This is a genomic window from Fodinibius sp. GM108 (assembly GCF_058386985.1).
On record NZ_JBYEIR010000003.1, the window covers coordinates 230686 to 461371 of the forward strand.

185 protein-coding genes, 3 tRNA genes, 3 pseudogenes and 2 riboswitches (2 of these 193 running past the window's edge) are annotated in these 230686 nt (G+C 42.9%); of the genes and pseudogenes, 74 read left to right on the top strand and 117 right to left on the bottom strand.

What is annotated here, in order from left to right; translation table 11 throughout:
* Nucleotides 1-638: the 3' portion of a glycoside hydrolase family 13 protein gene (locus ACT3ID_RS06915; protein WP_491541272.1), read on the top strand. The gene continues 1225 nt to the left of window position 1, outside the view; the window shows 638 of its 1863 coding nt (coding positions 1226-1863); the start codon falls outside the window, past its left edge; its stop codon occupies nt 636-638.
* 304 nt (nt 639-942) lie between these two features.
* Here the strand turns inward: ACT3ID_RS06915 and ACT3ID_RS06920 are convergent, their stop codons facing one another.
* From ACT3ID_RS06920 to ACT3ID_RS06995, 16 genes are all read right to left on the bottom strand, one after another.
* Entirely contained in the window at nt 943-2499 is a 1557-nt protein-coding gene (locus tag ACT3ID_RS06920) for an MFS transporter (RefSeq protein ID WP_491541273.1), read from the bottom strand.
* 48 nt (nt 2500-2547) lie between these two features.
* Nucleotides 2548-4104, bottom strand: a complete 1557-nt coding sequence (locus ACT3ID_RS06925) for an alpha-amylase family glycosyl hydrolase (protein ID WP_491541274.1) — start codon at nt 4102-4104, stop codon at nt 2548-2550.
* A 44-nt stretch (nt 4105-4148) separates the two neighbouring features.
* Nucleotides 4149-4541 carry an endonuclease domain-containing protein gene (locus tag ACT3ID_RS06930; protein ID WP_491541275.1) on the bottom strand — a complete coding sequence of 131 codons (393 nt, stop codon included), beginning with the start codon at nt 4539-4541 and terminating at the stop codon, nt 4149-4151.
* 169 nt (nt 4542-4710) lie between these two features.
* Nucleotides 4711-5730, bottom strand: a complete 1020-nt coding sequence (locus tag ACT3ID_RS06935) for a LacI family DNA-binding transcriptional regulator (protein WP_491541276.1) — start codon at nt 5728-5730, stop codon at nt 4711-4713.
* A 170-nt stretch (nt 5731-5900) separates the two neighbouring features.
* Complete coding sequence (gene pabB, locus ACT3ID_RS06940) at nt 5901-7133, bottom strand: aminodeoxychorismate synthase component I (protein WP_491541277.1); 1233 nt, start codon at nt 7131-7133, stop codon at nt 5901-5903.
* Nucleotides 7134-7193: 60 nt separating this feature from the next.
* Nucleotides 7194-8069, bottom strand: a complete 876-nt coding sequence (locus tag ACT3ID_RS06945) for an aminotransferase class IV (RefSeq protein ID WP_491541278.1) — start codon at nt 8067-8069, stop codon at nt 7194-7196.
* Nucleotides 8062-8601: a peroxiredoxin family protein gene (locus ACT3ID_RS06950; protein ID WP_491541279.1), complete on the bottom strand. Its 540-nt coding sequence runs from the start codon at nt 8599-8601 to the stop codon at nt 8062-8064. Before ACT3ID_RS06950 ends, ACT3ID_RS06945 begins: the two co-directional genes overlap by 8 nt.
* A 2-nt stretch (nt 8602-8603) precedes the next feature.
* Complete coding sequence (locus tag ACT3ID_RS06955) at nt 8604-10388, bottom strand: glycoside hydrolase family 13 protein (protein ID WP_491541280.1); 1785 nt, start codon at nt 10386-10388, stop codon at nt 8604-8606.
* Nucleotides 10389-10407: 19 nt separating this feature from the next.
* A complete protein-coding gene (gene pfkA / locus ACT3ID_RS06960) occupies nt 10408-11400 on the bottom strand; it encodes a 6-phosphofructokinase (RefSeq protein ID WP_491541281.1) in 993 nt (330 codons plus the stop codon).
* Between the two features lie 206 nt (nt 11401-11606).
* Nucleotides 11607-12374 (bottom strand): tetratricopeptide repeat protein, encoded by a 768-nt coding sequence (locus tag ACT3ID_RS06965; RefSeq protein ID WP_491541282.1) that lies wholly within the window; start codon nt 12372-12374, stop codon nt 11607-11609.
* Between the two features lie 182 nt (nt 12375-12556).
* Nucleotides 12557-13264, bottom strand: coding sequence for a hypothetical protein (locus tag ACT3ID_RS06970; RefSeq protein WP_491541480.1), 708 nt, complete (start codon nt 13262-13264; stop codon nt 12557-12559).
* Nucleotides 13224-14477, bottom strand: coding sequence for a flavodoxin-dependent (E)-4-hydroxy-3-methylbut-2-enyl-diphosphate synthase (gene ispG, locus ACT3ID_RS06975; protein ID WP_491541283.1), 1254 nt, complete (start codon nt 14475-14477; stop codon nt 13224-13226). The genes ACT3ID_RS06970 and ispG overlap by 41 nt, the downstream gene beginning before the upstream one ends.
* 79 nt (nt 14478-14556) lie before the next feature.
* Nucleotides 14557-15423 carry a rhomboid family intramembrane serine protease gene (locus ACT3ID_RS06980; RefSeq protein WP_491541284.1) on the bottom strand — a complete coding sequence of 289 codons (867 nt, stop codon included), beginning with the start codon at nt 15421-15423 and terminating at the stop codon, nt 14557-14559.
* Nucleotides 15424-15479: 56 nt separating this feature from the next.
* Nucleotides 15480-16022 carry a rhomboid family intramembrane serine protease gene (locus ACT3ID_RS06985; protein ID WP_491541285.1) on the bottom strand — a complete coding sequence of 181 codons (543 nt, stop codon included), beginning with the start codon at nt 16020-16022 and terminating at the stop codon, nt 15480-15482.
* A gap of 592 nt (nt 16023-16614) precedes the next feature.
* The gene (locus ACT3ID_RS06990; protein ID WP_491541286.1) at nt 16615-17943 is read right to left on the bottom strand and encodes an amidohydrolase; all 1329 of its coding nucleotides are present in this window, start codon (nt 17941-17943) and stop codon (nt 16615-16617) included.
* Nucleotides 17944-18346: 403 nt separating this feature from the next.
* Nucleotides 18347-20530 (bottom strand): glutamine synthetase III family protein, encoded by a 2184-nt coding sequence (locus ACT3ID_RS06995; RefSeq protein ID WP_491541287.1) that lies wholly within the window; start codon nt 20528-20530, stop codon nt 18347-18349.
* 284 nt (nt 20531-20814) lie between these two features.
* On the opposite strand from ACT3ID_RS06995, the gene ACT3ID_RS07000 reads away from it, so the two are divergent.
* The 3 genes from ACT3ID_RS07000 to ACT3ID_RS07010 are packed head-to-tail and all read left to right on the top strand — an operon-like array spanning nt 20815 to nt 24278.
* Nucleotides 20815-21717: a 1,4-dihydroxy-2-naphthoate polyprenyltransferase gene (locus ACT3ID_RS07000; RefSeq protein ID WP_491541288.1), complete on the top strand. Its 903-nt coding sequence runs from the start codon at nt 20815-20817 to the stop codon at nt 21715-21717.
* Nucleotides 21708-22787, top strand: coding sequence for an o-succinylbenzoate synthase (menC, locus tag ACT3ID_RS07005; protein WP_491541289.1), 1080 nt, complete (start codon nt 21708-21710; stop codon nt 22785-22787). The genes ACT3ID_RS07000 and menC overlap by 10 nt, the downstream gene beginning before the upstream one ends.
* 6 nt (nt 22788-22793) lie before the next feature.
* A complete protein-coding gene (locus ACT3ID_RS07010; protein ID WP_491541290.1) occupies nt 22794-24278 on the top strand; it encodes an AMP-binding protein in 1485 nt (494 codons plus the stop codon).
* Between the two features lie 54 nt (nt 24279-24332).
* Here ACT3ID_RS07010 and ACT3ID_RS07015 read toward each other — a convergent pair whose 3' ends face one another.
* From ACT3ID_RS07015 to gatB, 6 genes are all read right to left on the bottom strand, one after another.
* Nucleotides 24333-24734, bottom strand: coding sequence for a type II toxin-antitoxin system VapC family toxin (locus tag ACT3ID_RS07015; RefSeq protein ID WP_491541291.1), 402 nt, complete (start codon nt 24732-24734; stop codon nt 24333-24335).
* On the bottom strand, nt 24731-24973 hold the full coding sequence (locus tag ACT3ID_RS07020) for a FitA-like ribbon-helix-helix domain-containing protein (RefSeq protein ID WP_491541292.1): 243 nt from the start codon (nt 24971-24973) through the stop codon (nt 24731-24733). Before ACT3ID_RS07020 ends, ACT3ID_RS07015 begins: the two co-directional genes overlap by 4 nt.
* Nucleotides 24974-25076: 103 nt before the next feature.
* Nucleotides 25077-26360 (bottom strand): phosphoribosylamine--glycine ligase, encoded by a 1284-nt coding sequence (purD, locus tag ACT3ID_RS07025; RefSeq protein WP_491541293.1) that lies wholly within the window; start codon nt 26358-26360, stop codon nt 25077-25079.
* Nucleotides 26361-26429: 69 nt separating this feature from the next.
* A complete protein-coding gene (tpiA, locus tag ACT3ID_RS07030; protein WP_491541294.1) occupies nt 26430-27212 on the bottom strand; it encodes a triose-phosphate isomerase in 783 nt (260 codons plus the stop codon).
* Nucleotides 27209-28564, bottom strand: a complete 1356-nt coding sequence (locus ACT3ID_RS07035; RefSeq protein ID WP_491541295.1) for a TlpA family protein disulfide reductase — start codon at nt 28562-28564, stop codon at nt 27209-27211. Before ACT3ID_RS07035 ends, tpiA begins: the two co-directional genes overlap by 4 nt.
* A gap of 35 nt (nt 28565-28599) precedes the next feature.
* The gene (gene gatB / locus ACT3ID_RS07040; RefSeq protein ID WP_491541296.1) at nt 28600-30048 is read right to left on the bottom strand and encodes an Asp-tRNA(Asn)/Glu-tRNA(Gln) amidotransferase subunit GatB; all 1449 of its coding nucleotides are present in this window, start codon (nt 30046-30048) and stop codon (nt 28600-28602) included.
* A 96-nt stretch (nt 30049-30144) separates the two neighbouring features.
* Between gatB and ACT3ID_RS07045 the strand changes: the two genes are divergently transcribed.
* Nucleotides 30145-30690, top strand: a complete 546-nt coding sequence (locus ACT3ID_RS07045) for a hypothetical protein (protein ID WP_491541297.1) — start codon at nt 30145-30147, stop codon at nt 30688-30690.
* A 523-nt stretch (nt 30691-31213) separates the two neighbouring features.
* On the opposite strand, the gene ACT3ID_RS07050 is transcribed toward ACT3ID_RS07045, so the two are convergent.
* Both ACT3ID_RS07050 and ACT3ID_RS07055 read right to left on the bottom strand, forming a co-directional pair.
* Complete coding sequence (locus tag ACT3ID_RS07050; RefSeq protein WP_491541298.1) at nt 31214-32239, bottom strand: agmatine deiminase family protein; 1026 nt, start codon at nt 32237-32239, stop codon at nt 31214-31216.
* A gap of 246 nt (nt 32240-32485) precedes the next feature.
* Entirely contained in the window at nt 32486-34510 is a 2025-nt protein-coding gene (locus tag ACT3ID_RS07055; RefSeq protein WP_491541299.1) for a beta-helix domain-containing protein, read from the bottom strand.
* A gap of 508 nt (nt 34511-35018) precedes the next feature.
* On the opposite strand from ACT3ID_RS07055, the gene ACT3ID_RS07060 reads away from it, so the two are divergent.
* Nucleotides 35019-35585 (top strand): sigma-70 family RNA polymerase sigma factor, encoded by a 567-nt coding sequence (locus tag ACT3ID_RS07060; protein ID WP_491541300.1) that lies wholly within the window; start codon nt 35019-35021, stop codon nt 35583-35585.
* 24 nt (nt 35586-35609) lie between these two features.
* On the opposite strand, the gene ACT3ID_RS07065 is transcribed toward ACT3ID_RS07060, so the two are convergent.
* A complete protein-coding gene (locus ACT3ID_RS07065) occupies nt 35610-36482 on the bottom strand; it encodes a carbon-nitrogen hydrolase (protein WP_491541301.1) in 873 nt (290 codons plus the stop codon).
* A 374-nt stretch (nt 36483-36856) separates the two neighbouring features.
* On the opposite strand from ACT3ID_RS07065, the gene ACT3ID_RS07070 reads away from it, so the two are divergent.
* The 3 genes from ACT3ID_RS07070 to pckA all read left to right on the top strand — a co-directional run bounded on the left by ACT3ID_RS07070 (nt 36857) and on the right by pckA (nt 42102).
* On the top strand, nt 36857-37426 hold the full coding sequence (locus ACT3ID_RS07070; RefSeq protein WP_491541302.1) for an ECF-type sigma factor: 570 nt from the start codon (nt 36857-36859) through the stop codon (nt 37424-37426).
* A 37-nt stretch (nt 37427-37463) separates the two neighbouring features.
* A complete protein-coding gene (locus tag ACT3ID_RS07075) occupies nt 37464-40160 on the top strand; it encodes a tetratricopeptide repeat protein (RefSeq protein WP_491541303.1) in 2697 nt (898 codons plus the stop codon).
* Nucleotides 40161-40503: 343 nt separating this feature from the next.
* On the top strand, nt 40504-42102 hold the full coding sequence (gene pckA / locus ACT3ID_RS07080; protein WP_491541304.1) for a phosphoenolpyruvate carboxykinase (ATP): 1599 nt from the start codon (nt 40504-40506) through the stop codon (nt 42100-42102).
* A gap of 69 nt (nt 42103-42171) precedes the next feature.
* Here pckA and prfA read toward each other — a convergent pair whose 3' ends face one another.
* The gene (gene prfA, locus ACT3ID_RS07085; protein WP_491541305.1) at nt 42172-43254 is read right to left on the bottom strand and encodes a peptide chain release factor 1; all 1083 of its coding nucleotides are present in this window, start codon (nt 43252-43254) and stop codon (nt 42172-42174) included.
* A 390-nt stretch (nt 43255-43644) separates the two neighbouring features.
* On the opposite strand from prfA, the gene ACT3ID_RS07090 reads away from it, so the two are divergent.
* The 7 genes and pseudogenes from ACT3ID_RS07090 (at nt 43645) to ACT3ID_RS07120 (ending at nt 49135) form a co-directional block, all read left to right on the top strand.
* Nucleotides 43645-44805: a 5-(carboxyamino)imidazole ribonucleotide synthase gene (locus ACT3ID_RS07090; RefSeq protein WP_491541306.1), complete on the top strand. Its 1161-nt coding sequence runs from the start codon at nt 43645-43647 to the stop codon at nt 44803-44805.
* A 360-nt stretch (nt 44806-45165) separates the two neighbouring features.
* Nucleotides 45166-45576, top strand: a pseudogene (locus tag ACT3ID_RS07095) (YdeI/OmpD-associated family protein); the annotation flags it as partial.
* 82 nt (nt 45577-45658) lie between these two features.
* Nucleotides 45659-46036, top strand: a complete 378-nt coding sequence (locus ACT3ID_RS07100; RefSeq protein WP_491541307.1) for a VOC family protein — start codon at nt 45659-45661, stop codon at nt 46034-46036.
* Between the two features lie 27 nt (nt 46037-46063).
* Nucleotides 46064-46423: a YciI family protein gene (locus ACT3ID_RS07105; protein ID WP_491541308.1), complete on the top strand. Its 360-nt coding sequence runs from the start codon at nt 46064-46066 to the stop codon at nt 46421-46423.
* Nucleotides 46424-46668: 245 nt separating this feature from the next.
* On the top strand, nt 46669-47913 hold the full coding sequence (locus tag ACT3ID_RS07110) for an RNA polymerase sigma factor (protein ID WP_491541309.1): 1245 nt from the start codon (nt 46669-46671) through the stop codon (nt 47911-47913).
* A 144-nt stretch (nt 47914-48057) separates the two neighbouring features.
* Nucleotides 48058-48378, top strand: a complete 321-nt coding sequence (locus tag ACT3ID_RS07115; RefSeq protein ID WP_491541310.1) for an antibiotic biosynthesis monooxygenase — start codon at nt 48058-48060, stop codon at nt 48376-48378.
* Nucleotides 48379-48910: 532 nt separating this feature from the next.
* Complete coding sequence (locus ACT3ID_RS07120; RefSeq protein ID WP_491541311.1) at nt 48911-49135, top strand: hypothetical protein; 225 nt, start codon at nt 48911-48913, stop codon at nt 49133-49135.
* A gap of 111 nt (nt 49136-49246) precedes the next feature.
* On the opposite strand, the gene ACT3ID_RS07125 is transcribed toward ACT3ID_RS07120, so the two are convergent.
* Nucleotides 49247-49618 carry a response regulator gene (locus tag ACT3ID_RS07125; RefSeq protein WP_491541312.1) on the bottom strand — a complete coding sequence of 124 codons (372 nt, stop codon included), beginning with the start codon at nt 49616-49618 and terminating at the stop codon, nt 49247-49249.
* 187 nt (nt 49619-49805) lie between these two features.
* Here ACT3ID_RS07125 and ACT3ID_RS07130 point away from each other — a divergent pair, with 187 nt between their 5' ends.
* The 6 genes from ACT3ID_RS07130 to ACT3ID_RS07155 all read left to right on the top strand — a co-directional run bounded on the left by ACT3ID_RS07130 (nt 49806) and on the right by ACT3ID_RS07155 (nt 53759).
* Nucleotides 49806-50057: a helix-turn-helix domain-containing protein gene (locus ACT3ID_RS07130; protein WP_491541313.1), complete on the top strand. Its 252-nt coding sequence runs from the start codon at nt 49806-49808 to the stop codon at nt 50055-50057.
* 489 nt (nt 50058-50546) lie between these two features.
* Complete coding sequence (locus tag ACT3ID_RS07135) at nt 50547-50960, top strand: VOC family protein (protein ID WP_491541314.1); 414 nt, start codon at nt 50547-50549, stop codon at nt 50958-50960.
* Between the two features lie 69 nt (nt 50961-51029).
* Complete coding sequence (locus ACT3ID_RS07140) at nt 51030-52280, top strand: RNA polymerase sigma factor (protein WP_491541315.1); 1251 nt, start codon at nt 51030-51032, stop codon at nt 52278-52280.
* A 131-nt stretch (nt 52281-52411) separates the two neighbouring features.
* Nucleotides 52412-52813: a DoxX family protein gene (locus tag ACT3ID_RS07145; RefSeq protein WP_491541316.1), complete on the top strand. Its 402-nt coding sequence runs from the start codon at nt 52412-52414 to the stop codon at nt 52811-52813.
* Between the two features lie 138 nt (nt 52814-52951).
* Nucleotides 52952-53401 carry a YciI family protein gene (locus tag ACT3ID_RS07150; RefSeq protein ID WP_491541317.1) on the top strand — a complete coding sequence of 150 codons (450 nt, stop codon included), beginning with the start codon at nt 52952-52954 and terminating at the stop codon, nt 53399-53401.
* 178 nt (nt 53402-53579) lie between these two features.
* Nucleotides 53580-53759 (top strand): hypothetical protein, encoded by a 180-nt coding sequence (locus ACT3ID_RS07155; protein ID WP_491541318.1) that lies wholly within the window; start codon nt 53580-53582, stop codon nt 53757-53759.
* Between the two features lie 386 nt (nt 53760-54145).
* Here ACT3ID_RS07155 and ACT3ID_RS07160 read toward each other — a convergent pair.
* The 7 genes from ACT3ID_RS07160 to ACT3ID_RS07190 all read right to left on the bottom strand — a co-directional run bounded on the left by ACT3ID_RS07160 (nt 54146) and on the right by ACT3ID_RS07190 (nt 59457).
* Nucleotides 54146-54233 (bottom strand) — tRNA-Ser (locus tag ACT3ID_RS07160).
* A 38-nt stretch (nt 54234-54271) separates the two neighbouring features.
* The gene (locus ACT3ID_RS07165) at nt 54272-54958 is read right to left on the bottom strand and encodes an energy transducer TonB (RefSeq protein ID WP_491541319.1); all 687 of its coding nucleotides are present in this window, start codon (nt 54956-54958) and stop codon (nt 54272-54274) included.
* 21 nt (nt 54959-54979) lie between these two features.
* Nucleotides 54980-55708, bottom strand: a complete 729-nt coding sequence (locus ACT3ID_RS07170; RefSeq protein WP_491541320.1) for a lysophospholipid acyltransferase family protein — start codon at nt 55706-55708, stop codon at nt 54980-54982.
* A gap of 12 nt (nt 55709-55720) precedes the next feature.
* Nucleotides 55721-56650 (bottom strand): N-acetylmuramic acid 6-phosphate etherase, encoded by a 930-nt coding sequence (gene murQ / locus ACT3ID_RS07175; protein WP_491541321.1) that lies wholly within the window; start codon nt 56648-56650, stop codon nt 55721-55723.
* 218 nt (nt 56651-56868) lie between these two features.
* Entirely contained in the window at nt 56869-57222 is a 354-nt protein-coding gene (locus ACT3ID_RS07180; RefSeq protein ID WP_491541322.1) for a DUF4260 domain-containing protein, read from the bottom strand.
* 7 nt (nt 57223-57229) lie between these two features.
* Nucleotides 57230-58735 carry an acetyl-CoA carboxylase biotin carboxylase subunit gene (gene accC / locus ACT3ID_RS07185; protein ID WP_491541323.1) on the bottom strand — a complete coding sequence of 502 codons (1506 nt, stop codon included), beginning with the start codon at nt 58733-58735 and terminating at the stop codon, nt 57230-57232.
* Nucleotides 58736-58743: 8 nt separating this feature from the next.
* Complete coding sequence (locus ACT3ID_RS07190; protein WP_491541324.1) at nt 58744-59457, bottom strand: esterase family protein; 714 nt, start codon at nt 59455-59457, stop codon at nt 58744-58746.
* A 303-nt stretch (nt 59458-59760) separates the two neighbouring features.
* On the opposite strand from ACT3ID_RS07190, the gene ACT3ID_RS07195 reads away from it, so the two are divergent.
* The 3 genes from ACT3ID_RS07195 to ACT3ID_RS07205 all read left to right on the top strand — a co-directional run bounded on the left by ACT3ID_RS07195 (nt 59761) and on the right by ACT3ID_RS07205 (nt 63403).
* Nucleotides 59761-60243 (top strand): response regulator, encoded by a 483-nt coding sequence (locus ACT3ID_RS07195; RefSeq protein WP_491541325.1) that lies wholly within the window; start codon nt 59761-59763, stop codon nt 60241-60243.
* Nucleotides 60244-60723: 480 nt separating this feature from the next.
* Entirely contained in the window at nt 60724-61992 is a 1269-nt protein-coding gene (locus tag ACT3ID_RS07200; RefSeq protein WP_491541326.1) for a TIGR00341 family protein, read from the top strand.
* 442 nt (nt 61993-62434) lie between these two features.
* Nucleotides 62435-63403: a phosphoribosylaminoimidazolesuccinocarboxamide synthase gene (locus tag ACT3ID_RS07205; RefSeq protein ID WP_491541327.1), complete on the top strand. Its 969-nt coding sequence runs from the start codon at nt 62435-62437 to the stop codon at nt 63401-63403.
* A 201-nt stretch (nt 63404-63604) separates the two neighbouring features.
* Here the strand turns inward: ACT3ID_RS07205 and ACT3ID_RS07210 are convergent, their stop codons facing one another.
* The 13 genes from ACT3ID_RS07210 to rimP form a co-directional block, all read right to left on the bottom strand.
* Nucleotides 63605-63817 carry an anti-sigma factor gene (locus ACT3ID_RS07210; protein WP_491541328.1) on the bottom strand — a complete coding sequence of 71 codons (213 nt, stop codon included), beginning with the start codon at nt 63815-63817 and terminating at the stop codon, nt 63605-63607.
* Between the two features lie 61 nt (nt 63818-63878).
* Nucleotides 63879-64493, bottom strand: a complete 615-nt coding sequence (locus tag ACT3ID_RS07215; protein WP_491541329.1) for a sigma-70 family RNA polymerase sigma factor — start codon at nt 64491-64493, stop codon at nt 63879-63881.
* A gap of 64 nt (nt 64494-64557) precedes the next feature.
* Nucleotides 64558-65622 (bottom strand): DNA polymerase III subunit delta, encoded by a 1065-nt coding sequence (holA, locus tag ACT3ID_RS07220; RefSeq protein ID WP_491541330.1) that lies wholly within the window; start codon nt 65620-65622, stop codon nt 64558-64560.
* Nucleotides 65623-65703: 81 nt separating this feature from the next.
* Nucleotides 65704-67200, bottom strand: coding sequence for an asparagine--tRNA ligase (locus tag ACT3ID_RS07225; protein ID WP_491541331.1), 1497 nt, complete (start codon nt 67198-67200; stop codon nt 65704-65706).
* Between the two features lie 222 nt (nt 67201-67422).
* Nucleotides 67423-68682: a M16 family metallopeptidase gene (locus tag ACT3ID_RS07230; RefSeq protein WP_491541332.1), complete on the bottom strand. Its 1260-nt coding sequence runs from the start codon at nt 68680-68682 to the stop codon at nt 67423-67425.
* 328 nt (nt 68683-69010) lie between these two features.
* A complete protein-coding gene (gene pnp / locus ACT3ID_RS07235) occupies nt 69011-71131 on the bottom strand; it encodes a polyribonucleotide nucleotidyltransferase (protein WP_491541333.1) in 2121 nt (706 codons plus the stop codon).
* A 156-nt stretch (nt 71132-71287) separates the two neighbouring features.
* Nucleotides 71288-71557 carry a 30S ribosomal protein S15 gene (gene rpsO / locus ACT3ID_RS07240; protein ID WP_491541334.1) on the bottom strand — a complete coding sequence of 90 codons (270 nt, stop codon included), beginning with the start codon at nt 71555-71557 and terminating at the stop codon, nt 71288-71290.
* Between the two features lie 95 nt (nt 71558-71652).
* Entirely contained in the window at nt 71653-72588 is a 936-nt protein-coding gene (locus tag ACT3ID_RS07245; RefSeq protein WP_491541335.1) for a bifunctional riboflavin kinase/FAD synthetase, read from the bottom strand.
* The gene (gene truB, locus ACT3ID_RS07250) at nt 72581-73318 is read right to left on the bottom strand and encodes a tRNA pseudouridine(55) synthase TruB (RefSeq protein ID WP_491541336.1); all 738 of its coding nucleotides are present in this window, start codon (nt 73316-73318) and stop codon (nt 72581-72583) included. The genes ACT3ID_RS07245 and truB overlap by 8 nt, the downstream gene beginning before the upstream one ends.
* Nucleotides 73319-73326: 8 nt before the next feature.
* Nucleotides 73327-73707 (bottom strand): 30S ribosome-binding factor RbfA, encoded by a 381-nt coding sequence (gene rbfA, locus ACT3ID_RS07255; protein WP_491541337.1) that lies wholly within the window; start codon nt 73705-73707, stop codon nt 73327-73329.
* Nucleotides 73708-73738: 31 nt separating this feature from the next.
* Entirely contained in the window at nt 73739-76717 is a 2979-nt protein-coding gene (gene infB, locus ACT3ID_RS07260) for a translation initiation factor IF-2 (protein ID WP_491541338.1), read from the bottom strand.
* 108 nt (nt 76718-76825) lie between these two features.
* Nucleotides 76826-78085: a transcription termination factor NusA gene (gene nusA, locus ACT3ID_RS07265; protein ID WP_491541339.1), complete on the bottom strand. Its 1260-nt coding sequence runs from the start codon at nt 78083-78085 to the stop codon at nt 76826-76828.
* A gap of 24 nt (nt 78086-78109) precedes the next feature.
* Complete coding sequence (rimP, locus tag ACT3ID_RS07270; RefSeq protein WP_491541340.1) at nt 78110-78571, bottom strand: ribosome maturation factor RimP; 462 nt, start codon at nt 78569-78571, stop codon at nt 78110-78112.
* A gap of 397 nt (nt 78572-78968) precedes the next feature.
* Between rimP and ACT3ID_RS07275 the strand changes: the two genes are divergently transcribed.
* Nucleotides 78969-79466, top strand: coding sequence for a DUF192 domain-containing protein (locus ACT3ID_RS07275; RefSeq protein ID WP_491541341.1), 498 nt, complete (start codon nt 78969-78971; stop codon nt 79464-79466).
* A 663-nt stretch (nt 79467-80129) separates the two neighbouring features.
* Here the strand turns inward: ACT3ID_RS07275 and fbp are convergent.
* The 4 genes from fbp to ACT3ID_RS07295 form a co-directional block, all read right to left on the bottom strand.
* The gene (gene fbp / locus ACT3ID_RS07280) at nt 80130-81167 is read right to left on the bottom strand and encodes a class 1 fructose-bisphosphatase (RefSeq protein ID WP_491541342.1); all 1038 of its coding nucleotides are present in this window, start codon (nt 81165-81167) and stop codon (nt 80130-80132) included.
* 38 nt (nt 81168-81205) lie between these two features.
* Nucleotides 81206-81805 (bottom strand): dephospho-CoA kinase, encoded by a 600-nt coding sequence (gene coaE / locus ACT3ID_RS07285; RefSeq protein WP_491541343.1) that lies wholly within the window; start codon nt 81803-81805, stop codon nt 81206-81208.
* A protein-coding gene (gene prfB, locus ACT3ID_RS07290) for a peptide chain release factor 2 (protein ID WP_491541478.1) occupies nt 81805-82924 on the bottom strand; the annotation gives its coding sequence in 2 pieces (ribosomal slippage) (nt 81805-82863 and nt 82865-82924; 1119 coding nt in all). Before prfB ends, coaE begins: the two co-directional genes overlap by 1 nt.
* Nucleotides 82925-82986: 62 nt before the next feature.
* Nucleotides 82987-83241, bottom strand: a complete 255-nt coding sequence (locus ACT3ID_RS07295; protein ID WP_491541344.1) for a DUF883 family protein — start codon at nt 83239-83241, stop codon at nt 82987-82989.
* 121 nt (nt 83242-83362) lie between these two features.
* Between ACT3ID_RS07295 and ACT3ID_RS07300 the strand changes: the two genes are divergently transcribed.
* The 9 genes from ACT3ID_RS07300 to galE all read left to right on the top strand — a co-directional run bounded on the left by ACT3ID_RS07300 (nt 83363) and on the right by galE (nt 92837).
* A complete protein-coding gene (locus ACT3ID_RS07300) occupies nt 83363-84529 on the top strand; it encodes a BtaA family protein (RefSeq protein WP_491541345.1) in 1167 nt (388 codons plus the stop codon).
* 10 nt (nt 84530-84539) lie between these two features.
* Complete coding sequence (locus tag ACT3ID_RS07305; RefSeq protein ID WP_491541346.1) at nt 84540-85169, top strand: class I SAM-dependent methyltransferase; 630 nt, start codon at nt 84540-84542, stop codon at nt 85167-85169.
* Nucleotides 85170-85217: 48 nt separating this feature from the next.
* Nucleotides 85218-85844 carry a tetratricopeptide repeat protein gene (locus tag ACT3ID_RS07310; protein WP_491541347.1) on the top strand — a complete coding sequence of 209 codons (627 nt, stop codon included), beginning with the start codon at nt 85218-85220 and terminating at the stop codon, nt 85842-85844.
* 68 nt (nt 85845-85912) lie between these two features.
* On the top strand, nt 85913-86398 hold the full coding sequence (locus ACT3ID_RS07315) for a hypothetical protein (protein WP_491541348.1): 486 nt from the start codon (nt 85913-85915) through the stop codon (nt 86396-86398).
* Between the two features lie 402 nt (nt 86399-86800).
* Nucleotides 86801-87187, top strand: coding sequence for a VOC family protein (locus tag ACT3ID_RS07320; RefSeq protein ID WP_491541349.1), 387 nt, complete (start codon nt 86801-86803; stop codon nt 87185-87187).
* A 162-nt stretch (nt 87188-87349) separates the two neighbouring features.
* Entirely contained in the window at nt 87350-90628 is a 3279-nt protein-coding gene (locus tag ACT3ID_RS07325) for a S41 family peptidase (protein ID WP_491541350.1), read from the top strand.
* A 153-nt stretch (nt 90629-90781) separates the two neighbouring features.
* Nucleotides 90782-91150 carry an acyl-CoA thioesterase gene (locus ACT3ID_RS07330; protein WP_491541351.1) on the top strand — a complete coding sequence of 123 codons (369 nt, stop codon included), beginning with the start codon at nt 90782-90784 and terminating at the stop codon, nt 91148-91150.
* Between the two features lie 79 nt (nt 91151-91229).
* The gene (locus ACT3ID_RS07335) at nt 91230-91583 is read left to right on the top strand and encodes a taurine dioxygenase (protein ID WP_491541352.1); all 354 of its coding nucleotides are present in this window, start codon (nt 91230-91232) and stop codon (nt 91581-91583) included.
* Between the two features lie 246 nt (nt 91584-91829).
* A complete protein-coding gene (gene galE / locus ACT3ID_RS07340; protein WP_491541353.1) occupies nt 91830-92837 on the top strand; it encodes a UDP-glucose 4-epimerase GalE in 1008 nt (335 codons plus the stop codon).
* 51 nt (nt 92838-92888) lie between these two features.
* Here the strand turns inward: galE and ACT3ID_RS07345 are convergent, their stop codons facing one another.
* Together ACT3ID_RS07345 and ACT3ID_RS07350 are read right to left on the bottom strand one after the other, a co-directional pair.
* Nucleotides 92889-93593 carry an InlB B-repeat-containing protein gene (locus ACT3ID_RS07345; protein WP_491541354.1) on the bottom strand — a complete coding sequence of 235 codons (705 nt, stop codon included), beginning with the start codon at nt 93591-93593 and terminating at the stop codon, nt 92889-92891.
* A gap of 22 nt (nt 93594-93615) precedes the next feature.
* A complete protein-coding gene (locus ACT3ID_RS07350; RefSeq protein WP_491541355.1) occupies nt 93616-98007 on the bottom strand; it encodes a T9SS type A sorting domain-containing protein in 4392 nt (1463 codons plus the stop codon).
* 698 nt (nt 98008-98705) lie between these two features.
* Here ACT3ID_RS07350 and ACT3ID_RS07355 point away from each other — a divergent pair.
* Nucleotides 98706-100154 (top strand): AbgT family transporter, encoded by a 1449-nt coding sequence (locus ACT3ID_RS07355; protein ID WP_491541356.1) that lies wholly within the window; start codon nt 98706-98708, stop codon nt 100152-100154.
* Nucleotides 100155-100300: 146 nt separating this feature from the next.
* Here the strand turns inward: ACT3ID_RS07355 and ACT3ID_RS07360 are convergent, their stop codons facing one another.
* Complete coding sequence (locus ACT3ID_RS07360) at nt 100301-100876, bottom strand: TlpA disulfide reductase family protein (protein ID WP_491541357.1); 576 nt, start codon at nt 100874-100876, stop codon at nt 100301-100303.
* Between the two features lie 35 nt (nt 100877-100911).
* A complete protein-coding gene (locus ACT3ID_RS07365) occupies nt 100912-101397 on the bottom strand; it encodes a DUF411 domain-containing protein (RefSeq protein WP_491541358.1) in 486 nt (161 codons plus the stop codon).
* A gap of 192 nt (nt 101398-101589) precedes the next feature.
* Between ACT3ID_RS07365 and ACT3ID_RS07370 the strand changes: the two genes are divergently transcribed.
* The 3 genes from ACT3ID_RS07370 (at nt 101590) to ACT3ID_RS07380 (ending at nt 104740) form a co-directional block, all read left to right on the top strand.
* The gene (locus ACT3ID_RS07370) at nt 101590-101751 is read left to right on the top strand and encodes a zinc ribbon domain-containing protein (RefSeq protein ID WP_491541359.1); all 162 of its coding nucleotides are present in this window, start codon (nt 101590-101592) and stop codon (nt 101749-101751) included.
* Nucleotides 101752-101956: 205 nt separating this feature from the next.
* The gene (locus ACT3ID_RS07375; RefSeq protein WP_491541360.1) at nt 101957-102640 is read left to right on the top strand and encodes a DUF305 domain-containing protein; all 684 of its coding nucleotides are present in this window, start codon (nt 101957-101959) and stop codon (nt 102638-102640) included.
* A gap of 51 nt (nt 102641-102691) precedes the next feature.
* On the top strand, nt 102692-104740 hold the full coding sequence (locus ACT3ID_RS07380; RefSeq protein ID WP_491541361.1) for an LVIVD repeat-containing protein: 2049 nt from the start codon (nt 102692-102694) through the stop codon (nt 104738-104740).
* A gap of 125 nt (nt 104741-104865) precedes the next feature.
* Here ACT3ID_RS07380 and ACT3ID_RS07385 read toward each other — a convergent pair whose 3' ends face one another.
* The 3 genes from ACT3ID_RS07385 to ACT3ID_RS07395 form a co-directional block, all read right to left on the bottom strand.
* Complete coding sequence (locus ACT3ID_RS07385; RefSeq protein ID WP_491541362.1) at nt 104866-105924, bottom strand: hotdog domain-containing protein; 1059 nt, start codon at nt 105922-105924, stop codon at nt 104866-104868.
* A 258-nt stretch (nt 105925-106182) separates the two neighbouring features.
* Nucleotides 106183-107556, bottom strand: a complete 1374-nt coding sequence (locus ACT3ID_RS07390) for an SPW repeat domain-containing protein (protein ID WP_491541363.1) — start codon at nt 107554-107556, stop codon at nt 106183-106185.
* A 176-nt stretch (nt 107557-107732) separates the two neighbouring features.
* Complete coding sequence (locus ACT3ID_RS07395) at nt 107733-108260, bottom strand: YciE/YciF ferroxidase family protein (RefSeq protein WP_491541364.1); 528 nt, start codon at nt 108258-108260, stop codon at nt 107733-107735.
* Nucleotides 108261-108909: 649 nt separating this feature from the next.
* Between ACT3ID_RS07395 and ACT3ID_RS07400 the strand changes: the two genes are divergently transcribed.
* Nucleotides 108910-109665 carry an ion channel gene (locus tag ACT3ID_RS07400; protein ID WP_491541479.1) on the top strand — a complete coding sequence of 252 codons (756 nt, stop codon included), beginning with the start codon at nt 108910-108912 and terminating at the stop codon, nt 109663-109665.
* A gap of 383 nt (nt 109666-110048) precedes the next feature.
* Here ACT3ID_RS07400 and ACT3ID_RS07405 read toward each other — a convergent pair whose 3' ends face one another.
* The 4 genes from ACT3ID_RS07405 to ACT3ID_RS07420 form a co-directional block, all read right to left on the bottom strand.
* Nucleotides 110049-110492 (bottom strand): DUF421 domain-containing protein, encoded by a 444-nt coding sequence (locus tag ACT3ID_RS07405; protein ID WP_491541365.1) that lies wholly within the window; start codon nt 110490-110492, stop codon nt 110049-110051.
* A 15-nt stretch (nt 110493-110507) separates the two neighbouring features.
* Nucleotides 110508-111011 (bottom strand): hypothetical protein, encoded by a 504-nt coding sequence (locus ACT3ID_RS07410; RefSeq protein ID WP_491541366.1) that lies wholly within the window; start codon nt 111009-111011, stop codon nt 110508-110510.
* A 624-nt stretch (nt 111012-111635) separates the two neighbouring features.
* Nucleotides 111636-111719: transfer RNA gene (locus tag ACT3ID_RS07415), tRNA-Leu, on the bottom strand.
* A gap of 143 nt (nt 111720-111862) precedes the next feature.
* Nucleotides 111863-112264: a response regulator gene (locus ACT3ID_RS07420; protein ID WP_491541367.1), complete on the bottom strand. Its 402-nt coding sequence runs from the start codon at nt 112262-112264 to the stop codon at nt 111863-111865.
* A gap of 211 nt (nt 112265-112475) precedes the next feature.
* Between ACT3ID_RS07420 and ACT3ID_RS07425 the strand changes: the two genes are divergently transcribed.
* On the top strand, nt 112476-113651 hold the full coding sequence (locus ACT3ID_RS07425) for an aminotransferase class V-fold PLP-dependent enzyme (protein WP_491541368.1): 1176 nt from the start codon (nt 112476-112478) through the stop codon (nt 113649-113651).
* Here ACT3ID_RS07425 and ACT3ID_RS07430 read toward each other — a convergent pair.
* The 5 genes from ACT3ID_RS07430 to ACT3ID_RS07450 all read right to left on the bottom strand — a co-directional run bounded on the left by ACT3ID_RS07430 (nt 113643) and on the right by ACT3ID_RS07450 (nt 121591).
* On the bottom strand, nt 113643-115427 hold the full coding sequence (locus ACT3ID_RS07430) for an ABC transporter ATP-binding protein (protein WP_491541369.1): 1785 nt from the start codon (nt 115425-115427) through the stop codon (nt 113643-113645). The two genes, ACT3ID_RS07425 and ACT3ID_RS07430, sit on opposite strands and share 9 nt — an antisense overlap.
* Before the next feature lie 12 nt (nt 115428-115439).
* Nucleotides 115440-116708: a ribonuclease Z gene (gene rnz / locus ACT3ID_RS07435; protein WP_491541370.1), complete on the bottom strand. Its 1269-nt coding sequence runs from the start codon at nt 116706-116708 to the stop codon at nt 115440-115442.
* An 83-nt stretch (nt 116709-116791) separates the two neighbouring features.
* On the bottom strand, nt 116792-118594 hold the full coding sequence (locus ACT3ID_RS07440; RefSeq protein WP_491541371.1) for an ABC transporter ATP-binding protein: 1803 nt from the start codon (nt 118592-118594) through the stop codon (nt 116792-116794).
* A 44-nt stretch (nt 118595-118638) separates the two neighbouring features.
* Nucleotides 118639-119673: an NAD(P)/FAD-dependent oxidoreductase gene (locus ACT3ID_RS07445; RefSeq protein WP_491541372.1), complete on the bottom strand. Its 1035-nt coding sequence runs from the start codon at nt 119671-119673 to the stop codon at nt 118639-118641.
* Between the two features lie 556 nt (nt 119674-120229).
* Nucleotides 120230-121591, bottom strand: coding sequence for an acyclic terpene utilization AtuA family protein (locus ACT3ID_RS07450; RefSeq protein ID WP_491541373.1), 1362 nt, complete (start codon nt 121589-121591; stop codon nt 120230-120232).
* 222 nt (nt 121592-121813) lie between these two features.
* Here ACT3ID_RS07450 and trkA point away from each other — a divergent pair, with 222 nt between their 5' ends.
* Nucleotides 121814-123163, top strand: coding sequence for a Trk system potassium transporter TrkA (trkA, locus tag ACT3ID_RS07455; RefSeq protein ID WP_491541374.1), 1350 nt, complete (start codon nt 121814-121816; stop codon nt 123161-123163).
* Nucleotides 123163-124677: a TrkH family potassium uptake protein gene (locus ACT3ID_RS07460; RefSeq protein ID WP_491541375.1), complete on the top strand. Its 1515-nt coding sequence runs from the start codon at nt 123163-123165 to the stop codon at nt 124675-124677. The genes trkA and ACT3ID_RS07460 overlap by 1 nt, the downstream gene beginning before the upstream one ends.
* 93 nt (nt 124678-124770) lie before the next feature.
* On the opposite strand, the gene ACT3ID_RS07465 is transcribed toward ACT3ID_RS07460, so the two are convergent.
* Nucleotides 124771-127293 carry an efflux RND transporter permease subunit gene (locus ACT3ID_RS07465; protein ID WP_491541376.1) on the bottom strand — a complete coding sequence of 841 codons (2523 nt, stop codon included), beginning with the start codon at nt 127291-127293 and terminating at the stop codon, nt 124771-124773.
* Nucleotides 127294-127363: 70 nt separating this feature from the next.
* Nucleotides 127364-128113, bottom strand: coding sequence for a DUF3047 domain-containing protein (locus ACT3ID_RS07470; RefSeq protein ID WP_491541377.1), 750 nt, complete (start codon nt 128111-128113; stop codon nt 127364-127366).
* Between the two features lie 316 nt (nt 128114-128429).
* Here ACT3ID_RS07470 and ACT3ID_RS07475 point away from each other — a divergent pair, with 316 nt between their 5' ends.
* On the top strand, nt 128430-128921 hold the full coding sequence (locus ACT3ID_RS07475; RefSeq protein ID WP_491541378.1) for a hypothetical protein: 492 nt from the start codon (nt 128430-128432) through the stop codon (nt 128919-128921).
* Between the two features lie 2 nt (nt 128922-128923).
* Complete coding sequence (locus ACT3ID_RS07480) at nt 128924-129817, top strand: hypothetical protein (RefSeq protein WP_491541379.1); 894 nt, start codon at nt 128924-128926, stop codon at nt 129815-129817.
* Between the two features lie 376 nt (nt 129818-130193).
* Here the strand turns inward: ACT3ID_RS07480 and ACT3ID_RS07485 are convergent, their stop codons facing one another.
* The gene (locus ACT3ID_RS07485; protein ID WP_491541380.1) at nt 130194-131288 is read right to left on the bottom strand and encodes an HTTM domain-containing protein; all 1095 of its coding nucleotides are present in this window, start codon (nt 131286-131288) and stop codon (nt 130194-130196) included.
* Nucleotides 131285-131785, bottom strand: coding sequence for a hypothetical protein (locus ACT3ID_RS07490; protein ID WP_491541381.1), 501 nt, complete (start codon nt 131783-131785; stop codon nt 131285-131287). Before ACT3ID_RS07490 ends, ACT3ID_RS07485 begins: the two co-directional genes overlap by 4 nt.
* Before the next feature lie 102 nt (nt 131786-131887).
* Between ACT3ID_RS07490 and ACT3ID_RS07495 the strand changes: the two genes are divergently transcribed.
* Both ACT3ID_RS07495 and ACT3ID_RS07500 read left to right on the top strand, forming a co-directional pair.
* The gene (locus ACT3ID_RS07495) at nt 131888-133021 is read left to right on the top strand and encodes a glycosyltransferase (protein ID WP_491541382.1); all 1134 of its coding nucleotides are present in this window, start codon (nt 131888-131890) and stop codon (nt 133019-133021) included.
* A complete protein-coding gene (locus tag ACT3ID_RS07500) occupies nt 132990-133829 on the top strand; it encodes an O-methyltransferase (RefSeq protein WP_491541383.1) in 840 nt (279 codons plus the stop codon). The genes ACT3ID_RS07495 and ACT3ID_RS07500 overlap by 32 nt, the downstream gene beginning before the upstream one ends.
* Nucleotides 133830-133831: 2 nt before the next feature.
* Here ACT3ID_RS07500 and ACT3ID_RS07505 read toward each other — a convergent pair whose 3' ends face one another.
* The 17 genes and pseudogenes from ACT3ID_RS07505 to ACT3ID_RS07585 all read right to left on the bottom strand — a co-directional run.
* The gene (locus ACT3ID_RS07505) at nt 133832-135343 is read right to left on the bottom strand and encodes an oligosaccharide flippase family protein (protein ID WP_491541384.1); all 1512 of its coding nucleotides are present in this window, start codon (nt 135341-135343) and stop codon (nt 133832-133834) included.
* A complete protein-coding gene (locus ACT3ID_RS07510) occupies nt 135344-136633 on the bottom strand; it encodes a glycosyltransferase family protein (RefSeq protein WP_491541385.1) in 1290 nt (429 codons plus the stop codon).
* A gap of 150 nt (nt 136634-136783) precedes the next feature.
* Entirely contained in the window at nt 136784-137806 is a 1023-nt protein-coding gene (locus ACT3ID_RS07515) for a hypothetical protein (protein ID WP_491541386.1), read from the bottom strand.
* Nucleotides 137807-137857: 51 nt separating this feature from the next.
* Entirely contained in the window at nt 137858-138469 is a 612-nt protein-coding gene (locus tag ACT3ID_RS07520) for an MlaC/ttg2D family ABC transporter substrate-binding protein (RefSeq protein ID WP_491541387.1), read from the bottom strand.
* Between the two features lie 4 nt (nt 138470-138473).
* On the bottom strand, nt 138474-139853 hold the full coding sequence (locus ACT3ID_RS07525) for a TolC family protein (RefSeq protein WP_491541388.1): 1380 nt from the start codon (nt 139851-139853) through the stop codon (nt 138474-138476).
* 265 nt (nt 139854-140118) lie between these two features.
* A tRNA-Ser gene (locus tag ACT3ID_RS07530) sits at nt 140119-140208 on the bottom strand.
* Nucleotides 140209-140216: 8 nt separating this feature from the next.
* A complete protein-coding gene (gene atpG / locus ACT3ID_RS07535) occupies nt 140217-141104 on the bottom strand; it encodes an ATP synthase F1 subunit gamma (RefSeq protein ID WP_491541389.1) in 888 nt (295 codons plus the stop codon).
* 3 nt (nt 141105-141107) lie between these two features.
* A complete protein-coding gene (gene atpA, locus ACT3ID_RS07540; RefSeq protein ID WP_491541390.1) occupies nt 141108-142739 on the bottom strand; it encodes a F0F1 ATP synthase subunit alpha in 1632 nt (543 codons plus the stop codon).
* A 32-nt stretch (nt 142740-142771) separates the two neighbouring features.
* Entirely contained in the window at nt 142772-143320 is a 549-nt protein-coding gene (atpH, locus tag ACT3ID_RS07545; protein WP_491541391.1) for an ATP synthase F1 subunit delta, read from the bottom strand.
* Between the two features lie 5 nt (nt 143321-143325).
* The gene (gene atpF / locus ACT3ID_RS07550) at nt 143326-143841 is read right to left on the bottom strand and encodes a F0F1 ATP synthase subunit B (protein ID WP_491541392.1); all 516 of its coding nucleotides are present in this window, start codon (nt 143839-143841) and stop codon (nt 143326-143328) included.
* Between the two features lie 15 nt (nt 143842-143856).
* Complete coding sequence (atpE, locus tag ACT3ID_RS07555; protein ID WP_491541393.1) at nt 143857-144078, bottom strand: ATP synthase F0 subunit C; 222 nt, start codon at nt 144076-144078, stop codon at nt 143857-143859.
* Nucleotides 144079-144133: 55 nt separating this feature from the next.
* Nucleotides 144134-145168 (bottom strand): F0F1 ATP synthase subunit A, encoded by a 1035-nt coding sequence (atpB, locus tag ACT3ID_RS07560; RefSeq protein WP_491541394.1) that lies wholly within the window; start codon nt 145166-145168, stop codon nt 144134-144136.
* A 396-nt stretch (nt 145169-145564) separates the two neighbouring features.
* Nucleotides 145565-145774: an AtpZ/AtpI family protein gene (locus ACT3ID_RS07565; protein ID WP_491541395.1), complete on the bottom strand. Its 210-nt coding sequence runs from the start codon at nt 145772-145774 to the stop codon at nt 145565-145567.
* Complete coding sequence (locus tag ACT3ID_RS07570) at nt 145771-146274, bottom strand: bactofilin family protein (protein WP_491541396.1); 504 nt, start codon at nt 146272-146274, stop codon at nt 145771-145773. The genes ACT3ID_RS07565 and ACT3ID_RS07570 overlap by 4 nt, the downstream gene beginning before the upstream one ends.
* A gap of 7 nt (nt 146275-146281) precedes the next feature.
* Nucleotides 146282-147127 (bottom strand): M23 family metallopeptidase, encoded by an 846-nt coding sequence (locus tag ACT3ID_RS07575; RefSeq protein ID WP_491541397.1) that lies wholly within the window; start codon nt 147125-147127, stop codon nt 146282-146284.
* A 12-nt stretch (nt 147128-147139) separates the two neighbouring features.
* Nucleotides 147140-147460: a DUF3467 domain-containing protein gene (locus ACT3ID_RS07580; protein WP_491541398.1), complete on the bottom strand. Its 321-nt coding sequence runs from the start codon at nt 147458-147460 to the stop codon at nt 147140-147142.
* A gap of 47 nt (nt 147461-147507) precedes the next feature.
* A pseudogene (locus ACT3ID_RS07585) lies at nt 147508-148491 on the bottom strand (PLP-dependent cysteine synthase family protein); the annotation flags it as partial.
* A 196-nt stretch (nt 148492-148687) separates the two neighbouring features.
* Between ACT3ID_RS07585 and ACT3ID_RS07590 the strand changes: the two are divergent.
* Nucleotides 148688-148945, top strand: coding sequence for a DUF4290 domain-containing protein (locus ACT3ID_RS07590; protein WP_491541399.1), 258 nt, complete (start codon nt 148688-148690; stop codon nt 148943-148945).
* A gap of 7 nt (nt 148946-148952) precedes the next feature.
* Here ACT3ID_RS07590 and ACT3ID_RS07595 read toward each other — a convergent pair whose 3' ends face one another.
* The gene (locus ACT3ID_RS07595; RefSeq protein WP_491541400.1) at nt 148953-149504 is read right to left on the bottom strand and encodes a GNAT family N-acetyltransferase; all 552 of its coding nucleotides are present in this window, start codon (nt 149502-149504) and stop codon (nt 148953-148955) included.
* 203 nt (nt 149505-149707) lie between these two features.
* On the opposite strand from ACT3ID_RS07595, the gene ACT3ID_RS07600 reads away from it, so the two are divergent.
* From ACT3ID_RS07600 to ACT3ID_RS07615, 4 genes are all read left to right on the top strand, one after another.
* Nucleotides 149708-151168, top strand: a complete 1461-nt coding sequence (locus ACT3ID_RS07600) for an isochorismate synthase (protein ID WP_491541401.1) — start codon at nt 149708-149710, stop codon at nt 151166-151168.
* Complete coding sequence (gene menD / locus ACT3ID_RS07605; protein WP_491541402.1) at nt 151161-152861, top strand: 2-succinyl-5-enolpyruvyl-6-hydroxy-3-cyclohexene-1-carboxylic-acid synthase; 1701 nt, start codon at nt 151161-151163, stop codon at nt 152859-152861. The genes ACT3ID_RS07600 and menD overlap by 8 nt, the downstream gene beginning before the upstream one ends.
* Nucleotides 152849-153673 (top strand): alpha/beta fold hydrolase, encoded by an 825-nt coding sequence (locus ACT3ID_RS07610; protein WP_491541403.1) that lies wholly within the window; start codon nt 152849-152851, stop codon nt 153671-153673. The genes menD and ACT3ID_RS07610 overlap by 13 nt, the downstream gene beginning before the upstream one ends.
* A 202-nt stretch (nt 153674-153875) precedes the next feature.
* Nucleotides 153876-154709 carry a 1,4-dihydroxy-2-naphthoyl-CoA synthase gene (locus tag ACT3ID_RS07615; RefSeq protein WP_491541404.1) on the top strand — a complete coding sequence of 278 codons (834 nt, stop codon included), beginning with the start codon at nt 153876-153878 and terminating at the stop codon, nt 154707-154709.
* Between the two features lie 79 nt (nt 154710-154788).
* Here the strand turns inward: ACT3ID_RS07615 and ACT3ID_RS07620 are convergent, their stop codons facing one another.
* The 12 genes from ACT3ID_RS07620 to ACT3ID_RS07675 all read right to left on the bottom strand — a co-directional run bounded on the left by ACT3ID_RS07620 (nt 154789) and on the right by ACT3ID_RS07675 (nt 170488).
* Nucleotides 154789-155676: a carbohydrate kinase family protein gene (locus tag ACT3ID_RS07620; protein ID WP_491541405.1), complete on the bottom strand. Its 888-nt coding sequence runs from the start codon at nt 155674-155676 to the stop codon at nt 154789-154791.
* Between the two features lie 227 nt (nt 155677-155903).
* Nucleotides 155904-159533 carry a vitamin B12-dependent ribonucleotide reductase gene (locus ACT3ID_RS07625; protein ID WP_491541406.1) on the bottom strand — a complete coding sequence of 1210 codons (3630 nt, stop codon included), beginning with the start codon at nt 159531-159533 and terminating at the stop codon, nt 155904-155906.
* A gap of 446 nt (nt 159534-159979) precedes the next feature.
* Complete coding sequence (locus ACT3ID_RS07630; RefSeq protein ID WP_491541407.1) at nt 159980-160714, bottom strand: Dph6-related ATP pyrophosphatase; 735 nt, start codon at nt 160712-160714, stop codon at nt 159980-159982.
* Nucleotides 160711-161277, bottom strand: a complete 567-nt coding sequence (gene cobC, locus ACT3ID_RS07635) for an alpha-ribazole phosphatase (RefSeq protein WP_491541408.1) — start codon at nt 161275-161277, stop codon at nt 160711-160713. Before cobC ends, ACT3ID_RS07630 begins: the two co-directional genes overlap by 4 nt.
* Nucleotides 161262-162020: an adenosylcobinamide-GDP ribazoletransferase gene (locus ACT3ID_RS07640; protein ID WP_491541409.1), complete on the bottom strand. Its 759-nt coding sequence runs from the start codon at nt 162018-162020 to the stop codon at nt 161262-161264. The genes cobC and ACT3ID_RS07640 overlap by 16 nt, the downstream gene beginning before the upstream one ends.
* Complete coding sequence (gene cobT, locus ACT3ID_RS07645) at nt 162017-163066, bottom strand: nicotinate-nucleotide--dimethylbenzimidazole phosphoribosyltransferase (RefSeq protein ID WP_491541410.1); 1050 nt, start codon at nt 163064-163066, stop codon at nt 162017-162019. The genes ACT3ID_RS07640 and cobT overlap by 4 nt, the downstream gene beginning before the upstream one ends.
* 3 nt (nt 163067-163069) lie before the next feature.
* Nucleotides 163070-163579 carry a bifunctional adenosylcobinamide kinase/adenosylcobinamide-phosphate guanylyltransferase gene (locus tag ACT3ID_RS07650; protein ID WP_491541411.1) on the bottom strand — a complete coding sequence of 170 codons (510 nt, stop codon included), beginning with the start codon at nt 163577-163579 and terminating at the stop codon, nt 163070-163072.
* Nucleotides 163579-163767 (bottom strand): C1orf53 family protein, encoded by a 189-nt coding sequence (locus tag ACT3ID_RS07655; protein ID WP_491541412.1) that lies wholly within the window; start codon nt 163765-163767, stop codon nt 163579-163581. Before ACT3ID_RS07655 ends, ACT3ID_RS07650 begins: the two co-directional genes overlap by 1 nt.
* 11 nt (nt 163768-163778) lie before the next feature.
* Nucleotides 163779-165965 (bottom strand): TonB-dependent receptor plug domain-containing protein, encoded by a 2187-nt coding sequence (locus ACT3ID_RS07660; protein WP_491541413.1) that lies wholly within the window; start codon nt 165963-165965, stop codon nt 163779-163781.
* A gap of 127 nt (nt 165966-166092) precedes the next feature.
* Nucleotides 166093-166311, bottom strand: a riboswitch (cobalamin riboswitch).
* A gap of 882 nt (nt 166312-167193) precedes the next feature.
* Nucleotides 167194-168237 carry an ABC transporter ATP-binding protein gene (locus tag ACT3ID_RS07665; protein ID WP_491541414.1) on the bottom strand — a complete coding sequence of 348 codons (1044 nt, stop codon included), beginning with the start codon at nt 168235-168237 and terminating at the stop codon, nt 167194-167196.
* On the bottom strand, nt 168237-169301 hold the full coding sequence (locus ACT3ID_RS07670; protein WP_491541415.1) for an iron chelate uptake ABC transporter family permease subunit: 1065 nt from the start codon (nt 169299-169301) through the stop codon (nt 168237-168239). The genes ACT3ID_RS07665 and ACT3ID_RS07670 overlap by 1 nt, the downstream gene beginning before the upstream one ends.
* Nucleotides 169301-170488: an ABC transporter substrate-binding protein gene (locus tag ACT3ID_RS07675; protein ID WP_491541416.1), complete on the bottom strand. Its 1188-nt coding sequence runs from the start codon at nt 170486-170488 to the stop codon at nt 169301-169303. The genes ACT3ID_RS07670 and ACT3ID_RS07675 overlap by 1 nt, the downstream gene beginning before the upstream one ends.
* Nucleotides 170489-170514: 26 nt before the next feature.
* A riboswitch (cobalamin riboswitch) is annotated at nt 170515-170747 on the bottom strand.
* A gap of 343 nt (nt 170748-171090) precedes the next feature.
* Between ACT3ID_RS07675 and ACT3ID_RS07680 the strand changes: the two genes are divergently transcribed.
* The 5 genes from ACT3ID_RS07680 to ACT3ID_RS07700 all read left to right on the top strand — a co-directional run bounded on the left by ACT3ID_RS07680 (nt 171091) and on the right by ACT3ID_RS07700 (nt 182498).
* Nucleotides 171091-172755 carry an amidase gene (locus ACT3ID_RS07680; protein WP_491541417.1) on the top strand — a complete coding sequence of 555 codons (1665 nt, stop codon included), beginning with the start codon at nt 171091-171093 and terminating at the stop codon, nt 172753-172755.
* A gap of 746 nt (nt 172756-173501) precedes the next feature.
* Nucleotides 173502-174557 (top strand): efflux RND transporter periplasmic adaptor subunit, encoded by a 1056-nt coding sequence (locus ACT3ID_RS07685; protein WP_491541418.1) that lies wholly within the window; start codon nt 173502-173504, stop codon nt 174555-174557.
* Between the two features lie 34 nt (nt 174558-174591).
* A complete protein-coding gene (locus ACT3ID_RS07690; protein ID WP_491541419.1) occupies nt 174592-177888 on the top strand; it encodes an efflux RND transporter permease subunit in 3297 nt (1098 codons plus the stop codon).
* 5 nt (nt 177889-177893) lie between these two features.
* Nucleotides 177894-180926 carry an efflux RND transporter permease subunit gene (locus ACT3ID_RS07695; RefSeq protein WP_491541420.1) on the top strand — a complete coding sequence of 1011 codons (3033 nt, stop codon included), beginning with the start codon at nt 177894-177896 and terminating at the stop codon, nt 180924-180926.
* 843 nt (nt 180927-181769) lie between these two features.
* On the top strand, nt 181770-182498 hold the full coding sequence (locus tag ACT3ID_RS07700; protein WP_491541421.1) for an acyl-[acyl-carrier-protein] thioesterase: 729 nt from the start codon (nt 181770-181772) through the stop codon (nt 182496-182498).
* Nucleotides 182499-182517: 19 nt separating this feature from the next.
* Here ACT3ID_RS07700 and ACT3ID_RS07705 read toward each other — a convergent pair whose 3' ends face one another.
* The 7 genes from ACT3ID_RS07705 to ACT3ID_RS07735 form a co-directional block, all read right to left on the bottom strand.
* Nucleotides 182518-183336, bottom strand: coding sequence for an aldo/keto reductase (locus ACT3ID_RS07705; RefSeq protein WP_491541422.1), 819 nt, complete (start codon nt 183334-183336; stop codon nt 182518-182520).
* A 113-nt stretch (nt 183337-183449) separates the two neighbouring features.
* Complete coding sequence (locus ACT3ID_RS07710) at nt 183450-183659, bottom strand: PID-CTERM protein-sorting domain-containing protein (RefSeq protein ID WP_491541423.1); 210 nt, start codon at nt 183657-183659, stop codon at nt 183450-183452.
* Between the two features lie 6 nt (nt 183660-183665).
* Nucleotides 183666-186638, bottom strand: a complete 2973-nt coding sequence (locus ACT3ID_RS07715; protein ID WP_491541424.1) for a lamin tail domain-containing protein — start codon at nt 186636-186638, stop codon at nt 183666-183668.
* A 117-nt stretch (nt 186639-186755) separates the two neighbouring features.
* Nucleotides 186756-188066: a dicarboxylate/amino acid:cation symporter gene (locus ACT3ID_RS07720; RefSeq protein ID WP_491541425.1), complete on the bottom strand. Its 1311-nt coding sequence runs from the start codon at nt 188064-188066 to the stop codon at nt 186756-186758.
* Nucleotides 188063-188872 carry a DUF92 domain-containing protein gene (locus tag ACT3ID_RS07725; RefSeq protein WP_491541426.1) on the bottom strand — a complete coding sequence of 270 codons (810 nt, stop codon included), beginning with the start codon at nt 188870-188872 and terminating at the stop codon, nt 188063-188065. Before ACT3ID_RS07725 ends, ACT3ID_RS07720 begins: the two co-directional genes overlap by 4 nt.
* A gap of 9 nt (nt 188873-188881) precedes the next feature.
* Nucleotides 188882-189127: a hypothetical protein gene (locus ACT3ID_RS07730; protein ID WP_491541427.1), complete on the bottom strand. Its 246-nt coding sequence runs from the start codon at nt 189125-189127 to the stop codon at nt 188882-188884.
* A 426-nt stretch (nt 189128-189553) separates the two neighbouring features.
* Nucleotides 189554-191044, bottom strand: a complete 1491-nt coding sequence (locus tag ACT3ID_RS07735) for a putative collagen-binding domain-containing protein (protein ID WP_491541428.1) — start codon at nt 191042-191044, stop codon at nt 189554-189556.
* A 230-nt stretch (nt 191045-191274) separates the two neighbouring features.
* Between ACT3ID_RS07735 and ACT3ID_RS07740 the strand changes: the two genes are divergently transcribed.
* Genes ACT3ID_RS07740 through ACT3ID_RS07750 form a run of 3 tightly spaced genes read left to right on the top strand, consistent with a single transcriptional unit; the run spans nt 191275 to nt 195106 of the window.
* Complete coding sequence (locus ACT3ID_RS07740) at nt 191275-191898, top strand: Maf family protein (RefSeq protein WP_491541429.1); 624 nt, start codon at nt 191275-191277, stop codon at nt 191896-191898.
* On the top strand, nt 191891-193834 hold the full coding sequence (locus tag ACT3ID_RS07745) for a tetratricopeptide repeat protein (protein ID WP_491541430.1): 1944 nt from the start codon (nt 191891-191893) through the stop codon (nt 193832-193834). The genes ACT3ID_RS07740 and ACT3ID_RS07745 overlap by 8 nt, the downstream gene beginning before the upstream one ends.
* A gap of 3 nt (nt 193835-193837) precedes the next feature.
* On the top strand, nt 193838-195106 hold the full coding sequence (locus tag ACT3ID_RS07750) for an asparagine synthetase B (protein WP_491541431.1): 1269 nt from the start codon (nt 193838-193840) through the stop codon (nt 195104-195106).
* A gap of 52 nt (nt 195107-195158) precedes the next feature.
* Here the strand turns inward: ACT3ID_RS07750 and ACT3ID_RS07755 are convergent.
* Nucleotides 195159-195518: pseudogene (locus ACT3ID_RS07755) on the bottom strand (four helix bundle protein).
* A gap of 113 nt (nt 195519-195631) precedes the next feature.
* Here ACT3ID_RS07755 and mazG point away from each other — a divergent pair.
* The 3 genes from mazG (at nt 195632) to ACT3ID_RS07770 (ending at nt 200007) form a co-directional block, all read left to right on the top strand.
* Complete coding sequence (gene mazG / locus ACT3ID_RS07760; RefSeq protein ID WP_491541432.1) at nt 195632-196399, top strand: nucleoside triphosphate pyrophosphohydrolase; 768 nt, start codon at nt 195632-195634, stop codon at nt 196397-196399.
* 870 nt (nt 196400-197269) lie between these two features.
* Nucleotides 197270-198433: a citrate/2-methylcitrate synthase gene (locus ACT3ID_RS07765; protein ID WP_491541433.1), complete on the top strand. Its 1164-nt coding sequence runs from the start codon at nt 197270-197272 to the stop codon at nt 198431-198433.
* A gap of 146 nt (nt 198434-198579) precedes the next feature.
* Nucleotides 198580-200007, top strand: coding sequence for a GH3 family acyl-acid amido synthetase (locus ACT3ID_RS07770; protein WP_491541434.1), 1428 nt, complete (start codon nt 198580-198582; stop codon nt 200005-200007).
* Nucleotides 200008-200363: 356 nt separating this feature from the next.
* Here ACT3ID_RS07770 and ACT3ID_RS07775 read toward each other — a convergent pair whose 3' ends face one another.
* The 3 genes from ACT3ID_RS07775 to ACT3ID_RS07785 all read right to left on the bottom strand — a co-directional run bounded on the left by ACT3ID_RS07775 (nt 200364) and on the right by ACT3ID_RS07785 (nt 206216).
* Entirely contained in the window at nt 200364-201305 is a 942-nt protein-coding gene (locus ACT3ID_RS07775; RefSeq protein WP_491541435.1) for a sodium:calcium antiporter, read from the bottom strand.
* Between the two features lie 361 nt (nt 201306-201666).
* Nucleotides 201667-204252: a leucine--tRNA ligase gene (gene leuS / locus ACT3ID_RS07780; protein WP_491541436.1), complete on the bottom strand. Its 2586-nt coding sequence runs from the start codon at nt 204250-204252 to the stop codon at nt 201667-201669.
* Nucleotides 204253-204473: 221 nt separating this feature from the next.
* Nucleotides 204474-206216, bottom strand: a complete 1743-nt coding sequence (locus ACT3ID_RS07785) for a Na/Pi cotransporter family protein (RefSeq protein WP_491541437.1) — start codon at nt 206214-206216, stop codon at nt 204474-204476.
* A 446-nt stretch (nt 206217-206662) separates the two neighbouring features.
* On the opposite strand from ACT3ID_RS07785, the gene ACT3ID_RS07790 reads away from it, so the two are divergent.
* Nucleotides 206663-208714 carry a M3 family metallopeptidase gene (locus tag ACT3ID_RS07790; protein ID WP_491541438.1) on the top strand — a complete coding sequence of 684 codons (2052 nt, stop codon included), beginning with the start codon at nt 206663-206665 and terminating at the stop codon, nt 208712-208714.
* 245 nt (nt 208715-208959) lie between these two features.
* Here ACT3ID_RS07790 and ACT3ID_RS07795 read toward each other — a convergent pair whose 3' ends face one another.
* On the bottom strand, nt 208960-211536 hold the full coding sequence (locus tag ACT3ID_RS07795; protein ID WP_491541439.1) for a DUF5916 domain-containing protein: 2577 nt from the start codon (nt 211534-211536) through the stop codon (nt 208960-208962).
* Nucleotides 211537-211747: 211 nt separating this feature from the next.
* Complete coding sequence (locus ACT3ID_RS07800) at nt 211748-212848, bottom strand: Gfo/Idh/MocA family protein (RefSeq protein ID WP_491541440.1); 1101 nt, start codon at nt 212846-212848, stop codon at nt 211748-211750.
* Between the two features lie 215 nt (nt 212849-213063).
* Here ACT3ID_RS07800 and ACT3ID_RS07805 point away from each other — a divergent pair, with 215 nt between their 5' ends.
* Both ACT3ID_RS07805 and ACT3ID_RS07810 read left to right on the top strand, forming a co-directional pair.
* Nucleotides 213064-213750: a class I SAM-dependent methyltransferase gene (locus ACT3ID_RS07805; protein ID WP_491541441.1), complete on the top strand. Its 687-nt coding sequence runs from the start codon at nt 213064-213066 to the stop codon at nt 213748-213750.
* Nucleotides 213751-213989: 239 nt separating this feature from the next.
* Entirely contained in the window at nt 213990-214325 is a 336-nt protein-coding gene (locus ACT3ID_RS07810) for a cupin domain-containing protein (RefSeq protein ID WP_491541442.1), read from the top strand.
* Here the strand turns inward: ACT3ID_RS07810 and ppsA are convergent.
* The gene (ppsA, locus tag ACT3ID_RS07815) at nt 214322-216787 is read right to left on the bottom strand and encodes a phosphoenolpyruvate synthase (RefSeq protein ID WP_491541443.1); all 2466 of its coding nucleotides are present in this window, start codon (nt 216785-216787) and stop codon (nt 214322-214324) included. The two genes, ACT3ID_RS07810 and ppsA, sit on opposite strands and share 4 nt — an antisense overlap.
* A gap of 420 nt (nt 216788-217207) precedes the next feature.
* Here ppsA and ACT3ID_RS07820 point away from each other — a divergent pair, with 420 nt between their 5' ends.
* The 4 genes from ACT3ID_RS07820 to ACT3ID_RS07835 all read left to right on the top strand — a co-directional run bounded on the left by ACT3ID_RS07820 (nt 217208) and on the right by ACT3ID_RS07835 (nt 223086).
* Nucleotides 217208-218206, top strand: coding sequence for a metal-dependent hydrolase (locus ACT3ID_RS07820; protein WP_491541444.1), 999 nt, complete (start codon nt 217208-217210; stop codon nt 218204-218206).
* A 108-nt stretch (nt 218207-218314) separates the two neighbouring features.
* On the top strand, nt 218315-221557 hold the full coding sequence (locus tag ACT3ID_RS07825; RefSeq protein ID WP_491541445.1) for a VPS10 domain-containing protein: 3243 nt from the start codon (nt 218315-218317) through the stop codon (nt 221555-221557).
* A gap of 394 nt (nt 221558-221951) precedes the next feature.
* On the top strand, nt 221952-222827 hold the full coding sequence (sucD, locus tag ACT3ID_RS07830; RefSeq protein WP_491541446.1) for a succinate--CoA ligase subunit alpha: 876 nt from the start codon (nt 221952-221954) through the stop codon (nt 222825-222827).
* Nucleotides 222828-222900: 73 nt separating this feature from the next.
* Entirely contained in the window at nt 222901-223086 is a 186-nt protein-coding gene (locus ACT3ID_RS07835) for a hypothetical protein (protein WP_491541447.1), read from the top strand.
* Nucleotides 223087-223180: 94 nt separating this feature from the next.
* Here the strand turns inward: ACT3ID_RS07835 and ACT3ID_RS07840 are convergent, their stop codons facing one another.
* Entirely contained in the window at nt 223181-224689 is a 1509-nt protein-coding gene (locus tag ACT3ID_RS07840) for an N-acyl-D-amino-acid deacylase family protein (RefSeq protein ID WP_491541448.1), read from the bottom strand.
* 486 nt (nt 224690-225175) lie between these two features.
* On the bottom strand, nt 225176-226657 hold the full coding sequence (locus tag ACT3ID_RS07845) for a dihydrolipoyl dehydrogenase family protein (protein WP_491541449.1): 1482 nt from the start codon (nt 226655-226657) through the stop codon (nt 225176-225178).
* Nucleotides 226658-226804: 147 nt separating this feature from the next.
* On the opposite strand from ACT3ID_RS07845, the gene ACT3ID_RS07850 reads away from it, so the two are divergent.
* From ACT3ID_RS07850 to ACT3ID_RS07865, 4 genes are all read left to right on the top strand, one after another.
* Complete coding sequence (locus ACT3ID_RS07850; protein WP_491541450.1) at nt 226805-227128, top strand: hypothetical protein; 324 nt, start codon at nt 226805-226807, stop codon at nt 227126-227128.
* 92 nt (nt 227129-227220) lie between these two features.
* Entirely contained in the window at nt 227221-227721 is a 501-nt protein-coding gene (locus tag ACT3ID_RS07855) for a hypothetical protein (RefSeq protein ID WP_491541451.1), read from the top strand.
* A gap of 57 nt (nt 227722-227778) precedes the next feature.
* Nucleotides 227779-230040 carry a TonB-dependent receptor gene (locus ACT3ID_RS07860; RefSeq protein WP_491541452.1) on the top strand — a complete coding sequence of 754 codons (2262 nt, stop codon included), beginning with the start codon at nt 227779-227781 and terminating at the stop codon, nt 230038-230040.
* Between the two features lie 23 nt (nt 230041-230063).
* Nucleotides 230064-230686, top strand: the 5' portion of a protein-coding gene (locus ACT3ID_RS07865; protein ID WP_491541453.1) for a TonB-dependent receptor. It continues 1792 nt past the right edge of the window; only the first 623 of its 2415 coding nucleotides appear in the window; the start codon lies at nt 230064-230066; its stop codon lies off the right edge, out of view.

The window sequence follows — 230686 nt, forward strand, 5'->3', positions numbered from 1 at the left end:
AGGAGGACTGGGGAAGCGGTTTTGCTAATCTTTACGAGACATTGAGCTTTGATTATGCCTACGCCGATCCGTTTAATATGGTGATCTTTCCCGACAATCATGATATGGACCGCTTTTATCGTCAGGTTAACAACGATTACGATCTATACAAGATGGGGCTAACCTACATCATGACGATGCGGGGGATACCGCAGTTTTACTACGGCACGGAGATCCTCATGAGCAATAAAAAAGAGCACGATCACGGTGACATACGAGAAGATTTTCCCGGTGGCTGGACTTCAGATGATGTTAATGCCTTTACTGGTCAGGGACTATCAAGTAAGAAAAAGGAAGCGCAGGACTTTGTTAAAAAGCTGCTTAACTGGCGGAAAGATAATCCCGTTATCCACAGCGGAAAACTGATGCAATACGCCCCGCAAGGTAATGGTACTTACGTCTATTTCCGATACACCGATGAAGAGTCCGTAATGGTTATTCTCAACAAAAATGAAGAGTCCGTCATCCTGAATTCGGATCATTATTACGAGCGACTCGATGGCTACAGCAAAGGCACTGATGTTATCACTGGTGAAACTTACTCGGTGGATAACCTGGAAATACCTGCCAGATCATCGCTCATCCTGGAATTGGAGTAATAGATAAAACTTTCCAAGTTTCGAACTTTGGAAAGGTTAATTGTGCTTAGCGCGGGAATTAATTCCCGCGCTATTGATATTAGTACGGAACAATGTGGACCCATGCCAGAACTAAAGCGCGATTATTTTGCTGTTCCGACGCAGAGCATCGGAACGAGATGAAACCCTATAGCGTCCGCATGTAACGAAACTAACAACGTAGAATGCTGTCAGGTACCCAGGCCAATTCATCTGAAAGATTTTTATTCTCCGTCCCGCACCAGAGGTACGGAACGAGAATTTAAAAGTAAAGTCAGAGCTATTACTACACAGCTACTTCGGCTGTCTCTTCTTGGGCCTCCTGGGCTTTATCATCCACAAATACCATCATGAAGGCGGCTATGCCCATGGCAACACCGCCAGTGATAAGAGCGTAGATTGCTTCGCCTCCGAAGAAGTTGCGAAGCATCGTACCCAGGATGCTGGCTGCCACAATTTGAGGAATGACAATGAAGAAGTTAAACAAACCCATATACACTCCCATTTTCTGGGCCGGAATTGCTCCCGATAAGATAGCATACGGCATTGCCAAAATACTGCCCCAGGCAATACCGATGCCTAGCATTGGCAGAATAAGCATCATAGGATTGCTGATAAAATAGATTCCTGCCAGACTCACACCGCCAATAAGCAGTGCCACTGCATGTACAATTTTACGACTCGATAGTTTCGCAAAGTAAGGCAGTGCAAAAGCTATAACGGCCGCAAATCCGTTATAAATTGCGAAGAGAATACCGACCCAGTCAGCGCCCTCGTTATACATCACTGATGTGGTGTCACTTGTTCCATAAATATGTGAAGTGACGGCAGCCGTGGTATATATCCACATGGCAAAAAGTGCAAACCACGAGAAAAACTGCACGGCCGACAGCTGAACCATTGTTTTGGGCATCCCCAGAAAATCCGAGACAACAACAACTAAACCGTGTTCTTCATTGCCTATTTTTTGCATGATGCCGGCAATCCCCATCACCAACCCAAATATGGCTACTCCCAAGCTAAAGATGTAGAGCTCTTTTTCAAAATCGGCACCGTAAATATAGTAGGTCAATGCCAGTCCAATTAATATTAAAACGGATGCAGCGGTAAACTTCCGTTTTGCATTTCCCCTGGCCTTACTTTCTTTGGCAGCATCAAGCAATGTTGATTCGCTTCCCGGTTCTTCTTCAGAAAATTTTTCGAGTTGATCCGGTGGATACTCCTCCGTTTTTAAAACTGTCCACAGTACGGACCCCAGGAATGTAATGCCTCCAATATAAAACGACCATTTAACCGCGGGTGGAATCTCTCCAGCAGGCGCTGTATTTGCCAAGCCAATCCAGTTAGTCATAATATACGGCAAGGCCGAAGCAATCACCGCTCCCGTACCGATAAAGAAGGTTTGCATAGCAAAGCCTTTGGTATGTTGATCGGCAGGAAGCATATCACCAACAAACGCCCTGAATGGCTCCATCGATATATTAATAGACGCATCCATAATCCAGAGCATACCGGCAGCCACCCAGAGAACGGGTGAATTTGGCATAATAATGAGAGCCAGCGAAGCGAAAATAGCACCCACTAAAAAATAAGGTCTGCGTCGACCCAGACTGTTCCAGGTACGATCACTCAAATGTCCCACGATCGGCTGCACCACCAGACCAGTGACTGGGGCAGCAATCCACAGAATTGGAATATTATCGATATTGGCGCCGAGCGTTTCAAAGATACGACTGACATTCGCATTTTGAAGGGCAAAGCCGAACTGGATGCCGAGAAATCCAAAACTCATATTCCAGATTTCCCAAAAGCTGAGCTTAGGTTTTTCCGTCTGTTTTTTCATGAAGAATTCATTTTTTGGCTTTTATATATTCCGTTGAGCAATTTGCCATCATTTTTCCATTACCAGATAGGTATGTGGTGCTAATTCTAAATTGTTTGTTGGTATCTCGATGCTGTTTTCTGGATCAAAAACGTTTGTATATATTGTTGACTCATCCATATCCGGAAATATTACTGTACGGGTTTTATCAGAAAAATTAAGGATCACCATAACTTCACTGTCTCCTTTTATCCGCTTATAGGCATAAACGTCTTCCGCCGGCTCCACATCAATAGCCCGAAAATCACCGCCGTACTGACCGTTCCATAGAGCTTCGTTGCGATCTTTTAGCTCAAAAAGAGTTTTGTAAAACGATTCGTACTCATAGTCATCCCACTCAATGGGATCACGCTCAAAAAATTCAAGCTGTTTATCGAGCCCGTCTTCTTGTCCGCTGTACACCAGCGGCATTCCATCGATTGTAGCTGCCATCACCGCAAAATTCTCGAAGTTATCGCCAAACAACTCTTCATCTGTCCCATTCCAGGAATTTTCATCGTGGTTCGAAGTAAAGTACAATCTGTATGCATGGTCAGGAAATAGCGAATCCTGTTCAGCCATATATTGTGTAATTTCACTCAGCGGGACATTCCCCTCGGCTATTTCAGTCGTCATATGAAAATACTCCCAGGTATATGTCGCATCAAACCACGGATGCATCTCCGGCGTGTTCCACTCGGCCAGCCAGAAAAAATCTTCTTTCGATTTATTAACCTCAGGAATTGCTTCCTTCCAGAATTCCAACGGAATGTCATGTCCGGCATGATCAACGCGATAGCCGTCAACATTTGCTTCTTCGATCCAAAATTTCATGCGGTCAATCATCTTGTCCCAAAGCTCTTTGTTGCTGTAATCCAGCTGTGCTATATCCGTCCAGTCGGCTTCGTATGTAATCGCACCCGTAGAATCTTTCATATAATACTCCGGATACTCATTGACCCAAGGATGATCCCACGCCGTATGGTTCGGTACCCAATCCAGAAAAAGCTTCATGTCATGCTCATGTGTGGCTTCAACCAGCTCTTTAAATTCCTCCATCGTCCCAAAATGAGGATTCACCTCCGTATAATCCTTAATAGAATAATAGCTCCCCAACTCTCCTTTACGCTTCTCTTCTCCGATAGGATGAATAGGCATCAGCCACAAAATATCGACGCCCATATCTTTGAGACGAGGTAAGTGTTCCTGAAAGGCTTTAAATGTCCCTTCTTCGGTATATTGACGTATATTCACCTCATACATATTCGCACTTTTTGACCATTCGGGATGCTCAATCTGAGCGGCGGCATCTGTTTCTGCTCCACCACCTTCTGAAACTGTACACCCCCACCCCGCTGTCAGAACGAATAGCAAAAGTAACAGAAAGGGGTTATTTATCTTTGCCAACGTAGAATTTTTCATTGCTCGTTTTTCATTTGAGTTTAAATTATTTTCAAAACATTCTTCGGGAGATGAATTCAGCTGTGCTTTTTCATCTGTTGCATCTTTGTATAACCAACCCACCGCGATAAAAGCCAGCACCTGTTCCTCCTTTGAAGGAGGTGTAGGGGATGTCTTTTTTTGCACCAACTTTCATATTTATTGCCGGTTACAACTTGGGTTAAATCCCCCTAACCCCCTTTGGAAGGGGGAATCTTCTTGTCTTTTTCCAATTTCAGTATCATTTCTTCAATTTTTTGTAAGACGCCTTCGATGTGCTTCATTACATCGTGATCGTAAAAACGAATAAACGTACAACCAAGAGATTCTAACCTTAGCTGGCGCTTTTCGTCATATTTCTGTTTTCCATCATGACTGTCTCCGTCAATTTCAATTATGAGTTTTAATTCGCGGCAATAAAAATCGACGATAAATTTATCTAAAGGTTTCTGTCGGTTAAATTTATAACCATGCATATTTCCCGCTCGTAAAGATTTCCAAAGTGCGATCTCCGAGGGTGTGCTATTTTTCCGCAGCTCCCGAGCGCGTTCTTTTAATTTCGGGTGGTATTTTATATAACTCATAATCTTAATTTCAGCAATACTTCCCCCTTCGAAGGGGGGAGCTTCGGGGGTTGCCCGAAGCAAGGGGGATGTGACACAAAGTCAAATCTTTTTCATATTAGTTAAGATCCAGCACAAATTACTCCTTTTGAAGCATTTTTTGTCGATTACAACAGCAGACTAAATCCCCCTAACCCCCTTTGGAAGGGGGAATATTTGTTGTAGAACGGAGTATCAATTCCGGCGAAAATATCTTCTGGGTCGGTTGATGATCGGGATTATTCATACGGTCAATAAGTTTCTTAGTGGCAAATGATCCCATATCGTACATGGGCTGACGAATCGTTGACAAACCGATGTATTTGGAGATAGTAATATCATCATACCCAATAATCGGGATTTGTATCCCTTTCTCTTCCATCGCCTTGAGAGCTCCCACTGCCTGAATATCAGAAGCACAAAAACAGGCTTCCGGCGGCTTAGATAATTTCAGAAGCTTATTCATGGCTTCATATCCGTTCTTTTCCGAAAATCCATCCCGATACAAAGAGTCCCCCGTTACCATAAGTTCTTCATCGATTGGGACACCTGCCTCTTGCAGAGCCTTTTTATAACCTTTGATACGCTGCTCTCCGGGCTTGGATGTTTTTAGTGCACTTATCAAACCAATGCGTTTCAATCCTCTGTCGAGGAAATACTGCATAACCTTGTCAATACCTTCCTCATTATTCACACTCACCGAATCCAGTTTGGAATAAGATTCGTCAATGAGGGTTATCGGCATATCGTAATGCTGCAATTTCTCTAACTGATGATCACGCAAATGAGTGGAAATAAACAGATACCCATCAGCCCATTGGCGCTTGATGATATTTTCTGCCTGAGAAAACATCTTGTCATCGCCATTGCTCTGAATATTAAAAATGTTCAAGTCGTAATTATAATTGGATATTTCATCCTGAATACCGGCCAGTACTTCCATGAAAAAATAGTTGGAAAGTACCGGGACCACGACCATAATGATATTCTTCTTCTTACGGGCCAGCCCCTGTGCATATGCCTGGGGATGATATCCCAACTCATCAGCTACTTTTAATACTTTTTCCCGGGTTTTGTCGGTTATCCCTTCACTTTTATTCATCACCCGCGAGACCGTAGCTATACTTACTCCCGCTTTCTTTGCAATGTCATAAATAGTATTTCCAGCCAATTGACAAATCCTTTTTTAATTATTTTAAAAGAATATATCTAAAAAAGATGCGAAATGTAAGCCCTTACATTTTTCCACGTCAACTACAGTACAATCTTGATTAAATAGCTATAATTATTCCACAAAGATTCGCAGAGGAAACAAAGAGCTGCACAGATTATTTGAGAGAATTACTCTTTCAGTGATATTTCCTCACCTTGAAATGCCTTAACTAACGCCCGTGCTTTTACCTGCGTCTCCTGCCACTCTTTTTGAGGATCCGAATCACTGGTAATAGCCCCTCCCACTGAATAGTATAACTGATCTTGCTGTATAATTGCAGTGCGAATAACAACGTTAAAATCGAAATCTCCACCCTTTGTGATATAACCGATGGCACCTGAATAAATTCCGCGGCGATAGTTCTCGAGCTTCTCTATCGCTTTCATGGCACTTACCTTAGGTGCCCCGGTCATCGATCCCATAGGAAAACATGCTTTAAGGATGATTACCGGATCTTCGACATTAGCCTGTGCCTTTATTGTTGAGACCATTTGATGCACTGTGCCGAACGATTCTACGCTAAATAGCTGAGGCACATTTACAGTCCCGGGTTTAGCTATACGGCTTAAATCATTGCGGACCAAGTCAACAATCATCAGGTTTTCGGCTCGTTCTTTCGCTGATGATAACAGCTGTTCTTTCAATTCCTGATCAATTCCCTGATCATCACTGCGTTCGGCGGTTCCCTTTATAGGCTGGGAAAAAACAGTGTCTCCCTCCTTCCGCAGAAATCGCTCCGGTGACTGACAACAGACGGTCCAGTCATGGGTATAGATAAAAGCTCCAAACGGCACGGGACCTACTTTTTTCATCTGATGATAGAGTGCCAGTGGATTTCCATCAAAGTCTCCCTTCATCTGGTGTGAAATGTTTATTTCATAATAATCCCCTTCTGCTATTTCATGTTGTGCACGGCGGATACGTGCTAAATAATCTTCTTCTGTTGACGTTGACCTAAAATTTTGCAGATTAAAAGTACCCTCACTTTCTGAAAGGTCATTACCTGCATAACCATCGGGCAAATCACCTCGCAAAACTTGCACCTCATTGGTGTTATGATCCAATTCCAGCAAAAAACCGGGATTCATAAAATAAAGGTCAGGTGCTTTGATCTCGTCTCGATTGGCGGAGCTCAGATCCTCAATATGATTTTTCAGATCGTATCCCAAATATCCGAACAGCCATCCCTGTTGTTCCGAATAAAACTGCTGCAATGCCGACCAGGGATCTCCTGACATTTGAATCTTCTCTCCCCTATCCCAAATGGAAATACGATGATCCCTTGCTTTAATCACAGCTTGAGGTTGGGCCGCCAAATATGATTTACGTGACCAGGGATGTTCATCAGATTGTGATTCCAACAAAATGACGGTCCCTCTTTCACAAAAAAATCTCGTCAGTTCTTCAAGGTTAATAACCATTTACTTATCCAGCGATTGCAGGTTTGCTTCTTTAAACTGATGAAAACGAGCCTTCAAGTTCTTCAATAGTTCATGTTGAACATTAAATGAGTAACTATCAACTTTTTTGACCGGCAGCAGCTCGCGGACCGAATTGCAAATCCATACCGTATCAGCATGAAACAAATCTTCTAGTGAAAATCGTCCCTCCCAAAGCTCCCAATTCTTATGATCATTGATCAGCTGAATTAAAATATCACGCGTAATACCCGGCAGGATATCACAATCTACAGATGGCGTAAATACTGCCTGATCTTTTATCCAGAAAATATTCGCTATCGTTGTCTCAGATACCGATCCATTTATCGTAGTCATCACGGCATCATCTCCTCCCTTTTCAGCAGCCTCGCGGGATGCCAGAATGTAATTGATACCGTTGGTGAACTTCACATCTGCGGGCATAGATTGCGACGGAATGCGCTGCAAATCCACAGTCATCAATGTAGGATGTTTAAAGCTATCGGGACACGCTGAAGCGGTAATCGAAAAATGCGATTGAGAATCCTCATTTGGCAGATAACCACGTCCACCGTCCCGCCACACCTGCAGCCGGACAATCGCATCCTCCTGAATAAGCTGCTGTTGTTCAAGCAGCTTGGATATCAATCCCCGAAGGTTATTAATCTCTAGTCCGTCCGGTGTTGGTATCCCCAAAACATCTAAGCCTCGTGAAAGTCGCTCAAGGTGTTCAGATAAAAAAAGGGTCTGTGAATTATAAATGCGGAGCGTCTCAAATACGCCGTCGCCATACATCAATCCGCGGGATAATGCTGGTACAATCGGGATGTCGGCCGCAACAATCTTTCCGTCAAAAATGATATGGCTGCTACTACTCATTGCTAAGAAGTACTTTCAGGCTATCATATTGGGTGTCGTCAGGATATCCCAAAAAAACATGTTCGAGCTTTCCATCGGGATTATACATCATCTGTGCCGGAAGTCCCGGCATGTTAAAGTCAGAAAAGTGTTGGGATCCCTCTACAAACTGAAACGGAAACTGATGTTCCTGCATATAAGACCTAACATCTGAATGAAGCACATTTACTGATGCAGCAATTACCTGTAGCCTATCAGAATATTGATTCTTGATGTGAGCCAGTTGTCTGTGGGATTCTTGCGAGACATCTGACCAGTCGGACCAAAAATCGAGCACAACAAACTGTCCCTCAAAATCTTGTACCCTCAGGCTGTCATCTTCCTGTATTTTTGGAAACCACATTGTTTGAAGAGAATCCTGCGAAAACATGCGCTGTTGAAAATCCGATCGCTCGGCTGTCCTGTTACTATAAGTAAATAGGGCGATAAGTATTGCAGCAATAACGGCAACAATCACCAAAAAGGTGTTAAAATATTTAGGGTCTATTCGCATACTTACTTTCTCTTAGGAGCTATTATAGCTCCGGAAACCGGCGGTAACGTTATAAAGACATGATGATGATCATCAATCTTTACCCGGCTGCCGGTAATCAAATTTTCCAGATGTTTATCTTCTGTAATTTCTAATTCCATCAGCGGAATACGAAATCTTTGGGAATCATCAGAACAATTTAAGGCAACCAGGCAAAACATTTGATTATTCAACACCCGGGCAAATGCAAGAATGTTTTGATCATTTTGGATCAACATCTCCTGCAGGTATCCAGTTTGCAATGCCTTATACTGATTTCGAATACGACCCAGCTTTTTATACCAGTTAAACAACTGTTCATCAAACGTATTTTCATCAACGGGACGTTCTTTACCCTGGGGATGATGTTGCTCGGGCTCATAATTGTATTCTTTCCAGAGCATAGGCTTCCGATCATCGGGATCGTCGGCGCCCCACATTCCCGCCTCGGTGCCGTAGTACAGCATGGGCGCTCCTACGTAGGTATACTGTAAAAGGGCAATCAGACGTTGCAGACGACGTTCATCGGCATTGGGTTTGCGAACATTAAATCCCTCTTCGGGTGTTGTTCTGGTATCAAACTCCCGGTGCGGATTAATAATCATCGAAGCCAATCGTGGTGTATCATGACTTTCCAACAAGTTTTGCTGCACATGTTCAGCTCCCTCTGGTAAGGTATCTCTGATCGATCGCAACCAATGCATAAACTCAGACGGAGTAATTGTCTGATCGATCATATATTTCTGGACCGCCTTTAAAAATGGGTAATTCATAGTTGCGGTAAAAAGTTTGCCATTGATCCACTCTTTAGCTTTTGTTGTCCAGATCTCTCCAACAGTATAAGCATCAGGATTAATTTGGCGGACCAGCGAGCACCACTCTTTCCAAAATTTTTTACCAACCATATCAGGCACGTCAAGTCGCCAGCCGTCGATGCCATCCGAAGGATCTCCATCACCGTCTGGATCCATCCATCGCTTCGTGATAGCAAAGATATGCTCTCGGACCGGTTCCACCAGCGTTCCCTCCACTTCCTTGAGTTCAGGCAGACTTTTCACACCCCACCAACTATGGTAGTCGAATTTAGATTCTCCATTTTCAGAGTTGCGAAAGGTTTTTACCGCATACCAATCTTTATATTCTGATTCTTGCTGTTTCTGCTCAAGATCACGAAATGCCCAAAAGTCAGTCCCGGTGTGATTAAAAACGCCATCGAGTATTATCCTCATATCCCGCTGATGTACTTCATCAATCAGCTCTAGCAAAAGCTTATCAGCTGATGTCCACTGCCAGGTAGAGGGATCACGGGGGTCTTCCTTCCTCATAATTTCAACATCGCCATCGGGGTCAGGACCAAAAAAGCGATCCACATGATGATAACAGCTGGAATCGTATTTGTGAAGTGAAACAGCGTCAAAAACAGGATTCAGATATATTCCGCCGACACCCAGCTCCTGCAAATAATCCAGTTTATCAATAATACCCTGCAAATCTCCACCGTAGCGCCTTTTGAATACTCCACTGCGAAAGGTTGAACCCAAAGATTTTTCCCACTCTGCCTGTTCATACCAGTCGCCTGTCCATGGAGACAGTTCCCAACCTTCGGGTCCGTCTACCCGTTCGCGGGTAGGATCGTTGTTCGGATCACCATTTCGGAATCGTTCCGGAAATATTTGGTACCAGATAATCCCTTTCGCCCACTCTGGTGCTTTGTATTGTTTTTCTTCGGTAAAGACGGGGTGTGATTCCTTTTGTGATAATTCTGACATCTTCTACTCTTAAATAAGATCAAATCGAGATTATATCGGCTACGCGTAACAGTTCCTTATCCATTTGGGGATTTTGTTTAGTAGCTTTTTCAAAATCTGTAAAACGTACTTTACGATCTTTTATTCCCACCATTTCGTTTCTTCGCCCATCTTTCAATGCTTCTACTGCAATAACGCCAAGCCTGCTGGCCAAAACACGATCGGTGCAGCTGGGACGTCCTCCTCTCTGCACGTGTCCTAAAATTGTTACTTTAGTTTCATAGCGATCGCCGAATCGCTGTTTTACCTTTTCTTCCAGATCATATACACTGCCATTGTTATCCCCTTCGGCTACAATAACCAGTCGTGATGATTTCTGCCGTTGTGAGGTTCGATGCAAGGATTCAAAAAGCTTTTCAATACCACGATCCTTCTCAGGTATCAGCACCTCTTCAGCACCGGCTGCAATGGACGAATAAACAGCGATGAAACCAGCATCACGTCCCATTACTTCAATAAAAAACAGCCGATTGTGAGACGTCGCCGTATCACGAATTTTATCGACAGCCTCGACAACCGTATTCACTGCTGTATCAAACCCTATTGTAAAATCTGTGCCGTAGATATCATTATCAATAGTACCGGGAATGCCGATAATAGGAATGTCATATTTTTCATCAAAACGCATCGCACCGGTAAAGGTCCCATCACCGCCAATAACAACCAGTGCATCTATATCATATTTTTGCAAATTCTGCCAGGCTTTTTCCATCCCTTCATCGGTTTTAAACGCTTCGCTTCGGGCTGACTTTAGAATTGTACCGCCCTGATGGATAATATGTTTAACAGAACTGGCATCCATCTTTTCAATTTTACCTTTGATAAGACCGTCATAGCCCTGATAAATGCCGTACGGAGTTAATCCTTCATACACGCAGGTCCGCACAACCGCACGAATAGCCGCATTCATTCCGGGAGCATCTCCTCCCGATGTTAACACACCAATTTTGTTAATTTTATTATTCTGAGACATGGACTGCTATAATGTTAGTTGTAGATCTTATTTCATCAAAAGGGTATAAGCCGTAACTCTTTTCTGATCAGCTTGAAAATAAAAGAAGTATAGTAAAATGCGAGATTATTGTTGCTTGGATAAAATAACTGGTTTGCTCAAATTTGGGGAAAGTGAACAGCTGCGAAATTGGGCTGTGCACTTCTTGGTGAATAATCCGGGTTAATCTATTGTAAATCATCAATAAGCTGACGACAATCTTCTTTTATTTGTTCATCATCGGGTGTTAAATTTGGGAGTTCCAGTGCTTGTTGACAAGTCTCAATAGCCTCCTGATCTCGTCCCATTTCTTCATACACTGTTGCCAAATCGTAGTAGTACAACACATACTCATCGTTTAATTCGATAGCCTTTTCAATGTTTTGAGCAGCCTTTTCATTACTCGCGTTACCTGGGATGCCACCAAAGAGCGTATTAGCTGCCGTTCGTTCGATCCAGCTTAGATTGGCAATTTTGAAATTCCATCGGCCCAGCACATGCCATGCACCCGCATGGGTGCTGTCATACTCCAGTGCCCGGTCAACATATTTCTTGATATCACGCGAAGCTGCTACCCGTTCACGGGCTCCCGATATAAGAGCTTTGCGTCCCATCGCCACAGACATAACAAAATTGGACTGAACATCCGTAGAATCAACCTCCAGCGCCCGCTCTGCAAAATCGATGCCCCTGTTATAATATGCCTCCTGCTCATCTTCATCTTTTAACCGATTTCCAATCCGGGAATATAAGAAGCTGGTACGCCATAATGCTTCATAATGATTGGGATCCTCCTGAAGTACCTGATGATAAAGCTCGAGGGCTTGCTCTTCTTCATATTGCTGATAAAGCGAATCGGCTTGCCGTTCCAGCTGAGAAATATCTGGCTGAGCTGCAAGGATGAGCGGAATTAGAAAAAGAGTTTTAAAAGAAATAATACTTTTAAAATAAATCATATTGGTATCTAAATTTATTGTCGGCAACATCATTTAAAATACGATTATTACTTAGATTTTCCTGATGCTGCCATCCGAAGCAACCTCTATAGAAAGATCCTCCAGCAGTCGGATGTAACCATATTCATGAACGATTTTGCTCATCACGATATTTTGGCAGTGGCTGATAACTTGTTGGCGGATCATTTCCGCTCTTCAATCATTCCCCGTGTATCAATCTGAAAGGTAGAATGAATTATGTTGTCATAGTTAAATGGATATTTGATTCCCCGATCCATTGATGACTGTATACGGATATAATCATCTTGTTGGTCAACGTTAATGTCTGTTGAGATATCCTGTTGTAGGTTTTGTCGGAATACACCCACTGTTTGGAAACTTACTAATGAATCATCATGATAGGTAGCTGCAATGAGTTCTGTATCTTCATAGATTGATTCTCTTTGAACTATAATCCAACGAATGATAACATCTTCGAAAGAAGAATAACCGAGATTTCCAATATTGAAATTGGTATCGTATTTATCCTCTATTTCATCGCATGTTGAAAGCTCTTTCTCAAGAATACTGCTATCTATCTGCAACGGGTAATCTCGCTCACTGCCTAAATCACACTGTCCGAATTCAGCCAGATATTTCTCAAGTGTTTTGTAGCTTTCAATCCGGAAGGTTTGTTCCTGTGCCTGTTTCTCACTGAACTCTTGATATTGTTCCGATTTAAGGTATTCCTGATCGACAGGCGCTCGATCTCCACAAGAAATCAGAAAGACAGAGATAAGCAAAGGAAATATAATCTTTGTAGGAGCTGCGATAATAGAGTTTATAATAGCATATAAGCACCAGATAATGCTAAGTGGTTTGTTCAGCGGTTTCGGGCTCTTCTTCCCCATTAGTGCCATAATTCCGCATGACGTAATTATCGAGAATATTACGAAATTCTTCTCCAATGCCCTCACCCCGCAATGTTTTATAATGCTCTCCATCCATATAAACCGGAGCTTTGGGCTCTTCAAATGTGCCCGGTAGTGAGATACCGATATCGGCATTACGTGATTCGCCGGGACCGTTTACGACGCATCCCATCACGGCCACATTCATCTCTTCAACACCGGGATAAACATCCCGCCAGATCGGCATCATCTCACGCAGGTAATCCTGGATTTCATCGGCAAGCTCCTGGAAATAGGTACTATTTGTACGTCCACACCCTGGACAAGCCGTTACCTGAGGTACAAAGTTTCGAATCCCAAGCGATTGCAGTATCTGCTGACAAATACGGACTTCCTGTGCCCGATCTCCGCCGGGCTTGGGCGTCAGCGAGACTCGAATGGTATCTCCGATGCCTTGTTGCAGCAGTACTGACAAGGCTGCCGTACTCGATACAGTTCCTTTCATGCCCATACCTGCCTCGGTTAGTCCAACATGCAACGGATATGGAAGCAGTTCAGCAATCCGCTCGTAGACATGCACGACATCCTGCACGTGCGACATCTTACAGCTGATAATAATTTTATCAGATGGGAGACCTACATTTTCAGCCAGCTCTGCCGAGCGACGCGCACTCTCCACCATTGTATCAAGCATTACCTGTTTGGATGATTTGGGATTCTCGAGCTCACTATTTTCATCCATCTTTTTAGCCAGCAACTTTTGATCCAGCGATCCCCAGTTAACACCGATGCGTACCGGTTTATCGTGCTTGATAGCCTGTTCTACAATCGTGCAAAAATTTTCGTCACGGGTCTTGGTACCTGTATTCCCGGGATTGATGCGAAACTTCGAAAGTGCCTGAGCTGCTTCGGGATAATCAACCAGCAGCTTGTGTCCGTTATAGTGGAAATCCCCTACAATAGGCACCGTTACACCATCAGCAAGCAGCTTCTCCTTAATTTTCGGAACAGCCTTGGCTGCGTCATCATTATTAACTGTGATGCGGACAATTTCGGAACCTTCGCGATGAAGGTATTTGATTTGTTCAGTTGTCGCTTCAACATCAGACGTATCGGTATTGGTCATCGACTGCACCACAATGGGAGCTCCGCCCCCTACCGGTACGTCACCAACCATTACCTGTATCGATTCACGTCGTTTAATGTGAGACATAATTGTATTTTATTTCTTGATTCTATCGTATCCTTTAAAAACAGATACGACGCAGATACTCTAACCTAATTTGTGATAATTACGTTTTCTTGCTCAGTTCAAAGAGCTTCTTTTTTTCCTCTTTTGTGAGAGCATCATATCCTTTTTCGGATATTTTCTCGAGAATTTCATCCAGCTCGGATTGATCTGTTTCGTCAATGATTTCAACGTCAGAAACAGAGTACATATTCTCGTTTTGGGGCTGCGTTTTTTTCTGTTGATATACTCCTTTCACGCGATACCAAAACTGTTCAATAGGCAATAACCACTGCCCCCAATCCTGTCCACGAGTGTGAGCTTTCATCATCAGATAACCTATACCTGCACCGCCCAAATGCACAATACGAGCCGTCCCGTCCGAGGATCCCAGTAACAAAACATCGATGGCAATAAGTCCTGCGATGAGATATCGTGCTTGGATGGGCGGCAGTAAAATCAGCATAATGGGCATGGTGGGATAAAGCATTGCAAAAGAAACCATAATGCCGTAAACCGCACCCGAGGCTCCAATCACATAGTTGATGCCCAGGAACTGTGCAAAGATGATATCTAGCAAAGCTCCGCCGATACCGGCTCCCATGAAAATAGCCGTAAATGTACGTGGGCCGAGCGTTTCCTCAACAGAACGTCCCAGCCACCAGAGCCATAGCATATTAAACAGCAGGTGAAAGACACCGCCGTGTAAAAACATATAGGTTACCATTCGCCATGGCTGAAAAAGAGCTGTCTGCCATTCGGGATAAAAAGCAAATGCCTGAATCAACGCATTGCTATATGCAGGACTTATAATAGCCAGAATGGACTGAATTAAAAATACGGCAATATTAAGCGTAATAATAGCCCGGATTGCTGTAGGCAACCCACGGTATCCCTGCTTTACGGAAGTGCCGAATGAATCGTTATGCATGCCTCAATCTGATATTGAAATTTCTCTCACACTTTTAATTTAAAAAAATTTTACTGTTAGTAATAAGAATCTTCACCCTTAAGCCCCCAATATTTAATCAGAATAAAGCCGACCAGCATTCCTCCCAGATGAGCAAAATGGGCAACTCCTGAATTTGCGCGGGTTAGTCCGCTGACAAGCTCAATAACACCAAAAATAGCTACAAAGTATTTTGCTTTTATGGGGATGGGCGGAAACAGGAGCATGATTGGCCGTTCGGGAAACATCATTCCAAAAGCAAGCAAAATACCATACACTGCTCCCGAAGCACCAAGTGTTGGAGCTCCTCCGCCTCCTATCAACATGTGTAGAAGTGCAGCTCCTATTCCCGTGAAAAAATAATACATTACAAATCGTTCTGTTCCCCAGAAGTTTTCAATAGCCTGACCAAACATCCACAAAGCAAAAAGATTGAAGAAAATATGTCCCAGGCTGGCATGTAAAAACATATAGGAGACCAACTGCCATAGGTCAAAACGTCCTGATCCTATCGGCCAAAGTGCCCCAAACTCAAACAGAAATTGTCCAACCATTGGCGTATTGAGAGCAAGAAATGCCAATAAGTTGATTATAAGGAGGTGTTTAACCGCTGGGGGAAATATTGAAAGCTGTGTATTTGGGCTGTATTGGGGTGATTGATAGTTCAAAAATATGCTGTATTAATTATCATTTTCTTTCAGGGGAATATACGGTTCCTGAGGGTGAATTCGAATAATGAAGGCTGTTAAGTATTTACTTGAACCAGTTAATCCATTGTTAATATACGTTAACTGTTGATCTTTGTTCGCAAAAGAAAACTATCACTCGAACGAACGGAATATATATTTATTTGCAGGGGTAACTGTTCTGATAAGATCTATTATTTATTACGATTGATAATTACAACTGTAGCTGCAATTACTATTAAAACTATAACCGCAATGATGATGAAATAAATATACATATCTCTCCCTTAACTTTTTCCTTTTCATTTTTTTGCTGAATTATTACTCTAAATATACTCTTACTCATGGATTTTTGCAGCGGTATCCGTTGAATTTTACCATCCTTTGGAAAATTGTTGAGAACCTATTCTGACTCAAGTTTTAAGATTAGTGTTATTGTAGAGCGATTTGCCAAATCGCTCTACTCATATATTATAATAATGATGAATCACTCGCTGTAATTCATCATATAATCAATAGTTAGAGACGCCAGTGATTTTACCCCCAGCTTCATACCCTCTTCCTCGATGTAAAAGTCAGGCGTGTGATGCGGAGCGGCTTCCGCTGGATCCATGCCTTTTGGCATTCCTCCCACAAACCAGTAAAAACCGGGTACTTCTTTTTGAAAAAAGGAGAAATCTTCGGCTCCGGTAATGGCATTTTGCAAAATTACATTACCACTGCCGGCTACACGCTCAAGCGTCGGTACCATTTGCTCTGTCAACTCCGGATTGTTGTAAGTAACCGGATAACCTTTTTCGATTTCTACTTCGGCTGTGGCACCCATACTTTCTGCCGTTGTAGTTACGACATGACGAATTTTATCATGAATTATCTCCTGCATCTCAGTATCAAGCGTGCGGATAGTACCAATCATCTCTGCTTCTTCGGGAATGATATTATTGCGAACTCCCGCCTGGATTTTTCCTACCGATATAACCGCTGCAGCTTCGGTAAGTTCAGTTTGTCGGCTTATAATTGTCTGGAGTCCTTCGATAATCTTGGCAGAAGTCACAATAGGATCAACCCCAGTCCATGGTGTGGAACCGTGTGTCTGCTTCCCTTTAACTTTGATTACAAAACGATCAGAAGCAGCCATTGTACCTTTGGGCTTGTACTTGATTTCCCCAACTTCAGTCTGCGAATTGATGTGCTGGCCAAAGATCACATCCACATCAGGATTCTCCAGCACGCCCTCTTTGACCATAAGTTCGGCACCGCCCTCTTCACCGGGAGGAGAACCCTCTTCGGCCGGCTGGAAAATAAATTTTACCGTCCCCTGGAGCTCATCTTTCATATCATTAAGAATCTTTGCAGCTCCCATCAACATAGCAATATGTGTATCGTGTCCACAGGCATGCATGACACCGGTTTCTTCTCCTAAATAGGTGGTAGTTTTCGTAGATTTAAATGGCACATCGGTACGCTCCGTCACGGGCAGGGCATCAATATCAGCCCGAAGACCGACAACGGGACCATCCTTTTCGCCCTCAAGAATACCTACGACACCTGTATGGGCAACTCCCGTCTCTACCTCCATATCTAACGACCGCAGGTAATCGGCAATATAAGCGGCCGTTTCTTCTTCCCTGTTCGAAAGCTCCGGATTTTCATGAAAATGCCTGCGCCATTCAACAACCTGATCAAAAATTTCTTCGGTTTGTTCACTTATTTGCTGATGAATTTGCTCGGCAGCTCCATCTTGTGCAAAAGCTGTTATCTGCCCTATCAGCAATAAGAAGATAATCCCTAGTCCAATTCGTTTAATCATCACCATAGTATTTTGTTCATGATAGTTATTTCGAATTAGTTATATATAGAACTGTATGGTTTTTTTCCAGCGTTAAATAAACGAAGATGTGGGATTAGTAAAGTTATACAAACAGAGAAAGCAAAGGAGACCCAGAGTTGCACATAAAAATAAAGTTACCTCTTACCCACGGATAAATCCGTGGGCTAATAATTTTTACTGAAAGGTCACTTAAGTGAGCTTCGGGTTTAGGCTTCTTAGCCTGATGATTCATCTTCAGGCTTTAGGCAACAACTACTCCACACCTCAACTATCCCTAATAACTACTAATCAAAAATCCAGCAACGGTTCAGATCCCAAAAAATAAAACCCTCAGGGTAGAAAATACCCTGAGGGTTGATATCTCGGTTAATCTTATGATCTACGGATACTATTTAACAAACAGCATCTCCCGATAAATAGGCAGAGGCCAGTAGTCATCGGCCACATATCGTTCAAGGAAATCTACGGCATCCCTGATATCATTCATTACCGGGATAACCTCATCCTTAACGTAGGTGGCACTTTCAATAACGGAATCGCCGTTACTTTCCAGGACGATTTCACGTAGCTTATCTAATGCATCGTTAAGATCGTTTAGCCCTCCGTTAACTTTTCGGAGCATTTCACGCGCTCCCTTATTATTAAGAGATAAACGATCGATTCGCTCAACATTTTCAGCCAATTCATTCATATAACGTATGGCCGCAGGATAGATCATTGTCTTAGCCATCGCTTCGGTTGTATCCGCCTCAATATTGATGGTCGTAAGATACTGCTCGGCCCAGATCTCCTGTCGCGAATGAATCTCACGCTTATTCAGCACATCATGCTTTTCGAACAGGTCGATATTTTTCTGATCTGATAGCTTGGGCAGCGCGTCCATGGTTGTACGCAGATTAAGCAAGCCGCGTTCTTCGGCCTCTTCTTCCCACTCTTTTGAATATCCATCGCCATTAAAAATGATATCTTTGGAATCAGAGAGTGTATCCCGAAGTACAAATCCCAACGCTTTTTCGATTGATTCGCCGCCATCGACTTTCTCTTCAAGTTCAGTACACATATAATCAATGGCATCCGCTACAATCGTATTTAGCACTACGATGGGGAACGAAATAGATTGACTGGATCCAACAGCACGGAACTCAAATTTGTTGCCGGTGAAAGCAAACGGAGAGGTACGGTTACGGTCGCCGGCGTGTTTAGGCAATGAAGGCAGCACAGGCGAACCAAGACCCAGCAGCCCCCCCTGCTTTGATTCCTTCGCACCTCCATTCAGCAGCTGGTCAATCACATCAGATAACTGATCGCCAATATACGCCGAAATAATAGCAGGCGGAGCTTCATTGGCTCCCAGACGGTGATCGTTGCCGGCATGAGCAATACTAATTCGCAGCAGATCCTGATGCTCATATACAGCTTTAAGGATGGCCGTAAAGAAAAACAGGAACTGCATATTGTCATGCGGGTTATCACCTGGTTCCAGCAGATTCATTCCTTCGCTGGTACTCATCGACCAGTTCAGGTGCTTACCACTGCCATTAAGTCCGTCAAAAGGTTTCTCGTGGAGCAAGCACTCCAGCCCGTAATTGCGAGCAACCCTTTTTAAAGTAATCATCATTAATTGCTGGTGGTCGGCAGCAATGTTGCAAGTTTCAAATATCGGTGCAATTTCAAATTGTCCCGGAGCTACCTCATTATGACGCGTTTTAACGGGAATGCCGAGCTTGTACAGTTCTTTCTCAGCCTCAAGCATAAATGAAAGAACCCGCTCCTGGATCGATCCGAAATAATGATCATCCAGCTCTTGCCCGCGTGGCGGCTTGGCCCCCACTAATGTTCGGCCGGCGGTCATCAGATCGGGACGTCGATAATAAAACTCCTGATCAATCAGAAAGTATTCCTGTTCACAACCTACTGTTGATGACACGCGCTTCGTATCGACATCAAACAACTTAAGTGCACGTTTGGCTTGTTTATCCAGGGCTTCATTAGAACGCAGCAGCGGTGTTTTGTGATCAAGCGCTTCGCCCGTCCACGAGGCAAAAGCAGTGGGAATGCAGAGATAAGAACCATTCTCATTTTCCATGATAAAAGCCGGAGATGTAGGATCCCAGGCGGTGTATCCTCGTGCTTCAAACGTCTGGCGTAGTCCTCCGCTCGGAAAACTGGAAGCATCAGGTTCTCCCTGGATAAGGTCCGATCCAGAAAATTCAGCAATAGCACCGCCTCCCTGGTTCGGCGTTATAAAACTGTCATGCTTTTCTGCCGTCAATCCTGTTAGCGGCTGAAACCAATGTGTAAAATGGGTCGCTCCTTTCTCCATTGCCCAATCTTTCATAGCCACCGCAACAGCGTCAGCTACTTTTGAATTAAGCTGTTCGCCTTCGCGAATTGTCTTTTCCAAATCTTTCCAGATTGTTTTAGGAAGCCGCTCTTTTAAATCCTCTTGCTGAAGTGTATTCTGTCCGAATAGCTCCGTCACATTCATCGCATCGGATGATTCACCGTTTGATTTCGGAGACCAGTTTCGAGCAGCGGCCAGCGTGTCATAACGTCTAGTTACCTTAGTCATTTGAGTATGTTAGGTTGTGTTTTAATTGAATATTAAAATTCGCTTCTAAAATAATTATTTAAATAACATTAACACAAATTATTTAATTATTTTTTTATCAACATATTATTTATAAAGGTAAATAAAGTATATATGTTTAAATTTTTAAGTAAAAACTCCTATATACCGATAATAAACTAAATTTGTTTTGCAGATAATGGGATCAGGCTTGTTTTTTTAAGTGAACAATTTATTAGTATAATTGCAGCAAAATTATTATCCACATAATTTGCTCCATTTGTCCAATGAATAATAAGTCAACGCTGAGTATCTGGCTTCATGCTGCGCGTCCTCAAACTCTTGCAGCTGCTTTTGTGCCTGTTTGCGTAGGTGCGTCACTAGCCTATCATGATCATAGCTTTGCGCCCGTACCCAGCTTCGTAGCTCTGCTTTGCGCCTTCCTTATACAGATAGGAACTAACTTCGCCAACGATTATTTTGATTTTATTAAAGGTGCCGATACTGAGGATCGTATTGGATTCGAACGTGCCACAGCGATGGGACACATTTCAGCTGAATCCATGCGCAATGCTACCTTAATTACCATGGGGCTGGCTTTTCTACTGGGACTTTATCTGATTTGGCACGCCGGTTGGGTTATTTTCTGGATTGGCATTGCCTCTATCATCTGCGGAGTGCTTTACACTGGTGGTCCATTTCCTTTGGGGTATAATGGACTGGGTGATCTCTTCGTCTTTATATTCTTCGGGATTGTTGCAGTAATGGGCACCTATTATGTAAATGCCCTGGAATGGAGTAATGCCTCTTTTTGGGCTTCACTGCCGGTAGGAGCACTGGCTACTAATATCCTCGTAGTAAACAATCTGCGTGACATTGAACAAGACAGCAAAGCTAGTAAAAATACGCTTGGAGTTCTATTTGGTGAGAATATCCTTCGCTGGGAATACCTGCTAATGCTGCTGCTGGCTCTGGCTATTCCTCCCCATTTTTATTTTCAACTTGATTACAACCTGGTGATTTTCCTTCCATACTTAACAGTACCTTTTGCAGGCATTTTACTTCTGAAAGTTTGGGTCGATAAAGATAAACGTAAGTTGAACAAAAGACTGGAACAAACAGCCCAATTTATGACGCTGTTTGGTATTCTGTTTAGTGCTGGTATATTAGCTGACTTATTATGGTTATAAATTACTATAGATACAGTCTCCCATTTCTGGATCCGCTCCAAACTACCAAAAAAACGTTTGAGGACCGCGAAGGAATTATCGTCGAATATAGAGGGGAAGACGTGCATTATTTCGGAGAAGTTGCCCCCCTACCTCAGTTTTCAAAAGTAACACTTGATGAAATTTTACCAATTTTAAATGATATAAAAAGTGAACTGGAGGATCTCTTAAAACGTAAAGAATCAGTTTCTGAGCTGCAAAGTCTTTACAATAAAGAAGAGATCCCACCCGAGCTTCAATTTGGACTCGATTCATTAGCTTATCAGATAGAAGCCGGGCGTTCAGATAAAAATTTAAAGAATTTTCTATTTCCCGATGCTCCTACCCAAATACCAGTTAACGGACTTGTGTCGTTACAAACAAATGATTACTTAGAGAAGACTGAGAAAAAAGTTTCGGCGGGATTTCAGACCATAAAATACAAGATCGGTCTGGATTTCGAGGCCGAACTACATCATCTCCAGGAAATTAGGACACAATTTCCAGAACTAACTATTCGTGTTGATGCCAACCAGCAGTGGACAGCCGAAGAAGCTCCGGAAAAATGCAATCAACTAGCCACCCTGAATTTGGAATATTGTGAAGAACCTCTTCGTGATCCCACGCCTCAAAATTTTGAACTGCTTAGTGATCAAACTCAGCTGCCGCTGGCAATAGATGAAACCATTTTACAGGTTTCTTACTGGCCGAATCTGCTTCCTTACACCTCATATCTCATCCTAAAACCAATGCTTTTAGGAAGTTTTACAAAATTATTTGAAACAAAACGCCTAGCTGATACTCATGAAAATAGAGTGGTGATTACCTCAAGCTTGGAAAGTGGCATTGGACGGGCGATAACTGCTACGTTGGCATCAGGAAAAGGAGCACCGGAAACAGCACATGGTCTGACTACCGGAAATTTATTTGCCAATGATATTTATTCAGATAGTGCTTTTATAACAAATGGATATTATGATGTAACAATGCTGCTAAATCAGCCGAAACAAATAGCAAAACAATTACATGAAGTTTCTTCAAAATTATTTTGATCTGTAGTGAATAACGCAGCAGATATACCATCATTTAAATCTCCCAGATCTGATGATCTGTTTTTAGGATCCAGTTTCGGCCTGCATTCCTACAGCGATTTAGAGCAGTTTGAAAAGTTCTTTTTGCAATTTCTATTCGACTTTGATCATGATTTCGATAAGCCAATAGGTTTTCTGGCTCCATCCTCTGATACGCTAATCTTTGCTATTGCAGCTTGCTGGAATCTCGGTATCCCTTTTGTACCATTTGATGAAAAAGCATCCTCAGAAGAATTAAATCGACAAATCGATGAGATTGATCTGGGGATCATCTTCGCATCGGCAGAACTGCAATCCAAAATCGATCACCCAGAAAAAATTGATATCAAGCAGCTTGATTTGCCACGTTCGCTTTCGATGGATGTTGAACTGGGCTATCAGGCAGAGAACTATACTCCGGATACCGATCCCGAAAATACTTTTGGATACTTCTTTACTTCTGGGACTTCCAATACTCCGAAAATTGTGCCGCTTAAACGTCGTCAAATACTTTTTGCAAGCAAAGCATCGGCAGAAAATTTTAAGCCGCGTGTTAACCATTTTTGGCTTTTATGTCTGCCACTAAATCACATCGGCGGTATTTCTATTATCCTGCGATCGCTACTTTACGGATCGGCTATTTTCCGGATGAAGAGTTTTCACCCGGAAATGATCAAGACCTTTCTAATTGAAAACAAACTTTTTCAGGCGGCTTCGCTGGTACCTACTATGCTGAAACGCCTCATGGAAACACCGGGATTTTTTGTCCATAAAAATTTTAAAGCCATTTTACTGGGGGGCGGACCTGTTGATCAGGGTTTGATTGAAAAATGTGCTACAAAAGGAGTCCCGCTGGTACCCAGCTACGGCATGACAGAAACATGTGCACAAATTGCTGCTAATCCTCTGTTAAAACCGAGTGGAACCTACGGTCCGCTAAAAAGTGTGGGGCAAGTTTTTAATCCCAACAAAATAGAAATACGGGACGATCAGAATGAGGCGGTAAGTATAAATACGTCTGGAGAAATCTGGCTAAAGGGACCACAGGTTTTTGACGGTTATATTAATCGGGATAATACAGATTATTTTGATGAAGATGGCTGGTTTAAGACAGGAGATTACGGGCACCTGAACAGTCACGGACAGCTTTTTATAGAATCACGCCGATCCGACCTTATCATTACCGGCGGTGAAAATGTCTCTCCTTTTGAGGTTGAAGCAGAACTAAAAAAAATAGATTCAATCAGTGAAGCTGCTGTTATCGGGCTGCCCGATGATGAGTGGGGTGAACGGGTAGCAGCAGTGGTTGTCGCCGAAAACGGACAGCCAATCAATTCTGAAAAAATTCAGGAGGAATTGAAAAAACGAGTGACTGCCTTTAAAATTCCTAAGCAAATAATACAAACTGATTCGCTGCCACGTACCCGGAGCGGAAAAATTCAGCGCAATGAGTTATCAAAACTTTTTGAATGAACAAATTAAAGCGTGGTGAAATATTTCGTTTTTTAGATCTCACTCTTACCTCGCCTATTCGACGAATTCCTTGGGATTTACAGCAGTATCAGGAAACTCGCTATTAATTTTATTGTCAAATGTTACTAATTGTGTATTTAAGTCTTCAGCCAATGCCAAAAACTCACAATCATAGGCTGAGCAGGAAGAGTTAGAAACCAGACTCATAACTTGTGTTGAATTTACTTCAAACTCATTGACATTCATAAGTTGTTCTGCTTCCTCCATTGCTTGCAAAGCTACCGGCAGCTCTAAAATATTTTTACGCAAGTAAATTGCTAGGACATTTCTAAATTCTGAACGCCAAAGCAACGGAGCCACCCAATTAGAATCTTTTGTCAAAACTTGATAAGCCCATTTATCCATATCATTTGGCACCCACATGCTGGCAATAAGATTTGTGTCAACAACAATCATGGACGCCCTTGATCAATTGCTTGTTGAATTTCATCCATAGAAAGAGAACCATTCGCTTTCTGTTTAATTCTTTTGGCTCGGGTAATAACTTGCTCAGGGTCGCGTCGATTACTTTGAACTATCTTTTTTAAATAAAAAATTACTTCACTATTGATACTTCGGTGATGTAGATCAGCCTGTTTTTTTAATTTTTCATACACCTTATCAGGAATATTTCTAATTGTAATATTGGTAGGCATAACGCAGTGAATTTAATTTAGTTTTAAAATAAAACTAAATAGAAAGGGCGATTATTGCAATAAACCAAGACAAGCAAGAATTTCTCTTTAGCTTTATCCTGATTCATTCATCGAGATATATAAGGCCTTTCGCACCGATATCTGAGCGGAAATATTTATTATCAAATGATACCTTATCCACTTCCTGATATGTTTTCTTAATAGCTGTTTGGAGCGTGTCACCTGCTCCAACTACATTAAGTACTCGCCCCCCATCTGAATAATATTTTCCGTTCTGCTCTTTGGTACCAGCATGAAAAACAAAAGCATCGTCAGAGACATTTTCAATGCCGCTTATAAGCTTTCCTTTCTGATATTTTCGGGGATACCCCTCTGAAGCCAGTACAACGCAGCAGCGATATTTATCATCAACTTTTACTTCTTTTTCATTCAGATTCTCATTTGCTGCCGCTTCTATAAGTTCCAGAAAATCGGATTGCAGAGAAGGCAAAATGGCCTGTGCTTCGGGATCGCCGAGACGGCAATTAAATTCCACGACCTTAGGCCCTTCATCGGTAATCATCAGACCGCAGTACAAAATACCCTTATAGGGATTTTCATCCAGCAGCATGGCTGAAATAGTAGGCAGAATAATTTCTTTTTCGACCCGCTGCAACATACGTTGTCCTATTACCGGTGTGGGACAATATGCCCCCATTCCACCGGTATTCAAGCCGGTATCTCCTTCACCGATACGTTTATGATCTTGCGCATAATGCAGAATTTTGGCTGTTTTCCCATCCGAAATAACAAAAACAGATGCTTCTCTTCCTTCTAAAAATTCTTCGACCACTAATTTCTGAGCGGCCTCTTTAAAACGGTCATTTTCTTTTAGTTCATTAAGACGTTTTTCAACTTCATCTTCTGTCATACAAATGAAAACGCCTTTACCACCGGCTAATCCATCCGCCTTCAGAACTACAGGATATTCATCTTTGCTTTTGATCACTTTCAGAGCTTTATCGAATTCGCTACGCGAATAGGTTTCAAAATCGGCGGTGGGCACGCGATTCTCTTTCATAAAATTATTCGCAAAGTTTTTGCTACCCTCGAGCTGTGCTGCCTTTTGAGATGGTCCAAAGACTTTATGGCCTTTCTCCTCCAGGAAATCCGCAATGCCGTTCACGAGCGGCTTTTCCGGACCAACAACGGTCAGGTCGATGTTGTTCTCCTCAATAAACTTAAGGATAGCATCAAAATCAGAAAGTGACAGATCTACGTTGGTACCGACCTGTGCAGTGCCCGGGTTACCCGGCGCTATATAAAGCTGATTCAGCTTATCTGATTTTGCAATACTCCATGCCATAGCGTGTTCCCGTCCACCACTGCCGAGTAGTAATACATTCATGCTTATCGAAACTTTCGTTAAAATTTAATAACTGCGATTTATTTTCCCCGGGGCGAAGCTAAAAAATGATTAATCGGAAGATAACTGATCGGCAATATCAATAATATCGGTGAAACTCTCAGCTTTAAGAGAAGCGCCGCCGATCAATCCGCCATCCACATCAGGTTCGCTTAACAGTTCTTCAGCGTTATGAGGTTTCATACTTCCGCCATAAAGAATACGAATCTGATCGGCTACATCTTGTGAAAAAAGATCAGCGAGTACCGAGCGGATCATCTGATGCATCTCCTGGGCCTGATCAGGCGTAGCGGTTTCGCCGGTTCCGATAGCCCAGATAGGTTCATAGGCAATTACCAGATTAACGGCCTCTTCATCGCCAACATCAACAAGTGCTTCTTCAACTTGTTTACGTACACGCAGCACATGTTCATCATTCTTGCGCTGCTCTAATGATTCTCCTACACAGATGACGGGCCTAAGGTTATCCTCCAACGCTTTATTGACTTTAGCTTTTACGGTTTTGTCCGTCTCACCGAAATACTGGCGGCGTTCTGAGTGGCCTAAGATCACATATTTACAATTGACCTCGTTAAGCATCTGAGTACTTACTTCTCCAGTGTATGATCCATTATCTTCGTAATGGACATTCTGGGCTCCCAATGCGATATCTTCAATATCCTGCAGCTCCACAGAGGCAGTTGTCAGGGAAATCATCGGCGGACATACTAACCCATCGACCTCATCGGGCATTTTCATATTTTCTAGTCTGTCGCCAATCCCCTGTAAAAGTGTAGAGGTAGCTTTGGGACCACAATTCATTTTCCAGTTTCCGGCTATTAATAATTTTCTCATGATGCTGGTTCTTCTTTTTCTATGACAGTTTGAATACCTTCGATAACATCCTCGTACTCATTACCAACGTATTTACGCACAATCTTACCATCCCGATCAACAAGAAATCGAGTTGGAATCAATTGAATATTGAAATCCTCTAAAAGTTTTTCGCGGTCAAATGCCTGCGCATCGGCTACGGGCCATGGTTTAACTCGTTCTTCGAAAAAAGCATCAACCGTAATCTGGCTTTCATCAAGCGGAAGTGTTACTACTTGTAATCCGTAGTTTTTGTAGATGCTGTGAATTACAACCGTTCTATCAAACTGTTCTTGATAAAGCTTATTAGACAGCCGGGTAACTTCCAAAATATAGGGTGTTCCTATCAGCGAATCCCGGCCGATTTGCTTTCCATTTTCGATGAATTGGAAGTTGGGAATCGCATCACCCGGTGACAGGTAATTGAGATCATAGCTCATAGACTCAACCCACTCTTTCTCCTCATCCGGATATGCTTCTGTAAACTTATCCAGCCGCTCTTGTGCCGCATCAACACGGGCGCTGTCGTAGAGCAGTTTAATCCGTTCCATATCGATCTCCATAGCCCGATCTTCCGTTTCGGTAAGACCAGAAAGCGTATCCAGGTATGCCAGCGCAGGATTCAGTCCGCGGCTGTTGGCGATGTAATTTTTTCCCAGTGTAACACCTAAATCAACGAGCTCATCATTATCCTGAACCGTTCGTATACGATCCATCATTTTCTGGTTATCCAAGCCTTGTGCAATCTGGATTGACTGCCGCGCCGCTAACTGCGATCCGATTGTTCCCCGGTTATCTTCATAAACCTGCCAATAGAGATCGGTCCAGTTGTCGAGCTGTTGTCGTAAGCTATCACCCGAAAGCTGGCCGGAACGAGCCGCTTGTACAATGCGGTTAAAGTTCCGGTTCAGACGCTGATACTGTGTCATTGCGTTATGTTCCCGGGATGTAATCTCAATTGACTCCTCGAGATTGGGCCATTCACCAGTTATTTCAATAGTATCCTGATCAGCCAGAATAACGCCAATCTCTCCTATATCTTTTCCACGTTGACTTATTACCAGCGGATATTGACGCCTTTCCGGAAAAATAACGTCTCCTGAAAATGCACCAGAAGAGTTAACAACAGCATTAAAAAGTGTATCTACGCCCGCCGTATCTTCATCAATAACAGAAAATTCTATATCCGTAAAATCAATTTCATTATTAGCCGTATCTGCTATTTCAAATTGTCCCGAAATATACGCTCTGTTTTCATCCGACTCCGCAGCGCATCCCCACCCAATAAATCCAGTTATAACAAGAACAATAAACCAACTACTTTTCTTTTTCATAACGTTATTAGAATAGAAAATTTAATGCTGTATCCCTAATTTTCCAGACGCTGGCTAATCATTTCACGTACTAATTCGGGATTGGCTTTTCCCTGTGAACGCTGCATAACCTGTCCGATAAAAAAGCCGATTAATCCTTTTTTGCCTTCACGATACCGCTCTACTTCATCCGGATGTTCCTCTATAACATCATCAACAATAGGCTCGAGAAATCCGGTGTCGGAGACCTGCACCAGGTTCATCTCTTCAGCCAGCTCTTCGGCCGACTGACCGTTTTCGAGCATGGCGTCAAAAATTTCGGTCATGGCCGAGGAGTTAATTTTGTCGTCCTCTCGCAGCTGTACCAGTCCGGCCAAACGCTCTTCGGATATCGGAAATTCACCAATATCAATGCTCTGATTGTTCAACACCCGAAGTACCTCAGACAGGATAAGATTTGATACTGCCTTCGGGCTATCTACATGCTGCAGTACCTTCTCATAATAATCGGCCAGGTAGCGATTTTCGGTAAGGATCTGGGCATCATCTTTGCTCATACCAAACTCTTCGACAAATCGCTGGCGTCGTACATCCGGCATTTCCGGAAGTTCAGATTTCACATCCTCTAACAGCTCATCGGTAACAATGACCGGCGGAATGTCAGGCTCGGGAAAATAACGATAGTCATGCGCCTCTTCCTTCGTTCGCATGATGCGCGTTTCCATCTTATTGGCATCCCACAACAGTGTCTGCTGAACAACTTCTCCCCCCGATTCTATCAGATCAATCTGGCGATCAATTTCGTACTGAAGCGCCCGCTCGACGTTGCGGAAAGAGTTCATGTTTTTGAGCTCGGTACGCGTCCCAAATGCCTCTTGTCCTTTGGGACGTACGGAGATATTAGCATCACAACGCAGGCTACCCTCCTCCATGTTTCCATCGCAAATCTCCAGATATTGCACGATCTGCTTAATACGCTTGAGATATTCGTATGCTTCCTGCGGGCTTCGGATGTCGGGTTCCGAGACAATTTCGATCAAAGGTACGCCCGATCGATTCAAGTCGATAAGGGTATTAAACGGATCCTGATCATGAATCGACTTACCGGCATCCTCTTCCATGTGGATTCGCGTAATCCCGATATCTTTTTCTTCACCATCAACATTGATGGTAATTTCTCCATCGTGGCAAATCGGAGTCTCGTACTGCGAAATCTGATATCCTTTGGGAAGATCAGGATAGAAATAATTTTTACGGGCAAAGATTGATTTTCGCGCAATTTCACAATCCGTAGCCAACCCCATCTTGATGGTATAACGCACCAGGTTTTCGTTTAAGACGGGCAATGTTCCCGGATGTCCCAGGCAAAGTGGTGTAACCTGGGTGTTGGGCGATCCACCGAATTCTGTTGATACCGGAGCAAATGCTTTACTTTCTGTTAAGAGCTGCGCATGAACTTCGAGTCCAATAACTGCTTCGTAATTATCCTTCACCGAACTACTCATCGACAACAATTTGTTCTATGTTTGGTTTTAAGGCGAAAGATATTAAACGTCTCGGACATTTATTAATGAATCTGATAATTTTTGCAACCCAAAATTATGTATCAAGAACTACATGTTTTTGAAAAAAGTACAAACTTGTTTTGGGGATTGACCATCCTGCTTTGTACTGCCGTCGGCACCTATTTGCTGGCCGGTTCTTTTGTCACAATGGATTGGGATTTTTTTAAACCTGATCAATTTTTTGCGCTTACGCTATTCGTCATAAGCTTTTGGGGGATTATAAAACTATCGGAACCGCTGTATCACTTTATTCTATACTTTGAAGATGATCTGCTGAAAATTGAAATCCACAAAGGATCTATTAAAACTGAGACGATAAAAATATCTGCTGATCAAATTGAAGCACTAAAGTTTGCGCCTCATTACCCGCGTTCATCCGACGAGGCGCTGTTCGATTTTTCGACCAGCTATCACTTGCTCTACAAAAAAAGAGGTTCAGCAAAATTTCAAAAACTGCTGGGAGATCAGTCGGCATCTATTACCCTGAAAGTAGATGACATTGCCAGTATTATGCGATTTATTACGGAGCGAAATCCAGATATTTTTATCCCGAGAGAACAGGCAAGTTATTTTAATCTATAGATTATCCCTCTCCTTATCTTTGCATTGACTAAAAACTTGGAAAAGATCTAATAGAACCTCTCTACATCTTCAATAGATAAACTCGATTGTCTTTCCTGAACTCCTAAAACTATCTTCAGGATTCCCAATCCGATGGGCTTCGGTTACCAGCCTGGAAAAATGTATTAACGTTTTCCCTATATCCCAATCCCTAGAGGCGGCATCCTGGAATATGGATGTCGCCTTTTTTATATGTAGTTACTTCAGATATCGCACCGGAGATACGTAACGAGGTAATCTGGTTAATCGGCACGAGCGGACGCTCGCGCCAGAACACGTACATCATTTTTTTAAATGAATGACAGTTAGACGCAGAGCGTCTTTGGCTGTTCAGTCGCAGAGCAACTGAACGAAGAAATGGTTGACAGGCGTTTGCGGATGCAGTAAATACAAGCCATTTAATAAAAAACAGCCACTTGAGAGCTTTGTCTGCAAAAAATTCAAGAGTTATATCAGTAGCGGAAATTCTGGGAAAACTCAAAATTCAAACCCCATACCACTGCTGTGTGATACAATGAATAGCTCCCTGGCCCCAGACAAGGTCAGAGCAGGGAATTCCGACAACATCTCTATCGGGAAAATATCGCTCGAAAAACTGCAGCGCTTTTTGATCAAACTGCCCATCATAGACAGGAACTAAAACAACGCCATTGGCAATATAAAAATTAGCATAACTGGCCGGCACATATTCTGACCCATCCACCGTTGTACCCTCAATTTTAGTCTTGGGCATTGGCAGTGTTTCAATGGTAAATTCATTTCCATATTGATCTGTGGCATCAGAGAGAATTTCCAAATTTTTGTTCAGGGCATCGCAGTTCACATCCGCGGGATCATCAGTTGACATCGCAAGAATCGTACTCTCATTGAGAAAACGGGCCACATCATCAACATGTCCATCTGTATCATCCCCGGCTAAGCCTTCTTTAAGCCATATAGTTTTTTCTATTCCCAGATAATCTTTCAGCCGTTGTTCAATTTCCGGTTTTGACATCTCCGGATTCCGATTTTGATTCAGCAACACAGATTCGGTTGTCAATAAAACGCCTTCCCCATTAACATCAATCGAACCTCCCTCAAGCACCATATTCGGCTCAAACCGCTTGATACCATATTTTGAAGCAACATATTTAGGCAGGAAGTTATCATCATCAAATGGCGGATATTTTTCGCCCCAGGCATTGTATTCCCAATCGGTAACGGCATATTCTCCTGTTTGCTTATGCCGGACGAAAATAGGTCCACAGTCTCTGGCCCAAACATCATTTACAGGTTGCAGGTGGAAGATTATCTGTCGGAGGTCGATTGGGCGGTTTTCGAAACGTTTTAACACGTGCGTCTGAATATTTTCATCTTCCACAAATAAATGAACGGGCTCATAGCTGTGAAGCACCTCGATAATATCGAGATATACTTCTTCTACCCGTTGCAAGCGCTGTCCCGGCCAGGTTTCACGGTTCGACGGCCAGTGTAGCTGCGTGGCGGAGTGTAGTTGCCATTCAGCAGGCATTCTATAGTTTGAAGGTCTAACGGAGTCTGTCACTCTTAGGTGTTCAAATTATTTTAAACTATCAGTAAGCAAGCTGATACGTATCGGTCCTACTTCTAAAGACTAATTAGATGCTAACTGCTTATAGGGATAACAAACAAGTTATTCACTCAAATAAATTAACGGGAGCAAATTACAAAAAAAGAGGCACCGTTTTTTAAGCGGTGCCTCTTTTCGAAAATAAAAGTTGAATATATTACTCAGTGGTTAGTAAATATACAGATCGTTATTGTCGTTATTCGAATAGGTGATGTTACCTCCTGCATTTAACTGCGCATCACGGCCTTCTCTGACAATAAGTCCATAGTTTGCACTATTTTCAATCGCAGCATTTGACAAGCTTAGATATCCATCATTATAAACTCCCAGATTGCCGGCATCCATATATGTAGCAAGATTATCACCGCCACCGTATTCGATCTTTACATGATCCATTTCATTTTCGACTGATCCGGAAGATACCAGAATACCGCCCCATGCTCCCTTGGCCTTGGATCGACCAGTGAAAACTATTGGCGATTCAGTTGTGCCCAACGCTTTAATCACACCCGGTTCGCTACCACCTGAAACTATAAGTTTCACATCTGTCCCCATTTCAAAGAGTGCTCCTTCTTCAATAGAAACAGAATTATCAATAGTTACCGAACCTGCAAAATAATAAGCGCCATTATTCAGGTTACTCCAGGTTTCTGATCCGGAAGCATCGGTATCTCCTTTATACACCTCAACATCACCACCGTTAAAGGTGGTCTGATTATCGATACCACTTATCTGCGTGGGATGGATTAGCATATCAGAGTCAGCATTATCCTGGAAAACACTATGCTCAATCGTAAAGTCAGAACCGCTTCTCCGTGTTTGAATGCCATAGCCAGCACTTCCGGTAAAAGAAACATGGCGAAGCGTTATTTTTGCCTTGTCTATCACCATATTGGTCTTCCCAAAATAGGTTGCCATGTTGGTACTACCGCCATAACTGATATCAACATGTTCCAAGATATTGTCAACCGATGACGAACCAATAAAAATACCCCGCCATGCTCCCGGAACCTGACTTGTACCAGTGAATACGATCTTATTTTCAGCAGCTCCTACTGCTTCGATTACAGCTCCTGATCGCACAACAATTCCGGCATCAGCAGCAAATTCAAACCGGGCCCCTTCATCAATAGTGATATGATCTTCGAAATCAACATTATTAACGATCTGGTAATTAGCACCATCCAGTGCAGCAATCGTCATATCTCCGGTCGTACCGCCGCCAAAAGCTGTTACATATCCTCCGTCAAACGTACTTGCGTTATCGAAATATCCGATTTGACTTATATGGATATAGGAATGATCCTTTTCATTTTCAGCAAATGTCATATTCTGCATACTAAACTCCGATCCACTTCGGCGGGTTTGAATACCATAACCGCCGCTGTGGGTTATAGAAGTGTTTGAAAGCTGCACTTTGGCTTGATCAATTGTCAGCGCAGCTGCATCAAAATAGGTGCCAGCATCTATACTGCCCGCATACTGTATGGTCGTATGACTAATTTCATTCTCAACAGAATTCGAACTGATAAAAAGTCCACGCCAGTAACCCGTTGTTTCTTCTACACCAGTTAATGTGATCGGCTTTTCCTGAGTACCGGCCGAAACCAGAACGGAGTTATCTGCGCTTACCTTAATTCCCGCATCAGTAGCAAACTCTACCGTAACTCCCGGCTCGATAGTCAATGTAGCACCGGAACGGACTTTAATATATTTAGTTACACGGTATAAATTATCTGCGGTCCAGGTCTGATCTTCAGTAATATCACTTTTTATTTCAACAACATTAGATTCCGCAGTAATCGATATATCATCTTGATCAGAATCTCCATTTCCGTCGCTCACGGTTAAAACGGCTTTATAATCACCGGCCACATCGGGTGTAAAAGTGGGATTTTCGGCCTGATCATCAGACAATTGAACACTACTTCCATCCGGTGTATTCAATTCCCATTCATACGTAAGATCATCACCGTCAGGATCAGAAGAGTCTGATGCATCTAATGTAACTTCTTCACCTACTGTAACAGTGGCTTTATTCACATCGGCCACAGCAGTTGGTGCTTCATTAGCTGATGGACTATTGGGATTTCCTGAATCGTCGTCTGTATCTGAGCTTGACGGGCTATCGCTACATGCTGATGCAAGAAGCAATAAGCCAATCATAGTTATACCAAGTAGCTTTTTTATCATTCTCATAAACGTAATTGTTTTTTAAGTTTTTATTTTTAGAGGCGGGTACAAGTCTCCACTATAGAAATACGCAACAGGTTTATAAAAGAGCTCAAAATGATGAGAATAATCCATCAAAATATTTTAATTCCCTCTGACAGGATTAAAGGAGAGGCAAGAATGGATATCAATGGTTAGCAAATATTCGCGAGTATGAGACAGGTTCACTCAGATACTTGTTGCATGCACTTAAATATCCGGTTAAAAAAGAAAGGCAGTGGAGTTTAACCCACTGCCCTCTTAGAGCGTTAGCACCTTTCCCCGGCGTCTCTCTTAGACCCTCGTGCGCATTCGGTAAACCGAATACAGCAGGAAATCTACTATCACTCGTAAATGCTGCTTTCTCTCTTGATAAACTGCTTTACATATATATTGCGTAACCCCATCCAAAAAGGTGACATAAAAGTTTTGTATTATCTATCTAATTATTTTTTTAGGATTAAATAGTTATGAATAAGCTATTGTTGTAATGTCTGCAGATAAACAATCCGAAGTAACGCGCCTTTTAAAAAAAGTACAAGACGGTTCCGAAAATGCGTACAACGAACTCTTTCCGCTGATTTATGAGGAGCTTAAAACATTGGCCTTTTCAAAGCTCAAAAAAGAGCATGATGATATAACCATATCTAAAACCGAGCTCGTCCACGAAGTATATATCAAAATGGTTAACCAGGATGAGATTGAATTTGAAAGTAGAAATCACTTTCTGGCTATTGCTGCCCGCTGTATGCGGCAAATTCTTATTGATCATGCACGCAAACGTAAAGCCGAAAAAAGAGGTGGTGACCAAAAAGATCTCACCTATATTGATGAAATAATGAGGGCGGAAGAGCAGGTCGACAGGCTTATTGATATTGATGATGAACTCAACAAGCTGGCAAAACTGGATAAAAGGCTCTCCCAAATAGTAGAAATGCGTTTTTTCGGGGAAATGACGATCAGTGCCATAGCGGATGTCCTTGATTTATCAGAGCGAACAGTAAAACGAGATTGGGCTAAAGCAAGAGGCTGGCTTTATAAGGAACTGAAGGGATGAGCTCCTGTAAACATACAATGGCTCTTAATCAGAATCTATATAACGCTTCAAGATAGGGTTATATGTGTCTATCCGGCGATCTCTGAAAAACGGCCAAATTTGACGCTGTTTTTCAATTTTTGAGAGATCAATTTCGGCTAATAAAATATCTTCTTCAGATCCGGCTTCGGTTATCATCTGTCCGAATGGTCCCGCCACGAAAGAATGTCCCCAGAAATTAATATCATCTTCCTGCCCAACGCGGTTAATACTTGCCACAAAACATCCGTTAGCAATAGCGTGACTCTGCTGGATCGTCTGCCACGCATTCAGAAACTCCTGTCCCTTCTCTCCTTTTTCATCCGGCAACGTACCAATAGCCGTGGGATAAACCAGCAGTTCTGCACCTTTCAACGCCGTAATTCTTGCTGCTTCGGGATACCATTGGTCCCAACAAATAAGCGGGCCAATTTTGGCGTATTTAGTTTCGTACACCTGGTAGTCACCTTCTCCGGGGGTGAAGTAATATTTCTCATGAAAACCGGGGTCATCTGGAATATGCTTTTTGCGATAGGTACCCATCAGTGCGCCGTCTGCATCAATGACAACTAGTGAGTTATGATAAATGCCTGCCGCACGCCGTTCAAAGAATGGCGCTAGAATTACTACCTCTAACTGGACTGCCAGCTGGGTCAACTTATCTGTAACCGGACCCGGAATAGACTGTGCCCAATCGAAATACTTGTCATCCATATATTGACAAAAATAGATTGTATCAAACAGCTCTTGCAGTAAAATAATCTGACCTCCTTTGTTTGCTGCCTCTTTAATCAGTTCAACAGCATTAGCAATATTTTTTTCCGGATCTGCGGAACAGCTTGTCTGAATAAGCGCTATTGTAATATTTGATTGGGGCATTCAGGTCGGTTAATGAATGTTACTACTAAAAGTACGGAAGTAACTAACAAAAAGAATACCAAATAAAAAATGGACTCTACCCTCCGGCAGAGTCCATCTCAAGCATTAAGTTAATTAATGCTTAAAAGCGTCTCTCCTTGCGATCCTTACACTCGATTATGCTCACAGTTGCTGCGTCAACTATCAAATCAGGGATCTAAAGACACACTCCGGTTCTTAAATTTAGCGTTTAATGATTCCATTTTTTATTATCATACAAATTATATGCGTAACAGCATGAACTTTTGGTTCAAAGAGGGTATCTGCTCGGCAATCGTTTTATAAACAGCAGACTTTTAGATCAGTAATAACACATAAATATCATTTGCAGGTGGATGGGGACTTCAAAATCAGAAATAACGCAATTATTAACAGAACTGCGTGAAAAAGAAGACAACAGTGATACGTATAATCAGCTGTTTGAGCTGGTGTACGATGAGCTTAAAAAAATTGCTCATTCTCGTCTTCAGCAGGAGTACAAATCACATACCTATTCCAAGACAGCTCTGGTGAATGAGGTTTACTTGAAAATGATTTCACAGGATGAAATTGAAGCCTCTAATCGCAGTCATTTTTATGCAATTGCATCTCGCTGCATGCGGCAAATTTTAATTGATTATGCCCGCAAAAAGAAAGCTCAAAAAAGAGGTGGTGACCAAAAAGATCTCACCTATATTGATGAGTTATTCAAACAGCAGCAACAAAAGGCCCAGGAACTTATTGATATTGATGCTGCACTAAAAGAACTTGCGGAACTGAATGAACGGCTAAGCGATGTGGTTGAGATGCGTTTTTTCGGGGAAATGACAATAGAAGATACCGCAAAAGCTCTTGGTGTTTCAGAAAGCACCGTCAAAAGAGACTGGATGAAAGCACGAGGCTGGCTCTATCAAAATCTTAAATAGCTTTAGGGTGCAAAATTAAATATTTCGATGGAAAATTATGGGTAATGTCGATTGGGATGAGGTAGAAACAATTGTAGATGAAGCTCTGGAGCAACCCAGAGAAAAGTGGGAATCATACGTTGAAAAAAGATGCAAAGGTTCTCCGAAAGTTAAATCTGAAGTTACACGACTTCTTCAATCTATATTTGAATCGGAAGGATGGCTTGAGGAAGCTGAATCTTATAAGTATGATTTTGCCGACCTGGCACTGGATGAAGATTCTGCGCCCTCTCTTATTGGTCAACAGTTTGGTGCCTACGAGGCCAAAGATCTTATTGCCCGGGGCGGTATGGGAACAGTGTATCGCGGCAAACGAATAGATGGCGATTTTGAACATACTGTAGCTATAAAGGTTATAAAGATGGGGATGAATACTCCTGAAAACATCCGCCTCTTTAACCGGGAACGAAGTATTTTAGCCGGACTTAGTCATCCGGGAATTGCTCAACTATTCGACGGTGGTGTTTTGGATAATGGCCTGCCTTACCTGATTATGGAATATGTAAAAGGTACGCCCATAGATGATTACTGTGACACCCATAAACTCTCTATCAAGCAACGGATTGACCTGTTCACAAAAGTCTTGAAAGCTGTACGTTATGCCCATGAAAACTTGATTATCCATCGCGATTTAAAACCCGCTAATATTCTGATTACAGATCAGGGACAAGTGAAAATACTGGATTTTGGCATTGCCAAACTTCTTGATACAGATGAAGCCGCTGACAGCGATGTAACGGTAACGCAATCGCGTATCTTAACACCAAAATATGCGGCCCCTGAACAAATACGCCAAAAACCAGCAACAACTGCTACAGATATCTATGCACTGGGAATAATTTTGTATCAGTTACTAACAGGATCACATCCCTACAAGTTAGAGGGTAAATCCGTTCATGAGTTAGAAAAGGTGATCTTAAATAATGAGCCGATACTGCCACACAAGCAAGTATCGAGAGATGAAAAATCAGAAGAGATAGCTGAAAATCGATCATCTTCAGTACAGGCAGTTACAAAAGAACTTAAAGGTGATCTAAATGCCATCCTGCTAAAAACTATTGAAAAGAATCGGGACAAAAGATACAGAACATCCAATGAACTACTGGATGAATTCAGGAAGTACAACTCCGGATTGCCGGTATTGGCCCGTCAGCGAACCATTACTTATCGACTGGGGAAGTTTGTCCGCCGTAACAGTACTGCCCTTTCGATTACTGCTGCTTTCATTCTGTTTATTGCAAGCTTTACTTTTTACCATACCCAACAAATAACAAAAGAGCGTAACCAAGCGCAGTTCGAAGCTGAAAAAGCCGAGCAGGTAACAGAATTCCTTGTAAGTCTCTTTGGGCGCTCCAACCCTTATCTGGAAGAAAGTGATGGTGGTACTGATGTCTCTGTCGGCTCGATCTTACAGTTCGGTACCGAAAAAATTGATAAAGAACTGGCCGACCAGCCGAATTTGCAGGCCGAAATGAAAACTGTGCTTGGAGAAGTCTATGACGCACTCAATGAATTCGACCGGGCAGAAGAACTTCTGACAGAGGCTGTAAAGATTCGCAGGAATTCCGATCGTGCTACACCCGCAGAAAAAGCCAAGAGCATAAGAAATCTTGCTTTTTTATATCAGGAGCAGGGAAAATATAATGAAGCAGAACAGCTTCTGACAGAAGCCATCTCTTTTTTTGAGGAAAGCGACGATGGTCTTGAAAATCATGATGCCATAGCTGCCCTGGCACGCCTTGGAAATCTTAACTGGTATAATAAAGGAGATTATAATACCGCAGATTCTTTGTTAAATCGAACGCTGAAGCTGCGTGAAATTATCCACGATTCAAATCATGTTCATATAGCTATAAATTACAATGATTTGGCGACCTTATACCATTCAAAAGGAGATTATGAGACGGCAGAAGAATATTATCGCCAGGCAATTGATAGTTATAAGGAGCTATTTGATGAGCATTCAAACCTTGCTATAATGATGGCCAATTTTTCTGCCTTACTAAGAGAGCGTGGTGATTATCAGGAAGCTGAAACCTATCAGCGAGAAAGCCTGGAGATGCATCAAAAATTAACCGGCGAAGAAAATCTGGATATTGCCCTGGGAATGGGGAACCTGGGACATATTCTGCTGAAACAAAACCGGTTAGACGAGGCTGAACCGCTTCTCCGGGATGCACTTGAACTATTTGACGATATATTGGATCCGCCACACACATATACTACGAGAACTAAACTCAATCTTGGCAAACTATATCTAGAACAAGAACAATTTGAGCGAGCCCGGGAAATTTTTACCAAGGTACAAGAGGAGCATAATCAAATTTATCCGGATGACCATCCGCGGAAATCTGACCCTCTCCTGGAATTGGGACGACTAGAGCTGAAACAGCAACAGCCTGACGAAGCCATATCCTATTTTCAAGAGGCATTACAAATCAGAATAGATAAGTATGGAGAAGATAACTGGCGAACAGCACAGGCAAAGAGTTTTCTGGGTATCGCCTATTTCCAGCTAAAAAACTTTGAACAAGCCAAACCTCTCTTGCTGGAAAGTTTTGATATACTAGATGAAAAAAGATCCAGATCTGATATCTACAGAACTCAAACTCTGGAACATATAATCAAGCTTTATGAAGAAATAGATAACCCTTCAAAAAAAGAAGAGTTTGAAAAACAGCTTACCGTTAATTGACTCCGCTTACTTACTTTAGATATATGCCAGCATTTATGAAAAGTGCAAAATTTTAAGTCTCTGTATTTGTTGCAGAATATTTCCTCAGAAGTGCCCTTTCTTACCTCTAAAGGGCACTGGAACCGGTTTCAATAAATATTGGTATTGGCGATTCTATCACCTGATTTTTAACAAAAACCTGTATATATATTAAACTTTTAAGGGAAGCAATAGCTAAGAGTATCAAAGGTTTTTGCATTCCTTTTCTCTGCGCATATTCATCATAATAATTCTTATACTATGCCTTAATTATTGCAGCAAATAACGTGGTTAAAAGAAAACAACAAATAAATTAAATTATCCAATGAGTAAGCAGTCACATCCGCGGAGTCATGTAGGGCTTGATTATCTGGGATTAGAAGAGAATGAAAATACAATTTGGAATCTCAATCCGCCTGAACTTTATGAAGAGGCTATTCAAAACGGGGAGGCAGTTTTGACAAACGATTATGCCCTTCGCGTATTAACGGGCCAGTATACTGGACGTTCTCCCCAGGACAAGTTCATTGTTGATCAACCCTCTATCCACGATGATATTGACTGGGGCGATATCAATCAGCCTACGGATGAAGAAGTATTTGATAACCTGTTTGATCAAGTAACTAATTATTTGCAGGATAAAAAGTTATATGTAAAAGATTGTTTTGCCGGAGCAGATGAAAACTATCAGCTGAATGTACGGGTAGTTAGTGAAGCTGCCTATCACGGTCTGTTTGCCCACAATATGTTTATTCGTCCCAATAAGGAACAGCTCAAAAATCATGAGCCTGATTTCACAGTACTGGCTGCTCCAAACTTTAAAGCTGATCCTGAAAAAGATGGTACCCGAAGCGAAGCTTTTATTCTGGTTAACTTCGACAAAGAGATAATTCTAATTGGCGGTACGCTATATTCGGGTGAAGTAAAGAAAGGAATTTTTTCTGTAATGAATTACCTGCTGCCTAAACAGAATGTGATGGCAATGCATTGCTCGGCCAATATGGATCAAAGTGGTGATACAGCTGTATTTTTTGGTTTGTCCGGAACAGGTAAAACTACCCTCTCTTCGGATCAAAGTCGTATCCTCATCGGCGATGATGAGCACGGATGGAGCGAAGATGGTGTTTTCAATATTGAAGGAGGCTGCTACGCCAAAACAATCAATCTTTCTGAAGAAGGTGAACCGCTTATTTATGCCACAACCAAGATGCCGGGCACGATTTTAGAGAATGTTGTACTGCACGAAAATCGCTCACCGGATTTTGAAGATACCAGCTATACTCAAAATACACGATGCTCATATCCCATCAACTATATACCCAATGCCAGCGAGGCAGGCATGGGCAATCACCCGAGTAACATCATTTTTCTTACGTGTGATGCTTTTGGTGTGCTCCCTCCTATCTCAAAACTTACGCCCGAGCAGGCGATGTATCATTTTATCAGCGGTTATACAGCTAAAGTTGCGGGTACCGAGCGCGGTGTAACGGAGCCACAAGCTACCTTTTCTGCATGCTTCGGTGCTCCTTTTATGCCACTGCATCCCACGGTTTATGCTGAACTGTTGGCTGACAAGATTCGCAAACACAATTCAACAGTTTGGTTACTGAATACCGGGTGGACCGGTGGACCTTATGGAGTAGGCCATCGTATGAAGCTGCCTCATACCCGGCAAATGCTCAGCGAAGCTTTAGAAGGCAATCTTGATAACGCAGAATTTGATAGAGATCCTGTTTTCGGATTGGCTATACCAGAAGAAATTGATGGTGTTCCATCCGAGATATTGATGCCCCGAAATACCTGGGATGACAAAGAAGCCTACGATGAAAAGGCAAAAAAATTAGCAGGTATGTTTGCCGATAACTTTGAGCAGTTTAAGCAGGAAGCGAGCAAAAAACTGATAGAGGCAGGTCCGAAAGTATAGCTTAGGAACCGCAGAACAAGGGATATTGAATTTCGAAATTCTTTATTCCTTGTTCTAAATTCTGCGGTTTTACCCCTCGTCCATCACCGCATTAAGTTTATCCAGGTTGTCCTGAACTCGTAGCGCTTCTATAATTTCATCTATCTCTCCCTTCATGATATCTTCGAGATTATAAAGCGTTAGATTAATACGATGATCGGTAACACGACTTTGCGGAAAGTTATACGTGCGAATTTTTGCACTTCGGTCTCCCGTCGAAATTTGACTTTTTCGTTCTTCTTCACGCTTTTTCCGCTGTTCAGCTTCCTTCATCTCATATATCTTTGAGCGCAGCATTTTCATGGCCACATTTTTATTTTTGTGCTGTGATCGCTCCTGCTGACATTCAACCACTACGCCCGACGGTTCATGGGTAATTCGCACGGCAGAATCGGTCTTGTTCACATGCTGGCCACCGGCTCCACTGGCCCTGAATGTATCAATCCGCAAGTCAGCAGAATTTATTTCCACATCGACCTCTTCAACTTCTGGTAGTACAGCTACAGAAGCAGCCGAAGTATGGACACGTCCCTGGGTTTCAGTCTCCGGCACGCGCTGCACACGGTGAACGCCGCTTTCATATTTCATCGTGCCGAATACTTCTTCGCCTTCAAGCTCAAACGTCAGCTCCTTGTATCCCCCTTTTTCTGATTCGCTTAAACTTAAAAGATTCAGCTTCCACCCTTTTTTATCTGCGTATCGGCGATACATATCAAAAAGATCACCAGCAAAAATAGCGGCTTCATCACCACCAGTACCAGCTCTCAGCTCTACAATGACATTCTTTGAATCATCGGGATCTTTGGGTATCAGCTTGAATTTAATATCCTCTTCAAGTTGTTCAAGTCGAGGCTTCAACTCTTTGTTTTCCATCTCCGCCATCTCGGTAATTTCAGCATCTTCTCCATCTTCAATAAGCTCCTTATTCCCCTTAATCTGCTTTTTTACGTCCTTCCACTCATCATAAAGCTCTACCAGCTCTTTCAAGTCGCTGTGCTCCTTGGTCAGCTCTGTATAACGATCAGGATCATCATATACAGATGGATCACTCATTGCCGTGGTAACTTCTTCAAATCGTTCTTTGACTTGCTCTAACTTTGCTTCAATATCCATGTATAGAGAACTACTTCTTTGTAAGGTGAATTTCGAGATCTTAAAATACGATTCTTTCAACAAAATTTAGAATGGGATATTGTATGGGAGTCACATTAAAACTTAATAGTTGAATAAATATACTCTGATTTTGGTAACAGATATTTGCACCTGGCTTTCGTTACGATGCGGAGCATTGTAACGAGATAGAAAAGAGAAAAGCTAATCAAAACATTACAATACCAAACCCGCAACACACAACCCCTAAAATCTTAATGTAACTCTGTGTCTTCTTTGTGAATCTTTGTGATATAATCATAACACTCCGGTAGATATCTGGAAAAGGGTTAAATCAAAACAGAATAATTCTTATGTTCCTGCTTAATTTAGGAACTAAAAAAAAGAGATTTGATGAGCAAGAATCCATTATCTGCAAATTTTCGACTAGGTTTTCTTGGCGCCGGGCAACTGGCTCGCATGTCAGGGCTGCAGGCATTTCGTTATGGCATTCAGATCAGTGTTTTTTCGGATCGGGATGAAAATGAGCCTGTACAATTTATGACTCCCTATTCCCAGACAGGATCCTTTGATTCGGTAAATGATTTGACACAGTTTGCTAAAACCTGTGATGTACTGACATTGGAAAACGAATTTATCAGTTCAGAAGTCTTACAAAAAACAGAAGAAAACAGCGGCACTCCTATTTTCCCCTCTCCAAAAAGCTTTAAGCTTATTGAAAATAAGCTGATCGAAAAGCAAACCTTTGAACAGGCAGGAATTCCTGTTACTCCCTATGCCCTTGTCAAAGATGAGACCGATCTCAAAGCTTTTGGAAACAATCATGGCTGGCCTTACTTGCTCAAATCATCAAAAGGCGGATACGACGGGTACGGCAATGAGACTGTAGGCTCATTGGAAGAGGCTATAGAAGCTTTTGACAATCTCGGAGGAGAAAAGGGTCATGATATAGTGGCCGAAGCATTTGTCGATTTTACTCATGAATTAGCCGTTCAGGTGGCGCGCAACGAAACAGGTCATGTTGTTTATCCCTGCTGTGAGACTGTACAGGAAAATCATATTTGCGTGGCTGTTAAGTCACCGGCTCCGGTAGACAAAGCCGTACAAAAAAGAGCTCAGGAATTAGCCGTCAAGGCTACAGAAACTATCGACGGAAAGGGTATTTTCGCTTTTGAATTCTTTCTTACCCCGGATGGCGACCTGCTTCTTAACGAATCTGCTCCCAGACCTCATAATTCAGGACACTATACCATTGAGGGCTGCGTGACTTCACAGTTCGAGAATCATGTCCGCGCCGTACTGGGACTACCGCTGGGTTCAACAAAACTGAGAAAACCGGCCGTAGCGATGATCAACCTGCTGGGCACCCATGAGCGCGATGCCCGGGTTGACTCTGCTGCTAAAACATTTTCAGAATCTGACGGACACCTTCATGTTTACGGCAAACTTGACAGTCGTCCAGGACGAAAGATGGCTCATTTCACCCTTCTTGGTGATGATATGAATGAGACCTATCAGAAAGCACAGGAAATCACTGCAGATATTGAAATTTAGTATCAGGTACAAATCCTGTATTCGTGAATCTATTTTTCTACAACTGTTCATCCTTAAAATAAAGATTGCCCTCTGCCAATTTTTTACCCACTTCAGTTAGCCTGTATTCCTTGATGACTTTACGATGCAAGTGATCAATATCCTGAACATTTTGACAATTACCGCATTTAATTTTTAACACAGGCTCTAAAAATTCAGTACTACAATATCTGCAGTTAAATATGGATGAAGTTTCTCTATGATCTTTAGGAGCAATTTTGTCCAGGTTTAACGAACTACAGTCTGGGCAATATTCTTCAATAGAAAAAGTGTTATTAGAGCAATTTTGACAAAGATGCACTACATCCACAAAAGATCCGGAAAGAATACTGTGCGCTTATGTTTTTTAAAGGAGTCTTGTTAGAGGATCCTCAAAATATTCTGGAGAAGCCCGGAGAGAATTCGAGAGTAGCGCGCCGGATTCCATTCACCAGTATTGAGGAAATAGTCGAAATGGAAGCTGTCTTGAAGGCCTACATTAATGAAGCTATTGAAGCAGAAAAAGCCGGTTTGGAAGTGGATGTAGAAGAGAAAACAGAACCTATTCCTGAAGAATTTCAAAAGAAATTAGATGAAAATCCTGACTTAAAGACTGCCTTTAATGATTTGACGCCCGGGCGGCAAAGAGGATACATACTGTATTTTTCTGATGCCAAACAATCCAAAACCCGGAAGCGAAGGGTTGAAAAATATGTGGATAAAATTCTCAGTGGAAAGGGATTACGGGAATAAAATTTAAATGTCCAATTTTGGCTGTCTCAATCATTATAAGAGTGTAATACAAACACTCAACTTCAAATTAAAAAGGAGATTTATGCAGGCAGTTAACAACTTTATGATGTTCTCCATGGCCGTAAACGATATGCCAAAAGCGAAAGAGTTTTACAATGATAAACTCGGCCTGGAAGTCGTAACGGACTCCCAGCAGGACGAGGATAACAGATGGGTAACGCTGGAGTTTCCCGGTGGCGGAACTTCTATTACCCTCACGACTTTTTATGAAAACATGAAACCAGGCACTATGAAACTTTATTTTGCGACATCCAACGTAGCAGATCTGCACAAAGAGCTCGCTGGCAAGGGCGTTAAAGTCAATGACGTCAAAAACGATTTATACGGTCCGGGCTCTGGAGTAAAGTGGTTTGACCTTGAAGATCCTGACGGCAATCAGGTGCTCTTGGTACAGGCGTAATCCATAAACCTTTAAAACACACACAAAATGAAAGAATTCATGTTATTATTCCGACAACCGAGCTATGACTACAGTGACGTCTCTAAAGAAGAGATGGCAGCCCTTTCAAAAAAATGGACAAAGTGGTGGAAAGGCATCGAGAAACAGGGGAAATTGTCCAGTCGAGGCCCGCGTTTGGCGATGGAAGGCAAAGTGCTAAAACCCGGCGGCGTAGTCACCGACGGCCCATTTGTAGAGATAAAAGAAAAACTGGGTAGCTTTATTATCGTAAAGGCAGAAGACCTGGAAGAAGCTACAACCTTGGCGCACGGCTGTCCGGCGCTGGACCAGGGCGGCAGTGTTGAAATTCGCCCCCTTGGGAATCCATGGACAGGAACAAAAGGATAAAAGTTTGTGAAGCACAAGAAAGTGTTACATGGAAAAAGAATTGGAACAGAATTCGTCCACCACGCTCGCAAAACTTCTGGTTACTGCGAGTCGCTGGAGCAAGCCCACTGACCGATGACCGTAGACGGTAGGCCGCAGCACATGCATTTTCACAGCCGTCGCTGGTCCGCCGTCAAAAATCAACAATAATCTTTATATCAGAAATCGTTGACTATTCCAATCGTTAACATCGGTTTTACTGAAACATGCAAGAAGAACAGCAGACCATAAAGCAGTTATTTCACCAAGAGTTCTCAAAGATGGTTGCTGTCATCAGCAAGCTTTATGGATTATCTAATATTCAACTTGCTGAAGATGTCGTAAGTGAAACCTTTCTTCAGGCGGCAGAAACATGGGGAATTGAAGGTAAGCCGGAAAATCCGACGGCCTGGTTGTATGTGGTGGCCAAAAGAAAAGCCCTGTATCATTTCCGCCGGAAAAAAATCTTCGACGATAAAATATCTCCTGAGCTGACGTTAAGACGGGAACAGGATCATGGGATACCGGAGCCTGATTTTTCGCTACAGAATATAAAAGACAGTCAGCTGCAAATGCTCTTTGCAGTGTGTCACCCCGCCATTGCCAGTGAAGCCCAAATTGGACTGGCTTTGCGTACCCTTTGCGGCTTTGGCATTGATGAAATCGCCGAGGCTTTTTTATCCAACAAAGATACTATCAACAAGAGATTATACCGGGCAAGGAAGAAATTGCGTACCCAAGGCATCAAGATGGAACTTCCCCCGAAGGATGAAATTACAGAACGACTCGATAGTGTCCTGCATATTATTTACCTCCTTTTTAATGAAGGGTATTATTCCAAAACGCAAAATCAAATTTTACGTAGAGATCTCTGCCTGGAAGCTATGCGGCTGGGCCTGTTGCTAACCGAGTATGAGCAAACCAATCAACCCAAAACAAATGCGCTGGTAGCTCTCATGTGCTTTCATGCTTCCCGGTTTGATGCCCGTCAAACCGCAGAGGACTCTATCGTTCTGTATGAGCAGCAAGATGAAGAATTGTGGGATACGGCACTGATCAAACAGGGTATGCACTTTTTGGATCGATCGGCACACGGGGATGAGGTCAGTTCTTACCATCTGGAATCGCGCATTGCATATTGGCATTGTATCAAAGAAGATACCCCCGAAAAGTGGGAAGAGATTCTCCAGCTATACGGTCAGCTTCTGAAGATCAACTACTCTCCAACTGTTGCCCTCAACAGAGTTTATGCACTATACAAGGTAAAAGGAGCAGAAGCCGCAATTACGGAAGCAGAGAAACTGGGTCTGCAGGACAACCATTTCTACTTTGTCCTTATGGGTGAGCTTTACAAAGATATTGATACGGAAAAAGCTAAGAGGCATTTTCAAAAAGCCCGGTCTTTGGCCAAAACCGATTCGGAAAAACAAGTCATCCAGGAAAAAATTAGTGAGCTCACACAAATTTCCTAATTATATGCTACTTTTGCCGACCCGGATAACAATGGTGTCTTGCTCACCTCCTATTTTATAGGTATTCTTTCGTTTCACGCAAATTATGATATCAGCCACCTAAGCACGAGCGAAAAATAGTTATAACCACAAACATGAAAACTCATGATTGGAAGAATATGGCACGGATGGACATATCCTGATGATGCAGACCGTTACGAACAACTCCTTCGGGAAGAAATTATTCCGGAAATTGCTGCCGAAAAGATAGCTGGCTATGCAGGTATCCAACTGCTTCGCCGTCCACTCGAAGAAGAGATTGAATTCATTACTATCATGTGGTTCGATTCGTTGGAAGCTGTAAAACAGTTTGCTGGTGAGGATTACGAGTATGCTTATGTCCCTGACAAAGCGCAAGCGCTGCTAACAAGATTTGATGAGCACTCCCAACATTATGAGATGAAAGAGCACCGGGAATATCAGTAAGTGCTTTATATCCACTTAATCTTACAGTAAAACTCTTCAAAAATAGATTTTACCATGTCTGATTCATCAAAATATTTTTTTCTACCCTTGGCGGTATTTGCTTTATCCACTTTACTATCGAGTTTCCTTATTCTATACCAGGGCAACAAGTTCAATCTCTCTGCCAGTAGCTTTGGTCTTTATTTAATCTTCTCTTTCGATTATGCTCTTTACAGGCATTGTTTCTCTGATGAAGAGACAGCTGCTGAAGCTAAAGCGTGATGAATCAGAATTTGCAAACAGAATCAGAAAAGCTAAAGAAACTAAATATAATATGGTAGTAACGTGCAACCTTCCGCTGAAAGCCATCCGTGCTGATTAAGCACGTTCAAGCTCTCTTTCCCGCCCAAAATGGTACTTAGTGTCAAGAAATTCCTATCGGATTTGAAATTTAATAAATATTCACTATTCTATATTAATAAATATCAAGTAGGAGAATATTTTTTTTAAAAAATAGGGCTTTAGGGAAATCATAACTTAAAATATTTTAGTTATGGGTATTGATATCATCAGGTGCAGAAAAGAGATGCTTCTATTGGCTAATCAACTAAAAATGAATGAGCAAAAACAACAAAACAGAAATGGCGAGATTGACCAACTAAAAAAGGAAAAGTTTATTCATCAAGCTTCGGCAATTATGATAGAAGATAGTACATACAGTAAAAAAACCATTGTCAAGGCTAGGATAAGCTTGATATTCCATCCAGTAAATTTTTAGGGCTTCTTTTCATTTTATTACATCATCCAAGAGCAGTTGGTAATATCTGCTCTCTAAGAAGTACATGCTGGATAAGAGTAATATCAGGGGACCCAGTTAAAGCCGACGATACTAAATAATCCTCTTCCGGATAGTTGTACAAAGAATATCTAAACTTTCAGTCTTTGTATGATAAGCCACAGCACCAGCCTGTAACATACCGTTGATAGCAAATTCATGGTTATGCAGTGAGAACCCGATGATCACCGCCTGATTGCTGTTGGCTATGATTTCCTTCGTAGCTGCAATGCCATCCATCTTAGGCATATTAATATCCATCAAAATCACATCTGGTGAAAGTTCATGTGAAAATTCAACAGCTTCCACTCCATTCGTTGCTTCAGCTATTACCACGAAATCATCCTCTCTCTCAAGTCTGTTTCTGGTAACCTGTCGCATCAACGGGTGGTCATCTGCAATCAATATCCTAATTTTCCGTCTCACTTCTTTACTATTTTATAGCTAAAGTGGCCTTAGTCACTCATAAAGGTCCATTCTTTTTTAGCCACATCTTACCTATCAATGTAAGCCATCAAAATGGAACACATAACTCCTGTTAACCATTTAAACCCAGTCACTTTGTGGGCTATAGCCCGTGGCCTAAAAATACAGTTTCCTCTTTCTTTACCAAATGAAAAAAGAAAAGGAGATAGCGAAAGGTTTCGGTGCAATTGTAAGAGAATTACGACGTGAGAGGAGTATATCACAAGAAAAACTAGCAGAAATAGGCAACCTGGACAGATCTTACGTTTCTGAAGTTGAGAACGGATACAAAATCCCCTCTATCATAACCGTTTCAAAAATAGCAAGTGCACTAGGTGTCAGGCCAAGTAAATTATTTCAGTTGGTTGAAAAAAGAAGTGACATCGATTTTGACTTGTAGATGGTATTTGTCCGTAATTATTTCTACCAGCTATTTTACAGGTGATTTAGTCCTATATTAAAAAAGTATTGGGTTAACTAACCAAGTGTAAAATCGGTGGATATATTTGATATAATTTCACACTGGTTTGTCCCTCCTTAAAAAAGCTGTAAAGCTTATTTGCCGTATATTAAATATTCAAGTACCCGTCTTCCTCTATCGATTTAATTCCCAGATTTCATCAACAAAATAAGCTAATAGTCAGTGGAAATGATTTTCTTTTTTCAAATTTAGTATTCTCTCTTAGTGTTATTTTAGGAATCATTCTTCATTATCCTTTACACTTACTGGCAAAGCAAGAAATCTAATCTTTATTATTCAATAAAACTTCAAAAAGAGAAGATATGTATGTCGCAATTAACCCGTTAAGATGTCGTATTTCCACTCTGATAATAACCTCCCAAATCCATACAATGCAAGTATCAATTTTAATTAATGACGAGCAATTATATGAAACCAAAAAAAGTTTGGGCAAACCTGTCGGTAGAAGATGTGGAAAGAACCCATGAGTTTTACAAAGCATTGGGGTTCAAACCTAATGGAGAGTTTCCCAATCAATATGAATTGGCCAGCTTTTTGGTCGGTGAGGACGATTTCGTGGTCCATTTCTTCTCGAGAGATAGTGATCAGTTTAAGAAATCAATAGGAGGCGAAATAGCCGATTTGAGCCAGGGTAATGAAGTGATGTTCACCCTTTCGGCAGACAGCAAGGAAGAAGTAGACCAATGGGCCGAAACAGTCAAAAAAGCTGGTGGGGCTATTTTCAGTGAGCCTCAGGAAATATTTCAGAAGGGGTGGTACGGATGCGGTTTTGCAGACCCGGACGGTCATAAATGGAATGTGTTTTACAACGGTAATATGTAGACTAAACTTCATTAAAGACCTTTTGACAAGTAAAAGCAGCGTGAATAATCTAAAAGCGAATGAACGATCATGCAAAATTCTCCTGACCATATCCCTCAGCTACTGGACAAGATTTATCGTAAAGAGTCGCGCCGGGTATTTGCTATTCTGATCCGCCTGCTTGGAGATTTTGATCTTGCAGAAGACGCCATGCATGATGCTTTCAAAGCAGCACTGGAACAATGGGAGGAAAAAGGTATCCCTTCTAATCCGAGAGCCTGGCTTATTTCCACCGGCCGGTTTAAAGCGATCGATCGTATGCGACGTCAGTCAAGATTCGACCCGTTGCAGACGGAACGTGCCCGACAAATTGAAGCCGATACGGACGACCCATCTGCCCAGGTGGATAAAAAGATCGATGATGATATACTCCGTCTTATCTTCACCTGCTGTCACCCTGTCCTCTCTTCCGACGCACGTGTGGCCATGACCCTGCGCGAGGTTTGTGATCTGACTACGGAAGAGATCGCCCGTGCTTTTCTGGTCAAACCTCCTACCCTGGCACAACGAATTGTCCGGGCCAAGGCAAAAATCCGTGAGACGAACATACCATTTGAAGTACCGCCGGAGCATGAACTGTCGGACCGGCTCGAGCCCGTACTTCAGGTCATTTACCTGGTATTCAACGAAGGCTATTACGCATCATCGGGCGAATCAGTGACCCGCATCGACCTTACAAGTGAATCTATCCGTCTCGGACGTCTGCTGTTTGATCTGCTGCCCGATCCGGAAATTCGGGGACTGCTTGCCCTAATGCTGCTGCATGAATCCCGACGACCGGCCCGCACAACCCCAGAGGGCGATCTCGTTCTTCTGGAAGATCAGGACCGTTCGCTTTGGGATCACGACATGATTGAGGAGGGATTATCACTGGTGAAGCAGGCTTTTTCATCCAGCAGGATCGGTCCCTATACCCTGCAGGCCGCTATCGCAGCCGTGCACGCCGAGGCAAAGATTTCCGATAATACGGATTGGGCACAGGTTGTCGGATTGTATAGCCTGTTACTGCGTATAAATCCCTCTCCTGTTATTGAATTAAACCATGCCGTCGCCATAGCTATGTGTGAGGGTCCTGCGGCAGGATTGCAACAGGTAGACGAAATTTTGGATCGCGGGGAGTTAACCGACTACCATCTTGCCTACTCGGCCCGGGCGGAGCTGTTGTGCAAACTGGATCGGACAAAAGAAGCCCGGGCATCATGGGAACACGCCCTTAACCTCGCACAACAGGAACCGGAACAGCGATTTATCGAACGAAAGCTTGTGGAACTGGCTGGATAACTCAAACTCACAACGTATCCCCCGGAAAAATAATTTAAAAGAATTATCTATCTGCTGTCGATTTCTTCGTCTGCCGTTCGACTACCTGGTGAACACAACAAAGTCAAATCCCAAAATATCAAGGGACTATCATGAAAAAAATCAAAATTGTTTATTGGACAGTTACCATTCTTTTCGTGCTGGCCATGTTGCAATCCGGAATTGCACAACTAATACCGACTCAAGGAAGCAGGGAAGTTTTCACCCTTCTGGGATACCCAATGTACCTGTTAACTATCCTGGGAGTAGCCAAAATTTTAGGAGCGATTATATTAGTTCTGGAAACATTTAAAACGATTAAGGAATGGGCTTACGCCGGCTTCGCATTTGATTTCATAGGAGCATCTGCCTCTGGAATTTATGTTGGAGAGATATTAGTGGTCATTGTTCCATTGGTATATCTTGCAGTTATGTTTCTATCGTATTTTCTGTGGAAAAAAATGGGGCAATCAAAAATAGCCGATATCAGAACACAAGTTGCAGGTAGTCATTAACCTAATTTGAGATAGGTAAGAAGGCCGTAATTAAAATCAATCTTTTTTTTAAATCCGGTGTCGATTTCCACCGATGCTGTTCGACTACTTAATGAGTACCAACTATAAATTCCAATTAAATATATAGGAGACACAACCATGAAGTTTATGATGTTTATGATCCCAAAAGTCTATCAACCCGGTACCCCTGATGATGAAAAAGCAGGTGAAGAATTTGCACCCCCTGCCGAAGCGATTGAGGCGATGATGAAATTCAATGAAGAACTGGCAAATGCCGGTGTCCTTGTTGCGCTCGACGGGTTACATCCCGATACGAGAGGTGCACGAGTGTCATTCAAAGGCGAAGAACCTACAGTAACCGACGGACCATTTGCAGAGGCCAAGGAGGTCATCGGCGGCTATTGGGTGATCGACGTAAACTCGAAAGAGGAAGCCGTTGAATGGGCCACAAAATGTCCCGCCGCCGAGGGTGACGTTATTGAGATTCGCCAGATATTTGAAGAAGAGGACTTTCCGGAAGAGATCCGCGATACGGTGGATAATCCGGCTGTAAAAGAAGCTATTGAACGCAGTAAGGCAAAACAGTAAGCTTTAAAACAGATTTGAGAACGTTTAAGAGTTAAGAATCATCTTATAAAGCTGTCAGCATTCAGCTATCAGCAGTGGCAGTATTGACAAGGCTGATAGCTGACTGACCGCTGAACAAACGTGTCAAATTCATAAACCACACAGGTGGATCGCTATGAAATACATTTGCCTTGGCTATATGGATGAAGAAGTTTGGGAAACAATGTCTGAAAGCGAACAAAATACTTTTATAGATGAGTGTTTTATATACGACGACGAATTGCGGGAGAATGGTCACCTCGCAGGCGGTGAAAATACAGGCCATTTAAATTCAATCAGAAAGGGTGTTATGTCTTCCATAAAACTTGTTTCCAATTAACTTAAGAATTTGAAAAATCCAGCTGTGGGCTTAAAAATCAACATTTTACAATTGTAACAATTCTAACCATTTCTTATGAGAGATGCAGGTACATTTAAAAAGCGGGGGCGATTAGACCCCGCCTATTTCTATTAGGAAGCTTTGATTCTCCTCCTCAACTCCTTGAAATCATTCGTTAATTTATGGGTTTGTTACTCTGGAGTAGTGTTCTGTGGAACGGCTATCGGAATGACCCATCATCTTTTGAACAGACTCAATAGGCATACCGTGGCCAAGCGTAATTGCCGTGGCAAAGGTTATGACGTGCCACGTGAGTCTTTAGCCTCTTAGCACTATGAGCGTTTAAGGTAGGTTTGCCCTCCGATGTTCGTCGAAAAGCGAATTTGCGGAGAGGGAGGGATTCGAACCCTCGGTACGCGCTAGACGCACACACGCTTTCCAAGCGTGCGCCTTCGACCGCTCGGCCACCTCTCCAAAACAGAACGCAAATATAGGTTAAAATGCGACTGATATCAATTGGAAAATCCGAAAGTAAATATCTGTCTCGTGTACGCTTTAACGGGCTCACCATTTTTTGTGGCAGGACGAAATCGCCACTGCAGAGCGGCATTGAGAGTGGCACCGGTCAGTCCGTACCCGATACTCTCCACATCTCTCACTTCCCCGGTACTACGGTCATAAAGCTTGATTTGGGAGATCGTCGCCTCTTCCACCCTTCCCTCTTTATCAACCAAAAAGTTAACCCATATTTCGGCTTTAATATTTTCTTTCTTGGCCTTATCTGGGACGGTAGGTTCCACAATCCGTACAACGTTGGGCGGCGACTGCGGATTAGCAACAGGCTCGTCTGATTCACCTTCATCCCCCATAGCCAGCGACAGCGTATCGGAGCTTTCAACTATATTCAGATCGTCTATCTCCTCTATCTCATCTTCAATGATCTCATCGGTAGGTTCGGGAATCGGAATTTGGGGTCTGGGAGGAGACGCCGGCTGGGTTGCCTGTTCCGTCCTTACAATATCTTCAATGGCCAGCACATCCTCTGAAAAATCATCCCGGTTTACCTCTCTGCCGGATTCGGATACCGGCCAGAAGTTAAAAAACGCGAGGGCAATAACTTCTGCCGCAATAACACACGCCAACATACGATTGCGATATTGTGACTCTCCCCGATCGGTATTTTTGAATTTGCCATCCAAATATAATGTACCTTTTTACAGTTAATCGATTGACCGCAACAGTTCCAATTTCTCTTTAATTAACAAATATACCGCATCTTTTATTTCTTTTTCGGATTCGTACTGCTCCGGCGAAATCGGATCCAGTACCGAAATAGTAAAATGTTGGCTAAACGCTACTCTCCAGCTTCCGGATGGCATTGCCTGATAACCGCCGTCTAACACCACAGGCAAAATATTAAAGTTATATCGCTTGGCTAGTGTAAACGCGCCGTTCTTGAACTGCTTAAGGTCGCCCGTCCTGGTTCTGGTGCCTTCGGGAAAAATCATTCCCGGAATCCCCTCTTTTATGGGATCAACAAGCTTGTCAATTTTTTGGGCTGAGCGCAAACTGCGGCGGTCAATAGCTATTTGCCCGGTCATGAAAATAATCCAACCAAAAACAGGAATCCGAAACAGACCTTTCTTGGCTATCCACTTCATCGTCCAGGGCAACCTGTACAGCAGCGGTAAGTCTAAAAAGCTTTGGTGATTGGCTACCACTATTGTCGGCTGTGATATTTTTTTGGGATCAGCGCCCGTGATTTCTAATGACCAGCCCGGATTAATTTTGAGCATGCACCAGGCCAGTCCGCGCAATACGTTATTGGGAATGCGATTGTATCGATCGAATGGGAATGTCAACAGATACAGCAGAGCTACCAAGACAAAAAAGATACAGATAAATATCGCCCAAAAAATCCATATAACAATACTGAAAATGGTTTTCATGGAGCATGCTTATTACCTGTTAATATTCTGCAGTGCACGCCGAATAAAGCCGTCATGTTCATCCAGTTTCTTTTTTGCCTCTTCGCTGTTGAGATCTCCCAGTGCCATTACTAGCGCGGTTTTTACATGACCGCCGGCAGCTTCCAGGAACTGGTCAGCCTGATCATAATCGACCTCGGCAAACATCATAATGATTCGCTTGGCCCGCTCGTGCAGCTTCTGGTTGGAGAGCTGCAGGTCCACCATCACGTTTTCATATACTTTCCCGCGCCTGATGTTTGCCCCGGTCGTAATCATATTCAGCACCATCTTCTGGGCGGTTGCACTCTTCATACGTGTACTGCCCATCACTACTTCGGGACCAACGGGGATATCGATAAGTACATCCACATCGATCGTGATTTGGGAGCCCGGCACTGTTGTTACAAAAATGGTATGGCAGCCTTTTTCCCGGGCTTCTTTAAGTGCACCATGCACATAGGGCGTTCGTCCGCTGGCGGCCAACCCGCAGACAACATCTTTTTCATTCAAATCTTCATCCCGGAGCGCATTGCGGCCGTTCTCCTCATAGTCTTCGGCCCCTTCCTGGGCCACAAAAACGGCATCTTTACCGCCGGCGATAAGTCCGATCACCTGGCTCGGCTCGGATCCGAATGTAGGCGGACATTCTGCGGCATCGAGAATCCCCAGGCGTCCGCTGGTGCCCGCTCCGGCATAGATCAGGCGCCCGCCCTTCTCAAAGGCATCTTTAACCAGATCAATAGCTTTGGCAATCTCCGGCAGTTTTTTCTCAACTTCGTTTGCTACTTTTTTATCCTCTTCGTTGATAAGCCGGGCGATCTCCAGGGAATCAGCCAGATCAATCTCTCTGGTGTTGGGATTTCGCTGTTCGGTATCCAGTTTTTTTAACTGACTAAAAAGCCGTTGATCGTTGTTATCCACTTTAGAAAATTGATGTTAAGGGTTCAATTGATTTGAAGCTATACATGATTGTGCAATAGAAATCCCTCCTTGAGGAGGGTGGGCCAATCCACCAGATGGAGGATTGGATCGGGAGGTGTCCATTTCATCGATTACACCCTCGTCCCGACAGCCGTCGGGACACTCCCCTCTAGGGGAGATTATTAAATTGCCAAAAACTAAAATAAAGAATTGAGTTATCATTTTTTACCGATCTGTCCCAAGTGAGTGTGGTAAAAGGAATCCGTAAACTTCAGTCCGTAACCGAAAATGCGATCCATGGAAGCGTGGCCAAACAATATTGCGCCGATAAGTTCCAGATACTGTTCACCGGCAAGATATCCAATCCCAAAAACCACAACAGCTATACCTTTATGATGAAACAAATTATAGAGTAATGCTCCGAACCGACTGTTGATGCCATAGCCTGCCATTGAAATATCGGGAACAAGCAACAGGACCGGGAACCACCACCAGGCAAATCCGCTGTGCATAAACATCAGCAGCGATAGTAAAAACATACCCAGCTCTTCGAGTTTAATGATATTTTTCATCTGCAGCTTACCGTTTGCGGCGCTCCCACCACCGGGAGTTTGTGCTGTTATCGGATGTTTGTCGGAGCTTCTGCTGTTCCTCAGCGCTTCCATTTTCCAGCTTTAACAACGAGGCCGCCAACGCTTTCACCTTGTTATCGAGCATATTTTCAGCGTCTAACTTTTCAGCGCTGAAATGATCGGGCACAAAATGGGTATCGTAATTCCCGGTGACAAAGGATTCGTGGTTAAGCACATACCTGCAAAACGGTATCGTCGTCCTGCAGCCGGCGATCTCGTACTCTTCCAGAGCCCTCAGCATACGCTTGATGGCGTGCTTCCGGTCGTTGCCGTACGTGCAAAGCTTTGATATCATAGGATCATAATTAATGGTGATCTCCTGCCCTTCTTCAACTCCGGAATCCACACGCACGCCGTTGCCCGATGGAATCCTATGCTTGGTCAACGTACCGGTACTGGGCAGAAAATTATCGCGCGGATCTTCGGCATAAATACGACTCTCGATGGCGTGTCCCTTCATGGTGATATCCTCCTGGGAGAGCGGAAGTTTTTTTCCTTCAGCAACCAGAATCTGCAAAGCTACCAGATCATGTCCGGTAATAAGCTCCGTAACAGGGTGTTCAACCTGCAGCCGCGTATTCATCTCGAGAAAGTAGAAGTTGCGGTCGGCGTCCACCAGAAACTCGATCGTGCCGGCATTGACATAATCTACAGCTTCGGCTGCCGCCTTGGCCGCCTGTGCCATTTCATCCCGCAATTCATCCGTAAGAATAGAACACGGGGCTTCCTCGATTACTTTCTGATGCCGCCGCTGAATAGAGCATTCGCGGTCAAATACGTGGAGCACATTTCCGTGCTCGTCGGCAATAATCTGAAACTCCACGTGCCGCGGCTCGACAAGATACTTTTCAATATAGACGCGGTCATCGCCAAAAGCATTCCGAGCCTCCGACTTTGCCGCTTTAATACCAGACTTAAACTCATCCTTGTTCTCAACGATGCGCATGCCCTTGCCCCCACCGCCGGCAGCTGCCTTTACCAACACAGGATAACCGATCTCATCGGCGATTTTTTCGGCTTCTTCTATGTTTTTGAGTTCTTTTTTTGTGCCTGGTGGAAAAGGGACATCCGCCTTGCTCATCAGTTCACGGGCAGCGGTTTTATCCCCCATAAGCCTAATAGCTTTGGCACGCGGACCAATAAAAATGATGTCTTCTTCCTCACAACGCTCCGAGAAATCACCGTTCTCGCTCAAAAATCCATATCCCGGATGAATAGCATCAGCGGCGGTATCTTTGGCAGCTTCAATAATTTTGTCAATATCAAGATAGCTCTCCGAAGAAGCAGCCGGACCAATATGGACCGACTCATCGGCCTGCAATACGTGCGGAGCTTCGGCATCGGGCGTCGAATATACAGCCACCGTTTTCTTGTCGAGCTCTTTACAGGTTCGAATAATGCGCAGTGCGATTTCGCCGCGGTTGGCGACTAGAATTTTATTAATCTCTGGCATAGTATGTCTTAAATGATGTGTGTCTTTAGCATTCGAGGCCATAAATCCCATTCATCACGATCTTCGATGCCCCAAATATCCAGCTCGTGTTCTATAAATTTCATACGCAGAACGTTACTCATCCGCTGGGCATCATCCTGGCGATCATCAGCTTCGTAGCTGACCAATCTAAAATCAATATCGCGAATTTTATTCAGGGTCGGCTGATTGTTCAGGTTGGGTACAAAATCCATCGGATTATTGTAATACACTTCATCACTGTAAAATCCATCCATAAAACGATTAATGTCATAAATGCCACTTATTCCAACTGCTTTTCCGAACTCAGCGGGATGTTTAAGCGCAGTCGTTATAGCATGGTATCCTCCCAAATCAATACCGGCGATGATGATAAAATGATTGTTATTCTCTTCGCGAATAAATGGCACGACCTCTTCAACCAGGTATGATTCATACTGTTTTTGACGGATCATTCGCTGGTTGGGCGAAGCCGTTTCGTTTAAAAAACTCTCTTTGTCAACGGATGAAAGACAATACAACTGGTTAAACCCGTTCTCCAGCTGATATGAAATGCCGTCAATCATTCCGAATTTCTCCCATTGACTGCAAGTAGCTCCTCTTGTTGGTAATCCGATAATAGGTGTTCCCGACTGACCATAAACAGTCAGCTCCATCTCTTTCCCGAGACTGGGACTTGCCCATTTTTCTGTTTTCTCTTTCATTCTTCTCCTTTCAGTTAGTCTGTCTATAAAAATTGGAATGGAATATAACAGTTCCGAACGTCATGTGTAAAAATCGTTCTCTCATCCTCCTCTTTTCTATTGATATAGTGACGAGTTTTCCTGCTTGTTACAACAGGTAGGAAAATAGGCAGAAGATCATGAAAAAAGGATATCCGGTGAGTTGTATTAAATTTATTACAAAAATACTACCGCTTTAACTACAGATATTTAAATAAAATGGAACAATATTGTTGTTTCGTCATATAAATCTTCAATAAACGCTAATATTAAGTTTATTTCGTGTTGGAACAGAAAATTAAAGTACTGGTTGCAGATAATCACCCGTTAATGCGTCATGTCATCAAGGATACTCTTGAATATGAAGATGATATGATAGTAATAGCTGAAGCAACTGATGGTAAAGAAGCTGTTGATCTCGTAAGAGAAGTTTCTCCTGATGTTATATTGATGGATGTGGATATGCCGAAAAAGAATGGTATAACGGCTACAAAAGAGATTATGAGCGGTAAAAACAAGCCAAAAGTTATAGGATTTTCAGCCAGTATTGACCAAGACATTAAAAGAAATCTGCTGGAAGCCGGCGCCGTGGGTTTTCTATCGAAGAGTGATATTAATATTCTTTGCGCTACTATTCGGAAAGAATTGTTAACAGCACGAGAGTACAAACGCTCTAAGTCAGAAAATAGAAGTAGCAGTATTTCCGATAATTTTTCAAATAAAGGGAAAGTAAATAGACTGCAGAGATTTTTTAAGGCACTGAAATAAAATCTTGGAAGATGTTGATCAAATGATATTCTAACGTTATACAGTATAATCTGCTACATTGACTCAATACTGAGCATATCTTTTTTCAATAAGAGATTCTTCAACATCAAAAGGTCAAACATCCAGATCCTTCATATAGAGTAAACAGCTCCCCTCCTTGACATGTTACTGTAGTTAACTCCTCTGCTTACGAGTGGCAAAAGCCATATAATTTATGACTGAAGTGGAGTTTAGGAACAGCAAATTTTGCAAATCTGTTATCCCTTTCTCTGAATAGTGAACTTTGTAAAACCATCTAATATCATGCTGACTCCTGTCTGCAAATCGATTCAGGACCTTCAACATCTATAAGCGATTATTCATAAAAAGCTTTTATATGCCCTTAGTAATAGCTCTGAAATAAATGCAGAGGTCAACTTAGTATTTTACAAAGCACTATAAATAGTAAGTCAAGAGTGTACAATTAAGCCAGTCAAATTTATGAGAGCACTAATCACTCAGGTTCCCAATGGAAAAGGAAAAGAGATCTTAGAAAAAGCAAAGCAGCTAAACGGAAAAAATATCTCGTTACTCAACGGCTTGGATGACGAGGGAGAAGTTGATATCGTGTTTGCTTCTTTCTCAAATAGCAAGGTTGAGCACTTCATTGCTGAAATGAATGATATCAAGGATGCACACATCACGCTTATTCCACGGGGTGTGATGGCTTTGTATCCTCCTCATGATGAAGCACCCGATCAGGTTACAGATGTCGAAATGCGAAGCCCTATCGAGATCTTTCTATCCGGGCTGCAAAGTATTGGGGCATGGAAAGGCTTCATTGGTTATGCCATTATTACCAGCATTGTTGTTTGGATAGGATTATTCACAAACACCAGCTATCTGTTGGTAGCTGCAATGCTTATCGCCCCGTTTGCCGGACCGGCTATGAATACAGCTATTGCAACTGCGCGCGGAGACTGGCCTCTTCTTAGACAGGGTATGATCAGGTATTTTGTCTCAATTTTCATCACAATAGCCGGAACCTTTCTGCTGAGCCTTATATTGCAGCAGGATATCGCCACTCCGCTAATGGTTGACAGAAGCCAAATTTCTACCGTAGCTGTTCTCTTGGCGCTGGCTGCCGGAGCCGCAGGTGCATTAAACCTTGTGCAATCCGAACGAGATAGCCTGGTATCGGGAGCGGCCGTAGGCATGTTGGTTGCCGCTTCTCTGGCTCCTCCCGCAGGTATTGTGGGGATGGCGCTTGCCATTGGAAAATGGGAAATGGCCACCAGCGGTGTGTTTTTATTATTCCTCCAGCTTATCGGGATCAATCTTACCGGTAGTTTAGTGTTCAGGTTTTTCGGCATCAATATTAGCGGAACGAAATATAGCAGAGGTAAAAAGAGTATCTTTATATCGAGCCTCTTTATTACCACTATCTTGCTTGGAGCAATTCTGTACCTGCAGCTGCATCAATCTCCCGATTTACAGCGTTCCAGTCGTGCCCAGCGTGCAAACGCCGAAATACAGAATATTATAGAAGCTGATAATACGGTAAATCTAATCGAATCGAGTGTACGATTTACGCGAGCTGACATCAGTGAACAAAATTCTCTGTTGTGCATTCTTTATGTTCAAAAAGAATCGGGCAGTACCGAAGCTGAAGAATCTATCAAGGAAAATATCAAAACTGCAATTCAACAAGGTCTGGCAAAGTTTAATGTGGTGCCATTAATTGATATTACAGTGATTGATCCGCCATAGTAAAACAATGTCATCCTATGCTTATGAGAATCCTAATGGCGGATTAAGCCGATATTCCTGCTGGTACAAATTACAAACTTGCACCAGTTTAGGTGATCGGTCATGATAGATAACGAGGCTGTTTTTTGATGCGCTTATGTTTTACACCCTTCGTCCGTCCTGAGAACCGTCGGACATACACTTCGCCACGTCGCTATAGCTATGAGGCGTCGGCGACCCTCAAGGGAAGATGAATTGTTGCTGTATTTCATTGCTCGTTCCGAAGCTCCTGCTTCGGAACGCCCCCGCTAAGAAGCTCTGCTTCTAATAATAGATTACATTCCCAAGTGGGAACTTAAGAATGAGATAAAATGGTATTTTTATTTAAATAATAAATTTCAAATTCTTCCCAGCTTTTATCATTTTCTACGGGACTTATGGCTTTAATTTCAAATTTTATCCAGTGAGTAATTCAACAATAAACCAGCAAGCGCTCAAAAACTGTATTACCAAAACGGATGTTCCCGGCTATCCTGAACCATACCGGGGAAAGGTGCGTGATGTCTATTCCCTTGCCGATGACAGACTGGCCATCGTGGCCAGTGATCGAATTTCGGCTTTCGATCACATTATGAAACAAGCGATTCCTTACAAGGGACAGATTCTTAATTCGCTGGCTGCTTTTGCCTTTAACAAAGTTGATGATATAGTAGCTACGCATGTTATTGATGTGCCACATCCGAATGTGACAATTGCCAAAAAGTGCGAGCCCATCCCGATTGAAGTTGTAATCAGAGCATGTCTTACAGGACATGCTGCCCGGGTCTATAAATCGGGTAAGCGCACGCTTTGTGGCGTTGATCTGCCGGATGGTATGGTTGAGAATGAAAAATTTGAGGAACCGATCCTCACTCCTGCTACCAAAGCCGAAGAAGGACATGACGAGGATATATCCGAAAAGGAAATTCTGGACCGCGAGATAGTCGACCCTGATATCTGGGCCGAAATCCGGGAGAAAGCGTTCCGTGTTTTTGAGCGGGGACAGCAGATTGCTAATGATCAGGGTCTTATTCTCGTGGATACGAAGTACGAATTCGGTCTGTATAATGGAGAGGTCACTCTTATTGATGAGGTCCATACCGCCGATTCTTCTCGTTATTTTTATGCGGATGGATATGAGGAGCGTCTCAAAAAAGGTGAACCTCAAAAACAGCTGTCAAAAGAGTTTTTACGCGAATGGCTGATGGATCACAACTTTCAGGGAAAAGAAGGTCAAACACTGCCAGATCTGCCGGATGAATTTCGCATGAAAGTCTACCGGCGATATACTGAACTATTTGAAAAGCTAACTGGTCAGGATTTTGAACCCACTCCTTTGGATATAGATACTTTTAACAATGAACTAAAAAGTATTTTTGATCAGTATAGATAAAAAAGATGCCACCTCTTGAAAGATGGCATCTCTTATCAAACATTATAGAGAGGGAATGTTTGATTTGTCATCGGGATCAACGTATGCAAATAGGCTAGCCGCCTGTTAAAGTATCTCTGATCCACAATCTATCCAGGGCTACGGAATAAGATTAATGGATGCTAAAATCGTCTCAGGGATTAAATTGATATCCCTGCTAACTTAAGCCGTGACAGAAGGAATATCGATTCTGTCGGCGAAATGTGCCAAGGCTTTCTTGCCCTTCATTGCCTTGCGGGCGAACCTTCGCTCATCGTCATTATCGGATAAATACTCTTCAAAAGCCTGTCGTTCTACACGACTTAAATTTCCATCGAGGTAATCCGTCAAAAACTCTGTGAGAATCTCGTCACAGTCGAATGCAGTAGATTTCATAATAAGAGGGTAATAGATTATCAACAAGTTCAAGTACCTTTTCTATTACCCTCTTACTGAGCTATGCAGAAATTGTTTCCGGATAAACGTAATTTTCTAATAATTCTTGCAATTGGGCTCGTCCGCGGTTGATACGCGACTTAACAGTACCCATAGGCAGATCCGCAATTTCAGAAATTTCTTCATACGATAACTGCTGAATATCTCTCAGTACCACTACTTCACGGAAGTCTTCGCTGAGCTCCATCAATGCCTTTTCAAGCTCATCAATACACATTTTTTCATGTAAAGAGTCGTCAGGAAGAATATCAGTATCTTCCAGTTTCATAGGGCGATCTTCTGAGTCATCTGGATCTTTGTGAATCGTCACAGTTGTCATGCGTTTCTTCTTCTTGTAAAGACTCTTTGCCAGGTTAATGGCTATGGTGTACATCCATGTAGAAAATTTTGCGATACGTTCGTAGGAATGACGACTGCGAAAGACCCGGAAAAATGTTTCCTGCACTAAATCTTCACAGTCTTGGTGATTATGGGTATATCGATATAAAAAGTTGTGTAAGCGATCCTCATATCGCTCAACTAATAAGTTAAAAGCTTGCTCATAACCAGATTGAAATTTCTCCATTAAGTCCTCATCGGACATTTTTTTAAGTTCGGCTCTGGAAATCGCTTGCATAATGACCCCAATATTTTGTTGCAATTAATGATTGCCGGAGTCATCAGCATGATGTTGTATTTTTCTAGCTGATGATCCGTTTGATCATCAGGAGAAGAATCGTTGCGGGGTCCATCTTGGTAAAACCTTTTGAAGCTCTGTCGGCATCCAAGAGTGCTTCAAATATTCTGGGCATCTCGTCCAGCCGAAAAGCTGAAGCGTCTTTCCAAAGCTTATTGAAGTACCAATTGTTATTGATACCTAAGGTATTTTGAACTTGTTGCTTGGAATTACCCTGTCCAGCTAAACGGCGGATTTGCCAGATGTTTGAAAACACATTGTAAAAGAACCCCACGGAACGAATTATCTCTCCCGTGTTCGCTTTAGAGTGTTGCAACATCTGTTCCGCAATAAACAGGGCCTCTTCCAGATTGCGCTCAAACATGGCGTCTTTTAGCTCAAACACCGAATATTCGCGATAAAGACCGATTATTTTTTTTATATGGCTCTCATTGATGGTATCAGAAGTGTCCACAAAAGTGCACACTTTATCTATTTCTGTGGACACTAACTGAAGATTGTTGCCCACATATTGCGCCAGCATCTGGGCAGCCGGCGGCTCTATTTTTTTATTGTGATTTTTTTGCGCCCAACTCATTATCCAATCAGGAAGGCGATAGTCGGGCACTTCTTCAAATTCGTGAAAACCTACATTCTTACTTTTTTTTAGAACTTTGCCAATCTTTGAACGACCGTGCGGTTTTTTAGTATCAATACAGATAAACAACGTAGTAGGATTGGGCTGCTCAAAATATGGAATTAAGTCGTTAACCTCTCCCTCGTAACCCTCGGCATTGGCACCATAACCCTCAAGCTCTTTAAAGTCGCGCAAGATGACTACGCGCTGTTCGGCCATCATTGGATAGCTGCGAATAATCGACAGCACTTTCTCCGGCGTTACATCACGTCCGTAGAGCAGATCAAAGTTAAAATCTTTTTGATCATCGGGGATTAGTCCTTCGACAACCTCCTGCAGCTTATCCAGAAAGAACTCTTCTTCCCCATAGAAAAAATATACGGGCTTCCGGTCCCCTGACTTTAACTCATTCAGGAGCTCGGAATAGAGTTCTATGCTGGTTTTCTTGGCCACCTTGATAGGTTAATTAGTTATCGGTTATTCGAAACAAGTAATACATGATACGTAGTAAACACACGCATTACGCATCATGTATTATGGAGTCAGTCGTCCCATCATACGGGGGAATGGAATCGTTTCACGTACGTGATCCAAACCGCAAAGCCAGGCTACCGTCCGTTCAAGTCCCAGACCAAAGCCGGAGTGCGGCACCGATCCGTATTTGCGCAGATCAAGGTACCAACTGAAAACCTCTTCGTCCAGCCCGTGCTCATTGAGACGCTTTCGAAGTGTTTCCAGATCATCCTCACGCTCACTGCCGCCGATAATTTCGCCGTATCCCTCAGGCGCCAGCATATCACACGCCAGTGCCAACTTTTCATCCTCGGAATCACGCTTCATATAGAAAGCCTTAATTTCAGCCGGATAACGATGTACTAAAATAGGCGTGTTAAACTTCATAGTAAGCAGTGTTTCATCACTGCCGCCAAAGTCTTCTCCCCACTCAAAATTCAGTGCCGATTCTCTCCAGTCGGGAATATTACGAAGATCTTCTTCAATTTCATCAAGCCGCTTGCCGATCTCCTTCACACGCTGATCGATCTGTGCCTTTCGCCACTTTTTGGCCTGTCCCCGTTCTTTCTCGATCTCCTCACGCTCTTCCTTGAGATCTTCCGCTTCCTGCTTACGATCTTCCACCATCTGATCCAGCATCTCAGCCATATCGTCGCTCCTGAGCTGCTCAACAGCCTCGGTATATGAAATGCGGGGAAAACTTTCTTCCGCTGTCTTACGCAATTTCGAAGTATCACGCTCTAAAATTTCGAGCTCCTTGGGACGTCGGTCGAGTACCCGTTTTACAATGAATCGGACGAAATCTTCGGCCAGATCCATGTTCATATTCAGATCATAAAAAGCCATCTCGGGCTCGATCATCCAGAATTCGGTAAGGTGGCGACGCGTCTTGCTTTTTTCGGCTCTGAAAGTGGGACCGAAGGTATAAATCAGTCCATGGGCCATGGCCATCGCTTCGCCATATAACTGACCTGACTGCGTGAGATAAGCCTCATCCTCAAAGTGCTGGGTTTCAAACAGGTTTGTCGTACCCTCGGCAGCATTTCCGGTAAAGATCGGCGCATCCATCTGAACAAAACCGCGCTCTTGGAAAAAAGTGTGGATCGCATAGATAATTTCATTTCGCACGCGCATGGCTGCCCACTGCTTTTGGCTCCGCAGCCAGAGATGCCGATTCTCCATCAGGAAATCAACGCCGTGCTCTTTAGGTGTAATCGGGTAATCCTCGGCTACCTGGTAGATGTTAAGATCGGTAACCTGGAGCTCATATCCGCCAATGCTGCGTTCATCTTCTACTACATTACCAGTTATTTCAAGAGAAGTTTCCTGTCGTAATGCTTCAGTCTGTTCCCAGGCATCCTCACTTACGGCATCCTGTGCTACCACGCACTGACAAATACCGGAACCGTCACGCATTTCAATAAAATAGATACTTCCACTGCTTCGATAATTGTACACCCATCCTTTTAATGTTACTTCTTCATCAACGTGATCAGCCAGATCCTTGATATAAACCATGCTATACTAAATAATTTTATTAATACTTTTGGATAAAAATATTGAGCTCGAAACTAATCATTTCTGATCAGACTCGAAATGCTAACTAGCATATCTCACACAAGTTTTATTGATAAAACTTAATCAATTCAAAACAAGAAGAGGTAGGTCGGGCATCTTGCCCGACCTTAAAAATTTCCAATAGAATACTGACGGGCAGGATGCCTGTCCTACGGGCTAATTTCATGCCGACTCGGGCAATAATAATCCCTCTGAAAACATATCGCTATCGAAGAAATCCCGGGCAAACTCTTGCACCTGATCGGCCTCGACTTCATCTATCTTCTGCTGTAGTTCATCGAGCGTGACAAAGCGGTTAAAATAGATTTCACTTTTGGCCAGGCGCGACATTCGATTGCTCATACTCTCCACCGAAAGCATTAGTTTGCCCTTTAACTGTTCTTTTGCCTCGGACAATTCCTTTTCAGGAATGGGTTCCTGCTTTAACTTGTCGAGTTCGTTTGCAATCAGTTCCCGAACGTGATCTACATAGTCTTTATCCGTACCCACATAAATTCCATAAAGACCTGTATCCTGATAGGATTGATTAAACGACGTTATAGAATAGCAGTAGCCGTATTTTTCGCGCACATTCTGATGTAAACGTGAGCTCATACCACCGCCCAATACCGTATTAGCTAACAACAATCGGTATTTATCATCGTGGTTATAATCCAAGCCCCGCCGACCGACCATAAGATGAGTTTGTTCAATTGGTTTTGTCAGCTTGATATCATCGGGCTCATAATCAGGCAACGGAGGATTTTTATCAACAGTTTCTTTCGGTTCAACTTCGCTGAAATAATCGCTGACAAGATCCACAACTTTTCCATGGTCAACATTTCCAGCTACTGCTACCAGCAAATTGGAGGGCTGATACCGTTCCTCCATATATTGATACAGATCCTGGCGCTCAAATGCCGAAACGGTATCTTCAAATCCGAGTGTTGAATTACCAAGCGGATGTCCTTTGAATATGTGGCCACTGAACTGCTCAAAAAGATAATCATCAGGACTGTCACGATACATCTTCATCTCCTCGATTACCACCTTCTTCTCTTTCTCGATCTCATCGGCGGGAAAAGCCGGATGCAGTACCATATCAGAAAGTACATCCAGCGCGCGTTCAAGCTGAGTATTCAAACAGCGGGAATAATAACAGGTATATTCTGATGAAGTAAATGCATTCAAATATCCGCCAACTGATTCCATACTCATGGCGATATCCAGCGACGAGCGTTTGTCGGTTCCTTTAAATAGCATATGTTCCAGGAAGTGGGTTACGCCGGCCATATTATCAGTTTCATTACGACTGCCGGTTTTTGCCCATATACCTACAGCCACACTTTTAACGCTGTCAACATGCTCGGTAACAATTTTGAGTCCGTTATCCAGTGTGGTCTTATTGACGAAATCGATTTCTTTTAAATTCTGTGTACTCATAGATTAATTTCTTGCTAAAAATTTTATGATCTGGTTCGAGCGTCCGCTCGGTCTTTAATAGCACAAGCGGACGTTTGCGCTATATAATACTGTCTTCAAAAATTCACGCCTCAACATGGATGTCGAGACCACAAGTAGATCAGGATTTTACCCGATGCTAACTGCTATGATAAGCGTCTACTTTATCATCATATTACTAACCTGTTTCAAGCGCGGACGCTTTAAATAACTCTAAACCAATCAACCAATGACGAATATAAAACAAAACGCCACCCCGGATTAGCGAGATGGCGTTAATATAAAGCTTCTTTATGAAGTTATAATAAGCTTATCCTTCGTCTCCATCTTTGGGCAGAAGTGCCTTGCGAGAGAGGCGAAGCTTACCTCCGTGTTCTACCTTAAGCAGTTTCACATCCAGCTCATCTCCAACAGAAAGTACATCACGCACATCATCAACGTGTGAATGATTAATTTCTGATACGTGAAGGAGTCCATCTTTACCGGGAACAATCTCAACAAAAGCGCCGTAATCTTTGATCGCTTTTACGGTTCCGTGGTATGTAGCTCCTTCTTCAAGATGACCAATAATGCCCTGGATGCGCTTCTTAGCCTCTTCAGCTTTTGAAAGCTCGTCGGCAGTAATAGTAATCTTTCCAACTTCGCGCTCTTCATCTTCCTCAACCCATATTTCGGTATCGGTTTCTTTCTGGAGCGTCTGAATCACTTTACCGCCCGGACCAATAACAGATCCGATATCATCCACATCGATTTCCATGTTCAGGAATTGCGGAGCATATGGTGAAATTTGATCGCGGGGTTCTGAGATGGTTTCAGCCATTTTATCCAGGATATGCATACGACCCTGACGCGCTTGCTCAAGGGCTTCTTCAAGCTTCTCAAACGAGATGCCGCTTACTTTCATATCCATCTGGCAAGCAGTAATTCCGTCTCGGCTTCCTGCGGTCTTAAAGTCCATGTCGCCCATAAAATCTTCTTCACCGCGGATATCAGAAAGCACCACTTCCTGATCATCACCAACGATCATTCCCATTGCAATTCCTGCAACAGGCTTCTTGAGCGGCACTCCGGCATCCATAAGTGCCATTGAACCACCACAAACTGACGCCATCGAAGATGATCCGTTGGATTCGGTAATATCCGAAATCACGCGAATCACATATCCAAACTCATCAAAAGTTGGCATCAGCTGGCTGATTGCCCGCTCGGCCAGATGTCCGTGACCAATTTCACGTCGTCCGGGACCGCGCATAAATCCGGCTTCACCAACAGAGTAGTTGGGGAAATTGTAGTGGAGGAAAAATTTCTTGTCCTCTTCTTTCAGGAGCGTATCAACTGCCTGGGCGTCTTTCTGTGTACCGAGTGTTACAGAAACAAGTGCTTGTGTTTCGCCCCGTGTAAAAATTGCTGATCCGTGTGTACGTGCAAGATATCCAACCTGCGTCCAGATATCGCGGATATCGTCCGGAGAGCGACCGTCAATGCGACGTTTTTTCTCCAGGATCATCGTACGGAGTTCTTCTTTCTCAATCTTACTGAGAATATCTTTAATAGTGCCTTCTTCCTCTTCGTATTCTTCCGTCTCCGTCAGCTCTTCAACAACACTGTCCTTAATTTCCTGAAGACCTTCGCTGTAATCTTCCTTGCCAAGTCCGGTATTAACATGCTCGCGAATTCGTCCTTCCGCCAGCTCGTATACCTTTTTCTTCAGATCTTCATCTACAGGTTCGGGCTCAAATTCACGCTTCTCCTTGCCAAACTCATCGCGTAATTCTTCCTGGAAAGCACATAACTTTTTTATCGCGTCATGAGCAACTTTAATGGCATCGAGCATCTCCTGCTCAGAAATCTCCTCCATCTCTCCTTCCATCATGATAACGCTCTCGGCCGTCCCGCCGATAATCATATCGATATCACTTTTTTTCATCTCGCTCATCTTGGGATTGATGACAAACTCACCATCAATACGTCCAACCCGAACCTCGGCAATCGGCCCGGCAAAAGGGACGTCAGATATATGAAGAGCGGCGGAAGCACCAACGCCTCCGAGAACATCTCCGTTATGTTCTCCGTCGGAAGAAACAACAGAGCAAATAATCTGCGTATCAAAGTTGTATCCGTCCGGGAAAAGCGGACGCAGACTCCTATCAATAAGCCGGCTTGAAAGTACCTCTTTATCGTTAGGACGTCCTTCCCGTTTTATAAATCCACCCGGAAATTTACCACCGGCCGAAAAGCTCTCGCGCAAATCAACCGTTAATGGGAAAAATGGCTTATCTGTAGGCTCTTTTGAGCTTACAGCTGTACATAAGACCATTGTATCACCCATTCGAACAACTACTGCACCGTCGGCCTGCTTAGCTATACGGCCGGTTTCGACTGACAACGTTTTGCCCGGTGCAAATTCTACACTTCTAAAATCTTCTTTCATCGTATTCTATTTCTGTTCAAATTTTTGCTATTGATAACATATTCGAAAAGGACACTACCAACTATTGAATCTAAAAATCAGGTGGGTTCCCTGCAGCTATACGCAGGTGATGCCAATAAAAAAAGCACGTTATTAAAACGTGCTTCATAGCATCGCTTACTTACGAATTCCTAGATCATCAATAAGTTCACGATATTTCTCAATATCCTTCTTCTTCAGATAATTCAATAAATCGCGGCGTTTCCCTACCAGTTTCAACAATCCTCGTCTTGAGGCATGATCCTGCGAATTATCCTTGAGATGTTCAGTCAAATCATTAATACGCTCAGTAAAAATAGCAATCTGAGCCTCAGTAGATCCTGTGTTATCCTTCGACCCACCGTACTTTTCAACAAGTTCTTCTTTTCTTTCTTTTGTTATCGCCATGTGAAAATTTAGTTCTTTTTGCTTTCTAAAACTATAAATATAGAGTTCTTTTTCTAGCCAACAAAGATAAGCCTTTGAGCTGTAGGTTGCAATATTTATTGCTTGTCCAACAATTTAAGGGTCCGCTTCTTATCCTCCTTCAACTGATCAATAAGATCTTCTTTACCATCGAATTTTTTTTCATCCCGAATCCGGTTAATAAAGCGAACCTGGATCTCTTTGCCGTAGATATCCTCGTCAAAATCAAAAATATGTACCTCCAATGTCTGAACAGAGCCTTCAAACGTGGGGCGGGTTCCGATATTCATCATACCACCGTACCACTTTTCATCGATCCGGATGTTAACAGCATAAACCCCATCCTTGGGGATAATTTTATTTACATGCTCAGGCTTAATATTGGCCGTGGGAAAACCGATCTCTTTACCTCGCTTGTCGCCATGTACAACGGTACCATTTAAACGGTATGGGCGCTGTAACAGCCGGGCAGCTTCCTCAACATCTCCATCTTCGCTGATGGCATTACGGATAGCGGTACTGCTAACTGTTTTTTCTCCCACTTCCCTTTTAGAGACCACATAAGAATCGAAGCCTAATTCCTCACCAAGTTCCTCGATAGTTTCGATAGTCCCTTCCCTATTGCGCCCAAACTGGTGATCATAACCAATAACAAATTCACTTACACCAATTTTTTTGTGGATGATATCACGAATAAATTCTTCGGAACTGAGTAAAGAAAAGTCGCGATCAAACGGGATTACAATCATCGTATCAATACCCAGCTCATACAAAATTTCTGATCGTTCCTGTAGTGTCGTCAATAATTTAATGCCGGCATCCCCGGGATTAATGATATTCCTGGGATGCGGATCAAAGGTAACCAGCACACTCCGTGCATCTCTTTTTTTAGCTTTTTCCACGACCTTGTCAATAATAGCACGGTGCCCGGCATGTACTCCGTCAAAAGTACCGACAGTAATCACGGAATTGGGTACTCGTTCAGCATCTTTCAGAAATACAAATTCAGCCATTTTTCAAGAATATCTTTTTTAGTTGTTCAACAGATAAAGCATCGTCAATAGTGTAATCGCCAATTGCCGTTCGTTTTAATCCGATCAAATGACCAGCTGTGTTCAATGCATCAGCCAAATCACTGGCAATAGAACGAATGTAGGTGCCTTTGCTACAGTGAATATATAACTCTAAACGCGGCAGATTGCATTCCAAAATCTCTGTTTCATGAATAATCACCTGCCGTGGTTTACGCTTTACCTTCTTTCCCTTTCGTGCCAGCTTGTATAGAGGAGTGCCATTATGTTTAAGTGCGGAATACATCGGCGGAATCTGAATAATCTGTCCCGAAAACTTTTCTTTCAGTGTCTGTTGTACTTTCTTTCGCGTCAGATGACTAAAAGAGGCTCGCTTTTCCGGTATTGTCTCAGCATCATGACTCGGAGTCGAAGATCCAAAAATGATTTCTCCCACATATTTTTTGGAAGCTTCCTGAAACGCTGAAACGGTTCTTGTCCCTTTACCACAACATAAAATCAATAATCCGGTAGCCATGGGATCAAGTGTACCCGCATGTCCGATTTTTCTGAGGTCAAGACATTTTCTAAGCAGTTTTACTACTTTGAAACTACTCCATCCTTTGGGTTTATCGATAAGGAAAGCGGCCCCTTCTGCATAATCAAAAGCAGGATCAGGTAGATTTGATTGAGAAAATACCGGTAGCTTTTCCAGCGGGATCGCTTTTGCCATTAGCGAGTTTACTCCTCTTCATCTGAGTTATTTTCCCGCTGTTGGCGCTCTCTGCGGATTTTTTGAAATAGTTTTTCCATCTTCTCGACATGCTCAGCTGTCTTGTCATTTATAAAATGCAGCTCCGGAATCCGGCGAACCTGGTGGCGAATCTTCGTTGCCAGCTCCTTTCTGATACTGGATTTTTGCTCCTCGATATAAGCAAAAATTGCATCTTCATCTTTACCGGGGGCATATACGCTGATGAGCACCTTGGCGATAAGCAGATCTGGAGTTACGTCGACTTTAGTAATGGTAATAAAAGAGCCACTACGCTGATAACCTTGCTGAATTATTTTTCCGAGGTCCCGCTTGATGACGGAACTCAGGCGTTCTGTGCGAATACTCATGAGAGGAATTATTTAGGTTCAAGAGGCTCAACTAAGATTCGTCGCTGCTTTTCACGTCTTCAAGCTTTCGCTTCTCCTCAACGACTTCGTAGTTCTCAATAACGTCTCCGACTTTGATATCATTGTAATTAACAATGCTTATACCGCATTCGTACCCGCTTTTCACTTCTTTGACATCTTCTTTAAAACGTTTGAGAGAATCGATCTCACCGTCATAAATCACGACGCCATCACGTACTACCCGAACCGGATTATTTCGATTTACTTTGCCTTCGGTAACATAACATCCGGCAATAGTTCCAACTTTGGAGACCTTGAATATTTCTCTGACCTCTGCATTACCGTAGAGTCGTTCGCTGATTTCAGGATCAAGCATTCCTTCCATAGCGCTCTTCACTTCATCAACAGCATCATAGATAACGCTGAAGAGTCGAATGTCGATCTCTTCCTCATCAGCTACATTACGGGCGTTCGTGGTCGGTCGAACCTGGAATCCAATAATAATAGCATCAGATGCTGAAGCAAGCAGTACATCGGACTCAGTAATAGCACCGGCACCGGTGTGGATAATGTTCACAGAAACTTCTTCGTTGCTCAGTTTCTGAAGAGAGCCTGACAGCGCTTCAATCGAACCATCGACATCAGCTTTGATAATGATATTCAGATCATCAACCTCACCGAGGGCCATACGACGAGACAGGTCATCGAGACTGAGATGCTTGGACTTACGCAGCTCTTGCTCGCGCTTGATCTGTTGACGCTGGTTAGCAATCTCTTTGGCTTTTTTCTCATCCTCAAGAACAACAAGCTTATCACCGGCCTTGGGGATATCATCAAAACCGGTAAGCTGCACAGGTTCTGAAGGTCCGGCCGCTTCTACTCTGTTACCGAGCTCATTTTCCATCGCACGAACACGTCCAAAGCATGGACCGGCAACATAAGCATCACCAACTCTTAGTGTACCGTTTTGTACCAGTACGTTGGCAACAATACCTTTTCCTTTATCAACTCTTGATTCAAGTACAACACCGTCGGCGTGACGATTGGGATTAGCTTTGAGCTCCATAAGCTCAGCTTCAATCAATACCTTTTCAAGCAGATCAGGGATTCCTTCTCCTGTTTTTGCAGAAACTTCAGCTGCCTGATTCGTTCCGCCATATTCTTCGACGATGACGTCATGTTCAGCTAACTGCTGCTTAATTTTATCGGGATTAGCTTCGGGCTTATCCATCTTATTGATTGCTACAATAATCGAAACTCCCGCTGCCTTGGCGTGATTAATCGCCTCAATAGTTTGAGGCATCACGGCATCATCTGCCGCAACAACCAGAATAACAATATCTGTTGCCTGAGCTCCCCGCGATCGCATAGCCGTAAAAGCTTCGTGACCCGGTGTATCCAGGAAGGTAATCGGACGCCCGTCTTCCGTCTCTACCTCATAAGCACCAACGTGCTGAGTGATTCCGCCGGCCTCACCTTCTGCCACTTGGGATTTTCGGATGTAGTCAAGCAGCGAGGTTTTTCCGTGGTCAACATGTCCCATAACGGTAATAATAGGAGCGCGCGGTTCAAGATCTTCCGGATCGTCTTCTTCCAGCTCAATCTCTTCAATAGCTTCATCGGCATCTACAAATTCAACCTCATATCCGTACTCTTCAGCGACAAGCTCGATCGTGCTTGCATCCAGTCGCTGATTTATAGATACCATCATTCCCAGATCCATACAGGTAGTAATAACATCATTCGCTTTTACTCCCATAAGATCTGCAAGGTCACTGACTGTGAGGAATTCAGTAACTTCAATAATATCTTCCTCTTGTTCCTCAAGTTCAGCCTGCTTCTGTTCTTCCTCCTCACGTTCTTCTCTACGCTGCTTACGATACTTCTGACGACGGCTACCTACCGTTTCAGAAGATTGCATTTTCTGCAGCGTTTCCTTCATTTTCTGTTCGACATCCTCTTCATCTACACGGCTGCCGCGGCGCTTACGTTTTTTCTTACTCTTCTTTTTCTCACGCTTTTCGGATTTCGTCTGATTACTTTTATCCTCCTCTTTTTCGCGCCGATCTTTTTTGCGCTTCCGCTTCTTCCGTGGCTTGGGTTTGCTTTCATCTATTTTAACTTTTCCAACGACCTTTGTCCCTTTCAAACGACCTGCATGTCCACGGATAACACCCTGTTCTGTTTCTTCTTCGTCGGCGTCATCTTCTTCATCTTCCTCTTTTTCCTCATCCTCTGTTGCTGCTTCTTTCTCTTCGTCAGCCTCTTCTTCGGCCTCTTGAGGCTGTTCCTGAGGTTCCTCTTCCTCTATTTCTTCATCCTCTTCATCCTCTTCGACCTTGTCCTCTGACTCTTCAGCCGCCTCTACTTTTTCAGGTTCAGGCTCTTCTTCTGTGTCTTCTTCCTGATCAGCTGTTTCTTCTTCTTTAACTTCGGCTTCTATTTCTTTTTTAACTTCGGCTTCTATTTCTTTCGGTTCTTCATCAGGTGTTTCTTGCTCTTCAACCTGATCTTCTTCGGCAGGTGCCTCAACCTCTTCCGTATCTTCTTCATCTTCCTGAGGTTCAAGTTCAGGTTCAGCTTCCTTTTCCGTCTCCTTCGCTTCTACCTCTTCTTCATCTGAAGGCTCTTCCTCATCCTTTGCTTTTTTCTCTTCGCCGTCATCCTTTGGCTTCAATCCTTCCACTTCCTCTTCATCCTGAGGCTCAAGCGGCATATCATCTTCAAGCGGCTCCAGATAATCCTCAACAGAAACACTTTCGTTACGGTTTGAACGAATTTGATTTCGCCGGTTTTCATATTCTTCTTTCGCCTTTTCGTGTTCCCGGCTCTTGGCTTTGTCAACTCCGTATACCTCTTCCAGCGCCTCATACATTTCAGGCGTAACTTTGGAATTCGGTTTATTGGCAATATCAAAGCCTTCGTCCGACAGCGAATCTACAATCGAAGAAGTAGATACGTTAAATTCGGATGCAACTTTGAATAATCTTTTAGTCTTGTTTGGCGACATATATATCTGTTTCTGAAAAAGTACTTCTTAATTATGTTATGCAGATTATTTATCCCTAAACATATAGTATAAGGTAAATCACGGTTCAAGGAAATGTAAGTTCAAAACTTATTGTATTTCTTCATCCTCAAACTCGTAAGCAATAATATCAATAATACGCTCTGCTTCATCTTCTGTTATTTTACCGTCTGTTCTCCGGACAATTTCTTCTTCATCCAGTTCCAGCACCTGTCGCGCCGTGTCACAGCCGATATCATGCAGTATTTCAATGACCTCAGGCCCGAAATCGATCTCAAACTCCTGCAGGTCAATATCATCCTCTTCTTCAACTTCGCGATACACATCAATTTCTGTATCCGTCAATTTTGAAGCAAGCCGGATGTTGACCCCGCCTTTTCCTATAGCTTTTGAAACTTCATCAGCCGGAACCAGTACTTTTGCGTGCGATCCATCTTCGCTCAGCTCAACACTTAATACTTTTGCCGGCTGCAGTGCACGTTTGATAAATTCATGCTTATCATCAGTATAATTGATGACATCGATATTTTCGTTCTGCAGCTCACGCACAATCGCATGGATCCGAATTCCTTTCATTCCCACACATGCCCCAACAGGATCGACCCGCTCATCGTGCGATACTACCGCTACTTTTGAGCGATCTCCCGGTTCACGGGCAATCCGAACGAGATCAATAATTCCATCAAAAACCTCCGGAATCTCGTTCTCAAACAAGCGCTCCAAAAACAGCGGTGATGTTCGCGAAATAATCACTGACGGATTGCCGTGATAACGCTTTACTTCTTTTACAACCGCCCGGATGGTATCTCCTTTATGATACCGGTCTTTGTAAATCTGTTCATCTTTGGGCAGTGTAAGCTCCACGCCGTTGTGGTTAACCAGCATTTCGTGATTGCGAATCTGGTAAACATCACCAAGAACAATTTCCCCGACGCGATCAGAGTATTCTTCAAAAACATTATCCTTCTCTATCTCGCGAATACGCTGCGCAAGCTGTTGGCGGGCCATCATCACCGCTCGTCGACCGAAATCGCGAATATCCAACTCCTGTGCAAATTCATCATACAGTTCCAGATCCGGATCTTGTTTCTGGGCCTCTTCAAGGGTTATTTCCTGTACATCATCCGTAAGCTCTTCCTCGGGCACTACTTCACGGATGTGAAGAATTTGGACCTCTCCCCGATCCGCATTCAATATAACTTCAAAAGCTTCATCAGAGCCATATTTTTTTCGGATCATAGTGCGAAAGACATCTTCGAGGATAGATAATAACAGATCCTTTTCAATATCTTTGTCTTTCGCAATCTCGGCAAAAGATTGAATAATTTGTTTTGAAATATCGTTTGACATCAGCTTGCTCCTGTCTACTTAAAATTACTTGAATGAAGGAATAATTTTGGTTTCCACCAGATCATCAAATGGCACTGTAACAGTAGAATTATCTTCCCGCTCAATTACAATTTCTTCATCGGACACTTCCTGTAGTGTCCCTTCGACCTCCTGTAATTCATCAGCTTCTTTATATTTGAAATTAGCTTTTCTTCCTACATTTTTTGGATACTGACGGCGGTCAATCAGTGGACGGCTTAACCCCGGTGATGAGACATTAATCCGGTATGCCCCGGAAAAGATGTCATGCGCATCCATCAAAAAACTAAGCTCATTGCTTATTTCGGCGCACTCATCCATATTCACGCCGCGGTCTTCACCGTCTACGGATATCCAAACTTCGGGTGTGTCGCCACCCTTTATCTCAACATCAATAAGAAAAAAATCAGTGGTCGAAAGAACTGATTCTGCCAGCTCTGAAATCTTATTTGTTACTTTATTCTGCACAATTCCTCAAATTACAGGTACAAAAAAAAGTGAGAACCTCTCGGCGCTCACTTAAAGCAATCAAAGATACCGTTAATCCGTCTAAAAAACAACTTATCGATCACGATAAAACTTTCTATAAACGAGTTTCAACTGATACCCTTTAAATATTTACTATATATATTTCGCTCCAGCTTTTCTATACTATAAATGGCCTGAAAAAGAAGGAGTTCAATACGCTGGTGCAAAAATCTATTGTTTCTACCGTGGATCGAATGAGGCCGAAATATGATTCTCAAGAATGACTGTAGATAATAACAGTGGTGCCGTTAATATCCGTAACAAAGCCGTCACATCTTAAAGCTGGAATTTACTCTTTTGATGAAGTATCATAACGTAAAAATAAATAGATAGACTGATGAGATTACATTCAACATTATTATATCTGGTGATCCTGGCTTTGCTAGTCACCGCCTGTTCCCAAGCCAAGGAAGAATCGAATTCGAACAATGCTGATAGCCAAGAGAGATCGGGGCGTCAGCTCACATATGAAAGAGAGGTATCATTTTTATCTACCGATGGAGACACTCTGTCAACGGTTGAGGTAGCGATAGCCGATGAAGAGGCTGAACGAAACCAGGGTTTGATGGATGTGCGCGACCTGCCTAATGACAAGGGTATGCTATTTATCTTTGAAGAAAGTGAGCCGCGCAGTTTCTGGATGGCAAACACTCCGCTGGCACTCGATATTATTTTTGTTAACGAGGATTATGAAATCGTACGAATCCATCACAGTACCAAACCGTTCTCGGAAAAAAACTTTGAATCCGGAGAGCCAGCCAAATATGTCATCGAGACCAATGGTGGCTTTTGTGTTTCCCATGATATTCAGGAAGGGATGAAGGTGAGTTGGTAGAATTGATGCCTGACGATCTTTGCCTCTGTTCTATGGATAATAGAGATCCGCTGGTATAAGCACGCAATAGAATAATAAGACTCTTGCTGTATGACACTGCTTTTTATTTATTCTATCTCATTCCCAAGCTCCCACTTGGGAATGTAATTTATCATTGGAAGAAAAGCTTCTTTAAAGGCCGTTCTGAAGCTGGAGCTTCGGAACGAGCATGGTCTTACCCAACTTTTTTATATCCCGATATGTATCTCTGATGCATAACAAGCCCATACGTCATCCGTTGCCTCCCACCCTTCACCCACGGATAAATCCGTGGGTGAAGAATTTTATAATAAGCTCACTTCAAGTGAGCTTCGGTTTTCTGCTTCTTAGCCTGATGATTCATCTTCAGGTATGGATTTAGAAATACTTCCAGCTAAATACGTAGCATGTTAGTCAAAGGTTCGAGGATATAACCTCTCACAACCAATAGTGTAAATAAAATCCTTTTATCACAAGCGCGGGAATTAATTCCCGCGCTAACGATAATCCACTACGGCAATTTTTATATCTCGATATTTTACTAGAAACAACAATACATAATCGGAACAGCATACATAGTCATCTAGAATAAAAACCCTCAAGGTTTCTGATAAACCTCGAGGGTTTAGCACTAAAGTTGATTCTTCAAGCCTCAACTTGCGGCTTTTCCTCTCTATATTTATCTAAATGCTCTTTCACCTTCAGCACATTCTGCTTGGATCCGATAAAGATCGGCGTACGCTGATGTATGGTTTCGGGTTCAATCTCCATAATCCGTCCCTCACCATCAATAGCCATACCACCAGCCTGCTCGATCACAAAACTTAGCGGATTACATTCATACATCAGTCGCAGCTTACCGTTGGGATACTGGCTGCTGTTCGGATAAATAAAAATACCTCCCGTTATCAAGGTGCGGTGTACATCTGCAACCATTGATCCGATATAGCGAGCCTTATATGGACGATCAGTTTCGGGATCTTCGACCTGGCAATATTTCACATACTGTTTAAGTCCTTCATCCCACGAGTGATAACTTCCTTCATTAACGCTATAGATTTTACCATGTTCCGGAATTTTAACATCATCATCCGACAAAATAAACTCACCAATACTGGGATCGAGCGTAAAAACTGAAACTCCCAGTCCTGTCGTATAAGCCATCAATGTACTGGAGCCGTAAAGCACATAACCCGCAGCAACCTGCTTTACACCAGGCTGCAGAGCATCTTCCTCACTTAACTGAACAGAGTCGGGGTTCTTCCTCATATAAATAGAAAAGATACTACCAATCGATACGTTGACATCGATATTGGACGAACCGTCCAGTGGGTCCAAATACACAATATACTTTCCGCCGTCGTTATCAAGCTCGACAAAACCGTCATTCTCTTCTGAAATCACCATGCAGGTAATTTCAGATCTGTTTAAGGCAGAAATAAGCTGCTTGTCGGCAAAAAGATCCAGTTTTTTAACCGATTCTCCATGCACATTGGTTGAACCGTCTTCACCGAGAATATTAGTGATCCCCGCCTTGTTAACTTCTCTCGATATTATCTTGGCGGCTAATCCGATATCCCTCAGTAACTGCGAGAGCTCTCCCGTTGCGCCCGGAAATTTATTTTGTGCCTGGATTATATACTCTTCCAGTGTTATTACTCTGTTCGTTTTGCGTTCTACCATAGCTGGTCCCTCTTTTCTGATCTGATTAGCATCATCATCTATTCCTGTGAAACTTTAAAATTCTGGTATATAAGTTCGGCTTTCTTTTCCAGTTCCTCAAGTGTACCATTATTTCGAATCACATAATCGACGCGATCAACAGCTTTTTCAAAATCTCGTTGCTTATTCATTCTTTGTTTTATCTCTTCAATCGTACTGTCATCGCGCTGGTAAACACGTTCAAGCCGATGTTCTTCATCAGCAAGCACAAGTACGATATAATCTAAATTGCCGGGCTCTATATTTTCGAGTAATAGTGCCGCTTCATAAACCCAAACGTCGAATCCGTCTCGCTCGGCTTCTTTCATTTTTTCTTTGGCAGCCATCGGCAATTTGGGATGAACAATGGCATTTAGTTCCTTAACCCTATTCTTTTCAAATGCTTCCCGCGCCAAATGTTCCTTATTCAGAGCTCCATTATCCAAATATGATTCGTCTCCGAAAGTATTTTTCAGCTGCCTCTTTACTTCGGGATCAGTCACCATTACCTGCTTGGCCAGATCATCAGCATTAAGAACATAGGCTCCCATTTTTTCCCAGATCTTACAAACAGTAGATTTTCCACTCCCTATGCCTCCGGTGACGCCTACGGTAACCATTATTCTGTTTTTTCGGATGCTGAAATCGACAGCAGGTATTCATTGATAAACTCATCCAGCTCGCCGTCCATTACAGCATCGGTATTGGATGTTTCAAAATCGGTGCGGTGATCTTTGACCATATTATATGGATGAAATACGTACGAACGTATCTGTGATCCCCATTCGATATCTTTTTTCGATGCCTCGAGCTTTTCCTTTTTTCGTTCTTTTATCTGCTTCTCCAGCTCATATATCTTTGATTTCAACAGCGTCATAGCCTTATCGCGATTCTGCTTCTGGGAACGTTCTTGCTGACATTCGGCTACAACACGCTGCTCACTACCATCGGAAAGCTCTCCTTCCCAGATAAGCCTTACGGCCGTTTCGGTTTTGTTTACATGCTGACCTCCGGCCCCACTGGCACGGAATCGCTGCAGTTCTACCTGGCTTTCGTCAATATCCACTTCAATACTGTCATCCACGACCGGAGATACAAATACCGAACAAAAAGATGTATGCCGACGCGAGTTACTATCAAAAGGCGAAATCCGCACCAGTCTGTGAACACCGCTTTCTGCTTTCAGAAATCCGTAGGCAAATTCTCCCTCTACTTGTATTGTGGCGCTTTTGAGTCCAGCGACATCTCCCTGCTGATGTTCGATTACAGAAACTTTATAATCATGTTTCTTAGCCCATTGGGTGTACATGCGATAGAGCATTTCAGCCCAGTCCTGACTTTCAGTTCCACCGGCACCGGGATTGAAGCTAACAATTGCATCGCGGTGATCATCATCGCCGCGCAGCATATTTTTCAGCTCCAGATCTTCTACCCCTTTTTCAAGTTTTTGTATCTCTCGCTGGAGCTCATCACCCACATCTTCCCCCTCTTCGGAGAACTGTTGATAAACCTGGATGCTGTCTCTGAGCTCATCCAATTTATCCCAGCTTTTAACCAGGTTCTTCTCCTGGTCAATTTTTTTCATAATCCGCCGGGCCTCATCGGGATCATCCCAAAAGTTAGGATCCTGTGTTTGCTCCTGCAGTTCAATGATATTTACCTTTCGCTGCTCATAGTCAAAGATACCCCCTGAGCGCATCCACACGCTCAAATAACTCTTCCAAGTGATCAGAATTTATTGCTGCTGTACTCACAATAGGTAAATTATTTTAATTCAAAATTCCGTTAATGACCAGATAAATTACTTTCGACCTAATTTTCCTAATATATATCCCAAGGCAATGCCACCCACAAAAGATATTAGCACGCCTTCTTCGGGATGCTTACGAACATATCCCCGAGCCTCACGATATTCGCGATTCAGCTCATTTCGAAGCTCTCCCTGGACATCTTCCAGTCGATCGATAAGCTCTTCATATCCTTCAAGTATTGCTCGTTTCTTCTTCTCGATCTTCTTTTCAGTCTGTTCGCTTGACTTCTTATTTTCTTCTGCCATAACCTTTTGAAGCTTATTCACATTTACCCTTTAAGATACAAATTATACACTGAATAACAGCTTAAAAAATCTTCAACATTTCACAATCAATACATATACATAACGTACGTTTGCACTTCTGATGAAGAATTTAGCCAATATCGTAGAACATTTTCAAAAGCAGCTCTTTTCCTCAATAGTGTCCAACAATTTGGTTTACAACACCTGTTGGGAAGATCCCCGTATCGATCGTCGTTTGCTGGATCTTGATTCTCAAAGTCGTGTTGTGATGCTTACCAGTGCCGGCTGTAATGCCCTTGATTATCTGCTTGATGACGTTCGGCAAATACATTGTGTAGATGCTAATCCCGCCCAAAACGCTCTGCTTGAGCTCAAAAAAGCCTTGTTTAGATATAACAACTACCAGCTGCTCTGGGATTTTTTTGGGGATGGAAAGAAGCAAGGCGCCGAACTCATCTATCGAGAACACCTGCGACATTTTCTTCCCAGAAAAAACCGTCAATTCTGGGATCAGCATATCGATAACTTTGCGCCGCAATCCAATCAACCAAGTTTTTATTTCAGCGGGACGTCCGGAAAGGTTGCTTTGATGGTGTACAAATATATCAAACATAAAGGGTTGCAGCCCCGCGTCTTAAATCTTTTGAATGCCGAAAGTCTGGAAGAACAAACGTACTATTTTGAGGAGGTGGAGCCACAACTCTGGAACTCTTTTTTAAAGTGGCTTATTGATCGGCGTTCTATCATGACGATGCTGGGTGTTCCCACTACACAGCGAAAAATGATTGAGCAAGAATACGAAAATGGACTTCGGGCATTTATCCGCCAATCGCTGAACCATGTTTTTACAGAACTTCCCCTGTACGACAATTATTTTTGGCGGGTTTATTTAACGGGATCTTACACCCGCAGTTGCTGTCCTAATTATCTAGAAGAAAACAATTTCGATTATCTGGCACAGCGAGTAAATAAGATTGAAACTTATGATTCTTCGTTAGTAAGATTTTTGGAACAGAATCCGGGGACATATTCACATTTTGTGCTGCTCGATCATCAAGATTGGATGGCACAATCGCACCCCGGGCAGCTCGCCAAGGAATGGAGGCTGATCTTGAATAGTTCGGATTCTGGTGCAAGAATCTTATTCCGTTCCGCCGGCAATTCACTCGATTTCCTTCCCGATTTTGTTTTTCAGAATGTTAGTTTCCAGCCGGAAAAAACGGAAAAAGCTCATCGCCAAGATCGCGTTGGTACCTACGGATCTACTCATCTGGCAATTGTTCAATGACAGAGATAGTATGCAAACAAAAACTGTACAGACTTCCGGGCATGAACTAGAGAGCTACTACCGCCTCCATGCTCCTATTTATGATATTACCCGCTGGAGCTTTTTATTCGGTCGGGATGAAATTATTAAGATGATTCCGGATCTCCCTGATCAGCCAAATATTTTGGAGATAGGCTGTGGTACCGGCAAGAATCTCTTACATTTAATGAGGCAATTCCCCGATGCCGGTATACTGGGAATCGACTTATCGGAAGAGATGCTGACCATAGCCAGAGACAAAGTTGGTAAATCTGCCGGTATCCAGTTGCAAAATTCACGTTACGGCTATGATTCGACAAACCAGGGACCGTTTGATTTGATTTTACTCTCCTATTCCATGACGATGATGGATGCCGACCTGAAAGAGATCCTTATCCAAATAAAAAAAGATCTGCACCCGGCCGGTATGATAGCTGTAGTTGATTTTCACAGCTCTCCTTTCGGATGGTTCCGACGCTGGATGAATTACAATCATGTGGATTTCAGCGGACAGCTGCTCCCACTGTTAAGACAACATTTTCATCCTGATACAACCAAAATAAAGAAGGCGTATGGAGGCTGGTGGTCATATTTCCAGTTTATCGGCAGACTAAAATCATAGCATATTCAGATACGACAATTTCACGAGCTTTTGTTATCTTGGGCGGCTATGAAAAAGATCGAAGAACAGATCACAGAAATTAAAAAAGAGCTCGAAGAATCACCCAAAGATCCCGACCTGCTCAATGAACTGGGTATCGGTCATCATATGTTGGGCGAATATGATAAAGCGGTTGACGCTTACCAAAAGTCGCTGAACCTGGATTCAGATAATTTCAAGGTGCATTTCAATTTAGCAAATACCTTTTTTGAGCAGGAAGAAATCGAGAAGGCTATCAATTATTATATGAATGCGCTGGATATCAAACCGGACTATGTCCCTGCCCTGAATAACCTGGCTGATATTTATGAGCTGGCGGAAGAAGAAGAAAAAGCCCGCGAACTTTTTGAGCATATTACTAAAATAAAGCCCGACGATCCGATTGGATTTTTCAATCTTGGGAATCATCACTTGCGGCATAATAATACGGTAGCAGCGGGCAATTGCTATAAAAAAGCGATCGAAATCGATCCCGAATTTCACGAGGCATATAATAATATCGGATTTATTCTCAAGCATCTGGAGGAGTATGAGGAAGCGATCTCCTATTTTGAGCAATGCCTTGAAATAGCTCCCGATTATGAACCGGCGAAGAAAGATCTGGCTGCCTGCAGACAAGCTTTAAAAGACTCCTGAAGGACTTTCGGAACACACCTTCTGCTTCAGCATATAACCTGTGTCATTATTAATAAAACAGGAGTCTTATGAAAATTGCTACAAATTTGTCACTATTTCTAGTATCATTATTTTTTATTACTGCTACAGCAACAGCACAAAATCGCCCTGCTGAAGGCACATTAGGACTTTCAGCTTCGATCCAAAGTAGTCAAACAAATCTGCAGCTTCCTATCTGGCTGACCAACAGTATTACACTCGCTCCCATCTTTGGTCTCAATCATCGGGAAGATAGTTTTACTTCCTTAAATATTGGTGTCGCTCCCCGTTTTTACCAAAGTTTAGGCAATGATTTTGCCAGCTATATTGGTGCGAGAGGTATCTTTCAGCGTACGTCACCTGAAGTGGGGGATGATGAAACCGATCTATTACTTGGTGCTACGGGCGGTGGAGAATATTTTCTGGACGAACATTTTAGTATGGGCGTAGAAGGACAATTAAATCTTTTCCTGAATGACGGCGGCAGTAATTCTCTTTCAACAGGCGCTGCTATTGTTGGTACCTATTATTTTTAGGAAGTTCTTTGAAATGCTAACCAGAAGAGTTAATGAAGCTTCAAACTACCCCCTCGGATGATATAAAGATCATTCAGGAAACCACTGATTTATAACTGTTTCAAGTGTCCGTGCTTAAAACATGGTTAGTAATGATAAGCGCAGACGCTTATCACAGCGTGGTTTTTCTAGAAAGGGAGCTTTGCAAAACCTAGTGCCATTGCGAATGGAGTGAACTTCGTGAGTAGAATGCTGCAATCTCCATCTGTGTGGGGATCGCCACGACCCGAAACCCGCGGGACTCGCGATGACAGGATTAAAATAATTGTTTTGCAAAGCACCCTTAAAAATAATTATTCCTTAAATTAAAGTCGCTCCCAACCGAAGCGGCTTTAATATTTCCACTAATTATGATTAAATAACATGAAAAGAGTAATAGGCATCGGCGGTATTTTTTTCAAGGCCAGGGATCCGAAAGCTTTGGCTAAATGGTACCAAAAACATCTCGGTCTCCCTATTGATGAAAGTTACGGCGGATATGCTTTCAACTGGAATAATGATGATCAGCGACCTGAAAATGGCTATACGATCTGGAGTCTTTTTAAAGAGGATACTGAATATATCCAGCCCAGCAACAAGGATTTTATGTTCAATTTCATTGTAGATGATCTGGAGCCATTGCTTGAAGTACTAGAATCTGAAGGCATCGACCAGGTCGGTGAATTGGAAGATACAGAATTCGGTAAATTTGCCTGGATTTTGGATCCCGAAGGTAACAAAATAGAACTTTGGGAACCGGCGAAAGAATAAATAAATCATATTTCGCAATAAAAGATCACTCATTTTTCAAAAGATGGCATCTCTATAATATTGGTAAAAAATCCTTAGTCCGGTTTGCAATTCAATTTGAGGCCATTAAATTAAATCCAATTCTAATGGCTTTTCAGGGGAATGCTAAAACGACCATATGTTATGAAAAAGAGTAGTTTTCTTCCTTTTTGGGGGTTCATAATCCTTTTTATTTGTTCATCTTTAACAGAACTTTCCGCACAAGATACCCGCCTGACACGAGAGCCTACAATCAGTGAAGATCATATCGTTTTTGTTTATGCCAATGATCTTTGGATTACCGATCGCAATGGCGGCGACGCGCGCAGGCTTACCAGTGATGAGGGAGGCGAAACCAATCCACATTTTTCTCCCGACGGTTCAAAAATTGCATTTACTGCTCAATATGATGGCAATACTGACGTATATGTTGTCTCTGCTAAGGGTGGCCAGCCTGAACGCCTCACTTGGCATCCGGGTGACGACCGGGTTACCGGCTGGACACCCGACGGAGAAAACGTACTTTTTATATCCGGACGTAAAGGACATCCTACGCAATCAACCACATTCTATAAAGCAAGTCTCAATGGCGGTTTACCTGAAAAGCTGGACATTCCACGCGCGGCAGCTGGAGAAATCTCCGAAGATGGCTCGCTCATTGCTTATCAGCCGGTGAGCTTCTGGGATCCTGAATGGAGAAATTATCGTGGCGGACAGGCAAAGCCGATCTGGATAGTCAATCAGGAAACTCACGAACTCCAGCGTACGCCACGAGCCAATAAGGAGCGGCATATAAATCCAGTATGGCTCGACGGGACGGTTTATTTTCTGTCCGAACGGGATTACACGATGAACATCTGGTCATACAACCCTGAAACCAGCGAAAGTGAACAGCAGACATTTCATTCACAGTTTGATGTAAAGAACCTGGATGCCGGCGATGGTGTCATCGTCTACGAAAATGGCGGTTATATTTATGAATTAGATCCCGAGACTGGGGATCATGAAAAAATTGAGATTAATGTTCAGGGAGATATGACGAGGGCACGTCCGCGCTGGGATGATCCTTCTCCAACACAACTTGCTAATGCGGCTCTCTCCCCCACTGGTCAGCGTGCTCTTTTCCAGTATCGCGGCGAAATCATTTCAGTTCCAAAGGAGCATGGAAGCTGGAGGAATCTTACAAAAAGCTCGGGAACTGCCAATCGCCACCCGATATGGTCGCCTGACGGCCAGCAGGTAGCGTGGTTTTCTGATAAAAGTGGTGAATATCAGCTTTATATATCCGATCAAAAGGGACTTGATGAACCGCGAGAGATAGAACTACCTGAGCCGACATTCTTTTTTGAACCGCAATGGTCGCCCGATGGTCAACATATTGCCTATACCGACACGCATTATAGGCTGTGGTATATTGATCTGGAGACTGGCGAAGCCACTCATGTCGACACCGACGGTTATGCTCACCCAGAGCGGACAATGAATCCGGTTTGGTCGCCTGACGGCCAGTGGATTACCTACGCCAAGCGACTGCCGAGTCATTACAGGGTGATAAAAATCCACAATATTGAAACAGATGAGACATACCAGGTTACCAACGGTATGGCCGACGCCATAGATCCTGTCTGGGATGAAAGCGGCGACTATATCTACTTTCTTGCAAGTACTGATTTCGGACTCAGCACCGGCTGGCTTGACATGAGTTCGTACGATGTACCCAATACCCGCGGACTTTATATGATACTTTTGGATGATGAGACACCCTCTCCTTTTTTGCCGCAAAGTGATGAAGAACCGGTAGAACAGGAAGAAAATGGCGAAGAAAATCAGGAAGAAAAAGAGGCATCTGATGCCGTAACAATTGATTTTGATAATATTCAGGATCGGATTGTTTCGGCGGGAATCCCCGAAAAAAATTATACGGGATTAATTCGCGGACCTGAGAGTATGGTTTTCTATGAAGAAAATGTACCTGATCAGTCTGGCACAACACTGCACCGATATAATGTCGATACCCGCGAGTCGGAGACATTTTTAGGATCAATACAAGAAGCAACAGTTTCGCACGATCGGCAAAATATGCTGTATCGCCGAGGTGAAAACTGGAATATCGTCCCCACTGCCGAAAACCCTCCACAGGCTGGTCAGGGCAAAATTGATGTAGACGATATTCAGGTCCGCGTTGAACCGCAGGAAGAATGGGAGCAGATTTACCGGGAAGGCTGGCGTTTTCAACGTGACTTTCTGTATGTTGATAACGCGCACGGTGCTCCCTGGGATAAAATTTATGAATGGTATCGCCCGTGGGTTGATCATGTACGCCATCGATCCGACATGAGTTATTTGATTGATATTCTCGGTGGTGAAGTATCCGTTGGACATTCATACACTTACGGTGGTGATTATCCCGATCTGGCTGAAATTTCTGTTGGTTTACTCGGTGCAGACCTGAAAGAGACAGAAGAATTTTATCGAATTAAAAAAATATATACCGGCGAAAGCTGGAATCCTGATCTGCATGCACCACTGGCTCAGCCTGGAATTGATATAGATGAAGGTGATTACATTCTGGCGGTTAACGGTGAACCACTTCGTTCACCGACCAATCCTTTTAGTCTGTTTGAGGGTACGGCAGGCCGGAATACAATTCTGACTGTCAATGATACTCCAACATTGGATGGGGCACACGAAATAGAGGTAAAGCCAGTGTCAAACGAGTCGGAGCTTCGCACAAGAGACTGGGTGGAGAGCAACCGACGAAAAGTCGATAAGATGTCGGATGGCAGACTTGCCTACGTCTGGCTGCCCAATACCGGTAGTGGTGGCTATGATGCTTTTAACCGTTATTACTTCTCTCAACAGGACAAAGATGGAATCGTGATTGACGAGCGAAATAATGGTGGTGGCTCAGCGGCTGACTACATAATCGATGTAATGAATCGCGAACTACTCGGATACTTCAATAGTAAAGCCGGCGACAAATTTCCTCCGTTTACTACACCTATGGCTGGTCTCTGGGGACCTAAGGTGATGGTTGTTAATGAACGGGCGGGTTCCGGCGGTGATCTGCTTCCCTATATGTTCAGAGAAAAAGAAATTGGTCCGCTGATCGGTACCCGTACTTGGGGTGGACTTGTTGGTACCTGGGATACGCCACAATTTATTGACGGCGGTGGCATGATAGCACCACGTGGCGGCTTCTTTAATATTGATGGCGAATGGGATGTGGAAGGTGAAGGTGTCTCTCCTGATATTCAAGTAATGCAGCGCCCCAGTGAGGTAATTGCCGGAGAAGATCCCCAATTAAACAGAGCCGTCAAAGAAGCACTGCGCCTTCTGGAAGAGCATGACATTGAATTGAAGGAAGAACCCGCTCCACCAAATAAATGGAGGCGCGCCGAAAAAACTGAAGGCTGGAATTGATATTTGAATCAGGTTGCCCAGACTTTCATTAAAATAAATTATATCAGCGAACAAACATGTGCGTATTTGTTTATAATCTACCTTCGTTTAAAACTTAATCATTCAGCAATCAATGATAAATACTATTACTGATCACTAATAAGATTGGCTCACATGAGATTTTTTAGTCGAAAAATTATTAAACCACAAGATTTAAATGCCCACGGTACGCTGTTCGGCGGTACTGTTCTTAGTTGGATTGACGAAGAATCAGCTATCTTTGTCACTTGTCAGCTTAATAAAGGTAATATTGTTACCAAATATATGAGTGAAATTAACTTTGTCAGCTCTGCTTCACTTGGAGATATTATTGAAATTGGCATGGAGACTGTAAAATTCGGCACTACGTCTATCACAGTACGATGTGAGGTACGCAACAAATTTTCAAAAGAAACAATTATAAAAATTGACAAAATAGTTTTTGTACATCTGGGGGAAGATGGCAAACCTGCACCGCATGGTATATCTCAACCGCAAAACTAACTTATATTTTTTGAATGTTACTAAGTGAAATCAATTCAATGCAATTTTCAAAATCTTTAAAAACGCTTTTGGTAAATTCATGACATATCATTTTATAAATCCGGATAAAATAAAAGAGATACTTTTCGATGATAATGAGTATGTTATAGAATTTTGTGAGGCAGGCGTTTCTTCTTTTGAAGAGTTTCTTGAAAATTTTCAGAAACATCTTTTGGATCGAAATATGGAAGATCTCCGGAAAGCAGGACATAAGATAAAACCCGGAGCTGAAATGATGGGGGCCATCGAAGTTATTGAAGAATATGAGCATGCAAAGACCTTACTCAACGATGATGCCAAGGAAAATGATCTCCAGCAATCAGCCAATAAAATGAAAGAAATCTGTACAACTGTACAAAAAGAACTTACCTGGCTCGCAGAAAACCTTGATTAGGTTTTCATTAGGATAATTTCTTCTTTTCGTTTTCATTAATCCATTCAAAAATTAAGTGCTCAATGATTTGAGAAGACTTTAACAAGATGAAGAATTTTGTATAAGACCTGAAAACTCACTACGGCAAAATGTTTGTTAAAAACATCTCAAATCGTACCTGTTCCGTGAAATCTGAAGTTAATTTCACTGGAAGTTCACAGGGCAGGTCGGCAGCAAATAGGAATTGCAACTTTACAAAGAATAAAAATGAATATTTTAGTTACGGGCGGTGCGGGGTTCATCGGCAGTCATACTGTTGTTGAACTGTTAAATGACAACCAAAATGTAATAGTCGTTGATAATCTAAGTAACAGCAAAAAAGAGGCTCTTGACCGTGTCGAAGAGATTACCGGCAAATCGATAACTTTCTACGAGACCGATTTGCTCGACAAAAAAGGATTAAACAATATCTTTAGCACTCATGATATAGATTCAGTTATTCATTTTGCGGGTTATAAAGCCGTTGGAGAATCTGTCGCTCAACCTCTTAAATATTACCACAACAACATCACAGGCACTTTGTATTTGTGTGAAGCGATGCAGAATCACGGTGTAACAGATATCGTTTTCAGCTCCTCAGCTACAGTATATGGCGATCCTGATGAAGTGCCTATAAAAGAAGATTTTCCGATTTCAGCTACCAACCCATACGGACGAACAAAGCTGTTTATTGAACAGATACTGCGCGATTTGCACGTTGCTGATGAGAGTATGAATGTAGCTCTGTTACGGTACTTTAATCCCGTGGGTGCTCATGAAAGTGGACGGATTGGCGAAGATCCGAATGATATTCCCAACAATCTGATGCCATACATTACACAAGTAGCCGTCGGCAAATTGGACAAACTTTCGGTTTTTGGTGATGATTATCCTACCCACGATGGCACTGGAGTGCGAGACTACATTCATGTTGTAGATCTGAGCATTGGACATCTTAAAGCTCTTGAAAAACTTCGCGAAGATCCGGGAGTGGTAACATATAATCTCGGTACCGGACAGGGATACAGCGTGCTGGATGTGGTTGAAGCTTTTGAAAAAGCGTCGGGGCAGGATATCCCTTACGAAATCACAGATCGTCGTCCGGGAGATGTTGCCAGCTGCTATGCTGATCCCACAAAAGCCGAAAAAGAACTAGGATGGAAAGCGGAACGCGATATCATAGATATGTGCAAAGATGCGTGGCGTTGGCAGTCACAAAATCCAGAAGGGTACTAAGCAGTTTTCATTGGTCAGTTAACAGTGAATAATTAAGCAGCATACTTAATTTCAGTAATCACTGATAATATAGAAGACTTGGACTGACCCATCAGAGGTTTCGTATGAAGTTTCTGATTTCATATCAATTTCTAGTGTAGGATCTTCGGGATCATCGGTAAGTGTGAGCGTGCCAATATGATCACTGCTGCTAAAATCCCATTCAAGTGAGATAGTTCGTTCACCTTCCGGTGAAACTTCAAGCTCCCAAATAGTTTGCTCAGCACTAACAGATCGGAAGTCCTCCTTCAATCCAAAATCAGGGATATTAAAACGTCGATAAAAAGAACCCTCCGGAGGACGGTGAGGCAACTCTTTGTCAATCCCGCTGTCAAAGCCAGCGGTAGCATCTTCATGCATCCCAAAAACTACATCCTTACTATTAAGACCATCGCTTACAGTAATACGGTTGGCAAAAGCTCGGGAAGGAACCTCATATGTAGCTATAAGATCCATATCCCGAACAATGGTAAATGTCAATGAATCATCCGAAGCTGTAGTATCCCCCTCCCATCCGGTAAACTCCCACCGGTCATCAACAGCTTTCGTTTCTACAGTAATTTCACTACCAGCAATATATGCCCCTTGCCTTGGATTCACCTCACCCGCTTCTTCCGGCGTAACCGTGGCTGTCATCTCCACAATATCCGTATTCTCCTCGGTGGGACAGTTGGTTAGTATAAAACTAAGTAGTAAAAATGTTAGAAAAAGTTTCATCGTTTAAGAGTTTGATTTACATCTACTTAGCGAGGATGAATTTTTTTGTTGATATATAATCACCGGCCTGCAAGCGGTACAGGTAAATTCCGCTTGCAAAATTTGAACCATCAAATGTGACTTCATACGTACCCGGCTCTTTGGGTTCATTGACAAGAGTAACTATCCGTCGACCAAGTATATTAAATACATCAATTTTAACGTTTGTTGCTTCAGCAACCGAATACTGAATCTTAGTAGTCGGATTAAACGGATTCGGATAGTTTTGCTCAAGATCAAACTCACCGGGTGCTTCTTGTTGCCCCGCTTCGGAAATTCCCACCGGCGTCAATGTTATAGAATCTGTCTCGTTGTGCTTAAGATTAATTTCCTCAGAATCAGTAACGGTATGTTTGGCCTGCAGTTCACCATCCACAAATTCTTTAATAACAAACTGGCTTGCTTCGGCATCAGATCCGGCATCTATCTTTATCTTCAAAGATTTTTCTACAATTGTACTAAGGCGGATGTCAACTTTATTATTTTCTGATAACCGCATATCTCCTTCAAAACGGGCATCAAAAACATCGCCCGGAGGCAGCGGCGGAAGGGAGAACATTTTTTTGTTTATCCCATTCGGCAGCTTGGATCCAAAATATAGTTCTGCAGAACGTTCATCATCAGATATCGTTATCTTATTAAAAAGCTCAGTGACATCACCGGCAGACTTAGCCGAAGAATTCTCCGATTTATTTAGCTCTTCACTCTGCTGTTCTAAAAATTTTGGATGAGTTAGTGTAACTGTTCCGGCAGATGAGGTGCGAATCCAATATCCTTTTGTAGGTCCGAGCGTATCAGTACTTATATAGGCGTTGTCAAAGCTATATATAGTTTCTGGTATTATAATTCCATCCGGGTCATCAATCAGTGAAACAGGTAGTTCTCCACCGATACTTCCTATCAGGTTCCACCCCTCTTCTAACTGTAAAGATAATTCTATGAGAGGCAAGCCGCGAAATTCCGGATTCGCAGCATCCGCAAACTTTATCCAGTATGCCCCGCCTTCTTCTACTCGTTCAACCTCTTGATACCCTCCGATATATTCATAAATAGGCCCTGTTGTAAGATCTTGCAGAGCAGAATTAGCAGAATCATCCTCCACAGCTAAAGTGAGAAGATTCCATCCGGCGTTAATGTCATACGTTACTGTTTTGGGATATATAGTGTTTACAGGCGCCGACGGCTCTCCGAAATTATTATGAATATCCCGGCCGCGGACAACAAATTGCTGGACACCAGAAAGAGTATCTGGTAATTTATATTTAGTAGTGTCAGAAACTGCCAATGTCTCATCAGATAACTCACCGTTGTCTTTAATGCGGTTGATCAGATAAGAATCCAAGTCATCAGCCTTTGATTTTTCCCAACTTATTACTTTTGAACCATTTTCTTCGATTATTTCTACTCCCTGAACCGCTTCCGGAGCTATATTATCAAAAGCCCTTCCCTTGGCCGTATCACTTTTGGCAATTAGTTCTTCTCCATCAAACATTTCGATTTCAAAAATATACGATTGGTCAACTTTTTGCGTATTTGCAGGCTGGGTTTTGGGAACTTCATTTATCATACTTCTCGAAAAATCCTGGAAGGATACAGTAGTAGTATCATTCCAATCCTCACCTACGGGCCTTCTCTTTACCCACAAACTATCGAAGCTGGAAATTCCTTCCTCAACCGCATCTATTAAATATCCATCCAGATTAAGCTGGACATTAAATCCCTGGTCATCTGGAACATCTTCAACAGAGGTTATTGTAACAGGAGCTGTAAGTTCATAGCGGTACACCCGACTCGTAGCAATCCCGTCACTATTGTCGTTAAATTGGGATATAACTATGTCAAGTACTCCATTATTGGTGAAATCACCCGATGCCATTGTGCCATATTCATTAATGATATTAGCTCCACCCAACCCTGCATCGGGATTAGGCCCTATAATAAGGCTGGCACCGGAATTGTTAGATACATCGGAAAATAGAACAGCATGATTATTATCAACGCCGGAAGAACCAACAACTAACTCATCTTTCCCATCGTTATTAAAATCAGATATCGTCTCAAAACTAGGTATCATATGATTATATCCACTTTCCTCAGAATAATAATTCGGGAGAGTCAAAGATTGATCGGGAGCGGTATCAAAATCTTTTCTGCCATAATATATTTCAGCGACAGTTTCAGAATATGATAGACTAACAGCCAAGTCTTTTAACCCATCACTATTAAAGTCACCGGATACTATATCCGTACCAAAATAGTATCCTGCAGAGCTCGAGAAGCGTATCGGATCATTGGAATCACTAAGATAAACAGCAACTTCACCATACTCCCCTTTTCTTGGAGATCCTACAGCAAAATCTCCCAATCCATCGCCGTCCAAATCTCCCAACGCTGTTGCGCTTGCTGCTGCATTAATTTTAACAGAGGAAAAGTCATTTGAAGGATCCATATCGAGACTATCATCTGGAGCAGAGGAAGTAGAAGAACCACCATAAAAAATATAGCCTTTGTGAAGATATTCATCTCCACCAGTAGTATCACCGGCTGATCCTGAACCAATTAAAAAGTCAGAACTGCCATTTCCATTAATATCACCAATATCATTAACTCCAAAAACATCATTAAACTCTGCATTCTGAAAGTCAGAAATATTTATTGATTTAATTTTGTTATAAGAGCTCCCCCCTTCAAAAACTTCGATCTGATAATCATCCAGCCCATCGCTTAAAGTAACAATATCATTAATCCCATCACCGGTATAATCACCACTAGTAATAGATTCAATTCTTAATCCCGAAGTAATTGTTTGTGCTGGGGTTTGAGTATCTCCACCATGGTAAATCTCAATCTTTCCCTGATCTTGAAGAACCATGGCGAAATCATCCACGTCGTCACCATTTACATCCCCCAACTCCTCCACCTCATCAATTGAATTATAGAAATACTCGATGGGATATAATTGAAATGCAGAGTTATCTGATGTTAGCTCTTCGCTACCAGAAACTATTCTTCGCCCGAATTGAATATCATTGTCATTGGCTTCAGCGTGAAAAAGTATAGCATCATCAATACCGTCACCATCCAGATCTCCAAACCCGCTGTAGGGATTATATCCCATCTCCCAGCTCCAATACGAACCAGTGTCTCCCTCCAATCGTACATCTAAAGAAATATTGCTTGTCAAATCCGGAGAACCATAAGCAATATAAGGGGCAAAATCATCATCAGAATCACCCATAATAAAATCATGCTTACCATCATTGTTTAAATCTCCCGCCGGAACCAGCTCACCATCAAGGATTTCTGTGGCATCTTGATAAAAATTATCTACAGTGTCATACTCCATAATGTATTTAGGACTCTCCCTGCCAAGCGAAATGTAAATATCATCATGTCCATTGCCATTTACATCTATCAAATGAAGATCTGTGTTGCTTGCACGATCAAAAGATTTAAAAAAATCGAGAGGATAAATTTCCGTTTCAAATGATAATCCGGTTTCTGTTTTTAGTACTTCAAAAACCTGAACGCTCCCATCACCATTACTTCCACTGAATTCGACAATTTCTATTTGCGTATCTTCATCTATATTCTTTACGATCACCTTTTTTTCTGAAAATGAGAGAACTTCGAAATAAGATTTAACAGTTATATCACTAAAACTTTCCTCTCCCTCAGCTATTAAAATTTCTCCACTGGTCTCTGAATAAGCAAAAATATCTCCAAGACCGTCTTGGTCCAGATCAACAAAGCCCAATATTTCATACATTTCCGGCTCAAGATTATCAAGACTTATCCCTGTTCCCTGGTATCCAGAATCGGTACCTCCATATATTTCCATCGTTTTTGAAGTGTCCACTGCAATGGCATCAGCATAGCCGTCTCCATTTAAATCACCAACCGGTACTAGTTGACGCGGGATAATCTGATCCGGCTCTTCGGATATATTTCCTCCCAAAAAGACAGCTGTTTTCCAGGTTGTACCTTCTAATTCATTAGTTTGACCTGTGACAATAAAATCATCACTGCTATCTCCATTGATGTTACCGGCAGGCTCTCCTTGTTCATACAGGGGAAAATTCCAATCAGGATTTGGATTGGGATTACGATTCCACATCTGATCGTGCTCAAAAATTAAATAATCGCCATCTACTGAATTGATATTTACACCAGATATTACCGGATCCAGTGTAGGAGATGCTTTTTCTGTTTCTTCTATTTCAAGCTTCTCTTTTTGGAAATCATCAAGCTGTTTCCCCCCTCCACCTGATGAGTGGTCTTGAGCAAATGTATCCGTAGAAAAAATTAGCAAGAAACTCAGCAATACCATTAATACCACGTTTGGTATGCCTATGCTACGCAATGGGGGCTGCATATCTGATCCCTGATTATTTTAATTAAGATGTCAGACTAGTGGAAAAACACCTAACCAAGATTCTATCCATATTAAGTAACTCCTATGCCGATAATCGATGAGCTTATACCCCGAAGCTCACTAGGTTATTTTGTGGACTCTTGATCTTACCTAAGTAATTTAGACGATCTTAGTATTAAGATATAATGGATAAAAATCAAAGGAATTACTACTTCTTCAAAAATAATTTATTACACTAGTCTTATCTATTTCATAAAAGCCTGACAACAAATTCCTCTTGTTTGTCTAAAGAATATTACAAGTCCAGTCCATCATCCTCATATCAGTTATAAGCTCTACAAAATCCGGCCCTCTTCCCCATGACTACATACATCTGCTTCGGATGTTTCATTTGCACCCTTTGTTCAAACTTTTTTATAGTTTGCGGTTCATTATCCTATTAGCCTGCCCAAAAAATCACTTGTTACTTTAAATCAATTTTTTATCCTTTTTTTAATGCTTTTTAGTAGCCAAGATAAAAGTTACCTCTCGGACGAAAATTTAACCTGGCTCCCAAAACTTTCGCATTGACCAAGAAACAAATAAACATTAGACATGGCTAACGAAGAGAAGGTCAACTCAAAAAAAGGTTTTTTTCAACGATTTTAGACGGGGTAGAAAAGTACGGGAACAAACTGCCCGACCCAGTAACGGTTTTTGTGATTATTATAGGTATCGTTATGCTTGCCTCGTTGATTTGTTACGCTCTTGATGTGAGCGCCATACATCCCAGCACAGATGAAGAAATACAGGCGGAAAACCTCTTTAGCGGCGAAAATATTCAGCGTATTTTTACCGAAATGCCCGAAACCTTCGCTGAGTTTCCTCCTTTGGGCCTGGTACTAGTGGTTATGTTAGGTATAGGAGTAGCAGACCGAACCGGTCTTGTCACAACTTCACTGCGCCGTTTTGTAGAAAGCGCACCCGATTATCTTGTTACTGCTGCCATCGTACTTGCCGGAATCATGAGTAGTCTTGCCGTTGATGCAGGCTATGTGGTACTTATTCCACTGGGAGCCTTGATCTTTTATGGCCTTGACCGGCATCCCCTGGCGGGTTTGGCTGCCGCATTTGCGGGGGTCTCGGCAGGCTTCAGTGCCAATCTTTTGTTAACCGGCCTGGATCCCCTACTTGTAGGCTTTACAGAACCGGCAGCTCATATTGCTGATCCGGAATACTCGGTAAATATCGCGTCAAATTACTATATAATGATCGTATTAGTACCGGTTTTTGTTACCGCCGGCTGGTATATCACCGAAAAAATTATCGAGCCCCGACTGGGATCTTACGATGATACACCAGAAGACCTGGAGAATGAAAATGAAGAAAATGACAATTATAAAATTACGCCGCTGGTTAAAAAAGGTCACCGCTGGGCGTCTGTTATTGCAGGATTAACCCTTGTTGCTACCGGTTTCCTTGTTATTCCTGAAAACGCCCCACTCCGCGGTGAAGATGGCAGTCTTGTTCCCTTTTATGAAAGTATTGTGGCTATCATCTTTTTTATGTTCCTGTTACCCGGTATCGCCTACGGAATTGTAACCAGGCAGATAGACAGTGATAAAGATGTGGCTAAAATGACGGCCGAATCGATGGCTAGTATGGGAGCTTACATAGTTTTGGCATTTGTAGCTGCTCACCTCATCGCATTCTTTAACTGGTCGAACCTGGGTCTGATACTTGCCATTTCCGGTGCCGAGTTTCTCGAAAATATTGGCTTTGGGGGCATTTCGCTTATTATATCATTCATTATCGTATCTGCGTTTATAAATCTATTCATCGGCAGCGCTTCCGCAAAGTGGGCTATAATGGCTCCGGTTTTTGTTCCTATGCTGATGTTTTCGGGGTATTCACCAGAACTTACCCAAGCCGCCTATCGTATTGGTGATTCTTTTACAAACATACTCACACCTTTACTGCCCTACTTCCCACTCGTAATTATTTTTGCTCAAAAATATAAAAAAGATGTCGGGCTGGGTACGCTGATATCCTTAATGATTCCCTACTCAATCGGCTTCGGAATACTCAGTACAGCCGTTTTAGTTATATGGATGTTGCTGGGGCTGCCCCTCGGTCCCGAATCACCGTTGATTTACCCGGGCTCTTGATGGTGAGTTCATAATTGGCTTGGTCACTATAACCAGCTGTATTATGGATAGGATTAACTTCCCAGGCATGTAGATCGTCAAAGGGATATGGAATAAAAACCTGGTCGATCAGCTGGGCAATATCCAACTAATTGCCGGGAAATGTCTCAGTTTTTCAAAAGATCCTGCAGGCGGGGTTCCAGCTCTTTATTTGTCAGCGCTCCGACAGCAAAATATTCAAGATTGCCTTCTTGTCCTATGACATAAGTGGTCGGTATACCCATTGTGGGACCGTATTTATCCATAATCGTTCCACGGTCAATCACCACAGGATAATTAACATCATATTCTTCCATAAATGGCCTGACGACTGATTCTCCCTGTTTATCAATCGATACCCCCAGAATTTCCAGACCTTCATCCTTGTACCGGTCATAAAGCTCGACAAAATCAGGTACCTCTTCACGACATGGCGCACACCAGGTAGCCCAGATATTTAGCAGCACCACTTTTCCTTCATGATCAGAAAGCTTAAAGGACTCTCCATTTATCAGCGTAACTTCAAAATCACGCGCTTTTGCCTCTTGCTGGGCAGGATATAATACAGCCGATTGAGGGTCCAGCTGCTCCAATGGCTCTGTTGCCGGAGCAGGAGAATTCTTATTTCGCTCGGATGAACATCCCCATAAAACAGATGAAAATAAAAATACGACTACAGCAAAAATTAGAGAACGAGCAGTCATTAGCAGACAACTATCTATATTAAAATTTCATTTGACTAATGTTGGGCGTATACTTCAGTGCTCCCGTCGCTTTTCAACAGAAATGTTTCATAGGGTTCCCCCAAGGCTGTGTTCATTCCCGGTGAACTGGCGGGCATCCCCGGCACCACAAGTCCTGCCGCATCAGCAGGATTCTCTTTTAGCAGTTTCTTGATATCTTCAACAGGAACATGCCCTTCTACAACATAGTCGCCAATGAACGCTGTATGACAGGCGCCCATATTTCTGGGAATTCCCTGATCAGCTTTTATTGCACTTAAATTTTCCGGAACCACAATTTTAACAGAGTATCCACTGCCCTGCATATATTCGGCCCACTTGTCACAGCACTGACAACCTTCATTCTTGTACATAACTACATCTGCATCAGCCGTTCCATTTGATCCCTGCTGGGTATAATAGTCATCAATAATATACCAAATAGCTCCGCCGGCTATTACGATAACAAGAGATGCATAGGCAAAAAATCGAGAGGGTTTCATACAATAAATATTTTACGTGCTTGGTATTATGATTAAGCGTCCAAATTTACCACTATTTTTACGATATGACCAACGGTCTTTATAGATTAAATAACCATTTTGGCAGGTGAATTGTTGTCCACACACGATGCTTATCTTATTATTGTGATTGCAACAACCTACATTAACTCATGCAGATTTAGAATAAACCAAATGCAATCCGAACAAAAAGAGTGCCCCGGCTGCGCCGTTCAGGTTGATGCTGATGCAGAAATATGCCCCATCTGCGGTTACGAATTTCCCAAACAGTCTTTGGGGATAAAAATTATGGCCTGGATGATGATTATTCTGCTCCTTTTGTGGCTGGTATTTTAAAGAAGATAATTCATAATTAGGTTTTTCCATGAATTCTACTGAAAGTAGAAAAACAAAGCACAAAACCAATAAAAATCAGGAATGGTATTTTATGTAAAATTTTCTTTAGAAATAATTATATTTGTAGCTGGTTTCTAAGCCAGAACAATTATAATATTTGATGCCATAAAGAGACTAAAATTAAAAATTCGCCTATTTATCTATCGTGAATAACAAGAAAACATTCAAAATAGTAGCTGTTTTATTTCTCTTCATCGGGATGGCAGCTTGCAAGAGCACTGACAGCGCAAAACAAGAATCCTCAGTAGATAATGACAGGTCCGAACTTGAAGAACTTTACTGGGCTCAAAAAGAAAAAGCCCGGATGTCGTTTACAGAGGCTGACGTCATGTTTATGACGGGTATGATTGCCCATCATGCTCAAGCTCTCATCATGTCGCGACTGGCTCCCGAAAATAATGCCAGTGCCGCAGTTCAAAGGCTAGCAGCCCGTATCATCAATGCGCAGGAAGATGAGATTCATACAATGCAACAGTGGCTCCGAGATCGCGATCAGCCGGTGCCTAAAATAACCATTGACGGCTTAAATCTTCATATACAGCTAGATGGAGAACCCTATACCCATTTTCGTCACATGCCCGGGGTTCTTTCCCAGGAAAAGATACAAGAGCTTGCTAATGCAAAAGGATCAGACTTTGATCGTATCTTTCTAAAGTATATGATTGAGCATCATGCCGGCGCCGTCCATATGGTAGAGAATCTTTTCGATACAGATGGAGCCGCACAAGATGAACAAGCTTTTCGCCTGGCGTCAGATATTCAGGTAGATCAACGTACAGAAATAGAACGCATGCGGCTTATGCTCGAAAATATGAGCGAGTCAAGCTGATAATATCAGAAACTACTTTACAATAAACCTTTACTCAAAATAAGGAAACCTATGAACTACGATTACAATGATCGTTTACCATCTCTCGGGATTACCGATATAGGTAAACGCTGTCTTTGGTTACTACTTACGGTAGCAATGTTTGGGACGTATGCCTGTGCCCCCTCATCGGCAGTAGAAGATGATTCTTCTGCTCAACCGACAAATATAAAACCACTCTCAGAAGTAAATCCACCTACTCCCGATCCCCGCGTAGGATTAGGAGCAGGATTATTCGATGCGGAAGAGGCTATTTGGAACCTCAATATGCTTTCGCAAACACCACCTCCTGAAGATTTTGTAGGTGTAACAAACTCTGATCTGGCCTTTAAAGATAATTATGCCATTCAGGGTAACTACAACGGTTTTATGGTTTGGGATATATCCGACCCCAGTAATCCACAACTGGAAGTCGACTTTCTGTGTCCAGCTTCACAAAGTGATGTTTCTGTATATGGAGATCTGCTGTTTGTATCCGGTGAAGGTCTCGGTGGACGACTGGACTGCGGCACTCAGGGTGTAGATGAAGTTGCAAGCGAAGAACGCCTGCGAGGTATTCGCATTTTTGATATTTCTGATATTCACAATCCGGAATACGTCTCGAACGTACAAACTTGTCGAGGCTCTCATACCCACTCTGTGCTTGATGATCCTAATGATGATGAAAATGTATACGTATATGTTTCCGGATCCGCTCCTGTTCGCCCGGAAGAAGAACTGCCCGGGTGTAGTGATGCACCTCCCTCTGAAGATCCAAATTCAGCACTTTTCCGAATCGAGGTCATTAAAGTACCCCTGGCCAATCCTGAAAAGGCCGAGATCGTAAATTCACCGCGAATCTTTGAAGATCTAAGGAAAGCACCAACGCATGGACTGTCTCCTGCCGACAAAGAGAAGATTAGAAAAGCTGAGGAAGAAGGTGCTTTTGTTGCTGAAGTTTTCGGACAAAAACGTATCGTTCCCGACAGAATCGTTAACGCTTTTCTCACTCAGATTGTAGAAGAGCGCGGCGGTAACGAAGTAACAGCTGCCGACAGCGCAAAATTGAGAAAAGAACTGCCAAACATGATTGCAGAGCAATTTGGAGGTGCCGATGATGGTGATGATGAAGAGGATCCTATGGCCAACCGCGGACCAAATCAGTGTCACGACATTACACTCTATCCTGAAATTGGTCTGGCCGGAGGAGCTTGTGAGGGATATGGGCTTCTGCTTGATATCGAAGATCCTGCAAATCCAAAACGAATTGACGCCGTAGCAGATTCTAACTTCGCCTACTGGCACTCAGCCACCTTTACAAATGAAGGTGATAAAGTGCTATTCACGGATGAATGGGGCGGCGGCGGACAACCCAAGTGCCGCGAAGATGATCCTAGGGAATGGGGGGCCAACGCTATCTTTACAATCAATGAGAATAAAGAGATGGAGTTTGAGAGCTACTATAAGTTGCCGGCGCCACAAACCGAGCAGGAAAATTGCGTAGCTCATAACGGATCGATGATTCCGGTTCCCGATCGCGATATCATGGTTCAATCGTGGTATCAGGGCGGTATCTCTGTTTTCGACTGGACCGATCCTCAAAACCCGGTTGAGATTGCCTATCATGATCGCGGACCTGTTGATTCTACACGTATGCAGATGGGCGGAAGCTGGTCGGTTTACTGGTACAACGGCGTAATTGTTAACTCCGAAATTGCCCGCGGACTCGACATTTTCGAACTCAAACCGAGTCCCTATCTCACCGAAAATGAGATTGCGGCGGCCAATACGGTTAAGTTTGATCAGCTGAATCCGCAGGGACAGCCCCAATATGACTGGCCGGCTAGCTTTGCCCTGGCAAAAGCTTATGTTGATCAGCTGGAGCGTGATAACGGGTTAGCCCAAAACCGCATTTCAGACACGCGTCAGAAGCTTGTAGAGGCTGAACAAGCCTCCGGGTCAGAGCGAAGTAACATTCTTAACGAACTCGCTGATAGTCTGGAGAATGGAACCAACGGTTCAAACCAACCGGAAAAAATTCAAAAGCTCACAAATACGATGCGTGAGTTAGCCTCGCAATAAACATTATTCCGAAAGATAACTTTAGCCCTCTTTGGATTTGAAACTTTTTCAAATTCAGGGAGGGCTTTTTTATTGTTGCTTTATTACCTGAGGACGACCAAGAGTAGTACCACCAGTATCTAATTTTAATTTTCAGTATCAACTAGTTTTCGCTTTCTGGCTTTATAGCGCTTTCGGCGGCGATGAGCTCGGAGATAACGTTCATCCTCAGCATAGGTAGTGGGATAAACCTGGGGCACTGGCTGGGGCTGCATATTTTCATCCACATTAACGATCGTAAACACGCAGGTATTTGAAAGGGCACGCGTCTCCTGGTTTCGGCTGATGCGCTCAATATCTATTTCAATACTTATTGATGTATCACCAGTGTAGACAATGCGGCTGGTGAAGTCTAGTTTATCCCCTATTTGCACCGGCTGCAAGAAATTAATGCGATTAACACGAACAAATACCGGACGGTCCGGAGCAATCACTTCGGCATGCATCATCGCCAATTCAAAAGCGCGCCGAATTACATAACCACCAAAAATTTTCTCGGGTACATTCTCTTGCTCAGGAAACATACGCTCCCAATTGCTGCGAATCAGATTGCCTGCGAGCAATCCATCAAATCCTTTTTGCTCCTGCGCACTGTGTAATTTTCGCAGATGCTTGTATTCCTCTTTTGTCGGAGGTTCTTCCAATTCATTGATCTGGCTGCGATAAGTCTTTCTCCGCTCAATTGCGTTGTTGTAGCGCTTTTTCTCAAGATCACTCACATATTCCAGCGGCTCCACGGACACGCTTTCAGCTTCTTCGCCCTCTCCTTCTCTGGCTACCATTGTAAAGTAGCACGAGGCCAGTGAACGAGACTCGGCTCCCTCCTGGTCAACACGGATCCCAATTTCCATGGAACTGCGTCCTACATAATTGATACGCGCCCGTAAATTTAAACTCTTGTTGATATCGCCGGGCGTGCGAAGCAGAATATCATCAATGGCTGCGGTCACAACACGTGCATCTTCGTTGAATTTATGCACATAATCAAGAGCTACATCTTCGGCTAATTTATCCAGTTCCTCGAGAAGCAGTCCCCAGCGCAAGTTGCCCGGAATCGGTTCATCTATCAGCATAAACCGACGCCGTAATTTTTCATATTCGCTGAATGGGAGCTTCCGCTCCATCGAGGTTTCAATTGGTCTCATAAATTCTACAGTTCTATTGGTTTAAGATTCTCTTGAATATTAAGAAATGCACTGGATGGTTAAAAGAGAAATGGAACTGTTCGATCTGGATATCCGTAGTTCAGTGGCGGTGTTAATGATAATAAAAGGAAGCAAGGTACCTGAGAGAGAATTTCTGATACCAGTTAAAGATGTTTATGGCTGAAATGGTTCAGCAAGTAATTTTCTATGAACTGCACAATTCCCAATACGATAAAGATAGGTGTATAATCTGAACTGTCAGATGATATATTCATCAAATCTTCCTCTGCGCCCAACAATCTTCCCCCGGGGCAGAGAAAGAATGATTAGCAGGATTCCGACTATCATTCCTTCCCAAACTGCCGCCTGTGAAGCTGAAAGAATCCAGGGGGCGGCCATGATCCAAAGTCCGAGCAAAATGTTCAGAAAGCGCAGCGGACGTGCTACTTCAGACATTGCTACCACAGCAATACTTAACACCAGTGCCCCGGCAAGATGATGGCTGTCGGCAATGGTATCTTCAAACCCCAGCAGAGCCGGTGCTAACATTACAAAGGCGCCGATTGCTGCAGTTACCATCAAGTTCCATGGAATATTCAGCAGATCTTTGAACATTGCCCGGCTGGTATATTCAATTAAATTAGCAGGATTTTTTGCCGGCTCGGTTTTCCCATCCTCCATTGTTCCCCCAAACCAGAACGAGGTCCAATATGAGGTGCCTCTTTCTTTTTTCTCAAAAGCCATTAACTGCACTGTTGCCAAAACTTCATCGATAGCAAATGGTATCATAACCAGCGAAATTACAGCTGTTGCAAGACATAACGAACACCAATAGCCTACTGCCAAAGGCTGAAGGATTACCAACGTTATACTTACAGCTCCCAGGGGGATAATCAAGATACCAAAAATTATAACTACCCACGGCATAGTTCGCCAGCGATGCGTACCTCCGGCAGCGCCAAAAAGCACATCCATGATATAGGCAAAAGCCCCCAGCATGGCATCGGAAATCGGAAATGAATGGGAGACCTCAGAATCCAGCACCCGCCGAGTTCCCTCATCAAAAAAAGGATCCCAAACCACATCGATGTATCCTAGTTGAAAGGCGCCCATATAGCGAGAGATAAAAAACCCTATCCAGGCCAGGAATATTACCGGAATTCGCTGGTCCCATGACGCGGGATTATAGGTCCATCCGGCCGGTATACTTGGTCCTTCGGGGGCATATAATTTTATTCCCGGCTGTCCGGGAATAATGATGCCAAGCAGCATCACCAGTGTGCCAATAAGATAATCTGTAAGTAATCCTGATCCTTCAACAGCCCAGAAAACCATGGGAGCTATCAGCAGCCAGATTCCCAAAAAAACTATGCTCCACTGCGCCCACAGCTTATAGGGTTTCAATGCAATATAACTTAAGCCTAAAAGCACAATTCCCGATAAAATGTCATTCCAGATCATTGCCGGGACCTGGTATCCAAAAGTAGATGGGCTTGCAATAAGCCACAATCCCACAACAAAGGTACAGTAGTATACCCAGCTTATTTTTCGGTGGTGGCACTCATGTGCCTCCCGCCGGTCTTCAGAGATATTATTACCCGGAAAGAAAAGATTGCGAAACTGTCGTTTCATGCTACCGGATCCAAAAGAATAATTACTCTTGACTTAACTTTTCTATTTCCAAAAGGTAATCTCCCGATACTTCACAGGTTCTCTACAGTTGCTTCAATGGTCTCTTACTCACGCTGAAAAGATTGTTATATAGCTGGAAACAAGTTTAAGTATCGATACCATGAACAGAGTCTGCTTCATATACCGCCCATAGCATTTTCATTAATATGATTATTAACAGCCAGTTTGTTCAGTTTTTCATCAGCAGCGGTTTCCTGCTCCTTTATTTGGCGAAGTGTTCGTGCTATTTCAGGATGGCCTAACGTTTTTGAAATCTGTTCGGCCGTCCCGTATGCAGAAATCTCATAGTGTTCTATCCGCTGCATACTTGCTATGATACCTGCATCCTTAACATTATCTATGATCTTGTCAGTCACTGAAGACTTAAGATCTTTAATTACTTCATTCCCGTGAAAATATAATACTTCCTGTATCAAACCTTTCATACCTTTGCAGACTTGACCTTCCAAATCAATTCCGAGCTCTTCTCCGACTTTACTAAGTCGTTGCTTTTGATCTTTAGTTACCTCCAGATGTTCAGCCAAAGTAGTTTTCAATTCTGGTTCAGACGCCTTCTCTATTGTGGCTGGCAGCACTTCAATTATTTGGGTTTCTGCGCTGTAAAGATCTCTTAACTGGTGAAAAAAAAGGGCTTCTAAGCTCATCGATATTCAAGGTTTGATGAAAATAACTTCAACAGTATCTTAAGGGTTCTGGTAAGGCAATAAAACAGAATAATTTATTAATTGGAGGTAGTAGTTTTACATGATACTGTAATAAATTTCCGATCTCCTGTTGCGGAATTCTTGTATGTTCTATCCATTAAAGTGCCATCTTTTGAAAAATTTTACCGGATAAGAATACAAACTTTTTCCTCGGGTAATTTTTACGATTTGCAGCTACTCGTGAATTTCACATTAATTCAGATGTCGCTGAAATTGGTGATTACTTTTATTGACCAATAATTCTCAATCAGCCGGATTCTTTGAGGTTTGAATGAATTAATACCCGGATTTTTTTGGTTATAGCTATTCAGAGCACCGGTTTCGAACGGCTCCAAAAAATGAAGCGACTGAAATAACCATGTGAAAATTTGGTGCAGTGTTTGACTTTTATTTATCGATATTGATCGGAGCATTCATTGTTGTTATTACTTCTCTTGATTTTTTCTATACAACATTATCATTTAATGGTGCTGGCTTCATCAACAAGTATTCAACGGCAGCATTGTCAACGTTCTTCTTGTTTCTAAACAAGAAGACTCCAAACCGAAAAATTCTTAAATTTTCCGGTTTAAGCCATATTCTTCTTTCAATGCTGTTGTGGATATGCTTGTTATGGCTGGGATTATTTTTAATACTGTCAAGCTCTCAAAGCTCCATAATTCATGCTAACTCCAGGGAAACGCCCAACCTCCTGAACATCTTTTATTTTAGCGGATATGTTCTATCAACAATGGGCAACGGAGACTTTATGCCTGCAAACAATGGCTGGCAAATAGTTGTAGCCGTATTTTCCTTTAGTGGGTTCATTTTTATTACAACGGGAATATCCTATGTAATAAATCTTACCTCTGCCGTCCTTCACAAGAGAAGTTTAGCGCTATATATATCAAACTTAGGCAAATCTCCTGAAGAAATAGTTGCCAACGTTTACAGTAAAGGAAGTTTGGATGTGCTGATTAAACGTATACCTGTACTTCAGGAGAAGATCAACATACATAATCAAAATCATTTTGCCTATCCTATCTCGCACTACTTTTACAGTGTCTCCAGATCAGAATCTTTGGCTGTTAATTTAACCAATCTGGATGAAGCTTTATCTATAATTCTATATCTAATTGAGAAAGATGTTTCTGCAGAAAATGAAATAAAATCCCTTCAGGATTCCATACGCAAATTTTTACATACCTTACAGCATAGTTTCATAACAGAGTTTGAAGATCATGAATACATTTCACCCAACTATGAAAAGCTGAATAAACTCGGAATTCCTGTCACTGAATCATCATTGCTTAAAAACAGAAATTTTCTTGAAAAAAGAAGATCATTCTTAGAGTCGGTTATCTGAAAAGCAGCGGGTGGTCGTGGAAAGAGATATATAGTCAAAAAAATACCTGAAACGATCTCCTCAATTGTTATATACCTGCCCAGCCGCCACCTGGTGCCATCTGTAACTGTGTTCTGAGTCAGAATTCGCCTTTTTGAATCGAGCTTGCAATATTCAGCATATTGAATCGGCATCAATCCTCACTATACATTTCGGCTGTATAGAAGACATCAGCCAAAGATTCAATGTAACGGTAAACGTCAGAGACAAGGCAGAAAATCCTACAACAGTTTTTCCCTTTGTAACAGAAAGAAGAATTGGAACATTCTAAAAAAGTATACCAGTATAACCCTCTTTTTTAGCCGGGAGAAAAGCACAATAGAAAAAAATAGATACATCAGATGCTATCCTTTGGGGATAATGCTTATTTGTCCGTCTTTTTCGAGCACTGCATATTTTACCTGATCTAAATCCTCCAAACCTTGGTTACGACGGGCAGATTCAAGAATATCATCTACCTCAATTGTCTCTTCGTCCATTCTGTCTTCTAACAGTTTTCCATTCTTCATTATGACAACCGGTACTCCGTTAGTAACTTTATCAAATAGGTTCCATCTTTTTGAAAATTTAGCAAATAAGATATCCATGGTAAGTAAAGTCCCTATTACCAGCATTGCCCCAATGATGGAATTGTCTTCTGAAAGTAATGCCTGCTGAGTTGCCTCTCCAACGATCAACAGCAGTACAAAATCAATGGTGGTCAGCTGAGAGAGTGCTCTCTTACCCGCCATACGAAATACAATCAGAATGAAGAAATATACTATTATAGCGCGTATTACGAGATCCATGGCAGTAAAGGTTTATTAAAAGTAAACGTATTGTGTAAGATTTATCTGTTCACCTTCTATTAGAAGATCCAGCTCTTTGACACCAGATCTTTCGGGCTGAATTTTAAAAGCTATAATTCCTGAATCACTTGTAATAAAGCTGTAGCGTAATTTCTGGTTTTCTATCTCTACGGATTCAGGAGTTGGTGTTATCTGCTTTAGATGGACCTGTTTTATATAGCTGTTAGAAAGAGAAACAACAGTGGTATCCGGAGGATTATCCAAGCTGATATAAATATCCGACGGCGTATCCTCACGCAGAAATTTTTGATATTCAACGCTGTAGGAATTGGCAGAAAGTATGCTTTCACTTAGAAACCCACTCCCGAACAAACCGAACAGCCCGAGCAATAAAAAGGATACCATTACTGCCAGAAAACCTTTTTGCATCCATTTTTCTTGATGGGCAAAGGTATATTTCTGCTCTACGAAACTAATATCGATTTTTTTGTGTGGGTCCTTTTGAGGCTTATTACTCAAAACTTCCTCTCTCCTTTTAACTTTAATTATAATAGTCTTTAAATAACTTAATTGTTCCACAGCCGCTTTCATCCTACTGGACACCTACTTTTAACTATTTAATTGGTGGAATGAGTAAACTACCCATAACATTTGAAAATCCTTTATATGGATCCCTGCAAGTAGTGCTGTTACAGGCATTTTGAGTAGGTTGGAAAGCTATTAGTTGGTTTGTTGCTACTGTATAGGGAATTGTAGCAACGATCCTGCTTACGTTCTATAGTTTAACAGATAAAAATATCCATGTATTTAGCTCCGATCTATTCGACCTACCGGGAAGTCTTATTTCCAAATACTTCTGGTTATATAATAGGTAGAACAATTATTTATTATTTAAGTGGAGCTTTTTGGCTACCCATGGGACTATCCGAGTTTCTATCATCGGCTGGTCGCCCAATTGGACTCTGGAATAGTTAGGGGGTTGAAATTATGTTTTTAGCTCTGCTGTTGATGAATATTGGAACAGTAAAAAATGCCTCACAGTGAGTTGACCCTTTACTTCTGATACCAGGAAAAGTTATGACAATTAAAATGAACGTTTACTGATAAATTTAAATAACTGCAAGTCCTTGGGAGGCAATACAGTACCTGAGAGGGGACTCGAACCCCTACGACCGTGAGGTCACCGGATTTTGAATCCGGCGCGTCTACCAATTCCGCCACTCAGGCAAATCTGCATACAAGATTTCAGATCCCAAATATAAAAGATTAAGCGTTACTTCTACAATACTTTTTATACCTAAAACAAATTGTCATTGAAAAGCGTAGGAGAGCAACAAATGGTTAGAAATATTTAAAGAAAGGGATTGACGTTATTCCTGTAAATCTACTCGTCCCAGCTCGAAAGAACTAAGTACTGCTTTAATCTCTTTTATCAAAACCTCGATTTTAAAAGGTTTCTCAATCAAAAGAGTTGCCCCCAGTTCTTCTGCTTTTTTTTCAATCTTTTTATCCCAGCTTGAGGAAACAAAGAAAAACGGAAATTCAATATTTCCAAATTTGTTCTTTACTTCTTCGATCAACTCAAAGCCACTGAGTTTGGGCATATCAACATCTGAAATTATCAAATCGGGCGTTTCATCTTCTAAACTACTAATCAGATTGTATCCATTCTCAAAGACTTGAACCGAGTAACCAGCTCTCTTCAGTACCTTTTCCAGAAGAATAAGCTGTACAGGAGAATCATCAATGATAAATATTTGTTGATCTCCCATATTATAATGTCCTTTGTACATTGTTATCAATTAGCTCCATAAATGCTGAGGTTAAAGTTTATGACCCAGAATTGTAGACGGCATTATACAAAAGAACGTTAATAGTGTCGCTTAAATTTTATTAATTAACCATTTCTAATTTCTGTTCAGCGATTTAAATTTTGCTTTACAAAACCCTGATTTATTCAAATAAAATATTACACATTTGGCTATGAATATAGAGCAGATTCGTGATGAAACACCCGGAACCAATAACGTCATTCATTTCAATAATGCCGGGGCTTCACTGATGCCTTCTACAGTTCATCAGGCTGTGATTAATTATCTGGAACAAGAAGTCGGCTATGGAGGATATGAAACAGCCCGAAAACAACGAGAAGAATTAACTGCAACTTATAATGTAATAGCTGAATTTATTAATGCTGACTCAGATGAAATTGCTCTTCTCGAAAATGCCACCACTGCCTGGAACATGAGTTTCTTTTCCATTCCCTTCGAAGATGGGGACCGAATTCTGACATCCCAATCAGAATATGCCAGCAACTACATTAACTATCTGAGACTCCAAAAAGAGATAGATCTACAGATCGAGGTTATACCCAATGATGCGCATGGCCAAACCTCTACCGCGGCGTTAAAAGAATTGATGGACAACCGTGTCAAACTTATCAGCATTACGCATATGCCTACCAACAGCGGATTAGTTAATCCGGTAGAAGAAATCGGAGAAATTGCCCGACTGCACGATTGTTTTTACCTGGTTGACGCCTGTCAATCGGTGGGTCACTACCCTGTTGATGTCCAAAATATTGGTTGTGATATGCTCTCTGCCACAGGACGTAAGTATCTACGCGGACCGCGTGGTACGGGCTTTCTATTTGTCAATAAGGAAATACTTCCAAAACTGGAGCCGCCTTTTTTGGATCTACACTCCGCTGAATGGATTGACCAAAATCAATATAAAATGCGAGAAAACGCCCGGCGATTCGAAAATTGGGAAACGAACTATTCAAATATAATAGGTCTCAAGAAAGCTGTAGAATATGCCGGTGAAATCGGAATAGTAAAAATCTGGCAGCGGATCACCTCTCTCGCTGAGAAATTGAGAAGTAAGCTTAGTAATCTACCCTCAGTAACCGTACGAGATATCGGTCAATCCAAATCAGGTATTGTTACATTTACGGCAGATTCTGTTGAGGCAGATACTATACAAATGGAACTTGCCAGGCGAAATATAAATGTAAATACTTCTTCCAAAAGCAGCACACTGTTGGATATGCAGAAACGGGGCCTGAAAAAACTTGTACGTGCTTCGGTACATTATTTTAATACCGAAGAAGAGATAGATCGGCTTATAAAGGAGATTGAAAGCATTACTTCAGGCTGATTTCGGGGCCGGAATCTGTTCATCTTTGTATTGTAGCTCATACAGCTTACGATAGATTCCATCTTTTTTCTGAACCAACTGTTGATGAGTTCCTGTCTCTCTAATTTCACCTTTATGCATCACCAGTATTTTGTCGGCGCCCTGTACTGTTGACAAGCGATGAGCAATGACAATAGAAGTGCGGCTTTCCATCAGCTTCTCACATGCTTTATTTACGGCATCTTCGGTTTCAGAATCAACACTTGAAGTTGCCTCATCCAACACCAGAATATTAGGATCGTACACCATCGCTCGAATAAAACAGATCAGTTGTCGCTGCCCCATTGAGATCGACTTACCACGTTCACTGAGTTTAAAGTCAAACCCGCCGGGGAGTTTATTTATAAATCGATCAGCACCGATTTTGCGAGCTGTGCGAATAACCTCTTCTTCTGAAATATCCGGATTTCCAAGTGTGATGTTTTCCATAATAGTTCCGGAAAACAAGGCGTTATCCTGGAGGACAAGCGCAAAATTTGATCGAAGTTCATCCAGCTTCAATTTTTGAATATCCACTCCATCCAGTTTAATTGTCCCTTCGTTAATATCGTAAAAGCGCATCAACAGGTTGATGATTGTAGACTTACCGGCCCCTGTTGCTCCCACAATAGCAATTGTTTGACCCGGATCAGCATGAAAAGAGACATCTCTAAGCACTGTCTCTTCTTCATTGTATCCAAACCAGACATTCTCGAATTCAATTTCTCCCTGTGGATTTTCAATAGTTTTGGGTTCTTCGGGATCAGTCACTTTGTTTTCAGTATCCAGTACATTGAATATCCGTTCAGAGGAAGCCAGTGCCGACTGCAGAGTATTAAACTTTTCAGATAATCCCTGGATGGGTCGAAAGAAATCACGCACGTATTGTACAAACGCCAACAAAATACCAAATGTCACCTGATCCATCAGCGCACGACCGCCGCCGTACCAGATGACCAACGCCATAGCCAGGCTTGCAATAATTTCAACGAGCGGCCAGAAAATGGCAAAATAAAAGATCGTCTCAATATAAGCCTCGCGATGTCCGGCATTAATTTCTTTGAATTTTTCTCGCTCCCGCTCTTCCTTATTGAAAAGCTGAACAATTGCCATTCCGTTAATGTGCTCCTGAACAAAGGAGTTCAAACGGGCAATTTGGTCGCGGACTTTAAGAAAAGAAACGCGTACTTTGGCTTTAAAAACAAAAGTGGCATAAAATAACAGCGGAAGCACCGAAACAGCTACCAGCGTAAGCTCCCAGCTCATACTGAACATAAAGTACAGGATAAAGAATATGCGAAACATATCCCCGATGATGTTTACAACACCATCACTCAGCAGATCGCTAAGAGCTTCAATATCACTGGTTGTACGGGTAATTAGCCGACCAATGGGATTTTTATCAAAGAACTGGACATGCAGCGACTGAATTTTTTCAAAGACCGCATTCCGCAAATTATAAAGTGTACCCTGCCCAAACCATCGGGTTAAATACGTATTTGAGACCAGGATAATAAACTCACCAACCAATGCTGCCACAAGTAAAAAGATAATCCAGAGCAACCCCTGAAAATCATTATTACGGATATAGTCGTCAACCGCAATTTGCGTCAACTTTGGACGTACCGTCCCCAGAAAGGCCGCGCTTAGCGTAAGCACGATCCCTAAGACAACGTACCAGCGATATGGTCGGATAAACTGATAAAGCCGCCGAAGCAGATCAGAATCGACGGCCTTATCATTCGTTACATTACTCACAATTTGAGGGTTTTAGAACCGATCAAAGTCATCAAACGGAGTGCGCGGGGTAATCTGTTTTGGTTTTCTTTGATTATCATTACCGCCGTTATTATTGTTTTTGTCATTATTCTGGTCATTTTTATTCCTGCGCTTTCTCTTCTTTCGAGAGTCGCTGCTACTCTTATCGTACTTCTTTCGAGATTTTTTCCCAGAATAATTCTTACGTTTTCTAAAACGTTTCTTCTTCTTACCACTATTCTTTCGACGGCGCTTCTTTTTGCCCGAGCTGTCTTTGTTTTTATTGTTGTTATTGTTGTTTCCCCCTTTGTTCTGGTTTATTTCCTTCAGGTACACTTTCGGCTCAATGATTCCTTTCTCATGTGCCGGATCAGTGAAGATCGGCCGCAGCTCAGTCGCTACCCATGTGGGGAAGAAATCATCGCGGGCCTCACGCAATAATACGTATTCGTTTGTATAACGTGCCGAAAAGTGTGTAATAACAAGCAATTTCGTTTTCGCCTCGTTGGCTACACGCGCCGCATCTTTCGCCGTTGAATGACCTGTTTCTTCAGCCTTGTCCTTTAGACTTTCACTAAAAGTCGCTTCATGAAACAGAACATTGGTATTCATGCCGAGCTTCACTGAGTTGGGGCAATATTTCGTATCCGTAATATAGGCGAAGCTATCACCCGGCCGCGGATGTCCGACGATATCCATCGACTTCACAACCGTGCCATCATCAAGCTCAACATCATTACCGGCTTTAAGTTCTTTATACTGCCAATCTTCACTGATTCCCATCTCCTGGGCCTTTTCGGCATCAACTTTGCCCGGTTTATCTTTCTCCTGGAAGCGATACCCCAGACAGAACTTGGTATGATTCAACGGGCGTGCTTCTACATAGAACTCATCTTCATCAACTACACGCTGTTCTTCAACACCTTCTTCAACCTCAACGTAATTGATTGGATAATTGAGGTCAATATGAGCAAACTCGAAGTTCCATTCTACAAAATCTTTTATTCCCTCAGGACCTACAATTGTAAGTTCTCTGTCTCTTCGCTGTAATTGCAAGGTAGAAAGCAGTCCTATCAGCCCAGCATAATGATCTGTATCGAAATGTGAGATAAATATGCAATCAATCTGTGAACGTTTTAATCCACCCTGCAGCATCCGCATCTGTGCATTTTCGCCACAATCAAACAGGTAAACGCTACCTTCTCTCCAGACAGCCACCGATGACAGATGACGTGTTGCTGTTGGGGTTGCTGATCCAACGCCTAATGGTACAATAATCATTTTTTCTCCTCTGTTGTATTTTTTTGGGATTAGATTGCGGTCAAGCAATCAATCTTAGTTGTTTTTAGTTTTTATTATTTGAATTAGATTTCAGCCAGCTCCTGTTCTATAAGTTGTTTGTTATACATGACTGAATATCGACCTTCTTTTTCTAGCAATTCTTCGTGCGTTCCATATTCCGCAACTGAGCCATCTTCCAAATAGTATATGATGTCTGCATCCTTAATCGTTGAAATACGATGGCTAATCATCAAAGTTGTCCTTCCTTCAAGTTCCTTTCTGAGATGCTGCAGAATTGCTTCTTCGGTCTTGGTATCAACTGCACTCAACGAATCATCTAATATAATTATTTTAGGATCCCGAATTAAAGCCCTCGCGATGGCAGTTCGTTGTTTTTGACCGCCTGACAAGGTGATTCCTCGTTCTCCTAATATAGTCTCAAATTTTTTCTCGAAATCCAAAATATTGTCTCGAACCTGAGCCTTTTCCGCAGCTTCTTCTATTTCTTTTTGGGTTGCACCCGTAGTTCCGAATGCGATATTCTCACCAATTGTATCAGAAAATAAAAATGTATCTTGCGGAACCAGCCCTATCTCCTCGCGCAAAAGCCGAAGCGGTATCGATTTTATATTTTTACCATCGATTAATATTTCTCCTTCCGTTACATCAAATAATCTTGGTATGAGTTCTACTAACGTTGTTTTACCGCTTCCCGTTCGCCCGACAATAGCGGCATTTTGCCCGGCCTCAACTTTGAGATTAACATTTTTTAAGGCATATTCTTCAGCGCCGGGATATTTAAATGATACATTTCGAAATTCAATGGTACCCTCTATTTCCTCAATATCCTGATCAGTGTGTGCTTTGTCTTCAATGCCGATATCCTCAGTCAATACCTGATCGATACGTTTCCAGGAGGCCATCGACTGCTGGAAACGATTAACGGTATATCCCAATGAGGCCACCGGCCATGTCAAATATGCTACATACACAATAAATTCCAGAATGTTCCCCACAGTAAGTTGGCCTTCAATCACCAACTGCCCGGCCTTCCAGACTACAATCACAATCGAAAGACCAATCAACAAATTTAATGTAGGATGGAACAGCGATTCTACCATATCAAGACGAAGCTTTTTTTGGCGGTAGGATTCGCTTTCATTCTCGAACCGCCCCATCTCATACTCTTCGCGATTGAAAGCTTTAATTAGGCGAATACTTGAAAACGATTCTTTAGCCCGGCCGGCAATTGTTGAATACTGCTCCTGAATAATCCTCGAATAATCATTAATATAGCCGCTCACCCAGTAGGCAAAAGCCGATAAAAACGGCAGTGGCAATAGTGCCCAAAGAGTCAGTTCCGGACTCACAATAATCATCATGGTGATAATAAATCCAGCCCGCGTAAGTGTATTAATTGTATACATGTACGCCGGACCAAAATACTCCCGCACTTTCGAAATATCCTCAGTAGCCCGTACATATACTTCACCAGAATCGTAATTACTGTAGAACCTTTGCGGAAGCTCAAGAAGTTTATCAAAAACGTCCTTACGCAGATCAAATTCGATCTTTCTGGATGCTACAATCAGCGTCTGGCGCGTAGCAAAAAGGAAAATTCCCGACAGAAGCACAGCTCCTACAAGAAAGAGCGCGTTTTTAGCCAATACCCAGCTGGCGCTACTGTTAAAGAGAACGCCCAGAATAGTATCAAATTCCTCTGGAGATTCGCTAATCTCGATATTTGATACTTGATCCACTGTACGACGCAGATAGACCGGAATCCAAATCAAAAAGAAGTTGGAGGCCGTCAAGAATAAAGACCCCAATATTATAGTGCCTTTATACTTTTTGAAATAGCTATTTAGCTTTCGCAGCGAGCCCACGGGGGTATGTTGATTATTAATTCTATCTGATTCTCTCTCAGATACTAGACAGTAACTTTGCTAAACTTTTTTATCCAGTACTCAGCCAAGTTATATCCTGATACAAAAGCATTTTCCATAGTTGTTCCACCCAGATAGTCTCCTATTAACGCAAGAGGACCGTCAGCCATTTCCAGTTCCATAAAATATTCATTAATGGGATTGCGTGCCTCAAAATACTTCCAGCGGTGGAGATGCGTGGATTTGGGTTGACGAACCCAATTTCCGACAATGCTTGACGCTTCTTTTAAGAGTAATTCCTTTACTTCTTCATCACTTTTTTGTGCGTGTTCGCGGAAAAACTTATCCGTAGACTGTATCACCAGCGCTGCTCTTTCTGTCACCTGCTTTGATGCTTCATTACTTATCCACTTTACAGGACTATACTCGCAGTGAATACCTTTCCAATCAGGAATCTCAGCTTCTTCATAGGTTACAGCCAGAGAAAATCTTCCGTCGTAATGAACATCATCTATATGGCGAATGATCTTACGCATAGCGGTTTTATTTTGGGTGGTTTGTAAAATGCCATGAGCCTCAACCGCAGGAGTAGCCAGAATCACCGCATCGCATTCAAAGACGCTGATATCGGTTAAGTTGATCATCCAGGAACGTTTAGCCGAGCGATCCGGACCGATATAAGTTAGCCCTCCGGCTTTTTCCTCTGATTTTATATCCACCCAACGACTTAGCTTCTCAGCGATGATTTGATTGCCCTTTGTACCAATAAACTTGGGTTTAGGATCGGTATTGGGATTAACATCATATATCTCCTGCCCGTCATAAAGAGCAAACTTATCTGTCCATTTTTTTACAATACCCTCGGACTGCCAATCTTGTACAAAACTCTTGAAGGTATGAGTATCTGCCTCAAAATGAGTGAGTCCAACATCAAGCCGAACATTATCCAACTCTATCGTAGAAAGACGTCCACCCAATGAGCGATCCTTTTCTATAATTGTTACATCGTGGCCGGCTTTAGCCAATCGCTTGCCGGCAATAAGTCCCGAAGTACTCGCGCCAATAATTCCAATAACCATCAATGGTAGTATTTTATAACCGTTTTTAAATTATGAACTCTAAAATCCGAAATATTTACCTGAAATTCTATTTTGATAGCCAGCTGATTACCTAATGATTACCAGCAAACCTATCTGTCAAAAATCGTGGCTCAATTTATAAATTCAAGCTCTAACAAAAAAGCAAAACAGACGGTTTATTTTATAATTTGGGCACTTTTTCCGGAGGAAACTAATTGCTCTAAATAACATTGCCATAAGTTTTTTCCCGACGTGACGGTTTTAAGACTGGGGGTCTGGGGAAATCGCGGGAAAATAATCTAAAGATCGTTTGATGAGGAAAAGCTATCCTTATATTCCTGTTTTAATCAGAACAAAATCTACGATTCCCACAGCACTTGTGGAATACCACTTTGTGGCCCTCCGAGGGATCGGAGGATTCCACAGGGCAAGCACTTTTTTGGTTCGTTCCAGTGATTTTCTGGTCCCGACTGCTGTCGGCGGTTTTAGTGACAAGAAAAGAACGTTCCCATGCCTCAATCAGAAATCTCGCTGGGGTCACCTTTCTAAATAAAGGTTAAAAAATACGAACTCGGGGTGATACCGCTTCTTTATCCAATAATGCCGGCCAATAGGCCACAATTTCACTTGCTTTAGGACGCCCGCCTGCAAAGCCAGTCACACCACTGGGACCGGTAAGAATAAGCGGAGCCACCTCTTTACCAAATCTGTTCAGATCCTCTTTATTTCTGCCCGAAAGTGCTACGCGCATCTGTACTTCTTCGTGCTCCTGTTCCAAAAGCTCTTCAGTTAGTGGTCGTTCGCTGCAGCCGTTTACACCGATATATTCTACCCGAAAATCATCAAATTCCAGTCCCAACGCCTCTGCCCTGCCTTGTAGCACTTCCCCTGCCTTTCGGGCTTTCTTCAGCGCATCAGGCCAGGAATAAACCAAGGTAGACGATAACTTATAACCATCATTATAACTGGCAGAAATCTTATAGGTATCCGTTTCCGGGCGTCCCTCAATACTGTGGACATAAACGCGGTCCTTTCCATCTGCTTCCAGTTTTATGGATGTAAAATCAGCAATACAATCAGGCGTAATGTATTCTGTAGGATCCGCTATCTCATAAAGCAGCTGTTCTTTAACCGTCGCTTCGCTGATCAGCCCACCCGTGCCTTCATGCTTGGTAACATAAAAACTGCCATCGGGTTGAGCTTCGATAATGGGGAATCCAATATCCACAAAATCGTCAATCTCTTCCCAGTCTGTAAAGTTACCGCCGGACACCTGGGCTCCGCATTCGATAATATGTCCCGCGATAGTACCGGCTGCCATCCTGTTGTAATCATCAAAAGACCAGTCAAATTCATAAACCATGGGTGCAAGCGTTAACCCTGTATCTGTTACGCGTCCCGTTACGACAATATCAGCACCTTTTTCTAACGCTTCTACAACCGGACGAGATCCGAGATAGACATTGGCACTAAGCAGATCATCTTTCACCGCTGTGATCGGTTCGCCCGTTTCCATATTCTTCAGATCGTGTTCGTGATCAATTAACTCATCAATTTGATCCAGGATATCATCCCCTTCCACAACAGCCACGTTGATATCTTCGTATCCCTGCTCCTCAATAGCTTCCAAAATCTTTTCTTTGCAGGCCTCGGGATTTACGCCACCGGCATTTGAAATAACTTTTATACCTTGATCGGCGATATCCGGCAGCACATTACTAATAACATCGACAAAATCTCTCGCATAGCCATATTCGGGATTACGCAACTTCTGTTTTTGCATAATCGACATAGTGACCTCGGCCAGGTAATCCATCACCAGATAATCGATAGGTCCGTTTTTAACCTGGTTAACCGGCGCATTGGGTAAATCGCCCCAAAATCCTTGTCCTGATGCAATCCTGATTGAATCTTTCACAATACTATTTTTTCATTAGCTTTTGAACAGATGCTAAGATAAGATTTGCACTCACACTATAAAAATAATTGCGGATATAATGCATGAGAATAATTAACCAGCAAGGAAAGGAACATTCTTCAAAATATTTAATCCGTTAATAAGTTGATTATGGCATAAAAATATTGCGATTTTAACAGCACTTTTGAATTTTTGCGTACTTTTTAAATAAGGAAAACCACTTTGAAAATAGTAATTATCGGTGTCGGCGAAATTGGATATGATCTTGCTGACGTGCTCTCTAAAGAAAAGCATGATGTTGTCGTGCTCGATCGCGATAAAGATCGTTTAAATGCCGTAACCGAAAATATGGATGTGCTGTGTTTTGAAGGCAATGCAACATCCGCTAAAGATCTGGTTGACTCGGGTGTAAAAGATGCTGATATCCTCATTGCGGTTACCAGTATCGACGAAGTAAACATGATTGCCTCTATGATGAGCAAACGACTGGGTGCCAAAAAGGTAATCGCCCGCGTCCGAAGTGATGAGCTTTCTCGTCCCAACGCTCCACTTAAGTCTACCGATCTTGGCATCGATGTTTTAATACATCCCGAGCTAAGTGCCGCGCAGGAGATTGTGCGACTAATTAAACGTGCATCGGCCAATGATCTGATCACTCTGGCTGATGGTAAAATGCAGATGATCGGACTGCGTATCGGCAGAGATTCACCGCTGGTGGGTAAAACCATAAGTGAATATGCCGAAGAAAATCCAGAAATCACGTTTCGTATTGTTGCTATTTTACGCAACGGAATGACTGTTATTCCCACCGGCTCGGTACGGATCCAGAAACTGGATCATCTCTTTATCCTCGCCAAGACATCAACGATACCCAGCGTGGTTAAAACCACCGGTAAGCCGGAGGTGAAAATTAATAGTATCATGATAGCGGGCGGCACACCCATTGGTGCTATGATTGCACGTATCTTATGTCAACAAGATGAAAACTACAATATTAAGCTAATTGAACCTGATTATGACACTGCCGCAGAACTGGCACAGGAATTTAAAGATGTGTTGATTCTAAATGGAAACCCCACTGATCCCGACCTGTTGGCTACGGAAGGAATTACCGACACCGATGCCTTTATTTCTGTAACCGAAGATGAGGAATCCAATATTATTTCGTGCCTGATGGCTAAGCATCTGGAAGTCAAAAAAACCGTTGCATTGGTTTCCAAGTCCGATTATATACCATTAAGCCACACCATCGGTCTTGATGCTGCCATCAATAAGAAATCAGCAGCTTCTAACGAAATTCACCGCCATGTTCGCGGCGGACGCATTGTATCGGTCACCGCTCTTCAAGGGACCAAGGCAGAGGTGATTGAATTGCAGGCAAATGCCAAATCCAAAATCACCAAAAAACCTATTCACAGAGTTAATTTTCCAGAAGGTTGTGTCATAGGCGGAATTCTGAGCAATGGGTCAACTGAAATTGCAACGGGAGAATCTCAAATTGAACCCAATGACCGAGTCATTATTTTCTGTCTCCCTGAAGCAATCGAAAAGGTAACCTCACTGTTCAAATAATGGCTCAACCTCTTGGAAACAACTTTAGGCGCCCTCATTTTGATATTAGTGCCGTTCTCGGCATCCTGGGTTCATTTATTTTCTTTTTGGGATTTGCATTGCTTATTCCTGCTATTATTGCTCTTATTTATGATGAGGTGATCTGGAATGCTTTTTTATATTCAGCTTCTATAGCTTTTGTTGTTGGTGGCATCTTATACTACTCCTTCCGCTCCAGTAATGAGATTCGGATCCGAGAGGGTTTTTTGGTTGTAAGCCTTACCTGGCTTTTTTTGTCGCTTGTGGGGGCCCTGCCGTTCGTCATTTCAGGCATTTTACCCAGTTATACCGATGCTGTCTTTGAGACGATGAGTGCTCTTTCTACCACCGGAGCTACAATTTTTGGCGGTACAACCAGTTGGGGTTTTGAAAATCCAGCCATCGACACGCTGCCAATGAGTATTTTATTTTGGCGATCACTAGCACACTGGCTGGGCGGCATGGGTATTATTGTTTTATCACTCGCTATCTTGCCTCTTCTGGGAGTTGGCGGTATGCAACTTTTCCAGGCTGAATCACCGGGACCCACAACGGACAAACTCACTCCGCGCGTTCAAGAGACAGCCAAATTACTGTGGAGCGTTTATGTGGCTTTTACCAGCATAGAGTTTTTGTTGCTCTGGGCCCATCCTTCGATGGATTGGTTCGAGGCTATAAATCATGCTTTTTCCACACTTGCCACCGGCGGATTCTCGACCAAGGGAGCCAGCATTGCGGCTTTTGATTCTGTTTACATCCATACTGTCATCACAATTTTTATGTTTTTAGCGGGTATTAACTTTGCCATGCACTTTCGGCTCCTGCGCGGTGATTCAGAATCCTTCTTTAATAACAGAGAGATTCGTTTTTATTCGCTGATTATCGGTATTGCCATTATTGTCATCAGCAGCTCTCTGTGGCTCTTCGATGAGTACTCGATCGGCAGTGCCTTACAGTATGGAAGTTTTCAGGCTATTTCGATCATCACCACTACAGGATTCGGTACCGACGATTACGAGCTTTGGCATTCGTTCGGAGCTTTCTTCTTGTTTCTGCTATTTTTTACGGGAGGATGTGCCGGATCAACCGGAGGTGGAGTAAAAATGATTCGCTGGATGATTATCATTCGCAATTCGTACCGCGAAATAAAGCAGATGGTGCATCCGAAGGCGGTCCTTCCCATTCGTATCGGCGATAAAACAATCGATCCCAACATTCAACGCACGGTGCTTAGCTTTTTTGTGCTGTATCTGCTGGTATTTGGACTGGGAGCACTGGTAATGGCTGTTATGGGATACGATATAGAATCATCAATTGGAGCCAGCATCGCCTGTCTTGGCAATATCGGTCCGGCTTGGGGCGAATTTGGACCGACTGACGACTATGCGAAAATTCCAATTATCGGTAAATGGATTTTAATTTTAATGATGATGGTTGGACGGCTGGAAATTTTTACAGTGCTGATAATTTTTACGCCTGCCTTCTGGAAACAGTAGTGACTGAGGAGTTTATTTACTGAGGGATTGAAGGATTAAAGGATTGATTTGGAGAACTAATTCAACAATTCAATCATTCAACAATTCAGTCAATCAATCAAAATGAATCCAGTTTATGTCTTCGAGCCATTGGATAAGCGCCGGCAGGAATGTTAATCCAGTTACCAGCGTCATCCCAATTCCGATAACAGCCATTGCGCCTAATGACTGCAGACCGGGGTGCGTAGTAAATAACAAGCCGGAAAACCCGAGCATTGTGGTAAACGATCCAACAGTAATATGTTGTCCTGTACTGGATAACACATCCCACATGCTATTTGCTCCTTCTTCGCGATACCGGCTGGCCAGATGTACACCATTATCTTCCCCAATCCCAAGGATAGCTGGTAACACTACAAGGTTATAGAAGTTGAACATCATGCCAGTCAGCAACATAATTCCGAAAAGCCACAGCAATCCCACCAGTAACGGAAGCATGGCGATAACAGCCCACCGCAGTGAGCGGAAAGAGACAAGCATAAGGAGAAATACTACCGTCAATGTTGCACCGACCATCCACGGACTTTCGGATCGCATAAGCTCAAGCATTTCAGCAGCTATAATCGAAGTACTGGCTGCATAAACTGTTTCTCCACTATCAAGCTCTATCTCACCTACATCATTCTTAAATGCTATTGAATTACGTCCGTCAGACAATCCCACACTGGGATAAACAATAACGAAGTTACCGATTTCTCCTTGTGCATTCATAAACTGACCCTTAAAGTAGTCGGGGATCTGATCCACATTCAGTTGATCTGTAGTTTGGGCAGCTCGGCGTAATTTATCCAGCTGCTCGTCATCCTGCTCTGCCAGAAAAGGATCATTTAACAATTCACGGACTTCTGCAATTTCTTGCAGCTTGGCATTGGCCGCGGTATCTGAGGGCGGAAATCGTTCTGGCAGGGCCTCTACTTCTCTGATTGTGGGACTGGTTGTATCCGTTTCCATCTTGTGACGGAGTTTTTCCAGTATTTCAATAACCTGCTGCTCGTTGTCAGCCAAAATATATGCCGGATTGTGTTTGTTGGAACGGGAAACCTGATTTTCGAGCTCATTAAATTGTTCATACTCTGGAAATTCAGGCTCTAACTTTCCAAAGTCATACTGAAAACCCAGGTTAGGAGTATTGATTCCAATACCGACGGAAAGAAGTAGTCCAAGTACAACAACGGTGCGGGCGAAAGGAAACCTGTTAAATAAAGAGTCTTTACTTCTCTCCGGTTTTCTGTCACTTTCACTAAAAAGGATCCAGTTATAACGTTCAAAGATTACAAGCAACGACGGCATTACAAAAAGCATACACATCAGGGCCAGTAGAATTCCCGATCCCGCGATAAAACCAAACTCAGAGAAGCCGCGAAATCGCGCAATCACCAGCACAAAAAGTGAGAATGCCGTTGTAAGTCCGCTTACAAGTATAGCTGATCCGGTATTTTCATACGTCTCTATAAGAGCTTTATTAATCGATATACCTTCTGCCCTGAACTCGATATACCGAGCATAAAAATGAATACCGTAGTCGATACCCATCCCAAAAAGAATAACAAATAATACGGATGTCATGGTATTAAGCGTACCAAGGACAAAGTAGGTAACGCCGAATGTCCACGAGAGACTGATGAGCAATGGTATACCAATGACAAGCACCGGCACCGGCATCCTGACTAAATGCTCCCAAAACGTGTGATTCTGCTCATCTTCATGTTCTGACCACCTGTAGTTGAGATACTTTTTGATAGAAAAGTAGAGCATAACCAACAGAATGACACTGGAGATACCCGAAGCAAAACTATTGAGCACATCACTCATTATAGAGTCGATCTCAGCGAGGTGACGCTTTAATCGTCCGCCGTATTCTACCTCCATCTCTTCGTTGTACGACTGCGGATTCATCGCTGTAAGCAGCGAATCATAACTTGCAAATGTTCTTCGCAGGTAACTTAAGTCGCTTTTTGAGCCGGTGGGGTATAACTCCATAATAGCCACCGTACTATCAGGGCTGATAGGATACTCTGATGGAATCAGATCGTCATAGCTTTCCTCAAAATTACTGATTTCTTCACTATCTCCATCTTCGGCTTCATCATCTTCCTCATCAAAATCCACCAAAAAGGGATTGGCATCTTCTTTGGCTTTCTGGATTTCTTCCCGGAGATATGATTTTATATCGTTTAACTCATGTGAAGTAGCAAAATAAAGTGCGTTATTCTGCAAAAATTCGGTTTCTTTGCGAAACTCTGCACGATCAAAAAAGTAGTTCTCTGATTCATAATCATAAAGCTCCAGGCTCTCTCGGATCAGATCTTGAATAAACCGTTTGTTGTCCTCGAAGCTAGGTGATTTTACGGCCACTTCCATGGTCGTTTCACCACCTACAGTATTCTGCAGCTTTTCAAGGGCTTGTACATGCGGATTTTTTTCCGGTAACAAGTTTGCCAGATCGGTATCAATCCTGAGCTGCAGAGCAAAGCTTCCCAGTACTATTCCTGATAAAATGGTAACGCCCAGCACCCAATATGGATGAGAGGCGTTAAATTTTAAAAGTGGACGAAGAAATCGTAAAACTTTTTCCATTAATCTCAGCTAATTTTAAATAGCGGGGAAGTTAATCATTTTCTAAAAACTTATTTAATGAATTGGCCATTCAATGGCGCGGCTTTAGCATGATGTCATCATAATCTGCTTTTGCATGGCTCTGGGTGCTATTTCCATCACTGAGTATAAGGATTGCAATCGGATTTTTGGGAGGATCATCTCCAAAAAGTCGTTGATAATCTTCTACAATATTTCGTTCAAAGGTAAGCCACTCTCCCGTCCGTTCGGGACCGGACTCCACAACAACAATTTTTTGATTACCATAAAACTTAGAAAGCTCTGTCCCCTCCTCAAGTGTCGAGCTCCACGTATAGCGAATCGACTTCGGCACTTTTTTGACCAGGGCTACACGTCCCATATCAAAAACCACATAGATGCTGGCAATAGTGTCGTTACGATCATCATTATCCTCATTGGCACCCTCGGGCAGTTTAAGTCCCCTCCATTTCCAGCTCAGGATAGGAGTTTCATATATATTTATTCCTTTATTAACCAGTGGAAAGTTAAGATGTTTTGCCTCTACACCATCGTAGCGCAGAAATTTATTACCGTTCTCTTCGGTAACGTGATACTGGTATCCCGATTTTTCTGCCTCATCATACAATGCTGGACGGCGTTCTCCTTTCTGGTTGTACCAATCTTCCGGTATGGTACCCGTTTGATAATCTTCAAAATCTTCAAGCAAAATATGCCCATTCGGTAATTCTGTTATCTCATTCACACTACTTTGGGCCTGAACTTCAGAAACAAATAATATTAAAAATGATAAAAGGGAGATTCTTACAAAGATGAATTTCATTGGACAGGTCTTGTCTCTTAAATAAAAGTTAGAGTCCTATTAGTAACTCGATATAAGGGGATAAAGTATGCACAAATTGGATAGAAATCTTAGTACAATAGGCTAGAAATTTTTTTGAGGTAATTGGATATCAAACCGGAAATATTAACAGAAAAACAGATAAATGCATTTCATCTAATTCAGAGAAATAATATCATTAGCTGAAGTTATTTTTTGATTATTTTATGTATCGGTTGGTATTCATATAGTTGCATTCATCTGCCAAAAAGCAGAACTTCTAATTGTCAGAGGAATATATTTAAACAAGAGTTACGCTATGAATTCATTTCAAAAAAAATCTACACGGTGTCTTATAGGCGTTTTTCTCGTCTTTGGCTTGCTGGTAGCACCCCACGAAGGAGAGTTTTGGCCATTCAGCATTTATCCCATGTTTTCAAAAGCGGGTAACCCGTGGACCCGCGCCCTTGTGCGGGATGTTACGGATACACCCGACAGCCTCAAGTGGCAATCTACCAACTTACAGAATCTCAATGGATCTCCGGTTGCCTTACAAGATTTTGGTGTTGATCAGATCGATTTTGCCAATTTTGTGTCCCAAACAAAAGAATGGACGCCTCAACGCAAACAGGCACTGCAGGTCATGTTCGGAAAAGAAAATATTAAAAATCGCGAACTCATGGTTATGAAAGTCAATGGCCGTCTTGTTGGCGATGATTCTGTTATGGTAGAGGCAATTCCCCTGTTATTGGTAACAGATCAAAGTGTAGAAGCAAATTCAACGTTGGCAGAAAAAGAAATTTCACCATAATCATGTTCAAGCATTTTATAAATCAGCTTTTTCAGGTTGACAAACCCCGCACTGAAGGGGAGCTTTGGTATTTTAAACTTTTCGAACTGTTCGTAGGGACATACGTTATAAAATATGCATGGGAGTGGGCTCTGTATATACCCAAGAATAGCGAAGTGGTGCTTCCCTTGGGTATAGCCAACTATATTGATATCTCTTTTATGTTTGGGGATATTGTTCCCGCTGTTAACGCCTCCCTGATTACTATTTTATGTATTTTTTCTTTTTTCCGCATTCAGTTTCGCTGGCAATATTTTCTGATCCTGGTGTTGCTTCATTTTCAGTTTGCCGCCCGTTTCTCGCAGGGTGAAATTCCACATAGTATGAATATGATTGGTATGAGTTTACTGGCCTTGGCTATGGCTACTTTTTTCTTCAAAAAGCCGTGGGCAGTCAGCCGGTTTACGTTCGGATCCGTCTACTTTTTTGTGGGACTCAGTTATTTTTCGGCGGCGATCTCAAAACTGATAGGAACCGGTATCTTCTGGATTGACGGCCGGCACCTTTGGTTGTGGATAGCTGAAAAAGGAACGGATATTCTCTCGAGAACCGGCACTTTTGAGCCTAATCTACTACAAGAGATGGCATTGCAAAGTATTCCTATTGCTTCTCTCATTCTACTTTTCGGCTGGCTTACTGAATTTGCCGGAGTGCTGGTCTGGTCAAAAAAATATCGGCCTTATGCCATTACAGCAATTATTGTTATGCATATCGGCATAACGTTATCTATGAATATCCGTTTTGATGCCTACGTAATGGAGCTGCTTATCATTGGATATTCATGGGATGCCCTCTTTGATAAATATCGATCAAGACTGCCACAGTTTAAAAAACTCACGGCTCTTAGCCGCTCGTAAGCGGCTTCAACTCGCAGAGAGCGTTAAACAAATCTATTCCCGAGTCGGGGGGTGGAAAAGCAATATTTTATATTTCCTTTCTCCCTTTCCACCCGGTAGGCGGTAGAACCAGCCACCGGCCGGAGAACTGCAGCTGTAGGCTGCTGGATGTTCTTGTCATTCTCATCCAGCCGATGGCAATCCCAGCCATCGGATGGAACGCTTCCAACAGAATAAATTTCTTGATGAACCAGGCTAAGCAGGAGCTCTGTTCCGAGGTACAACCTTCCACAACAGTCAGTAGCTTATTTCAGAGCAATGGATCGAGCTATAAATTTATGTGTAACTCTGTGTCTTCTCTGTGAACCTTTGCGATATAACCCAAGAATAGTAAATATTAACTAAACAATCCGCCGAAACGAGATATAGTAGTTTGTTGGATCTGCCGCCCAATATAAGTTACAGCGATTGGCAGCGCTATTAGCAAAACTATGAATTCGTGCACCTTCAAATCTGATTGCAAGTTAGGGATACCATAATTTTGTGCTAATAAAATAATAAGTCCCGTTATTGCAAAAAAACCTGTTAATACTGCAGGAGAAGCTAATTTCATCGGCAGCCATTCCTTCAATGTATTATCAATCATTGTCCAGTTTAGAAAAGCGGCGTAGGCCACAAAATTGGGCAGAAATGAAATATTCATCATCAGCATTACAGAAAAATGAAACAGTACAGCAAAACAAATAAACAGCTTTGTAGTTTTAGGATGAAACACAGCCACCAAAAAGCCTACTTCAAATAAAACGGTAGCATAATCCAGGATTTCCCAAAAAACAGGGCTGTCAACTTTAAGCATTACTTCTGCCAATAAATCCTGTCTTCCTTTACCAAAATATTGATTGAATAAATGTCCAGCCGTAGCCTGAGTATCAACCTGTAGCCATCCCCCCAACAGTTTGGCAAAACCGGCCGTAAACATCATGAATCCAAGAAAAAGAGCCAGTAAAGTTAGAGGCCAGCTGGTAACCCGGGACTGATCCTGGTCCTTGAATCGCAATGAATCCACAGAGTAGGCAGTACCCCATCCACTGAATGCCATTACGATAGGCGTCAATGGCAATAGCAGATCGTGATTGATTTTGCCCACGCTGTAGAAAAATCCCTTGATGACAAGTAAGATTACACCGATCAAGATAGATGCCCATTGGCTTTTATATCCCACCAGCAAAAATACCAGCAGGACAACAAGAATGAGATGGAGAGCCATAAAAAGTTCTTCCGCTGGAAATCCGTTGAAGAGCCACATGGGTCCTGGCGGAGGTGCATAGAATTCATCGGGTAATGAGCCGATGAATTTATACATCTCGGTCGATGGCAGCAAAAAAAAGAGAATAAACAGCGCCGTAAAAATGCGAAATAAAGCCATTCCTTCAGGTTTTACATGAAAGGAATTAAAAATCCAGTCAGAAAATTTTTTGTCGAAATTCTTCATCCTCTCTCTGTAAATGGAATGGTGATTACTTCCACATCACCACCGGATTCAACTATCAACTGATCTCCTTTTGATGTATATATCATCTCCCTCCAAACTATCCTGACCTCGTTACTCCTGCTATCAGGATATCTCTGATCAACCCGATTCTGAAGCCATTGACGTACATCATTGCTGAATGCCTGCTGCTCTGAAAAATGAGTACGAATGAACCCCTGCATCTGTGATTTTTCAATCCCGTCAAAAAGTTCAGACTCCGAAATTTGAACCTCTATATGATCACCGGATTTACTCTTCACTTTGGCGTAAAAGTACGGTTTTACTACCTTGGTTTGACTTTCTGTTGAGTAAACATTTTTAAAGCCCGGAAGTGCAAAAGCCGGCCAAGGTTCACTTATCAACAGGCCTAAAGCACCAATAAATGCATATTGTAGCGGCAGATATAGCAGAAAAAAAATAAAAATTCTCTTAACGGCTTTTTGGGTTAATTCTCTCATCTGGCATCTGAATAGTAATCTTATCTTTTCCCTTAGATATTAAGTATTTTCAAGATAATAGTATAACAACTACCTAAAATAATCCTGATTCAAATTAAAGAATTGAAAGTTTTACACTACAAAACAAATTTTCTTAATCCTTCAGAGACTTTTATAGACCGGCTTATACGTAACCACAGCAGTTTTGAACCAGTAGCTATATGTATTAATAAACGAGAGTTTGCCGATCATTTGCCGGTTTTTCAACAGCCACAAAGTGGATTATCTAACATTATTAATACCATTTGTTTCCATCTTAACCTGTCTCTGCCTTTTTACGAGGATGTTATCCGCAATCAGTCACCAGATATCATTCACGCTCATTTCGGTTATGATGGCTGGCGTATGTATGAAGTAGCTAAGAAAACAAATACACCACTCGTAGTAAGTTTCTACGGCTCTGATGTCTCCAGACTACCAAAGGAGTTCGACTGGAAACGCAGATATCGAAATCTTGCACGGAATGCTCATAAGTTTATAGCTGCTTCAAATTATATGAAGTCGCAGCTTGTGGATTTGGGATTCCCTGAAAAAAAGATCGAGGTAATACGTTTTGGAATAGATCTGAATAATTTTCCTTTTAAGAAAAGACACGATACCTCCAGTCGCCTGATGATGGTAGGAAGAATGGTTGAGAAAAAAGGCTTTAAATATGCATTACGAGCTTTAAAAATCTTAACTGAACAACAAAGCAGAAAAATTTATATTGATTTTTTTGGAAATGGTCCGTTAAAAAATGATCTGCAAAAAGAAGCTGAACGTTTAGGTGTCGACCAGTATGTTCAGTTTAACGGTTATGTCAATAACAACAGGGTACGGAATGAATTACAGAACCATAGCATTTTACTTGCTCCCAGTGTAACAGCTGCTGACGGTGATAAGGAAGGGCTGCCAAATACTATTCTGGAAGCGATGGCCAGTGGCGTGCCGGTAATTGCAACCGATCATGCTGCGATTCCAGAAGCAGTACGACACAATAAAACGGGATTACTTGTTCCGGAGAGAGATCCCGAAGCCATAGCTTCCGCTCTTGTTACATTATTAGAAGAAGAAGTTGATATAGATCAAATTAGGTATAATGCCCGAAATCTTATTGAGGAAAAATATTCAGTACAACGGCTAGTAAAACAAACAGAGTGGTTATATAATCAAATAATTAAAGGAGATGAAAAAGAATTTCATCCAGCGTTTTTTTGAAGGTATTAATATTACATATGATGACTTACCCTATCTTTATATACCCCTATTTGTTGTCATAGGCTTAGTCATTGCAGGCTGGTATATGTGGGGACAAGCTGCAATTCTATGGGGAATTTTGATCCTTTGTACATACCTGATATTAACCACGCAATTTCATTTGTATCGTTCAACAAAAAAAGACCTGGAAGATCATCAGAAGAAGATACAGGCTTACTTTTCACTCTATTCAAACATAGATTTCGAGGATATATTGCCGTATATGACGGGATGGTCAGCTACTCCGGAATTAGCTTTGCTCATCTATCGAGAAGTTCGAAAACGAAAACCTAATCATATTTTTGAAATCGGAAGCGGTATTTCTACGCTTATAGCATCCTATGGATTACAGCAAAATGGCAATGGATCGATCATCTCCATAGATCATGATGCTAAATATGCTGAAAGGACAAAGCAGCGACTACGAAGTCACAACCTGAAGGAATCTGCCCAGGTTAAAATTTGCCCGCTTATTCCTTATGAAATCGAAGGTGATTCATGGCAATGGTATGAGTTGGAAAACATTGAATTCACCAAAAAAGTTGACATGCTACTAATCGACGGTCCCCCGGTGAAAACTAATAAGTATGCCAGGTACCCTGCCCTTCCTCTCTTGATGGATCACTTAAGCAATGAGGCAATTATCATAGTACATGATGCCTTACGCCCCAGCGAAGCCAATATTCTGGAAAAGTGGCTAAAGCGTTATCCGGAACTAAATTGCGAAATCCAAGATACTGAAAAAGGAATCGCCATATTGTACAAGTAATATCACCACAAAAATTTAAGGCTGGCCCATTCGCGAAATTTTGCCCAGTCATCACTGGTAATCGTATTGGTAAACGTGCCGACAACAGCAAAAAGAATTAAATAAATGGGAATGCTCCATCCCAATCCTAACAGCACCTGTTCTTCGGAAAAGAAATTAAAGCGGCTAAACCATACTGGTAAACCAACTAATGCCGAAATAAAGAGGACTCTGAAATAAAAAGGAAAAGGCAACACTTTACGCGGCGGCAGGTCCATATGTCCCCCGATTCTTCGTAATGTGATATACCAGTTATAAATATTTGCAATTAATGTTGATGTAGCTGTGCCAATAATCCCCCACAGCATGGTAAAGGGGACGCTTAGAATAATATTGGCAATGACCAGATTAATGCTGAGATACATGACACCTTTGGTATCTCCAAAAGCCTGCAAGATACTTCCGTAATGTGTTACCCGAATCAAAACAATCAGATTGTAAATTTGAAAAGGGATTACGGCTCCATCGTAAGATGTGCCTTCGGATTCGGCGATCAGGGAGACTAGATCGGGCGCTATTACGATCGCGAGAATGGTAAGAGGCAAGACCATAAGGCTTACTTTTTCCACGCCCCGATACCAAAGGTCAAGCAGCTCTTCTTTCTTTGAATCGATCTCAAGGCTCACATATCGACTGATGAGTACCGATCCCACAGCAAAAGGAATTACGCGAATGATAGGTACTTCCTGTGCCCCAAGCTGATATTCAGCAAAAACGCCCGCCGGCAACAAAATGGAAACCACAAACTTATCTACATACTTATTCATCTTATTTACCATAGATGACATCCCCAGCGGAACAGAAAAGTTCACTTGCTCTTTTAAAGGAATGCCTGAAGATAATTTAGTGTCACCGGGAAGAACAATATAGGTCCAGATTAGAGAGCCGAAAAAACGGACAACTGCATAAAAAACCAATCCCCAAATGGCAACAGTGAGCGAATAGCCAAGCGCCAGAGGCAGCACTATTGATCCGAAAGTGAGAAGACTCGTCAGCATCTCGTACCAGGCGGAATCTTTTTGACGATCTGCAGCAAGCAGTACATTGGTGACGGGCCATGTTGGTACTTCCAGAACGGTAACCAAAGCCATCAGTGGTAACAGATACTGTACTTTTTCTACTTCTTCGGCTTCCCAACTACCCAACAGCGTGGGAGCAAAATAAGCAATTACCAGAATTACAATTCCTGCAAGCAGCCCCGTTGCCAGCAGAATACCACATGTTTGCAACACGAAAGCTTTTCGGGCATCTTTTGTAACACGTTCAAAATAATAGAATATGCTTTCGGGAAAACCCAGGGTGGCCAAATTTCGGGCAACCTCGTGAATCATCAGCAAATAGCCAATAATTGCGAAGTCAGTCTTTGAAAGCAGTTGAATTATGGCGATTACCATCGCCAGGTCCACTACCGTCGTAGTTATTCGCGCAAAGACAACGACGCCTGTTTTTTCTGTAAGTGATTCTTTCTCTGCCATTTAACCGTAGTGCTGTTCTATCGTGGTTACCAGTTTTTGGGTAGCTGACTTCGCGCTGTACTGACTGATCCTTTGCTGGTCAGGATCAAAAGGAATGGGAAGCGTTTTCCCTTCTTCCTTTGCGTTAATACAATCAATGAGCAAATCAGCAATTACTTTTGTCTTCTGCCAGTTGTAGTGTACTCCGGTTTTGGTCCGTTCAATGATTTTTCCTATTTCCGGGTTGGGTGCTATTGAAAGTATTGGTCGGTCTGCCGCCAGATAATCCCACAGCTTTGCGGGAATGATATATTCGCGTTCTGGATCGGTGCTCAAAAGCAGGATATCGGCTTGTTGTAACACTTGCAGGCCCAATTCTACCGGTACAGGATCTTGTATAACAAAGTTCGTTTCAATGCCTTTTTTCTCCAGGTAGCTACGATCAGTTTCTGTTAACGGACCGAAACTGTGTACAGCAATTTTTTTTGCGACTGATGAATTTTGCTCGTTTACCAGTTGAAGAATATCAGCCACAGGTCCGGCGGGTGACAGCCTCCTGAAGCGGCCAAAAAAAACCAGGTTCAGTTTATCGTCAGGAAAATCGAGCTCAACGGATTCCTTCTGCTTCTCGTTAAATAATGTTCTGTCAAAAGCATTATAAATGGTGGTAGAATTGAGGTTTAAATCAGTATAATACTCTTCATAAAGTTGACGAGTTCGGTCGGTGGTAAAGCAGAGCATAGAGGCTTTTCGAATCCAGCTGCGCTCTATTTTTTGATCAATGACAGATGCAAAAGATGATCGTTGCTTGAGATCGGTCTCAGACAGAGTCCAGGGATCGCGAAAGTCAGCCATCCAAAACAGATCGGGAAACTTCGCAGATAACTTTTTACCTACCCAATGCGCCGACCACGGATCGCCGGTGCTCCAAAGGGCATCTGGATTTACCTCTTGGGCAATCCGCTTTATTTGTCCATATTTAAGCCTGAAAAAAGGAAGCCAGGTATCCACCGGAAAATGTTTATCAATCCAATCGGCAACGCTGCTATGGTTCTGATCTTGTTTATTGTCTGCCTTCTGTTGCTGACTTCCCGATCTCTTGGTTCTGTCAAACGGAGGATTCAAATTATATATCGGGATATCCTGGAGCAGGCGCCGCTCTTTTGCAGTAAGCTGACCATCAGAAGCAATCGTTATAATATGCGGTTCCCAACCGAAATCCCGCAGATGGATAGCAAACTTAAAGGGCCGCAAGGACCCTACCCGTCGACGGGGCAGAAAATACGGAGCTATCATCAGCAGTTTCTTCAAATAGATGAAATAAATTTGAGAGTTATGTTAGATAGTCAGTCGGATGGCCCTAACCCGGATTTTCACCAAAACTTATACAGTTACAACAAAAAATTTTGAGAATTTCTGGGTTAAGATTTGTTTCTTTTCCGAATAAAACAACCTGCTTCATCAGAAGTTGGTACCTTCCAGGCGACTTTCACTAGAAACTAACTCTTTCTTTCCACTGGTCAGATGATGCCATGTTTTTTCGGCAAATTCATAGAACGGTTGTTTTTGGTGATACCAACCAAAGTGAAGGCAATAAGGTGTGGTTTTCAAGTAATCGCCCTTACCGGGAATAAGAGAAAAGAATTTAGTCAACAGTTTACGTAACCACTTGTTCTTTAAGCCACGAAAATTATAAACAAACTGATCGCTATAGTATTTACAAACCACGTATTCAAAATCAGCATCGTGTGAGGTATAATCCTCAATATAATCGAGTTGCGGACTAGTATGCCCCTGCAGCCAGGGATAAACAGGTAAATCCAGTTTTGACATAGCCATGGCCATACTCCACTCGCATGATTCTTCGCTTCTACCCCTCTCAAGAGTTCGACTGCGAAAATGAGTTTCATCTTTACGATCGAGCATTTGTTGAGATAACTCACATACTTTTTTTGTGAGGCTGTAATCCTGGGCATAAATCATGCCCGTTTGTACGCGACTCAGATAGGTAAGTCCAAAATGATTAAGCGTGCGCTGTCTTCGTCGTAATATGATATCCGCTACAATGCCAATATTTTTTGGACCCCCGAAAAAGTTATCAGACACCTGGGTACCTGTTATAGTAAACGGATAGGGTTCAAAAGATTGCCACAAGGGATCGGGATCTTTGCACCAAATTATATCACTGTCGAGAAAAATATTTTTCTCAAAAAACATGAATTCGTGCAGGTGATGCTTAAACCCTACAATAGATGCCCGGTCTGATGGTAACACATGAATATAATCGAAGAGACCGCTGATACTTTTATCTTCAAGTATCTTTTTATGTTTTTCTTCACAAGCAATAGCCACGGGACGTTCCTCGTCATAGCGTCGTAGTGATATAACCGAGGCTACAGCATGTTTTAGATATTTGGGATGGCCATAGGTTGTATAGATATACCCCTCGCGAGCCAACCTCTTTTGTTGAATGGATTTAAGCATAAAATGAATTTATTTCCCCAATATACAAGAATACTACTATTATTAAACCGGTTATGCGCTTCTTTCGGCTCGTTTGCGTAACGTTTCCATCAGAGAGTCAAAGCCTTTTTTACTGATGATTCTCTGAAATTGCTTACGATAAGATCCCGCAGTTGAAACGTCATCAATAATCATATCCGTAACCACCCATTGATCATTCTTATATTTCATATGGTAGATAACCGGCGTTCTTACTTTTTCGAGCCGTGCGATGGTTTGTACAGTAGCTGAGTCATCTTCGACATTAATCTCTTCATAGCTTACATCGGCACGGTATATATCCAAATTATTAAGCGACTGATCGCGAATAATGGTAGAAAACAGATCAACAAATTCTTCCCGCTGTTCTGCTGATAATGTATCATATGTATCTTGTAGTGCATATTGAGCCATTTCGCGATAGTCAATAATACCATTGATGATATCTTTCATCTGATCTCTTTGCTCTTGCGTATATTCAGTACCTTTCGGCCCTACGAGATCTTTGATTTCATCGTCCCGTTCTTCTAATAACTGGCGTACAGTTGCACTATCTTGTTGTGCCCATCCCGGGACAGGGTTCAGCAGAAAGATAAAACATGTTGCGAAAAGTAACGAGTAACTAACTTTGATCCAATATTTCATATCACTAATTATTTTTCGTGATTTCTGTTACCGGTAATCCGGCTTTACGATATAACTCGGCCATATTTTTGTTAAGTTCAAAAACTTCTCTCTTTAGTTGTACCCGTAATTCAAGTTCTTTTTGCATAGCATCTATCAAATCTTTTGTATCTCCTATACCAAAATCATAATCCAGTTGTTCCTGTCGCAGCCATTCTTTGCCGGTGACAAGTGCTTCGTCTGTTTTCTCAACTTTTAGTTTTGAAAGCGAAGCTTTTTTAAATGCTTCATTTATTTCGAGTTCAATACCATCAACGGCTGCTTCTTTCAAAAATTTTGCCTGTCTATATCGTATTTCTCCTTTTTCCACTTGTGCTTTGATCCCCAAAAAATCCAAATTTTGCCGGATACCTAATCCAAAAGATCCTGAAGCATAATTTGAATTGTTAATTATGAAAGGATTACTTTGCCGAGGGCGATTGGGCGTATTTGCATAACTGCCGGTTAGTCCTAAAAACAGGCTTGGATAGTTTCGTTGTTTTTGGGCCTTCATCCCATATTCGGCAGCATTAATCCCCGCCTCTATTGCCTCTAACTCCGAGCGATTTGTCCGGGCGTTACTACGATAAAAATCAAGTTCTCGAAGCGTTTGTGAAGTGGGATCCAGAAAGTCAGTGTCGGGAACATATACCGTATTTTCTTCCGCTTGCAAAACATAATTCCACAACCGTTGGGTCATTGCCGCTTCTTCGCGAACTTCGGCCGCCCTGATTGCAAATTCTGACTGAAATATCTCAAACTTATACAGCTCCGACTCGTCAATATTGCTATCTTCTGCCTCTTTTTGTTTTTCGATCTGATTCCGGACCTTTTCAATGGTATTTTCAGCTTCTTCCAGGAGCCTTAGAATTTCGCTGGTTAGCACATAGCTTTGGTAGAGGTCAAACAGGCGGAGACTAAAATCGGCTTTCTCTTTTTCAAAACGTTCTCGCGCCGCAACTGCCGCGGATTCAGCTGCTTTAACGGCATTTTTCAGCGCACCCCAGGTAAAGATCGGTTGTACGGCCCGAACTTCAGCCCGGGTAAACACCGCCCAGTTTTCCCAGTCGTTTTCAAGATTGGGATCCAGATAATATTCATCTTCAGGCAAGTCAGTATTGCTCTCCACACCCGGAACTATACCATGCTGGGTATTTAACTCAAAGTTTGGCAAGTATCGCTGAGATCTTGCTTCTGAAACCTGATTCTCAGCCAGATCTATATTTTGCTCTTCAAATTTTAGCTGACCTGAATTTTCGATTCCGCGTTCAATAAATGTTTCCAGCGATACTTCAACTGTATCCTGGGCTATCGTACAGAAGGGTAACAGTAAAACGGCTAATGATGTGGAAATGAGTTTGGTCATAATAAGCAATTTAGTCCAAGACTATTCGTGCTACAAACGTTCTCCTGCATGATTTTATTTAAAAAAATAGCCCCTCCCAATCGGAAGGGGCTATTGCTTAATCCTTATAGCCAAAGATAATAAGGCAGGTTTGTTGCCCTAAATATTGGCAGTAGTGCGGAGAGGGAGGGTCAACTACGCCTGCGGCTTCGATGACCAACTATTTTACTTATCCATCTCCTTCAATTTATCTCATTCAGTGCTCTGTAGCTTTAGCGTAAAAGTGCGGAGAGGGAGGGATTCGAACCCCCGAGACCCGCGAAGGGCCTGCCGGTTTTCAAGACCGGTGCAATCAACCAGACTCTGCCACCTCTCCAAATAATACTAAGCTTCTTCTAATGCCTGTGCACCCGAGATAATTTCTGATATCTCGGTAGTAATAGCGCTCTGACGCGCCCTGTTGTACTCAAGCTGAAGATCTTCCTTCATCTCCTGAGCATTTTCTGTAGCATTATCCATTGCTGTCATACGGGCTCCCTGCTCAGCAGCATTGGATTCTAAAAGAGCTCTCCAGAGCTGCAAATTCAGGTGTAAAGGTAATAATTTTTTCAGAATATTTTCTACATCAGGCTCAAAAATGTACTCTGAACTCTGTGCTTCTCCTTCCTCATCAACCAAGGATGCCGGCTCAATGGGTAACACCGATTCTACCAACCTGTTTTGAGCAATAACCGATTTAAACTCGTTATAAGCGAGTTTAACTTCATCAAAGATACCGGCTTTAAAATCTGAAACTACCTGTTTCATAATTCCGGTTGCTTTGGGAAATTTCAATTCATCCCAAAAGCCCGGATATGCAGCTTTAATCTTATAATCTCGTTTTCCGAAGTGCTTGGTAGCCTGTCGACCTATACAGACCAGCGACAAATTACCACTCTTTTGATACTCGCTGTATTCTTCCTCAATAGTACTTTCAATTACCTTAAACAGATTATTATTGAATGCACCACAAAGGCCCCGATCAGAACTTACAACGATAATTAACACATTATCGATTGATTCTGGCTTTCGTAGCAGCACATTGTCTTCAGAGGAATTTTTAACTAACCGCCCTACCACCTCTTTCATTTTAGAGGCGTAAGGGCGCGTTTCTATAATACGATCCTGTGCTTTCCGAAGCTTGGCAGCAGCTACCATTTTCATCGCACGGGTAATCTGCTGTGTATTCTTAATGGATTCTATCCGATTTCGTATATCACGAAGATTCGCCATAAATTATGCTTCTTGTTCTTCAGTTTCTTCTGCAGCTGTAATTTGATCAATCGTTGTGCGGGCTACTTCAAGCAGCTTTTCGCCAAACTCTTCATTCAGTTCACCAGTATCACCGAGATTCTCCATCTCCTCGTCATATTTTATATTAACAGTTTCAAGGAAATTTTCTTCGAACTCTTGAACCTGATCAACTTTGAGATCGTCCAGCAAACCTTCATCATTAACCTTTAACAGAGCAATCTGCTCTTGTACCGGCAACGGCTGATAAATATCCTGCTTTAGCAGTTCAACAGTACGCTCACCCCGTTTAAGCTGTCGCTGAGTAGCCGGATCGAGATCGGAACCGAACTTTGCGAAAGCCTCAAGCTCACGGTACTGTGCCAAGTCAAGTTTCATTGTTCCGGATAAATCTTTCATCGCTTTAACCTGCGCAGATCCACCTACACGAGATACCGAAGTACCTACATCAATAGCCGGACGTACACCCGAGTTAAACAGATCGGTATCAAGGAAAATCTGTCCATCGGTAATTGAAATAACATTTGTTGGAATATAAGCCGAAACGTCTCCAGCCTGTGTTTCAATAATTGGCAGTGCCGTCATAGACCCACCGCCCTGGAGCATCGGCTCAAGTTCTTCAGGTACATTATTCATCTGCTTGGCGATCTCATCATCGTCGATAATCTTGGCAGAGCGCTCCAGCAGACGACTGTGCAGATAGAACACGTCACCCGGATAAGCTTCGCGTCCCGGAGGACGTTTGAGCAAGAGTGAAAGTTCGCGATAAGCCACGGCCTGTTTTGATAAGTCGTCGTAGACTACAAGTGAATGTCGACCGGTATCACGGAAATATTCTCCAATTGCAGCACCGGCAAATGGCGCAATAAAACGCATTGGTGCCGATACACTGGCAGGAGCAGAAACAATAGTCGAATAGTCTATGGCATCGTTATCTTCCAGCGCCTTGGCAATTCCGGCAACAGTAGAACCTTTTTGACCGACAGCTACATATATACAATGTACTGGCTTATCAGTATCCTGAGTCTCTTTTTGGTTGATGATTGTGTCAACCGCAACAGAAGTTTTACCCGTTTGGCGGTCCCCGATAATCAGCTCTCGCTGACCTCTTCCAATCGGAATCAGGGAATCAATCGCTTTAATTCCTGTTTGGATCGGCTCTTTTACCGGTTCCCGATAAATTACACCAGGTGCTTTACGTTCCAGGGGAATACGAATAGTATCTCCGGAAATAGGACCTTTACCATCTAAAGGGCGTCCCAGCGGATCGATCACCCGTCCCAGAAGACCATCCCCTACATTAATAGAGGCAATAGATTTCGTTCTGCGAACGGTATCTCCCTCTTCGACAGCACTTGTGGAACCAAACAAAACAATTCCCACATTATCTTCTTCAAGGTTCAAAACCATTCCACGAACTGAGTTACCATCCTTATCTTTCGAATCAGGAAGGTCAACAAGTTCACCGGCCTGTACCTTTGACAAACCATAAACGCGGGCTATACCATCCCCTACTTCAAGGACTGTGCCTACGTCGTATGTATCCGATTCACTGTCGAAGCCGGATAACTGTTTTCGTAATATTGCTGAAACTTCGTCTGGTCTAACTTGACTCATTGGTTCTAGTGTGATTTAAACGTCTTTAATTTCTATTCTACAGGTGTTGACATTAGCTTTTCTTCAAGCTCGACGAGCTTATGCTTGACGGTGCCATCAATTACCGTATCGTCAATTCTTATAGCCATACCACCCTTTAAACTTTCATCCAGAGTAATATTCATATCAACTTGTTTCTGTGTTTTTTGCTCGAGTTCCTGGTGCAGCGATTCAAGCTGACCGTTGTTTAATTCTCGAGCAACATACACATTTACGGTAATAATACCGGCATAAGCCTTATACTTTTCAATAAATGCCTCGGTAATTTGATCTAACAGTTTTATACGATCTTTACGGGCCAACAATTTTATAAAAAGTTTAGTTGGCTCTTCTAGCTGATCAAAAAACAGCTTTTCTAAGGCTTCCGTTTTGTCATCAAACTTTATAATCGGACTCTTTAGAAACACTACCAGCTCTCTGGAATCTTGAATGGTATTATGGATATATTCGATATCCTTCAATATATCCTCAACTTCATCTCGTTCTTTTGCGAGTTCAAGAAGAGCAGTGGCATATCTTTTAGCTGCTTTAGTTGTAGGCATTTACCTTAGTTTTTTGCAATGTCTTGTATAAAGCTGTCCACCAGCTTATTATTTCTCTGTTCATCCAATTCGGTATCGATAATTTTTGAAGCAGATTCTACCGCGAGCCGGGCAACTTCATCTCGAAGTTCCATCATAGCACGCTTCTTTTCCTGCTCTATCGTTTTCCGGGCCTCTTCAATTATTTGATTGGCCTCTTCCTTGGATTTTTCAATACGTTCCTCACGGAGCATTTCGGCTTCCTCGATAGCTTCTTTACGAATTTGCTGGGCCTTTTTCTCTGCTTCACGCAACGCTTTTTCGTTATCTTTTGATATTTTTTCGGCACGCTTTAACGCTTCCTCGGCCGACTGAAGCGACTCCTTAATACGGCTTTCACGCTCTCGGAGCGCATCCATAATTAAAGGAACCGCATACTTGCCCATTATGGCAAGAAAGATAACCAGCGTAATCGTTACCCAGAGAGCAAAACCTCCGTTAAAGGAAAGAATGGCATCTCCACCTTGTAATAATAGTATCATTATATTGATTAGTTATTATTGACCAATTCCGAGAGCCAGGAGAATAGTAACAATAGCGGCGATCAGTGCCACACCCTCAATAAGAGCAGCGGTCAAAATCATAGCACCTCTTATATCTCCGGAAGCTTCAGGTTGACGAGCGATACTTTCGACGGCACCTTTTCCAATCATTCCAATGCCTATTCCAGCACCAATTGCTGCGATTCCTGCTCCGATTCCTGCTGCTAGTAAACCCATATTTTATACCTGTTGTTTTATTTAAGTTTAGGTTTAAGATTAAAAGTGTAAATTCTTAAGCGTGTGCTTCAATTCCTTCTTCGTGTGCATGCTCTTCAGCTGCCATTCCTATAAATACAGCTGAAAGGAGGGCAAAAATATAAGCCTGCAGAACACCCACGAATGCCTTCAAGACATATAAACCAACTGTCAGTGGAACGGCAAACAAGCTCATCCCAATGCCGGCAATGTTTCCGAAGATTTCGGCAAAGATAAAAATCAGACCCAGTATACAGATGATCATGATTTTTCCGGAGAGCATATTTGCAAAAAGACGAACAGCCAGTGCAAATGGCTTGGTAAACAGTCCTATAATCTCAATAGGTGTCAAGATTATTCGCATCCAGGCAGGGACACCGGGAAACCAAAAAACGTGTTCCCAGTGATCCTTGGACCCATTCCATTGAGTAATAAAAAAGGTAAATGCTGCCAGCACACCGGTTACGGTAATATCGGCCGTTGCCGTAACTCCCCAGGGCAACAGACCAAACAGATTCATAAAAGTGATACCCACAAATACCGTAAACAGATACGGCACAAATTTCTCGTACTTATCGTCGGGAATATTTCTCTTGGCAATATCATCCCGCACGAATTCAAACACAATCTCGAAAAAGTTCTGAAACCATCCCCTGGGCTCAGTTTCCCTGCCGACACCTCTCTTATACTTCCGGGCCATGGCAATAGTAATCCAAAGAGTTAAAATAAGGCCAAACCAAAAATACATAAGGTGAGAAGTGATCGACATATCCAGCGTTGCCTCTTCGCCACTGGCGGGAACAAGTTTCCCATCTTCCTCTATAAATTGCCCGGATTCTAAGGCACTTTCGGTACTACTATAAAAATGCCATTCACCATCAGCCAGAATAATTCGCGGCAGTGGTATATGATAACCCAAAACTTCAAGCTCGTGATGGTCAACTACTTTACCAACAACGTCAATAGGAGCACCGTCGGAACTTTGTGCGTCTTGTTCCGAGGCAAATGTTAAAGGAGAGAAAAATAGAACCAGTAAAAAAGTAACGAAGAGTCGGCGACAGGCCCTTAGCATCAAATTTTAATTATCGGTTTCAAGTATTTTATTAATCGATATAATCTCAATTACAGAATGGAGAATATAAGAAATTATAAAACTAACTGTAAAGTAAATTTCATGAATTTTTGTACTCTTCAAGATCAGGATTAGCGCCAGAATAACCAGTAAAAAACGGATCCCTAAAGAGGTAAGGAACTTCTTGTAAAAGGATGTTTCATCTCCCTTCTTTACCTTTTTTATAATCCAGAAATTACTCCCCACAAATAAGAAGCTTACCAAATAAGCAGTAACTACAGCTTTTGTATAGAAGTGAAAAAACAGGCTTATCCCTAAAAAAATGAGAAATGCAGCCAAAGAAATGATTAGAAAGTCCCGTAATACCGCCCCGAAGTGTGATTTCAACCTGACCTTTTACTTATTTAAGCGATCATTAAGCTGAAAGATAAGAATAAAAATGTTCACAATACCCACAACACAACCAATTAACAACAACCAGGGACTTGTCTCAAAGTAATTATCCAACCAATACCCAATGAGAATCGGTATTATAATCCCGGCTGCTATTTCTCCACCAAGCGATATAAATTCTATATAGTCAGTAGGTCTTTCCCGCTCTTTCAATCTTTCTTAACTTTCTTTTTATCTACTGTTTTCCCGGAAGCGGTTTTTTGGTCACTTTTTCCATTCTTAGATTTTTGATTGCCTGAAAGGTTGTTCTTCTTATTTATTTCACTTTCTATATTCTCATTCATGTGGAATGAACCATTAATTTGTGCCCCTTCTTCAGCAAGTATAGTTTTCGTATAGATGTCACCTTCTATAACAGCCGATTCTCGCAGGACCAATTTATTGGTAACACGCACTTCTCCATTAATTTTTCCTGCTATATCGGCATCAACACCCTGAATGTTCCCATCCACTTGTCCGGTAGAAGAAACGATAATTTTTCCTTCGGCTTTAGCTTCTCCATCCAGAGTTCCGGCAATACGAACATCATTTTTAGTAGTTAACGTACCGTCTAGCTTTGTTCCTTCACTTATCATATTTACGGAAGGCAGATTTTTGCCAGTCTTATTTGAATTCATAGGTTCTGACTTTTTCTTGTTGTTATTATTAAACATAAATGTCCTACGATTTTGTTAAGTACAAATTGGGATTTTGTGGTACTCCGTTTTTCCAAATTTCAATATGCAGATGAGAGCCTGTACTAAGCAACCCCACATCTCCTGCAGTTCCTAATATATCGCCTTTTAAAACGATATCGCCAATAGATTTAGATAAACTTGATGCATGTTTATACACTGTAATAATTCCGTCACTGTGTTGCACATGCAGAACATAGCCATAATTCACCGTCCAGTTCTGACTGACTACTGCTCCATCGGCTATAGCTTTAAACTCACGACCTTCTTCAGTAGCAATGTCGATACCATAATGCCCATCTTGAGGATTGTACCCCCTGGTAAAGGTACCTCTAATGGGATAATCAGTAGGGAATTCGGGTACTGTCTTAAAAATGGTAGAGAAAATAATCTCGTTTTGAGACAACATTTCACCAGTTCTTACTTCAGAAGCGAAATCAAGTTCCCTGTTATTTTGATATGGTGAATTGGATTGCCCGGACTCCACCGAAAAAGTTGTATCGGTTCCCGAAGCAATAACCTGTTGCATTTCTGAAAGCTGTGAATCGCGAGCGTCCAATGAATCCTGTAGAGCTTGCACTCTTTCTGACACCTCAATAACACGCTCCCGCAGCTGGGCATCTTCGCTATTGTACATCAACCCGCCAATGGGTGTAAACATTACCAGCAGCAAAGTTAGTACAATGACTGCAGCCATTGTTGCATAAAAAATATTCCATAATTTAGACGGCTTAAAATGATATGAGGTCGAAGATTCAGGATCTTCATCAAAAACCACAAATGTTAGCTCCTGATCTTGACTACTGAAAAGCCGTTTTAAAAAATCCAGCATTGGCTTTTAAATTTAAGCTTCAGGTGTCGGCCCGCGATAATTGAATGGGACATCAATCTGGTCGTCACCCGAAATTTTGCCGTTTTCACTTTCATATTTTTTGATATTTTCCGACAAGGCATTTACCAGTCGCTTAGCATGATCGGGTGTTAGTACCATACGCTTTACCACTTTTGCCTTGGGAGCCCCCGGCATCACAGAAATAAAATCGAGGATAAATTCTGAGGGAGAGTGTGAGATCATCACTAAATTAGAATATGTGCCAGAAGCTTCATCTTCGGGAAGCTCAATTTGTATTTGTCCCTGATTAAAATCTTGCGTTTGTTCGGCCATAATAAACAGTTCTTGTTTAAACTTTCTGCTGACTATTCTTCTGAATCTGAATTCATGAAGCCATGTTCCTTCATCCATTCATCGTTGAAAATCTTTGATACGTAGCGCGTACCGCTGTCCGGCATGATAATAACCATCAGATCATCTTCTCCAAAGTTATCACTTCGGGCGTATTCCAATGCGCCAAAAACAGCAGCGCCACACGACCCACCGACAAAAAGTCCTTCCTCTTTTGCTAATCTGCGAGTCATCTTAAATGCATTCTCATCATTTACCTGCACGACTTCATCGACAAGATCAAAATCCATATTACCCGGAATAATATCTTCCCCAATTCCTTCAGTTAAATAGGGGTGAATTTCATCCTTATCAAACTCACCGGTATCAAAGTATTTTTTGTATACCGATCCTTTGCTGTCGATACCAACAGTTTGAATTTCTCCATTTTGTTCTTTCAGATACTTCGATACGCCCGAAATGGTACCCCCTGTTCCCATTCCAGCGGCATAGTGAGTGATTTTGCCCTCTGTTTGTTTCCAAATTTCGGGCCCGGTAGTTTCGTAATGGGCTTCTATATTACTAAGGTTATCATACTGATTGGGATAATACGAGTTGGGAATCTCCTCATTGAGCCGCTTTGCTACCGAATAATAGCTTCGCGGGTCATCGGGCTCCACATCGGTCGGACAAACTTTTACTTCGGCACCCAGCGCCCGCAACAGATCAATTTTTGACTTACTCTGTTTATCAGTAATAGTAAATATGCAATCATACCCTTTAATTACTGCCGCCAGAGCTAATCCCATCCCGGTGTTACCGGATGTTCCTTCAATGATTGTTCCTCCCGGTTCAATAAGTCCCTTCTCCTCCGCATCTTCAATCATCTTTAGTCCAATACGATCTTTAACGCTTTGGCCGGGATTAAAATATTCAACCTTCACCAGTATCGTACCGGCAATGTCTTCTGGTATGTTATTTAGTTTGACAAGCGGTGTATTGCCAATAGTTTCTAAAATAGAATTGTAATACATGTTTAAATCTATATTATTCGGGATGGAATTGATATTTAGTTTGGGAACGGAATATAGGAATTTTGATATTCCTACCCGAAAAAAGATCAAAATGAAACAGCCATCCCAAGAAAAAAATTAAAAAGTTTCTTTATTGAAAGAGGCAACTCTGTTATCTTCTGTCTTCCTGTAAAAAACTTCAGCTAAGACAATTAATATGTTTGTAGAGCAAAAAAAGCCGAAAGATTTCGACTGTGGTTATAATCTGGATCGTATGATTGCATCCTTACCGCGTATTGAAGATGAAGAAGAACGAATCGAATATGCAGAACGAGCTGTAGGACTTATTAAACAAAGTCATCCAAATTGGGTAGATGAGGATGGAGAGAGTAAAGCAGCGTGGGATCACTTCTTCGAGCTGGCAGAGTATGATCCCAATGAATACGGTATTTACAATCCATTTGAAGAAGAATAATCAGCAGTTACTCTGCGGCAGCCGGCACTTCTAATTGAGACTGATTGTAATCGGTTTCCAATAGGCTGAAAATTAACTTATCGCAATACTTATCCTGTTTTATTACATGTTCCCGCAGCTGTCCTTCTTGTTTAAAGCCCAGTTCTTTAACACCTTCGATCCATGATGTATTAAAGTCAAAAGCCGTTGTGGCTACTTTATGCATTTCCTTTTGTTTGAAGCAATGCCCTAAAACAATTTTTAAAGCTTCAATATCATATCCCTTTCCTGCATAGTCACGGTCACCGATCGTGCAGTTGACATAACAACGCCTGTTATATTTGTCGATAGCATGAATATCGACAATGCCAATTAATTTGTCGTTCTCTGAGAAATGAATTTCGAATAAATCATGCGTTGCATTTCGTTCATCTAACACTGACTTTATTCGCTTCAAAAAAGCCTCAAAACTTTCATGCTGATGCGGATAATCTGAGTCGTAGTAATTTAATTCCTTGTCATTATTCCACTTATAATGAACTGAAACATTCTGAAGATCAAATTCCTTGATTTCTACCATGAAGATGAACCTGTAAATGATATTACCAATTTTAATTTCCTGAATTGTCTTAATCTTATAGAAGATATGCAAATCGTTTTTCTTCGGGTATTTACACTCCTCTGTACTCTTATCGGCAGATAAGAAAGAATATTAAATTATGGAAAAAGCAATTTTCAATTTATATTGAAAGTTCTGAAAGCTTATGTTCAAAAATATTGGATATGGTCCTTAATCAGTTATCAAATTTAGAAAGTAATACCCTTTCAAACACGACTGTAGATAACGGCAGTCAGTTAGCATCTTTTCTTACCAATCTGTTTCAGAAAGATCGTCCGAAATATGCCATATTTAGTTTTACATTGGGAAATATAGATCCGCTGGCATATCTGGAAATGTCCTGGAACAAAAGTGACTTTCATTACTATTGGGAAAAGCCGGAAGAAGAGTTTGCAATTGCCGGCGGTAAGGAGTTGGTAACAATATCAGATGAGGGACCAGAACGGTTCAAAAATATCTATTCAAAATTTGAAGATATCCGAAAATCCACTGCTGAATACTCCATGTTATCCCACCCGTACTCGGGAATGATGATGCTTGGTGGATTTTCTTTCTTTGATCAGATCCAGGAAGATTTGTGGAATTCTTTCAAACCTGCCTCTTTTACCATCCCGGAATGGATGATCGTAAAAGACGGAAAGTTTACGCTTGCTACGATTGGAGTAAAACTTGAGCCTTTTGATTCTGCCAATGAACTCCGTCAGCATATAAGGAAACAGATCGGCAGTATTACCCGAACAATCAATTTGAATACAAAAAGAAATGTTCAGAATAGTCCACAGGAATACACAGTAAAAGCTTCATTATCTCAAAATGGTTCAGAATATAGTGATTGGATCAGTTCAGTAAAAAGGGCTAAATCTTTAATTGACCAAAATAGTTTCGAAAAACTGGTACTTGCTCGTCAGGTTACGGTTTCTAAATCGAAAGATATACTTCCTACCCAAGTACTAAATAAGCTTCGTCAACAATACTCAAGCTGCTATAATTTTTTAATACACCGCCCGGGCGGTAAAACGTTTCTTGGCTCAACGCCGGAACGGTTGGGCGCATTCAGAAATAAGTTACTCCTAACGGATGCATTGGCAGGAAGTATCCAGCGTGGTAATACGGCTACAGAAGATACTTTTTTTGAGAAACATCTTTCAGACAGTAAAAAAGACCGGGAAGAACATAATTTTGTAATCAAGGATATAGAAGAACGTCTGTCTCCTCTCGTGGAATCACTTGACAGGAGCAGTAAACCTGAAATTAAAAAGTTATCAAATGTACAGCATCTTTATACGCCTATTCGAGCTCAACTAAAAGAAGATGTCAATATGTTTGACATCATTGATCACCTGCATCCCACCCCAGCAGTTGGCGGATATCCCTGGCAAGATGCATCGGCATATATAAATGAGCTTGAAAACTTTGACCGCGGCTGGTACGCCGGCCCTCTGGGTTGGTTCAACGCCAATGGGAACGGGGAATTTGCCGTTGGCATCCGCAGTGGACTTTTTACAGAGGACAAAGCACACTTTTTTGCGGGATGTGGTATCGTTGCCAATTCACAACCTGATATGGAATGGAAGGAAACCAACCTCAAATTAAAGCCGATGCTTTCTGCCCTTCAATATGATTGATTCCCATGCAGGTAACACCGCATTTAAGTGGACATCAGTATTTTTTCGCACTCTGCAGAAGCAAGGCGTACAGCATGTTGTTATTTCTCCGGGTTCTCGTTCTACGCCCCTTACGTTGGCAGCCGCCGCTAACGACAACTTCCGAAAACATGTTATTTTGGATGAAAGATCGGCGGCCTTTACTGCACTGGGTATCGGCAAAGCTTCTAACATGCCGGCTGTGCTCATCTGCACTTCGGGAACGGCGCTGGCCAACTACTATCCGGCCGTAATTGAAGCACGTCAATCGGGCGTACCGATGATTCTGGCTACTGCCGATCGTCCCCCGCAGTTGCGGGCTACCGGGGCCAATCAAGCGATCGACCAGCTCAAAATATTTGGTGATTATCCGGTTTTTTTTCATGAAGTGGGAGAACCGGGCATGGCAACTGCCGATCTGAATCGACTTAAAATGCTGGGAAAGCAAACAGTAAATATATCCCGCGAAAAACGAGGGCCAGTTCATCTTAATTTTCCCTTTCGGAAACCACTGGAGCCTGAACCGAAGTTGCTTAAAAAACAATCCCCCAAAAACAAAGAAGCAAAAGTTTCGGAAGTGGAGCTAAGTCCAATTTACACTCATTCCCTTCGGCTGTCAGACTCTGTTCAACAGTCTATTTCAAAGGCGCAGAAACCGCTCATAATTATCGGGCCACTGGCTCCGCAAGATGACACCGGGTCAACTGCTGATTTAGCCGATCGCATCAGTGCCCCCATTCTAGCTGAATCAGCTATTGATCATCCCAACACAATAACTAAATTTGCCGGATTCCTACGCAACGAAAAGCTGCAGGAAAATCTTGAGCCAGATTTGATTCTCCGCTTCGGCTTTCAGCCTACCTGCAAAAGTCTAGAGCTTGGTCTAAAAAAATGGAGTCCAAAAAATCACTACCACTTTGCAAGTACTGACCAGTGGCAGAATGCCACATTTTCTGATTCCGAGCGTATTCCATGGATGGGTTGGCCTATCGATTGGAATGATCTAAACAAGGCCGCCGATAGTGATTGGCTTAACAAATGGCGCTCAGCTGAGGATAAATTTTGGGATCGCTATGAGCAGCTAATGAATGATGATTCAGCCTTAACGGATGGTGCTGTATATCGGCATATAACCCCACAGATTACATCTGATCATTTTGTTGCAGTTTCGAATTCCTTTCCCGCCCGGGATATTCTTCTTTTTGGAGAACAAGCTTCTGAACTTCCAATTTATCTAAATCGCGGTGTCAGCGGCATCGACGGAGTCACATCTACGGCAATAGGTTTATCCCTGCAACAACAAAAACCGGGGACTCTTTTTACCGGAGATCTGGCTTTTCTGCACGATACAAACGCACTGCTCAACAGCAAAAAAGTAGAACATCCACTGACCGTCATTATCATCAACAATTCGGGCGGATCTATTTTCCGGATGCTTCCCATCGAGCAATATGAAGAGTATTTCAACACCTACTTTGAAACTCCGCAATCAGCAGATATCAAACAGCTGGCAAGTTCATACGAAGTGCCTTATAAACGCATTGAATCTCTCTCAGCACTTAATAATATTGATCTCTCAAAATGGATGTCAGCAAATGAGGGCTTATCAATCATTGAGTGCAAGACAGTCCCCGATGCTTCGATGAGACTTCGCAAAGACTTGTGGGATTATTGATTATGGAGATGGTTGAAGTCAATAATGTGAGCTATGCTGTTGAGATACATCAGCAAAAGAAACAACTGCCCTCTTTACTTATGCTGCATGGATTTATGGGCGATCACCGGGTTTTCGATCATCTGATTGACAATCTAAATGAATTCTGTAATCCGATTACCATAGATCTGCTGGGATTTGGTAAAAGCTCGAAACCAAATAATCCCCAAAGATACAGGGAATCAAACCAAATCAGAGATGTTATCAAAGTCATAGACAAGCTGGATTTTGGCCGTCTCTTTTTATTTGGCTATAGCATGGGCGGACGTTTAGCGCTTAAAACAGCTATCGATTCTCCCGATTATTTTGAAGGATTGTTACTCGAAAGTACCAATTGCGGAATTTCAGATTCCGATGAGCGAAAAGAACGTCGAAGGATTGATGCCACTCGTGCTCAAAAAATCAAAGACGATTGTGATGAATTCCTTTCGGGATGGAAAGACCTTGAAATTTTTAATTCTCCACTGCCCGAAAACGAATCTCTTGTCCGAAATTATCAAAAGATACAATCCGAGCAGTCGCCCTCTGCCCTGGCAGCTTCTCTGCTGGGATTTGGAACCGGATCTATGACACCGGTCTGTAATCAATTGCAAAAAATACGATTGCCGGTACTCTTGATAGCCGGATCAGAGGATGAGAAATATCAGAATATTAGCCGTAATTTGGTTGATCAATTTTCAAATGCTACTTTCACATCCGTCCGGGCCGGACATCGCACGCATCTGGATAATCCATCGGCTTTTTTATCAGAACTCAAGAAATTTATTCAATGAATAATACGAGCATTTTTAAAAGATTAAATCATCCCAATTCGCCGAAGGCGCAGAGGAATCTCAAGCTGTATCACAGATTAAATTAACTGGTAAAAAATTGTCTCATCATTTGAGATTCCTCACATCCCGGAACAACGGATTCTCGGGATGACAAAAACCATACTCATTACTCAAGACTCACTACTCAAGACTAAACACTATCATGAACTGGAAAACCGTCAATGAATACGAAGATGTCACGTTTAAAAAATCGGAAGGCGTAGCGCGTATTGCGATCAACCGACCGGAAATCCGCAACGCGTTTCGTCCCAAAACGCTGTTTGAGCTGCAGGATGCTTTTCTCGATGTCCGGGAAGATTCAAATATTGGCGTAGTATTGCTAACCGGCGAAGGTCCCTCTCCCAAGGATGGCAAATGGGCTTTCTGCTCCGGCGGCGATCAAAATGTACGCGGCAAAGCCGGATATAAAGATGATGCCGGTACGCCGCGCCTCAATGTGCTCGACCTGCAGCGGTTGATCCGCTTTATGGGCAAGGTCGTTATCTCCGTGGTACCCGGCTGGGCTGTGGGAGGCGGACACAGTCTGCACGTGGTTTGTGATCTGACTATTGCCAGCAAGGAGCACGCTATCTTTAAACAGACTGATGCTGATGTGGCCAGTTTTGATGGTGGATTTGGCTCTGCACTGCTTGCTCGTCAGGTAGGACAGAAAAAAGCGCGTGAGATCTTCTTTCTGGGTCGAAATTATTCTGCCCAAGAAGCGTATGATATGGGAATGGTCAATGCAGTCGTTCCTCATGACGAGCTGGAAGAAACGGCTTATCAGTGGGCGCAGGAAATCCTGGAGAAGAGTCCGACGGCTATTCGAATGATTAAGTATGCTTTTAACCTGGTCGATGACGGCATGGTGGGACAACAGGTTTTCTCCGGCGAAGCTACCCGTCTGGCATATATGACCGACGAAGCTGCCGAGGGACGCGATGCTTTCCTCGAAAAACGCAAACCGAACTGGGATGACTATCCGTGGATTGGGTAATATGTTTACCACTAAGGCACAAAGAACACTAAGATTTTTTAGATATCCACAAGAAAGTAAACCTTTGTCGTTTGCAACATCAACTGGTAGTAATACTTTCGATGTCCTGAATATTGTATTCGGGTATAGCCCCATTTTTTTGAGCTACTAATGAACCGGCAGCATTGGCATAAGCCAACAACTCCTCTCCGTGCTTATTTTCTTGCAATCCATAGATCAATGCTGCCAGAAAAGCATCTCCAGACCCAACCGTATCTTCAGCCTTGACGCGATAGCCGGAATGCTCATACCAGCTGTTACCCTGATACAGCCAAGCCCCATCCTGTCCACAAGTAATACAAACTAGAGAGCAGTTAAATTTGGCAATCAATTCTTTTACTGCTTCAGGATTATCAGCCGGCAACGCATACCATTCTTTTATCTGATTCAATTCCTCTTGATTTACTTTTAGTATATCGGCCACTTGTAACGAATCATCTACGATATTTTTATCTATGAAAGGAGCTCGTAAATTGAGATCCAATATTTTTTTACCTTCATACTCCCAAAGATGCTGAATGGTTTGCCGGCTGACTGTATGGCGCTGAGCCAACGATCCGAAAACCAATCCCCAGCTGTTTTTCACCAGGTTTTCAAGCTCTGTTGTTGATTGAATGAAATCCCATGCAACAGGTTTAATAATATCATAGGAAGGTTCATTATTGTGCTCTGCGAACTGCACTTTCACAAAACCGGTTTCATGCTCTTGGCCCTGCTGAATATATTCTGTAGAAATGCCTTTGCTTTTTATCCTTCTCAAAGCTTCTTTCCCCAAGCGATCATCCCCTACTTTACTGGATATAGTGGCATCAATTCCTAATTGATTTAAATGATAACATACATTCAGAGGAGCTCCACCGAGAAATAATCCGTCAGGTAATGCATCCCAGAGAACTTCTCCGACACATACAACTCTCTTTTCATCCATAATTTTTTTACTCACCAGAATTGTATTCTATTTGTTGGTCATCTATTCAAAGCTGTTTCGGGTTCAAATTTTGGCATATTTAGTCAAGAAGATATCTTCCAGCTCTTCAAGCGTTTCCCCTTATCTCAAGGTAGTAATATAAAAAAACCCCGGCAGGTTTGGGTCTCCTGCCAGGGTTCGATAGAATATTAGTAAGCCATAAATTAAAACTTACTACTTTTAGAATCTTATGAACAGCCAGTTGTCGATCCGCAGGTAATGCATTTCTGGCACGTACCGTTTCGGACCATCGTCATACTGCCGCACTCAGGACAAGAATCACCGGTGTATCCCAGCTCCTTGGCCTTCTCATAATCGCTCTGATAGCTTTCGCCCTCATCAGAAGTTTGTGATGGCTTACTCGGCTGCGACTGTGTAACGGTCTCCGGCTCCTCCGATTCGCCGTTCTCATCCGGCTGTAAATTCGGATCAACCCGCTTGGCTTTTTCTCGTGCTTTCTCGGCTTCTTCAGAAGGACGCATTTTGCGCGACATCACATCTTCTGCCGGTACATGCGCCAAGTCTTCTCTACCGAGGTACGTCACGGCAAGCTCACGGAAAATATAATCGATAACCGAAGTCGTCATCTTGATATGCGGACTTCCGCTGACGGTTCCGCTTGGCTCAAACTTTGTGAAAGTAAATGCATCCACAAATTCTTCGAGCGGTACCCCGTGCTGCAGGCCAAGTGAAATTGCGATGGCAAAGCAGTTGGTCAGGCTTCGGAAAGCCGCACCTTCTCGGTGCATATCGATAAATATTTCACCGAGCTGACCATTCTTATATTCGCCGGTTCGCAGATAGACGCTTTGCCCACCGATTTTCACCTTCTGCGTATAACCGCTTCGGCGATTCGGCAACCGCTGGCGATCAGCCACATATTTGTGAATAATACGTTCAGCCGTCTCGACTACTTTGTCCTGGGCCGCCTCTGTCTCTTCATCGAGATCTTCCTCATCAAGTTCTTCGAAGACATCGCTAAGACTATTCAGCGGCTGACTTAATTTCGAGCCGTCGCGGTAAAGAGCATTCGCCTTGAGCATCAGCTCCCACGAATCCATATAAGCATCTTTAAAATCTTCAACCGTGGCTTCGTTCGGCAGGTTAATTGTCTTGGAAATTGCTCCCGAAACAAACGGTTGAGCCGCAGCCATCATACGAATATGTCCTTTCGGCTTAATGTACCGCGTACCGATCCGACCGCAACGATTGGCACAGTCAAATACCGGCAGATGCTCATCTTTCAGGTGAGGAGCACCTTCAACGGTCATCGTACCGCAGACATAATCATTAGCCTCCTGGATCTCCTCTTTTGAAAATCCAAGATGCTTGAGCATATCAAACTGCGGATTACCCAGCTGCTCTTCGGAGAGACCAAGCTCTTCTTTACAGAACTCTTCGCCCAGCGTCCACTGGTTGAAGGCAAACTTGATCTCAAAGCTGCTGGGCAGTGCCTCTTCGATAGCCTCGAACTGCTTATCGCCGAAACCTTTCTCGCGGAGACTCTCCTCATTAATATGCGGGCAGCCATCCAATGTGCCATGTCCTTTAGCATAATTGATGATTGCCTGACGCTCTTTGGGGCTGTATCCAAGATTCTGTAGTGCCTTGGGTACACACTGATTAATGATCTTGAAATATCCGCCCCCGGCCAACTTCTTAAATTTGACCAGTGCAAAATCGGGTTCAATACCGGTTGTGTCACAATCCATCACAAGACCGATAGTACCCGTTGGGGCAATGACCGTTACCTGTGCATTGCGATATCCATGCTTTTCACCCATTTCAACGGCCTCGTCAGAATCTTTTCGAGCCGCTTTCAACAGGTTTTCGGGACATTCATTAGCATCAATGCCCATTGGTTTTACAGTAAGATCCTCATACTCTTCGGGATCCACATTATAAGCCGCCAGCTTGTGGTTACGGACAACCTTGAGCATCGGCTCCTTATTGGCTTCGAAACGCTCAAACGGACCAAGCTCTTTGGCCATCTCGGCGCTGGTCTTATACGCATTCATGTGGATAATGCTCATCAATCCACCCGCAATCGCACAGCCTTCATCACTATCATATGGCACACCCTGAACCATCAGCGCAGCACCGAGATTTGCAAATCCAAGTCCCAGTGTACGATACTTATAAGAGCGCTCGGCAATTTCTTTGGACGGGAACTGCGCCATCAATACTGAAATCTCAAGCACGACCGTCCATATGCGTGAAGCGTTGCGCAGCGATTCTACATCAAACTCCTGACACTCATCGGTCTTGAAATATTTCATCAGGTTCAGCGATGCCAGGTTACAAGCCGTGTTGTCAAGGAACATATATTCCGAGCACGGATTACTTCCGTTGATCGGTCCGTCATTCGGACACGTGTGCCACTCATTAATAGTGTCATGATACTGTGCGCCCGGATCCGCACATGCCCAAGCGGCATTAGCTATCTGATCCCACAGATCGCGTGCCGGCATTGTTTTGCACGGCTTTGGCTCACGACCTTCTTCTTTGGCTTTTCGCTTCTCGGTTCTCCAATACAGATCCCATTCGCCATCTTCCTTAACGGCCTTCATAAACTTGTTGGGGATGCGAACCGAGTTATTTGAATTCTGCCCACTAACGGTACGATAAGCTTCTGAATCCCAATCAGTATTATACGTTTCAAATTCGAGGTCGGTGTAGCCCTGCGCCGCCAGCTGCACAACTCGCTCGATATAATTCAGCGGCACCTGATCCTGCTTGGCTTCTTTTATCGCCTTACCAAGCTCCTTGTTTTTCAGGGGATCGCGACTCACCGCGCCGTTGAATGTACGCCCGTCAATTTCAATAGGCTTGTTGCAGAGCTTGATTATCTTTTTGAGATGCTTTTCAAGAATTTTGGATCCCGCAACCATGGAAGCAACTTTTTGCTCCTCACGGACTTTCCAGTTCACATATTCCTCAATATCGGGATGATCGAGATCCAGCGTCACCATCTTTGCTGCGCGACGTGTTGTTCCGCCGGATTTAATAGCACCAGCTGCTTTGTCGCCAATCTTAAGGAAACTCATTAAACCAGAGGATTTACCGCCACCGCTTAGGGGTTCTCCTTCGCCCCGGACTTTAGAGAAGTTACTTCCTGTACCCGATCCATATTTGAACAGACGTGCCTCTCGAACCCACAGGTCCATAATACCGCCTTCATTAACCAGATTGTCATCAATGCTCTGGATAAAGCATGCATGCGGTTGCGGATGCGAATAAGCATCATCTGACCTTGTCAATTCGCCCGTCTTGCCATCCACATAATAATGTCCCTGTGATGGGCCGTTGATACCATACGCCCAGTGCAAACCAGTATTAAACCACTGGGGACTGTTGGGAGCCGCCATTTGATTAGCCAGCATATAGCACAGCTCATCGTAAAAAATCTTTGCCTGTTTTTCTGAATCGAAGTAGTCATGCTTCCATCCCCAATATGTCCAGCAACCGGCCAAACGATGAAACACCTGACGACTGTCATCTTCGCCGCCATAAAACTCGTCCTCCTCATACCCTTCCTCTTTCATCGCTTCTTCATCAGGTTCGGAACGCTGAAGCCATTTGGGCACTCCCTTCTCTTTTACCTTTTTTGTGATTTTAGGAACACCCGCTTTTCGGAAATATTTCTGCGCTATTACGTCAGTAGATACCTGCGACCAGGATTCGGGTACAATTAATGCATCCATGGAAAAAACCATGGAGCCGTCGGGGTTTTTTATCTCCGATTTTCTGGTTTCAAACTCCATATCACCATAAGGAGTATCCCATTCTTCCTGAGTATAAAAGCGAGTAAATTTCATATAATATCTCCGGTTACTTGACTATTAATAATTTCTGGTTTGACTACCTAAAACGATTTCAGATGATCTCTATTTTTCTTCAATTAAATATAAAGGACTAGTACTTTGGGGCAAGTAAAAACGCCAAATACTTTTCCACAAAAGGGCCAAGTTATCCACAATTGAGAAGAAGTTTTGAAGCAGCTTTAGAACAGATAATCATTAAAACAAGAAAGTAAATGTGGATAACTTTTTTGGTCGTCTTTAGAGTAAAATCAAAAAGGGCTTCAGCTTTGTAAAAACACCGAAAAAATGATTGATTGTTAACTGCTCCATTCGTTGATAAATTGGATCATAAAATCCCGCTTTTTCATACTTAAAAAACCATAAATGTATGTTAGAATGCTTTAAACCAGCTTTTGAACATAGCAATTAAGATTTTCTCCTTCCTAAAAAATTGGAAAATATCACTTAGTAACAGGATGTAAATCGATGAACCAATAGGAAAAAGAAGATTCCTTTTCTGAGTTATCATCAGAAAAGGAATGACCTTCATCTTTTGTCGGATTATAGGTTTTTTGCACTACTCTGCCCTTCTCAAATAAAACGGGTGCCTCAAAGATTGGCCCATCATAAACAAAGGAATGAAATTCACCATTCTCTCCACAGGGATCTACATCTTCAGGCAGGTCTTCTAAGAAAGTGTGACCATATTCCCGGCCAACAAATGATTTATCTAACTTGCTTCCATCGACAGAAGAAATAACGGCTTTGAATCCCAGATCAATAAACTGCCGTGACAACTTTTCCGTTGATTGTTTCCACAGTGGAAACAGGGCTTGCATATTTATCTCCGCCAGCCTCTTTTCGCGATAAGTCCGTAAATTATCCAGAAAAATATCGCCAAATGCACAATAATAGATTTCTTCTTTGCTATAGGACTGCAATGCCTTTTTCATTAATTGATCATACTCAGCCATATCTATTTGGTCCGGAAGCATTACACAATCCAGCGGAATGTTTATTTTTTTCGCCTGATTTTGCAGCAGAGCCTCACGAGTTCCATGCATGGAAACCCGCCCCTTTTCTTCATTGACAGATGTTAAAAGACGACAAACTTCATATTCTTCATCTTGCAAAAGTTTATATAAGCACAGCGAAGAATCTTTTCCGCCGCTCCAGTTAAAAAGAACTTTTTTCATCGATTAATAAATTTAACTGAAAGTTTCTGATCGTCAACGGATATTGCAGAAATATGTCCCTGATCGATCGACAGTCGAAAGCTTTTTTTGTAGGGGATATCCAGTATATAACTCAGTAGACTTCGTATTACTCCTGCATGAGTTATTACAATTACGTTTTCATAATCTTTTTCGGTAATCTCATCCCACCATTCAACAACACGCTCCTTCAAGTCTAAATAGGATTCTCCATCCGGACATGATACCTGCACAAAATTTTTCATCCACTCTTGAAGACGATCAGAATTGATTTCACTCCATTTTTTCCGCTCCCATTTCCCAAAATCCAGCTCCTTCAGCCGATCATCGAAATAAATTTTTTCTGTTGTCAGTTCGGCTGCGAGTTTGCGGCAGCGCTTTAGCGGACTGCTGTAAACGACCGCCTTACTTATACTTACTGGCAACTTCGAAACAACTTCCTGGCTTTCCTGAAAAAAATTTTCGGATAGTTCCAGATCTGACTGCCCGTAGCAGACACCCGAATCTACATTGACACTTGTATGTCTGATTAAATAAATTTCCATAAACCCAATACCGAAAGATAGAAAGTTATCTCTGTTAGCTGCTGGGATGCCCCGCTGCAATCCCCCGTGAAGCCCCCGATCCACTTCTTATAGAAAGACCCCAGATAAAAATGGACAATAAGGACGGGTAGAATTGTCAGGCCAACCCATAAGCTGTTAAAAAATGCAAGCGGCAGAAATCCAAAAAAGGCGCTTATCACGACCGAGGTAATCGACATTTCTTTGGCCACAGGCTTTGCTTTTGCATTATCAATCCGGGCATACTGATGTGTAAGGACAAGTGTGGACGCTAAAAAGCGACTCAGTGAATGTCCGGTGATCAGGATGAGAGGGATGGCGAATGCAGGCAATGCATTTAAACTCACAAACTTCAAGGCCAGCATGCCTGTCAGCCCTGCCACACCAAATGTACCGATTCGGGAGTCTTTCATTATTTCAAGAATCTTTTCTTTCGTCCATCCACCTCCAAAACCATCAAACATGTCGGCAAGCCCGTCTTCGTGAAATGCTCCTGTCAGCCAGATTGTCGCCAGCATACTTAAGACGACTGAGACAGAATGCGGAAAGATGAAATTGGACAGATAAAAAACACCGCCCCCCACTCCTCCTACGATGATTCCCACGAGTGAAAAATACCGGCTGCTTTTGTTAAGGTATTCTGCGGAATGATCTATCCAAGAAGGGCACGGAATTTTTGTAAAGAACATGACAGCAGTCAAAAATATTTGCAGCTCTTTCTTCATTTTCCCCCTCCGCGTGAAATATTCGCATCTTCAAATGATGCCATATCATTGAGGAAATTAACAGCGGATTTAACCACAGGGTAGGCCATGGCTGCTCCCGTTCCCTCCCCCAGCCTCATATTTAACTGCAGGATGGGATCCCCTCCCAGGTATTCCAGCTGTAAGCGATGTCCTCTTTCACCAGACTCATGGGCAAACACCACATAATCTAATATCTCATCATGCAGAGCATGGGCAATTAAAAGAGCAGCCGTAACAATAAATCCATCAGCAAGGATAATCATTTGATGCTCAGCGGCCCGAAGTATTCCACCCGCAATCATTGCAATCTCAAATCCACCGAAGGTTTTTAAAACCGATACGGGATCATCCGAAATTTGATGCTTCTCGACAGCTTCACTCAAAATATCAGCTTTCTTCCTGACTCCATTTTCATTCAGCCCCGCTCCCTTACCGGTACAATCTTCAATCGATTTTCCAGTCATAAAACTAGTAATTATTGAAGCAGAAGACGTATTGCCAATGCCCATATCACCAAAACCAATAATATTTGTGCCATCGTTATGCCATTGATCAATGAGCTTTGCCCCTTCCTCAATTGCCTGCAGGCATTGGGCATGACTCATAGCCGGCCTGTTCACATAATTATGGGTTCCATAATCAATTTTTCGGTTGATGAGTTTTTCATCAGGCTCTAAGTCTAATGCAATCCCTGCATCAATAATTTTAGGTGTAACATCATGAGTTTTACAAAACACATTAACAGCCGCACCTCCGCTTATCATATTCTTAACCATCTGAGCCGTTACTTTTTGGGGATAGGCATTCACAATGCCTTCGTTCGCAATACCGTGATCGCCTGCAAACACGGCCAGTACAGGCTTTAACAGCACCGGATTTAATTGCTGCTGGATCAGCCCTATTCGCAGAGCAATATCTTCGAGCATTCCCAATGCACCAACGGGCTTGGTCTTGTTATCAATTTTTTGCTGTAGATTCTCCCTTAGGCTTTTGTCAACGGAAGATATATTAAAATCCAATGGCATTATTTAATCCTCTTTTACAGTAACGGGGATTCCGGATACCATAAGGATAACCTTATCTGCTTCGCGAGCTATATACTGGTTCATCCACCCCTGCAGATCCGTAAATTTCCTTCCGCTTTCCGTTTGAGCATGAGTCCCCATACCGATTTCATTGGTTACAATAATCAGGGTAGCATCTTTTCGGAACAATGATTTTAACTCTTGTTTTGCAAGCATTTTTGACTGTTCGACATCTTGATTGGTATCCGTAAAAAAATTGGTGAGCCATAATGTTATACAATCTATTACCGCTACTTTTCTTTCAAGATCAAGGGAGCCCAACTCTTTCTCCGTTTCGATGCTTGTCCACCGATCGTCTCGGTCCTCTTTATGACGCTCCACGCGCTGCTCAAAATCATCATCCCAAATGCGGGCCGTTGCAACGTAAACAGGCGAATCACTGAGTGATAAGGCAACCTCCTGAGCATGGCTGCTTTTTCCTGAGCGTTTACCCCCGGTAATCAGGTAGATCATTATTCCTCTTTTTCTTTGTTAAAGCCAAAGGGACAGTGCCTGCAACCATTTTTGCAGCACGTCCCCCGACTTTTGAGATATTGGGCAGTAAAAACAAAATTGCCCCTTTTATCGATGTAATAATCGATTCCTTCTTTAAATTTCTGAGAACATCTGGACGACCTTCTCACTGACTTCTCATCAGTCATAGTGTTAATAACTATAAAGATACTGATGCTTTCAGGAAAGCTCCTCGACCACGGGTTTTATAGCCTCTGATTTCCTGGTAATCAGTATCAAATACATTTTTAATCTTCGCCATTAGCCTGATATTTCGATTGACACGATATTGCAGGCTCACATCCGTCACGTTATAGTTACTCAATTCTGATCGGTCAAGCGCGCCATAAGGGCCAAGATCCGCACTATAAAATATATCATCGCGATTGCCAACAAATTGAGATGAAAGTCCAACCTTCCAATTGGTACCTGGCAGATAATCTATCTGTACATTGGCAGAAACGCTGGGACGTCGAGTAAGACCATCAACCTGCTGCTCCTCATCCACAAAGACACCACTTTCAAAAATCTGTACATGATTTCCACCGGTATAGGACTCATCAATATCACCGGGTTCAAAAGTACTTTCGGAATTAGTATAGCTTAGATTACCGGATATGGAAAGATTAGAAATAGCCTGAACATTAACGCCAAGTTCTATTCCGTTAACTTGCTGTTCGGCTATATTGATATAAGTATCACCCAGATAATCTTGGCCATTAAGACCAGAAACTGACTTATCTCCATTCCAGAGGTACACGTATTCAATTACATTTTCAACATCAGTTCTGAACAATGAAAATTCAAAACGAACCGAATTGTTGATGTTCTGTTTCCATCCCAGCTCGTAAGAAATTGACTCCTCAGGATTTAGCTCATCATTCCCTCGGTTAGTATAGGCATTAAATGCCTGATCTGGCGAATGTAGCTGGTATAGCGAAGGGGCATTAAAACCCGTTGTTATTGCTCCGTAAATCATAGCCGAAGAAGATAGCTGTACTCGCGGATTCATTTCATATGTAACATGAGACCCAAACCTGTTGTGGCTTGCATACCGGCCTCCTAATACCAAAGAAAAAGCATTGAGACTTTCATCCAGCAGCGTACCGTTTAAATCAGAATGCAAGAAAATGCTGTTGATCGTCTCTTTCAGATCCAATGAATCGAGATCGGTAGTCGATTCAAATACTCCAAACTGACTTCTGCTGTATGTGTAACTGCGAGAGTTCATCGTCTGCTGGCTGTTTTCAAGTCCAACAACAATTCTGGCCTCATCAACGGAAAAAACACCCGACAGTTTATTTTCCAAAAGGGTACCATCTCCAATAGTTTCAGTATACGTACCGTCGTAGTTACCCTGCTCATCAACAATCGATGAATCATTAACAAAATCCCGATTCAGGGTTGAATATGCTCCTTCAAAATCAAGCGCAATTTGATCGCTGAGTTCTGTGCTAATGCCATAGTTGAACAGATCACGGTCGTAGTTTTGCCGGGCGTTATCATCATCTTCAAAAGCACCCTGATCAAGTTCAACTCGCTGATCGGCACGTCGGTACGAGCCATAAATATCGAAACCTGAACTGCTGTATCCTAACTTTCCGTACAGGTCAAACTTCCGAAATCCATCTTCGTCTTGGGGATTAAAACCACCGCCTGCGGTTGTATCAACCGTCGCATCTATGCCATTCGTGTATCGCTGATCCACTCCAAAGTTGGCATACATACCTGATTCTGAGGTATAGTTTGTTGAAAGACTGTTATTTGTCGCATATGTATCTTCACCAAAGACACCATGTTCAGTTCCAATATTTACATTCAAACCTTCGGCTCCTTTACCCTCTGTAATAATATTGACAACACCACCAATTGCCGAAGATCCGTAAATAGTACTGTGGGAACCCCGGACAATTTCAATCCGCTGAATACCGGCAAGAGATAGCTCGGAAAGATCGAAACCGTTACCTGTCGTGGAGGGATCACTGATACGCACACCGTCAATCATGACAATAGAGTGGTTGGAGTTAGCATTCCGGATAAAACCCTGCTGAAGAGAACCAGGTGTTTGGTCTGCACCAACCATGTGAATGCTTTGCTGCTGATGCAACAGTTCACTCACATTGTTATAAATAGAATTTTCAATTTCTTCTTGAGAAATGACGGTAATGTTTCGCCCGACCGACTCCGGCGACTGCTCATATTTACTGGCACTTATAATTATCTCATCCATCTCATAAATGGTTGTATCTACAGTAAAATCACTTTGTTGAGCATATACAGGTGAACAGATCCAAAGAAAAGCTACTAGAGCTAATAACCCTGAAAGAGTTGATTTGATAAGTTTCATGTTGTGAATATTTAGGTTACAAATGATGATTTATTCATCATTCGTACCTTTGGGACATCAAAAATGGAAGGGATAAATATGTCCTGGTACAGGAACTATATTTATTCTTCGCTTTTCTCCCGAAAGCTACGAATGCTGTGCATTGGCAGGTCTTCTGGCTTGTCCCGCTTTTGACGACCTTCCCGTCCCGCTTTTGGAACAGTGGTTAAAGAAAGATCAAAAGTTATTGGAACTCACAGCATCGGGGAATGCTCCGGAATTCTCACTCTTTAAAATTTTGAAGAATGAGGCACCGGATTCCCGTTTTAATCCGCCAGCTGGCGGAACCTATGCACGCCCCGAAAATAGGCGGAGTTATTATTAAATCAAAATGGCAGAGTATGATTTTTTAGCATGCGGTAGTTGGACGCGGATAAGGCTGATTGAACGGATGACCACAGGTTTTTATGGGAAATACTTCGCCATAATATACCGTCGACCTCCAGTCGGAACCAGTAAAACTAGGTTGAGAAAGCACTAGGAAAACTATTCAAAGACTTCGATGACTAAAGAATTGTAAATGTTGTTCTGTCTATCATGGACTCTTTCTTTTGCACCTTTTTAATGAGCCCCGAAAAAGTTCGGGACAGGCAAAAGGTGCAGTAAAACTCACTCCGAATCACTCGGAGTCTCGGCGCACGGGCTCGTCCGGAGCGGAAATAAATGTAGATGTTTTACTTTCTGAAATCTCAACGTTTTCTCATGCTTCGGAACCTTCGTTGTTATTGGCACGTCGTTCCCCATTTATTTCTGAACGCTCCGTCCCATCGCCCTTTCCACACCTCACCTAGATAAGTTAATTAGAAGTCAGGTGCATTTTGTGTTTCTGATTTACGGTTTTTAGCCCGGCCTAAGAATTGTGTGCTGAAGAAAAAGGATGCGGGTGTGGATTTTATACCGGTAACTATCTCATAATCATGTACTCAAGGAAAAGGACCATCAAAATCCGCGCATCCTGTAGGCTGAAGCGGTGTACACAATTCTTCAGCCTTGATTTTTTAGTCCCTTTTGTATCAAGACAAAAGGGAGGCCAAATAATTTACCATAGACATTAAGTTGTTGGGTTTTCAGCCGCTGGTCCTGAACTCCCTTCGATTTCCTCACATGAGTACAAACAAGGCTTTATCAAGCTTTGAAATTTAAATGTTATATAAGATGTAGATAAGATTTATTGAAAGCTCTAGATCATTTAATCTACTGATTCTCTTGTCGCGACATTCTTACGAAGAAATCCGATCAATTCTTTAATAGAAGTGCAAGAAAAATCTACATCGCCATTTGTAACCTTCCATTCAAAATGATCACCTATATATTGCGTATCAATTTGCAGATCTGTCCCATTGGATTCCGTAACCCTGTGCCCTTCCCGTTCGAGAGCCCGACGCGTCCAAAATACACCTACGGTATCACCGGTAAGATAGATTGGGGCTTTCGTTGGTTGATGCAGCTTAAATGAGCCGGTACTCCGATCGAAGTCAAAACTATCACGCTCAAATACCGACTCGAACGTCCCATCCAGCACCAAGTCTTCGGGGGTACCGGTAGTTACCTCCCCTTTTCGATTAATGAGCCACAGCGTATCGGCGGCCTTCAGTGCCAAATCCAACTCATGTGTCGAAAGCAAAATTCCTTTTTGCGTATCGTGTGCAAGCTTTCGCAGCAACCTAATGATTTCTACCCGATTCGGCAGATCCAGGTGGGCCGTTGGCTCATCCAGTAAAATCGTAGACGTATTCTGCGCCAGTGCCCGTGCAATCATCACCTTTTGTCGCTCACCGTCGCTGAGGCGAAGCACATCTCGCTCTACAAACTGCTCAATCCCGGTCGATTCAATTGCCCACTTAACTATTTCTTCATCCTGTTTTGTCAGAGAACCAAACCAGCCTGTATATGGAGAACGCCCAAAGGCGACCAGCTCATAAACACTTAAATTTCCAATTGTCAACCGATCGGTTAAAACCGTGCTGATCTTTTGCGCGATCTGCTTGTTCGAAAACTGATTCAGGTTTTCTCCATCCAATTGGATGTTTCCACCCAGGGGAGCATGCAAATTCGAAAGCGTACGGATGAGGGTCGATTTTCCCGAGCCGTTCGGACCCAGCAAACATACAATTTCACCACCATTTAGTGCCACATCGATATTTGATGCCACAACGGTAGCAGACTTCATTCCGCTGCGGGCAGGAAATCCTATCTCCAAATTATTGGTCGATATGATCGACGTATTATCCATCAAAATGATGCCTGCAGATTTTTGCGTTGAATGATCACCCAGATAACCACCGGCGAACCAATCATGGAGGTGACGGCGCTTATCGGCAGTGTTGTCGTCGTACCGGGAACTTGCGCAATGATATCGCAAGCAAGTAGCAGCAATGCTCCCATGAGCAACGTGCCGGGAATAAGAACGCGGTGCTCGTTGGTTCCGAGGAGCGATCGCGTCAGGTGCGGCACGGCGATCCCTACAAAACCGATGGGGCCACAAAAAGCGGTTATGCCGCCGGCCAGAATACTTGTAGCTACAATAATCCAGATACGTGCCGAAAAAACGGAAAGCCCCATACTTCGAGCGTAATTCTCCCCGAGCAGCAACCCGTTTAGCGGCTTCACAAGCACAAAAGCGATAACCGTGCCCACAATAGCTACTATTGCCAAAATCCATAGTTGGCTGAGCGGCACACCGCTGAGGCTGCCGAAAGTCCATATCAGGTAGTCCTGTATCTGCTCGGGCTGACTAAAATACTGCCAAATACTCACAAGCGCGATGGTAAGATTACCGATCATCAGTCCAATGATAAGCAGCGTCACATTATCCCGTACTTTGATGGAGATCAGCAAGATGAGCAGTAGCACGGCCGCCGATCCGAGACTTGCCGCAATCACAATCAGCCAGCTGCCCATCGCCGAAAGCTGCTGGATGGCAAATATGCTGGTAATGGTACCGGCAGCTAACATCACGATGGCAACGCCAAGGCTAGCACCCGCAGTAATCCCCAGCACTGACGGACCCGCCAGCGGATTGCGAAACAGCGTCTGCATTAACAGCCCGCTCACTGACAATGCACTGCCGGCCAAGATAGCGGTTACCGCCCGGGGTATGCGGATATTAATCACAATTTTTTGCCAGGAACCTCGCTCTGCCTCTCCGCCCATCAAAACCTGAACAATATCATTGAGTGGAATATCCACCGATCCCAGAGCCAGATTTAGCAGAAACAGCACAATCACACCGCCGATGAGCAGGAAAAAGTACAGCGGACGCATGCCGGTGCTATATTGCTTGGATTGTTCGGCCATTAGTCAATTTTCTGATAATAATACAGCGAGTGATCGGGCATTATCTCCGGATGAAATATCTTGATGTAATCTGCCAACAATATCTCCGGATGCACCACACCCGATTCCCAATAATCATTACCCCCGTTCTCATTGGTGCGTCTGTTATTATTGTAAATTTCACCCGTTTTATAGGGATTAAATTCCTGGAACCGAGAATCCTTGGCCAAAATATCTGACTTGCTTTTGGCCGTTCCCGGATTGAGCCATATATCCGCCTCAAGTCCGATTTCATAAACAACTTCAAAATCTTTTCGAAGTCCGCCCGTTTCGTTCGAATCAAACCAAGGATAATCGGCACCGGCATCTTTCAAGAACTGCGCTGTATAACTATTACCCCCCGGCACAAACCACGCTCCCTTATAGGGTATATTATTAATTACCAGCGGTTTTTCATCCACCGTATCAACCCTGGCCTTGAGCCGATTATATTCTTCAGCCACAGCGTTAAACTTTTGATTGGCAAGCTTTTCCTTATTCAGCAAAGCGGCCAGTACTTTCACCCATTCAGCCTTTCCAAGTGGTGTTGTCTCCAACCACTCCGAGTTCACCATTACATTGATATCCGAATCGATAAGTACTTTTAAATTATCAAACTGCGATGATTCTCCTCCTGATATCATCAAAAGATCAGGACCCAGTGAAAGCACTTCCTCTTTGTTAAGCTCACCCTGTGGAAGGCTTACTATCTCTCCCTCATCTAAGCCCCGGCGTATCTTTTCATTATACACGTAACCGGCACTGGCCATCCCGGTAATGATATCCGTGGATTCGAGCATATCTGCGAGTCCGATATGCGTAGTTGAAGTAGCCAACAAACTTTCTACAGGGATAGGAATCTCCTCTGTATCTTCTACTTGAATCTCATCAGCTATCTCGCTGGGTACCAACGAATAGCGCAGGGTATCTGTCTGATCCTGAAACGGCTGTATGATCTCCAAGAGCTTATAATTTTTGTGATAGCTGATTCGAAATCCTTTGGCATATTCAGCCTCTGCTTTGTGAGGGAAGTGAACCGAATCGACTGTGGCTGCAGATCGGTTTTGATCTGAACGATGCTCCGGCTGACATGCTGATGTAAAAAAAAGGATCAAAAGTCCCGATAAAAATATAGATAGACAGGGATAGTAAGAATATAAGCGAGTCATGGATACAGCTTTTCTCCCGAAAGCTTTTTCCGTCATCAATACCGGCAGGTCTTCTGGCTTGCTCCACTTTTGACAACCTTCCCGTCCATCCGACCAAATAAGAATGAACAGTGGTTTTGAAGGATCAAAAGTTGATAGAGCTTACAGCAGCGGGGACTGCTCCGGACTTTCCCAATCTCAAAAAATATTGAGGATCACCGGATTCCCTTTTAACCGCATTCCGAATAACAGAATACAGACCGCTATCGAATCAGTACGTTAAAAATATGTTGAAACAGAAAATAATGGTCTGAACGGTTAGAAGCTAATGTCTATTCATCCATAAAAAAGGATGAGTAGATTCCATCAAATTGCTAGCGCGGGAATTAATTCCCGCGCTATTTATAGCTTATCCTGGTGCAACTGGTAGTACTCCTCAAGTCTCATTAGGAGAAAATTAGAGCTGGGGGATTCAGCCGCCAGATCGTAATTTTTCACCTATACATTTACATTAATATCGTATAATGACAGTGGATTGCAATTCTTAATAAGCACAATCACCTTCCATTTATAAAACAAGCTTTTTTTATATTACCATCTTCTTTTTAAACAAAATATATTTTATGGAAAATCGTACTGGCACCCTGCTTTTGGGATTATTTTTGGGATTCTTGCTCGCCTTCACATCTATTCATCTGCTAAATGATGAAATCACGCCACAGGTAATTCAAGAAGCTTCAAAAATTATCGGGATTGAATTTACAGAAGCCGAACGCGATTCCATGATATCTGATCTGGAGAATAACAGAGCTTCTTATAAAGAGATCCGAAACCTGGAGTTAAGCAATGATGTCCCTCCTGCCCTCAATTTTAATCCCACTCCTCCTGGAAGAACATTCGACAAGACTGAGCGTCCCGCCGACTGGAACATTCCTGATGATATATCTTTGCCTGAAAATAGAGCGGGTCTGGCTTTTTATTCCATCAAGGAACTGGCTTCACTCATCCAGCAACAAAAAATTACGTCGGTAGAACTTACTGAGTTTTTTCTGGATCGCATTGCACAATACGGCGATACCCTTGAAGCAATTGTAACAGTGACTGAACAACTGGCACTGGAGCAGGCAGAAAAAATGGATAAAGAATTAGATCAAGGAAATTATCGTGGTCCATTGCACGGTATCCCCTACGGACTCAAGGATCTTTTTGCCGTTGAAGAATACAAAACAACATGGGGAGCCGTACCTTATAAAGATCAAACCATTGATCAGACAGCAACTGTAGCAAGAAAACTCGAAGAGGCCGGTGCGGTACTTATTGCTAAAACGACCCTTGGTGCTCTGGCCTATGGGGATGTCTGGTTCGGCGGTACAACGCGCAACCCATGGAACCTGGAACAGGGATCGAGTGGTTCATCGGCTGGCTCGGCCGCCGGCACTTCAGCAGGTTTATTCCCCTTCGCTATCGGTACCGAAACGCTGGGATCTATCATCTCTCCCTCAAACCGAACCGGCACTACCGGTCTTCGTCCTACATTCGGGCGCGTAAGCCGTCATGGTGGAATGGCTCTGAGCTGGAGCATGGATAAAGTTGGTCCGATCACCCGCTCAGTCGAAGACGCCGCTATGGTGTTCGATGCTATACATGGCCCTGACGGCAAAGATCAAACAGTAATTGATTTACCCTTCAACCATAAATCGAATGTCAATTTAAGCGAACTAAAAATAGGATATGTAGAATCTGCTTTTGGAGAAGATAATTACAACAACAAGCGTGACAGCCTTACTCTTGCAAAACTTGAGGAATTAGGAGCGGATTTAATTCCTATAGAACTGCCCGATTATCCTATCGGAGCACTTCGATTTATCTTAACGGCCGAGGGAGCTGCGGCTTTTGACCAACTTACACTTACCGACAAAGATGATGAGATGGTTCGTCAGAGCACTGCCGCATGGCCGAATATCTTTCGGGCCTCCCGGTTTATTCCGGCCGTGGAATACATTCAGGCGAATCGTGCGCGACAGCAACTTATTCAAAAAATGGACTCTCTGATGCAAGATATTGACGTATATGTCTCTCCCACCTACGGCGGAAATAATCTGTTGCTTACAAATCTAACGGGACATCCGTCTGTTATTGTGCCCAATGGTTTTACGGATGAAGGACAACCAACCAGCATAACTTTCATGGGCGATCTTTTCGACGAGGGGACGCTGATGGGGGTAGCTCAAAAGTACCAAGAGGCGACTGATTTCCACACCCGACATCCTGAAATGTTTTTGAAATAATAATTAGCATATGGCTGTAGGCAATGAGCAGTTGGTAAAACAGTAATTCTTCTGTCTTCATAAAAAGGGTCATGAAAACCGCCTAAAATCAACTCATTACTCTTCTGTTGGCCCTTAGCCTGAAGATAAATCATCAGGCTAAGAAAAAAAACCCGAAGCTCACTTAAAGTGAGCTTTTACAGAATGTTCTTAGCCCACCGATTCATCCGTGGGAAAGAATTGATTCAAAACATCTCGTCCCCCTGGAATTGTACAGCCAAGCAGTGAAAGGGCTTTTTCCATCTGCCCAAAACCTCGTCGGACGTCCGTATTAAACTTTGCTTCCACACATCATCTCAATCCCAAAGCTCCTGCCTGGGATGAACTCTGCTTTGGCTTTATCAGAAGACAGAGCTAATACGACATTTGAAAAGCAATCATCTTTAGCGTTACATAGCTGGAGCTTTGTAATGAGTAGAAAACGGGTATTCTATGCAACTAATCATTTACGTTCCGCACCAGAGGTGTGGAACGACTCTTCTTTTAAATGAACTGCAAAAACCGAAACCTGTCTACCGCCAACTACTTTCTGCCTACCATTACCGCCCCCCCCCACTCTATCTACTTGCCACCTGCAATCACCCTGCTACCTTACTCTTAACAACAATTTAACTCCCCCCTAAAAAATCGTGTAACCTTTTTTGAGATTCGGACGTAATGAGAAACAAATAATTTTTAATCCGAAATTTGAAAAGCGGGTTCTTGCTATGAAATATTTTATGAAATGGATGCTTCTAGGGATAATTGGAGTTTCTACAGCTTTTCTCTCGTCATGCGGTACAGAATCTCAATCAAAAAATTTAAGTGATGAAGATTCGACAGCTGCTATTCCCGTTGAAATCGCTACTGCTCAAAGTGGTGATGTTTCAGCTTATTATTCGACCACAACAACACTTGAAGCTAAGGAAGAAGCCATGGTGGTTTCTAAAGTACGGGGAATCGTCAGTGAGCTGCATGTAGAAGAAGGTGATTATGTAGAAAAAGGAGATGTTCTTGCTCAACTTGAAGATGAGCAGCTCGAACTTGAGGCAGAACGCGCTAAGGCTACTATGGATCGCCTCCTGAATGAACTCAATCGAAAAGAGGAGCTCTATAACAAAAATCTGATCAGTGCTCAGGAGTTTGAAAATGCAAAGTACGAATACCAGGCCCAAGAGTCCGAGTATGAATTAGCTCGACTGAAGATTAGGAATTCACAAATTCGGGCACCGATAAGCGGGGTAGTATCTGAACGACTAATCAAAGTGGGTAATATGATTAATAGTGATCAAGAGGTTTTTGAGATTACGGATTTTGACCCCATTCTCGCGGTGTTAAAAGTGCCGGAACATGAGATGTATAAAATCAAAAAGGGGCAGCAAGCAATTATCAGGGTAGATGCTATAAGCAACCAGACATTTGAAGGTGAAGTATTGCGAATTAGTCCTACAGTAAATCCGGAAACCGGCACCTTCAAAGTTACCGTAGCCGTTAGGGATGAGACGCAACAGCTAAAACCCGGTATGTTTGGGCGCATTCGCATTGTTTATGACACCCACCATAATGTACTGACGATACCTAAAAATGCTGTCATAAGCGAAGATGGGTCAAGCAGCGTCTATGTGATCAACAACAACCAGGCTTTCCGCAAAACCATTAATACTGGATATGAGAATGGAAATAATATCGAAGTTTTGGAGGGACTCAGTCCTGCTGATACAGTAGTAACTATTGGCCAGAGCAGTCTTCAGGATAGTGCACTGGTCGAAGTTGTATCATTCTAAATCAGGTTTCACATTCTAACAGGGATACAATACCATGAAATTGATCGACTTTTCCATCCGCCGCAAGGTGACAATAGCTATGTTTACCATTGGGATTATTCTCTTTGGCTTTGTGTCGCTGAGCAGGCTGAATATTAATCTGCTGCCTGAACTCAGCTATCCAACACTTACCGTTCGAACTGAATTTGAGGGAGCCGCACCTGCCGAGGTCGAAAATCTGGTTAGTAAGCCTATAGAAGAAGCACTCGGTGTTGTAAAAAATGTACAACAGGTAAGCTCGATATCACGGCCCGGGCAATCTGATGTTACCCTTGAGTTTGCATGGGGCACCGATATGGATTTTGCCAGTATTGATGTGCGAGAAAAACTTGATGCGCTCCAGCTTCCTCTTGAAGTTGAGCGCCCCGTTATATTGCGTTTTGATCCTACGCTCGACCCTATCATGCGATACGCATTTTTTATTGAAGATGAAAAAGCCGATGAGACCGATGTAGATTTTGCGAATTATCAGGAGCAGCTGAGTTCCGATTCCCAAATCAATAAGCTGAAAAGACTTCGGCGTCATGCTGATGAACAGATCAAAAAGGATCTGCAATCGGCCGGCGGTGTTGCATCTATAAAAATAAGCGGGGGACTGGAAGAAGAAATTGAGGTTGCAATTGATCAGGATCGACTTTCACATTTGGGAATTCCTGTTGAACGAATTACGCAGGTTCTTGAGGCAGAAAATGTTAACCTCTCAGGTGGTAGATTAAAAGAAGGTACCCAGCAATATCTGGTGCGTACTCTCAATCAGTTCCAAAATGTGGATAATATCAGGAATGTAGTTATTACCACTGAAGGTGGAAATCCTGTGTACTTGAAAGATCTTGCGGATATCAACCAAGGATACAAAGAGCGGGAAGCCATTACCCGTCTTAACGGTCAGGAAGCTGTCGAAATAGCAATCTACAAAGAAGGCGACGCCAATACGGTGAAGGTGGCTGAGAATGTAAAAGCACAAATGGATAATATCTCTGAGCGGCTCCCGGATGGAATGGCTATGACAATGGTTTATGATCAGTCAACCTTCATTTCATCTGCTGTAAGCGAAGTGGTAGACGCGGCAATTATTGGCGGTATTTTAGCTATTATTATTCTGTTCCTATTTCTCCGAAATTTCTGGGCTACGGTCATTATCTCGCTGTCTATTCCCGTATCGGTCATAGCAACATTTAACCTGATGTACGGCAATGATATTACGCTTAATATTATGTCGCTGGGTGGTATCGCATTGGGAATTGGTCTGCTTGTTGATAACTCCATTGTAGTGCTTGAAAATATATCACGGCACCGCGAGATGGGCAAAAATCCTATCCAGGCTGCCAAAGACGGTGCCGGAGAAGTAGGTATGGCTGTGGTAGCCTCTACACTAACAACTATAGCAGTTTTCTTTCCGCTCGTATTTGTACATGGAATTGCGGGACAGCTTTTCCGCGATCAGGCTCTTACAGTTACCTTTTCTCTGCTTGCATCGCTGGTTGTTGCTATTACATTAATTCCCATGCTCTCATCGCTGGCGGGAAGGAAGAAACCTGAAATTAAAAATCCGGAGTTACGAGAACCCCGTACGAAAATAGGTCGAGGAATGCGAAAATCACGCATCTTCCTCTTTGAAACGGTTCCCTCCTTTTTTATAGGAATATTTAAAAAATCCGTCAAAAAAATTGGGAACGGGATAATGTACCTGTTAAATCCTCTATTAAACGGATTCAATAAAGGTTTTACTGCGCTCGAAGATAAGTACCCTGACTATTTACGATGGGCGCTTCGCCACCGGTTTACAGTGATAACTGTAGCCTTTTTGTGCCTCGTGGGATCGCTCATGCTCGTCCCGCAGTTGGGTATGGAACTTATCCCTTCACTGTCACAAGGCGAATTCAATGTGGAATTTAATATGCCACCGGGTACGCCTATTGAACAAACTGATCGTGCTCTGCAACGTGTACAAAGAGCTGCACAAGATGTTGGAGCTATCAATTCAACATTTGCTGTTGCGGGAACCGGAAATAAGATGGATGCGAATCCCAATCAGGGCGGTGAAAACTGGGGGGAACTTAGTGTGAGACTCACTGGCGGGGCTGATCGTGCCCTTGAAGAAAGCTCGATGGATGAGTTACGTACAGACTTGCAACGTGTTCCCGGACTGGAATATAAGTTTTCTCGTCCAGCTCTCTTTACCTTCAAAACTCCCGTTGAGATTGAAATTTCAGGATATGACTTGGATGAACTTAAAAAAGTAAGCGATAAAATCCTGTACGAGGTCGCGTCCAATGATCGATTTACGGATGTCAAATCAACTATGGAGCAAGGAAATCCGGAGATTCAGGTCACGTTTGACAGGCCCAAAGCAGCAGCACTTGGTCTGCAAGTACATGAAGTAGCAGATCTTGTAGTAAGTAAAGTTCGCGGTGATGTGGCAACCCGATATTCATGGAGAGACCAAAAGATCGACGTGATGGTTCGTGCTAAAAAAGAGGACCGTTCTTCGATCTCCGATATTCGAAACCTGATTGTCAATCCCAACAGTGATTCTCCGGTACCACTTTCGAGTATTGCCAATATTAAGGAAGCCAACGGGCCCAGTGAAATACGCCGCGTGGCACAGCAACGAGTGGCTATTGTATCAGCTAATTTGAATTATGGTGACCTCGGGACTGCTGCCGAAGAGATCCAGGATATCATTAACCAAACCGTAATGCCGACAGGAGTTCAGGCACAAGTAACAGGTCAAAATGAAGAGATGGCCGCTTCATTCAGATCCCTCCTCTTTGCCCTTTCTTTAGCCGTATTCCTGGTTTATCTGGTGATGGCTTCTCAGTTTGAGTCGCTTCTGCATCCGTTTATCATCTTGTTTACTATTCCGCTGGCTTTAGTCGGTGCTATTCTTGGTTTATGGATTACCGGATCTACAATCAGCGTGGTGGTATTTATTGGATTAATACTGCTGGCTGGTATTGTGGTGAATAACGCTATCGTTCTGATAGATCTGATCAATCAGTATCGACAGCGAGGCATGAACAAAATTAAAGCTATCCTTGAGGGCGGAAAGTCCCGGTTGCGTCCCATTATTATGACTACTCTCACTACGGGACTGGGACTTCTTCCACTTGCTATCGGGATCGGCGACGGTGCCGAATTACGCGCCCCTATGGCGATAACGGTTATTGCAGGACTGCTCGTTTCTACACTGCTCACGTTAATTGTGATTCCCACAATGTACGCCATTATGGATCGCAAAGTATACAACAAACCGACAGTGGCAAATGAATCACAAAATACGGAGGGATAATAACTATGAACTTTACTGATCTTTCTCTTCGTCGTCCGGTAACTACAATGATGGTATTTATCAGTTTTGTGGTTATAGGGATTATCGCCAGCCGAATGGTGCCGCTGGAATACTTTCCCGATATCTCATTCCCCGGTGCATATATTTCTGTACCTTATGAAAACTCCACACCAGAAGAGGTTGAGCGAAATATTACACGCCCTATCGAAGAAGCGATAGCAACCATTAGCGGAATTGAGCAAATAAGTTCTACCTCAAGCGAAAATCAAGCGGGTATTTTTGTAAGATTTCAAATGGGCTCCGATATCAGCCTGAAGGCTATGGAGCTGAAAGAAAAAATCGACGGTATTCGTAATCAATTGCCGGATGATATGGAGCGCTTCAACATCAATAAGTTCTCCGCGCAGGATAATCCGATGATGAATTTGCGGATATCCAGCGAGCGGGATCTTTCGAATGCCTACGAACTATTGAACCGGAATCTCAAGCAGCGTATTGAGCGTATCAATGGTGTTGCAAAAGTTGATCTTTACGGCGTAGAGCAAAAACAGATTCGGATCGAGCTTATCCCAGAACGGCTAGAGGCGCACAACGTGAATCTTAATGACCTGGCCGAAAAACTACGAAGAAGTAACTTTTCTGTAACGGCCGGAAAAATTGAAGATGCCGGAAAGCGATACCTTGTGCGTCCGACAGGAGAAATAACGAATCCCGCAGAATTTGCAAACCTGGTAATTGGTCCCGATCACCTTCAATTAAAAGATATAGCTACGGTTGCATACGGAGAACCAGAACGCGATTACGGACGTCATCTGGATCAAAAATATGCAATCGGGCTGGATGTATTTAAAGAATCTGGTGCCAATACCGTAGAAGTCGGCGATCGGGTTCTTGCTGAAATTGATGAAGTTAATCAGCTGGCTGAAATGCGCGGGATCAACATCTTTGAGATGCATAATCAGGCTACGGGTATTATCAGCTCACTGGCCGAATTGCTCAAAGCCGGTCTGCTCGGAGCCGCATTCTCTATCATCATTTTATATCTGTTTTTGCGGCGCATCAGCACTACCCTGATTGTTGCACTGGCTGTACCCTTTTCACTTATCGTTACGCTGGGATTCCTTTATTTTCTGGATCTTTCCCTCAACATTCTGTCAATGATGGGGTTGATGCTGGCTGTGGGAATGCTTGTTGATAATGCGGTTGTGGTAACAGAAAATATTCACCGCAACCAAAACATATTAGACGATAAAATGGAAGCGACAAAACGTGGTGTAAAACAGGTGGGAATGGCTGTAACCGCCGGTACGCTGACAACCATCATTGTCTTTTTACCCAATATTATCAGCGAAGATTCCATGATCGCTATCCAGCTTTATCACGTTGCCATAACAATTATTCTGGCGCTTAGCGCTTCACTGCTGATCTCTCTTACGGTAATTCCGCTGCTTACCTCAAAGATAAAAGCACCCGAAAAGACAGAGAAGCAAAATGTTATCACCAAACTGCAAAAGAAATACTCCACCGTTCTGAGCTGGCTGCTTAAGCGCCGGTACGTATCGGTATTTCTGATTCTGGGAACTTTGGTCAGCGTAGCAATACCAATGAGCATGACTACAATCGATATGTTTCCCTCTAATGAATCGCGGGAATTGCGTCTGCACTATAATCTGAATGATACTTATACTGTAGAACGAGTAGAGCAGTCGGTCAGCAGAGTGGAACAGTATCTCTATGACAATAAAGAGGAACTGGAGATCGATGCGGTATACTCCTATTTCGAACCGAATAGTGCTACTTCGACAATCATTTTAACGGATGATGATGAAGCTGAAAAGGATGTTAAAACGATCAAAAAACAGATTGAAGAAGAGCTTCCGAAACTGGCAATCGGCCAGCCCTCGTTTGAGTATCGGGACCGCACTGGCGGCGAAGAATTACGCGTTTTCGTAATTGGTGAATCGTCAGAGGTACTGGTTGATCTGGCCGATGAAGTTGTCCGTCGCCTCGAAGATATCCCCGGACTATCGGATGTACGCTCAGAGGCCGAAACCGGTACCGAAGAAGTACAGGTAACTGTTAACCGTGAACGAGCCCGTAACCTCGGAATTTCTTCTCAACAAGTAGCCAGTTTAGTTTCCAATTCTATGCGGGGAATGAATCTGAGGAGAGTCAGAGGAGAGCAGGGCGAAACGGATGTTGTTCTGGCCATTCAGAAGTCGGACCGACAAACCATAAATGATCTGATGGAACTACCACTCGGCGTTGAGGGTCAAGACCCTGTTAAGCTGGCTTCTATCGCCGATTATCGAATAGATCGCGGCCCCCGAAGTATTCAGCGCGAAGATCGCCAGACATCGCTCGGCATCACTATAAATCTCGACGATCTATCTAAGCAAGAGGCGCAAGAGCGCATATTCCCTATTCTGGATCAGATCAATTATCCCCCTGGTTACGGATGGAGTCAAGGGCGCAGTTTTCAGCAGGATCAGGAAGCTATGGACGAAATGATTGTCAACATATTCTTGGCCATGTTTTTGATCTATTTGGTCATGGCTTCACTGTTTGAATCAGTACTGTTTCCATCCAGTATCATAACATCCATATTTTTCGGAGTCATTGGCGTATTTTGGTTCTTCTTCATTACCGGAACCACGTTCTCTTTTATGGCGATGATCGGGATTCTTATTCTGATGGGCATTGTGGTGAATAACGGTATCGTGCTTATCGATCATATTCACCAGCTTCGCCTAGCGGGTATGTCACGATTCGAAGCCATCATTAAAGGTGGTGAGGATCGCATGCGTCCTATATTGATGACTGCTGCCACTACTGTTCTTGGATTGTTGCCGCTCTGTTTCGGAACTACACAGATCGGAGGCGATGGTCCACCCTACTTCCCTATGGCAAGGGCTATTGTTGGTGGACTTACATTCTCTACGGTCGTAACGCTGGTGATACTTCCGGCTATTTACCTGATCCTGGATGATATCAAACTCTGGGGTAATCGTGTTTGGCGCGGAGAAACTAACGGATAATAGATAAATATCGGATCCCGGAAATAGTTCGCAGGTGTGTCGACCTTCAGATTCTATACGAACAAAGCTGATGTCATGGTGAGCGAAGGCTTTGATTTTAAACCGTAGTCGAATCCATCTCCCGGAAGTTGTTTGAAAGCGTGTGAAAGTTCCTCCTTTAGATCCTACGCGGCCATGTAAAGGAGATACATTCGACTCCGGTCCGTATACTCCGGACCTTCGCTCAGTATGACACTGCTTTTTTTAATAATTGGTATAAAGGATTTCTTCAGATTCCTACGTTAAGGTATACCTGCCGAAGTTAATGCGAAGACATAGCCTTTGGAGCACATAGCGAACTTTTTCAGGAGACTCCTCTCGCGATCACGGAAAGGATGGCACTGCTTATTACTTTCCCAGTCATCTGAAAAAGTCACAGAATTCGGAACAAGACTACGTGCTTTTTTCTAATTGAAAACAAAACCTTATCCGTGCAGATCTGAATTCTTTATTCGTTAATTTTAATCTCGTGCCGAAGCTCCGCTTTGGTACGTGTAATTTGAACCAGGATATTCAGGATAGGCAGGATTATTAAAATTGATGACTTAGCTTCCCGCAAGCACAAAAACCTTTTAGTTCACAGGCGTGTGAGTGTTGCCCTTCAGATACTACGCGAACTTATTTAAGGAGATCCCTCTCCCGAAAGCTTTCGGGACGGGATGACATTGCTTTTATTATTGGGAGATGAAAGAGATCAATCAAATTAATTTCTATTTGTGTAAATCTGTGGTCTATTTCATCAACTCATATTTCAGATCCCCAAAGAAAACAGTACATTTTGACTTTTAATCAGATCAAAGTGACGTGAGCAAGATAGAATATCAGGAAGAGTTTAAGATTCGGGCCTCGGAAGTTAATTTCCATCATAAAGCAACAATACCGGCTATATGTAATTTATTGCAAGAAGTGGCCGGCAATCACGCCCGACAGCTTCAATTTGATATCACCGATCTTCAAAAGGATGAGCTAACGTGGGTTTTACATCGGCTGTTCCTTAAGATCAATCGCTTTCCCGATTGGAGAGAAACGATAACAATTAAGACCTGGCCTTCGAGTGGAGATGGTCTTCGTGCCTACCGTGATTTCCTGATTTTGGATTCTGATGATAACATTATCGGAAAATCTCTGAGCTATTGGATCATTTTGAATATTGAGAGCCGGCGTCCCACCCGCATTCCAAAAGAAATATTAGCCATGGCTCCGGAAAATTCAGAACATGTTCTCCCTCTAACCGAGATGGAGGATATAAATATTTCCCAACCTGACAACTCTGAATCCTTTGAAGTACGAAAATCAGACCTGGATCTCAATCAGCATGTAAATAATGTACGATATATCGAGTGGGCACTCTCATGCTTGGAGAATAATGATACCAATATTACTACTATGGATATCACTTTCTTGGCAGAATCAAGTACAGGAGATACCATAATTGCTGAAGTCCAGCAAAACGATAACTCTCCGCCTGTTTTTCATCATCGGATAAAAAGAAAGTCCGATGAGAAAATTTTAGCCAAGGTTTATTCACGTTAGCTGTAGCAGCTTTTAAAAGTTATTCCCAGCGAGGTGCAAACGTGGGATTGACAAGTCGGGTTGATTTCTCCAACTCATCAATACGTACAAAGTCTTCATCCTCCAGATAGAAGTCGAATACTTCAAAGTTCTCCCGAAGGTGTTCCTCGCTGGATGCCTTGGGGATAGCCACCACATTTTCCTGCTCTATCAACCAGCGGAGGGAGATTTGTGCCGGTGTCTTGTCATATTTGCGAGCAATTTCCTGCAGCTCTTTACTCTCCATCACTTTTCCTTTTGCCAGCGGACTGTAAGCCGTAATCATGATATCATTTTCGATTGCATAATCCAGTAAATCCAGCTGGTCAATAAAAGGATGAAACTCGACCTGATCGCAAAAGATTGGAGCACGAATTTCTTCTTTTACTTTTCTAAGCATGTGCAGCGGAAAATTGCTGACTCCTATATTCATGGCTTTACCCTGATCGCGCAAAACCAGCATCGACTCGATAGTTGAACGTAAATCGTACTGGTCATTAGGCCAATGGATCATCAAAAGATCAACATAAGGGGTATCCATCTGCCGCAGACTCTCTTCAGTGGTTTGCAACACATCATCCGCCGCCAGATTAGTATGCCATATTTTAGTACTCAAAAAGATGTCTTCTCTGGGGACATTGGATACATTCAGTGCTTCTCCTATTTCGCGCTCATTTTTGTATAACTGAGCTGTATCAATATGCCTGTAGCCGATGTCGAGCGCTGTTCGTATAACTCGTTCACACTCTCTGTCGTGTAGTTTGTAGGTTCCGAGGCCAATCTCGGGTACTTCCAGTCCCTGAATATTTTTATATTGCATTTTTATTTTGCGAAAAACTCCAATTCTTGTTGCGATTTAAAATCAGTGTAATAACAGTTTACAATGTCCGATGATTCAGTGAAAATAGAGAAAGTAGTTCGAATCTGAAAAAACTATTCATTCTCACGGATTTTTTTAATAGCATAAGCACCACCAAGGACTGCCAAGATACCAAGACCACCATCAATCGGTGTCTGCTCAGGAGCAGCAGGCAAGCCGGGTTGTGCTATCACTTGTTCCGGAATCATTAACATTAGCACAATCACTATACCGACTGGAATAAAGTATAAGAGTTTTTTGATAAGCGCTTCTTCATAACCCATAATATATTATTTGATAAGAGTCATCTTCCGAGTAAACACCGTTCCATTTACTTCAAAACGAGCAATATACATACCACTGGGCATATTAGAAGCATTCCAACTTACTTCATGGACTCCGGCTTCTACAGTACCATCGACCAGTGTTGCCACTTTTTGACCAATCATATTCCATACCGTCAATAACACATCCGACTCTTCTGTAAGTTCATATGGAATAGTCGTAGTCGGATTAAACGGATTAGGATAATTCGGTTTTAATTTGACAGATTCCGGTACATCATTTGATGCCGTACTTTGAACATTTGGTCGTACGGATAACGTAAAACGGGCATCCTGTGAACCGTTTGTCTTGTTTAACAGTTCATTTTCGTCTGATGCTGACGGTTTCTGTTGTTTTTCGTTATTTTCGACATTAAAGCTATACTCCTCATCTCTTCGCAGATCAATTTCCCGGCCCGTCTCTTCATCAATCAGTATCAGATCCCATTCTGAAGGTATATCCTGCATTTCACTATCCCATCGAAACGTCAGAGATGAACGCCCGTTAGCCTTAAATGCGATCGGAATTTCAATTGCAGATTCCAGGTTAATCGGCAGCGCATTCTTTTGCAACCGATTATTATTGTACTCGCTAAATAAATTTATGGAATTGGGATTCAAGGAAAAGAGCTTATAGGCATCATAGCGATCCAGATCTGTTGTCCCGTTTTCACTGAATTCTAACGAATAGGTGTCGTAAAACTCCTCTCCGTGGAGTTCAAGATCAAAAGCCAAGACATCTTTCAGATTGTCCTTATAAAATTCAGTACCCGTATTTGCTTCTAATGTACTTTTATTAAATGAGAACGTTCCATCTACTTCATTAGTAAACCTGACAAAAAATGCCTGAAATGGTGCGATCCGATCTCCATCTGTAAGCGCTGTATAATCTCCGTTGCCATTGTTAGCATCGTGATCCCAAACATATACATTGGCATTAACACTATTATCAACATCTTCGAGCTCACTAATTAACTCACCGACTGAAAGATCAGTTCCAAAAGGATTACCCAGCAAATTCCAGCCTTCGTTCCCTGAAATACCAGCTTCTCCTCCTCCGTCAGTAGCGGAAACGGTCACATCAACAGTACTACCATTTTCCTCGTCGTCGATATTTATAATTTTTGGGAATCCTCGTTGAATGCCAGAAGCATTCAAATCATCATCTTCAAAAACGTACACGATATATCCTTTACCCGGTGTTAGATCACTTGACATCCCGGAAGGAGATACAAAAGATGTATCATTTTCTGACCAATGCGCAATCGTCAAGTTACCAGACGGATCATCCGATCCTGTCATCCCCTGCATCCAGAAGTCGCCAAAGAAGTCATTAAAGGTAGCATTTTGTACCGGAGAAGAGATCATCCGCCAACCTTCTGTACCGCGAATTCCAATGGCAAATTTTGAGCCGAAGGGTGTGCCGTCTACTTTTGTGCCGGGGGAAGATAAAGAACCATCATCTGATACCTCAGAATGCTTAACATAACTATCCCCCGTTATTTCGGGATCTAAGACATTTGATTCGCCAGAAGCATTATTATCATAAGTAGCAGTTGAAACAACGTTCCCTTCCGAATCCTTAAGAGTAAGTGTTTCAGGTGAATTATTTAAACCAACTTCACCATCTGAAAAAATTAAAGCACCACCAAAATTACCCTTTGGTTGTGTATCCTCAGAATTGTCAAATAACACTATAGCATTACCAGCAGGTATCACAGTCCCCTCTGGGAAAGTAAATCTATCACTGTTGCCATCGGCATAGATCCAACCACTTATGTCGATATCTTTATTTGTATTATTCACCCATTCTATAAATTCGTCTGTATCTGAATGTACATCTCCATCTCCATTAGCATCATCTCCCGGATCAGCATTTATCTCGTTAAATACCACATCCGGGGCATCATCATCTTTAATAGTAAGGGTCAGATCCCGGGGTTCAATGATTGTCCCTTCGGTATTATTCTGCAACTGAAAGACAGCTTTTTCGCTGCTCTCAAAATCACTGTCATCCGTTATACTAACAGCAACGGTTTCTGTATCCCCATCTGATGCTTCACTGTCAAAACTGATGGTTTCTGTAGAATAGTTATCAAAATCGTTGTTATCGGCCGTACTTGGGTTGTTGAGAAATACCACGTCTACATCAACAGCTGTCCCAGCGGATTCAACTAATTCGACTGTTAGAGTAGCTGTTCCATCATCTTCGAATGCTGTAAGTGCAGATTGCGTAAAGGCTACGGTTGGGGGATCAATTAACGTGAAATCAGTAGAAAATGCAGAGAAAGCATTGTCATCATCTTCATTCCAGTTCGATTCGTCACCAACTAAAGAAAGGAGAGTTTTTGCAGTACCTTCTATACCATTACTTTCATCATATTGGTAGTTATCTGTAGTACCCAAATCTATTATCTGGTGAGCTTCTTTGGTTAAATTAGGGGGTATATCTGAGCTGTTAGTACCACCAGCGTAATTCCAAGAGTCGCCGCGGGCCCACCCGATCCCATAAAGAAATGTGGTAGAATTACCTGAATCACCCTGATAGACAATTATATTATCACCAGATTTTGCAGGATCAAAACTACCAGAAGAAGAAAACCCATCATTGCCTTCTTCATATGTGATAATTTCTCCTGCATTTATATTATTGGGAGCTGTATAGGTAACCGTTCCTTCGCTATTATCAATAGCACCATCAGAGTCAATATAAGGAGCATCAGTAAATTTTATTTCAGTGCCTGCTTCCAAATCCACGAGAGGAACAAAATCAAAGGTCTTGTTACCATCCTCATTACCATCAGCATTGACGGTAACGACCACTAAATCCCCAAGCGACAGAGTTGTTTGGCTGTACCCTGCCTGAAAAGCAATTCCAATAAGAAATGCTGTGAATAGTAATGTTTTATATAAAAAGCTCCTCCGTAACGTTTGACCCATATACTCTATATTTTTTAAGGGTATCCCTGGAAGCTGTTTTTTTAATTAATGGATTTCACATCTTTTTTCAAAGAAATCGATGTTAATTATTTTTTAAAAACTGTAATAATTTCTCCATTAATCATCTTCCAGGTGCATCTCTCCAAGCAGACCTTCAGTATGAGCAACGGCCACAGAAACAGCAGCATCGCCCGTAATATTAACAGCCGTTCGCAGCATATCCAGTATACGATCGACACCTAAAATAAGAGCTATCCCTTCTACCGGCACCTGAATAGCTTCTAATACTACAACCAACATAATAATACCGGCTCCGGGTACTCCGGCCGCGCCTACTGAGGCAAGAGTTGCTGTCAACACAATTGTGAGCTGCTGGGCAATACCCAGATCAAGTCCCAGGGCCTGCGCAATAAAGACTGCAGCCACGGCCTGGTACAAGCTTGTTCCATCCATATTAATAGTGGCCCCTATCGGAAGTACAAAACTGGATACTTCCTCGTCGACTCCGACATTTTTTTCAACGCGCTCCATCGTTACAGGTAAGGTAGCAGAGCTTGAGCTCGTACTGAATCCCAAAAGCATAGCGGGTTGAATAGCTTTGAAAAAATCCAGCAGCCTCATTTTGCTGAAAAGCTTGAATAATCCGGAATAAACTATCGTCAAGTGTAGAAATAATCCGATAACCACGGCAATACAGTACCAGGCCAAAGCTCCGAGCAGATCCAGCGCCTGAGCTATATCATCACCCGCCAGATCGACAATTACTCCAGCCATAAGCGCAAACACGCCGTACGGAGCTACTTTCATAATCAGATCTACAATCTCAATAATCACTTCGTTCAGGGAGTCAAAAAAGTTTACGAGTGATCTGCTTTTTTCGGATGGAATCTTAATGAGCCCGATTCCCAGCAATATCGCTACAAATACAACCTGCAGCATGTTGGCGTTATCCGAGGCGGAGTTGAAAAAGTTTTCGGGCACAATATCTACAAGAAAAGTCATAGGACTCCGCTCTATCACTTCCTGGGCCGATTCTGCAGAACCCTCAATATTTTCCTGGTATCCGGACATCAGCTGTTCTTGTGTTTCGGGAGGAAGGAAGTCTCCGGGTTGAATAATATTTACGACTGTTAATCCAATCGTAATAGCCAACATCGTTGTTACAACATAGATACCGATGGTTTTACCACCCATTCTCGATAGTTGAGCCACATCATTAAGGCTGGTAACGCCCACAACCAGTGAAGCAAGTACCAATGGTACAGCAATCAACTTTAACAGATTTATAAAGATCGTACCGATGGGCTGTATATAATCAGCGGTAAAACCCGCATAGCCTGTAAGGCTGGCAATTAATCCCCAAATTAAGCCAAGTACTAACCCGATAATGATTTGCCAATGTAACCGCTTGTACCAAACTTTACTCATCCAATCAGTAATTTTAAGATTATTGCCAGTAAGGCCCCGGCTCCGGTGGAAATGCTGTTAACAATATTGTTGTCGATTTCAATTTTATAACCCAAAACCAGTAAACTTACTGAACTATTATTTTGCTGAAAAATAGCTCCTAAAAAGGAATCAATTATGCTTCCTAAAAAGCCTGCAATGAAAATGCTAAGAAAATCATAAAATTCAAGTGAAAAAACGTAAATTGATGCGCCCGCTATAACTACACTCCCTGTCAGTGATGCCAAGGTCCCCTGCAGACTGATTCCACCGTCGGTACCGGGCGAAACAGTTTGAAGATTTGTAATTAGATATGTGCTGTCGGGTTTTCTACTTCCGGATTCTGTCCCCCAGGTATCGGCCGTGGCCGTGGCTATGGCAGCCATAGCTCCGATCATAAAAATTTCATTGCTAAATACAACTGCGAGCACCAGACAAATCACCAGCCAAAATCCATTGGCCCACACCTGATGTCCATCTCTACGGATTTTATGGGCAGAACGATCTGCAGGATCCGGCCGGATGCTTGTCAATGCAGCACTGGAGATAAAAAAAAGTAATACGACACCGGCAGCCGCCCATCCGCCTAAACCAAAAATAAAAATGCCAACGACGATGGCTGCAAACATGCCATCAAGCGATAACCATCGAAATAGAAAGGCAAAAAAAGAAAAAACGGCCGAAAGTATCAGTCCCAAAAATATATACCACTGCTGAAATGTACTGGCTGATGTAATAAATACAACAACCAACAGGAAAAGGGACAGATAGTTAAGTTTACGATCCATTTGCAGCTATCAGGATTCTGATGCTGCCGAGGAGTTTTGATCGTGCTTTAAAATAGCAACGATGACGGTGATGTAGCCGGTCATGATGACGATCGGAGAGATGTAAAGGGAAATAAAGCCTTTGACCTCGTTCTCAAGATACATTGCGGTAAATCCGGCAATGACAAGAAAAAATCCCAAGGCAAGGATCTTGTAATTCCACGAATTGAAAATCATCGGTTTTTTCGAGCTTCGTCTGCCGCGTTTTTTTGACATTTTTTTTAATGAATGTAGGTTGTAATTAACTATTGAAGTAGATAAACGGAAAAAATCTGCAAATCTTTCATTTCAGTCTGTAATGAAACTAACAAATTCTTTTAAATCAATTTTTGTGTTATTCTTCTTCGGGAGCAGAGCTCCCTCGGAACTGCTTGTCTGCTCTGATTAAGGGAAATACCTGCCGATCCCCCTATTTGAGATTCCTCATCACTCAGAAAACCACTGAATTCTTCGGAATGACCAAGAGTTTGTTGCCCTGCCCCCCCATTTACTCGGTCGCACCCTCTAAAGGAATCTCACACTGTTGGATTTAAAAGTTCTTACCCCCCCCTTTTTTATCTCCATTTAGTAAGGGGAAAATTAGAAGTGCCTTTAAAATAAAAATAAATCCGTTCGAATCCGTGAAGATCTGCGGCCAAAATATTATTGTTCTTTGGCAATGATTGCTACCCAGTGCCCCTCCTCTTCGGGTGTGGCAATTTCAATGGTATCATCAGCTGTTATCTGTTCGTCATCTTTCCACTCTCCCTCATCGAGATTAATCCAACGATGTGTGAATTCGCCCTCGGCGTCAGATAAATCGATCGTTACCGCGCCCCCATCGGGGAAATAGATCGCGTACTGCTGACCTGTTTCTGCCAGCAGATATGCTTCGTCATCAGCTCGTTCGTTCAGCAAGTCATTCCGAGGCTCAGTTTTCTCTATATTCAACTTATCAACCACCATTCGAAGAGACTCGATTATCTGCTGAGCCCGGGGACTGAGGCCGAGCCCGATTTCAGTCTTGTCTGTATGCTTAGCGGCATTTTCGATCGGATGCGGCCGGTGAAACCGGGCGCTTGCTCCTCCGGCAAAAAGGATACGTCCCATTCGTGCTACACTCTCCTCTTCTCCGCTATAAGCCGCACCGTAATTTTTTACGTTGTTAATGGGACGAGGCTGCGAGGAGATCTGGTCTCGTGCATATATAATATCATCGTAATGCTCTTGTCCGGCTGCCCCATTATTTTGCGAAAGTTCCAGGAACGTATATCGTTGGGGCTGATCATAAATATGAGTATGGTCTCTACTTTTAAGATTATTGCTACGCCGCATGTCGGAAACTTCAACTATTTTCCCTTCATCCGCGGCCTGATCGTGCAGATAATCCGCCCAATAATCTCCCCACTCCACCGGTTCGCCTGTCTCATTATTTATGGTATAAAGCACATGGGGATATTCCAGCGTGTACGAAAGAATTTTATCTACAAATTCTTTTTGGTAGCGCAGCAACAGTTCGTTGTTATCTAATGAGGGTGGGGTCCTGAAAAAAGGATGTTCTGTTGAGTTTGGCTGGGGCTCGTAATTAATCTCATCGGGGAGTCCCGATTCCTCTGAAGTATAATTACTATTATTATCTGGATTATATGGATGATACGACCATCCGCCCCTGGTTTGAGAATCAGCATAAAGATCCCACGTAGCCCAAATTTCAATCTGTATTATAATATCCCGCTCCCGGGTTTTATCCAGGAAATCTTCGAATCTCTGCCAGTATTCTTCATTAAATTGTTCAAGGTCAAAATTTCCATCCTCATCCTGTTCATAAGCAAAAACATTTCCCTCGTTACGATGACTCATTACGTTTCGAACGTAGTTACCACCGACTGACTGCAAAAGGTTGAGGTGTTCGGTCAGGTTATCCGGATGATTAAAAAGATTATCTTGCCAGCTTCCTCCAATAAGTACTACCGGCTCGTCATCATACTGCCAATAGTATGGATTTCCCGAATAAGGCTGAATTTGTGATCTCTCCTGCGCTACCTCTGTAGTATCTGTCTCCTCAGAGAAGTCAGTTTGTATTCCATCGCCGCAACCTATGAAAAGAAGGCAGGAAATTACAATCAAACTACCGTAATTAAGATATATCTTCATAGAAATAAGAGCTAAATTTTATGCCTGTTTAATATCTGTTTTTTAACGCGCCCTATCCCTGATATGTTTCCCATAAATGAACTTTATTTTCATAAAAAACATATAATTACAGCTACTCATGAAAGACTTACTCTCTCACTAAACGGCGTTGAATAACTCTAAATATGTACTGTAAAAGTTGATATCTTATATTTCTCAATGAAGTAATACTAAACCCAAATGGACAATCCGTGCTACAAATAATACTTGCTTCCGGAAGCCCGCGCCGTAAGAAATTGCTTCAACAAATTAATCTGCCGTTTGAGGTTAAGGTCAGTTCGGTAGATGAAACCTTTGATGCCAAACTATCTGCTTCAGAAATCGCTCAAAAGCTTGCCCTTCGAAAGGCCCGGGATATAGCCCGGCAATGTACGGAAGCCCTGGTAATTGGCGCTGATACGATTGTTGTTTTTGAGGATGAGATTCTGGAAAAACCTGCCGATCAGCATGAAGCCCGAGAGATGTTGCAACGTCTAAGCGGCAGGGGTCATCACGTACTTACCGGTGTTGCCCTATGCAAAGTTGATTCCTCCCAGAACGTAACTAACACTACCACATTTGTGGAACGGACAAAGGTAGTATTTGGTGATCTGTCAATTGAAGATATTGAAACCTATGTCGCCAGTGGCAGTCCGCTGGATAAAGCAGGTGGTTACGGTATTCAGGATGATTTTGGGGCTATTTTTGTGAAACGGATCGAAGGTGACTACTATAATGTTGTAGGATTTCCGCTCCACAGCTTTTATAATACGATGAAATCTTTTGCGCCTGAATACTTCCCTCAGGTCAAGCTCAATACCAGTCATAATGAGTAACGTTTATAAAAAATATCTTCTCTGGATTTTATTACTTGGTTTATTGCCACAGATTTCCCTGGCTCAGCTTGATGACCAATACTTTAGAGCTGAACAGCTTCTTCAACAACAGGAGTATGAACAGGCTTTTGAAAAGTTCTACAAGCTTCACCAGGAAAATCCCAATACCTATATTTTTCTGAACAAATTGACTGAGTGCCTGGTGAACATGAAGGAATACGAGAAAGCCATCGCTATAACAAAAGAAGCTGTGGAGAGAGGCCCGTTACGAGTACAGGCTCAAATCCGTTTGGGAGAAATTTATCATACGAGCGGAGAAAAAGAACAAGCCTATAAAACATGGAACCAGCTACTGAAAAATAACACTGGCAACCAGCAGCTTGCTCTTAAAGTAGCACGTGCCATGAAAGACCGACGCGCCTATGATCGTGCTGTTGAGGTTTATAAACAGCTACGGGAAAATGCAACCGGTTCTACTGTTATCACTTCTGAACTTGCCGAAACCTATATGCAAGCCGGAGAATATGAAAATGCTATCCGGGAATTTTTGGAGGTTGTCAGGAACGATCCCAACCGCATGAACTTTGTGCAGCGGCACCTGATGCAGTCCAGAGATGATAATATTTACGATATCGCAATTCTGGAGATTTCTGATTTTCTGGATGAATTGCCTTCCACACATCCCAGTTATCAACAGCTTCAACAGCTCGAAATATGGCTTCTTACTGAAAGAAAGCTCTATAAGCGAGCGCTGGCAACAGCCAAAAATTACGAGCAGCAATCCTCCACAATCACCTATTCACTGTATAATCTGGGATCGAAGCTGGTTGCAGAACAAGAATATGAACTAGCCGAAGAGGCATTTTCGTACTATATCGACAAAAATGTACTGCAGCTTAAGGACCGATCGAAAGAAGAGCTCGGGAATGTATATATCAAATGGGCCAAATATCTGGAAAATTATAACCTGGGACTTTCTACAAAACGTAATGAACTTTATGAGGAAGCTTTTACAACACTGGAATCGCTTCGCGAAGAGTCTCCCAACTATCAGCGGATGGCTCAGGTTTTGATAACGCTTTCTGAACTATCACTGGATGTATTGCACAAACCTGACAAAGCATCAGAGTATTTGGAACAGCTCCGTTCCCTGTCAGATGACAGCATGCAAATTGCACGTGAAAATTATCTTGAAGGTCGGCTTCACCTATATAATGGTAATTATACTCGGGCACGGGTCGCATTATCCAAAAGCAATAACCAAGAGCGTATCGGAAATCTGGCCGAAAAAACGCGTTATTATCTGGCACTCTCCGATTTCTTTTCAGGAGATTATGAGTTTGCCAAAATTCAGCTCAATGCCCTGAAACGTCAAAATACATCCTATTTTGCAAATGATGCCGTCAAACTTAACCTCTGGATCCAAAACGGTCTGCAGGCCGACAGCAGCGGCGCCAAACTGGAACCTTTTGCCAAAGCTATAGAGCATTTTTCACGGGGCAAAAACCAGCTGGGAATGAATGCGATGGCAACATTATTTGAGGAAGATCAATATCATCCTCTGATAGATGAGGCACTGCTTGAACTGAGCACCTACAAAGAACCCGGCAATGCAATCTTTGTCTATCGGGCGCTAAGCACTTTTTTGAAAGAACGAGGAGACACTTCTCCACTTTATGAGCGGCTACTCTGGGAAAAAGCCCGACTTGCCGATCAGTTCGTAACAAATGAAGAATTAGCAATGCCACTACCACAATCCGGTGAAGAAACGGTGACGGCCGGCAAGCAATTTTTTAAAGATACAGATGTTTCTATTCCCACTGGTACAGAAGAAGTTGTTAATTTGTATGAAGAAGTAGTAATCAACTTCCCCAACGGATTTTACTCAACCTATGCCCGAGATCGAATTCAGGAATTACAAAATATTCAAACCTAAATTATGATGTGCCGAACTTTTCTGATTGTACTGTTTACCGCCTTTTTCAGTTTATCCGGATTTGCGCAACAGCAGATTCTCATACCAATGGATGCCTCGCAGACTAATCATTTAAAGGCATACGGTATCATCTTTAATAATTTACAGGATGGGAATTCAGCACAATGGCTGCTTAATTATAACGGGGGCAGCTTTATGACTGGATATTCGGAGGAGCTACTTCGCGAAACCCGGCTCAAAAATGTAAAAGCAGAAGTAATTTCAAGCCAGCGTTCCGCAGAGATAATTGCCGAGGTTGAAAAAGAAAACACAAATACAGCTGTCATAAAGTTAGATAAAGCCCCTAAGATAGCTGTTTATACGCCCAAACAGGCTCTTCCCTGGGATGACGCCGTCACCCTTGCTCTGGATTATGCCGAAGTAGAGTATGACAAGGTTTGGGATCCGGAAGTGCTTAACGGCAAACTATCGGAATACGACTGGCTGCACTTACATCACGAGGATTTCACGGGACAATACGGTAAATTCTGGGCTTCATCACGCAATCAGCCGTGGTACATACAGCAGGTCCGGGAGATGGAAGCCATGGCCAACGAACTTGGCTATGATAAAGTAAGCAATGAGAAAAAGGCGGTAGCTGCCGAAATAAAAGAATATATAGGAAACGGTGGCTTTATGTTCTCGATGTGCTCGGGAACCGATACTTTTGATATCGCATTGGCTGCTCAGGGGGTCGACATTGCTCCCACTCCTTTTGACGGCGATCCTATGGATCCCAATGCACAACAAAAAATTGATTACGACAACACCCTTGCCTTTACTGATTTCACACTCAGTAAAGATCCCGCAGAATATGAGCACGCCGATATTGATGTACCGGTGGAGCTGGAAGAGATAGATAAGTCGCTGGACTTTTTTACCCTTTTTGAATTTTCGGCTAAATGGGATCCCGTGCCTACCATGCTCACTCAAAATCACGTAAGCAGTATCCGCGGCTTTTACGGGCAAACTACCGCTTTTCAAAAAGATAAGGTTAAGGAGTCTACGGTGATTCTTGGAGAGAGCCCCGGCCGCGATATCGTTAAATATGTCCACGGCAATTATGGCAGAGGTACATTTACATTTTACGGCGGACATGATCCAGAGGATTACACACATCGTGTAAACGATCCTCCGACCGATTTGAGCCTGCATCCCAATAGTCCGGGTTACCGCCTGATTTTGAACAATATCCTCTTCCCTGCTGCCAAAAAGAAGAAAAAGAAAACATAAACAGTGATCAGTTGGCAGTTTACAGTTAACAGCAGGCCAGTAAAATCAACTGTTAATTTTTCTGTGGATTTATGCGTGTAGTTTTAAGAATTGAATATGTAATTTTTTGCCAATTCATCTGCTTCAGAATAGACATCATCAAACATTTTTTGTGCAATGAAGTCTGTATCCTTCAAAAGGTTCAGCCAATATTTTGTTTCGAGGATTTCTTTATAAGCAATTGAGATTTTAGCAGAAAAATCAGCTTTCGAAACTGCTCCATTGGCTTCTGCATATTTGCTCCAATAGATGTTCCACTTTTCAATAATTGCTTTGAGAGAATATATTCTTTTTTCTCTTTGCTTAAATGTTGATACGCATTGACCATCCGAACAGCAAATTGATAGGCTTTTTTGTATAAGTTATTTTCCATAGCATTTAATTAATTTCTATTCATAAGTAAGATCCAGCAGGTCCACTTTCCTTACAATTTCCGTATGTTGAGTGAACAAGTATGATAACTGTTAACTGATCACTGAAAAAGTAATGGAACCCACCAAGAGCTTTGATGATTTAGTAAAGATTATAAAGATTCTTCGTAAAGAATGCCCCTGGGATCGCAAACAAACCCACCAGAGTATCAAAGACAACCTCATAGAAGAAGCCTATGAAGTCGTTGAAGCTATTGACACTGAAGATGTTGGTGAACTCAAAAAAGAGCTGGGCGATCTACTGCTTCACGTGGTATTCCACAGCAATATGGCAGATGAAAGCGATCGTTTTACTATAGAAGATGTAATCTACGCTATCCAGGAGAAACTGATTCGGCGGCACCCGCATGTTTTTGGTGATGAAGTTGCCGATAACGAAGAACAAGTTGCCAAAAACTGGGAAAACATTAAACTGCGGGAAGGTAAAGAATCGATCCTCGAAGGTATTCCCAAACACTTGCCTGCGTTAATTCGCGCTCAGCGAATGCAGGAGAAAGCAGCAAATGTAGGTTTTGATTGGCCCGAAATGAGCCAGGTGCTGGATAAAGTGGAAGAAGAGCTGGACGAATTTCGTCAGGTGCTGGAAGAAGGAGATCAACAAAAAAGTCGTGAGGAGTTTGGCGATCTTCTTTTTTCATTGGTAAACCTGGGTAGATTTTTTGACTTGAATGCTGAAGATAGTCTGCGCTCAACCAATCGAAAGTTTATTAGGCGCTTTCAGTATATCGAACAGCAATTGAAAGAGGAAGACAAAAATATTTCGGACGTAAACCTGCAAGAGATGGACAAACACTGGAACAGTGCGAAATCAGAAGTCGAATAAGATCACCATCTGAAAAGTATGAGAAAAAAATATCGGTAAGATTTTTGATGGCCGTCGACCGACAGTTTGAAATACAGCTTCATGAATCAAGACCAGAGCGTCTATCCAGGCGTTCCGACGCAGAGCATCGGAACGAGATCATAAATTCATCCTTCGGTTTTCGCACACTATTCCTTATACCTGTGCTGTCCGACCCTCGGCAGATTCCTCATGAATTCGTAAAAATTATTGCTTTGGTTGAGAGCAACGTCTGTGCCTAACCACACCTGTTTGTCATCCCATCCCGATTCTTCGGGAGAGGGAGCTCAAGTGTATCAAAGATGAGAGCTGTGTTACATGTTCAAAAGCCTTATCCACGGTTGAGATCCCTCGTCTCTTCGTTCCTTGGGATGACACTACTTTTAATGATTTTACCCCTGGTTTTCCGGAACTGACAATGAGAGTATCAATGGAGGTAAAATCAAATCACAAGAATAAAAAATAGCAATAGTACGAGCGTTTGCTGTTATTCTTTTCTCACTGAGAATTCTGTTCAACTAAACTTTACATCGAACAGCAATTGAAGCAAAAGGATAAAAATATTTCGGATGTTATCCTGCAGGGGATGGATAATCACTGGAATTCGGCAAAAACTAAGAGTTAGCTTCCAAAATCTATACCGTGTTCTGCCTGATTAGAAGCGGTTTAGCTGATGATCCTGTTGATAAATTTTGTTAAATGGTAAACGCTGTTAACCTCTTTAATGTTTTCCTAAGTCTTTTCGGGATTAATGATTGTGTGCAAACAACTTATCCCTGATTTTTTCTTCGTTTGATATTATATTTGATCAACAATAAAAAGAATATATTCAATTAAAATTCGGAGTTCAGAATGGCTGAGAGCTTAAACACTGAAATTGACCTAAGTCAATACCCGCACATAAATAAAGGGCTTGAAGGGATCGTAGCCTTTACCACCAATAAAAGTTTTATTGACGGACAGAAAGGTGAGCTTATATATGCAGGTTATGATATAGATACGTTGGCAGAAAATGCTAGTTTTGAGGAAGTTTGCTTCTTACTTTGGCATAATCGACTCCCAGATCAAGAAGAACTCGACGAGCTTAATACACAGCTTCAAGAGAATCGGCAACTGCCTGATACCGTATTAAATTATTTGAAAAACACTTCTAAAAATGCTGAGCCGATGGCCGTACTGCGAACGGCTGTTTCTATGCTTTCAGATTTTCATGAAGTTGAAGCTGAAAGTGATAAAGAATTCCATATCAATAAAGCGATCAATATTACGGCAAAGTTTCCGACCATTATTGCTGCTTTTGATCGCGGTCGGAAAGGCAAAAATATTGTTGAGCCTCTGAATAACAAAAGTACTGCTTATAATTTTCTTTACATGCTCAACGATGAAGAGCCGGGCGACCAGGCGGAAAAAACAATGGATCTCTGCCTGATTCTGCACGCCGAGCACGGCATGAATGCATCAACCTTCACCAACCGGGCTATCTGCTCTACCGAGTCTGATATGTATTCTTCTATCACAGGAGCCATTGGTGCCCTCAAAGGGCCGCTGCACGGTGGAGCTAACCAACAGGTTATGAAGATGCTGCTGGATATTGACGAAAAAGATTCCGATCCCGTTGACTATGTAAAAGGCAGATTAGAGCGGAAGGAGAAAGTCATGGGCTTTGGTCACCGCGTGTATAAAACGATGGATCCGCGAGCTCGTATTTTACGGGGAATGTCCAAAAAGCTTTCAAAAGAAACAGGACATGAAACGCTCTACGAATGGTCCGAAGCCATTCTCAAGACTATGAAAGAAGAAAAGAATATCGATCCCAATGTTGATTTCTTTTCTGCCACGGTTTATTACTCGATGGGTATCGAGCCTGACTTGTTTACCTGCATCTTTGCTATGAGCCGCGTCTCCGGATGGACCGGACATTATATTGAGCAAGCTGAAAATAACCGACTGATCCGCCCCCGTGCCCTTTTCGTTGGAGATAAGAATAAACAATGGGTCCCTGTCGATCAGCGGTAAATTTGCTCAATAATCAAGATTTGAAGCCCCAATTTATTGGGGCTTTTTTATTTTAAACAGCCAAATCTTAGCATTATCTTCCTTCCGTTTGAGGAGTGTTACAGCTAGATCAGATTTAAATTTAACGTAATAAAATATTATACATTTTGGATCTGCGAGATAAACAGGAAGTAGAACTTTTCAAATTAATTCGATCGGCCAAGAATACTACTTTTGGCCAAAAGCATGCTTTCTCGAATCTACAGCGCTATGAGGATTTTTCAGATGAAGTTCCTGTCTCTTATTATTCTGATATTTCTAATCAAATTGAACAACTAAAAAAAGGAAATAAAAATATTTTTTGGCCGGGGGATATATCACGATTTGCCGTTTCGGCCGGTACATCCGGACAAGGCAAACACCTGCCGTTAACAAATGAGCGTCTGCAATCGGATCGCCGATTCATGCGCATGATTACCTGGAGCTATCTCCGCCAACGCCCCAACATTTTCCAGCTTTGGGGCAAGCACATTAGTTTACCGGGAACAATGGAGCAATATTCTGGCTTTGAGATCGGAGAAATTAGCGCTTTTACGGCTCAGCAGGCGCCCTGGTGGCTTTCTTATTTTCAGTTGGTGGACACTGGTGAATTGACGCAACTCGGTTTTAAAGAAAAAAATGAGCTTATTCTGGGGAAAGCTGTAAATCAAGATATTCGTGTTATTACCGCGGTGCCCAGCTGGCTGCTGACAATTTTTCAACGAATGCTGGAACGAACCGGGGCTGATTCTATCGGAGAAGTTTGGCCGAATCTGCAGCTTCTGGTTTGTGGCGGGGTTAAGCTGGACAATTATCGTTCGCATTTGAAAAAATTGCTCCAAAAAACGGATGTTAATTTCATTGAAACCTACGGTGCTTCGGAGGGGTACTTTGCTTTCAGCGATTTATTTTCGAGAAATGATTTAAAGCTTGTTATCGACAATGGTATCTTTTATGAATTTATTCCAAATCCATTGCCGGATAAAGATTCTCTTACCATTCAAAAGACTGTCCCTCTTTGGGAAGTCGAGCCAAATACACCGTATGCCATGCTGGTAAGTACCAACGCTGGATTGTGGCGCTATGCTCTGAATGATATCGTGCAGTTTACCCAAACAGATCCTCCCCGTATTGAAGTTATGGGACGTGTCAGCGAAATGCTTGATGACTACGGTGAAGCACTTTATGCCTATGAAGCTGACGAGGCACTGCAAATAACGGCCTCAGAAATGGATATTGAAGTCGGGACATTCACTGTAGGTTCCATTTTGGAGAATGAAGAATCCATACCTCACCATGTGTGGTTCGTTCAGATGTATGATCCTATTCACCGTGATACCCTTAATCGAATGGCAAAACAACTGGATGATGTTCTCTGCGAAGCGAATCGACATTATTCAATTCGTCGCGAGAGTGATTCATTAGGCATGCCAGAAATTCACTCGATAGATCAGCAGCAGATCAACAACTGGCTTGAGAAGAAAGGGAAACAAAAAGCACAGGGCAAACTACCATCCATCCTGAAAGACGAAGAGGATATTCAGTTTTTTAGGTGATAACTCTCCACCAGTTCGCTGGCTTTGCGAGCTGGTGGATGAATAATTTATTCCTCATACTGAAGCTCTGCTTCATAGAATTAGGCTGTGTGCACTCCCAAGCAGGAGCCCTACTTCGTTGAAACTACGAAGGACAGGCTTGGGAATGAGGAAAAAGAGTCGGGAGTATAACGTGTAATCTCAACATGTCATGCTGAACCCTGTCCTGAACTAGATTCAGGATCTCTTCAGCATCTAATGCAACTGATGTTTGTATTGCTATCAAAGCTATTTTTTGCAGTAGATCCTGAAATGAATTCAGGATGACACGGTCCTGAAAACTTCCTATACATTTTAAATCCTAACGTTTCTAGTAATCAAGTCACATATCCCCATCCAAAAAATACCAGATACCCTAAAACCAGAACTACACCCGCCCAGCGGGGAACTGACTTTTGTATCATCATAAAAGTAATAAATAGCACAAAGGTCAGACTCAACGGCAGGTAAAAGCTAAAGACATCCTCTCCTATTGGGATGGGGCGAACCAAAGCAATAACTCCCGCATTAAAAAGAAAAAATGCTATAACAGATCCAATAACATTGCCTACAGTAATTTCTGAACGACCTTTCAAAGCTGCAGGGAGTTCACGGGCTAGCTCTTCAATACTAACCAAGAGCGCCAGGATTGTAATACCGAAAACAGTCTCAGACATTCCAAGTCCGCCGATGATATTTTCCGCGGACGATACAATCATCTCACTGCCAATAATAATCGCCACCAGTGAGCCCGCTAATAATGCCGCTGACTGCCAACGACCAAATTCCCTGCCCTCTTCCATTGCTTCCGCAGCTTCTCCTGTAGGACGGATATCCAGGCCTTGTCGTCCCAGATACAACAGGTACCAAATGGAAAGACCATACGCTGCCAGTAAAATAAATCCATCAATGCGAGAAACTATCCCATCGAAACTAAGTAATCCGAAAAGAACCACAGCTCCGACCTGGATAAGCGGGATCTGCATAGGTACGTTAGAAAATTTCATTGGCGAAATGATGGCGGTAATTCCAAAGGCCAGCGCAATTGCCACCATGGCCGATCCGATAATGGTTCCCACGGCAATTCCCGTGACACCGTCATAAGCCGCTACCGCTCCCAATCCAAGATTCTCGGGATCAAAACCAATAAATATCGTGCTAATTAGAAAGCTGGAAATTCCGAATCCCAGTGAGGTACCAACAGTAGCTTCTACCAGCTTTTCAGAGAAGTAGACAATCAGAAACAGGCCGACGAAAAGTAATAGTGCTGATAATAGCATGAAGATTAGTACTACAGTTCTCTATTTCCTTTCATCGAAAAAAGTGATTCTGGTCCAAAAAGGAAAGGTTCCGACGTTAGAATATAAAAATCCAAAAAAGTCGTTTCGAAGCAAGAGCTTCGTAACGAGATAAAATCATAGTCCAAATAAAAAGGTTCCGACGCAAAGCATCGGAATCAGCTGTCATTCTTTCGTCACGACGCAGAGCATCGTGACGAGATGAAGAATCGTTGATCAAATCACAGGCTGATATCCGAGATTTACTACCGTGCGGGATCCCGGATCAAGTCCGGGATGATGTCAGTGGAAAGTCGTTTGAGCTGCCTCTTTTTTATGTTCATCCGTAAATCTGCGGCTTTTCCTATTTCACCACGAGATTTACAATACGTTCGGGGACAAAAATCTCTTTCACAAGATTGCCGTCATCCAAATATTTCTGCACATTTTTAACGGACTTCGCCTCGGAAAGCACATACTCCTTGTTCTTGGCTTTTTCACGGGGGACGTGAATTTCTCCTCTTACCGTACCGTTCACCTGAATAGGATACATCTGTGTGTCGGAAATAAGATACTCTTTGTTAAACTCCGGCCAGTCAGCATAGGCAATGCTTTCTTCATGGCCCATTTTACGCCACAATTCTTCAGAAATATGAGGCGCAAAAGGCGACAGCAATTTTATAAACGGCTCCAGGATTGAAATTGGCCGCTCATCCCATTTATTGGCTTCATTAACAAAAATCATCATAGCCGAAATCGCCGTGTTAAAGGATAGATCCTCAACATCGTTGGTCACTTTCTGAATACATTCATGAAGCGTCTTAAGCTGTTTTTTCGAGGGATCGTCATCCGTAACCGAATCATTCAGCTCGCCACTTTCTTCATCAATAATCAATCGCCATACGCGACCCAGGAAGCGATACACGCCATCCACATCTTGGGTACTCCAGGGCTTCACCTGCTCCAATGGCCCCATAAACATTTCATAGAGGCGCATCGAATCCGCGCCGTACTGATCGATTATATCATCGGGATTAACTACATTTCCGCGCGATTTCGACATCTTGTGCGCCTTCGCATCTACGAGAATTTCTGTGCCCTTAATAACAAAATCGTCTCCTTTTTTCTCGACCTGATCTCTATCCAGCTTTACTCTTTCAATATTATCATAATCGTCGGTGATATCGGCAGATATCCAATCGCCATTCTTTTTATAGCCGGTAAATTCGACCTCTCCCAGAATCATCCCCTGGTGAATCAGGCGCTGGAATGGCTCTTTCGTGGATACCACTCCGCAGTCATATAACACCTTATGCCAAAAACGAGCATACAACAAGTGAAGTACGCTGTGTTCGGCACCGCCGACATACATATCCACTGGCATCCAGTATTTTTCTTCATCGGGATCGACAGGACCTTCATCAAATTCCGGACTGCAATATCGCAGGTAATACCAACATGATCCTGCCCACTGCGGCATAGTGTTCGTTTCTCGTTTGGCCGGCTTGCCCGTCTCCGGATCAGTGGTATTGACCCAATCCTCGGCTTTGGCCAACGGAGGTTCTCCTTCTTCAGTAGGCTCAAAATCATCCATCTCGGGAAGTGTCACAGGCAGATCATCTTCGTCTACCGGTTTCGGTTCTCCATCCACATGAATAATCGGAAACGGTTCGCCCCAGTAACGCTGACGCGAAAACAGCCAGTCGCGCAATTTATAGTTGACTGATTTTTTCCCATGACCATTTTGCTCCAGCCAGTCTATAATTTTTTCTTTGGCTTCTTCAACTCCCAAGCCATTCAAAAAATCGCTGTTAATAGCCTTGCCTTCACCCGTGTATGCCTTACCGTCGAAGTCCTCAGGCGGCTGCACCGTACGGATAATCGGCAGATCAAACTTCTCCGCAAATTCCCAGTCCCGTTCATCCTGTCCGGGAACGGCCATAATGGCACCTGTACCGTATGAGACCAATACATAATCGGCCACCCAGATGGGGATCGGCTCTCCACTGGCTGGATTTTCGGCATAAGCACCTGTAAAAACGCCCGTTTTCTCATCGCTTAATTCGGTCCGTTCGAGATCAGATTTACGCGCCGCCTCATCTTTATACTCTGCTACAGCTTCTTTCTGATCTTCAGTCGTAATCTTATCCACCAGCTCGTGCTCGGGCGCCAGCACCATATATGTAGCTCCGAATATAGTATCGGGTCGTGTAGTGAAAACTCGGATTCCCTCGTCATGATCTACCACTTCAAAATCGATATCGGCACCAATAGATTTGCCGATCCAATCGCGCTGCATCTTTTTGGTGGATTCCGGCCAGTCGAGATCCTCCAATCCATCAAGCAGGCGATCGGCGTATTCGGTAATCTTAAGAACCCACTGCCGCATTGGCTTCTTTACCACCGGGTGTCCTCCCACTTCACTTTTGCCATCGATCACTTCTTCGTTAGCCAGCACTGTTCCCAGTTCGGGACACCAATTTACCGGCACATCGTCTTCATATGCCAATCCCTTCTCATACAACTTCAGGAAAATCCATTGTGTCCACTTGTAATAGTCTGGATCGGTGGTATTGACTTCACGATCCCAATCGTAACTAAAGCCGAGCGATTGCAGTTGCTCGCGAAAGCGATTTACATTCTTTTGGGTTGTATCCCGCGGATGGGTACCGGTTTTGACAGCATATTGCTCGGCCGGCAATCCAAAAGCGTCCCATCCAATAGGATGAAGCACATTAAATCCATTCATCCGCTTGTAGCGTGCCAGAATATCGGTAGCAGTATACCCTTCCGGATGTCCCACATGCAGCCCCGATCCGCTGGGATATGGAAACATATCCAGCACGTAATACTTGGGTTTATCATGGTCTTCCGGCGTTTTGAACGTCTTATTCTTCTGCCAGTATTCTTGCCATTTGGATTCAATTTTTTCCGGCTTGTACGAGCTCATTCAGTTACTGCTTAATATTTATAGGTTATGGTGTAACGGAACGCTGAACACACTGATATAACAGATTTTCACAAATAGATATTATCTGCGGCAACCTGTTTAATCCACGTCATCAGCGTTCTATTAGTCGCCAAAGATAAGGAAAAATTGCGCTGGTTTGAAGAAGGGATTATTGTAACTTAGAGATTAGATGTTGGAATTTGGATATTGGTGCTAAGATTCTAGCCTCTTTCTTCAACCACAGTTTCATAAGCGGCTTTAATTTTTTTCCCTGCAATTGCCTCATTTACATTAAAGAGATGGTCTCCTATTTTTTCCAGCCGATTGATATAATCCAGAAATACAAATCCAACTTTATTGGAATAGTTGTTTTGTTCAAGCTGTTCGTAGTGGAATTCAAGCAGATCATCACGGCATTCATCAATAGCATCTTCAATAGCTATCGATTTATCCAGATCAATCTTTTTCCCATTATCTTTGGATAGATTATTACGCACATTGCGAATGGAATCATGAATCAAATCAAGAAGTTCACGCAGCTTGTTCATAGCAGGCTTGGGTAACTCTTTCCCTTCTTTTTGCATACGTTCAAATGTTTTCGACATCTGAAAATAGATATCTGCAACCCGTTCCAGATCATTGATCATACTGTGCATTTCGCGAATACGGCGACTATCAGATTCAGAAAGGTTATAACTGGAAATTTTCGTCAGATATTCAGCTATTTCCAGCTCAATATTGTCTGTAATACCTTCCCGCTTCTCAATTTTTTTCAGAAACTGGTCCCGCCTGTTCTGTTTGTTAAACAACAGTCCCTGTAAGCTGAAATGCATTTTTTCAATCAGCTTGCCGAATAACTGTATCTCTTTGTGAGCCTGAGCTATCGACAGCTCGACCGAAGACATCATACCGGATGAGATATACTGTAAGCGAGTCTGGGTGTCTTTCTTTTCTTTCTGATATTTCTCCACTAACCGAACGATATAGGGGACAAAACCAACAAGCAGAAGCACATTAATCACGTTAAACGTACTGTGAAACAGCGAAAGTGCAAGTGTGGCATTAGCTCGTCCCAGTTCACTTGTTGCATGCATAATCGATCCTGCCTCGGGCGCAAAGTAACCCATAATTTGATCTATACCCAGTAAGAAGGGATCTATCAGAAGCATCATCCACAGGACGCCAAAGATATTGAATACAAAGTGAAATCTTGCTGCCCGTTTCGCATACACATTACCCACAACTGCAGCAATATTGGCTGTTACAGTAGTTCCGATATTTTCTCCAAGTACCATAGCTGCTGCAATAGGAAAATCTATCCAGCCCTGGAATAGCATAACAAGGGTAATAGCCATAGCCGCGGAAGAAGACTGTGTAAGCAAGGTTAAGAGCGTACCGACAATCACAAATATTATGATAGAGGCGAAACCGAATTCTGTAAATGAATCCAGGAACATGAACATTTCTGGATTATCCTGGATGTTGGGCACTCCATTTTTAATAAAATCCAGCCCTATAAACAGAATACCGAAACCGATCATAGACTCGGCAAGATTACGTAACTTTTCACGGCCGAAGAAAATAAAAGGGAAAAACAACCCTATCATTATCATAGCCACCGGAGTAATCTTCATCTTAAAACCAAAAATTGAAATAATCCATGAAGTTACTGTGGTACCAATGTTAGCCCCCATGACAACTCCGGTAGACTCGAGGAAAGTAATGAGACCGGCGTTGACAAAACTTACCACCATAACCGTAGTTGTTGATGAGGATTGGGTTATAGTCGTAGCAGAAAATCCCGTAAGGATACCTCGAAAGCGCGTGCTGGTCATTCCTTTGAGAATGGCACGTAATTTATTTCCTGCAACTTTTTGAAGCCCATCACTGAATACTTTCATCCCATAGATGAAAATTCCCAGTGCACCAATCAACTGCAGAAAATCCCAAAAAGTATATGTCATTGTTTAGTGTACCTAGTGCTGAACACGTTTAACGCCGTCTTAAAAATAAGGCAGCAAATATAATAGATTTCATTAACTATTGGTAATTATCTGAAAAGCTCATTTAGTGTTATTAAATCACAAAAAGTTGGGCGTAAAGATAGCTGTCAATTGTAGCCAGCCAGCTACCCAACAAGAATTTTCTGATAGCTGAATGCTGGCAGCTTCCGCAGCTGATTGAATGGAGTCTCTAAAAACTTAGATCTGGACTGCATACTCTTGAAAACCGTAACAATTTTATATCAATAATTGCCGTTCTACTTTCAATAATCTGTATAATTACCATCTATTTTCTTACCATCCACTTCTTTAATTTTTATTCCATGAAAATTCCACCACTCTTAATAATTATAATTGCAGGTAATATGCTATTTGCAGCCTGCGAAAAAACCAGTAGTCAATCCAGTATGAGCAATAATCCTCTCTTTTCACCGAGCTCTCTGCCCTTCGAAGCACCAGATTTTGATGCTATAAATGTTGAGCATTACCGACCTGCTTTTGAGGCAGGTATGGAACAGGAGCTTGAAGAGATCGAAGAAATAGCCGCAAATCCTGAGTCGCCGACATTTGAGAATACGGTTGTAGCTATGGAAAAGAGTGGAGAATTATTGCAGCGAACAAGCCTGATCTTTTACAACCTCACTTCGGCACATACCAATGATGAGATTCAGCAAATCCAAAAAGAGATGGCACCTAAGCTGGCGGCTCACTCTGATGACATCCTCTTGAATGCTGATTTATACGATCGCGTAAAAACGCTCTACGACAGTCGTGATGAAATGGATCTCAATGAAGCCTCGCTGAAACTGCTCGAAGATACACACCGCGATTTCATTCGTGCTGGTGCCCAACTTACCGAGGATGAAAAACAGCGTATGCGCGAGATCAATGAACGCATCTCTACGCTAACAACCGAGTTCCAGGAAAATCTGCTGGAGATCACAAAAGAACGTGCTGTACTTATTGATGATGTAAAACAGCTTGATGGACTGAGTGACGATCGGATTGCTGCGGCAAAAGAGGCTGCTGCAGAACGTGGACACGAGGATCAATATCTGCTTACAATTACCAATACGACACGTGTTCCAATTCTGGAAAGTCTGGACAACCGTGATCTGCGAAAGCGGGTTTGGAAAGCATCTGCCTATCGCGGGATTGGTGAGAATGGTGGCATTGACAATCAGCCGCTTATTCTTGAGCTGGTGAAGCTACGCGCCGAACGGGCCAAACTGCTGGGATATCCAAATCACGCCGCTTATAAGCTGGATCCCCAGACAGCACAGACCCCAGAGGCAGCTCTCGACATGCTTGAGGATCTTATTCCCCCGGTAATTAGAAACACCAAACGGGAAGCCGAAGCCATTCAGGAAATGATGCGGAAAGATGGGATCGAAGATGAGGTCAAGCCGTGGGACTGGAATTTCTATGCGGAGAAAGTGCGACAGGAAAAATATGATATCGATCAGTCGGAGGTGCGTTCCTATTTTGAGCTCAACCGTGTGCTCCAGGATGGCGTTTTCTTCACTATGAACAAATTGTTCGGAATCACTTTTGAAGAGCGATATGATCTGCCCGTTTATCATCCTGATGTGCGTACTTTTGATGTATACGATGAGGATGGCTCGCAGATTGGTCTGTTTTATGCGGATTATTTTGAGCGCGATTCCAAACGCGGAGGAGCATGGATGAACTCCTTTGTATCACAGTCACACCTTTTGAATAAAAAGCCAGTGATTGTGAATGTTATGAACATCCCCAAACCAGCCGAGGGAGAACCAGCGCTCATCAGTTTTAATAACGTGACTACCATGTTTCACGAAATGGGACACGCCCTGCATGGACTTTTTTCGGATGTTACCTATCCCTCGCAAGGCGGTACTTCTGTACCACGGGATTTTGTGGAATTCCCCTCTACTTTTGAAGAAGACTGGGCGATTCAGCCGGAAGTGCTTGAAAATTACGCCATTCATCACAAAACAGGCGAAAAGATCCCACAGGAGCTGCTCGATAAAATAGTTGAGGCACGAGATTTCAACCAGGGATTTGACACCCAGGAGTATCTGGCAGCCACAATGTTGGATATGGAATGGCATCTGCTGGAAAATGAAACTATTCCTGATGATGTACAGTCATTCGAAAAACAAGCACTGGCAAAGTATAATCTGGATATGGAAGCTGTACCTCCGAGATATAAGTCGCCCTATTTTGCCCATATTTTTTCTGGAGGATATGCCGCCAACTATTACGCCTATATCTGGAGTGAAGTTCTGGCGGCCGACGCCTTCGCTTATATGCTGGAGCAAGGCGGGTTAGAACGGCCAAATGGAGATCGATTCCGGGAATACATTCTTTCGAAAGGCGGCAGTCAGGAGGCGATGGAGCTTTACCAGCAGTACCGTGGACAAGAGCCGGATGTCAAGCACCTGTTGAAAAGACGAGGACTCGCCACGGATAATTAAGGGACTTTGGATACAAAATCTATAATCTTAGCAGCATGAAGATGAATCATCAGGCTAAGAAGAAAACCCAAAGCTCACTTAAGTGAGCTTTCCAGGAAATATTCTTAGCCCACAGATTCATCCGTGGGTAATGAACTTGAAAAGCCTATTCCAGAAAGCGTCTGGAATAGGGATAATTTATTACCTTAGTTGGGTACCCCAATCAACCAAGCTGCCGGTAACAAGGTGTGTTGTCGATAAACTCCCTAGTACAGAAAATTATATTTTATTTTAGCTAGAAAAACATTCTGGGGAAAAATACCGAATGTATCGCCTATTCGATCTCCTATAGATCTGTAATACGGGGAAGGAGTCTGTGGTGCAAGTGGATTTTGCTGTTCCCTTTCACTCCTCCCTTGTGTCCATACCAAAAAGAGCGTCGACCCCGGCCGGTATTCCCACCGCAACACCACATTGGACTGTAAACTATTCAATGTAAAATCCGATCGTTTGGGATAGGGATCAAAATCGGCCAGACGATCGGGATTCTGCAATATTTGAAAATTATCAAAATGTCCGCGGGCCAAAAAAAGCTGGCCGTATACCTGCAAAGACAAATCCGGAGTAAAGGTAATTGTACTTCGAAGTGTAAAATCCAGCGAGCGGGTATCCCTGTCACCAAAAACAGAAACATAATATTGGTTGGTATCAAATGGATCCACATCCGACAAAATGGTGTCCAACCTTCCATCGTCATCAAACGTTATAAAGTCATCATTGTTTAATAGGTCGGGCGATGCAGATTCGCTCCCGATTTGCCATTCACTACCTGTATTTCTAAATGATTCGTTCGACACCCAGGCCGAAATGTTATTTTCCCATTCTCCATCCAGGTTATCGGACAGGGATACCCAGCTTCCGGCATCCCAATTGGCACGTAATCCCAAACTGTAAGCTCGTCCGCCGTCGCCACTAAAAGTATAGGCAATCTCAGGTTCTACCTCCCAACTTCGCCTATCATCCGTTTCAAACTCGGTTTCGAACTCTACACTGGAGGGACGAGCCCAAGGGCCAAGACCTCTTGTTTCATATAGATCATAGCCGCCGAATATGTTATCAAGAGAGGTATTCAACTCAAATTGTTGAAAGCTTTCCAACATCCACCGGGAATCAATTTCCAGATTTAAACCAAGATTTAATTGATCCCGGTAAGAAAATTGCTGAACACTAAACATATTAACGTTAGCACGTTGAAATGTCCCAAAAGGCTGTCCCCCATTTATTTGGTATTCGATACGAGTCAGAGAGGCGATAAAATTATTTTCCCGGAGTTGTCCAAGATCATTTGGATTAAACCGGTCACTAAAAACATCGATACCCGTAAAGCCACTGATTATCCCCTGGCGCTTTCTCATCCAAACCTTTCCTGCAAAACCAGTTTGGGCACTTCGGTTCTCTGCCGTCCAGTTGCGGTGAGTAAAAGAGGCAAATCCTTCGATGCCGTAACGATTGTCAAGCATCCGCAAATCCCAATCTGTACCGCCCGACAAGGCTTGTATCCTACCTTCACCCCCTACATTTGGTCCCTCAAAACCAGTTAGAATACCTCCTGCACTAGAAAAATCTCCCAATTGTTGACTCATCCGAGCCACTCCGGAATTCCGTGATGGTGAAAAATCATCTCCGGTTGTGGCCCCTAAGACACCAAAAGAAAGTCCTTCGGCAGTCCGGCCGGTAACTTTGGCAGCCCCAATAATAGGATCATTTGCTCCAATCCTTCTTGTGTAGAGTAATTCTCCCGGCCCTACCGAAAATTCATAGATGTTAGCACCTTCCAAAAAGAATGGACGACGTTCATCATAGAAAGTCTCAAATGCTGTCAAATTCAGCACCGCAGGATCCGATTCTACCTGACCAAAGTCAGGGTTAATAGTTGCATCCATAGTGACGTTGGGGCCTAAACCTACTTTGATATCGGCACCGAAATCCATGTTATAATCAGTAGCAAGTTCACCTGGACTACTTGCACTTTCGCGGGTATTGAGCTGTCCTAACGAATATGGAGCAACCTGTATATTGGGCCTTGGCTTTATATTCCTGATTTCTGTCAAATGTCCAAACTGAGCTATCAGGTTCTCACGTTCTGTGCGTGGTATCAAAGGCCATTCCGACTCTTCTCCATTACGAGGAATTCGCCGGGAAAAATGAATACCCCATCTTTGTAAATCTTTCTCCGTAAAGCGCAGCATGCTGTACGGAATCTGCATTTCAACAATCCAGCCGTTGTCAGTTACTCTTGCACTTGAGTACCAAACAGCATCCCATGATGTATCCATACCTGGTGGCACAGGACCGCCACCACCACCTCCCCCGCTGGTACGGAAAGCATCAAACTGAACGCCCGCCGCATTTACACCAAAACTATAAGCTGTTCTTCTGTCAAAATATGAATCGATGGAAACCATAAACCAATCTGCACGGTTGTATTCATCACGTCTGCCCAGGGTTTGTTCAATTTGCTCTACCTGATCATCATATAATGTGGCTCCTATATAAAGGTTGCCAGCTCCATAAAGTACTCGCACCTCCGTACGTTGTGAAGCAGGCTCTCCTTCTCTGGGTTCGAACTGTCGAAAGTCCGATACTGCTTCAGCTTGATGCCAAGCTTCTTCATCAAGCCTGCCGTCAACAGAAATCGAGCTTTCAACTTGGTATGCGGGAACTGCCGGAGAAGTATTTTGTGCGAACAAATAATCAACAGAAATGAAACCAAATATGGCAATCGAAAAGCAAAACAAATAGCCAATCACTATAATACTTTTTGTCAATTTCTCAATCTGCATGTTACCCGAGTTACTTGTTGAGTTAATTAGACAGATTTCAGTCAAATAGGCCGCTTATCTTTTAGCAGTCATGAAAATCAATCTAGACACCTAATGTATTAAGCAAATATGAAGGAAATCTATAGTTCTTCAGGAAGGCTGGTCAATCACAGACTATTGAAGAAAAGACATCAAGATGTTTTGCAAAATCGGCCTTACCAAAATCATTTTTTCAAAGCTCGACCCTCGTACCGTCTTTTTCGGAGGATTCCATAATTGCCTCAACGATTCTTATATCCCGCAGTCCCTCCTCACCGGGAACAATGGGATCTTTATTTTCCTTGATTGCCTGAGCATCATTATCCATCTGTCTGGCCTGCTGATGATCAGGATCAGGAGGCAGTGTCTTGCCGTCACTTGTTTCACCTTGTACACCACTGTATGACTGAAATGGTTCCAGCTTGTACCAGCCGTCACGGCAATTCACGTGCAGATAGTTCATTGATTTTCCGAAACTGGTTTCGCCTTTCGCAGTTACACCACCAGGAAACTCTAATTCAAATTCGGTGAATTCATCCACTTCATCATAAATGTCGCGCTCCGACCATTGACGTCCGCTAACCGCAATGGGTTCCATTCCTGTGGCATAACGTGCAGCATTAATCGGATAAACACCCATGTCATAGAGCGCTCCGCCACCGAGCTCGGCATCACTTCGCCAGGTACCACCAAGACTGCCATTAAATCCAGCTCCCGCATTTACCGATTCAACAGGTCCATATGCTTCTTCCTCACCCCACCGGATTATAGTTTGAGTATTGGGTTCATGCTGCATACGGTAACCAATGGTAAGTTGTACATTGTTTTTATCAGCCGCATCAATAATAGATTGACATTCTTCCACATTCATTGCCATAGGTTTCTCACACCACACATGCTTTCCAGCCTCCGCTGCCTTAATCGAATGTTCGGCATGCAATGCAGGAGGCGTAACAACATAAACGATGTCGATATCGGGATTGTCAGCCAATTCGTTCATTGTCTCATAATTGTAGACGTTAGATTCCGGAATGGAATATTTTTCTTGCCACTTCGGAATTTTGGAAGGCGTACCAGTCACGATGCCCCGGAGTTCACAGTGCTCTGTTTTTTGAAGTCCGGGTGCAAGACGACTGGTGCTGTAATTACCAAGACCTGCCAAAGCAACGCCCAGTTTTTTATTTTTTTCCGGTAATATGACAGACGGAAATCCGATTGCCGATATCAGTGATCCGCCAGCTATAGTACTTCCTATTTTCCTGATGAAATCTCTGCGATTAATTGTACTCTCCATATCTTTTGTTGATTAGATTATTGTATCGTAAGATAATATTTGAGCTAAATAGTTCAGTAATATCAAATATTTAATATTATGTATTAAATGTACATTAGTTCTTACTTGCAGTTCATATTCTGTCATGTATATTAACTTCGTGTCGCCAATCCTAGATTTATGTTATTGCTGTTATATTTAGTAATTCTATTCTTAATCATCCAAATAAAATCATTATGAGAGAATCAGTAGCAATAAAAACAGAAGATATTTGCCATCATTTTGTGACATATAAACAAATTACAAAACGTGTATTTATTGCTGTCTTAACTATTTTAGCTACAAGCCTTACCTCCTGCGCACAAGCTCCCGGCAATATGTCCGATATCAACTGGCTTATCGAGGTGCTTGAGTTAGAAGAAGGTTCAGTGGTAGCTGATATTGGTGCAGGGGATGGCGACCAGACATTGGCTATTGCCCGGCATGTTGGTCCGGAGGGACAGATATACAGCACGGAACTTGGATCAGAATCTGTCCAGGAACTCCAGGAGGCTATTGATAGTGAAGGAGTTTCAAACGTAACTGTAATTGAGGGGCACCCTAAACAGACAAACTTGCCGGAGGAGTGTTGTGATGCAATATATATGAGGAGGGTTTATCACCATTTCGATGATCCAGCTTCTATGAACAGCAGTATTTGGCAGTCGCTCAAGCCCGGTGGACGTCTGGCTATTATCGACTTCAGACCTCGTGAATCAGAGGCAGATCCAGAAGGACGGGATCAAGGTGATCATCATGGCGTTACTGCCGAGACGGTTGTTCGAGAGCTGAAAGAGGCAGGATTTTCGCTGATCAGTTCTGAAGAGCCATCCGGACGCAATATTTATATTGTGATGGAAAAGCCTGAAAAAGAAGACAGATAATTGTTCTATATCAATAGCGCGGGAATTAATTCCCGCGCCAGCTATTTGTTCTTCCTGTCCCAAGTATTCTACCTAGTCGTCCGGAGAAGACCCCGCAGCTTGTTTGCAAGAACGGTCGGACAAGCTGTCCGACCTACGAATTTCTTCTGTAAACAGATAAAAATATCGCTTTACATGCTTTCTCCCTTCTTGAATTCTGATTAACTTATTTAGAGACAGAAGTAAAGGAAGAGGTCCAAATGAGTGGTGGACACATAAAATCCGGCGATTGCATAAATCTGACTACGCTGCGAGATGAACTCGATGCTGATGCTACTTATGCCCTGGTTAAAACAGACGATATGGAAGTTATACGGATGGCTCTTCCACACGGAAAAACAGTGGAACAGCATAGCGTAGATAATGAAATATCAGTTCTGTGCCTCAAAGGAGATATCTTCTTCAGTATTGATGGCGAAGCTCAAGAGCTGAAAGAAAATGACTGGCTTTATCTTGAGAAAAGCCAGTCCTTTTCTTATAGCGTAAAATCTGATACGATTCTTCTCGTCACCTATATTTTTTCAAATAGTGGCTAGATAACCCGTTGCTTATATCCATCCTCAGCAGTCTGAGCAAAAGATTTTTCCAGCGAACTTATAGAATGTAACGTTTTGAGCATCGAGTCTGGCGTGACCGATATAGAATCGATACCGTTTTCTACCAAGAACTGTGCAAAGTCGGGAAAATCCGAAGGACCCTGACCGCATATTCCCACCTTGGTACCTGTCTTCTTTGCCTTTTCCAGCAACAGAAGTATCATACGCTTCACAGCTTCATTTCGCTCATCATAGACATGAGCTACCAATGAAGAATCCCGATCCAGACCCAGGGTGAGCTGCGTAAGATCATTGGATCCGATAGAAAATCCATCGACATATTCAGCAAACTCTTCGGCAAGCATAATATTCGACGGCAACTCAGCCATCAGGTAAACCTCAAGACCGTTTTCACCGCGCTTCAATCCAAACTCTTCCATCGTTTGAAGCACTTTTTGCAGCTCTTCGGGCGTGCGGCAAAATGGGATCATCACAGTCACATTCGTGAGTCCGTACTCATCACGCACCCGCTTAATTGCTTTGCACTCCAGGCCAAAAGCTTCTTTATACTTCTCCGAATAGTAACGGGCGGCACCGCGCCAACCGATCATCGGATTTTCTTCTTCCGGCTCAAAATACTCACCGCCGGTCAGGTTGCGGTATTCGTTTGATTTAAAATCAGAAAAACGAACGATAACACGATTTGGATAAAATGCGGCTCCGATTTTGGCAACACCGAAAGAAAGTTTTTCAATGAAATATTCGGCCTCATCTTCATATCCGAAGGTAAGTTCGTTAATTTTACTCGTCAGCTGTTCATCGCTGATCTCCCGGTGATGAAGCAGCGCCAGCGGATGTAAATTGATAAAGTTGTTGATGATAAATTCCTCACGTGCCAGTCCAACACCGGCATTGGGCACTTTGCTGAATTTAAATGCCATATCAGGAGAAGCCACATTCAGCATAATAGGAGTTTCTGTTTCGGGCAGTTCGGAAATCCGATGCTTCTTCTCCTCAAACTTTATCAACCCTTTATAGATTTTCCCCACACTGCCCTCGGCACAAGAAACGGTTACCTCTTGTCCGTTCTTAAGTTTTTTTGTTGCCGTCTCAGATCCAACAATAGCCGGGATCCCAAGCTCTCGTGCAACAATAGCAGCATGACAGGTACGTCCTCCTTTATTGGTCACAATAGCCGACGCTTTTTTCATCAGTGGCTCCCAGTCGGGATCCGTCATCTCGGTAACAAGCACCTCTCCTTTTTTGAAATCTGTCTCATCAGCGGATCCATCGCGGCCATCGAGCGTATGGATCACATTAACCATCCCCTGTCCTATTCGATCACCAACGGCAACTCCTTCAAGTACTAGTTGCTCGTGGCGATTGCCATCTTCGATATTAAACTCGGTTAGGCTGTCACCGTTATTTGAGTGGACGGTTTCGGGACGCGCCTGGACAATGAAAAGCTCATCCGACAAACCATCATACGCCCATTCCACATCTACCGGCGTCCACCGGCCATTTCGTTTGCTGTAGTAGTTCTCTATTTCAACTACCCACCGGGCCAGCTGCAATGCCTGTTCATCGGTCAGACAAAATTTATTTCGCTGTGATTCTTCAAGGCTCAATTTTTTTGTCAGCTCATTCGGCTTATGCCCATAAGCAAGTTTGTGCGTTTTGTTGCCCAGCTTCTTTTCAATGATGGAATTTTTACCCTCTTCCAGAGTAGGCTTAAAAACAAGAAATTCATCCGGCGAAATTTCTCCCTGCACTAATAGTTCGCCAAGTCCGAACGTGCCATTAATAACCACCACTTTATCAAAGCCGCTTTCCGGATCGATAGAAAATGATACCCCCGAGGCACCCAAATCGGAGCGAGCCATTTTTTGAACGCAGACCGAAAGTTTGGCATCCATATGATCATATCCGGCCGAAGTACGATAGGAAATAGCCCTATCGGTGAACAGAGAAGCGAAACAAGCTTTTATGGAGTTAATGACATTATTGGGGCCGCGAACATTCAAAAAGGAATCCTGCTGGCCGGCAAAAGACGCATCGGGCAGATCCTCAGTAGTAGCCGATGAACGTACTGCTACATCCGTTGAATCTTTACCATACTTTTGTGACAGCTCAATATATCGATCTTTAATTTCTTTCCGCATTTCTTTGGGGAATACTCCGTCCATAATCAGTTGACGAATTTCCATCCCCGTTTTTCGCAACTGTACCAGGTTATCAGTATCCAGATCATCAATCATCAGACGGATTTGCTCCGTAAGACCATTCACCTCCATATAATGGTCATAGGCTTCAACAGTAAGTGCAAAGCCGTCCGGTACATTAATCCCGCGACTAGCCAGATTTCCAATCATTTCTCCGAGCGAAGCATTTTTTCCGCCCACCAGATCGGTCATTTCAAGATCAATTTCGGAAAGGTTCCTGATGATATTTTTTGTAGTCATAGTACATCTATTTTTTGGTTGATAATTTTGGATCTAACAGGTGGTATATCCAAAAAATGGAAGGCTACACTCTTAATAGCCGGTAATCTCTCCCCTGTCAGTTTTCTTTTAAATAAACTCTTCTCTAAGCGTAAGGGTGCTACAAATTGTCGACTGATTGCAGCACAAGAAACTCCTGAACCTATTCTCTTTAAGTACTTTTACTCTGCTGATGTTTCAGTATATTCTGCCAAACTTAACAATTGAAATTGGCTTCTAACATTTCAGCTCCTTGACTCCCTGTGATTTGATCAGGAATTTCAGCCGATTATTTCATCGAATAATCTATAAAATTTTTGATAATGTTCCTTAACAATTGGCAGTTGATTGCATAATTCTAATCTGTAGCTTTTTACTTATTACCAGAACTAAATATTTTTTATGGATCCTGTTACTCACGGACTTATCGGTGCCTCGGCATCTCTATCAATTGCTAAAAAAAAGAACCTGAGCTTTGCTGCCCTGGCCGGTGCTGCAGGTGCTTTGCTCCCCGATCTGGATGTATTTATTGACAGTCCGTCAGATCCATTACTACAGCTCGAGTTTCACCGGCAGTTCACACACTCTCTTCTTTTTGCTCCCGTGGGAGCGCTAATAGTCGCAGGATTGCTTTGGTGGTTACTCAAGAAACAGCTCTCCTTTGGACAAATATACCTGTTTAGCTTAATGGGGATTCTCACTGCCGGACTGGCTGATTTCATCACCAGTTACGGAGTGCAGCTGCTTTGGCCGTTTACGGATGAGCGTTTTGCATGGAGTTTGATCTCCGTCTTTGACCCGCTTTTCTCACTGGGGGTTGGTATTGCTGTGGCCGCCGCTCTTTACAAAAAGGAGCGCCTATTCGCCCTGGCTGCATTCTGCTGGATAGGTCTGTACCTGCTCTTTGGATTTGCACAACAACAACGAGCTGAAACAGTAGCTTTAGAGTTGGCCAAACAGCGTAATCATTCAATCCAGCAGCTGATCATTAAACCTACTATTGCCAATGATCTGTTATGGAGCATTCGTTATGTCAGCGATGACACGCTTTATGCCGACGGTGTTCGACTCCTCCCTTTTACCTCCGCTGACATTTATGAAGGAGAATCAGCCCCTCTCCTCAATTGGAAAAAGCAATATTCAGAACTAAAAAGCACCACACTTTATAAGGATATTTCTCGCTTCGATGAACTCTCCAGCGGCATTCTTATCGCTCATCCAGACTCTAATAATGTAATCGGCGACGGACGGTATGCTATGCTGCCTACTTCGATTGAACCTCTTTGGGGGATTGAAATAGATACTGCCAATCCCAATAGACATGTTGAGTTTCGCACATATCGAGATGCCGGTCCAACAGTACGACAAGCATTCATAGATATGCTGCTTGGAACATACTAAAAATTTCTCCTACAGGAGGCACTCTTTAAAATCCGTAAACTAGTTGGACTTGCTACAGGATAATAATTATAGTTGGTTGTGATATTCATTCTAACAAATCAATTAAGTATGAGACTTAAATTAACCTCTCTCCTCTTTCTAATACTCTTTGTGGTGGGAAGTATGCCTTCTTCAGCACAGGAAACTAAGACAGTTTCGGAAACTAATTATAGTGGACTAGAATTCAGAAATATTGGTCCTGCTTTATTTTCCGGACGAATTGCCGACATTGCCATTCATCCCAATGATCAAAATACCTGGTATGTTGCAGTAGGATCCGGCGGAGTCTGGAAAACAACCAATGATGGTGTAACCTGGGACCCTATTTTTGATAATCAGTCTTCCTACTCCATAGGGAGCGTGACTATCGACCCCACCAACCCGAACACCATTTGGGTAGGAACTGGTGAAAATGTAGGAGGTCGGCATGTAGGCTACGGCGATGGCGTATATAAAAGCACCGACGGTGGCCAGAGCTGGGAGAATATGGGACTGAAAAACTCTGAACATATTTCAAAGATAATTGTACACCCCGATAACTCGAATATCATCTGGGTTGCAGCTCAAGGCCCTTTGTGGGATAAAGGCGGCCAGCGAGGCTTGTATAAATCAACAGACGGCGGCCAAAACTGGGAGAAAAAATTAGGAGGTAACGAATGGACCGGTGTTACTGATATCGAACTTGATCCACGTAATCCTGATCGAATGTATGCCGCAACCTGGCAACGGCATCGTATTGTACCTATTTATATAGGCGGTGGTCCGGGATCAGGAATTCATAAAAGCACCGACGGTGGAGAAACCTGGAAAGAGTTGACAAGTGGTATCCCAGAAAATGCTGGAAAAATTGGAATGGATATCTCTCCCCAGAAACCAGATATCGTATATGCGGCTATTGAGCTCAACCGCAGAAAGGGCGGAGTCTATAAGTCTGAAAATCGTGGCGAATCCTGGAAGAAAATGTCAGATGCCGTCGGAGGCGGAACAGGTCCGCACTATTACCAGGAGCTTTATGCTTCACCACATCATTTTGGCACACTCTACCTGATGGATGTAGAAGCTCAAATATCTACAGATCACGGTGATAACTTCCGTGAGATGGACAACGAAAATAAGCACGTCGATAATCACGCTTTGGCATTTAAAAAAGATGAGCCCGGGTACTTGCTGATGGGTTCCGACGGCGGGCTTTATGAAAGCAATGATCTTGGTGCAAACTGGAACATGGTTCGTAATTTACCCATCACCCAATTCCATAAAATCTATGTTGACGACGCCGAACCTTTCTACAATGTGTACGGCGGTACTCAGGATAACGGCTCCCAAATGGGACCATCACGAACCGATAATGAAAGAGGTATTGCCAATCGCGATTGGAAAAAAACATTAGGAGCTGACGGGCATGACGGTGCTACCGAGCCCGGTAATCCCAATATCTTTTATGGTGAATATCAACAAGGTGTTTTACATCGGGTTGACAAGAGAACCGGAGATGCTGTCCTGATTCAGCCTCAATCCGGTGAAGGAGAAAATTATCAGCGTTTTAACTGGGATTCTCCGGTTGAAATAAGTCCACATAATCCGACTAAAATTCTCTTTGCATCTCATAAAGTATGGGTCTCCGAAAATCGAGGAAACAGCTGGACTGCTATTTCAGGTGACCTCACCAAAGGAGATCAGGAACGTATGACGTTCCCTATGATGGGTAAGCAACGAAGCTGGGATAATGCATGGGATGTGAATGCCATGTCAGACTATAATACTATTACTTCACTGGCAGAATCGCCCCAGCAGGAAGGATTAATTTATGCCGGTACCGATGATGGTCTTCTTCAGGTCACTGAAAATGGTGGGGAAAGCTGGCGCGAAATTGTACTCGGAGATATTGATGGTATACCTAATACCGCCTTTGTCAATGATATTAAAGCTGATCTTTTCGATGCGAACACTGTATATGTTGCAATAGATAATCACAAGTACGGAGATATGAGTCCGTACATCATTAAAAGTACCGATCGCGGACAATCATGGGAGCTTATTAGCGAAGACCTTCCCGATGATCACGTTGTTTGGAGACTGGTACAGGATGATGTCAATGAAAACTTGATGTTTACAGCTACAGAGTTTGGTGTTTTCTTTACTGTTGACGGCGGTGAAGAGTGGGTTAAACTTGATAGTGGAATGCCGACTATTGCTATTCGAGATCTCGTTATCCAACGGCAAAAGGACGATCTGGTCGCAGGATCATTTGGACGGGGTATTTTCATCCTTGACGATTACACATCACTACGAGAAGTAAGCCCACAGATGTTAAATCAGGAGGCGAAATTATTTCAAGCCCGGGATGCTTATTGGTATCGCCCGGATGAAGAGGTGGAAAATCTTGGTGCAAACTTCTTTACAGCCGAAAATCCACCCTTTGGAGCTAATTTTACCTATTATCTGAAAGAGGGGCTTAAATCCTTAGAGCAACAACGTAAGGAACAGGAACGAGCACTTGACGAAGGTGAAGACGTTGCGTTCCCCGGTTGGGATAGCCTTGAGGCCGAAAAAAGAGAGAAGGGTCCAAGTATCGTACTTACCATTAGAGACAACGATGGAAATGTAGTTCGAAAAATCGATAGTGCACCTACCTCGGCTGGATTCCATCGCGTAAACTGGGATCTTCGCTATCCTTCTAAGGATGTGGTAGAGCTGGAAGCTGAAGAAGGCGGTTACTACAGTGGTGGCTTCATGGCAACCCCCGGAACTTATACCGCTACCCTCTCTAAGAAGGTTCGTGGAGAGGTTACCCAGCTATCGGATCCTGTCTCTTTTGAAGTTAAACCACTGCATGAAGGTACGCTGGAACGTGCTTCCAATAAAACGATCGAGGAGTTTCGCAAGGATCTGGAAACTTTCCAGCAGAATCTGACAAAAACCTCTAATAATCTTGATAAGCAGATCGAACGTATTAATGCTATGCAAAAAGCACTCTCCAGAGCTTCCGAAGTTGACACTGCTCTTGTCAAACGACTGCATGATGCACGTCTCAAACTGCTTGATCTCCAAGAGCAGATGGAGGGTTCTGAAGCGAAACAGGAGATTGGTGAACGCACTAAACAGCCAACACCGAGCTCAAGATTGTATGTCGGCTACAGTGCATTGTCATCAACATATGGACCTACTCCGATGCATGTTAAAACGGTAGAAGCCGGAAAAAGTGAGTTGGATTCAATTCAGAATAATCTTACGCAATTTATTGAAAACGTAATGCCTGAACTTGAAAAAGCAGTGCAAAATGCCGGTGCGCCTCCTATAGAAGGCAACTAACATTAGCAAACATATCATTCTAAAAAGTAAAGGGACGCTTCGGCGTCCCTTTTTCTTTTTAAGCTTTTCTATCAACCACCCACTACTTTCACAAGTCTGTGACTTGGGCCAATCATGAGACAAAGTTTGTTGGCCACAGATCTCCAAATATGAGAACTGATCATGTATTTTTTCCAGCTAGTTTTAAGAAGTTAACCAGTCGCAAAGCGTCTTACCATTCCGACGTAAAGCATCGGAACGAGACAAATAGATCCGCAATCTTAACATGAATATCACCAAATCAAAGTAAGCTGATTCATCAGATAAATCAGCGATACGACTTTTGCCAAATCATCATCTTGTCGGTATATTTCGTGCGACTCAAAAAACGATCAATCTAACAAAATAAAGTTCAATGAGCGTACTCGTAGGTAACGATACTCGACTAGTTGTACAGGGAATTACAGGCAGCGAAGGCAGCTTTCACGCCGAGCAGATGATTGAATACGGCACCAATGTGGTGGCCGGTGTTACGCCTGGTAAAGGGGGACAAACACATCACGATCTCCCGGTCTATAACACAGTAGCCGATGCTGTTGAAAAAGAGGATGCCAATACATCCGTTATTTTTGTTCCTCCCGCATTTGCCGGCGACGCTATTTCCGAAGCTGCTTTTGCAGGAATTGAAGTTATTATCTGTATTACCGAAGGTATTCCTGTCAAGGATATGATTACGGCTAAGCAGATCGTCAACAGCCACGGAGCTACGCTCATCGGTCCAAACTGTCCGGGTGTGATCACCCCTGATGAAGCCAAAATTGGCATTATGCCCGGCAACATTTTTACGCCCGGCAAAGTGGGACTTATCTCCCGCTCGGGAACTCTTACCTACGAAGCCGTTGATCAGCTTACCAAAGCAGGACTTGGACAAAGCACGGCTATCGGCATCGGTGGTGACCCTGTAATTGGCACTACTCATACCGACGCTGTCAGGCTTTTCCAGGAAGATGACGACACTGAAGCCATCGTGCTGATTGGAGAGATCGGCGGAACAGCCGAAGAGGAAGCTGCAGCTTATATTGAAAAAAATGTGGATAAACCTGTCGTAGCATTCATTGCAGGCAGCACGGCACCTCCGGGCCGACGCATGGGACATGCCGGCGCTATTATCTCCGGCGGTGAAGGCGGCGCTGACACTAAGAAAAAAGCACTTCGCGATGTTGGCGTAACCGTCGTTGACAGTCCCGCTGAAATTGGTACTACGCTCAAAGAACTTCTGGAGACTGCTTAGATTTAACGTTTTACTCGTCCGACCACATTCAGTGGTCGGACGAGTTTTCTTTATTTTTATTTGGGGATCAGCTATGGCTTATATCATTTTCGGAATTGCTCTCGGTACGTTTATCTGCGGACTAATCGAGAAGTATACCAAAAACGAAAAAACCAGCTGGGTTAAACCCAAATATTTATTCCTGCTTAGCGGAATTATCTTTCTGCTCTTCATCTTTGTCGGATGGCCCATCCTCAAACAGGTACTGGCTCAAATCTGATAAGACCACAAAGGCTTATCCTCTGTGTAACTTATGCTCCATTGTGTAGCTCTGTGGAATAGCTGTCATCTCACCGCCACTGCTTCTTAATATCTTATCTTCTTTTGAGAACACTCCCTGAACGATTGTTTTTAAACTGCTTATTTTCCCGCACCACCTCTCCATTCGTCATTACCCAGTCAAAACCTTCGGCCAACTCATGGGGATTTTCAAACGTTGCCCGGTCCTTAATCTTCTGCGGATCAAAAATCAGCAGATCGGCTTTCTTTCCCTCCTGAATGGTTCCCCGGCCAGACAGTCCGAGTGTTTCAGCCGGCAGACCGCTCATCTTATGAATAGCCTCCTCCAGTGATAACATCTCTTCTTCATTGACATAGTTCCGAATAATCTTGGCAAAGCTTCCATACCCGCGCGGGTGATGCATTGTCGGGCTTCCATCGGAGCTTATCATCACCTTTTCCCCTAGTACAATGCGATCCTGCAGCTCCTGATCCATCACAAAATGAGCCGCGGATGCCGCTCCTGGACCCATCTCCATCAACAGGTCAATCGGTGACTTCCCTTCCTGGACGGCAGCTTCCTGCAACGTTTGCCCGGCATAATCACCCGATCCAAACAAGATTGCATCGGGCCCATTTCGCTGCTCTACTTTATCCTTTAAAAAATTACGGAGTACATCGGGACGCTCACGGACGGCATTTTGCCATTCGTTTTCGGTCTTGGCCCAATCAGGAAACACGATGCCGATGCCAGTATAACTGGCTGAATAGGGATAAGTGTCGGCAGTCATTTCTATTCCTTCATTACGAAATTTATCCATGTAATTAAGGATTTCTTCTGCCCGGTCAGCTCCCTCTCCGTACACAACTTTCAGGTGAGATGCATGAACTCTCACAAACTCCCCCTGCATAGCCAGCTCATCCAGCGAAACCTCTATCTCCGAGTCATCCTCACTGCGCATGTGGCTCATTATCACGGCGTCTTCTTCCCCCACTGTTTTTGCGAGCCTTTCCAACTCCCCTTCTCCGGCATACATGCCCGGCACGTACTCAAGCCCCGTACTCATCCCGAAAGCACCGGCCTCCAAATCCTTTCTCAACAACCGCTCCATCCGCTGTAGCTCTTGTTGTGTAGGATTTTGTTTGCCGACATCTACTTTTCGGCGGATGCTTCCATGACCCGACAAGATAGCTATATTCACAGCCGGCTGCTCTTCTTCGACTTTGGCAAACCAGCTCTCGAGCTCTCCCACAGCTGGTGATGATCCATCCTGACCCAGGACAATAGTAGTGACGCCCATTCCCAGAAAATTGCGGAATTCAGGCGTCTCCAGCGGATTACCATGCGCGTGGACATCCACAAAGCCAGGTGTAACAACTTTACCGCTTGCATCCACTTTATTAATTACACTTACGGTATCAGGATCTACCGCTCCGATAAAACCAATAGAATCTTCCTTAATCAGAATATCTGCTTCATAGGCTTCCGATCCGGTACCGTCTACAACTGTACCGTCAGAGATGTGCCAATCCCAACTTGTTTGGGCACTTGCCGCATTTACTGATATCAGACAAATGAGTAGATAAAAAATCCTGTAAGTCATGACAACATTTGGGTGTTAATTGTAACACAACGTCACACAAAGGCTACACAAAGTTTCTCAAAGTAACAACAGGGTTGGCTAATTTGAAAGCATATCCACTCTTGTTTCTTCTTCATCAAAAAGTAAAGAATGGAAGCACGAGCGGAGCTCGCGCTATGGTTTTTTATTCTTTTTAATTTTAACCTTCTAACAAAATCACAAGGTCTGCTGTCAACTTCTCACCGCTAAACGTCGAAGAGCAAAGCTACACAAGCTGTGTGTAGTACTGCCTACACCACAAAAAACTTGCAGTTTTATTTAAGTAGGGAAAAATCGAAAGAGGGTCAAAATAAGCTCAAATCTATGCAGATCTGTGGCTGTATAATCATTCTTTGGGAACAGAGCTCCCTCAGAACTAAAAATGCTTTTATACCGGATGTGCATCTCCCCAAACTAATCACCTTAGTATTCTTTGTGCCTTAGTGGTAAGATATCCACGACCTCCTTCTACACAATTCGATTGGGATCACTGAAATCAGGTACTTCTCCGCGGTAGCCAAATAACTTCTTGATCAGCTTCACCTGCCACTCCGACTGACTTTTAATATACCACTGGTCGGCGGCCCTCCGCGCCCCGAGACCGTAACTCGGATAGGGATGAATAGTATCCGCAATATTTCGCAAAGTTACGCCATTCTTCATTGCTACAGCGTATTCTGATATCAGCTCTCCGGCACGAGCACCCAAAATGCTAACACCGTACATTTTGCCGTCCCATTTTCGGGCATAAATTTTGATCAACCCCTCGGACTCCGATTCCGTAACCGCCCGATCAATCTTTTCATACGGAAAACGATAAGTCTCATAACTCCTGCCCTCATCCTGTAACTGCTGTTCAGTCGCCCCCAGATGTGCCAGCTCGGGATCGGTATACGTTACCCACGGCATGTGAGCAGCATCTATCTTCATCGGATATTTAAGCAATGCGTTGGTCACGGCTACTTTAGACATATGCTCACTCATATGTGTCAGCTGATACCTCCCGGTTATATCACCGCAGGCGTAAATATGTGACTGACTGGTCCCGCATTTCTGGTTTATTTCAATGCCTTTTGATGAAAATTTTACTCCCGCCGCATCTAAACCCAATCCATCTACATTAGCACGTCGGCCTGTGGCAACCAACAGCTGATCCCCAGGTATTTGCGTCTCCTGTCCCCTGCCTTCGATGTTTACTGTGATCCCCTCCGGCTTTTTCTCTAAGCTCGTAACATTCGCCTCCAAAAAATACTCCACTCCTTCTTTTTGCAGCTTTTTTTGAAGCATTTCCGCCAGCTCAAGGTCATCTTTTCCCAAAATACGATCGGCCATATCGATAACGATAACTTTGGCTCCCAAACGGCTGAAAGCCTGTGCCATCTCTGTACCAATGGGACCAGCTCCGATGATTGTCAACTCATTGGGAAGATCTTCGATTTCAAATAGCAACTCGCTGGTCAAATATGGCACATCATCAATCCCAGTAATAGGTGGGACAGAGGGACTGGCACCGGCACATATAAAGAAATAGCGCGATGAAGTATGACGAATTGAACCATCAGGCGTAGTTATTTTGATATGATGATCGTCTACAAATTTTGCCGATCCTTGAACTACTTCAATTCCCATATCCTCATAGATTTCAGGTCGATCAGCGTCCTCATAAACCTCTTGCCTCTTGTTATGTACATGTGCAATAACTTTTTGAAAATTTATTTCCGGCTCCTGATCAATGAGTCCGTATTTTCCTGCTTCTTTTATTTGTTGTGCTACTTTGCCTGCTTTAAGCAATACTTTGCTAGGCACACAACCCGTCCATGTACAGTCACCGCCCAGCTTATCTTGTTCTATCATCATGGTTTTAGCACCAAAATTTGCAGCTATGCCTGAGGCTGTGAGCCCCGCAGCGCCCCCGCCAATAACAATTGCATCAAAATCATAGTTACTCATCAGATGATATCTCCTTTTGTAATATTCATGCCATACCAATTATGACCTTTTATCCGTTGTATATGTTAGGAACAAATGAGCAGGGATAAAACTTTTTACGAAATAAGCCTTGCACCCTTATAACTCTGCGTTTATTTTGACCTTATAATGAATCGCTCAAAGTTACATATCTTGTTGGGAGTGTTTGTTGCATCGTTCATCGGTGTAACGCTGACCCTTTCTATCCTCCACTCTCATCACCATATCAGCTGGGATCATCCCCCGGAAATGGCCGATACGGGACATTGTTTTACTGAAGATACCACTGTATGTCCAATAGGTGCTTATCTTTTTGATCCGATTATTCCCGCTGATATAACTGCCGAAATAATCCCGCAGCAAAAAGAAATAAAGACAGAAATATCTCGAATAGTCATTACGGATTATTTCTCTTTTACTATTAGAGGCCGCTCTCCTCCCGTTCTTGGTTAACAATTCTGCATACTACAATTATTCATTGCTGCTTGATATTCAAGCAGTAACTGTACCATACCATAATTTTTCAGATTCAAAAACCAAGAGCTATGAATATTTTTACTACTTTTTCAACACGATTGTTAGCATTAACTTTTGCAGCGGCAATCTTTTTGGCGGGATGCAGCAATCCTGCTAGCGACGACGATGATCATGATGAACATTCTGAACCACATGCTATTCAATTTGTCATGAACGGTGAAACTATTGTCACCTATCAGGATGGGGAAACTACAGGTCATTTTGATGTCGAAGAAGAGCACGAAACTTCTTTAATAACCGCCGAATTCCTGGATGAGGCCGGTGACGAGATTCACGGAGAAGATCTTGATGAAGATTACTCACTGGCCTGGGAAATTGCTGATTCTCAAATCGCTGAAGTAGAACAACATGACGAAGATGGACGCTGGAGCTTTCATATTGTTGGTAAAACGGCCGGCGAAACTGCTATCAAATTTATGCTGATGCATGGAACCCATTCCGACTTTGATACGCCGGATCTCGATTCAAATAATGCTCTCCAGATCCATGTAGGGGAGCACTCTCACTAATTTGCACTCAATACCGGAGGCATTCTTGTCTCCGGTAAGTTTATAAGTGTACAAATTATGGGCTATAACATACATAATTTACTTTTCCTTGCCCTTTTATGGGGATTATTCCTGCCCCTAAACACCACTGCTTCTGATACTCAAACCGGGACGGTAGAAGGTATTGTAGTGGATGCCGAAACGGGTGAACCTGTCAATTATGTATATCTTTTTATTGAAGAGATTAATCGCGGACAAACATCCCACAACGACGGCACTTTTACATTCAAAGATATTCCAGCCGGAACTTATACACTCAAAATGCAGCGCATCGGTTACCAGACACAAACACAGCCGATAGAAGTTCCAGCCGATGATACTCTGCAAATCACGCTAACCATGCAATCCACGGTGTTGAGTAATGAAGGAATAGAAGTTATCGGTCAAAGAGAACGCGGCAGCAGTAATCACCTTGAAAATGCCGTACAGTCTGTTTCGGGAGAAGCACTGCGGCAGAACTTGAGTACCACACTGGCCAATACGTTGGAAGATATCCCAGGCTTGAGCACTCGGTCAATGGGTACGGCCCCCGGTCGTCCGGTAATGCGTGGACTAGGCGGTGAGCGGCTGATGATTTTGCAGGATGGCGAACGTACGGGCGATGTATCCTCACAATCGGCAGATCATGCGGTTTCGGTGGACCCGATGTCAGCAGAAGAGATCGAAATTGCCCGCGGTCCGTCGGCTTTGGAGTATGGATCAAATGCTATCGGCGGTGTTATCAATGTGGTCCGCAACCAGGTTCCTTCCAGTCAGCCCGATCATTTCCACGGCACGGCCAGCTTGCAAGGCGAATCAGTTAACAGCGGTACGGCAGCGGGGATTGACTTCGGGGTTCCGTTAGGCAAAGACTTTGCTCTGAAAATGGATGGTAACTTGCGATCTGCTCTGGATACTCAAACGCCAAACGGCCCTCTTGAAAACTCAGGGGTCTTGTCAACAAATGACGCCGTTGGAATCGGTTATATTCGTCCCTGGGGACATGCAGGTATTGCTTCTAGTTTTTATCTCAATAATTATGGCATTCCGCCGGATTCGCTGGGTGGACATCCAAATGGTGTGAATATAGAAATGCAAAAACTCCAGGTTGAAGGGACATCTGAAATATTCCTGGATCATCCATTTTTTAGCAAATTTGAAGCGGACGTGTCCCATAAAAGTTACTTTCACCAAGAGATTGAATCCAGCGGTATAGTGGGAACCGAATTTGGCGTGTTGACAAGCAATGCATCTCTCAAAGCCAATCATGAGGAATTTGCTTTTTTTGACGTAGGAAAAGTTGGACTCTGGGCCGAGCGTAAGAATTACGCCGTTAACGGCACCCGGACTCCCGATTCTGATTCCTACAGCTATTCCGCTTTTATTATTGAAGAAAAAGATATTGGTCCCCTGCACCTGGAATTCGGGGCACGGTTTGACCATACAACTGCCAATCCCGACGTTGAAAACCAATCGATACAGGGTCGCGAAATCCGTGACCGCAGCTTTACTGCTCTGGCCACTTCGGCCAATGCCGTCTATAATTTTGGCGGTGGATTTTTTACCGGTGCCAGTGTTATTCATTCTTTCCGTGCACCATCGCAGGAGGAACTGTTCTCACAGGGCCCACACCTGGCATCCTATTCTTTTGAAGTAGGCAATCCCGATCTCGATCCCGAACGTGGACTGGGTAAAGAGATCTATTTTAGATATCGAAAACCAAATATTCGGACCGAGCTGACGTTTTTTCATAACGGATTTTCTAATTATAACTATGCTGCTAATACCGGAGAAAATCGACCGGAATCGTTAGGCGGATATCCTATTTACCAGTTTACCGGTACCGAAGCTGAACTAATGGGAATTGAATTCAGCTCTGAGGCAAAATTATTTAATAACTGGGCTCTGGCCACATCCATTGGATATACCCACGGCAGGCGGAAACTTTTTGAGACCGAGCAAGAAGATTTCAATAAAAACTATAGACCGCTGCCGACAATACCGCCGCTGAAAGGGAATATTGAGCTTAGCTATACCAGAAACACACTTAAGGTAGGGGCTGGGAGTAAGCTGGCGGCCGAGCAGAATCGGACGGGTGAATTTGAACAACCTACTGACGGATATGCTATTCTTAATCTCTTTGCCCAATATCGGTTTGAACATTGGAAAATGCTACACACACTCTCGCTCAATGCCAATAATATTTTTAACACCACCTATCGCGATCACTTATCGCGTATCAAAGAAATTTATCCTGAACCCGGAAGAAATATTTCACTGCTCTATCGAATCTATTTTTAACTACTGTTAATATATTGACATTTATGTCTTTCAGATTCCAAAGCGTAATTTCACTACTATCAATCATTTTCATTTTGGGGATTGTCAGCTCTTCCCCGGCGCAGGAACAATCCACTGAAACAGCTGCCGTAGAGGGCAAAGTTACCGATGCAAAAGGTCAGCCCTTACCCGGTGTTAATGTTGCCTTGCCGGAATTAGGCAAAGGAACTTCCACAACTGCCGACGGATCTTACCGGATTGAAGAGCTCGGGGGGAATACCTACACACTTACTTTTTCTTTTGTGGGATATCAGTCCGAAACTCGTGAGATATCGATTCAGGATGGTGAAACAGCAATCTTGAATGTCACATTAAACCAACAGATCTTACAAACCGAAACAGTCACTGTTACCGGCACACCTTACGAGTCTGATCCCCTGACTACCCCTGCTGATGTGGATGTCCTCACCGGAGATACGAAATTCACTCAACAGCAAACATCACTCGGAGAATCACTTGATGAGCTGGCGGGTATTTCTTCGATTTCTACCGGCAGCCAGGTCGGGAAACCCGTCATCCGCGGGCTCAGCGGCAGTCGTGTTCGTGTGCTTGATGATGGTGTAGCCATGGACTATCAGCAATATGGCGTACGTCACGGCCCTAATGT

Coding starts and splice junctions, on each gene's coding strand:
- ACT3ID_RS06920 (WP_491541273.1), bottom strand. CDS start 2,499: ATGAAAAAACAGACGGAAAAACCTAAGCTCAGCTTTTGGGAAATCTGG.
- ACT3ID_RS06930 (WP_491541275.1), bottom strand. CDS start 4,541: ATGAGTTATATAAAATACCACCCGAAATTAAAAGAACGCGCTCGGGAG.
- ACT3ID_RS06945 (WP_491541278.1), bottom strand. CDS start 8,069: ATGAGTAGTAGCAGCCATATCATTTTTGACGGAAAGATTGTTGCGGCC.
- ACT3ID_RS06950 (WP_491541279.1), bottom strand. CDS start 8,601: ATGCGAATAGACCCTAAATATTTTAACACCTTTTTGGTGATTGTTGCC.
- ACT3ID_RS06955 (WP_491541280.1), bottom strand. CDS start 10,388: ATGTCAGAATTATCACAAAAGGAATCACACCCCGTCTTTACCGAAGAA.
- pfkA (WP_491541281.1), bottom strand. CDS start 11,400: ATGTCTCAGAATAATAAAATTAACAAAATTGGTGTGTTAACATCGGGA.
- ACT3ID_RS06965 (WP_491541282.1), bottom strand. CDS start 12,374: ATGATTTATTTTAAAAGTATTATTTCTTTTAAAACTCTTTTTCTAATT.
- ACT3ID_RS06970 (WP_491541480.1), bottom strand. CDS start 13,264: ATGGGGAAGAAGAGCCCGAAACCGCTGAACAAACCACTTAGCATTATC.
- ispG (WP_491541283.1), bottom strand. CDS start 14,477: ATGTCTCACATTAAACGACGTGAATCGATACAGGTAATGGTTGGTGAC.
- ACT3ID_RS06980 (WP_491541284.1), bottom strand. CDS start 15,423: ATGCATAACGATTCATTCGGCACTTCCGTAAAGCAGGGATACCGTGGG.
- ACT3ID_RS06990 (WP_491541286.1), bottom strand. CDS start 17,943: ATGGTGATGATTAAACGAATTGGACTAGGGATTATCTTCTTATTGCTG.
- ACT3ID_RS06995 (WP_491541287.1), bottom strand. CDS start 20,530: ATGACTAAGGTAACTAGACGTTATGACACGCTGGCCGCTGCTCGAAAC.
- ACT3ID_RS07000 (WP_491541288.1), top strand. CDS start 20,815: ATGAATAATAAGTCAACGCTGAGTATCTGGCTTCATGCTGCGCGTCCT.
- menC (WP_491541289.1), top strand. CDS start 21,708: ATGGTTATAAATTACTATAGATACAGTCTCCCATTTCTGGATCCGCTC.
- ACT3ID_RS07015 (WP_491541291.1), bottom strand. CDS start 24,734: ATGATTGTTGTTGACACAAATCTTATTGCCAGCATGTGGGTGCCAAAT.
- ACT3ID_RS07020 (WP_491541292.1), bottom strand. CDS start 24,973: ATGCCTACCAATATTACAATTAGAAATATTCCTGATAAGGTGTATGAA.
- purD (WP_491541293.1), bottom strand. CDS start 26,360: ATGAATGTATTACTACTCGGCAGTGGTGGACGGGAACACGCTATGGCA.
- tpiA (WP_491541294.1), bottom strand. CDS start 27,212: ATGAGAAAATTATTAATAGCCGGAAACTGGAAAATGAATTGTGGTCCC.
- ACT3ID_RS07035 (WP_491541295.1), bottom strand. CDS start 28,564: ATGAAAAAGAAAAGTAGTTGGTTTATTGTTCTTGTTATAACTGGATTT.
- gatB (WP_491541296.1), bottom strand. CDS start 30,048: ATGAGTAGTTCGGTGAAGGATAATTACGAAGCAGTTATTGGACTCGAA.
- ACT3ID_RS07045 (WP_491541297.1), top strand. CDS start 30,145: ATGTATCAAGAACTACATGTTTTTGAAAAAAGTACAAACTTGTTTTGG.
- ACT3ID_RS07050 (WP_491541298.1), bottom strand. CDS start 32,239: ATGCCTGCTGAATGGCAACTACACTCCGCCACGCAGCTACACTGGCCG.
- ACT3ID_RS07055 (WP_491541299.1), bottom strand. CDS start 34,510: ATGATAAAAAAGCTACTTGGTATAACTATGATTGGCTTATTGCTTCTT.
- ACT3ID_RS07060 (WP_491541300.1), top strand. CDS start 35,019: ATGTCTGCAGATAAACAATCCGAAGTAACGCGCCTTTTAAAAAAAGTA.
- ACT3ID_RS07065 (WP_491541301.1), bottom strand. CDS start 36,482: ATGCCCCAATCAAATATTACAATAGCGCTTATTCAGACAAGCTGTTCC.
- ACT3ID_RS07070 (WP_491541302.1), top strand. CDS start 36,857: ATGGGGACTTCAAAATCAGAAATAACGCAATTATTAACAGAACTGCGT.
- ACT3ID_RS07075 (WP_491541303.1), top strand. CDS start 37,464: ATGGGTAATGTCGATTGGGATGAGGTAGAAACAATTGTAGATGAAGCT.
- pckA (WP_491541304.1), top strand. CDS start 40,504: ATGAGTAAGCAGTCACATCCGCGGAGTCATGTAGGGCTTGATTATCTG.
- prfA (WP_491541305.1), bottom strand. CDS start 43,254: ATGGATATTGAAGCAAAGTTAGAGCAAGTCAAAGAACGATTTGAAGAA.
- ACT3ID_RS07090 (WP_491541306.1), top strand. CDS start 43,645: ATGAGCAAGAATCCATTATCTGCAAATTTTCGACTAGGTTTTCTTGGC.
- ACT3ID_RS07100 (WP_491541307.1), top strand. CDS start 45,659: ATGCAGGCAGTTAACAACTTTATGATGTTCTCCATGGCCGTAAACGAT.
- ACT3ID_RS07105 (WP_491541308.1), top strand. CDS start 46,064: ATGAAAGAATTCATGTTATTATTCCGACAACCGAGCTATGACTACAGT.
- ACT3ID_RS07110 (WP_491541309.1), top strand. CDS start 46,669: ATGCAAGAAGAACAGCAGACCATAAAGCAGTTATTTCACCAAGAGTTC.
- ACT3ID_RS07115 (WP_491541310.1), top strand. CDS start 48,058: ATGATTGGAAGAATATGGCACGGATGGACATATCCTGATGATGCAGAC.
- ACT3ID_RS07120 (WP_491541311.1), top strand. CDS start 48,911: ATGGGTATTGATATCATCAGGTGCAGAAAAGAGATGCTTCTATTGGCT.
- ACT3ID_RS07130 (WP_491541313.1), top strand. CDS start 49,806: ATGAAAAAAGAAAAGGAGATAGCGAAAGGTTTCGGTGCAATTGTAAGA.
- ACT3ID_RS07135 (WP_491541314.1), top strand. CDS start 50,547: ATGAAACCAAAAAAAGTTTGGGCAAACCTGTCGGTAGAAGATGTGGAA.
- ACT3ID_RS07140 (WP_491541315.1), top strand. CDS start 51,030: ATGCAAAATTCTCCTGACCATATCCCTCAGCTACTGGACAAGATTTAT.
- ACT3ID_RS07145 (WP_491541316.1), top strand. CDS start 52,412: ATGAAAAAAATCAAAATTGTTTATTGGACAGTTACCATTCTTTTCGTG.
- ACT3ID_RS07150 (WP_491541317.1), top strand. CDS start 52,952: ATGAAGTTTATGATGTTTATGATCCCAAAAGTCTATCAACCCGGTACC.
- ACT3ID_RS07155 (WP_491541318.1), top strand. CDS start 53,580: ATGGATGAAGAAGTTTGGGAAACAATGTCTGAAAGCGAACAAAATACT.
- ACT3ID_RS07170 (WP_491541320.1), bottom strand. CDS start 55,708: ATGAAAACCATTTTCAGTATTGTTATATGGATTTTTTGGGCGATATTT.
- ACT3ID_RS07180 (WP_491541322.1), bottom strand. CDS start 57,222: ATGAAAAATATCATTAAACTCGAAGAGCTGGGTATGTTTTTACTATCG.
- accC (WP_491541323.1), bottom strand. CDS start 58,735: ATGCCAGAGATTAATAAAATTCTAGTCGCCAACCGCGGCGAAATCGCA.
- ACT3ID_RS07190 (WP_491541324.1), bottom strand. CDS start 59,457: ATGAAAGAGAAAACAGAAAAATGGGCAAGTCCCAGTCTCGGGAAAGAG.
- ACT3ID_RS07200 (WP_491541326.1), top strand. CDS start 60,724: ATGAGAGCACTAATCACTCAGGTTCCCAATGGAAAAGGAAAAGAGATC.
- ACT3ID_RS07210 (WP_491541328.1), bottom strand. CDS start 63,817: ATGAAATCTACTGCATTCGACTGTGACGAGATTCTCACAGAGTTTTTG.
- ACT3ID_RS07215 (WP_491541329.1), bottom strand. CDS start 64,493: ATGCAAGCGATTTCCAGAGCCGAACTTAAAAAAATGTCCGATGAGGAC.
- ACT3ID_RS07225 (WP_491541331.1), bottom strand. CDS start 67,200: ATGGTTTATATCAAGGATCTGGCTGATCACGTTGATGAAGAAGTAACA.
- ACT3ID_RS07230 (WP_491541332.1), bottom strand. CDS start 68,682: ATGAGTACACAGAATTTAAAAGAAATCGATTTCGTCAATAAGACCACA.
- pnp (WP_491541333.1), bottom strand. CDS start 71,131: ATGAAAGAAGATTTTAGAAGTGTAGAATTTGCACCGGGCAAAACGTTG.
- rpsO (WP_491541334.1), bottom strand. CDS start 71,557: ATGGCGATAACAAAAGAAAGAAAAGAAGAACTTGTTGAAAAGTACGGT.
- ACT3ID_RS07245 (WP_491541335.1), bottom strand. CDS start 72,588: ATGGCTGAATTTGTATTTCTGAAAGATGCTGAACGAGTACCCAATTCC.
- truB (WP_491541336.1), bottom strand. CDS start 73,318: ATGGCAAAAGCGATCCCGCTGGAAAAGCTACCGGTATTTTCTCAATCA.
- rbfA (WP_491541337.1), bottom strand. CDS start 73,707: ATGAGTATTCGCACAGAACGCCTGAGTTCCGTCATCAAGCGGGACCTC.
- infB (WP_491541338.1), bottom strand. CDS start 76,717: ATGTCGCCAAACAAGACTAAAAGATTATTCAAAGTTGCATCCGAATTT.
- nusA (WP_491541339.1), bottom strand. CDS start 78,085: ATGTCAAACGATATTTCAAAACAAATTATTCAATCTTTTGCCGAGATT.
- ACT3ID_RS07275 (WP_491541341.1), top strand. CDS start 78,969: ATGAGATTACATTCAACATTATTATATCTGGTGATCCTGGCTTTGCTA.
- fbp (WP_491541342.1), bottom strand. CDS start 81,167: ATGGTAGAACGCAAAACGAACAGAGTAATAACACTGGAAGAGTATATA.
- coaE (WP_491541343.1), bottom strand. CDS start 81,805: ATGGTTACCGTAGGCGTCACCGGAGGCATAGGGAGTGGAAAATCTACT.
- ACT3ID_RS07295 (WP_491541344.1), bottom strand. CDS start 83,241: ATGGCAGAAGAAAATAAGAAGTCAAGCGAACAGACTGAAAAGAAGATC.
- ACT3ID_RS07300 (WP_491541345.1), top strand. CDS start 83,363: ATGAAGAATTTAGCCAATATCGTAGAACATTTTCAAAAGCAGCTCTTT.
- ACT3ID_RS07305 (WP_491541346.1), top strand. CDS start 84,540: ATGCAAACAAAAACTGTACAGACTTCCGGGCATGAACTAGAGAGCTAC.
- ACT3ID_RS07310 (WP_491541347.1), top strand. CDS start 85,218: ATGAAAAAGATCGAAGAACAGATCACAGAAATTAAAAAAGAGCTCGAA.
- ACT3ID_RS07315 (WP_491541348.1), top strand. CDS start 85,913: ATGAAAATTGCTACAAATTTGTCACTATTTCTAGTATCATTATTTTTT.
- ACT3ID_RS07320 (WP_491541349.1), top strand. CDS start 86,801: ATGAAAAGAGTAATAGGCATCGGCGGTATTTTTTTCAAGGCCAGGGAT.
- ACT3ID_RS07325 (WP_491541350.1), top strand. CDS start 87,350: ATGAAAAAGAGTAGTTTTCTTCCTTTTTGGGGGTTCATAATCCTTTTT.
- ACT3ID_RS07330 (WP_491541351.1), top strand. CDS start 90,782: ATGAGATTTTTTAGTCGAAAAATTATTAAACCACAAGATTTAAATGCC.
- ACT3ID_RS07335 (WP_491541352.1), top strand. CDS start 91,230: ATGACATATCATTTTATAAATCCGGATAAAATAAAAGAGATACTTTTC.
- galE (WP_491541353.1), top strand. CDS start 91,830: ATGAATATTTTAGTTACGGGCGGTGCGGGGTTCATCGGCAGTCATACT.
- ACT3ID_RS07345 (WP_491541354.1), bottom strand. CDS start 93,593: ATGAAACTTTTTCTAACATTTTTACTACTTAGTTTTATACTAACCAAC.
- ACT3ID_RS07350 (WP_491541355.1), bottom strand. CDS start 98,007: ATGCAGCCCCCATTGCGTAGCATAGGCATACCAAACGTGGTATTAATG.
- ACT3ID_RS07360 (WP_491541357.1), bottom strand. CDS start 100,876: ATGACTGCTCGTTCTCTAATTTTTGCTGTAGTCGTATTTTTATTTTCA.
- ACT3ID_RS07365 (WP_491541358.1), bottom strand. CDS start 101,397: ATGAAACCCTCTCGATTTTTTGCCTATGCATCTCTTGTTATCGTAATA.
- ACT3ID_RS07370 (WP_491541359.1), top strand. CDS start 101,590: ATGCAATCCGAACAAAAAGAGTGCCCCGGCTGCGCCGTTCAGGTTGAT.
- ACT3ID_RS07380 (WP_491541361.1), top strand. CDS start 102,692: ATGAACTACGATTACAATGATCGTTTACCATCTCTCGGGATTACCGAT.
- ACT3ID_RS07385 (WP_491541362.1), bottom strand. CDS start 105,924: ATGAGACCAATTGAAACCTCGATGGAGCGGAAGCTCCCATTCAGCGAA.
- ACT3ID_RS07390 (WP_491541363.1), bottom strand. CDS start 107,556: ATGAAACGACAGTTTCGCAATCTTTTCTTTCCGGGTAATAATATCTCT.
- ACT3ID_RS07395 (WP_491541364.1), bottom strand. CDS start 108,260: ATGAGCTTAGAAGCCCTTTTTTTTCACCAGTTAAGAGATCTTTACAGC.
- ACT3ID_RS07400 (WP_491541479.1), top strand. CDS start 108,910: ATGCTGTTGTGGATATGCTTGTTATGGCTGGGATTATTTTTAATACTG.
- ACT3ID_RS07405 (WP_491541365.1), bottom strand. CDS start 110,492: ATGGATCTCGTAATACGCGCTATAATAGTATATTTCTTCATTCTGATT.
- ACT3ID_RS07420 (WP_491541367.1), bottom strand. CDS start 112,264: ATGGGAGATCAACAAATATTTATCATTGATGATTCTCCTGTACAGCTT.
- ACT3ID_RS07425 (WP_491541368.1), top strand. CDS start 112,476: ATGAATATAGAGCAGATTCGTGATGAAACACCCGGAACCAATAACGTC.
- rnz (WP_491541370.1), bottom strand. CDS start 116,708: ATGATTATTGTACCATTAGGCGTTGGATCAGCAACCCCAACAGCAACA.
- ACT3ID_RS07445 (WP_491541372.1), bottom strand. CDS start 119,673: ATGGTTATTGGAATTATTGGCGCGAGTACTTCGGGACTTATTGCCGGC.
- ACT3ID_RS07460 (WP_491541375.1), top strand. CDS start 123,163: ATGGCTCAACCTCTTGGAAACAACTTTAGGCGCCCTCATTTTGATATT.
- ACT3ID_RS07465 (WP_491541376.1), bottom strand. CDS start 127,293: ATGGAAAAAGTTTTACGATTTCTTCGTCCACTTTTAAAATTTAACGCC.
- ACT3ID_RS07470 (WP_491541377.1), bottom strand. CDS start 128,113: ATGAAATTCATCTTTGTAAGAATCTCCCTTTTATCATTTTTAATATTA.
- ACT3ID_RS07475 (WP_491541378.1), top strand. CDS start 128,430: ATGAATTCATTTCAAAAAAAATCTACACGGTGTCTTATAGGCGTTTTT.
- ACT3ID_RS07480 (WP_491541379.1), top strand. CDS start 128,924: ATGTTCAAGCATTTTATAAATCAGCTTTTTCAGGTTGACAAACCCCGC.
- ACT3ID_RS07485 (WP_491541380.1), bottom strand. CDS start 131,288: ATGAAGAATTTCGACAAAAAATTTTCTGACTGGATTTTTAATTCCTTT.
- ACT3ID_RS07490 (WP_491541381.1), bottom strand. CDS start 131,785: ATGAGAGAATTAACCCAAAAAGCCGTTAAGAGAATTTTTATTTTTTTT.
- ACT3ID_RS07500 (WP_491541383.1), top strand. CDS start 132,990: ATGAAAAAGAATTTCATCCAGCGTTTTTTTGAAGGTATTAATATTACA.
- ACT3ID_RS07505 (WP_491541384.1), bottom strand. CDS start 135,343: ATGGCAGAGAAAGAATCACTTACAGAAAAAACAGGCGTCGTTGTCTTT.
- ACT3ID_RS07515 (WP_491541386.1), bottom strand. CDS start 137,806: ATGCTTAAATCCATTCAACAAAAGAGGTTGGCTCGCGAGGGGTATATC.
- ACT3ID_RS07520 (WP_491541387.1), bottom strand. CDS start 138,469: ATGAAATATTGGATCAAAGTTAGTTACTCGTTACTTTTCGCAACATGT.
- ACT3ID_RS07525 (WP_491541388.1), bottom strand. CDS start 139,853: ATGACCAAACTCATTTCCACATCATTAGCCGTTTTACTGTTACCCTTC.
- atpG (WP_491541389.1), bottom strand. CDS start 141,104: ATGGCGAATCTTCGTGATATACGAAATCGGATAGAATCCATTAAGAAT.
- atpA (WP_491541390.1), bottom strand. CDS start 142,739: ATGAGTCAAGTTAGACCAGACGAAGTTTCAGCAATATTACGAAAACAG.
- atpH (WP_491541391.1), bottom strand. CDS start 143,320: ATGCCTACAACTAAAGCAGCTAAAAGATATGCCACTGCTCTTCTTGAA.
- atpF (WP_491541392.1), bottom strand. CDS start 143,841: ATGATACTATTATTACAAGGTGGAGATGCCATTCTTTCCTTTAACGGA.
- atpE (WP_491541393.1), bottom strand. CDS start 144,078: ATGGGTTTACTAGCAGCAGGAATCGGAGCAGGAATCGCAGCAATTGGT.
- atpB (WP_491541394.1), bottom strand. CDS start 145,168: ATGCTAAGGGCCTGTCGCCGACTCTTCGTTACTTTTTTACTGGTTCTA.
- ACT3ID_RS07570 (WP_491541396.1), bottom strand. CDS start 146,274: ATGTTTAATAATAACAACAAGAAAAAGTCAGAACCTATGAATTCAAAT.
- ACT3ID_RS07575 (WP_491541397.1), bottom strand. CDS start 147,127: ATGCTGGATTTTTTAAAACGGCTTTTCAGTAGTCAAGATCAGGAGCTA.
- ACT3ID_RS07580 (WP_491541398.1), bottom strand. CDS start 147,460: ATGGCCGAACAAACGCAAGATTTTAATCAGGGACAAATACAAATTGAG.
- ACT3ID_RS07590 (WP_491541399.1), top strand. CDS start 148,688: ATGTTTGTAGAGCAAAAAAAGCCGAAAGATTTCGACTGTGGTTATAAT.
- ACT3ID_RS07595 (WP_491541400.1), bottom strand. CDS start 149,504: ATGGTAGAAATCAAGGAATTTGATCTTCAGAATGTTTCAGTTCATTAT.
- ACT3ID_RS07600 (WP_491541401.1), top strand. CDS start 149,708: ATGGTCCTTAATCAGTTATCAAATTTAGAAAGTAATACCCTTTCAAAC.
- menD (WP_491541402.1), top strand. CDS start 151,161: ATGATTGATTCCCATGCAGGTAACACCGCATTTAAGTGGACATCAGTA.
- ACT3ID_RS07615 (WP_491541404.1), top strand. CDS start 153,876: ATGAACTGGAAAACCGTCAATGAATACGAAGATGTCACGTTTAAAAAA.
- ACT3ID_RS07620 (WP_491541405.1), bottom strand. CDS start 155,676: ATGGATGAAAAGAGAGTTGTATGTGTCGGAGAAGTTCTCTGGGATGCA.
- ACT3ID_RS07625 (WP_491541406.1), bottom strand. CDS start 159,533: ATGAAATTTACTCGCTTTTATACTCAGGAAGAATGGGATACTCCTTAT.
- ACT3ID_RS07630 (WP_491541407.1), bottom strand. CDS start 160,714: ATGAAAAAAGTTCTTTTTAACTGGAGCGGCGGAAAAGATTCTTCGCTG.
- cobC (WP_491541408.1), bottom strand. CDS start 161,277: ATGGAAATTTATTTAATCAGACATACAAGTGTCAATGTAGATTCGGGT.
- ACT3ID_RS07640 (WP_491541409.1), bottom strand. CDS start 162,020: ATGAAGAAAGAGCTGCAAATATTTTTGACTGCTGTCATGTTCTTTACA.
- cobT (WP_491541410.1), bottom strand. CDS start 163,066: ATGCCATTGGATTTTAATATATCTTCCGTTGACAAAAGCCTAAGGGAG.
- ACT3ID_RS07650 (WP_491541411.1), bottom strand. CDS start 163,579: ATGATCTACCTGATTACCGGGGGTAAACGCTCAGGAAAAAGCAGCCAT.
- ACT3ID_RS07655 (WP_491541412.1), bottom strand. CDS start 163,767: ATGACTGATGAGAAGTCAGTGAGAAGGTCGTCCAGATGTTCTCAGAAA.
- ACT3ID_RS07660 (WP_491541413.1), bottom strand. CDS start 165,965: ATGAAACTTATCAAATCAACTCTTTCAGGGTTATTAGCTCTAGTAGCT.
- ACT3ID_RS07665 (WP_491541414.1), bottom strand. CDS start 168,237: ATGGATAATACGTCGATCATATCGACCAATAATTTGGAGATAGGATTT.
- ACT3ID_RS07670 (WP_491541415.1), bottom strand. CDS start 169,301: ATGGCCGAACAATCCAAGCAATATAGCACCGGCATGCGTCCGCTGTAC.
- ACT3ID_RS07675 (WP_491541416.1), bottom strand. CDS start 170,488: ATGACTCGCTTATATTCTTACTATCCCTGTCTATCTATATTTTTATCG.
- ACT3ID_RS07680 (WP_491541417.1), top strand. CDS start 171,091: ATGGAAAATCGTACTGGCACCCTGCTTTTGGGATTATTTTTGGGATTC.
- ACT3ID_RS07685 (WP_491541418.1), top strand. CDS start 173,502: ATGAAATATTTTATGAAATGGATGCTTCTAGGGATAATTGGAGTTTCT.
- ACT3ID_RS07690 (WP_491541419.1), top strand. CDS start 174,592: ATGAAATTGATCGACTTTTCCATCCGCCGCAAGGTGACAATAGCTATG.
- ACT3ID_RS07695 (WP_491541420.1), top strand. CDS start 177,894: ATGAACTTTACTGATCTTTCTCTTCGTCGTCCGGTAACTACAATGATG.
- ACT3ID_RS07705 (WP_491541422.1), bottom strand. CDS start 183,336: ATGCAATATAAAAATATTCAGGGACTGGAAGTACCCGAGATTGGCCTC.
- ACT3ID_RS07710 (WP_491541423.1), bottom strand. CDS start 183,659: ATGGGTTATGAAGAAGCGCTTATCAAAAAACTCTTATACTTTATTCCA.
- ACT3ID_RS07715 (WP_491541424.1), bottom strand. CDS start 186,638: ATGGGTCAAACGTTACGGAGGAGCTTTTTATATAAAACATTACTATTC.
- ACT3ID_RS07720 (WP_491541425.1), bottom strand. CDS start 188,066: ATGAGTAAAGTTTGGTACAAGCGGTTACATTGGCAAATCATTATCGGG.
- ACT3ID_RS07725 (WP_491541426.1), bottom strand. CDS start 188,872: ATGGATCGTAAACTTAACTATCTGTCCCTTTTCCTGTTGGTTGTTGTA.
- ACT3ID_RS07730 (WP_491541427.1), bottom strand. CDS start 189,127: ATGTCAAAAAAACGCGGCAGACGAAGCTCGAAAAAACCGATGATTTTC.
- ACT3ID_RS07735 (WP_491541428.1), bottom strand. CDS start 191,044: ATGAAGATATATCTTAATTACGGTAGTTTGATTGTAATTTCCTGCCTT.
- ACT3ID_RS07745 (WP_491541430.1), top strand. CDS start 191,891: ATGAGTAACGTTTATAAAAAATATCTTCTCTGGATTTTATTACTTGGT.
- ACT3ID_RS07750 (WP_491541431.1), top strand. CDS start 193,838: ATGATGTGCCGAACTTTTCTGATTGTACTGTTTACCGCCTTTTTCAGT.
- mazG (WP_491541432.1), top strand. CDS start 195,632: ATGGAACCCACCAAGAGCTTTGATGATTTAGTAAAGATTATAAAGATT.
- ACT3ID_RS07765 (WP_491541433.1), top strand. CDS start 197,270: ATGGCTGAGAGCTTAAACACTGAAATTGACCTAAGTCAATACCCGCAC.
- ACT3ID_RS07775 (WP_491541435.1), bottom strand. CDS start 201,305: ATGCTATTATCAGCACTATTACTTTTCGTCGGCCTGTTTCTGATTGTC.
- leuS (WP_491541436.1), bottom strand. CDS start 204,252: ATGAGCTCGTACAAGCCGGAAAAAATTGAATCCAAATGGCAAGAATAC.
- ACT3ID_RS07785 (WP_491541437.1), bottom strand. CDS start 206,216: ATGACATATACTTTTTGGGATTTTCTGCAGTTGATTGGTGCACTGGGA.
- ACT3ID_RS07790 (WP_491541438.1), top strand. CDS start 206,663: ATGAGCAATAATCCTCTCTTTTCACCGAGCTCTCTGCCCTTCGAAGCA.
- ACT3ID_RS07795 (WP_491541439.1), bottom strand. CDS start 211,536: ATGCAGATTGAGAAATTGACAAAAAGTATTATAGTGATTGGCTATTTG.
- ACT3ID_RS07800 (WP_491541440.1), bottom strand. CDS start 212,848: ATGGAGAGTACAATTAATCGCAGAGATTTCATCAGGAAAATAGGAAGT.
- ACT3ID_RS07805 (WP_491541441.1), top strand. CDS start 213,064: ATGAGAGAATCAGTAGCAATAAAAACAGAAGATATTTGCCATCATTTT.
- ACT3ID_RS07810 (WP_491541442.1), top strand. CDS start 213,990: ATGAGTGGTGGACACATAAAATCCGGCGATTGCATAAATCTGACTACG.
- ppsA (WP_491541443.1), bottom strand. CDS start 216,787: ATGACTACAAAAAATATCATCAGGAACCTTTCCGAAATTGATCTTGAA.
- ACT3ID_RS07820 (WP_491541444.1), top strand. CDS start 217,208: ATGGATCCTGTTACTCACGGACTTATCGGTGCCTCGGCATCTCTATCA.
- ACT3ID_RS07825 (WP_491541445.1), top strand. CDS start 218,315: ATGAGACTTAAATTAACCTCTCTCCTCTTTCTAATACTCTTTGTGGTG.
- sucD (WP_491541446.1), top strand. CDS start 221,952: ATGAGCGTACTCGTAGGTAACGATACTCGACTAGTTGTACAGGGAATT.
- ACT3ID_RS07835 (WP_491541447.1), top strand. CDS start 222,901: ATGGCTTATATCATTTTCGGAATTGCTCTCGGTACGTTTATCTGCGGA.
- ACT3ID_RS07840 (WP_491541448.1), bottom strand. CDS start 224,689: ATGACTTACAGGATTTTTTATCTACTCATTTGTCTGATATCAGTAAAT.
- ACT3ID_RS07845 (WP_491541449.1), bottom strand. CDS start 226,657: ATGAGTAACTATGATTTTGATGCAATTGTTATTGGCGGGGGCGCTGCG.
- ACT3ID_RS07850 (WP_491541450.1), top strand. CDS start 226,805: ATGAATCGCTCAAAGTTACATATCTTGTTGGGAGTGTTTGTTGCATCG.
- ACT3ID_RS07855 (WP_491541451.1), top strand. CDS start 227,221: ATGAATATTTTTACTACTTTTTCAACACGATTGTTAGCATTAACTTTT.
- ACT3ID_RS07860 (WP_491541452.1), top strand. CDS start 227,779: ATGGGCTATAACATACATAATTTACTTTTCCTTGCCCTTTTATGGGGA.